Here is a 227,385-nt window from a genome sequence, read left to right as displayed (position 1 = left end):
ACCCGCAGCGGACCGCTTTGACGAGCATTTCCACACAATATGCCCATACCTGCCCGTGCACCTGTGAAATGTCGCGCTGCGTGGAACCTTCGCGAACTCGACTACGTGTGAAACCGCATCGCGGAATGGACGGCTGTACTGGCTACCAGGATCGAATCGCTGCGCTAGTCTCCGCCGGTGGCCATGACACCGGAGACCGTGCCCGTCGAATCTGCGGTCCCGCGCAGCCGGATCGTCGTCGCCTCCATGGTGGGTACAAGTATCGAGTTCTTCGACTTCTACATCTACGCCACCGCGGCGGTGCTGGTGTTCCCAACGCTGTTCTTTCCCAAGGGAGATGACACCGCCGCGCTGCTGTCGTCGTTCGCGACGTTCGGGTTGGCTTTCGTCGCCCGCCCCGTCGGCTCCATGGTGTTCGGGCACTTCGGCGATCGGATCGGCCGTAAGGCCACCCTCGTCGGATCGCTGATGACCATGGGGGTGGCGACCTTCGCGATCGGACTGCTGCCCACCTTCGACGCCGTCGGCTACTGGGCGCCCGCGCTGCTTTCACTGTTGCGCTTTTGTCAGGGTCTGGGATTGGGCGGGGAGTGGTCGGGTGCCGCGCTGCTGGCGACCGAAACCGCCGAGGAGGGGAAGCGGGGCTGGGCGGCGATGTGGCCACAGCTGGGCGCCCCGATCGGATTCTTCTTCGCCAACGGCACCTTCCTGCTGCTGATGCTCGTCATGGGCTTCGATGCCAAGACGGCCGCGGCCAACCATGCGTTCTTGTCCTGGGGTTGGCGAGTCCCGTTTTTGGCCAGCGCGGTCATTGTGGTTGTCGGCCTTTATGTCCGGCTCAAACTCACCGAGACGCCCGTCTTCACCCAGGCAGTCGCCGAGGGCAAAAAGGTACGCGCGCCGCTGGCCGAGGTGGCTAAGACTTCCTGGCGCCAGCTGGTGATCGGAACGTTCGTCATGCTGGCCACGTACACGATCTTTTACGTCGTCACGACCTGGGCGGCGTCGTATGGAACGGGAAAGGTGGTCGACAAGTCCGGGGTAAAACTCGCGATCAGTTACGTCGATTTCCTACAGATGCAGCTGATTTCGGTGCTGTTCCTGGCGGCGTGCGTGCCGATATCCGGTCGGCTGGCGGACAGATATGGACGCAGGCCGGTGCTGCTGACGTTCACTGCCGGGATCATCGTGTTCGGGCTGTCATTCGGCTGGTTCCTCGACCCCTCGACGGTGAACAAGCCGATGATGTTGGTGTTCTTGAGTGTTGGAATGGCATTGATGGGCCTGTCCTTTGGGCCGATGAGTGCCCTGCTGCCCGAGCTGTTCCCCACGAATGTGCGCTACACCGGGTCGGGGATCGCGTACAACTTCGCCTCCATCATCGGAGCCGCCGTCGCGCCGTTCATCGCCACCTGGCTGGTGCACGACTTCGGCGTCGCATGGGTAGGGGTCTACCTGTCGATCGCCGGTGTGTTGACATTCGTCGCATTGCTCGCCGCGCGCGAGACCCGTGGAGTGGATCTCGCCGAGGTCTGATTCAGGCGCCCACGTCGATCGAGGGGAAATAGATGACCTGCCCCACGGAGAGGTGATCGGGGTTTTCGATCAGGTTGGCCGCCGCCAACATCTGGACCGCGATCTGCGTCAGTGCGGTGTTGTAGTCGCCGTAGTTCTGCTCTGCCAGCTTCCAGAGCGTGTCGCCGTAGACAACGGTATGGCGCCGGTTGAGCCGAGGCTGGATCAGCACGGAGCCGGGCTCCGGGTCATCACCGCTGAGCTGATTCGCGATGGCAATCACGATCCAGAGCGTCCAATCGCCGTACCAGCGGTCCGCGAGCACCTGCAGCGTCTCGCCCGGCATCACGGTGTGATGTCCCACGTTGGCGAGGTCCGGCATCAGCAGCCATTCGCCGACAATCAGGTCGCGCTGCGATACACCGCTGGGGCTTTCGAACACCCCACTCATCGAGAAGCTGCCGTAGAAATGTTCGGCGATTGTGCCCTTGGTGTCGCCCGCTTTGACCTGGTACCGATAGGTGACGTACGGAATCTCGAGTTCCTGCCCCACCTCGATGAGATCAGGATCGGACAGATCGTTCACTACCGCGATCACCCGGTAGCGGCGTCCGTCGCCGTAGAACATCTCGGACAGTTTCCACAGGGTGTCACCACTGCGGACCGTGTATGGGCCGCTGACAGGTAGTACATGTGTTTCGGTCATGCGCATAGCGTCATCCGGGCGAGCGTCCTAGGTCGCGAGTAGTGCGCTACTCGATATGACGGGCCCACGACCGCGGTTGTCGGCGACTGTGATGTCCGCCGCTTAGGGCGGCACACTAGGCTATGGCGACGTGAGCGAACGTCCAGTCGTGCTGATTGCCGACAAACTTGCCCAGTCGACCGTCGAAGCACTTGGTGATGGTGTGGAGGTGCGCTGGGTCGACGGCCCGGACCGTCCCGCACTGCTGGCCGCGGTACCCGATGCTGACGCGCTGTTGGTGCGTTCGGCGACCACCGTGGACGCCGAGGTATTGGCAGCCGGCACCAAGCTCAAAATCGTCGCGCGCGCCGGCGTCGGACTCGACAACGTCGACGTCAAGGCCGCAACCGCCCGCGGAGTCCTGGTGGTCAACGCACCCACCTCGAACATCCACAGCGCTGCCGAGCATGCCGTCACCCTGCTGCTGTCCACCGCGCGGCAGATCCCGGCCGCCGACGCCTCGCTCAAGGCCCACACCTGGAAGCGCTCGTCGTTCAACGGCACAGAGATCTTCGGCAAGACCGTCGGCGTGGTGGGCCTGGGGCGCATCGGCCAGCTGTTCGCGCAGCGCCTTGCCGCGTTCGGGACGCACATCGTCGCCTACGACCCCTACGTCTCGGCCGCTCGCGCCGCCCAGCTCGGCATCGAGCTGCTGACCCTCGACGAACTTTTGGGTCGGGCAGATTTCATCTCGGTGCACCTGCCCAAGACCCCGGAGACCGCGGGTCTCATCGGCAAGGAGGCGCTGGCCAAGACCAAGCCGGGCGTCATCATCGTGAATGCCGCGCGCGGTGGGCTTATCGACGAGGCCGCCCTGGCTGACGCGATCCGCAGCGGTCACGTCCGCGGTGCCGGGCTTGACGTGTTCTCCACCGAGCCGTGCACCGATAGCCCGCTTTTCGAGCTCGACCAGGTTGTGGTGACCCCGCACCTGGGCGCCTCGACCAGCGAGGCCCAGGACCGCGCCGGCACCGATGTGGCGGCAAGCGTGAAGTTGGCCCTGGCAGGTGAATTCGTGCCCGACGCCGTCAACGTCGGCGGGGGAGTCGTCAGCGAAGAGGTCGCGCCGTGGCTTGAGGTTGTCCGCAAGCTCGGTGTGCTCATCGGGGCCGTCTCCGAACAGCTGCCCACCTCGCTGTCGGTCGACGTCCGTGGCGAACTTGCCTCCGAAGACGTTGCGGTGCTGAAGCTTTCCGCACTGCGCGGACTCTTCTCCTCGGTGATCGAGGATCAGGTGACCTTCGTGAACGCTCCGTCGATCGCCGAGGAGCGCGGGGTGAGTGCGGAGATCAGCACGGCCACCGAGAGCCCCAACCACCGCAGCGTTGTCGACGTGCGCGCCGTGTACGCCGATGGTTCGGTGATCAATGTGGCGGGCACCCTGTCCGGCCCGCAGCAGGTGCAGAAGATCGTCCAGATCAACGGGCGCAACTTCGACCTGCGTGCCGAGGGCGAAAACCTGGTCATCAACTACGCCGACGTGCCCGGTGCCCTCGGCAAGATCGGCACCGTGCTCGGTTCTGCCGACGTCAACATCCAGGCCGCGCAGCTGAGCCAGGACGCTTCGGGTGGGGCGGCCACCATCATCCTGCGTATCGACCGTAGCGCCCCGGATGCCGTACTCGACGAAATCCGCGCTGCCGTCGGTGCGACAACCCTTGAGCTGGTGGATCTTTCATGACAAAGCTCGCGATCATCGCCGGTGATGGCATTGGCCCCGAGGTCATCGGGGAGGCCGTGAAGGTGCTCGACGCGGTACTGCCCGGTGTCGAGAAGACCGAATACGACCTGGGTGCCCGCAGGTACCTGGCGACCGGTGAGCTCATGCCCGATTCGGTGCTCGACGAGCTCCGCGGGCACGACGCCATTCTGCTCGGCGCCATCGGTGATCCCGCGGTACAGAGCGGAGTGCTGGAGCGCGGTCTGCTGCTGCACACCCGATTCGCACTCGATCACCACATCAACCTGCGCCCCGCCAAGCTGTATCCAGGAGTGACGGGTCCACTGGCGGGTAACCCGGCCATCGACCTGGTCGTGGTGCGCGAGGGCACCGAGGGGCCGTACACCGGGAACGGCGGCGCCATCCGCGTGGAAACCCCGCACGAGGTGGCCACCGAGGTCAGTCTCAACACCCGCTTCGGAGTCGAGCGTGTGGTGCGCAACGCGTTCCAGCGTGCCGAGGCCCGCAGCAAGAACCTGACGCTGGTGCACAAGAACAACGTGCTCAAGTACGCCGGTTCACTGTGGACGCGGACCGTCGACGAAGTCGCCGCCGAGCACCCGGACGTTCAGGTGTCCTACCAGCACATCGATGCCGCCACCATCCACATGGTGACCGACCCGGGTCGGTTCGACGTCATCGTCACCGACAACCTGTTCGGCGACATCATCACCGACCTGACGGCCGCCGTCACCGGTGGAATCGGTTTGGCTGCAAGCGGAAACATCGACGGTTCGGGTAAGAACCCCTCGATGTTCGAGCCGGTGCACGGCAGCGCGCCCGATATCGCGGGGCAGGGGATCGCCGATCCCACCGCCGCTGTGGTGTCGGTGGCCCTGCTGCTGGATCACCTTGGCGAGAAGGAAGCCTCGGCGCGTGTGGAGAAGGCTGTCGAACAGCACCTGGCCACCCGCGGCGCGGAGAAGCTGTCCACCTCGGCCACCGGCGATCGGATCGCCAGCTTCCTGTAGTCCTGATCGAGTGCGAGCCTCACGCGGAAATCCAGCCGGAAATTCACGTCAGGCTCGCATTCGGCGTTATTGGGCGGGTTTCTCCAGCTTCACCGGCACCAAACCGACAGCGGCCAAGGGGAACAGGGCACATACGGCGAAGGCTGCGGAGAATCCCACCGCCGTGGCGATCGCCCCGAAAACCGGTGGCGCCACCGCGGCGGCCAGCAGCTGACCGGTGTTCTGCGCGCCCAGGGCGCGGCCGCTCCAGAACGGTCCCGCGATTTCCGCGATCGACGTGTAGGCCAGACCGTTGTCGGACACCGTGATCACCGACGCCACCAGCATGACGACAACGCTGATGGACCAGTCCAGTTGATTGGTGAGGGCCAATAGCGCCATGGCGGCTGATGCGGCCACCGCGATGGCCCGGATCGGACGCATACGTGAACCCCAACGGTCAGACCACATTCCGGCGGCGACCCGGCCGAGCGCGCCGGTCAGCTGCGCCACCGTCACCATGATGCTGGCCGCGCCGATGCTCCACCCTCTGTCGGTCACCAGCCACACCAGGGTGAATGTCCAGACGACAACCTGAGGAACCACCAGTAGCACCGACACCGCGTGGATCAGCCACAGCACCCGCGATCCGCGGTAGGGGTTGGACAGGTGTTCCTCGGGTGCTTCCGAGCGCGGTGGTCGCGGCGGGTCGATGATGCCCACCAGGCAGATCACCGAGGAGATCGCGCATACAGCCGCCGGGAAGATCAATGCCGTTGCCACACTGTGACTTTCGGCGATACGGGGGATCACCAGGGCGCCCAGGGCAACTCCGAGTGGCTGCGCCATCTGGCGGATGCCCATCACCGTGCCCCGCTGGTTCGGCGGGAACCATCCCACCACCACGCGCCCACTGGCCGAGTTGCATGCGGCCGCCGACGCGCCGCCCAATAGCAGGAAGACGCCCGTGAGCACCAATGACGGTGCCTCGGCCGCGGCGAACGCGGCCAGGGCGGTCAGCGCCAGACCGCTCACCAAAGCGATCCGCTCACCGAACCTGTCGATGAGCGCGCCCCATGCGATGAGCGTCAGCACCATCCCGAAGCTGGGCATCGCCGACAGCAGCCCCGCGTTGGCGAGATCCAGGCCGCGCTCGGTGTGCAATGCGGGGATGAGGAATGCCACACCGTTGATGAAGACATTGGCGGCGGCGGTGGACCCCAGGGAGATGGCCAGCATCGCCCAACGGCGTGCTGTACCAACCTCATCAACGCGAACCATGAGTGCCATGGTTCCACACCTATCTCAAATTGTTGAACTAGCGTCTCATTATATGGGATATGCTAGCTGGCCGTTGCGAGCTTGTCGTGCTGTCGGTAGGTGCGATCACCACCGGTTTGTGCCATGCCACGCGAGACGATCTGACGCCGCGCAAAGTGACCGAATTCCTCGCTGATGCGGGTCATGCCGGGCAGCACATTGCGGCGCTCGAAGAACCAGTTCACCACCGAGGTCCCGAGGACCGCGGCCTGCATCGACTTGCTGTCGATCAGCCCCAGGTGATCGGCATGTGTCTTGCCCAGGATGAGGCGGCTGTAAGACGAAAGGTATGCGCGGGAAAGCCGCATGAATGCCGGCTCGTCGTGTGCGGACCCGTGTAGCGCCTGTGTCAGCGAGTACGAGTCCTCGTCGGGCAGGAACTCGGTGTCGGCCTCCAGCCAGAACAACCGCCAGGTGTCCTCCTCGCTGGTGGGTACGAGTTCGGGGTGAATTCCCATGAGCTGCCCGACATATCGCCAGAAATGGAAGACTGCCTCGCGCTCGGTGTCCGAGAAACTCATACCCATGGCCTGGCATCCCGCCAGGTTGGCCAGCGAGAAGAGCATCAGCGTCCCCGCCATCTGGATCTGGTTGATCGGGGTGTCCCAGTTCTCGTAGTCCCAGTCATCGCGCCGGTTCATGGCACCGCGAACCAACGCATGCATGAGACGGACTCGAGATACTCCCTTGAAACCGGTGGCGAATCGCTCGAGTCCACCGGGAGAGGTGACGTCGATGAGCCATTGCGCGGTCTCGTGCAGTCGACGCGGAGCCGCGGCCTGCAGATTCAGGTTGCCGGTACCGACCAGGGGTTTGTCGGCGCGAGACGAGAGGTAGCCCCCGGTGAGGGCGAGGCCGGGCAGTGCCAGGCCCAGGCCCACGACTCCGGTGCGCATGCTGACCCGTGCGGCCAGCTCAAGCTTCGCGTCGTCGAGCCAATACGGCCGGGCATCGACCTGTGCGAAGAACGCGACGAGTTCTTCGGGTGGATTGTCGACCGATTCGATGCCGGACTCCAGTGCCGTCTCGAACATCCGTCGCCCCTGGCCCGCCGGGAAACGCGCGAACATCGCGACCACTGCGTCGGCGAGCGGGTCGCCGATGTGCGCGTACTGGCGGAAAGACTCCCGCTGCTCGACGGTGGCGCGGATATCGCGCCCGGGGAGGAAACGGGCGAACACATTGAACGGGAACTCGCGAAGCTGCGGGGGGTTGGGGAGCTTCTGCCAGCTCGAAGCCATGAATGAGGTCCTTTCCTCGTTGAACGGGCCATCTGGTGACATGTCTCACCATCTGGTGAGAATCATCACCAGAAAATGCCGTGAGGTCAAGAGTCAAGGTGCGACAATCGGCAGATGCCATCCCGGACCTATGGGGGCGCCACCTCCGGTGAACGACGCGCACGACGACGCGCGGCGCTCCTGGACGCCGCGCTGGACCTGGTCGCCGGTGGCGGCGTGAAGGGGCTGACGGTGCGCGGCGTATGTGCTGAGGCCCGGCTCAACGATCGGTACTTCTATGAGAGCTTCCGCAGCACCGACGAGTTGGTGCTCGCGATGCTCGATGAACAGATGCTCGCGGGATCGGCGGCCATCATCGAGGCCATCGCAAAGAGTTCGACGTCTATCGATCCGGTGGTACGCACCCGTGCGGCCATCGGTAGCGGCCTGCGATTTCTCACCGCCGACCCACGTCGAGGCAGGCTGCTGGTCGAATCCCAGGCCACCGAGGGGTTGGCGGCCCGCCGCCGCGATCTGGTCAAGACGCTGGCACAGGTGATGGCCGATCAGGGCCGCGTGCTGCTACCCGCCGACGATGCGCTGGACCCCGATCTGGACCTGGCCACGTTCACGTTGGTTTCCGGTGGACTGGACTTGGTCACCACCTGGTTTCGTGGGGAACTCGATATCACCCATGGCCGGTTGGAGGACTTTCTGGTGGCGTTGGTCACTCGCGCCAACATTCGGGAGGACCAACGTGAGGACGCCGAGGAAGGCGCAAAGCCCGGCAACTAGGCTCATGTAAATGCGCCTAGGACGTATTGCCAGCCCAGATGGTGTCGCCTTCGTCAGTATCGAGGGAGATGACGGCACCGAGACTGCCCGGGAGATCGCCGAGCATCCCTTCGGGACGCCCACTTTCACCGGGCGCCAATGGCCCCTCGCCGACGTCAGGCTGCTGGCGCCGATTCTGGCCAGCAAGGTGGTGGCCATGGGTAAGAACTACGCCGCCCATGCCGCCGAGATGGGTGGTGCCCCACCGGAGTCGCCGGTGATCTTCATCAAGCCCAACACGTCGATCATCGGTCCGGGTCTGCCGATTCAGCTGCCGCCCAGCGCATCCGAGGTCCACCACGAGGGTGAGCTGGCGATTGTGATCGGACGGCCGTGTAAGGACGTCCCCGCCTCCCGGGCGGCCGAGGTCATTCTGGGGTACGCGATCGGCAACGACGTCTCCGCGCGAGATCACCAGCGTGCCGACGGCCAGTGGACACGAGCCAAGGGGCACGACACGTTCTGCCCGCTGGGGCCGTGGATTGTCACGGACCTTGACCCCTCGGATCTGGCCATCCGTACCGAGGTCAATGGCGAAGTCCGGCAGAGCAGCCGAACCTCGTTGCTGTTACACGATGTCGGCACGATCGTGGAGTGGGTGTCGGCAGTGATGACCCTGCTGCCCGGCGACGTGATCCTTACCGGAACACCCGAGGGCGTCGGCCCCATCGTCGACGGCGATACCGTGAGCGTCACCATTGAAGGTATCGGTACGTTGTCCAATCCTGTTGTGCGGAAGGCGAAGTAACAATGAGTGACACCGCTGGATCTGGCAAGGTCCGGGTACGTTTCTGCCCATCGCCGACCGGTACCCCGCATGTCGGATTGATACGGACCGCGCTGTTCAACTGGGCCTACGCGCGACACTGCGGAGGCGACTTCGTATTCCGTATCGAGGACACCGATGCGGGCCGCGACAGCGAGGAGAGCTATCTGGCGATCCTGGACGCTCTGCGGTGGCTGGGCCTGGACTGGGACGAGGGCCCCGAGGTTGGTGGGCCGTACGCGCCGTACCGGCAGTCGCAGCGCAAGGAGTTGCACCTCGAAGTGGTACGCAAACTGCTCGCAGCGGGGGAGGCCTATGAGTCGTTCTCCACGCCGGAGGAGGTGGAGGCGCGCCATCTGGCCGCGGGACGCAATCCAAAGCTCGGGTACGACAATTACGACCGCGACCTCACCGATGAGCAGCGTGCGGCGTTCCAGGTGGAAGGGCGCAACCCTGTTGTCCGACTGCGTATGCCCGATCACGACATCACCTGGAACGACCTGGTGCGTGGGGAGACCACTTTCGCCGCGGGTGTGGTGCCCGATTTCGCGCTGACCCGCGGTAACGGAGATCCGTTGTACACGTTGGTGAACCCGGTCGACGACGCGTTGATGAAGATCACCCACGTGCTGCGGGGTGAGGATCTGCTGCCCTCGACGCCGCGCCAGATCGCCTTGTACGAGGCCATGATCCGGGTCGGAGTCGCCGACTCGATACCGGTGTTCGCGCACCTGCCGTCGGTGCTGGGCGAGGGCACCAAGAAGCTGTCCAAGCGCGATCCGCAGTCCAACCTGTTCCTGCATCGCGATCGCGGTTTCATCCCCGAGGGGCTGCTGAATTACCTTGCTCTGCTGGGATGGTCGATAGCCGACGATCACGACATCTTCAGCTTGTCGGAGATGGTGGCCGCCTTCGACGTCGCCAACGTCAACTCGAATCCGGCGCGGTTCGATCAGAAGAAGGCCGACGCCATCAACGCCGAGCACATCCGGCTGTTGGCCCCGGAGGAGTTCGTGGCGCGGCTGCAGACCTTCTTCACCGCCCACGGGTATGAGCTCGGACTCGAGGACAGCGCCTTCGCGGTGGCTGCAGATCTGGTGCAGACGCGAGTTGTGGTGCTGGGCGACGCCTGGGGGCTGCTGAAGTTCCTCAACGACGATGTCTACGCCATCGATCCGGGATCGGCCCGCAAGGAACTGGGGGAGGCCTCGTTGCCGGTGCTGGATGCGGCGATCGGTGCGCTGGAGTCCGTCGAGGCCTGGACCACGCCTGCGATCGAGGAGGCGCTCAAGGGCGCCCTCATCGAGGGGCTCGAACTCAAACCTCGGAAGGCGTTCGGGCCCCTGCGTGTCGCCGTCACCGGTGCGACGGTGAGCCCGCCGCTGTTCGAATCTATGGAACTGCTGGGTTCCGAACGCACCCTGCAGCGGCTGCGAAACGCCCGGACCTGGGAAAATGAGGTGGAGGGTCAAACCGATTCGGGTTAATCGCCCTTGGTTTGGTAGTCTGCTCGTCGGCTCCAAAGTCCGCTGTCAGCGCGCTGACCTGCGGTTCTGCGAGGCCAATGGGGTATGGTGTAATTGGCAACACAGCGGTTTCTGGTACCGCCATTCTAGGTTCGAGTCCTGGTACCCCAGCGCAAATCATTTGCACGACAAGTGATTTGGTGTGATGCACGCCGGTGAGCTAGACTGTCAAGTCTGCGCGCCACGCGCGTTGCACGGAAATGTTCTAGCCCCCGTCGTCTAGCGGCCTAGGACGCCGCCCTCTCACGGCGGTAGCGTGGGTTCGAATCCCATCGGGGGTACCAGCTCTTCTCTGAAGCTAGCGCCGGCTCTCGGCGTGGTAATCACCTAACATCCGCAATGCTTCCTCGGTCAGCTCGGGATGGCGGTTACGCAGGGTCCAGATCACAAATTTGCGTGCTTGATGCGCGCCGGCCTTTGCGACGTCCACCTCGATGTCGCGCGTTTCGGCGCACAGTTCACGTATCCGGTCGCCCTGCTCTTCGGCCACCTCGCCAGAACTGAGGTGGTGGACCAGCGCATCGCTCAATGGCCGCTTGATCTTCTTATGACGCAGACCCTCACGGAAGGAGTCGAACGCATCGCGCGCGAGCCGGCCCACCGCCGTGCCTACTGCTGCGGAGCCGTCGACCCACCCACGGGCATCGCGGGCATGCCGAGCTTGCGGTGATCCCAGGACCGAATGCGGGTAGGGCGCACCCGGACCGCGATGCGCTTGTTGAGCATCGTCTCTACAAATGGCTTCATTTCTTCGGTGTACGGGGCGGTGTATCGCTCGAAAACGCTGATGCCCACCTGGAAGAGCTTGTCCGGGTCCTCGACGATCTCGGCCTGACCCTCGATCGCCACGCCGCGCAGGGTGTCGTAGGTGAGTCCGTCCTCGATGAGACATGTGATGGTGGGGTTGCGCTTGAGGTTGACCACCTTCTGCGACTTGGCCTTGGTCTCGAACCACAGCTCGCCATCGATCACCGCGTACCACATGGCCACCAGGTGCGGCTGCCCATCGGCGCCGATGGTGGCCATGGTGGTGTTGCGTGAGTTGTTGATGAACGCGGTGATCTCTTCGTCAGACATGACGATCTGCGAGCGCTGATTGGTTCCCATCTTCGGAGCTTAAAGCCGGGCTGTTATCGCCTCTGATGCGGCCACGAGATCGGCGGCCCAGCGGGCCCCCGGCCGCCGCCCCATCCGATCGATGGGGCCGGAAACCGATATCGCTGCAACGACATTGCCGTGCCGGTCACGAACCGGGGCTGACACACTGGCGACTCCCGCCTCCCGTTCGGCGGCGCTCTGCGCCCAACCTCGCTTGCGCACATCGGCCAGGGCGCGCTCGGTGAACGTCGCCTCGGGAAGCACCGCCGCCTGGGTGGCGGTATCGCTGTGGGCAAGCAGAACTTTGGCACCTGATCCGGCGGACATGGGCAGACGTGATCCGACCGGCACGGTATCGCGAAGTCCCGCTGGTGGTTCGAGTGCCGCCACGCAGATGCGGACCGTGCCTTCGCGGCGGTAAAGCTGCACACTCTCGCCGGTGATCTCACGTAGTTTCGGTAGCACCTGGGTGCTGGCGCTCAGGAGCGGATCGTTCACATGTGCGGCGAGCTCGGTCAGCCCGGCGCCGAGCTGCCATTGCCCATCACCGTCACGGGACAGGAGTCGGTGGACTTCCAGCCCCGCTGCCAGCCGGTGAGCGGTGGCCCGGGGGAGCCCGGTGCGATCGCACAATTCCGCGAGCCCGCAGGGGGAGTTGCCTATGGCGGTCAGGACCTGCACCGCTTTGTCGAGGACGCCGATACCGCTATGCTTTCTCACGGAACGATACTATCGTTCCAAATAATGAGACGCAATGAGCACGGAGCCAATGATGACTAGTGTCCAACAGCCCCGGACCCTGGCAGAGAAGGTCTGGGACTCCCACGTAGTGGTACGCGGAACCGGTGAGGGTGAGGCTCGAGAGCCAGACCTCATCTATATCGATCTCCATTTGGTCCACGAGGTGACCAGTCCACAGGCCTTCGACGGCCTGCGGCTCGCCGGGCGCCAGGTGCGCCGACCGGATCTGACGATCGCGACCGAAGACCACAATGTGCCGACGATTGATATCGACAAGCCGATCGCCGATCCGGTGTCGCGCACTCAGGTGGAAACGCTGCGACGCAACTGCGAAGAATTCGGCATCCGCCTGCACCCGATGGGCGACGTCGAACAGGGCATCGTGCACGTGGTCGGTCCCCAGCTGGGTTTGACCCAACCGGGCACCACGGTCGTGTGCGGTGACAGCCATACCTCTACACATGGGGCATTTGGCGCACTGGCCATGGGCATCGGGACCTCCGAGGTCGAGCACGTGATGGCCACGCAGACCTTGCCACTGAGGCCCTTTCGGACCATGGCCATCAACATCGACGGCCCCCTGCCGACGGGCGTCACCAGCAAGGACGTCATTTTGGCGGTGATCGCCAAGATTGGCACCGGCGGCGGCCAGGGCTATGTCCTGGAGTACCGCGGGCAGGCCGTCGAGGAGATGTCGATGGAGGCCCGAATGACTATGTGCAATATGTCCATTGAGGCGGGTGCGCGGGCGGGGATGGTCGCCCCCGACGAGACGACATATGCGTACCTGAAGGGTCGTCAGCACGCGCCCGAGGGGGAGCTGTGGGATGCCGCTGTGGCCGAATGGGACTCGCTGCGCACCGACGACGGCGCTCAGTTCGACGCCGAAGTGCACATCGATGCCAGTACTTTGACGCCCTTTGTCACCTGGGGCACCAATCCGGGACAGGGAGTTCCCCTGGGTGCGGCCGTGCCTGATCCGGAGCTGATGGCTGATGAGGAGGAGCGGCTGGCGGCCGAGAAGGCGCTGACCTATATGGATCTCACACCGGGCACCCCGATGCGTGAGATCCCGGTGGACACAGTGTTCGTGGGGTCCTGCACCAATGGGCGGATCGAGGATCTGCGAGCTGTGGCCGACGTACTGCGGGACCAGAAGGTGGCCGCGGGGGTCACCATGCTCATCGTCCCCGGCTCGATGCGGGTGCGTGCGCAGGCCGAATCCGAGGGGCTGGGCGAGATTTTCACCGCCGCGGGCGCTCAATGGCGGCAGGCGGGATGTTCCATGTGTCTGGGGATGAATCCCGACCAGCTGTCTCCCGGGCAGCGGTGTGCGTCGACCTCGAACCGGAACTTCGAGGGGCGCCAGGGCAAGGGCGGCCGTACTCACTTGGTGTCACCGGCCGTCGCCGCGGCCACGGCGGTGCGGGGAAAGCTCTCATCGCCAGCTGATTTGGCAAAATCCGCGCTCTAGACCAGCAGGGAGAGGAAATAGTGGAGGCATTCGACACTCACACCGGAATTGGTGTGCCGCTGCGTCGTTCCAACGTCGATACCGATCAGATCATCCCGGCGGTGTACCTCAAGCGTGTCACCCGAACGGGTTTCGAGGACGGTCTCTTCGCCGGATGGCGTGCTGATCCCTCGTTCATTCTCAATCAGGAGCCGTTCGACCGAGGCAGCGTGCTTGTCGCCGGGCCCGATTTCGGCACCGGATCGTCCCGCGAGCACGCCGTGTGGGCCTTGATGGACTACGGATTTCGAGTAGTACTGTCGTCCCGTTTCGGAGACATCTTCCGGGGCAACGCCGGTAAGGCCGGTCTGGTCGCCGGACTGGTGGATCAGTCCAACATCGAGCTGCTGTGGAAACTGATCGAGCAGAATCCCGGTTTGGAACTCACTGTGAATCTTGACGATCGGACAGTGACCGCCGGAACGGCGGTGGTGCCGTTTGAGATTGACGACTACACCAGGTGGCGGCTGCTCGAAGGATTGGACGATATAGGCTTTACGCTGCGGAAAGTCGACGAAATCGAAGCTTTCGAGGCCTCCAGGCCGCAGTTCAAACCCCGTACTTTGGAGCCCTCCGAGTAGCTGATTGGGCGCCCTTGGGGGCCAAGGGCATTCCTTTTGGGTCGGCAAATGGCTTAGAGAATTTTGCCGAAATTACGCGTGGCACTTGGAAATCAGGTGCAGTTGGGTTTACCGTGTTCGAAGTCGGTTCAAAGTGGACCACTGGCTTCGGAGGGTTTTACATGAACAAAGCAGAGCTCATCGACGTTCTGACACAGAAATTGGGCTCGGATCGTCGGCAAGCCACCGCCGCGGTGGAGCACGTCGTCGACACCATCGTTCGCACCGTGCATAAGGGTGAGAGCGTGACCATCACCGGTTTTGGCGTTTTCGAGCAGCGTCGCCGCGCCGCACGTGTCGCCCGCAACCCGCGTACCGGTGAGACCGTCAAGGTGAAGCCGACGTCGGTTCCGACGTTCCGTCCCGGTGCACAGTTCAAGGCGGTTGTCTCTGGCTCGCAGAAGCTTCCGGCCGACGGTCCCGCTGTGAAGCGTGGTTCCACCGCCGCCCCGGCGAAGCGTGCCGCCGCCAAGAAGGCCGCCCCGGCCAAGAAGGCTCCCGCCAAGAAGGCCGCTCCGGTCAAGAAGGCAGTCGCCGTCAAGAAGGCTGCTCCCGCCAAGAAGGCGCCCGTGAAGAAGGCAGTGGTCAAGAAGGCTGCTCCCGCCAAGAAGGCGCCCGTGAAGAAGGCAGTCGCCGTCAAGAAGGCTGCTCCCGTCAAGAAGGCCGTGACCAAGGCTCCCGCCAAGAAGGCCGCGACCAAGGCTCCCGCCAAGAAGGCTCCGGCCAAGAAGGCTCCGGCCAAGAAGGGCCGCAAGTAGTTTCAAGACAACATCGGGTCCCACCTCAGGGTGGGGCCCGATGTTGCTTTTGAGGGCAGTGTTGGCGGCTAGCTGCCGGCGGGCAGCGGGCTGTCCAGATGGTCTGCGGCCAGCAGTTTCTGGCCGTGCATCGACAGCACCCACATGCTGCCCTTGCGGTTACGTGACTTATCGGGGCGGACACCGTCGCGATCTGCCCACCATTGGATGAGGTCTGGGATGACCCGTCCTTGAGTGCATACCACCCTGATACCGTCCGATCCGGCGATTTCGAGAATTCTGCGATGCGCACGCTTTCGGTCAGCCCAGTAGGCCTCTTCACTGAGTGCGGGCTCGCTATAGATCACCGTGTTCAGTTCTTCGGCAAGCGGTTCGACGGTCTGCCGGCAGCGCAATCGATCGGCAGCGTGAATGGCGCTGGCGCCGAATACGAGTAATTGGCTGGTAAGCGCTTCGGCCTGGGCGCGGCCTTTCTTGTCCAACGGACGCAGCGTGTCATCGCCGGAATAGCGTTCCTTTCGTCCCGCTTTTCCGTGGCGCACAATGATCAATGTCCGCGTGTCAATTTCGTGCTTTGCGAGATTTCGCAGCACTTTCCGATCAACTGCGTAGCTGACCGTTTTGATCGCCCGCGCCACCGGCAGCCACTGAATCTCATCGACTTCATTGTTGGCCTCAAACTTGCCGTCCAAAGCTTGTGCCGCCCAGTATCTGACGCGTTTGGTTCCCTGGGCCACCGGGTAACTCACCGATGGCAACCGTCTGCCGAGCCGGGCGGTGAATCCGGTCTCCTCGGCGATCTCGCGGACGGCCGCGATGGCCGCCGTCTCACCGGGGTCGAGCTTGCCCTTCGGTAATGACCAATCGTCGTACCGTGGCCGGTGCACCAACGCCACTTCGATGGCTCCGGCAGTGCCTTCCTTGTACCGCCAGAGCGCGGCTCCGGCGGCAAGGACCGCTGCACCGGTCCGCGTAGTCGGATCGGGCACGAAAGCTCCTTCGGGGGAGAGTTGTTCAGCCGGAAGAACCTGGGCTAGCTCACGTGTGCGAGCGGTGCCGTTTCATCATTTCGACCTGATGGTCGCGCACCTCCTCGCCGTCCGCAGGCGAGGCCAACCACTGACCATCGGACTGCAGCTCCCAGCAGCGGGTCCGGGAGTCCAACGCGGAGGTGAACATATCGTCGAGCTGTGCGGTGAGCTTCGGATCGGTGACGCGTGCAAGCACCTCGACCCGTCGATCCAGATTACGATGCATCATGTCGGCGCTGCCGATCCAGAATTCATCGATGGCGTTGAAGTGAATGATTCGCGAATGTTCAAGGAACCGGCCGAGAATGGATCGCACCGTCACGCTGCCGGAGAACTCCGGAACCCCGGGTCGTAATGCGCAGATCCCGCGCACCACCACCTCGACGGGAACACCGGCCTGTGATGCTCGGTACAGCGCATCGATGACCTGCTCATCAACCAACGCGTTCATTTTCAGCCGGATGCGGGCGTCTTGCCCCGCTCGATGAGCTGCGATCTCGCGGTCGATGCGGTCGACGATCCCGGCGCGTATTCCGTGCGGCGCCACTAACAGGTTGCGGTAGGACACCTTCCGTGAATACCCGGTGAGCGAGTTGAACAGGTCGGTGAGATCCGCGCCGATCTCGGGCGCACTGGTCAGCAGGCCGACGTCCTCGTAGAGCCGGGCGGTCTTCGGGTTGTAGTTCCCGGTACCGATATGGCAGTACCGCCGGATGGCAGACCCCTCGCGACGCACCACCAGAGCCGTCTTGCAGTGCGTCTTCAGACCGATCAAGCCGTAGACCACGTGCACGCCCGCATCTTCCAGGGCGCGGGCCCACTTGATGTTGGCCTGCTCGTCGAAGCGCGCCTTGATCTCGACGAGGGCGACCACCTGCTTACCGGCCTCGGCGGCGTCGATGAGCGAATTGACGATGGGCGAGTCGCCAGAGGTGCGGTACAGCGTCTGCTTGATGGCCAGCACCTGCGGGTCGGCCGCCGCCTGTTCGATAAACCGTTGCACGCTGGTGGAAAACGAGTCATAGGGATGATGAACCAGCACATCACCGTCGCGCAGGGTGGAGAAGATGCTCTTCGGGGTCTCGCCCTGGCCGAACGCGGGATGGGTTGCCGGCACGAACGTGGGGTCCTTGAGCGCGGGACGATCCACGCCATAGACCTGCCACAAGCAGGACAAGTCGAGCAGGCCCGGCACCTGCACCACATCACCCGGATGCACATCCAGCTCGCGCAATAGCAGCTCGAGCATGTGCTCGGTCATATCGTCGGCGACCTCGAGCCGAACCGGTGAGCCGAACCGCCGACGCGCCAATTCGCGTTCCAGCGCCTGCAGAAGATCTTCGTCCCGGTCTTCCTCGACCTCGAAATCGGCGTTCCGCGTGATGCGGAACGCATGATGTTCCACCACTTCCAGACCCGGGAACAGCGCCGACAGGTGCGCGGCGATGAGCTCCTCCATGGGCAGGAAGCGAGCGGTGTGGGCCGCCTGTGCGGCCTCGGCGCCCTCCGGACTGCGCAGCCTGACGAATCGATCGACGTTGTCAGGCACCTTGATTCGGGCGAAGTGCTGGCCGCCCGTCTCGGGAACCTGGACGGTGATCGCGAGATTCAGGCTCAAGCCCGAAATATAGGGAAACGGATGCGCCGGGTCGACGGCCAGTGGGGTCAGCACCGGAAAGACCTGGTCGGTGAAGTACGAGGAAAGATAACTGCGCTCGTTCTCCGAGAGGTCCGCCCAGGTGACGACGAAAATGCCGTTCTCGGCGAGCTCCGGCCGTACGGACTCGCTGAACACCCGGGCGTGCTGGACCGAGATCTCCTGCGTGCGCTCACCAATCAGTTTCAACTGCTCACGTGGCGACAGGCCATCGGCCGAACGCACCGACAGGCCTGTCTCGTCGCGGCGTTTCAAGCCGGCAACGCGGACCATGTAGAACTCGTCCAGATTGGAGGCGAAGATCGCCAGGAACTTCGCACGCTCCAGGATGGGCAGTGATTCGTCGGCGGCCAGGGCGAGCACGCGCGTGTTGAAATCCAGCCACGAGAGCTCCCGGTTGAGATACCGGTCTTCGGGCAGCTCCTCACCCGACGCGATCGTGGTTGCGGCCGGGGGAACGCTGGGTGTGGTCACCCTTGTGATCATAGAGTTACCGGTCCAACTCAGAGCGGCAGCGCTGCCCCCAGTTCGCGGGCCGCGCTCAGATCTTCCGGGGTGTCCACATCACAGCGCAAACCGGGCCAATCGCCGGTGAGCTCGACGGCCCCCGAATCCTTGTGCCGCCGTGCCGAATCGATTCCAAACAGCGGATTCAGCTCGCCATCGGTGCTGAACAGCGCCGCCGTGCCGGTGCCGTGCCGGTCGGCGACGAAGCTGCGTGAATGGCTGCGGGCCGCCTCCATCGCGGCCGCGAACTCCCGGGCCGTCACCGCGGGAAGGTCGGCCTGCAACACAACAAGATTCGGAGATACCGCCCGCAGCTGGGTGGCGGCGCTGCGCAACGCGTTGTTCAGCGGGTCGGGGTGGCCCTCTGGTGTGTCATCGAAGATGAACCGGGCCCCGGCCTCTCCGGCCGCCGCCTTGGCCGCCGGATCGGGACTGATCACCGCCACTGTTGGGGCGGCGGAGAAGGCCACCGAGATGGCGTGCGTCAGCATGCCCAGCACCAGCCGTTCCCGTTCAGGTGCGGGAAGCGATGGCGCCAGGCGGCTCTTCGCGGTCGCCAAGTTCTTGACCGCGATGATCACGCCGAAGTCTGTGCCAGCCTGTCTGCCCACGTACTCCATGGTGCCAGCCCCGGCTAGGGTGTCTGCCATGGCCACGGCTGCGGTGATGGGTGCTGGTTCCTGGGGGACCGCGTTGGGCAAGGTGCTTGCCGACGCCGGACACGATGTCCGGTTGTGGGCACGCCGATCCGAACTGGCCGATGAGATCAATGCGACGCACCGGAACTCGGTGTACCTCAGTGATGTCGACCTGCCCGCGTCGATAGTCGCCACGGGAGTGGCCGAAGAGGCCCTGCAGGGCGCCGACCTGGTGCTGTTGGCGGTGCCGTCGCAGTCTCTGCGTGCCAACCTGACCCCCTGGGCCGACCTCATCGAACCCGGATCCTCGGTGGTGAGCCTGGCCAAGGGCATCGAGGTCGGCACGCTCATGCGGATGAGTCAGGTCGTCACTCAGGTGCTGGGCACCGATCCCAGCCGGGTCGCCGTGCTGACCGGTCCGAATCTGGCCAGCGAGATCGCTGCGGGCCAGCCCGCCGCCACCGTCATCGGGTGCACCGACTCGACCAGGGCCGTCGCACTGCAGCGCGCCTTCTCCACGCATTACTTCCGCCCGTACACCAACACCGACGTCGTTGGCTGCGAGGTGGGGGGTGCGTGTAAGAACGTGATCGCCCTGAGCTGCGGCATGGCCGCCGGAGTCGGGTTGGGGGAGAACACGATAGCCACCATCATCACGCGCGGCCTGGCCGAGATCACCCGGCTGGGGCTGGCACTGGGCGCCAGCCACACCACGCTTGCGGGTCTGGCGGGGGTCGGCGACCTGGTGGCCACCTGCACCTCGACCCATTCGCGAAACCGGACCTTCGGCATGCGGCTGGGCAGCGGTGAGACGCTGCAGGAGGCCCGTAACGCCGCCGGCGGTAGGGTCGCGGAGGGAGTCACCTCCTGTGAGTCCATCCTGGCGTTGGCATCGAGCTATGACGTCGAGATGCCGCTCACCGAAGCTGTTCATGGCGTCTGTCATCGCGGACTGAGCGTCACCGATGCCGTCGCCCAGTTGTTAGGGCGCAGTACCAAACCGGAGTAAGCACATGCCAGAGCCAGGGATATCGACCCGGGCCGTTGTGGCCGCCACCGCCGAACCTGTTGCCGGGCAACCTTTTCTTGCGGGGCCGGTATTCGCCTCCGCCTATCACCTGCCGGTACCCGAGGACGACTCTCTGGACACTTACGGGCGTGCGTCCAATCCCATTTGGAGACAATGGGAATCGGGTCTGGCGGCGTTGGAGCGCGCCGATAACGCGCTGGTGTTCGGCTCGGGTATGGGGGCGATCGCCTCGACCTTACGTGCGCTGGTCCGCCCCGGGCAGACGCTGGTGGTCCCGGAGGACGGGTACTATCAGACGCGGCGTTATGCCACGGAAAACCTTGCAGCGCTGGGTATTAACGTGATTGCTGCCAAGTCGGACGAGATCGTGGCTGCCGCTGCGCAGGCCGATGTGTTGGTGGCGGAGACCCCCTCCAACCCGCGCCTGGATGTGGTGGACTTGGCCCTGCTGGCCCGTGAGACGCACGCACGCGGTGGGGTGTTGGTGGTGGACAACACCACGGCCACCCCGATGGGTCAGCTGCCGCTGGAGTTGGGCGCCGACCTTGTGGTCGCGAGCGCGACGAAGGCGCTTTCCGGTCACAGTGACCTGATCGCCGGATACGTCGCGGGGTCGCGCGAGGATCTGCTGTCTGCCGTCTTGCAGGAGCGATCGCGTGCCGGGGCGATTCTGGGTCCGTTCGAGGCCTGGCTGGGAGCGCGCAGCCTCGCCACCGCCGGGTTGCGGTTCGAACGCCAGTGTCAGAACGCTCTCGCACTGGCGACGATGCTGAGCGAGCACCCCGGTGTGGCGTCGGTGCGGTACCCCGGGCTTGCGGGCGATCCTTCCCATCCTGTGGCGTCGGCACAGATGAGCAGGTTCGGTTCCCTCGTGTCGATTGAACTGGCCAGTGCCGACGCCGTGCACGCGCTGGTGCGTGCCAGCGAGCTATTGGCCGCCTCGACGAGTTTCGGTGGCGTGCACACCTCGGTGGATCGCCGGGCGCGCTGGGGTGACGCGGTTCCGGAAGGATTCGCGCGGATCTCCCTGGGCATTGAGGACACCGACGATCTGCTGGCTGACATTGAGACCGCGCTCGCAGCCGGTACGGTCTGACACTGTGAACGACTCCCGGATCAAGGTCGCGCTCGTGTTCGGCGGACGTAGTAGTGAGCACGCGATTTCCTGCGTGTCCGCCGGCAGCGTTCTGCGCAATCTCGACCAGGACGCGTACGAGGTGGTGGCGGTCGGTGTCACCCCCGAGGGTGGCTGGGTGCTGACCGATGGCGACCCGGCGCAGCTGGCGATCAGCGACCGCACGCTGCCGCAGGTCACCGATGCTTCTGGTACCGAACTGTTGCTCGCCACCGATCCGCGTCGCGCGGGCCAGTTGGTCAACGTTGATTCGAGCGCCGCAGGACAGGTGCTGGCCTCCGTGGATGTGGTGTTCCCGGTGCTGCACGGGCCCTACGGCGAGGACGGCACCATTCAGGGTCTGCTGGAGCTGGCCGGAGTGCCCTATGTGGGCGCGGGCGTTCTGGCGAGCGCGGCCGGTATGGACAAGGAATTCACCAAGAAACTGCTGGCCGCTGAGGGACTACCCATCGGCGAGTACGTCGTGATCCGTCCGCGTGATGCCACGCTGACCGCGGAGCAGCGCGAGGATCTGGGACTGCCGGTGTTCGTCAAGCCTGCCCGGGCGGGCTCGTCCTTCGGTGTCTCCCGCGTCACCGCGTGGGAGGAACTGTCTGCCGCGATTGCCCATGCGCGCCAGTTCGACCCGAAGGTGATCGTCGAGGCCGCCATCGTCGGACGTGAACTCGAGTGCGGTGTGCTTGAGTTCCCCGACGGGGATATCCGCGCCAGCGTGCTCGGCGAGATTCGGGTCGAGGGTGTCCATGAGGCCGAGACGGATACGGCTGCCTTCTATGACTTCGAGACCAAATACCTGGATGACACCGCCGAATTGGACGTGCCCGCCAAGGTTGACGACGACGTGAGCGATCAGATCCGCGAGCTGGCGGTGGCGTCTTTCCGGGCGATCGATTGCCAGGGCCTGGCCCGGGTGGACTTCTTCCTCACCGAGGACGGCCCGCTGATCAACGAGATCAATACCATGCCCGGATTCACCACGATTTCGATGTACCCCCGGATGTGGGCGGCTACCGGTGTCGACTACCCGGCGCTGCTGGATGCGATGGTGCGCACCGCGCTGGCGCGCGGCACTGGCCTGCGCTGATTCAGCGTGGTAGTGGCAGCGGATCGGGTTTGACAGCCGGTAGCGCCTTGCCGATGGCGTCGGACATCTCGATCAACGGCTCCGTGCCTGAACCATCGGGCATGGTCACGGCGATGTAGACGCCGCGATCCACGGCAAACCACGTGGTGATTCCGACCGCGGCATCGGTGACCCGAAACCATTGCACCCCGTTGATCTGCTCGACCGAGGTGCCGACGGCGAACTCGGCCGGCCGGTCCACACCACAGCGCGCAACCACCGAATCCTGGCCGCGGCGCCACGCGGCCGCCGCGGGTGGTTTGGGTTCGACGATCTGCGCCCGCTTCCAGTCGCCCGCCATGCCGTCCGGATATGCCTTGGTCATATCCACACAGAGTGGTGAATTAGCCTGAGGTGCTGGGATATTGGTGATGGCCACGGGTTTCTTGTCGTCCTGGAACTGTGCGAATTTCAGGACACCGAACAGAACGGCCAGGGCTGCGACCGCGCCGAAAATGGCGATACCGATGAGGAGCTTGCGGGGCGGGCCGTCTTCGGATTGCACGGGCCTACACTAACCGAGTGCCAAATCTGGGCGATACCGGCGAGTTCGGCGTGATCAGCCGGCTCACAGCGGGTCGTGTGCCCGGTGCCGACGTCCAGCTCGGCCCCGGTGACGACGCCGCAGTGGTCCGCGCGCCGGACAGCCGAGTTCTGGTGTCCACGGATATGTTGGTGCAGGACAGACATTTTCGCCTCGACTGGTCATCGCCGTCGGATATCGGCCGAAAAGCGGTGGCGCAGAACGCTGCAGATATCGAGGCCATGGGGGGACGGGTCACCGCCTTTGTGGTCGCGGTGGGTGCGCCCGCCGAAACCGACATCGCGTTCCTCGACCAGCTCAACGACGGAATCTGGGCCGAAGCGGCGCGGGTGCAGGCATCGATCGCGGGCGGAGATCTGGTGGCCTCGCGCGAGCTGGTGATCTCGGTGACCGCGCTCGGCGACCTGCAGGGGCGCGCACCGGTGACCCGCAGCGGGGCCGCCGTGGGAGACACGGTTGCCCTCTGTGGTGCGCTGGGCACCTCGGCGGCAGGACTCCGCCTGTGGCAGGACGGTATTGACGAGTTCCCGCAGCTTCGCGCGGTCCACCTGGTGCCGTCACCACCGTATGGGCAGGGTGCGGTGGCGGCGCGGGTCGGAGCGACGGCCATGACGGATGTCTCCGACGGTCTGTTGGCCGATCTGGGACATATCGCGGAATCGAGCGCGGTCCGCGTCGACCTGAGCTCGTCGAACATGGAGCCGTATCTGGTGCCGCTCGCGGGCGCCTCGGGGCTACTCGGCGCCGACCCGTGGGAGTGGATCTTCACCGGCGGCGAGGAGCATGCCCTGGTCGCAACCTTTCCCGATGAGGTCCCCGCGGGCTGGATTCCTATCGGTCAGGTGACGGCGGGGCAAACGGGTGTGACGGTTGACGGCGAACCCTGGACTCGGGCGACCGGGTGGGATTCTTTTCGGCTAAGTTGACTCTCCGTGACCGCCCGACCTCTCACCGAGCTGGTTGACCCCGGCTGGGCCGATGCACTGGGACCCGTTGCCGATCAGGTGACCAAGATGGGGGAGTTCCTGCGCGACGAGAACTCCTCGGGCCGCGGATACCTGCCCACCGGGGCAAACGTGCTGCGCGCGTTCACGTATCCGTTGGCCGATGTCCGGGTACTCATCGTCGGACAGGACCCCTACCCGACGCCCGGGCACGCGATGGGCCTGAGTTTCTCGGTGGCGGCCGACGTACGACCGGTGCCGCGCAGCCTGGCCAACATCTTCGACGAGTATCAGAGCGATCTCGGGCTGCCCAAGCCCGCCAACGGCGACCTGACGCCATGGTCGCAGCAGGGGGTGATGCTGCTGAACAGGGTGCTGACGGTGCAGCCGAGTACCCCGGCCTCGCATCGCGGCAAGGGTTGGGAGATGGTGACCGAATGCGCGATCAGGGCGCTGGTCGCGCGGAACACACCGTTGGTCGCCATTCTGTGGGGGCGTGACGCGGCGACGCTCAAGCCGATGCTGGGCGCGAGTGTGCCCACCATCGAATCGGTGCATCCCTCACCGCTGTCCGCCTCACGTGGATTCTTCGGCTCCAAACCGTTCAGCCGGGCCAACGAACTGCTCGCCGGATTGGGTGCCCAACCGATTGATTGGCGGCTGCCGTAATGCGTTGGTCTACAGGTGCATTGACCGCCGTGGGTGGCTTGACAGCGGCCCTGGCGACCGGCGGAACCGCGCTGCGTACTCCGGCGGTGGTCGACCGGCTCAATGCCTGGGCGGTGCGCCACCTCACCGCCGAGCAACGTGCGGACCCGTACTCGGCGATTCTGCCGACACCGATCGACGGTGACGACTTCTACAGCGACCCGGGCGATCTGAGCCTGCTGGCACCCGGCGAGGTCATTCGCGCCGATCGGGTCTCGCCCCGGCTTCCGCTGCGCAAGGCCACCATGCAGCGGATCATGGTGCGCTCCACCGATACCGCGGGTAATGCCGTCCCCGTGACCGCGGCATTGATCGAGCCGGACCGCCCGTGGCATGGCCCCGGTTCACGTCCGGTGGTGGTACGCAATCAGGCGATCAACTCCCTGGGGCTCAAGTTCACGCCGTCGTATCGTTTGGCGCACCTTTGGTATCGGGACAATCCGCCGATGTTCCCTTTCCTGTCCGCGCAGAACTACGCCGTGCTGTTCCCGGATCATGAAGGCCCGCGGATGTCGTATGCGGCCGGGAAGATGGCCGGGCACGCGGTACTGGACTCGGTACGCGGAATGCTCTCGGAACGGCCCGATCTCGCCGATTCGCCGATAGTCATGCACGGATACAGCGGTGGGGCCATCGCCACGGTGTGGGCCGCACAGCTGCAGCCGTCGTATGCGCCCGAACTGCGTATCGCGGCCGCGGCGGCGGGAGGGACCCCCACCGATTACGCGCTGTTACACGGCAGCATGAATCGAGGTGTCGGCGCGGGGCTCTTCGCCGCCGCCACCATTGGCCAGGCTCGCGAATTCCCTGAATTGGCGACGATTTTCGGGGATTTTGCGCTCTACTGTGCGATCCGGGCCAAGAATTTGCCTCAGCCACCGCTGGCCGCAGCGGGTCTGCTGCGATTCGACCTGGACCTGCTCTCGGCGATCGAGGCACCGTTCGAATCGGAGCTGGGGCAACACGTTATCCGCGCCAACCGGCCCGGTGACCTGACCCCGACGATGCCGGTGCTGCTGTATCACGGCTCGCGCAGTAAGGCGGTCGGCGATCTGTTCATTCCCGAAGAGGGAGCTCTGGCGTTGCGCGATACCTGGCGCGCCAACGGTGCCGACGTGGACTACTGGGCTCTGCCCGGTGAGCACATCACCGCCGATATGCTCGCGATCCCGTGGGTTGTGAACTGGATTCGAAAGAAACTGCAGGGCTGAGAACGCGGCTCGTCGAGTGCATACCTGGTGCATGCGATCGGAGCGAAACCCCTGCGCCTGGTATGCGCTCGGGGTAAACGGCTCGTGAGGTCAGGGCCAGACGGGCTTGCGCTTGCCCACGAAGGCGTCGACACCCTCGATACCCGTCGGGCTGACGGAGGCTTCGGCGATGCTGGCCTGCTCCAGGTCCAGCTGTGCGTCCAGAGTGTTGTTCGCGCTCAGGCGCAGAAGACGACGGATGCGGTTCTGTGCCTCACGCGGACCGGCTGCCAGCTTCTCGGCGGCGGCCACGGCAGTGGCCTGCACCTCGTCGTCGGCGACCACGCGGCTCAGCAGCCCGATGGAGAGCGCCTCGGGCGCCTCGACAACGCGGTCGGTCAGCAGAATGTCGGCGGCGCGGGCCTTGCCGACAACGCGGGGCAGCGCCCAGGACATGCCACCGTCAGAGGAGTATCCGATGCCCGGGTAGGCGGCACGCAGCTTGGTCGACTCGCCACCGATGGCGATATCGGCCAGTAGTACCAGGCTGAGCCCGCCACCGGCGGCCCACCCGTGCGCGGAGGCCACCACCGGACGATCGGCGGCGTTCACCGCACGCACAAAGGCATGCAACCGACCTGCGAGATCGTCGAGCTTGGCCGCCCGGTCTTCGGCACCGGCGAAATCGCGCACGTTACCGCCGGCGCAGAAATTGGGTCCGCTACTGGTCAGCAGGATCGCGCCGACCTCGGCCGGCAGGTTCTGCAAGACCGGAACCGCAGCGTCTACTCCCGCGAAGTCCAGCGAGGTACCAGCCGCCGCAGTGGCGATGGTGATGTGCAGAACGCCGTGGTGAACGGCGACGTAGTCAGACACAGTGGGTCACGCCGCTTACGCGCCGCGGACGACCTTGCCGGCCTTGATGCAGGAGGTGCAGGCGTTAACGCGCTGCTTGTTGCCACCGGGAGAGGTGACGGCGTGAACCGTCTGGATGTTCGGGTTCCAGCGACGGTTGGTACGCCGGTGCGAGTGCGAAACCGACTTGCCGAAGCCGGGTCCCTTGCCGCACACGTCGCAGACGGCAGCCATAGTGAAACTCCTCAAACTCGCGATTCCGGCCAACGACCTGTTCAGTCAGGGTGGCCCACAACCCTGCAAGAATAGCTTGACCGGCCCGTGAACACCAAAATGGGCGTAGATGAGCCCATCGGGGGAGAGCGTCAGACACTGTCAGCATCGGTAGATAGGCTTTCTCACATGCAGCTCTCGGTATTGGACAGCGCTGCGCTGCTCAATTGGGCGCGCGCCTCCGTCGAGGGGTTGATCACCCGCAGCGACGAGATCAACCGGCTGAATGTGTTTCCGGTCGCCGATGCCGACACCGGCACAAACATGCTGTTCACCATGCGTTCGGCGGTGAACGCGGCCGAGGCGCTGGGGGATGGCGCCACGGTCGCACAGGTTGCCGCGGCGCTGGCCCGGGGCGCAGTCCATGGTGCCCGCGGCAACTCGGGGGTCATCCTGTCGCAGATTGTGCGGGGGATCGCCGACGCCGCCGCCGATCAGGACGCCATCGGCGCCGAAGTGGTGCGCCGGGCGCTGCGACAGGCATCGCAGTTCGTGATCGCCTCGATGAGCACTCCCGTCGAGGGCACCATCGTGTCGGTACTGGCCGCGGCCGCCGAGGCCGCGGACCGCGTCGCCGATGGCACGCCTACTGATGATCTCGTCGGCCTCGTCAGCACCGCCGCCGATGCCGCGGTGGCGGCCCTGGAGAAGACGCCCAAGCAGCTCGACATCCTTGCCGACAACGGTGTGGTCGATGCCGGTGCTCGCGGTCTTGTCGTCATCCTCGACGCCCTGGTGTCGGTGGTGGCCGGAGAGCTGCCCACTCGCCGTGAGTACAGCCCGTCACCACCGAAGAACGCAGCTTCACAGGTGTGGGTAGCCGGGCCCGGCCGCGGTTCGGGCGGACTGAACCTGGACCCTCCACGGGAACTGCCGCCCGAATTCGAGGTGATGTACCTGTTGTCCGGCTGTGATGAGCTGCAGATCGCAGACCTGCGAACGCAGCTCGACGGGATGGGTGATTCCATCGCCATCGCCGGAGACTGCGACATGGGGTATTCGGTGCACGCGCACGTGAATGACGCGGGGTCCGCCATCGAGGCCGGGATGAAGTTCGGGATCCCGCAGTCAATCCAGATCTCGTCGCTACGCGGTGATGTGGGCGGGGGACACCACGATGGGCGGCATCGGCATCGCCGCGTGCTGGCGCTGGCGGAGGGCGACGGCGCGGCCACGCTTTTCTCGAGCGAGGGTGCACAGGTCCTGCGCGTCGATGAACCTCCTGCGAGTGCCAAACGTCTCCTCGACGCGGTGGTCGACAGCGGCGCACATCAGATCATGGTGCTGCCCAACGGGTTGATGGCCGCCGAGGAATTGGTGGCGGTCTGTGCCGCGGCACGCGGATGGGGGATCACGGTCATCCCGTTGCCCTCGGCGTCCATGGCGCAGGGGCTGGCGGCGTTGGCGGTGCACGATCCTGAGCGGATGGCCGTCGATGACAGCTACACCATGGCGCGTGCGGCAGGAGCCACCCGATTCGGGCTGGTGCGAGTGGCCACCGAGCGTGCCCTCACCTGGTCGGGAACCTGTGAGCCGGGAGATGCGATGGGCATCATCGGCGATGAGGTACTGGTCCTGAACCACGAAGTTGCCAATGCCACAAAGGCTTTGGTAAGCATCATGTTGTCCTCTGGCGGAGAGTTGGTGACGATCCTGCTGTCGGACCAGGTGGATGAGTCTCTTGCCGAGGCGCTGATCGAGCACACCCGATCGCACCATGGCGGTGTCGAGGTGATGATCTACCGCACCGGGCAACACACCGACGTCGTTCACATCGGGGTGGAGTGACAGGGTATAGATGGCGCAACTTTCCGATCGTCTCGATCATGTATTGGGACACAAGGCATCCGATGTTCTCGAGGCCGAATTCGGTCTGCTGACTGTCGAGGATCTCCTCCATCACTACCCGCGCCGGTACAGCACCGACTTCAGCCTGCGTGACGAGCAGGACGGCGAGCGCGCCAAACCCGGTGAGCACACCACGCTGGTGGGGTTCATCACCTCGGCGGAACTGAAGAGCATGCGCAACCGCAAGGGGCAGTTTCTCTCGGTCATGCTCGGGAGCGCCCCCCATGCCGTGCAGGCCACCTTTTTTCATCCACACAAGGTGAAACGCGATCTTGAGGTGGGTAACCGGGTGATGCTCTCCGGAGCGGTCGGGGAGTTCCGGGGTAAACCCCAGCTGACCCATCCCGACTATCTGGTGCTGGAAACCGCGCTCGGCGAGAGCACCACCACAACTCGGGGGAGTACCGCGCTACGCGGTATCGCCGGAGGCGCGCGGGATGCATCCACGGCCATTTCGGCATTCCAGCGCAATGTGTTTCCCATCTATCCCGCAACCAAGAACCTGGAAAGCTGGGACATCTACCGCTGTGTCGACCAGGTGCTGGCGCAGCTCGACCCGGTGCCCGAGGCGCTGCCGGACGCGGTCTTGGCCGAGCACAACCTGATGTCCCTCGACGAAGCCCTGCGCAAGATACATATGTCGGAGGATGCCGCCGAACAGAAGCAGGCGCGCAGGCGCCTGGCATTCGATGAGGCGCTGGGTCTGCAGCTGGCGCTGGCCATCCGGCGTGGCAGCGATGTCGGGTCGGCGGGTCCGCCGATGCCGCGCGCCGACGGCAAGCTGCGCGATGACCTACTGAGCCAGTTGCCATTCGAGCTCACCGAGGGACAACAGCAGGTTGTCGCCGAGATCGCTGCCGATCTTGCCGGGGTCAAGCCGATGAACCGGCTGCTGCAGGGTGAAGTGGGCTCGGGTAAGACGGTCGTCGCGCTACTCGCGATGATGCAGGCGATCGACGCCGGGTACCAATGCGCCCTCTTGGCGCCCACCGAAGTGCTCGCCGTTCAGCATGCCCGATCGCTGCGTGCGATGCTCGGATCGTTGGCCACCGCGGGCGAGTTGGGGGCTCCCGACGACGCGACCAGCATCGCGCTGTTGACCGGCTCGATGTCACCGGCACTCAAGAAGCAGATCAAGGCCGATGTGGCGACCGGCCTTGCCGGCATCGTCATCGGAACCCACGCGTTGTTGCAGGACTCGGTTGACTTCCACAATCTGGGTCTGGTGGTCGTCGACGAACAGCACCGGTTCGGTGTTGAGCAGCGGGATCGATTGCGGGCCAAGGCTCCCGAGGGCATTGTGCCGCACCTGCTGGTGATGACGGCCACCCCGATCCCACGCACGGTCGCGCTTACCGTGTTCGGCGATCTGGAGACTTCGACACTGCGGGAGTTGCCGCGCGGGCGCCAGCCCATCACCACCACCGCGGTGTTCACCCGGGAGAAGCCGGGCTGGCTGGCGCGCGGCTGGGAACGGATCGCCGAGGAAGTGGCTGCCGGGCGGCAGGCCTATGTGGTGGCCTCGCGAATCGACGCGGACGACAAAGATTCCGGTCCCGACGAAGCCGAGGAGAAATGCCCTCCACCGGTCCCCGTCACCGAGCTGTACGAGACCATTCGCGGCTCGCTTCTTCCGGGGCTGCGCATCGGGCTGCTGCACGGCCGGCTGCCATCGGAGCAGAAGGACGCCGTCATGACGGCATTCAACGCGGGCGAGATCGATGTTCTGGTCTGTACCACCGTGATCGAGGTCGGTGTGGACGTCCCCAATGCCACCGTGATGCTGATCATGGATGCGGATCGGTTCGGTATCAGCCAGTTGCACCAGTTACGCGGTCGTGTGGGTCGCGGCGGCAACAAGGGTCTGTGTCTCTTGGTAAGCCCTTGCAGCCCAGCAGGTTCGGCAGGGAGGCGGCTACGTGCGGTGCAGGACACTCTCGATGGATTCACCCTGGCCGAGCTGGACCTGGAGGAGCGCCGCGAGGGCGATGTGCTGGGGCGTGACCAGTCCGGTCGCGCGGTGAATCTGCGGTTGCTTTCGCTGATGGATCATCGCGACATGATCGAGACCGCACGGGACATGGCGGTGCGGGCGTGCACCGAGGATCCCGAATTGACGAGCCAACCGGCACTGGCGGGTATGGCGCGGCGCTTCCTGATCGCCGACCAGATCGAGTACCTGGACAAGTCGTGAGGAATCGCACCATTCTCGTCGTCGCCATCGCCGCGGCGATCGCGGTGGTGGTGGCGTATCAGGTATCGGCCCGGTATCGGCTGCAGCGCGCCAATGCCGTTGCCGGGCAATCGAATATTCCGACTCTCGCTCCGGGCGTCGATCCACTGGCCGGGGTGATAGTGGTGCCCAAGAGGGTGCGCGGCAAGGACTATCAGCGCGTTGAGTTCGGCGATGCGTGGTCCGATGACACCGATGCTCCGGGCGGTCACAACGGCTGCGACACACGCAACGACATCCTGAATCGCGACCTGGCCGACAAAAGCTTCGTGTACACCAGCAGATGCCCCAATGCGGTGGGTGCTGGGATGCTGCACGATCCCTACACGGGAGCAGTGGTGGGCTTCGCCCGTGGCCCGAAGAGCGGTGAAGCCGTCCAGATCGATCACATTGTTCCCTTGGCGTACGCGTGGGACATGGGTGCGCGTGAGTGGCAACCTTCTATGCGTTGGCGTTTTGCCAATGACCCCGCCAATCTCATCGCTGTGCAGGGCCAGGCGAACAAGGACAAGGGCGATCAGCCGCCCGCGAGCTGGATGCCGCCGAATAAGGCATTCTGGTGTCAGTACTCCATGCAATTCGCGGAAGTAGTTCGCGGATACCATCTTTCGCTCGATGAGCGTTCGGCCAAGGCCATCCGTGAGGCGGCGCAGACCTGTCCACAACCGTTGAATCTGTGGTAGACAGGGACTGAAGCCCGAACAGGTGGTGGTCGTTGATGAAGAGAGTTCGGTGGGGCTGGTTACTTGCCATTGTGGTCATGTGCGCCCTGATCAGTTCGCCCGTCGGGATGCCGTCCGCGGCAGCCGCTGCGTGTCCCGACGTCGAGATCGTGTTCGCACGAGGCACTTTTGAGCCGCCGGGTGTCGGTGGAACCGGAGAGGCATTCGTGTCCGCACTGCGCGCGCGGACCAAGGGCAAGTCGGTGGAGGTCTATCCCGTCCAGTACCCCGCGTCCCTGGCCTTCGCGACCGCGGCCGAGGGTGTCATCGACGCGAGTAACCGCGTCAAAGACATTGCCGCGCGGTGCCCCAACACCAAGATCGTGATGGGCGGATTCTCGCAGGGTGCAGCGGTCGTCGCCTACACCACCGCCGACGCGGTGCCCCCGGGATTCGAGCTGCCGGAGGGTATCACCGGGCCGATGCCACCCGAGGTCGCCGACCATGTGGCGGCGGTAGCGCTGTTTGGTAAGCCGTCCACGGGATTCCTGCAGCGCATCGACAACACGGCCCCGCCGATCAACATCGGACACCTGTACGCGGACAAGACTGTCGACATGTGCGTCCCCGAGGACCCGATCTGCTCCGCGGACGGCAGCGACAACGCCGCCCACGATTCGTACGGAGACAACGGGATGACCAGTCAGGCTGCCGACTTCGCAGCCCGGCAGATCGCCTCGACGGCGGAGTCGGCTAGCGCTTCTCGATGAGTTCGATCGTCGCCTCGATGACGGCGATATCGGATACCGTCGGTACCAGATGAATTCATCGCGTCAGCGTTACTTCGGCTCTGTTGTAGTTTGGTCGTGGTCCAGCCCAGTGTCGGCGCACCAAGTCAACTCTGCCGAATATGAGACGATCATGTCGCATTTGCGATACCGCTAATCGCAGAGCAATCGGGAGGGTTAATGGCTGTGAGTCGTGACAGCTTGTTGCATGCGGCGGCTGTCTTCTTGGGGAGACAGCCTGCGGCAACCATGGATGAGATCGCGGCGGCAGTGGGAGTGAGTCGCGCGACGCTTCATCGACATTTTGTGGGCCGAGCCGCATTGATAGAAGCGCTGACCGTGCTGGCGACGACCAATATGGAGTCCGCGCTGGCCGGAGCGCGGTTGACCGAGGACTCGGCGGCCGACGCCTTGGAGCGGCTGGTCGGGGCGTGTGAGCCGATAGCAGACCAACTGGTTCTCATATACGCCCAGTATCAGAACCTAGACCTTCCGCAGACTCTTGAAGGCTTTTCAGGTATTGAAGGTCAAATCACCGCGTTATTTGCGCGAGGGCAAAAAAGCGGCCAGTTCCGTACCGATTTGACGGCGGTGTGGCTTACCGAAGTCTTCTTCAGCTTGATCGCCGGGGCGGCCTGGGCTATCGAGAGTGGAAGGGTCGCCCGCCGAGACTTCTCCCACATGATCTCCAGCTTGATATTGCATGGGGTGAATACGCCCTGATGCTTCAGCAACCTCGCTGAGCGCGCACGCATAGCCACAGATCTGCTTAGCGTTTTGGGAAGGTTTGTGGTGCCGGCGGACCGCTATGGGCTGCTAGGAACCGCTGTTGTTCACAGAAGGAATCGAAGAGGGTTGTATGTGGCCCTGTCCGGGCAAGACGAGCTCGTCGATTTCTGATCCTTGTCGGCGGAGACTATCGATAAGTTTTAGCGTGCCAGCAGTGGGGACGATAGTGTCGGCGTCCCCGGTAATGATTAACACGGGACCATTAGTGGGCCCGTTGTCCGGATTTCCATATATCCCCAGGCGTTGGCTTAACTCCGCAACTGTTCGAGAATCATGAAGAAAGATGTCCGCTCCGGGCAGATTTCTTGTGTTATTCAGTAAGTCCGCCAGACACGTACTGTTTCGCAGCTTATCCACGACCTTCTGTCCTTGTGGCGATAGGATCTCTTCCAGACGTATGTTTTGATCAGCCGCGGCAGCGCCGATCAAAACAAAGAGGTCCAAAGCTGGAGCGAAGGGGTCGGTGTCGGTCCCATCGATTACCGCCTGAAGCGCACTCTCCGCCGAGTTGCCCGGACCGATCGCAATCGCGGCCTTAAGGCCGGTGGGCAGCTGGCCCTTGACGCCCGCACGTGTGGCGGACAGTGCCGCTGCTCCACCTTGCGAGTGTCCGATAACGAACCAATTTTCGGATAGATAGGGGTTAATTTGACGGACCGCTGGGACAATATCGGCTACGGCATTCCCCTGGTCAATGGAGCCCATGTAGGTATGGTCGCCAGGGGTGCCTAGACCGATGTAGTCGGTGGCTGCAACCGCGTACCCCGTATCCAGTAGCGACTTCACGTACTCCCCGTTAAATTCGCCACCCATTGTGGGGGAATGGGAAGGGGCGCAGCGGTCTGCAATACCCACTGTTCCGTGCGCCCAGGAAATCAGTGGCCAGCCTCCGGCGGGTGCTTCTCCGTGCGGTATCAGCAAAACTCCACTTACAACAACATCCTGGCCTCGTGAGTTCACTGAGCGATAGAGAAGGGTTACCCGATTCGACGCCCCCAAGCCCAGATCAGCTCCCTGATCGGCTGAGGCAATCACATCGCCGCGATGGCCGTCGGGCAAATGGGACGGTACATCGTAAGTGCCCTGAGAATCCGTGCTCACCTGAAAGTTCATCTGCATCCGGTCCGATGGCGATTGCGGTGAGGAACAACCGACTAAAGCTCCGGCCAAGATCGCCACTCCGGCAACTGCGCGCCATCTCCGGTCAGTATTCCTGGGCACCACAATTGCTCCTTAAGAGGGCGCGTCCCGCCCATTCATGCGTCATATCCGACTCAAATGATACATGATCGTCTCACCTATGGTGGGTCTTCGTTGGGCCGCAACCGCTGACAAGAAGTCACTTGCTCGCGGACAAATTCCTCGGGCGGCATCTGAATCAGATACTCCCCGAATAACTTTCGCCTCCATTGCCCGGCAGATCGCCTCGACGGCAGAGTTGGCTAGCGCTTCTCGATGAGTTCGATCGTCGCCTCGATCACGGCGATATCGGATGCCGCCGGTACCAGGATGAATTCATCCAGCCCGGCCTCCTGCGCCCCGTCGAGGGTGCGGCTCAGCGCATCGGCGTCGAAATTGGTCAACGTCTTCGGAACATTCTCGGCGATCTGCGGTCCGAAGATGGCCAGGTAATCGCCGGTGAACTGCTTGAGTTCGGATTCGGCGTCGGGGATGCCCAGCGCATAGAAGCAGCCACTCGATAGCAGTGGCGGTTCGGCGTGTCCGGCTTCCTGCCATGCCGCACGCGCCGCTCCTGCCGAGTAGGCAAGCTCTGCGGGCGCGCCGGAGACACTGAACCCGGTGATGCCGTCGGCCCATTGTGCCGCGCGGGCCAGCGATTTCGGGCCGATCGCGGCGGCAACTATGGGCGGGCCACCGGCCTGAACGGGCGCGGGTCCCACCGGGTCGGCACCCTCGAACGGGGGCTCGCCCCGCCACAGCCGCCGCAGCTCGGCCACCTGGACATCGAGGCGCTGGTGGCGTCGGTCGAAGGATGCGTCCAGCGAGCGGTAATCGTGTTCGCGGCCTCCGACCCCTACCCCCAGGGTGAACCTGCCGGCGGACAACACATCCAGCGTCGCCGCCTGTTTGGCGACCAGCGGCACCGGATGTGCCGGCAGCACAGACACATTCGCGAGTATCCGGATTCGTTCGGTGACCGCCGCTGCGGCCGCGAGTGTCACCCACATGTCTTGGTTGTGATACGAGATTCGTTCACCCGAGGAAATCGTGGAGAACGGCCCCTCGTCGGCGAGGCGCGCCCAGGTGATCGTCGACTCGCGGGTGTACTCCCGGCACATGAAGGGCAGGGCAATGCCGATATCCATACCGGCAGCCTAGGAGCACTCGCTACGGTTACGTCGTGAGCCTGTTACGTGACCTCGCCCTGCGTGTCAGCACCGCCGCGACACCGCATATCCCGATCCCTGTTCGAAGGGCGGCGGCAGGCCGCCAGGTGATCATCGACGGCAACATTCTCGACCCGTCGACCCAGCTGCTGCTGCGCGGTATGGCGCTGCTGGGCGAGGGGGAGATCACCAAGGGTGAGGACGTCGCGGACAGTCGCGCCAACATTCGTAAGCAGTCGGCGTTGCTGTCCTTCAGCACTCCCGTCGGGCAGGTGCGCGACTTCTCCATTCCGGGCCCTGCCGGGCCTATCCCGGTGCGGCATTACCGGCCGGTTGTCGAGGACACGGGTGCGGTGCTGGTGTTCTTCCACGGCGGCGGCTGGGTGATCGGCGACCTGGAGACACACGACCAGGCGTGCCGCCAGACCTGTCGCGATGCCGGTGTCTCGGTGCTCTCGGTGGACTATCGGCTGGCGCCCGAACATCCAGCACCCGCGGCGGCCCAGGACTGCCTGGCGGCCTATCTGTGGGCTGTCGAGCATGCCGGTGAACTGGGCGCCACCTCGGACAGGGTCGCGGTGGGCGGTGACAGCGCCGGCGGCAACCTGGCCGCCGTCGTTTCGCAACAGGCGCGCGACACCGGGGCGCAACTGCCGCTGCTGCAATTCCTGATCTATCCAGCTGTCGACTTCACCGTGCGCAGGCCATCACGCGATCTCTTCGCCGAGGGCTTCTTCCTCACCAAGGCGGCCATGGACATGTTCGAAGGTCACTATCTCGGCGGGTCCGATGTCGAGAAGACCGACCCCCAAGTGTCACCGATTCTGGCCGCGGACCTGTCGGGGCTGCCCCCGGCGCTCATCACGACGGCGGGCTTCGATCCACTGCGCGATGAGGGCAACGAGTACGCGGCGAAGCTTCGGGCCGCCGGAGTGCCGGTGGACCTGCGGGTACAGGGTTCGCTGATACATGGTTTCTACAACATGGCCCGGCTGCGCGGTGCGCCTGCGGCCGCGGTGGACGAGCTGACGTCGGCCTTGCGCGCACACCTGTCTCGCTAATTCTGCCCGGTAGGCTGTTCGCGTGGCCAAACCGAAGCAACCTCCTAGCTACGACCTCAAGAAGGCGGAGCAGCGCCGAAGCCAGCTGATTCAAATCGCACTCACGGCCATCGTCGTGCTGTTCGCCGCGGGGCTGGTCGGTTTCATCGTCGTCAAGAACAAGAAGGACCCGGGTCCGCCCGCTCCGCCCGCGGGTGAGGTGAAGGCAGTCGAGGTGGTCACCCCGGCCCCGCCAAGCTCGTCACCAAGGAGGGAACCACCGAGCCCAAGGTGGTCCTGACCCTGATCGAGGATCCGATCTGCCCCGCCTGTGCCATGTTCGAGCAGGAGTTCGGGCCTACAGTCAAGAAGCTCATCGACACCGGCGCGGTGCGCGCGGACTATGACATGGTCGGGATCCTGGACGTGCCCCGGCTCAAGCGCGACTACTCGTCGCGGGCGTCGGCGGCGGCCTACTGTGTGGCCGACCAGTCCTCGGAGCTGTTCCTCAAGTACCACTCAGCGCTGTACGACCCGAACAATCAGCCCGACGAGGTCAACTCCAAGACCTGGCACGACGACAAATGGCTGACCGAGCTCGCCAAGAGCGTGGGTGCGTCGGACTCGGTCTCCAAGTGCATCAAGGACAAGAAGTACATCAACATGGTCAAGGAGCTGGGCCCGAAGCTCAACATCCAGGCCACACCCACCATTCGGATCAACGGCAAGGACTGGGAAATCGGGAAGGGCACCACCCCCGCTGACCTGATCAAGGCCGTCACGGACATCACCGGACCCGTTCCGGGCCTGCCGTGACCCTTCGTCCCGCGACCGCCTGGTACGTCCTCGTCGCCGGGGTGGCCGGACTGGCCGCCGCGCTGGCGCTGACCGTCGAGAAGATCGAGATCCTCATCGATCCGACGTACGTACCGTCCTGCAGCCTGAATCCGATCATTTCCTGTGGCTCGGTGATGACGACCGAACAGGCTTCGGCCTTCGGCTTCCCCAACTCGCTCATCGGCATCGTGGCGTTCACGGTGGTGCTGGTGACGGGAGTCCTGTCGGTCGCCAAGGTGGAGCTGCCGCGCTGGTACTGGGGCGGTCTGGCCATCGGCACGTTACTCGGGGCGATCTTCGTCCACTGGTTGATATTCCAGAGCCTGTACCGGATCGGCGCATTGTGCCCGTACTGCATGGTGGTCTGGGCGGTCACGATTCCCCTGCTGGTGGTGACGGCATCGATTGCCTTGCGGCCATTGGGATCTCATCGCTGGCTCAGGGTGCTCTATCAATGGCGTTGGTCGCTGGTGGCGTTCTGGTACGCCGCGGTGATCCTCGCGATTGTCGAGCGATTCTGGGATTACTGGATCACACTCGTCTGAGCCGAATTGTGAAATTCAGCGGACGCGCGTTCGCTTAATCCTCACGGTACGGTCTGTGACTATGTTCTCGAAGGTTCTTGTCGCCAACCGCGGTGAGATCGCGATCCGGGCATTTCGTGCCGCCTACGAACTAGGTGCCGAAACCGTCGCTGTCTACCCGTATGAAGATCGCAACTCGGGTCATCGGCTGAAGGCCGATGAGGCGTACCAGATTGGCGAGAAGGGGCATCCGGTCCGCGCCTACCTCTCGGTCTCCGAGGTGGTCAAGGCGGCCAAGAATGCGGGCGCCGACGCCATCTACCCCGGTTACGGATTCCTATCCGAGAATCCCGATCTGGCCGCGGCGTGCGCCAAGGCGGGCATCACCTTCGTGGGACCGCCCGCGGACGTGCTGGAGCTGACGGGTAACAAGGCCCGGGCGATCGCGGCCGCGAGTGAGGCGGGTCTGCCGGTGCTGTCTTCCTCGGAGCCCTCGGCCTCGGTCGAGGAGCTGCTGACTGCCTCCGAATCGATGGAATTCCCGGTGTTCGTCAAGGCGGTCGCCGGCGGCGGCGGCCGAGGCATGCGCCGGGTCGCCGAACGAGAGCAGCTGCGCGAGGCGATCGAGGCGGCCAGCCGGGAGGCGGAGTCGGCCTTCGGGGACCCGACGGTGTTCCTGGAGCAGGCCGTCATCAACCCCCGACACATCGAGGTGCAGATCCTCGCGGACGCCGCGGGCAATGTCATCCACCTCTACGAGCGCGACTGTAGTGTGCAGCGGCGTCACCAGAAGGTCATCGAGCTGGCCCCCGCGCCCAACCTGCCCGCAGAGCTGCGCGAGAAGATCTGTTCGGACGCTGTCGCTTTCGCGCGACACATCGGGTACAGCTGCGCCGGCACCGTCGAGTTCCTGCTCGATGAGCGTGGTCGCCATGTCTTCATCGAGATGAATCCCCGGATTCAGGTGGAGCACACGGTGACCGAGGAGATCACCGATGTGGACCTGGTGGCGAGCCAGCTGCGCATCGCATCCGGCGAGACTCTCGACGATCTTGGCCTGCACCAGGAGACATTGGCGGCGCCACGAGGATTCGCCTTGCAATGCCGCATCACCACCGAAGATCCGGCCAACGGCTTCCGTCCCGACACCGGTCGCATCACGGCCTACCGCAGCCCGGGCGGTGCGGGTATCCGTCTCGACGGTGGCACAACCCTGGGCGCCGAGGTGGGCGCGCACTTCGATTCGATGCTGGTGAAGCTGACCTGCCGTGGGCGGGACTTCCAGACCGCGGTGGCACGTGCCCGCCGCGCCGTCGCCGAGTTTCGCATCCGCGGTGTCGCCACGAATATCCCTTTCCTGCAGGCAGTTCTCGACGATCCGGATTTCCGGGCGGGACACGTCACCACCTCATTCATCGAGGAGCGTCCGCAGCTGCTGACGGCACGGTCCTCGGCCGACCGCGGCACGAAGATCCTGAACTACCTGGCGGACATCACCGTCAACAAGCCCCATGGGGCCAAGCCCTCGAAGGTGTACCCGCATGACAAATTGCCGGCGATCGATCTGTCGGCGCCGCCACCCGACGGGTCGCGCCAGCGGCTGTTGGCCCTGGGGCCCGAGGGGTTCGCGAAGGCGCTGCGGGAGCAGAAGGCGGTTGGTCTGACCGACACCACCTTCCGTGACGCGCATCAGTCGCTGTTGGCAACCCGGGTGCGCACCACCGGTCTGCTGGCGGTCGCGCCGTACGTGGCGCGGCTTACCCCCGAGTTACTGTCGATCGAGGCCTGGGGTGGCGCCACTTACGATGTGGCGCTTCGCTTCCTGAAGGAGGATCCGTGGGAGCGGCTTGCCGAGCTGCGTGAGGCAGTGCCCAACATCTGCCTACAGATGTTGTTGCGCGGCCGGAACACCGTGGGGTATACGCCGTATCCGGAGACGGTGACCAAGGCCTTCATTCGTGAGGCGACCGCGACCGGCGTCGACATCTACCGAATCTTCGATGCGCTCAACAACATCGAGGCCATGCGCCCGGCGATCGATGCCGTGCGCGAGGTCGGCGGCTCGGTTGCCGAGGTGGCGATGTGTTACACCGGCGACCTGTCCAACCCCGGTGAAAACCTCTACACGCTGGACTACTACCTCAAGCTCGCCGAGCAGATCGTGGATGCCGGTGCGCATGTGCTCGCGATCAAGGACATGGCGGGCCTGTTACGTCCGCCCGCAGCCGCCACCCTGGTGACGGCGCTGCGGTCCCGGTTCGACCTGCCGGTGCATGTGCACACGCATGACACCGCGGGTGGGCAGCTGGCCACTTATCTGGCCGCCTGGCAGGCGGGCGCAGACGCGGTGGACGGTGCTGCGGCACCCATGGCCGGAACCACCAGCCAGCCGTCGTTGTCGGCGATCGTGGCAGCGGCCGCGCATAGCGAGTACGACACCGGTGTGTCCCTGACCGCGGTGTGTGATCTGGAACCGTATTGGGAGGCGTTGCGAAAGGTATACGCCCCCTTCGAATCAGGGCTCCCGTCACCGACGGGCCGGGTGTACACGCACGAGATTCCCGGTGGACAGCTCTCGAATCTGCGCCAGCAGGCCATCGCCCTGGGGCTGGGCGACCAGTTCGAGGAGATCGAGGCACGATACGCAGCCGCCGACCGGATGCTCGGACGTCTGGTCAAGGTGACCCCGTCCTCGAAGGTCGTGGGCGACTTGGCGCTGGCGTTGGTGGGTACCGGTGTGAGCGCTGATGAATTCGCTTCGGATCCTGGGCGTTTCGATATCCCAGAGTCGGTTATCGGGTTCCTGCGCGGCGAACTCGGCGATCCGCCGGGTGGCTGGCCGGAGCCGTTCCGGACTCGCGCGCTCGAAGGCCGCGGTGCGGCTCGTGCGGAGGTTGAGCTCACGGCCGATGACGAGGCTGCGCTCGATGGTGACAGCGCGACCCGGCGGGCGGCGTTGAATCGCCTGCTGTTCCCCGGCCCGACCAAGGAGTTCCTGGCCCACCGCGAGCAGTACGGCGACACGTCGCGGCTTTCGGCGAATCAGTTCTTCTATGGCCTGCGGTACGGAGAGGAGCACCGCGTCAAGCTGGAGAAGGGCGTCGAGCTGCTCATAGGAATAGAGGCGATTTCGGATGCCGACGAGCGCGGTATGCGGACCGTCATGTGCATCCTCAACGGTCAGCTACGCCCAGTGCAGGTGCGCGATCGGAGTATCGACAGCGCGGTCGCCAGTGCTGAGAAGGCCGATCGGTCCAACGCCGATCATGTGCCCGCACCGTTCGCGGGTGTGGTGACGCTCAATGTGGTGTCGGGCCAGGAGGTTGCGGCGGGCGAGACCATCGGCACCATCGAGGCCATGAAGATGGAGGCCTCCATCACCGCACCCAAGGCGGGAACCGTCGCGCGGGTGGCGTTGACCGAGACCTCTCAGGTCGAGGGTGGGGACCTGCTGGTGGTGATCAGCTGACCCGGATCATCGCCGGTGCCGCGGGTGGACGCCGGATCGCGGTGCCGCCGAAGGGAACCCGACCAACGACGGATCGGGTACGGGAGGCGTTGTTCAGCATGTTGGAGGCGCGCCTGGACTTCGACGGAATCGCGGTCCTTGATCTGTTCGCGGGCTCCGGTGCGTTGGGTCTGGAGGCGCTGTCGCGTGGTGCCGAACATGTGACGTTTGTGGAGTCGAACGCTGCCGCGTCGAAGGTGATCTCGGCCAATATCGCGGCGGTGAACCTGCCGGGTACCGAGCTGCGGCAGGCTGCGGTATCGACGTTCCTGTCGACATCGCCCGACCGCGCCTACGATCTGGTTCTTGCCGATCCGCCGTATTCGGTGTCCGTCGAGGAGGTTTCGGCTCTGTTGTCGCGCCTAACGGATCACTGGGTGAGCGATGATGCCCTCGTGGTGCTCGAGCGCGATGCCTCAGGGCCCGAAGCGGTGTGGCCGGACGGCTGGGAGGTGTCCTCGCGCAAGTACGGGGGAACACGGCTCGAGTTGGGATCTCTGTAACCGTCCAGGTAATCCACAGCGCACGTTTACCTATCGAGCGCACACTTCTGGCCATGACCCCGCTGCAGCGATACATCGCCGAAGAGATCGCCACGGACCACGTCGAGGGGCTGCTGACGCGACGGGAGGCCATCCGTCGGCTGGCGCTCCTGGGTGTCGGTGCCACTGCTGCCAGTGCGCTGATCGCGGCCTGCGGTAGCGAGAACAAAGCGGACAACACTTCCGCCGCCACTACGACACCGGTCGCCACGTCGCCGCCGCCCGGTGCGGACAAGGTTGTCGCGACCGAGCCGATCACCTGGACTGGACCCAACGGCACGCTGCAGGGGGCGTGGGCGCCCGCGGGGCAGCCGCGTGGCTCGGTACTGGTGATCCACGAGAACAAGGGCCTCAACGACTGGGTTGGTTCGATCGCGGGACGTCTTGCGGGCGTGGGCTATTCGTCCCTGGCGATCGACTTGCTGTCGGAGGAGGGCGGTACGTCGACGTTCAAGGACCCGGCGGAGGCAACGGGGGCGCTGGGCAAGGTTCCCTCGGAGCGCTTCGTCGCGGACCTGAAGTCCGGCGTGGACGAGATTCTGCGCCGGGTTCCCGACAAACCCGCCGGCGTGGTGGGATTCTGTTTCGGCGGCGGCCTGGTGTGGCAGCTGCTGGCGGCGGGGGAGCCGAGACTGGCCGCGGCCGCCCCGTTCTATGGGCCGCTTCCGGACAACCCGGACTTTTCGCGGTCCAAGGCGGCGGTCCTCGCCTTTTACGGTGAGCTCGACAAGCGGGTCACCTCGTCGAAGGACCAGGCCGCGGCGGCGTTGCAGCGGGCAGGGCTGGTTCACGAAATCGTCGTCGAACCCGGTGCGGACCATGCCTTCTTCAACGACAGCGGTCCCCGCTACAACCCCGGCTCGGCGGCAGATGCCTGGCAGCGTCTTACCACCTGGTTCGGTCAGCACATCGGCTGACGGGCGCCTAGTCTTGCTCACCATGTGGTGGAGAGCGGTAGTGGTGGCGGTGGCATCCGGCGCGGTATCGGTGGCCACTGCCGGTTTCGCACTGGCCGACGACGGAGACTCGCCGGGACCGCCTGCGCCAGAGCCTTCCGCGTCCTCGCCAGTCGCGAACCTGCTGCCCGGCGGCGCAAAGGCTCCCGTCGGCCCGTCAGTGGCTAACGATGCTTTATCCGCCGGCCTGCCGGCCCCGATTGCGGGCCTGGGAGCGCCGGGCGGTCCGTTGTCGGCGGAAGGTCCGCTGTTATCTCCCAGCGGTCCGCTGTCGGCCAACGGCCCGCTGACGGCTTCGGGCGGTCCGCTGGCGACCGATGGTCCGGTGCTGTCACCGACCAGCCCGGTGTCACCGCTGAACGAGATTTGTGGGTCCGGCAGCCTGCTGAAGTCGGTGACCGACAGATTCAACGGAGTGATTCCGGAGAGCACATTGGCGTCCATGCAGAACCAGCACCCCGTCGGCACCGGTAAGTGCCCGGCGACTCCGCCCGCGGACGATCAGGCCCCGGGCGTTGATCAACCCGGGAATTAGCCGTTCAGGTATTGCCAATCAAGCTGCTTAACAATTACCCGTACGTTCCTTGATTCGGTCTGCTCCGAAACCATCCGTACCTCCCTTGATTTTGAGTGGCGCCGGGAGCATCATCACTTCTTAATGTGAGGTGAGTCACAGTAGCGATGGGGTTGGTCAAGTAGCGGGTGTCGGCAACGCGAGGAGTTCGACGTGGTGGTCCGGGGTATCAAGGCATTCAAGAAGATCATGCAAACGACATTCGATCCGGAGCTGGTAATCCCAGAAGACGTCAGGGTGACAGAATTTACCGGGGACAACAGTCTGCGACGGAAAGACCTTTGTCAGCATCCGATTCCCGCCGATTCCCTGATATGGAAATATTGGGGGCGTCTTGACGTGATGTATTTCGGTAGCGGGGTATTGGGTCCTATTGCGGGCGCATGGCCACAGATGGCGAGGGGGACCGCAGGTTCCGTTCTTTTCACTGGTGACAGTTCTTTCCGTGTGCGCGCCGCGATATATAAGAAACGGCGTCAGCAATCCCGCGAGTACATTTACGGCTCGGTGTACGACGCTCCGGAAGACGCGAAGAAATACGGGCTAAAGACCCGTAACATGCACAAGTCCGTCAAAGGCGCGCTGCAGGGTGGCACGTTTCATGCTTTGAATGCAGAAACCTTCTATTTCGCGCATGTCACCTTCTTTTATCACCACATGCTACTGGTAATCGAGCGGCTGCATTTCGGCGGAAAAATGCCACGCGCGATAAAGGAGCAGATATTTGAGGAATCCAAGGAGTGGTACAGCATATGGGGGGTCGACGATAGTTCTCAGCCCGATACGTACGAAGATTTCGAACGGTATTTGGGAAACATCGAGCGCAACTATTTGGTGAATTCGCAGGTGACTCAGGCCATGCTGGAACAATTCATGGAGCGCCGCGTGGCGCCGCGGTGGTGGCCTCCGGTCATGAAGAAATTTGTGTGGCCCTGGCTGGTGGGCCGGCGGCAAGTCGTTCTCGGTAGTTATCCGCCCCATGTGCGGGAGCTGTTCAACGTGGAATGGACCCCCGAGGACGAGGAGATGCTGCGCCGCTTTACGGCTATGTTTCGGCGGTTCTACGCGGTTCTACGCGGTTCTCGAGCGCGTCCTTCCGCTGAAGTTCTTCTATTTGCCGATTGCGGTTCGAGGCTTCGAGAGGGAAGAGATCGATCCACGCAACACCACCCTGGAGTCCGCACGGCAAGCACTCCGGGCGAATCGTGCCCGCCGCACTGCGCGAGAGAACGCACCGGCAGATGAGTCGAATGGGATGGTGGCCTCCAGCTGAAGCCCGGCCACTCAGCTAATCTGCGAGGGTGGGGCCAAAAGGGTGGACATCGCTGAGCGCAATCGTCGCGGTGCTTGTGCTCGGGCTGTCGTATCTGTTCGGTCAGGCCTACTGGAGTACGCGCGCGATTGTGGGAAATCCCGAACCCGCGCATGATCTGCCCGCCTACGCCGAACTTCTGGTGCCGGTGCACGCCGAACGCGCGGGTCAGCTGCCTCGTCCCGAGAATGCTGCCACGTGGAGTGTGGGCGGTGTCAAGCTGCCCGAAGGGCATGTGATCATCAGCCCGGCGGGCCGTTCGCTGGCGTGGGTGAGCAATGCCGCGGTGGTTGACGTCCAATCGCTCTGGTTGCGGTTGGCGGGCCGCTTCGATCGAACGGGACTGTGGCCCTTGGCCTCCCGTGGGCTGAGTGGGGATCTGCGTCGGCCGTGGTCAGATCCCGAAGACCTTCGACACCTTGTCGAGCCCGCCGATGTTGACGCCGTTGACGCGAAATCTTTTCTTGTGAAAGAGGTTTCGTCGGCCAATGCTGCGGCCATCGACGTACCGGTCACGCCTATCACGCTTGAGCAGCGCACTCAGCCGCCCCAGCGTGCGCTCCCGTTGACCGCCGATCACCTGGAGCAGGGTTCGCTGCTGATTCTGGTGCCGACGACACGTCCGGCCGATGCGCTCAATGCCCTGGGATGGGCTCACGGTGCGAACTACGACCTTTCCGAGGAGGCGCTGTCGGCGGTTCTTCGGTCCTGGGAAGACCGATTCGGTGCGGTGCTCACGACCGTCGACTTCGATGCCATCGACATAGAAGTGACGCGTCCGCCGGGCGCCGATCTCTCGGTGTCGGTCGGCTATGAGCACTACGGGTTCTGCCCCGACAACATCGATCAAGGCGCGGGCACCTTGAGCTCCTATGCCCGGCAGATCAGTGGTGCGCGATCCTGGAAGTTTTGGTGGGACTAGAGCAGTGGCCGAACTAGTCTGGACCGGATCATCGGCCGGGGTGGAAGCGAGGGCGCACATGCGTTATGGCGGCGTAGTGATGGTGGCCGGCGCCCTGTCGGCCGTCGTGTGTCTTGTCGGCTGCTCGTCGGGCGGAGGCCTGCGACACGACTCGCCGATGAACAATCCGGTGTCGAGCACGGCAAGTGGTGCTCAGGCGGCCGGTCCACGTGTTGTTGTCGACGGTGTCGTGAGATCGGTTGAGAATCGGGTCGAGTGCGTTACCGCAGCCGATATGACCTTCGTGAATGTCGGTAGCGAGAGTGATGCGATTGCCGCCACGCTGGCAGCGGGCGATAACCCAACGTTGAAGAGTCTGACCCTGGGAATCATCGATGGACACCCGGTGATGTACAACTCGGGGCATGGTGCGACCGAGCCGACGGTGACCAAGTCCGGGCAGTTCTACAAGATTTCCGGCAACGCGACGGCTGGATTGAGCACACCCGCGACCTTCGAACTTGAGTTCACCTGCCCAGCCAGGAGATAACAGAATCATGGTGAGTCTGTAACGCACCGCACGAATCGCCCCGCCACCGTTGCCGAGGAAATACCCTTAGTTCCATGACTACAAGTGTCGGGCAGGACCTCGTCAAGCATCTCTGGAAGACAGCGGTGGTATCAGGAGTTTTGGCGGTAATCGTTGGTGCCGTGGTGCTGATATGGCCTCAAATCACCGTGCTGGTCGCCGCGTACGCTTTCGGCGCATACCTACTGATATCCGGTATTGCTCAGGTTGTTTTCGCCTTCACGCTGCCGGTGTCGTCGGCCGGCATGAGGGTTCTGTTGTTCCTCACCGGCGTGATTTCGTTCGTCCTCGGTGTGTTGTGCTTCAAGGACGAGCTGAATTCGATTCTGCTGCTGGCCATCTGGATTGGTGTCGGCTGGATCGCCCAGGGCATTGCGGGCACCATCACCGCCGTCGGCGACAAGGAACTTCCGGGGCGCGGTTGGCAGATCTTCAGCGGAATCATCTCGACAATCGCGGGCATCGTGCTCATCGTCTACCCGATCAGCTCGATCTTGACCCTCACGCTGGTCGTCGGTATCTGGCTCATCGTGATCGGTGTACTGCAAATCGGTAGCGGTATCGGCATTCGCTCGGCCACTAAATCGTCCGCATGACGGGAGCTGTTTGCCCCGGCTCGTTCGATCCGGTAACCCTCGGGCATCTGGATGTTTTCGAACGAGCCGCGGCGCAGTTCGACGAGGTCATCGTCGCGGTGTTGATCAACCCCAACAAAGCGGGCATGTTCACCATCGACGAGCGCATCGAGATGATCCGCGAGGCCACCACCGATCTACCCAATCTGCGCGTCGAATCGGGACAGGGTCTGCTGGTGGACTTCGTGAGAGCGCGTGGTCTGGGTGCGATCGTCAAGGGCCTCCGCACTGGCACCGACTTCGAATACGAACTCCAGATGGCTCAGATGAACAAACACATCGCCGGTGTAGACACCTTTTTCGTGGCTACCACCCCGGCGTATTCGTTCGTGTCGTCCTCGCTTGCCAAGGAGGTGGCGACGTACGGGGGAGATGTCTCGGCGTTGCTGCCTCCTTCCGTTCATCAACGACTTCTCGGGAAACTGCGTGGCCAGGCACAATAGAAAACAGGCCGCGCAGAAATAGCCGACACACCGGTCAGCTAGCACGGTCACAGCAGTCACACCAGGCACACTGGTAACAGTGGAAACTCGCGTGAAGGGTGTAGCCGTGTACCGAGTATTTGAAGCGCTCGACGAGCTGGGCGCCATTGTTGAAGAAGCGCGCGGCGTTCCGATGACCGCCGGATGCGTCGTGCCCCGCGGCGACGTCCTGGAGCTGATCGACGACATCAAGGACGCCATCCCCGGCGAACTCGATGACGCCCAGGATGTTCTGGATGCCCGCGATTCGTTGCTGCGTGAGGCCAAGGAGCATCACGAGACGGTGATCGGCCAGTCGAACGCCGATGCTGAGCAGACACTCAGCCATGCCCGCAACGAAGCCGACCGACTACTGGCCGATGCCAAGTCGCAGGCCGACCGCATGGTTGCCGAGGCGCGCAACCACGCTGAGCAGACCGTTGGTGAGGCGCGTGAAGAGGCGGCGCGCACGTTGGCCAACGCCAAGCGTGAGCAGGAGAGCACCGTCGCGCGGGCCAAGGCGGAGGCGGATCGCCTGGTCGACTCGGGTAACGCGTCCTACGACAAGGCCGTGCAGGAAGGCATCAAGGAGCAGCAGCGCCTGGTAGCCCAGACGGAGGTCGTGCAGGCGGCCAACGCCGAGTCCACCCGCCTGATCGATGCGGCCCACGCCGAAGCCGACCGGCTGCGTGGTGAATGCGACATCTACGTCGACAACAAACTGGCCGAGTTCGAGGACTACCTCAACGGCACGCTGCGTTCGGTGGGCCGTGGCCGTCACCAGCTGCGCACCGGCGCTGGTACCCACGACTACGTGCAGCGTTAAGATTGGGTTCATGCCGGGACCTTTTGTTCTTGATGTCCTGGCCCTCGGGCTCGGACGGCGTCCCGGGTCGATGCAGGAGATTGAGCGCACCATCGCTAGCCCGGTGCGCATCGGCAACGACCTGATCGCGATCCCCGAGGGCGCGGACGTGGATATGGATCTTCGGGTCGAAGCGGTTTCGGAAGGCGTTCTCGTCACCGGAACCATCGCCGGAGACCTCGCGGGAGAATGCTCACGCTGCCTGGAGCCGATCACGGGCCATGCGGATGCGTACCTCACCGAACTCTTCGCGTACCCGGACAGCGAGACCGAGGCGACCACCGAGGAAGACGAGATACATCGGGTGGTTGACGGCCTGGTCGACCTTGAACAGACCATCGTCGATGCCATCGTGCCCGACCTGGAACTGGCACCGGTGTGCCGGCCCGATTGCCCGGGCCTCTGCCCCGAGTGCGGCATCGTTATGGCCACGGCCGAACCCGGCCACCACCATGACAAGATCGATCCGCGTTGGGCCAAGCTTGCCAACTTCGGTGACGACCAGTGAGCCCTGCCCCAGAGAATCGGTACGACGATCTGCGCGAGGCGATTGGGGTAAGGGTCGGCGACGATCTCCTCACTCTGGCGCTCACACACCGCAGTTATGCCTACGAGAACGGTGGCCTGCCTACCAACGAGAGGCTCGAATTCCTCGGGGATGCCGTGCTTGGCCTGACGATTACCGAGACGCTGTATCACAGTCACCCCGACCGCTCGGAGGGCGATTTGGCGAAACTGCGTGCCAGCATCGTCAACACCCAGGCCCTCGCCGGAGTGGCACGCGGACTGACCGGCGACGGTTTGGGCGCACACCTGTTTCTCGGCAAGGGCGAGGAGAACACCGGTGGTCGCAACAAGTCCAGCATTCTTGCCGACGGCATGGAGTCGATTCTCGGTGCGGTCTATGTGGAGCACGGGCTCGAGGTCGCGCGCGCGGTCGTGCTGCGATTGTTTGGTCAGCTCCTGGAGACCGCGCCCAAACTCGGTGCCGGCCTGGACTGGAAGACCAGTCTGCAGGAACTGACCGCGGAAAAGGGTTGGGGCGCACCGTCGTATGCAGTCACCTCGACCGGACCCGATCATGACAAGGAATTCACCGCCACCGTGATGGTCAACGACGCCGCGCATGGCGTGGGCGTTGGCCGATCCAAGAAGGAAGCCGAACAACGGGCGGCCTCGGAGGCGTGGAACGGCATCAACGGGTCAGGTGCCTGAGCTTCCCGAGGTGGAGGTGGTCCGCCGCGGGCTGCACCATCACCTCGTCGGAAAGACCATCGCATCGGCGTCTGTGCACCATGACCGGGCCGTGCGCAGGCAGCCCGGTGGTGCCGTCGAGCTGGCGGGACTGCTTACCGGACAACAGATCAGCGGCACCGGTCGTCGGGGCAAGTATCTGTGGTTGACGCTGGGCGAGGGACAGGCACTGGTGGTCCATCTCGGGATGAGCGGCCAAATGCTCATCGGACCCATTTCCCGGCCGCAGCATTTGCGTATTGCCGCGACACTCGATGACGGGTCGGTGTTGAGCTTCGTCGATCAGCGCACCTTTGGCGGCTGGATGGTGACCGATGTCGTCACCGTCGATGGAAGCGAGCTCCCGGAGCCGGTCGCCCATATCGCGCGGGATCCGCTCGATGAACGATTCGATGCGTCGGCTGTGGTTACCCGGCTGCGCGGTAAGCACACCGAGATCAAACGCGCGCTGCTCGACCAGACCGTGGTGTCCGGCGTCGGCAACATCTACGCCGACGAAGCCCTCTGGCAGGCGCGCGTGCATGGCCGGCGCCTCACCGATGGCATGACGCGCGCCAAGCTCACCGAGGTACTCGATAGTGCGGCCGGTGTCATGCGTCTGGCGCTGGCACAGGGCGGTACCTCATTCGACGATCTATATGTGAATGTGAACGGCGAATCCGGCTACTTCGAGCGCTCTTTGGAGGCGTACGGACGTGAGGGTGAACCATGCCGCCGCTGCGGGCGCGCCATGCGCCGGGAGGCTTTCATGAACCGGTCGTCGTACTTCTGCCCGGGCTGTCAACGGCTGGTTGAACCCCGTTAATAGCGCGTCAAGAGGCCCGATGCGCCCGTCAGGGACGCGTAAAGAACGCAGGTAGTGCCCTTGGCCGGGATCATGATTCCTGCGTGGTTGATTTCTGGTACCTGGTCCTGATCGTCGTGGGCTTCGCCTTGTGCGTGGCCGTCGTACGCGGATTGCAGGCGCGATGACTCTCGATCTGGGCACTGATGCTGTCACCAACATTGTGCTGATTGTCCTGTCGGCCGCGCTCGTCGTGTATCTGGTGGTCGCACTGCTCGACCCGGAAAGGTTCTAACGGTGAATTCCGCTCTGGCGGCCGGTCTTCAGATCGGCTTCGTCATTCTGGTGCTCGCTATCGCGTACGTCCCCGTGGGGGATTACATGGCGCGCGTCTTCACGGGCCCACATTCTCTGCGCGCAAGCGGCCCATCGACCGTCAAACACTCGCTCGTCGAGCGGGTGATCTACCGCACGGGGCGGGTGGATCCGGAGACCGAGCAGACATGGGTGGGATACACCCTGTCACTGCTGGGGTTTTCATTCGCCAGCGTGCTCTTCCTCTATCTGCTGCAACGCGCCCAGGGTGTGTTACCGCTCTCGGGCGACCTGGGCGCGGTGAGCCCCGCGGTGGCCTTCAACACCGCGATTTCCTTTGTGACGAACACCAACTGGCAGTCGTACACACCCGAGACCACCATGACCAATCTGACCCAGATGGTCGGGTTGGCCGTGCAGAACTTTGTCTCCGCAGCTGTCGGGCTGGCGGTGGCAGTGGCGCTGATTCGCGGCATCGTGCGAACCACAACCGGGGGAGAACTCGGCAATTTCTGGGTTGACCTGGTGCGGGGAAGTTTAAGAATTCTCCTACCCATATCTTTTGTGGTCGCACTGATCTTGTTGTCCCAGGGCGCCATTCAGTCGCTGTACACGCATTTCGATGCGACAGCGCTCGACGGAACGGCGCAACACATCGCGCTGGCCCCGGTCGCCTCGCAGGAGGCCATCAAGGAAGTCGGAACCAATGGCGGTGGCATTCTTGCCGCTAACTCGGCGCACCCCTTCGAGAACCCGACGCCGCTGACCAATATCGTCGAGATCCTTGCCATTCTCATCGTCCCGGTGTGCCTGACCTGCACCTACTCGACGCTGGTGGGAGACAAGCGTCAGGGCCTGACCGTCTTGTCCGTGATGGCCACCCTTTTCGGCGGCATGCTGGCCTTTGTCACCTGGGCGGAGTCGACCCCGCGCGGCATCGCCTCGCAGGCGGCCGGTGCCATGATGGAAGGCAAGGAGGTCAGGTTCGGCATTCCCGCGACCAGCTTGTTCGCGGTGGCGACCACCGGAACCTCCACGGGCGCCGTCGATGCCGCCCATGACAGCTTTACCGCCGCCGGCGGCGGAGCACTGATCTTGAACATGCTGTTCGGCGAGATCGCGCCGGGCGGTGTCGGGACTGGCCTCTACGGGATTCTGGTGCTGGCCATCATCGCGGTGTTCGTCGGTGGGCTGCTGGTGGGCCGCACTCCGGAATTCCTGGGCAAGAAGATCGGACGACGCGAGATCACCATGGCCGCGCTGTCCGTGCTCGTCATGCCCGCCCTGGTACTCATCGGCACAGGCATCTCGGTGGCTCTGTCGACGACTCCCGGATATCAAGGCAACAGCGGGGATCCGGGCAGCGCGCAGTCCATCCACGGGTTCTCCGAGGTGTTGTACGCCTACGCCTCGGCCGCCAACAACAACGGCAGCGCCTTCGGTGGGCTCACGGTGACCAGCCACTGGTTCCAGGCGTCCCTTGGCGTGGCGATGTTGTTGGGCCGCTTCCTGCCCATCATCTTCACGCTGGCGCTGGCCGGATCGCTTGCCACTCAGCAGAAGACACCGGTGTCAGCCGGAACTCTGCACACCCACGGCCCCATGTTCGCCGGATTGCATACCGGCACCGTTCTCTTGGTGGCCGCACTCACCTTCTTCCCGGCCCTGGCGCTGGGACCGATCGCCGAGGCTGTCCTATAGTGTCCAAGACCAGTAAGAGCACAGTCAGTACCGGAGTCTTCGATCCCACCCAATTGGTCAAGGCGCTTCCGCTAGCGGTGCGCAAGCTGGATCCGCGTCATATGGCCCGCAACCCGGTGATGTTCGTGGTGACCGTCGGGTCGGTGGCCACCACCGTGCTCGCCGCATTGCATCCGTCGATCTTCGCGTGGGCCATCACCGCCTGGTTGTGGTTCACGGTGGTGTTCGCGAACCTGGCCGAGGCCGTCGCCGAGGGGCGCGGAAAGGCGCAGGCGGCGAGCCTGCGAGAGGTAAAGCGTGACACCGTGGCCCGCAAGTTGGTGCGGCCCGACAACGGCGTCGACGGCACAGAGACCGAGGAAGAGGTGGCCGGCAGTTCGTTGCGGCCGGGCGACCGCGTGGTCGTCGAAGCCGGACAGGTGATCCCGGGCGACAGTGACGTGGTGGAGGGCATCGCGACGGTCGACGAGTCGGCCATCACCGGTGAATCAGCGCCCGTGGTCAGGGAATCCGGTGGTGACCGGTGCGCCGTCACCGGCGGTACCACCGTGCTGTCGGACCGGATCGTCGTGCAGATCACGGCGGCACCCGGTGAGTCCTTTGTCGATCGGATGATCGCGCTCGTGGAGGGCGCCGCGCGTCAGAAGACGCCTAACGAGATCGCACTCAACATCCTGTTGGCCTCGCTCACCATCATCTTCCTGTTGGCGGTCGTCGCGCTCGGTCCGATGGGCAATTATGGCGGTGAGCAACAGGATCCGATCAAGCTCATCGCATTGCTCGTCTGTTTGATCCCCACCACCATCGGCGCTCTGATGTCGGCGATCGGTATCGCGGGCATGGATCGGCTGGTGCAGCACAACGTGTTGGCCAAGTCGGGGCGCGCGGTGGAGGCGGCCGGGGACATCGACGTCCTGCTGATGGACAAGACCGGCACCATAACCTTCGGTAACCGGCAGGCCACCGAATTTATTGTGGCGCCCGGTATCACGCACGAAACTCTTGCCCAGGCCGCGCGGGCCTCGAGCCTTGCCGACGAGACCCCAGAGGGTCGCAGCATTGTGGAACTGGCCGTCGGCGCGAGCGACGCGACGGGGGAAAGAAGCGATGATGGCTCGCGTGAAGGAGAGTTTTTGGCCTTCACCGCGGCCACCCGGATGAGCGGTCTGGATACCGCCGACGGCAAGCAGATCCGCAAGGGCGCCGCCGATGCGGTGTTCACCTGGGTGGCAAGCCTTTCCGGTGTTCAGGAGGACGACCCTGCGGTGGTCGCGGTCCGCAAGGTCGCAGATCAGGTGGCCGGCGAGGGCGGCACCCCGCTGGTGGTGGCCGACCACGACGGCGCCGAGACGCGGCTGCTGGGCGTGATTCGGCTCTCCGACGTCGTCAAACCCGGTATGGCTGAACGCTTCGCCCAGATGCGAGCCATGGGAATCCGCACGGTCATGGTGACCGGCGATAACCCGTTGACCGCCAAGCAGATCGCCTCCGAGGCCGGAGTGGACGACTACGTCGCGGAGGCCACCCCGGAAGACAAGCTGGAGCTGCTGCGCAGGGAACAGAAGGCCGGTCGGCTCGTTGCGATGACCGGTGACGGCACCAACGACGCACCGGCCCTGGCACAGGCGGACGTGGGTGTGGCCATGAACACCGGGACATCGGCCGCCAAGGAAGCCGGGAACATGGTGGACCTGGACTCCGACCCCACCAAGCTCATCGACGTGGTGGCCATCGGCAAGCAGCTGCTGATCACTCGGGGCGCGTTGACCACGTTCTCGCTGGCCAATGACCTCGCGAAGTACTTCGCGATCCTGCCCGCGTTGTTCAGCGGCATCTATCCGCAGCTGGGTGAGCTCAACATCATGCGACTGGCCACTCCGCAGTCGGCGATCCTCTCGGCCGTGATCTTCAACGCCCTGGTGATCATCGCGCTGGTGCCGTTGGCGCTCAAGGGCGTTCGTTACCGGCCGGTGGGTGCGGGGGAGTTGCTACGGCGAAATCTGTTGATCTACGGGCTCGGCGGCGTGATCGTTCCGTTCGTGGGGATCTGGCTGATCGATCTGGTTGTGCGTTTCATACCGGGAATTGGGTGAGTTGGTAATGACGAAGATCTCAATCGCGTGGCTGCGTCAGTGTGTGGCGGGCCTGGTGGTGCTGCTGTCGCTCACGGCGGTGCTCGGTATCGCATACCCGGCCGCGGTGTGGCTGTTCGGTCGCATCGATTCCAGATCCGCGGAGGGCTCACCTCTTACGGACCGTAACGGCTGCGTCGTCGGGTCCGCACTCATCGGGGTGGACCCACAAGCCTCCGGTTCTGACCCCTACTTCCACACCCGGGCCAGTGGTGATCCCGCCGCCGGGGTGCCCTCCAACCAGGGACCGAACAGCGAGAAGCTGAAAACGGATATCGATACTCGTCGCGCCACCATCGCCCGGCGCGAGAGCGTCGATCCCACACGGATTCCCGCCGACGCGGTGACCGGTTCCGGTTCGAGCCTGGACCCCGATATCAGCCCGGAGTACGCGGCGCTGCAGATACCGCGGGTGGTGGCGGCCACCGGCGTGGGTGCGGCGCGGCTCGCGGAGTTGGTACAAGCACACACGTCTTCCCGGCAATGGGGCATTCTGGGAGAGCCGCGCGTCAACGTCCCCACACTGAACGTGGCACTGGGCCTGACCGGCCCACCCTGCCGATGAAGGAGAGACGGTGCCTGACGGTCTTCGCGCACGCGGGACTTTGCGGATCTATCTGGGGGCCGCACCCGGTGTAGGGAAGACCTACGCCATGCTCAACGAGGCACACCGTCGGGCCGGACGCGGCACCGATGTGGTGGCGGCGACGGTAGAAACCCATGGCCGCTCCAAGACCGCGGAGATGCTCGATGGTTTAGAGCTCATCCCGCCCAAGGAGACGACCTACCGCGGCACGCTCATGCACGAGTTGGATGTCGATGCGGTATTGGCCCGCAAGCCGGCGCTGGTACTCATCGACGAGATGGCACACACCAACGCACCGGGTAGCCGGAATCCCAAGCGCTGGCAGGATATCGACGAGATCCTGGACGCCGGGATCGATGTGCTGACCACCATCAATGTGCAGCATCTGGAAAGTCTGAACGACGTTGTCGAACAGATCACCGGAATCGTGCAGCGCGAGACCGTCCCCGATGCAGTGGTGCGACGCGCCGAGCAGGTTGAGCTCGTGGACATCACGCCGGAGGCGCTGCGGCGCAGGATGGTTCACGGCAATGTTTATGCGCCCGAGAAGGTGGGCTCGGCGCTGAGTAACTACTTCCGGACAGGCAATCTGACGGCGCTGCGTGAGCTGGCGCTGCTGTGGCTCGCCGATCAGGTGGACGCCGCACTTGCCAAATACCGTTCGGACAACAGGATCACCAAGACCTGGGAGGCACGTGAGCGCGTGGTCGTCGCGGTCACAGGGGGTCCCGAATCGGAGACCCTGGTACGCCGGGCGAGCCGCATCGCCGCCAAGTCGAGCGCCGAACTCCTGGTGGTCCACGTGGTGCGGGGAGACGGTCTGGTCGGTGCATCCACAGCGGTCATGGCGCGGGTACGCCGACTGGCCAACGATATTGGGGCCTCGGTGCAGACCGTCACCGGAGACGATGTACCGCAGACACTGCTCGACTTCGCCCGTGGCGTCAACGCCACCCAATTGGTGTTGGGTACCTCGCGGCGTTCGCGATGGGCCAGGATTTTCGACGAGGGAGTGGCCGCGGCTGTCATCCGCGACTCGGGCGCCATCGACGTGCACATGGTGACGCACGGGCACGCGGGGCCGGTGAGGCTGCGCAGTGGATCCATGCCACAAGAGGGACGTAAGCGCCTGATCATCAACTGGCTGGCCGCGATCCTGGTGCCGCCGGCCACCGCGTTGTTCATTCATTTCTTCGACTCCGCACTCGGGGTCGGCAGCAAAAGCGCACTGTTTCTTATTGCGGTGCTGGCCGTTTCGTTGCTCGGCGGTGTATCGACCGCGCTGGTGTCGGCGGTCATCTCGGGGCTGCTGCTCAACTATCTGTTCGTCTCTCCGCGATACAGCTTCACCATCGGGGAGACCGACAACGCACTGACCATCTTGATGATCATGGTGACCGCCGTCGCCGTCGCGGCCCTCGTCGATGCGGCGGCCACGCGCGCTCGGCAGGCTCGACGGGCGGCGCGTGAAGCCGAGCTGCTGGCACTCTTCGCCGGTGGTGTCCTCGTGAATTCGGATCTTTCGGCCCTTCTGGAGCGGGTACGCGCCACCTACAACCAGACGGCGGTGAGTCTGCTGTGCGCGGAGGGACCGGCTGTGGCCAGTGTCGGGGAGCACCCGCCCACACGGGAGTCCGAAGCCGACTCGGTGTTCCGGGTCGACGATGGCGCCTACGCGTTGGCGCTCAATGGGCCACCGGTGCCATCCACCGATGCACGGGTGCTGCAGGTGGTCGCCGGAACGGCGGTCGGTTTGGTCCGTTCGGCACGGTTGGCCGAGGAAGCGTCGCAGGCCTCTGCACTTGCCGAGGCCGATCGGTTGCGGCGGGCACTGCTATCCGCGGTGAGCCATGACTTGCGTACCCCGCTCGCCGCGGTCAAGGCCGCCGTATCGAGCCTGCGCAGTCCGGACATCGAGTTCTCGCCGGAGGACACCGCCGAACTACTTGCCACCGTGGAGGAGTCGACCGATCAACTCACGGCACTGGTGGGCAATCTGCTGGACTCGTCGCGGCTGGCGGCGGGGGTCGTCAAACCCCGTGCTGTGCCGGTGTATGTCGAGGAAATCGCGCATAGAGCCCTTCTGGGTGCCACCGAGAACGATCGCAAACGGGTGCATCTGGACCTGAATGGTGCGGTGGTTCGGGCAGACCCTGGCCTGCTGGAACGCGTATTGGCCAACCTTGTCGACAATGCACTGCGATACTCACAGGCAGAGGTGCTGGTCAACTACGAGGAGGTAGAGGACCGCACACTGGTGATCGTCGCCGACCACGGGAAGGGGCTGGACGCGTCCAAACGTGGTGCCGCCTTCGATGCTTTCCAGCGGCTCGGCGATCGCGACAACACAGTTGGTGTGGGGCTGGGTCTTTCGGTGGTGAGGGGTTTCGTGGAAGCAATGGAGGGCACGGTGAACGCGACTGACACGGCAGGCGGCGGTCTGACCATGATCGTTGATCTGCCGAGTGTCGGGGTGCTGCGATGACGCGGGTGTTGGTGGTTGACGACGAGCCGCAGATCCTGCGCGCCTTGCGGATCAACCTGTCGGCGCGTGGTTATGAGGTGGTAACGGCCTCCTCGGGGGCGGGCGCGCTGCGTGCGGCTGCCGAGACCCAGCCCGAGGTGGTCATTCTGGATCTCGGGTTGCCGGATATGGATGGCACCGAGGTGCTCGCCGGGCTGCGCGGTTGGACCGAGGTTCCGGTGATCGTGCTTTCGGCGCGCACCGACTCGGCGGACAAGGTGGAGGCACTCGATGCGGGTGCCGACGACTATGTGACCAAACCTTTTGGCATGGACGAATTCCTGGCCCGGCTACGGGCAGCTGTACGGCGTGGCACACCGGACAGCGCCGAACCTGTGGTCCGCACCGAAACATTCGACGTGGATCTCTCGTCGCACAAGGTGATTCGCGATGGCAGGGAAGTGCATCTGACGCCTACCGAATGGTCGATGCTGGCGGTGCTGGTGCGTAACCGCGGAAAACTTGTCGGGCAGAAGGAACTGCTCCACGAGGTCTGGGGCCCCGCGTACAGCTCCGAAACTCATTATCTACGTGTGTATCTGGCGCAGCTACGACGAAAACTGGAGATCGATCCGGCTCATCCGAAACACCTGCTCACCGAGGCGGGTATGGGATACCGCTTCCAGGAGTGACAGGTCAGAAGGGCGGGCGGCCCAGATCGATCTGTTGGACGTCGGGATCGCAACCCGGACGATACTTGGGCACCAACTGACCGTAGGTGGCCCGGAAATTGTCGGCGCCGACCTTCTCCACGGTTTCCGGTGCCGCCAACAGAAGGTAGATGCCCATCGGAGTGATCCGTTTGGTGAAGCAGGTATCGACCACCGTGAAGGTCTGTCGCATGGCAGACGTCGGCACGATCTTGGGATCGCCCGGCGGGATATACACCAGCTCCTCGATGCGAGGAGCCCACGAACCAGACAACAACTGCGCCCGTACCTCGCTGTACGGACGCAGCAAGAGTGACTCTAGCGCCACTATGGGTTCCGCCGCGGCAGTTGGCGCCCAGAAAAATGAGGCGCAGAAAGTCATCGCGGCCGTGATGGCGGCGATTACATAGCATTGCGGGCGTGACGTCATTATGGGTAGAGCGTACGGGCAATCGGCGCTACACGGGACATAGCTCCCGAGGTGCAGAAGTGCTGATCGGATCGGAGACTGTCGACGGGGTCTTCACCCCCGGTGAGCTGCTCAAGATCGCGCTCGCGGCCTGTAGCGGGATGTCCAGCGACCAGCCTCTGGCGCGTCGCCTGGGCGACGACTACCAGGTGCGCATCGACGTCAGTGGCCCTGCCGATCGGGAGCAGGAGCGCTACCCGGTGCTCGACGAGAAGATGGTCATCGATCTGAGCGCGCTCACACCTGAGGAACGCGCGCGGGTACTGACCGTCGTGGAACGCGCCGTCGATCAGGTCTGCACGGTGGGGCGCACCCTGAAAGCCGGAGCCGAGGTGAACTTCACCATTGAGTCCTGAGGTCCGCCTCGACGCGTGGGTACACGGGCATGTCCAGGGGGTCGGGTTCCGTTGGTGGGTGCGATCCCGCGCCCTTGAACTCGGCCTGACCGGATATGCCGCCAACGCGCGCGACGGCCGCGTGCACGTCGTCGCACAGGGGGACAAGGCCGTGTGTGAACAGCTGCTTGCCAAGTTGAACAGCGGTGAAACGCCAGGTCGCGTAGATCTTGTGGTGGATAGCTGGCAACAGCCCGGCGAGCCTGTTTCCGGGTTTAGCGAGCGTTAGCGCCAAGACCGGTATTCTGGCCCGCTGTGCACCTCAAGAGTCTGACGCTGAAGGGCTTCAAGTCCTTTGCTTCGCCGACGACTCTGCGTCTGGAGCCGGGTATCACCTGCGTCGTCGGCCCCAATGGCTCGGGTAAGTCCAATGTTGTGGATGCCCTGTCCTGGGTGATGGGCGAACAGGGCGCCAAGGCCCTGCGCGGCGGCAAGATGGAAGACGTCATCTTCGCGGGGACATCGACCCGCGCACCGTTGGGCCGGGCCGAAGTGACCCTGACGATCGACAATTCCGACCACGCGCTGCCGATCGAGTACTCCGAGGTGTCGATCACCCGCCGGATGTTCCGAGACGGCGCAGGCGAGTACGAGATCAATGGCCAGAGCTGCCGGCTGATGGACGTCCAGGAGCTGCTGTCCGACTCGGGCATCGGCCGGGAAATGCACGTCATCGTCGGGCAGGGGCGCCTGTCGCAGATCCTGGAATCGCGACCGGAGGATCGTCGCGCCTTCATCGAGGAAGCGGCCGGTGTGCTCAAGCACCGTAAGCGCAAGGAAAAGGCGGTTCGCAAGCTCGAGTCGATGGCCGCCAACCTCGCCCGGCTCACCGACCTCACCACCGAGTTACGTCGTCAACTCAAACCCCTTGGCCGCCAAGCGGAAGTTGCGCGCCGCGCCGCTACCGTGCAGGCCGATCTGCGCGATGCACGACTGCGTCTTGCCGCCGATGACCTGGTGACTCGCCGGGCGGACTTCGACGGAACCAACGATGCCGAGACGGCGCTGCGCAAGCAACACGCGGAGATCAGCGAGAAGCTCGACGTTGCCACCGCCCTGCTGACCGAGCATGAGACGGCACTGAGCGAGCTCATGCCGCAGGCCGAGCTGGCGCAACAGACCTGGTTCCGGCTCTCGGCGCTCGCCGAACGGGTAAGTGCCACGGTCCGGATCGCCGGCGAGCGGGCCAGCCACCTCGATGAAGTGGTGGCCGCCCCGACCGGACCGGATCCCGAAGAGCTGGAGGCGCAGGCGGAGCGCGTGGCCGAGCAGGAACGACTGCTGATCGCGCAGCTGGAAACGGTCACCGAACAGCTGACCACGGCGAAGGCCGAGTTGTCGGCCAAGGAGGCTGCCGTCGCTCAGGCACAGCGCCAACACCTGGCCGCTGTCGCTGCCGAGGCGGACCGCCGTGAGGGCCTGGCCCGGCTTACCGGCCAGGTCGACACGATGCGCACGCGACTGGAATCCATCGACGGTCAGGCGCAGCGACTCACCGAGGCGATCGGTGAGGCGACGGTGCGCGGCGAGGTCGCGCAGACCGAGTTCGACACGGTCAAGGCGCGGGTGGCCGAGCTGGATCAGGGCGAGGTCGGGCTGGACGAGCACCACGAGCGCTCGGTCTCTGCGTTGTCGATCGCCAATGAACGCGTGGCCGAACTGCAGTCGGCCGAACGGCAGGCCGAACGGCAGATCGCCTCACTCAAGGCACGTATCGACGCACTGGCCATCGGCCTGGAACGTAAGGACGGCTCGGCCTGGCTCACCGAGAACCGTAGTGGTGCTGGGATTTTCGGATCTATCGCGCAGCTGGTCAAAGTGCGGCCCGGTTATCAGGGCGCCATCGCGACCGCAATGGGGCCTGCCGCGGACGCGGTAGCCGCCGAGAATCCCGCCGCGGCGCAGGCGGCGGTGGCCGCATTGAAGGCTTCCGACGGCGGACGGGCAGCGATTGTGTTCGGCGAGTGGCCCGCACACTCGCACACACGTCCTGCGATCGCTCTGCCGCCCGGGGCGCACTGGGCCGCCGATCTGGTCGAGGCGCCCGAGCGGCTGGCCACGGCGGTATCGGCAATGCTGGCTTCGGTGGTGGTCGTCGATGAGCTGGGCGCCGCCATCGAGGTGGTGCTGGCCAACCCGTTGCTGCGGGCCGTGACCATCGAGGGCGACCGGGTGGGCGCCGGATGGGTTGCCGGCGGCTCCGACAAGAAGCAGAGCACCCTTGAGGTCCAGGCCGCCATCGAGGCTGCGGGAGAAGAGCTGCGGGCCACCGAGACTCAGGTGGGCGAGATCTCCGCCGCATTGGCTGGCGCGCTGGCGGAGCAGACGGCCCGTCAGGACACTGCCGAGCAGGCCCTGGCCGCCCTCAACGAATCCGATGCGGCCATCTCCGCGGTGTACGAGCAGTTGGGCCGCGTCGGCCAAGACGTCCGTGTTGCCTCCGACGAGGTGAAAAAGCTCACCCTGCAACGCGATCAGCTCGAACTGGGCCGCGCCAAGACCATGGAGGAACTGGCTGAGGTCGAGTCCCGGCTGCGCAATGCCGAAGAGGCGCCCAACCTGTTCGATGACGAGCCGATTGACCGCGACGATATGGCCATTGAGCTCGAAGACGCCCGTTCGGTGGAGATCGAGGCGCGCCTGGCGGTACGTACCTCCGAGGAGCGGGTGAATTCGGTTCGCGGTAAAGCTGATTCGTTGCGCCGTGCCGCGACGGCCGAGCGTGAGGCGCGTGCGCGGGCGGAGCGGGCGGCGGCCTCCCGGATGCGGGCGGCCGCGGTGGCGGCCGCAGTGGCCGAGTCGGGACGGTTGGTTGCGGCTCGCCTTGAACACGTGGTCGCCGCGGCGTCCGCGCGCCGAGACTTGCTCAGCGCCACCCGCGCGCAGCACGCCGCGGCGATAGGTGCGGTGCGCGAGGAGGTCCGCGAACACACGCAGGGCCTGGCCCGTCTGACCGATGCGCTGCATCGCGATGAAGTTGCCAAAGCCCAAGCGGCCCTGCGTATCGAGCAGCTCTCCGAGCAGGTGCTCGAACAGTTCGGGATGGCCGCCGACGACCTCATCGCCGAGTACGGTCCGCATGTCGAATTGCCGCCCTCGCAGCAGGAACTGGACGAATACGAGCAGGCCCGCGAGCGCGGTGAGCAGGTGAGCGCGCCGCAGCCCATGCCGTTCGACCGGGACACTCAGGAGCGCCGCGCCAAGCGCGCCGAGAAGGACCTACGCGAGCTCGGCAAGGTGAATCCTCTTGCCCTGGAAGAGTTCGCGGCACTGGAAGAGCGCTACAACTTCCTGTCCACGCAGCTCGAGGATGTGAAGGCGGCTCGCAAGGACCTGCTCGATGTCGTCGCCGACGTCGACACACGCATTCTGCAGGTCTTCACCGAGGCGTATGCCGATGTGGAGCACGAGTTCAAGGGCGTGTTCGCGTCGTTGTTCCCCGGTGGTGAAGGCCGGTTGGTGCTCACCGATCCCAACGACATGCTCACCACCGGTATCGAAGTGGAGGCGCGTCCGCCGGGCAAGAAGGTCAAACGCCTCTCACTGCTCTCCGGCGGTGAGAAGTCGCTGACCGCGGTCGCCATGCTGGTGGCGATCTTCCGCGCGCGGCCCTCGCCCTTCTATGTGATGGACGAGGTCGAGGCCGCACTCGACGATGTCAACCTGCAGCGCCTGATCGGCCTGTTCGAGCAGCTGCGCGAGAAGTCGCAGCTCATCGTGATCACCCATCAGAAACCGACGATGGAGGTCGCGGACGCGCTCTACGGCGTCAGCATGCGCGATGACGGCATCACTCAGGTGGTCTCGCAGCGTATGCGCGGCCTAGAGACCCAGCCCGCGGGCCAAAACACTTAGCGTCTCAGCACGTTTGGCGGGATCGCCCAGTACCTGGATGGCCACTTGGGTGGCCCCGGCATCCCGATGCTCCTGCAGCCGGGCCGCGATCTGTTCGGGCGTGCCGTAAGCGACGAGGGAATCCACCAGCTTGTCGCTACCGGGTTTGACCAGATCTTCCTTGCTGCCCGCGAAGCGCTCCAACATGGTGAGGTAGTTGGTGAGGCCGAGGTACAGATCCAGGGCCTGACGGCCAATCGCGCGAGCTTCATCGGGATCGGTGGTCAGCACCACCTTCTGCTCTGGGACGATGATCGCGCCGGGTCCCAGAAGCTCACGGGCCCAACGGGTATGTGATGGCGGTGTGAGATACGGATGGGCCAGCGCCGAACGGTCCGCGGCGAGTTTGAGCGATTTCTCTGCGAGCGCGGCAAGACCCCGGCCTTCCCGGGGAACCCCGGCGTCGTCGAGCACATCGAGATAGTCGACGAGTCCGGAGTACGGCTTGTAGACGACTCCGCTATCGACCTCGGGATGACCGGCACCGATACCGAGAATGAAACGTCCCGGGTGAGCGGCCTGAATGCGCTGCCATGATTGGCCGGCTTCCCGGGCGGGCGCCGACCAGATGTTCACGATCGCGGTCACGATCCTGATCCGCTCGGTGGCGGAGAGCAGTGGATCTACCCATGGCAGATCGGCAGGGGGCGAACCGCCCAGCCACGCGGTATCAAAGCCAAGATTCTCGACGGCCCGCAGCAGGTCGGCGTCGACCGTCGCGTAGTGAGTGAAGAATCCGTACGGGGCGAACTCCGGTGTGGTCACCTCACGGCGAACGCACGCGTGCGCCGTGGGTATTCCCTGAGGCTACTTGTCAGAGCCGCAGGAGCAGTTGGCCCCGCACTGACAGTTGGTACAGGTGCAGTTCGGGTTGTCGCAGCTCGCAGAGGTCTCGGGTGCGACGGTCTCATTGCTAGTCATGCATATGATGCTACGCCCGGTGAGCTATTCCTTCGCAGTATTGCGCCACCAAATAGCCGCGCCGACCGCCACCAACCCGAGGATGAACAACCACGGCCAGGCGCCGTGCAGATACACCCAGCCTGAGATCGTGCGCTGAATCTTCCCGGCCGCGTTGATGATCGGGTCATCGGGGTTGCCGTTGGCGTGGAACAGCCTGACCTCATAGCTGCCGTAATAGCCCACGTAGGCGCCGACCACGAGAAGGATGGCGCCACTGATCCGATTCAGATAGGGCAGTGCGCGCCGCATGGCGTTCAGTAGCACCGTGCTTGCCAACGCGGTGGACACGGCCAGCGTGCCCACCACGAGGGTGATGCCGGAGGCGTACGCCAGATAGACCATGACACCGTCGAATAGGGAGCCGCTTTCAAAGGTGGTGCTGGTGACTGCCAGGAAGGGGCCGATGGTGCAGGACAACGAGGCCACCGCGTATCCCACGCCGTAGCCGAACATGGAGCCCAGCCGGGTGGTGGGGGCGTTCGCATCCAGCACCTTGGGCATAAGCGCGATGATGTCGCGGCCGGACAAGAGCCACAGACCGAGGATCACCAAACCGATTCCGAAGACCACTGTCACAAACGGCAGATACCGCTGCACCACGGATGCCACCGACACCGTCAACAACCCGAAAACGGTGAAGACCGCGACGAACCCGGCCGCCATCACCACGGTGGCGATGACCGCGCGAGCCACTGCTCGCGACTTCCCGATTTCGGCGCCCGGTCCGCGTACCACGAGGGCGAGATAGACCGGGAGTAACGCGAATCCGCACGGGTTGAGCGCGGCGATCAGCCCGGCTGCAAAGGCAAGTGAGGTCAGGTCAGTGCCTTCACCCGGTCGCTGAGCTCCTGTTCGGACATCGACGATGTCGGGTTGTTCGCAAAGTCCGAGGTGCCGTTGGAGTTGATGAACAGGTAGGCCGGCTGCCAGGGCACACCGAACTGCCGCCACAACGAACCGTCGGCGTCATTGAGGTTGGTGAAGTGAAGGTTGTAGCGCGAAATGAATCCCTCCATTTCTCCCACCGAACCGCGGCCGGAGATGCCGACGAAGGTGACACGGGGGTTAGCCGCCGATACCGCACTCACATGCGGTCCCTCGCCGTTGCAGAACGGGCAGTACGCGGCCCAGAACCACAGCACGACCGGCTTGCCCTTGAGGCTGGCACCGTTGAAGGGCGCGCCCGAGACGGTGGTGCCGGTGAAATCGAGCAGGGAGTCGGCTCGCGCCACGGGCGCCCGGACGATGCCGGCCGATATCAACAACACAGCGACGGTGACCGCAAGGGTCCGCGCCACGGCCCGAAACTTGTTACGTCCCCCGAATTGGATATTCATGCCAAGAACCTCCTGGGACGAGATGTGACTCCCGCAGTGTATGACGGGTCTGGCCTGTTTAGCGGGGGCTTGAACGGGGACGCAGTGAAACTCGCTGCAGCTGGGCGATCGTGTTGACATCGGCACAGTGCATGGCGATGCGCAGCTCGTCGAGGAATTGTTCGAGCCAGGCGATCACTGCCTGCGGCGATTGCACCGCGGGTGCCAGGAGGGGGAGTGCTACCGACACGGCGCTCGCGCCCAGCGCGATCGCCTTGGCAGCGTCCATCCCGGTACGTATGCCGCCCGAACCGACGAGGGGCAGATGCGGCAGCTCGGCATGAACCTCGATGAGCGCATCGGCTGTCGGGATACCCCATTCGGCGAGGTCGGGTGAGGTGATGGCGCCGAACCTGACGAACTGCTCCACCCGGGCCCAGGACGTGCCGCCCGCGCCGGCGACGTCGATGGCCGCAAGACGGCATCCGCCGAGGCGGCGCGCTGCCGCCCCACTGATGCCATGGCCGACCTCCTTGAGGAGCACCGGAAATTCGACCTCGTGGGTCAGCTCGGCGAGCCGGTACACCTGACCGGTGAAATCGGTATCGCCGTCGGGCTGCACGGCCTCCTGCAGCGGATTGGTGTGCACCGCCAGCGCGTCCGCCCCAACCCGCTGCACCAGGTCGTTGAGCTGCGCGGCGGCCGCGGTGTTGCCGAGCTGTGCCAGCCCGATGTTGCCGATCAGCAGGATGTCGGGTGCTACCTCTCGCACCGCGAACGTCGCGGCGCTGTCGGGGTCGACCAGCATGACCCGTTGCGAACCGAGCATCATGCCGATGCCCAGCTCTTGGGCGGCGGCCGCGAGGTTGCGATTGATGGTGCCCGAAAGTTTCGCGCCGCCGGTCATCGCTCCGATGAGAACAGGAGCGGCCAACCGCTTGCCCAGAAACTCGGTGGACAGGTCAACCCCGGCGAGGCTGGTATTGGGCAACGCCATATAAGGCAGGTCGAGTCTTTCCAGTCCCGTGGTTCGGGTGACGTACTGCACTGGATCGCTCAGGCAGGCGTCAATGTGGCGCTTCTTGCGTTCCTGTAACAATGCCCTGGTGCCTTTTGAAGTGTGGATTGCCATTGCGATCGTCGCCGTCGTGGTTTTTGCCGCATTGGTCTTCGGACTGGTGCGTTACCGCTCCCGTCGTATCAGCCTGACACGTTCCGACACAAACACGGGGATCACCGAGGGCGCCACACCGGCCGACCGTTCCGGCGGATACAGCGCCGGCTCCACCATCACCTTCAGTGAGGGCGGAGCGCAGGCAACTCCCGTGCCCAGTGTGGGTGATGACGCCGAAGTGCCGCGGGACGCGCCGCGGCGCACCATCTCCAATGTTCAGCTGCCCGAACTCGCACCTGAACCGGTACCGCAGCCCGAGCCCGTCGCGGCACCCGAACCGGAGCCCGAGGCTGTCGCCGAACCAGAACCAGAACCAGAACCAGAACCAGAACCAGAACCAGAACCCGAACCCGGGGCGGTGCTCGATGAGATCGCGCCGGTGGCGGGACGTCTCGATCGATTGCGGGGACGGCTGGCCAGTTCGCAGAACGCTGTGGGTCGGGGCCTACTGGGCCTGCTGGGGGCGGGAGACCTCGACGAGGAATCGTGGGAGGAGGTCGAGGACACCCTGCTGATCGCCGATCTGGGCACCGCGGTCACCACGTCGATCGTGGACAGGCTGCGCAGCGAGATGGCCGCGCGCAGCGTGCGCACCGAGGCACAGGCGCGGGCCCTGCTGCGCGAGGTGCTCATCGACGAGCTGCGGCCCGACCTCGACCGGTCCATCAAGGCGCTGCCGCACAACGAGAAACCTTCGGTGCTTCTCATCGTCGGGGTGAACGGGACGGGTAAGACCACCACCGTCGGCAAGCTGGCCCGGGTGCTGGTCGCTGACGGTCGCCGGGTGGTGCTCGGGGCCGCGGACACCTTCCGTGCCGCAGCAGCCGACCAGTTGCAGGCCTGGGGGCAGCGCGTGGGTGCTCAGGTAGTGCGGGGTGCCGAGGGAGCCGATCCCGCCTCGGTCGCTTTCGACGCCGTCGACGCGGGGATCCGCGAGGGTGCCGATGTGGTGGTGATCGATACCGCCGGACGCCTTCACACAAAGACCGGCCTCATGGATGAGCTGGGCAAGATCAAACGTGTCGTGGAACGGCGCGCCGAGGTCGACGAGGTGCTGCTGGTTCTCGATTCCACGATTGGGCAGAACGGCTTGGCGCAGGCCCGGGTGTTCGCTGACGTGGTAGACATCACCGGGGTGGCACTCACCAAACTCGACGGAACGGCCAAGGGCGGCATTGTTTTTCACGTGCAGCGTGAACTTGGCGTGCCGGTGAAGCTAGTTGGCCTGGGGGAGGGGCCCGACGATCTGGCTCCATTCGAGCCCCCGGCCTTCGTCGACGCCCTGCTGGGGTAAGGGCGCCGTTGATCCCTGGTCGCTTCGCTCGCTTCCGCTGAAACCGGTAACAGACGCGAAACACATGCGCGCCCTCTCGGAAACATCCGCTGCGCACTCTGCATGGGCAGAGTTCAAGCTTCAAGATCCTCGAGAGGAATGCCGCTAGTGGATGGTTTCCCGACATTTGGTGTCCCGAACACCGGAGACACTGCGTGGATGCTGGCCAGTGCCGCGTTGGTGTTGTTGATGACACCGGGCCTGGCCTTCTTCTACGGCGGCATGGTCCGCGCGAAGAACGTGCTCAACATGATCATGATGAGCATCAGTGCGATGGGCCTGGTGACAGTGCTCTGGGTGCTGTATGGGTACTCGTTGGCGTTCGGTAACGATGTGTCGGGGTTGTTCGGTAACCCGGCGCAGTTCTTCGGTCTGAAGGGTCTTATCGGCGGTAATGCTGCTGAGGCCGTGATCGCCGATCCGGCTAATGGGATCGAGGCGGCCGAGGTTGTCAATATCCCGTTGGTGGGCACGATTCCCGCGACGGTGTTCGTGGCTTTTCAGTTGATGTTCGCCATCATCACCGTGGCGCTGATTTCCGGTGCGGTGGCCGATCGGTTGAAGTTCGGGTCGTGGCTGTTGTTCGCGGGTTTGTGGGTCACGATCGTGTATTTCCCGGTTGCGCATTGGGTTTTCGCGTTCGATGGTGCCGCTGCTGAGAAGGGTGGGTGGATTGCCAATCAGCTCAAGGCAATTGACTTTGCCGGTGGTACCGCGGTGCATATCAATGCCGGTACCGCGGGTCTGGTGTTGGCGCTGATCTTGGGTAAGCGCAAGGGGTGGCCCGGCACGCCGATGCGCCCGCATAACCTGCCGTTTGTGATGCTCGGTGCTGGTCTGTTGTGGTTCGGCTGGTATGGGTTCAACGCCGGGTCGGCAACGAGCTCTAATGGTTTGGCGGGATCGACGTTTGTGACCACCACGGTGGCCACCGCCGCGGCGATGCTGGGCTGGCTGCTCACCGAGCGTATTCGGGACGGGCATGCGACCTCGTTGGGTGCGGCCTCGGGAATTGTGGCGGGTTTGGTGGCCATCACACCGTCGTGCTCGTCGGTGAATGTGGCTGGCGCCCTTGCCATTGGCGTCATCGCCGGGATCTTGTGCGCGCTGGCGGTGGGGCTGAAGTACAAGTTAGGATTTGATGACTCGTTGGATGTTGTCGGTGTGCACCTGGTCGGTGGAATCGTCGGCACGTTGCTCATCGGGTTGTTCGCCGCGCCCGAGACCGGTGCGGCCGTGGCCGGTCTGTTCTACGGCGGCGGACTAGAACAGTTGTGGCGCCAAGCCCTTGGCGCCGGGGCGGTTCTGCTCTATTCGGCAATAGGCACCGCTATCGTTGCACTCATCGTGAAGTACACCATTGGCCTGCGCATCAGCGACGAGGGAGAAGCGGCCGGAGCCGACGAATCCCAACACGCTGAAGGCGCATACGACTTTGTCGCACTGGGAAGTGGTTCGATCATCGGCCGCCACAGCAGCGGCAGGGAGGAATGAGGGACATGAAGCTGGTCACCGCGATCGTCAAACCGTTCACGCTGGAAGATGTCAAGACTGGCCTGGAGCAGGCGGGCATCCTCGGCATGACGGTCAGCGAGGTGCAGGGCTACGGCCGGCAGAAGGGCCACACCGAGGTGTACCGCGGCGCTGAGTACTCGGTGGACTTCGTGCCGAAGGTTCGTGTCGAGGTAGTGGTAGACGACAGCGCTGTCGACAAGGTGGTGGAGGTCATCGTGACCGCCGCACGCACCGGCAAGATCGGCGACGGCAAAGTCTGGGTGAGCCCCGTTGACTCGGTGGTGCGGGTGCGCACCGGCGAGCGGGGCGCGGATGCCCTCTAACACTTAGGACGGTAATCACATGGGCGCCGCAACGGACCTCGTGGCCGCCAGGGCGCAGCTGCTCGGTGATAGCGGCCGGTTGAATGCCGGCGCGATCCGTGAGGCGATGACCGACCTCAACGAGCTTTGGCTGACAACCAAGGCCGCTGAGGTCGGCATCACCGACTCCAGTGGATTCGCCATCGTGGCACTCGGTGGGCTTGGTCGTCGCGAGATGCTGCCGCACTCGGACTTGGATTTGGTGCTGCTGCACGACGAGAACATCTCGACGGAGACCCTCAGTGACGTCGCGGACGGCCTGTGGTACCCGTTGTGGGACGCCAATATTCGGCTCGACCACAGTGTCCGCACGGTGGCCGACACCCTGCATGTCGCCGGACAGGAGATGTCGGCGGCATTGTCGCTGCTCGATGCCAGGCATATAGCCGGGGACGCGCAGTTGTCCAGCCTGATGATCGGGGGCGTACGCCAGCAATGGCGTTCGCAGATCCGGACACGACTCGATGAGCTGATCGAGTACACGCAGGCACGATGGCGGCGCAGCGGCGAGATCGCACATCGGGCCGAACCCGATCTGAAGTCCGGACGCGGCGGTCTGCGCGATGTTCAGCTACTTCGGGCGCTCGCCATCGCCCAGCTCACCGATAGTGGGCTGGCGAAGTCGTTCGACGGCGCCCATTCGGTCATCTTGGATGTGCGCACCGAATTGCATCGGGTCGCCGGACGGGAGCGCGATCAGCTGCTGGCCCAGTTCGCTGACGAGATCGGGGCGGCGCTGCGTATCGGCGATCGGTTCGACCTGGCCCGGATGCTGTCGGACGCGGCCCGCACCATCAGCTACTCGGTCGATGTAGGGCTGCGGACCGCCGTTAATTCGATTCCCCGACGCGGTATTTCGGTACTGCGGCGCACGGTCCGACGTCCGCTCGACGAGGGCGTGGTGGAGCACGCCGGCGAGGTGGTGCTAGCTCGCGATGCTCGTCCAGAACGCGACCCGTCGCTGATCCTGCGGGTGGCGGCGGCCTCGGCGACCACTGGACTGCCGATCTCCTCGTCCACGCTGAGTCGTCTTGCCGAATCGGCACCCGAGCTTCGTGCACCGTGGCCTCGGGAGGCGCTCAAGGATTTGTTGGTACTTCTGGAGGCGGGTCCGCATGCGGTCGCCACCATTGAGGCGCTGGATCGAACCGGGTTGTGGGGCAGGCTCTTCCCCGAATGGGGGCCGGTCCGCGACCTGCCGCCGCGCGACATCGTGCACATCTGGACGGTCGACAGGCATCTTGTCGAAACAGTTGCGCAGGCGAGCGCCTTCACCACCAGGGTGTCTCGCCCCGATCTGCTGGTTCTCGGTGCGCTGGTGCACGACATCGGCAAGGGGCGCGGCGGTGACCACAGCGTTGTCGGTGCGGATTTGGCCGTGCAGATCGGTACCCGGCTGGGACTGTGGCCGTCCGATGTGGACTTGCTGTCCAGGATCGTGCGTTATCACCTGCTGCTGCCCAACACCGCCACCCGGCGCGATCTCGGCGACCCGGAAACCATTGACACCGTGGTCAATACGCTCGGGGGCGATCTGCTGCTCCTGGAGCTGTTGCAGCAACTCGCGGAGGCAGACTCGCTGGCCACCGGTCCTGGGGTGTGGGGCGACTGGAAGGCGTCGCTGATCGGGGAGCTGGTGCGCAAATGCCGGATGGTGATGCGTGGTGAACCGCTGCCCGAACCTGATCCCATTGATCCGGAACTGCTTTCGCTGGCGGCAGATGGTGGGGTTCAGGTGCGTCTGGTGCCCGCGGGATCACCCCACATGTACACCGTGAGCATGATTGCGCCCGATCAACGTGGGCTGCTCTCCAAGGCCGCCGGGGTGCTGTCGCTGAATTCGTTGCGGGTGTTCTCGGCCTCGGTGGCCAGCCACGCCGGTTCAGCCATCAACACCTTCGAGGTGTCGCCGCGGTTCGGTTCACCTCCGGCCGCGGGGCTGCTGCGCCAGCAGCTGATCTCCGCTATCGACGGCGATACCGACATCATCGCGACGCTCGATGAGCGCGAACGCGAGTCAGCGCAGTTCTCCACCGGCCTTGTCGGGGATGCGACACCTGCGGTTCCCACCAATTACGCACCTGCGCCGCCGCGCATCCGCTGGTTCGAGCCCGCGGGGAATTTCGACCAGCAGATCGTGGAGATCCGCACCTCCGATGCGCCCGGGCTGCTGGCGCGCATCACCGCGACCCTGGAGCGACACGGCGTGGACATCGCATGGGCCAGGGTCAACACCCTCGGTTCCTCGGTGGTCGACACCTTCTGTCTCAGCACCGGTCCCGAGCAGGCAGTGTTGGAGGCGGCCATCGCCTCGGTGTTGCCTGTGGCCGCACCCGAGCCGAAGAAGGCCGCCAGCTAGCTCAGACAAGCGATCTGGCAGTGGTTGGCAGCGCTGCGGGTAGAGGTGGCAGCAGGTCACGGGCGATTGTCTGGGCATGGCATTTCTAGAGGATCGAATGAGCGGCGGGCACCCGTCGAACGCGCACCCACACGTGGAGCTGGTGAAGGACGCCTTCGCCACGATGGCGACTCTGGATCTCGACGGCTATCTGAAGTTCTTCTCAGATGACGTCGAGCACGTGCTCGCACCCGTTCCGAAGATCAAGGGCAAGGAGAGTCTCAGGTCTGCCTTGGCGCGGGGCTTTCGGGCATGCGTTTCCGGACTCACCGTGTCACCACTGAGTGTCGTGCAGCAGGGCGACGCCGTGATCAGTGACCGCATCGACATCGCCAAGCTAGGCCCCTTGTGGGTGCGGTTCCGGATCAAAGCCACCATGAAGTTTGTCGACGACAAGGTCGTCTTCTGGCGCGACAGCATCGACTATCTCAGCCTCATAGGGTGGAGTTTGCGTGGCGTTGTCGGCATCATCATTCCGCCACTGCGCCCGCAACCACCGGCCGCCGGGTAGGTATGGGGGTAGGCGGGCGAGGTCGGCGTATTCGGATTGTCCGCCACGACGGAGGCCCAAAAGGGGCCGCCAGCTAGGCTGGTCGACGTGTTTGAATCGCTGTCTGACCGGTTGACCGATGCCCTTGCTGGCCTACGGGGCAAGGGACGTCTGTCCGACGCCGATATCGACGCGACCTGCCGGACCATCCGGCTGGCGCTGCTGGAAGCCGATGTCGCGCTGCCCGTGGTGCGTACCTTCATCGGGCGCATCAAGGAACGCGCCAAGGGCGCCGAGGTGTCCGGCGCGCTGAACCCGGCGCAGCAGGTCGTCAAGATCGTCAACGAGGAGCTCATCGGCATCCTCGGCGGGGAAACCCGTCAGCTGGCGTTCGCCAAGACTCCGCCGACCGTGGTCATGCTCGCCGGTCTGCAAGGTGCCGGTAAGACGACCCTTGCCGGCAAGCTCGCGAAATGGCTTAAGGGGCAAGGGCATACCCCGCTTCTGGTGGCCTGCGACCTGCAGCGCCCGGGCGCGGTGAACCAGTTGCAGGTGGTCGCTGAGCGCGCCGGGGTTTCCGTTTACGCGCCGCATCCGGGTGCTGCGCCCGGCGGGCTGGAGGTCGGCTCGCTGGTCGGCGATCCGGTCGCTGTGGCCCGCGACGGCCTGGCCCACGCCAAGGCTCAGCACTTCGACGTGGTGCTCGTCGACACCGCCGGCCGTCTCGGTATCGACGCCGAATTGATGGACCAGGCCGCGCGGATCCGCGACGCCGTCGATCCCGACGAGGTGCTTTTCGTCCTCGACGCCATGATCGGTCAGGACGCGGTGAGCACCGCCGAGGCCTTCCGTGCGGGTGTCGGATTCACCGGTGTCGTCTTGACCAAGCTCGACGGCGACGCCCGTGGTGGTGCCGCGCTTTCGGTACGCGAGATCACCGGCACCCCGATCCTGTTCGCGTCGACCGGCGAAAAGCTTGAGGACTTCGACGTCTTCCACCCCGACCGGATGGCGAGCCGCATCCTGGGCATGGGCGACCTGCTGTCCCTCATCGAGCAGGCCGAGCAGCATTTCGATGCCGAGCAGTCCCTGGCCGCCGCCGAAAAGATCACCTCCGGAGAACTCACGCTCGAGGATTTCCTGGAGCAGATGCTCGCGATCCGCAAGATGGGCCCCATCGGCAACCTGTTGGGCATGCTGCCCGGCGCCGGGCAGATGAAGGATGCGTTGGCCGCCGTCGATGACAAGCAGCTCGACAGGGTGCAGGCCATCATTCGCGGAATGACGCCCGCCGAACGAACCGACCCGAAGATCATCAACGCCTCGCGGCGACTGCGGATCGCCAACGGTTCCGGGGTCGCGGTCTCGGAGGTCAATCAGCTGGTGGACCGCTTCTTCGAGGCGCGCAAGATGATGTCGTCGATGGCGGGCCGTATGGGTATGGGCGCCATCAACCGCAAGAGCAACCGCAAGGGCGGTAAGAACACCAAGAAGGGCAAGAAGGGTTCACGGGGGCCCACACAGCCGAAGATCCGGGGCGGATTCCCCGGTATGCCCCCGGGCATGCCGGCAGGGTTCCCAGACCTCTCCGGGATGCCCGAGGGCCTCGGCGAGCTGCCTCCCGGTCTGGCCGATATCGACATCTCGAAGCTGAAGTTCCCCAAGAACTGAGCCGATGCTCGCGCACCTGCGGGGACGAACTCTTCCCTCGGAAGAGCCCATCGATCTGTGGGTGCACGACGGTGTCATAAGCCTGGAACCGATCGCGGGTGTCGACACCGTCTTCGACGGCGGGTGGCTGTTACCCGGGCTTGTCGATGCGCATTGCCATGTCGGCGTCGGCCCGCACGGTCCGACCTCGCTGGAGGAGGCGGTCGCACAGGCCGAGGCCGAGCGTGACGTGGGCGCACTGCTCTTGCGCGACGCCGGATCCCCGGTGGATACCCGCGGCTTCGATGAGCGAGAAGACCTGCCACGGATCATCCGAGCGGGTAGGCATCTGGCCAAACCCAAGCGCTACATCCCCGGGTTGCCCATCGATATCGAGGATGAGTCGCAACTTCCGGAAGCCATTGCTCTCCAAGCACGTTGGGGCGACGGCTGGGTGAAACTGGTGGGGGACTGGATCGATCGCTCCGTCGGTGATCTGGCGCCACTGTGGTCCGATGAGATTCTCGAACAGGCCATTGAGGCCGCGCATGCCCATGGCGCGCGTGTCACCGCGCACGTGTTCGGTGAGGACGCGCTGCCCGGCTTGATCCGCGCCGGGATCGACTGCATCGAACACGGCACCGGCCTCACCGATGACACCATCGCCCTGATGGTCGAGCACGGTACCGCGCTGGTTCCGACCGTCATCAATATCGAGAACTTCCCGGGAATCGCCGACTCCGCGGCCAAGTACCCCGTCTACGCCCAACACATGCGTGACCTGTACGCGGGTCTGCACACGACCTTCGGGAACGCGTATGACGCCGGAATCCCGATGTACGCGGGCACCGATGCCGGCGGCGGGATCGCACACGGGCGCATCTCCGATGAGGTCGCCGCGCTTACGCGCATAGGCATGAACCCCACCGATGCGCTGGGCGCGGCGTCGTGGCGGGCTCGCGAATGGCTGGGGCGGCCGGGGTTGGAGCATGGCGCACCCGCCGACCTCGTCGGATATCGCGAAGACCCGCGCACCGGCCCTCAGGTGCTCTCGCGGCCGGACCTCATCGTGCTGCGTGGGCAGATTCGCTAGAGTTCGGCCATGCGAGCCGTGGGGGTTTTGGTGACCGTGTTGGTGCTATCGGTTGCGATTCCGCCGACTGCTCATGCCGACACCCTCTGCGGAGACTTCAACACGATGGACGACGCCGGAAAGTTGGCGGCGGTTCAGGAGGCGGCCGCGGGTGGCAATGCGGTGGCCCAGATTTCGCCGAAGGATGCCGTCGCACTGGCCGTTGCCATGTGCCGGGTGCGCGTGGGCGAAACAGTGATTCAGGTGCTCAATTCCAAGGCTTAAAGCGAACCGACGGTGACTTGACCGTCGTTGGCAAAACCCCAGTCGAACAGGCTCGCGGCCTGGTCCCAATAGGTCGGGCCACCCTCGTGCACCAGGCCGTACATCATCACCACGACCAGGCGCTTGCCCTCGCGCTCGGCCGCCACGACGTAGGTCTTGCGTGCGATATCCGTGAAGCCCGTCTTTCCGCCGATCACTCCCGGATAGCGGTACATCAGCTCGTTCTGGTTATGCAGCACGCGGCCGGGGAAGCCGGCGGCCGGCTGGCGGGTGATTTCCGCGAACACCGGATTGGCCAGTGCCGCACGGAAAATCACAGCCAGATCATGTGGAGTGGTGCGCATGTCCATGCCCGGCGCGTCCAGTCCGGAGGGTGAGGCGGTGTGCGTGCCGGTCGCCCCGAGCGCCGCAGCCTTCGCATTCATCTTCTCGACCGCCGCCTCGCGGCCGCCCAGCATGTGGGCGAGGGTGTTGGCGGCGTCGTTACCGGATTCCAGCAGCGCGCCTTCGAGTAGGTCATGGGTTGTGTAGACCTGTCCCGCCTTGATGCCCACACAGTTGCATTCGGCGTGGGAGTCGGCGGCATCGGCCACCACGGTGGCATCTAGGGGCAACTCGTCGAGTGCCACCAGGGCCAGGAGGACCTTGATGGTGCTCGCGGGTGCATGTGTCGCGTACGGATCTCGGGCGGCGAGGATCTGGCCGGAGTCCAGATCTGCGACCAACCACGCCTGGGCCGGTCCCTCGGGCGGCGGCGCAGCCGTATCCGCATGGGCCAGGCCGGGAGCTGCGAGGGCGAGAAACAGGGCGCTGAGCACCGCTAATACGCGGTAGCCAAGGGATGGCGGCAAGGAAGACATCGGCTCCGACATTAGCGCGGTGGGTATCGGGAACATAACCGGACTGCGGTCCGTTTATGCTGTCGTGACGAACGAAGTGCAGTTGGGTTTGGACACCTTCGCCGACGTCCCCGCAGGGATGACTAATCCGGAAGCGATCCGCGCCGTGGTGGAGGAAGGGGTGCGCGCCGACGAGGTTGGCGTCGACATCTTTGCCATCGGGGAACATCACCGCATTGAGTTCGTGGGGGAGTCCCCGGAGACGATGCTGGCCGCGATCGCCGCCCGTACCGAGCGGATCACCCTCGCGACCGCCGTCACGGTACTCAGCACCGATGATCCGGTGCGGGTGTATCAGCGGTTCGCGACCCTCGACGGCATCTCGAACGGCCGTGCCGAGGTCGTGCTCGGTCGTGGATCGTTCACGGATTCCTTTCCGCTGTTCGGATACGACCTGGCGGAGTACGACGAACTCTTCGAGGAGAAGTTCGATCTCTTGGCCAAGCTGTTGCCGGGAGACCCGGTGACCTGGTCGGGGAAGCTGCGAGCCGGGTTGGAGAACGTCGATGTCTATCCCAAGACGGAGAACGGTTTGCGGGCGTGGGTGGGTGTGGGCGGATCGCCGGAATCGGTGGTCCGCAGCGTGCGGTACCGCATACCGATGATTCTGGCGATCATCGGTGGTGACCCCATGCGATTCGAGCCGTATGTCGATCTCTACCGGCGAGCTCAAGATCAGCTCGGTGTCACCGAGCCGATGCCTCAGGGCGTTCACAGTCCAGGGCACATCGCCGAATCTGACGAAGAAGCAATCGCACAGTATTGGCCGGGATTCCGGGAATTGCGCACCACGATCGGTCGTGAGCGTGGCTGGCCGGCGCCGCGGTACGAGGAGTATCTGGCCGAAGTGAAGTCGGGGTCGTTGTATGTCGGTTCGCCCGACACGGTGGCGGCCAAGATGGCCAAAACCATTCGCGGTCTCGGTGCCGACCGGTTCAGCCTGGTGTACCAGGCCGCACAGCCGGGTCTGGGTATGCAAAACGTCGAGCTGTACGGCCGCGAGGTCATTCCCCGGGTGCGGGAGCTGCTGGCGGGCGACGAAGCCGGCGCGGCCTAAGCGAAGTTATAGGTGGCCAACGCCTTGGCCACCACCTGACCGGTGCCGTCGGACACCGTGACCTCGATGTTCGACAGTCGCTTACCGCGGCGGACCACCTGGCCCACCGCGGTAAGGTCGGCGGCCTCTGCCGCGGAGACGTAATCGACCGTCAATGAAGCCGTTGAGCCGCCGAACTTTTCGGGCACCACGTCGTCGGCCCACGCCGCCGCCATGGCCGCGGTATCGGCGAGGGTCGCGATCGCGCCGCCGTGCACGGTGTGGCCCATGGTGGCCAGCTCGGGCCGGAAAGGCATGCTCAGCACGGCGCGATCGTTGCCAATCTCGGCCAAGGTGATTCCCAGGTGTTGACACAGCGGGGAGTTCGGGACGAATTGCGTGATGATTTCGGTCCGAGTCGGCATGCTCACAAGTTATGACATCCGCCTGGACCCTCGACGAAGTTTCCGACCGCCTGCAGATCCAGCAGCTCCTGGTCGATTACGCGACCGCCATCGACACCCGCCAGTTCGACGACCTGGACGAGGTGTTCACGAATGACGCGTACATCGACTACCGCGCGATGGGTGGCGTGGACGGCGAGTATCCGGACGTCAAGGCGTGGCTGGCGCAGGTGCTGCCGGCATTCCCGATGTATGCGCACATGCTGGGAAACGTCTCGATCAGTTTCGACGACGAAGAGCGCAGCTCGGCCACCGTGCGCAGCCTGTGTTTCAACCCGATGGTCCCCGGCGGCGACACCGAACAGGTACTTTTTCTGGGACTTTGGTACGACGACGCGGTAGTGCGGACACGGCACGGCTGGCGGCTGACACGGCGCGTCGAGACGAAGTGCTTCAACCGGCTGGTCTAGTCCGGTCGGGAGGATTTGGGCTGGTAGGCCCCGCTCTGGCACAATGACAAAGCGTCCGTTGTGCTGGCCATGGCCAGCTGCGGTCAGACCCACGCGAGGCAAAACCGGATCGTGCATGTCCGCACGTATCGCCGAATTGCCGCGTGATACCTCAAGGAGAAGTTGCAGTCATGGCTGTCAAGATCAAGCTCACGCGCCTCGGGAAGATCCGCAACCCGCAGTACCGCATCCAGATCGCCGATGCGCGCACGCGCCGCGAAGGCCGCGCCATCGAGGTGATCGGCCGGTACCACCCGAAGGAAGAGCCCAGCCTCATCGAGATCGACTCCGAGCGTGCGCAGTACTGGCTGTCCGTCGGCGCGCAGCCGACCGATCCGGTGCTGGCCCTGCTGAAGATCACCGGTGACTGGCAGAAGTTCAAGGGCCTGCCCGGCGCCGAGGGCACCCTGAAGGTCAAGGAGCCCAAGCCCAGCAAGCTGGAGCTGTTCAACGCCGCGCTGGCCGAGGCCGATGGCGCCCCCACGGGTGAGGCCATCCAGCAGAAAAAGAAGAAGGCCCCGAAGAAGGCCGAGCAGGATGAGGCCGCCGAGGCTCCGGCTGCGGAAGCCGCCGAGGCTCCTGCCGAATCTGCTGACGCCGCAAGCGAATAGGACCTCAGATGAGTTCTGTGGTGGTCGACGCCGTCGAGCATCTGGTGCGAGGAATCGTCGATAACCCCGACGATGTCCGCGTTGACCTGGTGACGAATCGTCGCGGCCGCACCGTAGAGGTTCACGTCCACCCCGACGATCTCGGAAAGGTGATCGGTCGGGGCGGGCGTACCGCCACCGCGCTGCGCACCCTGGTCGCGGGTGTGGGTGGCCGCGGCATCCGGGTCGACGTGGTGGACACCGACCGGTAGCTCCGATGGAGCTTGTGGTCGGGCGTATCGCCAAGGCGCACGGCGTCACTGGCGAGTTGTCGGTCGAAATTCGCACCGACGATCCAGATGAGCGTTTTTCCGTCGGTTCGGTGCTCACCGGGCGGCTACCCAGGGGAGGCGGCAACCGTGAGTTCACCGTCGAATCGGTACGCGAGCACACCGGAAGGCTGTTGATCAGGCTTGCCGGAGTGGCTGACCGTGACGCGGCAGAGGCGTTGCGCGGCACCCTTTTCACGGTTGAGGCCGGCGAGCTTCCTCCCCTTCAAGACCCCGACGAGTTCTACGACCATCAGCTCGAAGGGCTGACGGTGCGGACGCGGGAGGGTGTGATCGTCGGAGTCGTTTCCGAGGTGCTGCACACCCCAGGTGGTGAGCTGCTCTCGGTGAAACCGCAAAGTGGGGACCAGCGCGGCGAGATTCTGGTGCCGTTCGTCTCCGCGATCGTCACGTCGATCTCCTTGACAGGCAAGGTGATCGAGATAGATCCCCCCGAAGGTCTGTTGGATCTGTCGTGAGCATTCCGGCATGAAAATAGACGTCGTCACGATCTTCCCGGACTATCTGCAGCCGGTGCGGCAGTCTCTGCCGGGTAAGGCAATCGAGGCCGGGCTGGTCGATGTCGCGGTGCATGATCTACGGCGCTGGACGCACGACGTGCACAAGTCTGTCGATGATTCGCCCTACGGTGGTGGTCCCGGCATGGTGATGAAGCCGACGGTCTGGGGTGACGCCCTGGATGAGATCTGCACGCCGGAAACGCTTCTGGTGGTGCCAACGCCCGCCGGATACCCCTTCACGCAGGAGAGCGCCCGCCAATGGTCCACCGAAGACCATCTGGTGATCGCGTGCGGACGCTATGAGGGAATCGATCAGCGAGTCGCCGATGACGCTGCGACCCGGATGCGGGTGCGCGAGGTGTCGATCGGCGACTACGTGCTCAATGGCGGCGAGGTCGCCGCGCTGGTGATCATCGAGGCGGTATTGCGGCTGATTCCCGGGGTGCTGGGCAATGCGCTTTCCGCGCAAGAGGACTCACACTCTGATGGACTCTTGGAGGGGCCGTCCTACACCAGACCGCCGAGTTGGCGGGGGATCGATGTACCGCCGGTATTGCTTTCGGGTGATCACGCCAAGATTGCGGCGTGGCGGGCCGAACAGTCGCGTCAGCGGACGGCGCAGCGTCGCCCGGACCTACTCGGCTTCGATTCGTCCACCGGGGAACATGGTGGCGACGGCCTGAGTTAGCGTGTTGCGCGCCGTCACGTCGTTGGCGGTCTGCAGGGACGACACCACCACGATGAATCGACGGTCGGGACCGACCACACCGGTCGACAGATGCATCCACGCGGACCCGACACAGCACATCCAGCCCTGCTTCACCGCGACGGGCTCACCGGGGATACCGTCCGGGATTCCGAAACGCTGGGGATAGCCGTCGATGCCGTTGGGTGTCGAACGGGCCAAGTCGTCGACGATGATGTTCGCGCGCTCGGGTGGCAGGCCACCGGTGCCGGAGAGCAGCATGTCGTAGTACTGCACCAGGTCGTTGGCAGTGCTGATGGTGTTCCACCACATCCCGTCGGAAGGCACGGTGGTGGAGGGCAGCCCGTATCGCGCGGCGACGCGGGTGATGATCGAGTTGCCGCCCCCGCGCTGCCAGAAGATCTCGGCTGCGCTGTCATCGGAGGACTGCAGCATCCGGTCGAAGGACACGCGATCCGCGGGAGTCAGGGTGACGTCGCCGGTCGATTCGCGCATCAGCAGGTCGTCGGCGATGAACAGCTTGGCCACCGAGGCGATGGCAATGGTGCTGTTGTTGCCGTTGGAGACCACGGCGCCGGAGGCGCGGTCCTTGATGACCGCGGTGAGTACGGCGCCGGCACTCTTGGCCTGGGAGGTTGCTGTGATGGTGCGCTCGGGCAGGGTCTCGAAGGACGGGGGGCTTTCCACTTCGAAGACCGGCGCGGGCTCGGCGGGGGCACTGACAACTGCCAGCACCGGGGTAGCCGGATCGCTGCGCACCGATGCCACACATCCAGAGGTCAGCGCGGTCACTGCAGTGAGCGTCAAGCCCGCAAACAGGTGGTGGCCACGCATAACCTAGACCCCCTCTGCGGTCAGACTCTGAATTGTTACCTATGTGACAGGTGTTCCGGTCACGGTAGCTTACCGGTACTGTCTGGATACCCGCTGCCCAAGGGGTGCTCGGGTGGGCGATTTCACTGAAAGGGCCCCTGTCTGGCACAATCGGGTAGCTGTCTGCTGCCGCTTGGCCGCAAGTCAGACAGAACTACGCAACTACTGATCGGCGCAGGTGCATACCCCGTATGCGATCCGGCCGCGCGATTGAGTCGAGAGACCAAGAGGGAAGTACGCCGATGAACACGCTGGACTTTGTCGACCAGGCGTCGCTGCGCCAGGATGTGCCCGACTTCCGCCCCGGTGACACCGTCAACGTGCACGTCAAGGTGATCGAGGGCTCCAAGGAGCGTATCCAGGTCTTCAAGGGTGCCGTGCTGCGTCGCTCCGGTGGTGGCGTGAGCGCCACCTTCACGGTCCGCAAGGAAAGCTACGGCGTCGGCGTCGAGCGCACCTTCCCGGTGCACTCCCCGAACATCGACCACATCGAGATCGTCACCCGTGGTGCGGTCCGTCGCGCGAAGCTGTACTACCTGCGTGAGCTGCGCGGCAAGAAGGCCAAGATCAAGGAGAAGCGCTGACCGAGTCGGCGCTTTCGTGACAGCACCGGTGCCCGGGGAATCAGGGCCGCCTGAATCGTCCGCGCAGACTACTGCCGACGCTCCCGAAACCGAACCAGCCGCTGAAGCATCCGCAACATCGTCGAACGACGAAGACAGCGGCTCCGGCATGCTCAAAGAGGTCGGCGTTCTCCTGCTGATCGCTCTGGTCCTGTACTGCATCACGCAGAATTTCATCGCCCGGCCGTATCTCATTCCGTCGGAGTCGATGGAGCCGACCTTGCACGGCTGCCGTGGTTGCACCGGTGACCGGATCATGGTCGACAAGGTGGTGTTCCGGTTCACCGATCCGGAGCCCGGTGATGTTGTGGTGTTCAAAGGGCCGCCCGAGTGGAACGGCAATTACCGATCAATCCGGTCGGACAACACCGCCGTCCGATACCTGCAGAACGCTCTGTCCTTCATCGGCGTGGTACCGCCAGACGAGAACGACCTGGTGAAACGTGTCATCGCCACCGGCGGGCAGACCGTGCAATGCCGCTGGGACACCGGCCTGACAGTCGACGGCAAGAAGCTCAACGAGCCCTATCTGGATCCGGAAACCATCGGTCCCGGTAGCGACATCGACCCCACCAACGCCTGCTGGAGTTTTCAGTTCGGACCCGTCAAGGTGCCGGAAGGCAAGCTGTGGATGATGGGGGATAACCGGACGCACAGTGGCGACTCGCGCGCGCACTGCCAGAGCCTCGAACGTGACGCCGGGCCGGCGATGGACGAGCGTCAGCGCGTCTATTGCACCGGCGACCCGAACATCGGCACCGTGCCGGTGGGCAATGTCATCGGCAAAGCGCGTTTCATCGCATGGCCGCCCGGACGGTGGGGCGGCGTCGCATCGGTGAATCCTCAGACCTAGTTCACGCGGTATGAGTACCAGCTGGCCGCCACGGACGGTGATTCGCAGGGCATCCGGATTACGAACCCTCGAATTGACCCTGGACAGAGTGGGTTTGGGGCCGGTTGCCGGTGTGGACGAGGCCGGACGTGGAGCATGTGCGGGCCCGTTGGTGATCGCCGCGTGTGTGCTTGGCTCAAGCCAGCGGAAAAGCCTTGCCGCGCTCAATGACTCCAAGAAGCTCAGCGAGAAGATGCGCGAGACGCTGTTTCCCCTTATCTGTCGGTATGCCGAGGCGTATCACGTGGTGTCGGTGCCGGCCGAAGAAGTGGACCGCATCGGCGTGCACGTGGCCAACATCGAGGGAATGCGGCGCGCGGTGGCAGGTCTGGGAGTCAAGCCGGGATATGTGTTGACGGACGGATTCCGGGTGCCGGGGCTGCCGGTGCCCTCCCTGCCGGTCATCGGTGGCGACGCGTCGGCGGCATGTATCGCCGCGGCCAGTGTGCTGGCGAAGGTCAGCCGGGATCGAGTGATGGTGGCCATGGAGTCAGATCACCCGGGATACGGATTCGCGGTGCACAAGGGTTACAGCACAGCCGTCCATACCGAGGCGTTGCAGCGTCTGGGACCGTCAGTTCAGCATCGACAGTCGTTCGTGAACGTGCGCAATGCGACGCAGGGAAGTTCACAGGGGGGATAATGGAAAGTCTATGAGCGCTGAAGACCTCGAAAAGTATGAAACCGAGATGGAACTCTCGCTGTATCGCGAGTACAAGGACATCGTCGGGCAGTTCAGCTACGTGGTGGAGACCGAGCGACGGTTTTACCTGGCCAATAGCGTCGAGGTGATTCCACGGAACACCGACTCCGAGGTGTACTTCGAGCTGCGCCTTTCTGACGCGTGGGTGTGGGACCTGTTCCGGCCTGCGCGCTTCGTGAAACACGTGCGCGTGATCACCTTCAAGGACGTCAACATCGAAGAGGTCGACAAGCCAGAACTGCGCCTACCGGAGTAGATCTCCGATAGGCGCAGCTCTGTTCGGCCGTACGTGCTTTACGGGATGCTGACGCAACCCACGTTGTCGACGCATCCGCCGCCGCCACCCGGGCCGCCGTGGCCACCGCCGACGCCGGGGATATGGCCCCCGCCACCCTCGGGTCCGCCGCCTCCGGTCGGACCGCCCGGGATACTGCCGCTCCCGCCGCCGGGTCCGCCGCCTCCGGTGGGGCCGCCGGGGATGGCGCCGGATCCGCCTTCAGGACCACCGCCACCGGTCGCGCCGGGTGCCGGGGTGCCTTCCGGTGCACCGCTGGGCGCAGGAACGGTCGTCGTGGTGGTTGTGGTCGTCGTGCTGGTGCTCGTCGGGCCACTGTCGGTGCTCGTGCCGCACCCGGTCAGAGCCGCGCCGATAACGATGGCGAACCCGGCAAAAACCTTGGTGGGCTTGACTGTTGGCATTCTCATGTGATGCTCCCGGTTAGAGGTGTGGGGCTTCTTTGATCTTGCTGTTCTCGTTGCCCAACGTCTTGCAATAGGCCAAGGCGGAGTTTCGCGCTGCCGTGGACTGCAGACCACTGGGGTCTTGTTGGTTCTCGTCCTTGAGCATCTTGATGACGGCCTCATTCTGCGTGGCCTCGTCCTGGGTGAGGTATTCCTTGCAGGTGGTGTCGCCACCTTGATTGATCACGCTGGAACAGCCCGCCAGCGAGATGGCCGCGGCCATACCGGCGGCCACCGCGAGTTTCTTCGAAATGGACGGAATCACTAGGGCCCCTTCTATTGTGGACTGCTGGGATCTGTTGCTACTCATCGCCTACCGCTGACGAGGCGCACGAGGAACAAGAGAATGCAGGCGCCCGCCAGTGCAGTGACGAATGTCAGAATCCAGCCGAAGCCGTAGGTGCCGACATCGAGCAGGCTCAGCAAGAATCCGCCCAGCAGCCCGCCCACGATCCCCACCACGATGTTGAGCAGGAGCCCTTGCTGGGCGTCGGTGCCCATGATCTTGCTGGCCACCCATCCGGCGAGGCCGCCGATCACGATCCATGCGATCCAGCCGATGCCAAAGCCGAGGTGAGCTGCCGCAACATCGGCGGCCAGAGGTGAAATCATTTGTGGTTTCCTGGTTCTCGTTGGAGTGGAGCGGACTGCTGTGCGGTGTGTTGCTACTTCTCGGCGTCTTCGCGTGCCTGATGCACGGCAGCCTCGGCGCGGGCCTTCTCGGCCTCGGCTTCCTTGGTGGCTACCTCACGCTGGGCCTCGGCCTTGTCCTGCTGTGCCTGACCTTCGCGCTCCAGCGACTCGTCGTCGGTGAGCTTGCCGAAGGCTTCCTTGGCCTTGCCCTTGACGTCTTCGACGACGCCCTTGATCCCGGCCTCGATACCGCTGTCCTTGTTGTCATCGCTCATCTGTCGCTCCTTTTCAGTGCGTGCGCGGTGCAACCGCTCGATGTCGCCTCGTCGTGAGGCGACCAAATCCACCGTAGCAAGGGTTGTGTACTACGTAAACTACTTTGTAAACAAATAGGCGCTGGCCAGGTGTTTAGCTAGCAGAGGTACCGTCGTGGGGACGGCAAAGCCGCCACGGAAACGCCGTCATGGCCCGAACCCTGAAATGCACGGTGGGAGTGACCGACGCAGTGGACGAGACGGACAACCGAACAGGTGCCGGCACCCCGGAGGGGCGTCGGCCACGATCGCTGACTCGTGCGGAGATCCTGGACACCGCGATCGCGCTGGTGGACCGTGACGGGTTGGATCAACTGACGATGCGGAGACTCGGTTCGGCCTGCGGTGTCGAGGCGATGGCCCTGTACCGCCACGTCCATGGCCGCCAGGACCTACTTGGCGGCGTTGTGGACCACTTGGTCGAAAAGCTGTACGACGATCAACTCGCTGCCCGACGTCAGGAAGACGGTTGGCAGGACTATCTCGTGCGGCTCGCGCATGGCGTGCGGGCAATTGCCATCGATCATCCGCACCTGTTTCCGACGTTGGCGACTCGGCCACCGGAAGCCCCATGGGTTCGGCCGCCACTGCGGAGCATGAAGTGGATGGAGACCTTCCTGGACACACTGATCTCCTACGGCTTCGACGACCGGGGAGCAGTGACCGCCTATCGCGCGTACACCACATTCCTGCTGGGGCAGCTGCTCCTGGAGGTTTCGGCACGCGGTGTCTCGCTGAGCCCGGTGGAGGACGAGCTGCCCGAGAAGACGTTGCGCAGCCTCTCGAACTATCCGAACCTGCAGCGGATGCAGCAACAACTCAGCGAAGACCACAGCGCGACGGAGTTCGAAGAGGCCCTCGAATCGCTGCTTGATCGGCTCGAGGGCAACGCGCCGCGCTAGGCCGCGGTCACCATGTGCTTGCCGCTTCCTGTCTAGACCTGACAGATTCTGCCCACCTGTGATGGGAATTACTCTCCAGCAGGCCATCGTTCGAGTTGCGGATCTCCCGGGTCTGTCCCATTCTCGGCCGATGGGTATTTTGCTGATGAGGGCGATGGCGATGATCGCTCCGGCGATTGTGGTCGCCCTCCCGTTGGGCTCCCCAGCTGCCGCGGTGGCTGCGCCTGGTGTGCACTGTGCGCCATCGAAGGCCACCAAGGATGTCTGCACCGCGACCGACGATGTCGAGATCAAGTCGGCGCCCAACTCCAAGGACTTGCCGGGGCCCGCAACGGGTGCGATAGGCAAGGTTGCGCCGGTAGTGCATCCGGTCAAGATGTGGAACTAACGGGCTGATCGCTCTAACGCAGTAGGCGCTCGACCACGCGTCGGATGTATTGAAGTCCTGGTTATCTGCTTCTGAGCACCGTCGTGAACCGCGGTAGAAAGCCGCCCGCGGCCGCGTTGCTGTGGAGGAATGCCGGAATGTGGATAACCCTCATTCGCGCGGCATCTCAGCCGACCCTGTGTCGGTGCGCGCGCAGATGGTGTGGGCATGACAACCAGCACACGTGCACAGATCGGCAGCCGTGGAGAGGATCTCGCCACTGACTACCTGAACGACGACGGTTTCACGGTCCTCGATCGCAATTGGCGGTGCCGGTACGGAGAGCTCGACATCATCGCGGCGGACGGCGAGGTGTTGGTCTTTGTTGAGGTGAAGACACGTACCGGTCGTGCGTTCGGAACACCCGCGGAGGCGGTGACGCACACCAAGTTACGTAGGCTGCGACGGCTTGCGGGCATCTGGCTGGCGGCGCAGGACGGTTCGTGGGCGGCCGTGCGTATCGATGTCATCGAAGTACGGTTGAGTGGCTCGGAAGCGGCGATCACCCACATCCGCGGGGTGAGCTGAGATGGCTCTTGGGAGAGCGTATTCCGTTGCGGTCAAGGCGGTAACCGGTCAGACGGTCGAGATCGAGGCCGATATCAGTGCTGGGCTCCCCGGTGTGCACCTGGTCGGACTGCCCGACGCCGCGCTGCAGGAATCTCGTGACCGTGTACGCGCGGCGATCACTAACTGCGGATTCACCTGGCCGTCGTCGCGTCTGACCTTGGCCTTGTCACCTGCGACATTGCCGAAGATGGGATCGGTGTATGACCTGGCACTCGCAACCGCCGTGTTGTCGGCCGGTAACGCGATCCCGCCGACGAGGCTGGAAAAGAGCCTGCTACTAGGGGAGTTGGCACTCGACGGACGGGTGCGCCCGATCCGCGGAGTGCTCCCCGCAGTGCTGGCGGCCAAACGCGACGGGTGGCCAACGGTGGTGGTACCCGAGGCGAATCTGGGGGAGGCGGGTCTGGTCGACGGTATCGAGGTGCTGGGTGCCCAGACCTTGCGGCAACTGACGAGCTGGCTGTGTGCTGATGGCGAGCTGGAGCCGGTGCGGCCGGTGGACGTGCAATGCGAGAGCGATATGCCGGACATGGCAGACGTTGTCGGACATACCGACGCGCGATTCGCGGTCGAGGTGGCGGCGGCAGGCGCTCACCACCTTATGCTGACCGGACCACCGGGAATCGGCAAAACGATGCTGGCGCAACGATTACCGGGGCTGCTGCCACCGTTGACCGATGGCGAGGCACTTGAGGTCACGGCGATCCACTCGGTGGCGGGCCTGCTGACGACGCAGCAGCCGTTGATCACCCAACCGCCGTTCGTGGCGCCGCACCACACCTCAAGTGTCGCCGCGCTCGTCGGTGGTGGCTCCGGTATCGCCAAACCCGGCGCGGTAAGTCGAGCTCATCGTGGCGTGCTGTTCCTCGATGAATGCGCCGAACTCTCGACGCCCGCGCTGGAGGCGCTCCGTACGCCTTTGGAGGACGGGGAGATTCGATTGGCGCGCCGCGACGGCGTCGTCGTATACCCGGCCAGATTCCAGTTGGTACTGGCGGCCAATCCGTGCCCGTGCGCACCAGCGAACCCGAGGGATTGCACGTGTCCGGCTCCGGTACGTCGTCGCTACCTGGGCAAGTTGTCCGGTCCACTTCTCGATCGGGTGGACCTTAGGGTAAAGATGCACCCGGTCAGCCAAAGCGCGCTCAGCGAGGCTGCCGAGGGCACGGCGCTTGTGCGCGAGCGTGTCCTCTTGGCGCGTGAGCGGGCGGCGCAGCGATGGTCGGGTTACGGATTCCGTGTCAATGCTGATGCCCCCGGTCCGTTGTTGCGTAAGGAGTTTCGACCGTCGCGGACGGTTATGGAGCCGCTGCGTAACGCCATGGAACGCGGGCTCATCAGTGTCCGTGCTTTGGACCGATGCCTACGTGTCGCGTGGACTCTCGCCGACCTCGGCGGGCGTCATTTCCCGGGCACCGAGGATGTCAAGCTCGCATTGACGTTTCGCGATAAACGATGAGCGACGTGTCGCCCCATTGGGCCTACCTATCCCGGGTGGCCGAGGCGCCCTGTGCGGAACTCGCGGTCATGGTGTCGGTGTTCGGCGTGCAGGAGACGGCAGAGCGCGTCCGGCGCTTGGCGGTACCGGATCGGGTGCGCACCATCGTGCAGGCCCGTCACGATATCGACAGCAGTCGCCGGGATCTGGAGATTCTGGCTCGCCTTGGTGGGCGTCTGGTGACACCCGATGATCCGGAATGGCCGGGGTGGCAGTTCCAGGATTTCGCAACGCTCGACACGAGACGCATGCCCAGTGGACGAGCACCACTGGCACTGTGGGTAATTGGTGAGCACTCCCTATCAGAGGTGGCGTCGCGGGCTGCCGCACTCGTCGGTACCCGTGCCTGCACCGGATATGGCGAGCACGTGGCGGCCGAACTCGCATCGGGTTTGGCCGCCCATGACATGGCGGTGGTGTCGGGCGGTGCGTTCGGCATTGACGGTGCTGCACATCGGGCGGCACTGGCCTGCGAGGGCATCACAATCGCGGTGCTGGCAGGCGGTGTGGACGTGCCGTACCCGTCCGCTCACTCGGGGCTGCTCTATCGAATCGCTCGACATGGATTGGTGGTCAGCGAGTACCCGCCGGGAGTGCGGCCCGCGCGATACCGATTTCTCACCCGAAATCGATTGGTGGCAGCACTTTCCGGCGCCACAGTGGTGGTCGAGGCCGGGGTGCGCAGCGGCGCCGCCAACACCGCGGCCTGGGCGCGTGGGCTTGGGAGGCCCGTCGGCGCGGTGCCCGGGCCGATCACATCGGTGGCGTCGGCGGGTACCCATATCGAGATCGCCGAGCGCGGTGCGCGGCTCGTTGTCTGCGCACAAGATGTGATCGAGTTGGCAGGCAGATTGGGCGAATTCGCGGCTGATCCAGAACGCCCCGTAGGCATTGTCGACGGGCTCGGGGAGGTCGAGAAGCGGGTCTACGAAGCATTGCCCGGGCGGGGGAATGCTTCGGTCGCACAGTTGGTCGCCGACTCGGGACTGACCAGCGGCCAGGTGCAGGGCGCACTGGCGATCCTCGAACTTGAGAAGTTGGTAGCGGACACCGACCGCGGCTGGAAGATTAGGCGCCGCGGCCGAGCCCGATGACCTGACACTAGGCGGACATATCGGCGATGGTCTGGCGGAAGGAACGCGGCGGACGTCCGGCCTGTTCGACGACGCCGGGGGACAAGTACTCGTCACAATGCTCGGCGATCGCTTGAATGAGATTGGCGAGAACATCGACAAACGGGTCGGGAATTCCCGTGTGTCGCGCCACGACGAGTGGTCCACCCACGTGGCCGTCAAACCTTCATGCTGGGCTGACCGGGTGGCGGGCGAAGAGGTTGCGCGCATTGGCGGTGGTGTTGCGTGCAATGTCCATGGAGGAGATGACATCGGCGTTCGCGCCGGCGTAAGACTCGGACTGGAGGGGAAAATCGCTGCCGAACAACAGGCGGTCGGTGGAAATCAGCGAGCGTACGGCTTCCAAGTTTCGTGGCGCCGCCGACATCGCCACGTCGAAGTACATGCGACCAAAGCTGGTCATCAGGTCGACCGGCGGTTTGTCGGCCAGCAGCGGATCCACACTGGATCTCAGACTCAACCGATGTAGGAGTGCCGGGAGCGCGCCCCCTGAATGCGTGAAGATCAGTTTGAGACCGCTGAACCGGTCGAGCGTTCCACTGAACAGAAAGCTTGCGATGGCTCTGGCCGTTTCGATGGGGAATTCGAGGATCGAAGCTGGAAGACCGAAACTGGGTACCTGCACAGAACCCACCACCGGGTGGATGAAGACCGGAACCTGTTGTGCCTCAAGGTACTCCCAGAGCGGGTCGAGGCCCGATGAACCAAGGTACTGTCCGGCGGTGCTGGTGTACAGGCCCACACCGTCGAGCTGCATATCCTCGATCGCAGCCTCGGCTGTCACGCGGGCGGTATCGGCGGAGTCGAGGGGGACCATCGCGAACGCCCCGAACTTGCCGATCGATTCGGCGGCCAGGGTAGCCAGCCACGAATTGACGTCATAGGCCAGCCCGATCGCCTCCGGACCGGTCAGGCCGCCGAATCCCGGAGCGGTGACCGATAAATACGCCTTCTGAATATTGTGAGCATCCATGAACTGCAGGCTCAGTTCCGGAGACCAGGCCGGGAAATCTTGCCCGGGGATTGCCTCGGAGACACCGTGCTGCGCAAGTGCAGCGATGTAGACCGGGGGCAGGGCATGATGATGGACATCGATCAGGCCGGGACTGCTCATCGGACGGCCACCGCCTCGATCTCGCAGAGCATGTCGACCGAGGCCAACCTTCCGACTTCTGTCATGACCGAGGTCGGTGCCGCACCCCACTGTTGAAGGCACTCGGTGACTTCGTCATACGCCTCCAGCCCACGCTCCATATCGGTGACGTAGATGTGAATCTTGATCACGTGACTCGTGGGATAGCCGGCGGTTTCCAGCAGTCCGGTGATGTTCGCGAAGGTGTTGCGGAACTGGGTGCGCATGTCACCCTTGGGCAGTTCTCCCGAGGATGAGTACCCGGCCTGGCCGGACACATGGAGAGTTGCGTCCACAGCGCTTGTCTCCACGTACTCGGCGTATCCCGTCCGTCCTTCGTATTTCCAGAGCGGCCCATGGTGAATGTTGACCATCTGATCCTCCGTGTCGTCAATGGGTGTCAGGGCCTAGCACTTTGGCGTACGGGGCGTCGTGCCGCGTGCCTTCGATCGCCCTGATGTGGGCAATGCCCAGAGCTGTTTCCCCGACACCCGCGGATATGTCTCATGTGTCGTCTTGTGTGCGTGACATTTTCACTCATCTCTTGTCTTCGTCGAGCTGGATGTCCGGTGGCCCCCTCCATGGTGCAGCGAAGTTGTTCGCCAATGCCATCATCGGCTTTTTCTGACAGCTAGAACGATTTGTTATGAAGTGCCGCAGTCTGAGTTTTTCCTGTGAATATTTGGGCCTGCTCCTCCGAGCGTGGCTTCGTATTGTCTAGTCGCTGAAATAGTCTGCGCAGCTGCGTCTTTCGATTCAGGGGGGTACCCAAAGTTCAACGAAGTAGAAGGTGTTCGAGTGTGTTGTGGCAGTGGGTGATTGCCAACCGATTGAGGATCGGCGTTGCGGCCTCCGGCGAATCCAGGCATATTGGATTTGGGTGCTTTCAATGACTGCGACGCCCACCGGAGAGGTCTGCCAGGGCTGTCACTGTCGGCTATCGAATCTACGATCCGACGAATTCGCTTTCAGCAGTCCATATTTCGATGATTCACGGGGTATCTTTTGATGCCCTGATGATCAACGACTGGTTGATGAAAGTCAACTATGTGTTGAAGATCACAGACATGCGATACCCCTGTAGGGTATGAGGGAAATATGAGATCTGATCCGAAGTCCGCGTGGACGGCGCTCAAAGAGGGCAACGAGCGTTTTGTTGGTGGTTTGCCGCAGCATCCGAGTCAGAGCATCGCGCGTCGTACTGAGCTGGCTAATGGTCAGAGCCCTGATGTGTTGTTGTTCGGGTGTTCGGATAGTCGGGTGGCCGCGGAGATCATTTTCGATCAGGGCCTGGGCGATATGTTCATCGTGCGCACCGCCGGTCAGGTGATCGACTCGGCGGTGTTGGGTTCGATTGAGTATGCGGTGGCGGTGCTGGGTGTGCCGTTGATCGCGATCCTGGGTCATGACTCCTGTGGCGCGGTGGGGGCCACGGTGTCCGCCCTGGATAGCGGCGAGGTGCCCGGCGGGTATATCCGGGACCTGGTGGTGCGGGTGATGCCCTCGATTCTCAGTGGCCGCAAGGACGGGCTGTCGCGCATCGATGAATTCGAGGCCCGCCACGTCGAAGAGACCGGCACCAAACTCCTGCAGCGCTCACAGGTCGTCGCCGATGCCGTCGAGGCCAACAAGCTCGCCATCGTGTACCTGACCTACAAACTGGCCGACGGACGCATCGTCCTGCACGGCCACGTCGGCGACATCGACAAGTCCTGAGTTGACCACCATGAACCGGAAGAGCAGCGGGTCCATGACTTTAGATAACAGATCTCAGGATGACGTGGAAATGGGCAATCGCGAGGGCGATCCCGTGGTGTCTAAGACCGCCGATGCCGTCATAACTCGTGAGGCCGCGATCGGCAGCGAGGCTAGGCTTTCGTGGCTGCTTTCGGGACTCGCGGGCATGGTCGGTGCGGTCGCCTTCCTGCACAGCGCAGGCTATTTCGTGACATTCATGACCGGAAACACCGAACGCGCGGTGCTGACGTGGTTCAAGGTCACCGACAAACAGCAGGTGGCGGGTGCGGGTCCGATTGCCGCCATCTCGATGATCGGCGCCTTCCTGTTCGGGGTGATTGTGGCCTCCTTCTGCCGGAGAAAATTTTGGAAGAATCACCCGCACGGTGCGACGGTGCTGACCACGGTGGGTCTCCTCGCGGCTGCCGCGGTCGACTTCTATCAAGACCGGAGTTTCACGGCGAACATCGACGTGCATTTCACGCCGATTTTGTTGTTGGCCTTCTCGATTGGAGCGCTCAACACGTCGTTTGTGAAGAAGGGTGAAACCGCCATTCCCTTGAGCTACGTCACGGGGACCGTGGTCAAGTTGGGGCAAGGAATCGAGCGCCATCTCTTTGGCAAGGGTTCGGTCTTTGAATGGCTTGGGTACGCGATGCTCTATGTCTCGTTCATTTTGGGGGCTGCGACTGGCGGCGTGATCGCATCGGTCTACAGCGGATCCAAGGTGATACTCACCGTCGGAATAATATGTGGTGCAACAACACTCGTCACATTCTTCCACTCGGATCGCAAGACCATTCTCGGTTGAGTGATGCGGCGATCCTTGCCGGTTGCATCACCAGATCGAATTTTCCAGAACAGTTGTTCAATCAAAGTAGCGAAAGGAAGCACGGCATGGAGCCCGGATTTCAGATTTACGAGTCCCACAAGGCTGAGTCGAACAGCCCCATCGAGCACATGAACGACCTCGCCACCGCCATGATCATTGCGGTTCTTTTCATCGCGCTGGGAGTGGCCAAGTTCGGACCACTTTGGCTCATCAACTACTGACCTTGCCTTGTCAACCACGGTAACTCCTGCCAGGCCTGTGGGTGATTCGCTATGGAACTGAGGCAGCTTGAGTACTTTCTCGCGGTGGCCGATCACTCGAATTTCACGCGCGCCGCGGAGGCTTTGCACGTCGCTCAGCCCTGGGTGAGTGCTCAGGTCCGGAGATTGGAGCGGGAGCTCGGCCACGAGCTGTTCGACCGTTCGAGCCGAGCGCTCAAGCTGACCGAATTCGGCAAGATGTTGTTCCCGCTCGCCGAAACGGCACTTCAGACCGTGGGCAAGATACGGTCGACCGCCAGCGCCATGGCGGGCGTCCTGTGCGGGCATCTGGCTATCGGAACGGTCGATCACCCGCTGCCGGTACTCGCCGACGCCTTGGCCGCGTTCCACCAGGCGCATCCCGCGGTGTCGATCACTCTGACCGAAGCGCGATCAGATCAACTCACGGCGGCGGTGCTGGAACGCAAAATCGACATCGCCGTGGTCGGGCGGGCCTCGTCATCGCCTCCGCTGCTACGCGAGCAGCTTCTCGCTCAACAGAACATCGTGGCCATAGTCCATCGCGACGACCCCTTGGCATCGCGCACGTCGATCAGTCTTGAGGATCTGCGCAATCGCGCGCTCATCAGTCATCCGCAGGGGTCCGGGATTCGGACAATTCTCGATCAGGCTTGCATGGCAAAAGGATTCGTGCCCGACATCGCGTTCGAAACGAGCTCAGTCGACATGATGAGTCACCTCGTTACCCGGGATCTGGGCGTGGCCGTGGCGCCGGAGCTTCCTGCTGATCGCCTGGACCGACTTCGGCAGATCGAACTGTCCGATGAGGTGATGCGTGGGCGCCTCACGCTGGTGTGGAAAGAGAAGGGGGCCACGCCGGAAGCTGAGGCCTTCGCCGCATATGTGAGCGAATTGTGCAGCGCACAGACCAATCTCGTGGGTGTGCCGTAGTCACTGTCCGGAGGTCGACAACGCGTACCACTCGAACGCGACGAATACCGCAAGCACGATGAGGATCACGTTGACCATGGTCAGTTTCCACTCATTGCGGCGGACATGAACACCAAAGGCCCCCGCCTGTAATACCGCGAGTCCGGCAGCGGCAAGCGGACTCAGCACCGGGGCGATCCCGGTGGCGTGCGGGAGCACCACGCCGACTCCACCGAGCACCTCCAGCCCGCCGATCGCCTTGACGACGCTAGGTGTGAAATCGGTGGCCCAGGCGAGGTTGGGGTTGGCGGCGATCTTTTCGTACGGGGTGATCAGTTTGAACACGCCCGCGCCGAGATGCACCACGGCGAGCACACCGGCGCAGATCCACAACCAGGTATCCATCGCGCCAGTATGCCCGGCCGTAACGGTGGTATTCGGCAATCCCGATAAAGACGATGACCGTTGTGTGGAAGGCCTGAACGCGATTGCCGGCCAGTGGGGGGATGATGGTTGGGAAGGAAGGATGTGGCGGATTTCGTGACTGAAACGGGTGAGTTGACGCGGCGCCCTCGTGGCCGACCGCGCAAAGGCGGTGAGGGAGTGTCGGCCGACGCGATCTTCACCGCGGCGCTGCAAGCATTCGCCACGCACGGCTATCAGGGCATGTCGATGCGAACCCTCAATCGCGAGCTGGGCGTAAGCCATAACCTGCTACATCAACGTTTTTCGTCCAAGGAACAGCTGTGGTACGCGGCCGTCGACTGGGGATTTCAGGCGATCGTCGACAAGGTGCTGGCAGATGACGACGAGAGCCTGAGTTCTGCGGAGCGGATCAAACGATTCATCAAGATGTTTGTGATCTTCGCGGCCGAACACCCCGAATTGATCCGGATCATGGACATCGAGGCGGGCCAGGACAGCGAGCGGCTGCAGCACATCTGTCAGGCCTACGTCATCCCCATGCAAGAACGGCTCGGGCCGGTCTACGAGGAGGCGGTCAAGGCGGGAGAACTGCGCGATGTGCCGCTGCAGACCAGCTTCTTTCTCATCACATCCGGCACCGCCGCCCTGTTCAGCAGCGAAGCGCTGGCTCGTACCGTCTTCGGCGATGCCGTGTTCGATCCGGATCAGGTGCATGCGCACGCCGAGGCCGCCGCGGAGCTGATCGTCAGGGGCATGCTGCTGTGACGGAGGCGCCCATTCACGGGAATTCCTCCGTATAGTCAAGGCAATTGACATAGAGGATTCAACGCAGGAGGCGATATGGCACGCCCGCTCCACGAGTTGCAGGTCGTCCGCACCGAGCAGGTGACTCCGCACATCACCCGGGTGGTGCTTGGCGGTAACGGATTCGACGGTTTCGAGGCCAACTCAGATACCGACAGCTACGCCAAGCTGATATTCCTTCCCGAGGGCCACGAAGGGCCGGGCCCGCGCGATGTCGACCAGGCGCGCGACATGCAGGCCACGGTGCGCACGTACACCATCCGTTCCGTAGACGCCGACCGTCGCGAGATCGCGATCGACTTTGTGGTGCACGGCGAAAGCGGCGTGGCCGGTCCCTGGGCTGCGCGGGCCACGCCGGGAGACCGGTTGTACGTCACCGACTCGCACGGCGCCTACTCGCCCGATCCCGCCGCTGACTGGCATCTGCTCGCGGGCGATGAGTCGGCCGTCCCGGCGATCACCGTGGCGCTGCAAGCACTTCCAGAGGGCGCCCGTGCCAAGGTGTTCATCGAGGTGGCCGGCCCGCAGGACGAGATCGATTTCGACACCCGTGGCGATGTCGAGATTGTCTGGGTTCACCGGGGCGCAGGTGCCGACGAGGTCGACGAGAGCCTGGCGGGGGACAACGCCCCGTTGGTGGCGGCGGTGCGCTCGGCGGAGTGGCTGCCCGGACAGGTGCAGGTATTCATCCACGGCGAGGCCCAGACCGTCATGCACAACCTGCGGCCGTACATACGCAAGGAACGTGGGGTCGCACCGAAGTGGGCCGCCTCGATTTCGGGCTATTGGCGGCGTGGGCGAACCGAGGAAACTTTCCGCGTGTGGAAGCAGGAGCTGGCGGCCGCCGAAGCTACCGTGAGGGAGTGACTCCGCAGCTGACAGCGATTCTCGACGAGTTCGCCGAGCATCTGGCGCTGGAGCGCGGACGGTCAGTGCACACGCAACGGGCCTATCGTGGAGATCTCACCTCGTTGTTCGATCATCTGTCGGTGACCAATCCACAGGCCTCCCTGGCCGATCTGTCATTGCCGGTGTTGCGGTCATGGCTCGGTGCTCAGGCCCGGCAGGGTGCGGCACGGTCTACCGTCGCGCGGCGTACTTCGGCGGTGAAGATTTTTACCGCGTGGGCGACCCGTCGCGGACTGATGAAGACGGACCCCGCGATTCGCCTGCAACAGCCCAAATCTCACCGCACTCTCCCCGCGGTGCTGCGACAGGACCAGGCCGTGGCGGCGATGGAGGCCGCGCATTCGGGCGCCGAGCAAGATGATCCGATGGCACTGAGGGATCGCCTGATCGTCGAGATGCTCTACGCCACCGGGATTCGGGTCAGTGAGCTTTGCGGCCTGGATGTGGACGATATCGACAGATCGCGAAAGGTGTTGCGGGTCTTGGGTAAGGGCGACAAGGAGCGCACCGTGCCGTTCGGAGGTCCCGCCGCCGATGCGTTGACGGCGTGGCTGGAACGCGGTCGAGCGAGTCTGGCCAACTCGGGCTCGGGAGCCGCGCTGCTCCTGGGTGCGCGTGGGCGGCGCATCGATCCGCGTCAGGTTCGCACCGTGGTACATCAGACCATGTCCGCCGTGCCCGGCGCCCCCGATATCGGCCCGCACGGTTTGCGGCACAGCGCCGCAACGCATCTGCTGGAAGGTGGTGCGGACTTGCGTGTCGTTCAGGAGCTGCTCGGGCACTCCACACTGGCCACCACGCAGCTGTACACCCACGTCACCGTGGAGCGTCTACGCGCCGTCCACGATCAGGCGCACCCGCGGGCGTGATGCCGTGAGGCACTCAGGTGTCGTGCTCGCGTTTCCGTCGGCATGCTCGGGCAGGATTGACGCGACTCGCCCAGCGTTGTCCTCGGGTATGGCGGGTTCTAGCCTCCAAACTCGCCTTTTCTTGCCGTGATTGCTTGCGCATCATGCGGTCCACTTCGCGCTGGTAGTAGCTCATCGATCCGCCGTTACCGCCGGCCGCCCATAGCGCTACCACCACCAAGAACAGAAGCACTGCGGCGAACCCGGCTCCCGTAAGCACGGCACTTACCCACGGTTCCAAGCGCACGATGTGGTGACGCGAATCTGCAGGGGACCGCGGTTCAGCTCAGACCTGCCGCACCGCGTCATCGTTGCGCCCCTACAAGCTGCCCATGATCAGACGCACTCTCGGGGGCGGGGGTGGAATCACGGCTGGCGGCCCTGTCGTGTACCACCACTGGCCACCAAAACCAGCGGCCCAGCAGCGTTGCGATAGAAGGGATTACGAACGATCGCACGATCAGCGTGTCCAGCAGGAGCCCTAGGCCCACGGTGGTACCCAGCTGGGCGATGTTGTGCGCATACCCAGCGATCATCGCGAACATGGTGAACCCGAATACCAGTCCCGCGGTGGTGACCACGCCGCCGGTGTTGGCCATCGAGCGGATGATGCCTGTTTTGATACCGGCGTGCAGCTCTTCGCGGAATCTGGCCACCAGCAGCATGTTGTAGTCGGCGCCCACCGCGACCAGGAAGACAAACGACAGCGGGGCTACCGACCAATGCAACGGATTTCCGATGATGTCCTGCCAGACGAATATGGCTAGGCCCAGAGCGGACAGGTAGGACAGCGCCACGGTGCCGATGACCGCCATTGCGGCAACGAGGCTGCGTAGCAGGATCAGCACGACGCAGAATACGAACGCGAATGCGGCCACCACGCTGGTGATGAAGTCCTCTCGCGTGAACGCCTCGATGTTCAACAGGGTGCCGCCAGGGCCACCGATACTCACCGTGCTACCGGCCAGTGATGTGTTCTTGATCGACTGCAATGCGGTCGGAATGATCTTGGCGCTCAGGTCCATCGCTTCGCGGCTGAATCCCTCCATATCGGGAGTGACGATCATGCGCGTCACCTTGCCGTCGGTGGAGAAGAAGAAGGGCATCGCGTTCTTGAAGAGCGGGTTGTCGAATGCCTGGCTGGGCAGGAAGAACGATGCACCCGGATCGCCCGCAGTGAAGCTCTTGCTGAGCTCATCGGTGAATTGCGTGATTTGGGTGATCTGAGGGAGCAGGATTTCCAGTGTGCTTCGCAGCGGGACTGTGACTTCGTTGACCTGCGCGACGAAGGCCTTCAATCCCGATAGCTGCGCCCCTAGTTGCGGGAACGTCTGGGCCAGGGCGCCGGTTCCGTTCACCAGATTGCCCACCAGCCCGTCGAAACGGTGTAGATCGTCGAAGAGCGAGAAGCCGGTGAGCGCGGCCTGACAGTACTCGTTAGCCTGGCAGTTCGGGATCGAGCCCACGAAGTCCTCTGCGGGCTTGGCGGTTTCGCGTAGCGTGTCGACCTTCTGTACGACGGCGGCCAGGCCGGTGCGCAGTTCGGCTGCGCCCGTCTGGATCTGGATCGCACCCTGGGTCCCACTCTGCAGCGCTTGCTCCAGGCCCTTGACCGTGAGCGAGAGCTGCCCGACGCGGCCGCTCAGGGCAGTGAGGTCGGTGATGCGCTGGTTGAGCAGACTGGTCATCTGGGTCAGCCGCCCACCGATGTATCCGGCCTGCGACGTAAGCGACCCTTGCTCCAGCGGAGCGCCGAGTGGGCGGGTGATGCCCTGCACATTGTTGATACCAGGGATGTTCAGCACCGCATTGGAGAGCTTCGCCAGGGCGATCATGTCCCCGGAATTGCGCATGTCATGGTCCGACTCGATCAGGAAGAGGCTGGGGGCCATGATATTTGGCGGCAGATGGCGATCTGACGCGGCGAAACCCAGGTTTGCGGGAGAGTCGCTGGGTTGCGCGGTCTGCTCGTTAAAACTGGGCCGGAATCCCGGGAGAACCAACAGCGCAAGCGCGAGTACGGCCATGCTGCCCGCGAGTACCGGCCCCGGCCAGCGCACCACATAGGTGGCGATCCGACGCCACCTGCGCTGCGACTTCTCTTGGCGTGGCTCGAAGAACCCGAGCCGGCTGCCCAGCGCCAGGAGCGCGGGCCCGAGGGTCAGGGCGGCGGCAAGGGTGACGATGACCGCGATGGTGCAGGGCAGACCGGATGTGCTGAAGATGGCCAGGCGGGTGAAGACCATGCACGCGGTGGCTCCGGCGACAGTGAGTCCCGACGCGATGATAATGTGCTGGACCCCGGCCAATGCCGTGTAGTACGCGGATTCCGGGTCTTCTCCGGCGCGGCGTGCTTCCTGATATCTGCCGAGAAGGAATATGCCGTAATCGATTCCGGCTCCGAGGACGATCACCGCCAGCAATGCGGAGGCGAAGATCGATACTCCGATGACTTGATGTTCGCCGAGGAACGCGACGATGGGCCGTCCGACGCCGAGCCCCGCTCCCGCGACGAGCAGCGGCATGGCGATGGTTATCGGGTTGCGGTACACCAGAAACAAGATGGCGCCAACCAACAGGCCACAGGAGATCAGCAGTAACAGGATCGAATCGTTGATCGAGACCAGTTCGTCGTTGACCACCGCGGATGGCCCGGTCAGGTGTGCCGTAATTCCTTTCGGTGGAGGATATTCGGCGATGATGTCACGAATGGCCTGGGTGGATTCCATGGCCAGGGCGGTTCCCATGTTGCCGGACAGGTTGATCAGGACATAGGCGGCCTTGCCGTCGGCGCTCTCGTTGGCGCGGGAGAACTGCGGGTTGGACCACAGATCCATCGACGAGTTGACGTGCTTCTTGTCCTGGTTGATCCGGGCGAGGACGTCTGAGTAGTACTGGTGCGCTGCGGCACCCAGTGGCTCCTCGCCCTCGAGGAGGAGATAGACGAAGTTGTTGGTGCCGGCACCGCCGAAGTAGTTGCCCATCTTGACGATCGCCTGGACGGAGGCGGCGTCATCGGGCAAGAATGAGCGAGCGTGTCCCTTGATCACCGTCTCTAGTTGGGGGACAGCGAGATTGAGTGCTCCGGCAGCGGCAAGCCACAGCACGATGACGGGAAGGGAGAACCGATACATCAGCCGGGCGATCAGTGGCCGGTGTTTCCCGGCGACATTGTTCTGGTTGTTCACGCTACCGCCACCTGGCAGGAGACGGCTGGTGAGTCAGAAGCCTTTTCGTCGCGGACCTCGCCGTTGATCGTGATACTGCAGGACATCTGCCCTCTGTTCGACTGGGCCACCACGCCCGTGGGGATGGTGAGCTGCCCTGTACGCAAGGTGGTTTGCCACGGGAGGGTTCCGGATACCTCGCGCACGGTGCCGTCGACATCGAGGTAGGACGCCTCGACGGTGGCACCGTTGGGTCCGTTGAGCCGGTACTCGACAGTCTTTTCGCGTGGCTTGCCTATCGACGGCGGCTTGTAGGAATGGCCGATGGCGGGGTCAGGAATGTCGCTGAGCCGCAGATGGGCTATGTAGGCCCCGGCGATACAGAGGACCGCCGTCGATACCAGGTACACCCACGCGCCACGCATTCCAGCTCCTCATTGATCCGGTTGGTGAGCGTTGACGTTAACTGGCCGATCGTTAATTTAACAGTTGGTCATATGAACATCACACCGATCGGTCTACTGTGATGCCGCGCACATGAATACTCGGCACGGGAAGGCTCGAGACTGGTACAAGGGACTGGTGACACGGGCAGGTACCAAGGGCATGCCCCGCGCCGAGCGGGAGCAACAGATCCTCGATGCCGCATGCCAGGAGTTCGGCCGTAGCGGATACGCGGGCATGTCCCTGGCCGCGGTGGCGTCGGCAGTCGGCGTGTCCAAGCCCATGGTGCTGGCGTATTTCGGGTCCAAGGAGCAGCTGTACATCGCGTGTGTGCAGCGCGCTGGATCGATTGTCGGTGACCACATCGCCACGGCGATGGAAGCGGCCCCGCCCACGCTCGCGTTGCCACGGGCAGTGCTGCAGGCGATCTTTCAGGCGTTGGCACCCCGCCCGTCCGATTGGCTGGTGATCTGGGATCGGACACTGCCCGAGGACAGTGATGCACTTGCGGTTGCCCGGATCGCAAGAATGCGTCTCGCTGCCCTCGCCGGCCAGGGCGTGGCCGCCGTGGGAAGCGCGGCCACCGAGCTGCGCGACCCGCAGGACATCGGTGTACTCACGCAGGGCTGGATGGGGATGGTCGGCGCCATGATCACCTGGTGGATCCGGCACCCCGAGCAGAGCGCAGAGCAGATGGCCGAGCGCGCCAGCCGACTGATCACGATCATCGCCAGTGCCGGGATATCCGAGGCCGAGTCGCCCGACGGGCACGCCACGCCCCGCCCGGGCAAGCCCGTGCGGGGGTCCGGTTCCGGACAGCCGCTCAATGCGGCATTCGACCTTTTCGGTCGCCGTTGGGCCATTCTTGCGCTGTGGGAGTTGCGCTCCGGATCAAAGACTTTTTCCGAGCTCAGGCAGCATATGGGCGACGTCGGAGAGGTATCGAGTGGCGTGCTCACCACACGCCTTAGCGAGCTGACCGCCGCCCACATCGTGCGCAGCCAGGATGGGCAGTACTCGCTGACGGCGGTGGGTAAGGCGTTGCTTGTCGCGCTGGCCCCGCTGGAATTGTGGGCAAGGGCCTGGTCGAAATCGGTCCGATGATTAGAGTTTCAAGCATGAGCGCCGGAATTCTGGTGGCGGCCGCCACCGCCGCTGTAGGCCTCGGGCTCGTGGCACCGGGAACGGCGATCGCCGATGTGTACCCGCCGTGGTGGGTGTGCATGGCCAACGGCGGTGAGATGCGCGCGTTCTACCAAGTGGTCACCGAGCAGGACGCACTCGACAGATTCCACGACGCGGTCACCCGGCTGTCGCAGGCCACCGGGAAGCCCGCGCACGTCGACATCTGTCAGCCCGCCTGAAGCGGTTTGAGCCGTAGCGGGGTAGCGGCCAACAGTCCCAGCGGATCCAGGTAGTTCGCCGTCGAAGCGGGCCCGTGTAGTGCGCCCCAGTGCAAGCAGGCTGCTCCATCGCAGCCGGGATGTCCGGGCCGTAATGTCCCGATGACCGATCCTTCGCCTACGCGCTGACCCGGCTTGACCAGCGGGGTAATCGGCTCATAGGTGGTCCGCAGACCGCCGTCGTGTTCTATCGAGACCAGCGTCCTACCGGCGATGGATCCGGCGTACACCACGATGCCCGGCCCGGCTGCGGTCACCCGCTGATCAGGGAGACCGGCCAAATCGACCCCGCGATGCCCCCGGTTCCAACGCTCCTGCGGCTTGTCGAAGTGCCGGGTTACCGCAGGTCGAGGACGTAGTGGCCAGTCGAAACGATCACCCGTGTCACCCGGTGCGGTGGCGGCCACGGGGGAGGCGGTCAGCGCCACGGCCAGGATCAGTCCGGGACAGCCGACCCTTCTGAACCTCACGACATCATCGTGACCGGACGGCTGTGGTTGGGAAAGAGCCATTTCGGTGCTGTGGACAACTTCCCTGGCCTGCATGCGGTGCTTCGACGGGTGGCGAAAAGCACTCGTCGCAGCATGTAAACTCATGACCGCAACTCGCCTAGCGGGTTGACTTCGCGCGTCTGCACACGAACTTGTGATCAGCATGCCGGGCGGTCCCATCCAGGGTTTCCTTCGGGAATCCGAGGAATGGGTTCCGGCATCAGCAGACGCTAGGGCCCAGGATCACCCGATCCCGGGCGACAACCGACAAAAGGAACCATGGACTCATGGCTGTAGTAACTATGAAGCAGCTGCTTGACAGCGGCGCGCACTTCGGGCACCAGACCCGTCGTTGGAATCCCAAGATGAAGCGGTTCATCTTCACCGACCGCAACGGCATCTACATCATCGACTTGCAGCAGACGCTGACCTACATCGACAAGGCGTACGAGTTCGTCAAGGAGACCGTCGCCCACGGTGGGTCGATCATGTTCGTCGGCACCAAGAAGCAGGCTCAGGAGCCCATCGCCGAAGAGGCGACTCGCGTTGGCATGCCTTACGTCAACCAGCGCTGGCTGGGCGGCATGCTCACCAACTTCTCCACCGTTCACAAGCGTCTGCAGCGCCTCAAGGAGCTGGAGTCGATGGAGCAGACCGGTGGCTTCGAGGGACGCACCAAGAAGGAAATCCTCATGCTCACGCGTGAGAAGAACAAGCTTGAGCGCAGCCTCGGCGGTATCCGGGACATGCAGAAGGTGCCTTCGGCGATCTTCGTGGTGGACACCAACAAGGAGCACCTCGCCGTTGCCGAGGCCCGCAAGCTGAACATCCCGATCATCGCGATCTTGGACACCAACTGCGATCCCGATGTCGTCGACTACCCGATCCCGGGCAACGATGACGCGATCCGCAGCGCCGCGCTGCTCACCAAGGTCGTCGCTTCCGCGATCGCCGAGGGTCTGCAGGCCCGCTCCGGCCTGGCCGGTGGCGACGAGAAGCCGGAAGCCGCCGAGCCGCTTGCCGAGTGGGAGCAGGAGCTGCTTGCCTCCGCTGTCGCAACCACCGACGAAGGTGCTGCGCCGGCGGCTGAGACCACCGAAACCACAACCGAGGAAGGCTAAATGGCGAATTTCACAGCCGCCGATGTGAAGCGGCTCCGGGAACTGACCGGTGCCGGAATGCTCGACTGCAAGAACGCCCTGGCCGAGTCCGACGGTGATTTCGACAAGGCCGTCGAGGTGCTGCGCATCAAGGGTGCCAAGGACGTCGGCAAGCGTGCCGAGCGCGCCACCGCCGAGGGTCTCGTCGTCGCGCGTGACGGCGCACTTGTCGAGCTGAATTCGGAGACCGACTTCGTCGCCAAGAACGCCGAGTTCCAGGGTCTGGCCGACGCCATCGTCGGTGCGGCCGCGGCGGGCAAGATCGGCGAGGTCGACGCCCTCCTGGCCGCCAAGGTCGAGGACGGTCGGACCGTCGAGCAGGCGATCGCAGACCTGGCCGCCAAGATCGGCGAGAAGTTGGAGCTGCGCCGGGTGGCGTACTTCGATGGAACCGTCGAGGCATACCTGCACAAGCGCGCCGCGGACCTGCCGCCGGCCGTGGGCGTGCTGGTCGAATACACCGGTTCGGACGAGGGTGCCGCGCACTCCGTGGCGCTGCAGATCGCCGCGCTCAAGGCCAAGTACCTGACGCGCGAAGATGTTCCGGCCGATGTGGTCGAGAACGAGCGACGCATCGCCGAGGAGACCGCCAAGGCTGAGGGCAAGCCCGAGGCCGCGCTGCCCAAGATCGTCGAGGGTCGCGTGACTGGCTACTACAAGGATGTCGTGCTGCTGGATCAGCCGTCGGTGTCCGACAACAAGAAGTCCGTCAAGGCTCTGCTTGACGAGGCCGGTGTCACCGTGACCCGCTTTGCGCGGTTCGAGGTCGGCCAAGCCTAGGTTTCTCAAAACAATTCGGCCCCGCCAGGATTCGTTCCTGTGCGGGGCCGAATTGTCATCGGGGCTCGATGCCGTTCGAGTTCACACGCTGATCGCATTGGTCGCAGGCGAGTTCGGGTGTAAAGCGGCTCCCGCAATCGCGATGGGTAAAGATCATGGCGGGCCCCTCTTGTGTCGGGAAGTGCCGCTGACCCCAGTCCACCGCCGTCATCACGATCGGGAAGAACGCCAGCCCTTTAGGGGTCAGGTGATACTCGGACCAATCCGAACGCTTGGGGTGAGCGGCGCGCTGCAGCACACCTATGGTGCAAAAGCCGCGCAATCGGTCGGCGATCAAGGCGGGTGGGGCACTGAGCCTGGTGTGGAAATCGCCGAACTGCCGTGCTCCGAGGAACGCGGCCGCCACCATCGCCGATGCCCAGCGGTTGCCGAGAATCGACATGGTTTCGGGGAACAGCCCTGCCTGCCGGTGTCTGTCGGTGCCGCTGCGACGTCGCGTTGCGCCCTGCGGTACAGACCGTTGCCACCCGCCGCTCGGGCCCCATTCGGTGTCGATGTGTTCTTGGCTCACCGGCTGGTGGCAACCCGCACAGCGCAGCACGGGTGAAAAGTCCTGTCCGCATGTCCGGTGGTGCATCAAGGGCATCTTCTCCGGATGCTCCGGGACCCACGTTCGCTCCCAATGCCAGATGGATACCAGTACCGGCCACAGTTCCTGGCACTGTCGGGTGGGCTGGTAGCCCGCGCGCAGTGGCCGTTCCTGGTACACCTCACGGCTGAGCAGCCCGTCGTCGACAAGCTTCAAAAGCCGCTGGGTGAGTACAGCGTTGGATATCGGCAATCGCTCCGAAAAATCGCTGAATCGTCTTGCACCCAAGAGTGATTCGCGTACGAGTAACAGGGTCCATTCATCGCCCAGCAGCCCGACCATACGCCCGATCGCGTTGGTGCTGACAGGTTTGAGCGTTGAGGTCAACGCAGGCCCCGGGCCTGACGCAGCTCGGCTCCCGGCACCCATGTGGAATGAGTACCGCTGCAGATTCTTTCGGGAAGCTGCAGTTTGCATACCGGGCCTTCGGTCATACGGGAGGCCTCGAACACCAGGCAGTAAGAGGAATCGGTGTTCATATCGGTGGTAAGCGTAACCAGGTAGCCGTCGTCCTCGGATGTGCTACCGGGACGTGGAGCCATCGCCGTTTCGCTGCCGAAGACTCCATCGCCGAACGAGATTCGCTCCTCCGATCCAGTGTGGAGGTCGTGGCGTACCAGTCCGTCGAACAGAAACCAGCCCGGCTTGCCGGTTGCCGCGTAGGTGTAGCGATAGGGCCGTGTCTCAAAATTGCGATTCATCATGCCGAATTCGGTGTAGTTGTCGCTGAGCCGCTCCTCGGTGGTGGCGCCCGTGACCAGATTGAACCGCCAGCGGTGCAGCGTGGATTTGAAGCCATCCAGCGCCAGATAGCGAAACGCCGCCTCCTGTAACGAGTTCGTACCCTCTGTTGACGGGGTGGGGTCGTTCTGGAAGAACCCGTCGAGCACGATTTCGTCTCCGTCCTCGTAGGCGTTGACGAAGTGCAGTGCGTAGGTTGGTGCGGCCTCGAACCAGCGGACTTGCGACGAGTCGCCACGGCGGGGGACTACAGCGAATCGTGAGGGAAGATCGGGATGGAACACCGGCGCGTGCACCCCGTGCTTCATGAGTGACGGTTCCCAGAACAAAGGAAAATCGTTGAGTATCACGTAGTTTTCCGTGTAGGCCATATCGTGCGGGAGACGCGGGCCGGGGAGCGGAACATCGATCTGGTGCACCAAATTGGCGTCCTTGTCCACCACGCCGTAACGCAGGTGCGGCTCCTCCTTGCTGTAGCTGAAGAACAACATCTCGCCGGTGATCGGATCGGTTTTCGGGTGTGCTGAAACTCCCCATTCGGTGGGAAACTTGTCATGCCAGGTTTCCTTGCCGACGGTCTCGGCAGTGTAGGGGTCGACCTGGTACAGGTCGCCGCACATGTAGAAGCTGGTCAAGGCGAGGCCACGGTGCACGACCACATCGGTGCTGGAGGCGTCCTTCATCCGCCGGCGCGCGCCCCATCCGTCGTCTCGTTTTGCGACGGTGGGCATTTCGATGAACCCAGCCCACAGTGGGCCACCGGCGGCGTTCTCGGCGGCGAATCCATCGGTGCGCACAAACCGGTTGCGGTAGGAGGCCTTGCCGTTCTCGAACTCGACGATGTGCAGCATGCCGTCCCCGTCGAACGGGTGGTAGTTGGTTGCCGCCGGGTGCAGGGGGTTCTCGGTGTTGCGCAGGTACATGCCGTCGAGGTCGGCGGGGACCTCACCCTCGACGACCGTGAGGTGGGATGCGTCCCACTCGCGCAGCTGTGGCTGCCATGGGCCGGTCCGGTAAGGATGGTCGTCGTCGGCCGGAAGCGTCGAGTTCCAGGTGTTGAACAGCTTGGTGGCCATGGTGTCTCCCGTGATTCGCCGTATGCGGCCAAGCTATGCTTGACAGAGTGACTCTGTCAATTGAATCATGAGTGAATGTCTCACGGCATGTGGATCCTGGGTGCGTACCAGAGCGACTTCGGACGCAATCTCCTGCGCGAGGGGCGCGATTTCGCTGACCTGACCCGCGAGGTGGTCGATGGCACACTGACCTCGGCAGGTCTGGCCGGGAGTGATATCGGCGTGGTGCACGTCGGCAACGCGTTCGGTGAAATGTTCTCGGCTCAAGGGCATCTGGGTGCGATGCCGGCGACGGTGCATGAGGAGTTGTGGGGTGTTCCGGCCGCCAGACATGAAGCGGCCTGCGCCTCCGGCAGTGTCGCGGCTCTTGCCGCGATCGCGGACCTGCGCGCCGGATTTTATGACTCGGCACTGGTGTTGGGACTTGAGCTGGAGAAGACGGTGACCGGTGAGGTCGGTGCCGCCTACCTTGCTGCCGCTGCCTGGACCGGGCACGAGGACGACGCGATCACCTACATGTGGCCCCATGTGTTTTCACGAGTCGCCGAGGAGTACGACCGACGGTATGGAATCGACGCGGCCCACCTGCGGGCCATCGCGGCCACCAACTTCGGGAACGCCCGGCGAAATCCGAACGCGCAGACCCGTACCTGGTCGGTGCCCGATGTGGAAGGTGTTGACGATGTTGCCAATCCAGTGATCGAGGGTCGCATCCGACGGTTCGACTGTAGTCAGTTGACCGACGGCGGAGCCGGTCTGGTGCTCGTGACCGACGATTACATGCGCAGGCATCCCGGAGCCCGGCCACTCGGGCGTATCGAGGGCTGGGGTCACCGCACGGTGGGGTTGGGACTACAGCAGAAGCTCGATCGCGATGCGCAGTCTCCGTACGTGTTTCCTCATGTGCGGGACGCCGTCGCGGACGCGTTCCACCGCGCGGCGGTGACACTCGACGCTGTGAGCGGATTCGAAGTACATGACTGTTTCACGCCGAGTGAGTACCTGGCCATCGACCACATCGGCCTGACGGGGCCGGGGGAGTCGTGGAAAGCCATCGAGAACGGGGACATCGAGATGGGTGGCAGGCTTCCGATCAACCCGAGCGGTGGATTGATCGGATCCGGGCATCCGGTGGGTGCGAGCGGGGTCAGGATGTTGGTGGACGCCGCCAAGCAGGTCAGTGGAACCGCCGGTGATTACCAGGTTGAGGGCGCGGACTGTTTCGGCACCCTGAACATCGGTGGCAGCACCGCTACCGCGGTGAGTTTCGTGGTCCGGTCGAACTCTCGGTAGGCCGTTGTCCATGCGCGCGTGTCAGTGCGACCACTCTGCGTGCGGTGATGCCGGGGAGAGGTTGCGCTAGCCTCGGGCAATGCCAGCTGTTGGGCCTGATGCAAAGCGGTATCCCAAAGGGGAGGCCAAGCGCCGGGAGATCCTCAGCGCCGCGTTGACGGTGTTGGAGCGCGACGGAGAAGCGGGAGCTTCGATGCGCGGCATTGCCAAGGAGGCCAACATCAGTTTGGCCGGACTCATGCACTACTTCCCGACCAGGGACGTGATTCTCACCGAGATTCAGCGCGGCGCCGACGCCACCTTCGAAGAGCGATATCAGAACTCGATGTCAGAGGTCGATCCCGGTGAGGTGCTGGCGCAGGCGATGCTGGACAAGGCGAGTAAACCCGGCTCGGGGACGGTGTATTTGTCGTTGGCCGCCGCAGCAGCTGTTGACCCGGGGCACCCTGCAGGGGCGTACCTTCGCGACCGATATGAGCGGATGCGGGCACACATCGCCGAGTACGTGCGCGGCCGCCAGGCCGGTGGCACGGTGCCTGCGCACGTAGATGCCGATTTCGTCGCCACCGCATTGATCGCCGCCGCCGACGGTATTCAGATCCAATGGATGTCTGACCCCTCGATTGATATGGGTCGGCACATGCGCAGGGTATGGGAGCAGCTGCTCAGCTAAAACCATACGGTGTATGGTTTTGATATGAAGTGGACGAGTGCCGTCATGGCATCGGCAGTCGTGTTCGCACTGGGGTTGACCGCCTGCGCCTCTCCGCAGCCGGTTACGCAGGATGACTCCACGTGGGACCGCGGCTTCTACTGGGGCACCGCCACCGCGGGCTACCAGGTGGAGGGCAGTGCCCCGGATAGCAATTGGCGCCGCTACGTCGACCGCACCGCGGGTCGGCCAGTGCCGTCCGACGGTTCCAACCTGCTGGCGGACGGCCCGGTTGACCCGTACCGACAGGCCGACGACTTCCGGCACCGGTATGCAGAGGACATCGCCAACGCACATGCAATGGGCGTCAATACATTTCGATTTGGGCTGGAGTGGTCGCGGGTAATGCCCGAGCCGGGCAAGTGGGACGAGAAGGAACTTGCGTACTACGACTCGATCGTTTCCACGTTGCGTGAGAACGGCATGACTCCGATGATCACACTCATGCACTGGGTGTACCCGGGCTGGGTCGCCGACAGCGGCGGCTTCATGAACAACATCGCGGCATTCGAAGACTTCGCCAAGGCAATCACCAAACGCTATGCCGGGCAAGGGGTGTTGTGGGTCAGTATCAACGAGCCGCTGGCCTTCGGGGCGATGGAGGTGCGCACCGGCGCGATCAAACCCGATCAGTTCGAAGGATTCCTGGACCGTGTCGCGCAGGCTCACCGCGCGGTGTATCGCGCCGCGCACGACGCCGACCCCAAAGCCAAAGTGACGACCAACGAGGCCTACATCCCCCCGGATGTGTTGGCGCAGTTCGCAGGTTTCGGAGTGAAGGGTCTCGAGGGCTCGTTCTTCGACCGGGTCACCGGCAGCCTGGATTACCTGGGCTTCGACTATTACACCGGCACCGCGTTGGACAATCCTGCCTCGGCGCAGAGCATGGCCGCACGCTGGAACATCACATTGCAGCCGGAGGACATCTACTACGTGTCGCGGCATTACGCGCAGCGATACCCCGGGCTGCCGATCTATATCGTCGAGAACGGCATGGTCACCGACAACGGAAAGCCGCGCTCTGACGGCGTGACCCGATCGCAGTACCTCAACGACACCGTTTTCTGGCTGCAGCGGGCCAAGGCCGACGGCATCCCGATCATTGGGTACAACTACTGGTCGTTGGTCGACAACTACGAATGGGGAAGCTACCGGCCACGTTTCGGCCTGTATACCGTCGACGCGCTGGGTGATCCGGCACTGAAACGGGTGCCCACCGATGCCGTCCAGACCTATACCCAGATCACCCGGGAGTCGGGCACCGCGGCCGGTTACCGCCCGGCGATCCCGGCGGCGAAATGCTCCACGACGGTGGGGCAGGACAGCTGTGCCGCACTTGACCCGAACGGGCCGACGGTCCCGCTGCGCTAACGGCCGAGAAGGAATTCGCGCTCCGGGTCGTCCGGGGACGCCGCGGGGTCGCCGTCGACGGTGAGATCGGCGCGTACCGCGGTGGGATCCCGGCGGAAGTGCTCTTCCTCTTCGTCAATCCATAGTCGCCAGAACTCGCGGAGCTCCTCGCCATCGCGAACCTCCGCGCGGCGCCGACGGGTCAGTTGGTCGGTCTGCACCCAGATCAGCGAACTCAACCAGCGGGCGGCGGCCGAGCGGCCCGAGCCGACGCCCTCGAGAATCAGCACCGACGGCGGCGCGCACTGCTCCGTTGGGCCGAACTCCCGGGTCGTCCAGTCGTAGCGTCGGTAGCGCGCCGGATTGCCGTGCGCCCAGGGCACGAGAATCTGCTCCTCGAACCGCGGCCACCACCCGAAGAACGTCTCCCAGGACGCGAAGTCGTCGGTGTGCAGTAGCACCGCAGACCGGGTTGTCGCCGATAGTGCGGTGTGCAGTCGTGCAGCAAAGGTGCTCTTACCGGCGGCGCCCCTGCCGTCGATGGCCACCACACGCACGTCGCCGCAGTGCGGCTCGCTCTCGTTGATGATCGTGGCCAGCCACGCGAAGCTTCGCAGTGGTGCCGGTGTCGCCATGGCGCGAGCTTACCGGCGCTCGGCTAGCCTGTTGCGGTGGACTGGACAGAGCTAATCGGCAGCCTGGCCGGCGTGCTGTTCGTGATCCTCGCTGTCCGCCAGAATATTTGGACCTTCCCGGTCGCGATCGTCAGCTCGCTGTTCTACATCGTGGTCTTCAGCCGGCAGACGCTGTACGCCGATGCGGCCCTGCAGGTCATGTTCATTGCGCTGGCCGTGCAGGGCTGGTACCTGTGGCAGCGGGGAAGCCCCGATCGGCATGGTGTCGCGGTGCGGCGGACCCCACGGTGGGCGTGGCTGCCGTTGGTATTGTCCCTTGCCGTCCTGGTGGCGGGACTGTATGCATTCCTCATCACGTTCACCGATTCCAATGCCCCTCAGCTTGATTCGGTGATCACCGGGCTCAGTGTCGTCTCCCAATTCATGATGAACCGAAAATGGATCGAGAATTGGGCACTCTGGATCATCACCGACACGTTCTCCGTAGGTGTTTATCTGTTCAAGGGGTTGAACCTGACGGCAGGTCTTTACGCGTTTCTCAGCGTGATGGCCGCCGTCGGGCTATGGAGCTGGCGAAAAGAGCTGCGGACGGAGACGACTGTCGACTCGGTATGAACAACCTGCCCCTTCCAACATATATCGGACAGGGGGCCTTGCGGCAAGGCCCCGGTCATACCGCACAATCGCTGGCCGAACGTCAGATGCCATGAATGAGAACGGAAACGGGGAAGTCCAGTTGACGACATACGAGGAAGAACTGGAATCCGAGCGGGAGTACATCGCTGGGCTCTATGTGCGGCTCGACGCTGAACGCGCGCGCGTTAAGGGGCGATACCGCAGCACCCTGCGGGCGCCGGTCGATCAGCAGAACGGTGCGGCCATGGTCGAGCGCGACGACGAGGTGCGGGCACTGGCCAGTCAGGCGCAACGCTTGGACGTCGCCGATGACGGACTGTGCTTCGGCAGGCTGGATGCCGTCTCGGGAGAGCGCTCCTACGTCGGGCGCATAGGTCTTCTGGATGAGACGAATGACTACGAGCCACTGCTGATCGATTGGCGGGCCCCGGCAGCGCAGGCCTTCTACATCGCCACCGGTGCCAACCCGGAAAACACTCGGCGTCGGCGCCAATTTCGAACTCGGGGACGTCACGTCGATGCGTTCTCCGATGAAATCCTCGGCCGTCCCGACGGTGAAGAACGCGACGGCGAGCGCGGGAGCATGAGTGATGCGGCGCTGCTCGCGGCCGTCAACGCACCGCGCGGCAATGGCATGCGCGACATCGTGGCGACCATCCAGGCTGAGCAGGACCGGATCATCCGGCTCGATCATCCCGGTGTGCTGGTCATCGAGGGCGGTCCCGGCACGGGCAAGACCGTCGTGGCGCTGCACCGCGTCGCCTACCTGCTATACACCCAGCGCAAGCGGATGGAACGCCACGGTGTGTTGGTCGTCGGCCCGAATGCGGCCTTCCTCAGCCATATTTCGCGGGTCCTGCCGTCGTTGGGTGAGACCAACGTGGTGTTCACGACGGCCGGAGATCTGCTGCCCGGTCTGAAGGTCACCGCGGAGGACGGAGCGGAAGCCGCGCGGCTCAAGGGCTCGCTGCAGATTCTTGACGTGCTCGCGGCCGCGGTCGCGGATCGGCAGCGGACCCCCGTGGAGCCACTGCGCATCCAGCTCACCGATGTCTCGGCACGCATCGATGCCGATATCGCGCAGTGGGCCATCGAGGAGGCGCGTGCGAGCGGGCTCCCGCACAACGAGGCGCGGACCGTCTTCACCGATGTCCTGACGTGGGCGATCACCGAGCGGGCGATCCCACGCATCGGCAAGGGGTGGCTCACGCGTGAGGACCGCAAGGCCTGGGAGCACCTGCGTGCGGAGCTGCTGGATGAACTCGGGGATCACGAGGGATTCGCCGCGGCGCTCGACGAGCTGTGGCCGATGCTGACACCGGAGATGCTCTTGTCGGAGCTGTACACCTCACCGGAGCGGCTCCGCGCTGCCGGTGCGGATCCGGCACTGGCACGCGCTGTCGGTGACGCGTGGACGGTCTCAGACGTGCCGCTGCTCGATGAGCTTGTCGATCTGGTAGGCCGTGACAAGGCCGCGGAGGAGGCGGCTGAGCAGGAGCGCAGGGCCGAGGCCGAGTACGCGGCCGGGGTGCTGGACCTGATGACCGGCCGCGAAGACATGATGGACGACGAAGACCACCTCTTTGCCACCGATCTGCTGGGTGCCGAGGATCTCGCGGAACGATTCACCGAACGTGACACCCGCGACCTGGTCGAACGCGCGTCGGCAGACCGGGACTGGACGTACGGGCACATCGTGATCGACGAGGCGCAGGAGCTGTCCGAAATGGACTGGCGAGTCTTGATGCGCCGGTGTCCAAGCCGTTCGTTCACGGTGGTCGGGGATCTGGCTCAGCGTCGATCGGTGGCCGGTGCCACCTCGTGGGACGCGATCCTGGCCCCGTATGTGCCGGGACGCTGGCTGTACCGGTCGTTGTCGGTGAACTACCGCACCCCGGCCGAGATCATGGCGGTCGCCTCGGCGCTGCTGGCCGAGTTCGCGCCGGGCGTCCAGCCACCCGAATCCGTCCGCTCCTGCGGCGTACGCCCCTGGTCAAGACATCTCGCTGAGGGCGAATTATCAGAAGCCATAGAGGAATTCACGCGCGACGAAGCCTCTCGGGAGGGCACGAGTGTGGTGATCGGCCCGCCGGGCGTACCCGGCACGGTGCCCGCCTCCGAGACCAAGGGCTTGGAGTTCGACGCGGTGCTGGTGGTGGAGCCGGAACGGATCCTGGCAGATGGGCCGCGAGGTGCGGCCGAGCTCTATGTGGCGCTCACCCGTGCCACTCAGCGCCTGGGGGTGCTGCATGTGGCGCCGCTGCCGCAAGCTCTCGTCGGCCTCACCGAAACCACAGCGAGCCCCGGCTCGGTTCGCCGGGTCGTGCCAACGAGCGTCGCCCAATAGGGCAGGATAGACACCGCCGTCGCGGCCTTCCGATGAGCCGCTTGCGCGAAGAGCGGAAGCAGCGGGCCCGATGGCTGAGTTTTGTGCACCGGCTTTGTCGAGCCCGTACCGAGGAGGCGTGATGACTCGCGATGTGAGCCGCACCGGATATAAGCGGGTGCTGCTCAAGCTCGGCGGCGAGATGTTCGGGGGAGGAGCTGTCGGTCTTGACCCGGATGTGGTCCACAGGGTGGCCAGTCAAATTGCCGAGGTGGTCCGCAGCGGTGCCGAGGTTGCGGTCGTCATCGGTGGTGGTAACTTCTTCCGCGGCGCGCAGCTGCAGCAGCGCGGGATGGAACGGACGCGCTCGGACTACATGGGCATGCTCGGCACCGTCATGAATAGCCTTGCGTTGCAAGACTTCCTGGAAAAGGAAGGCATTGTCACGCGCGTGCAGACGGCCATCACCATGGGGCAGGTCGCCGAGCCTTACATTCCGCTGCGGGCCAGAAGGCATCTGGAGAAGGGGCGTGTGGTCATCTTCGGCGCCGGTATGGGGTTGCCCTACTTCTCCACCGACACCACCGCGGCACAGCGCGCGTTGGAGATCGGCGCCGAGGTGGTGCTCATGGCCAAGGCGGTCGACGGCATCTTCACCGATGACCCGCGCGCCAATCCTGACGCCGAGTTCCTGCCGGAGATCACGCACCGTGAGGTCATTGATCGCGGACTGCAGGTCGCCGATGCCACCGCGTTCAGCCTGTGTATGGACAACCGGATGCCGATCCTGGTGTTCAACCTGCTTACCGAAGGCAATATCGCCAGGGCGGTCGCAGGTGAGAAGATCGGAACGCTGGTAACACCATGATGAGCCGCTTGCGCGAAGATCATCAGACCCGATGGGAGATCAATCGTGATTGACGAGGTTCTTCTCGATGCCGAGGAGAAGATGGAAAAGGCCGTGTCGGTCGCCCGCGATGACTTCGCGACGGTTCGCACGGGCCGTGCCAACCCCGGAATGTTTCAGCGGGTTGTCATCGACTACTACGGCACAATCACCCCCATCACGCAGATCGCCGGCATCAACGTGCCCGAGGCTCGTCTGGTGGTCATCAAGCCGTATGAGGCCAATCAGCTCAAGGCCATCGAGGACGCGATCCGCAACTCGGACCTGGGTCTGAACCCGAGCAACGACGGCAGCATCATTCGCGTTGCCATTCCCCAGCTCACCGAGGAACGCCGTCGGGAGCTCGTCAAGCAGGCCAAGGGCAAGGGCGAGGACGCCAAGGTGACCCTGCGCAACATCCGGCGTAAGGCCAATGACGAACTGAACCGGATCAAGAAGGACGGTGAGGCCGGCGAGGACGAAGTGGGCCGCGCGGAAAAGGATCTGGACAAGACCACCGCCCAGTACGTGACTCAGATCGACGAGTTGGTGAAGCACAAAGAAGGCGAGTTACTGGAGGTCTAGGCCCCCGGTAATGACGACCATGGGAGATACCGACGCGGCTTCGGCCCCCGGCAACAGCCCTGCGCCCCCTTCGGGGGCGAAGTCCCGGGCCGGACGTAACTTGCCGGCCGCCATCGGCGTCGGCGCCGTTCTCGCCGCCATGATCATTTTCTCGTTGCTGTACCAGAAGGAGATCTGGGTCGGCATCATCTCGGTCTTCCTCGGGATCGCGATGTGGGAGGTGACCAAGCGACTGCGCCAGGCCGACATCTCTGTGCCGTTCATCCCGCTCTTCGTCGGTGGACAGGCCATGATCTGGCTGACCTGGCCGTGGGGGACCGCCGGAGCGTTGGGTGCGTTTGGCGCCACCGTGGTGGTCTGCATGATCTGGCGCCTGGTTGGGCACGGATTGAACCAGCAGCCGGTGAACTATCTGCGCGATGTCGCCATCACGGTGTTCGTCGCCGCGTGGATCCCGCTGTTCGCGTCCTTCGGCGCGCTCCTGGTCTATCCGGAAAACGGTGCTGAGCAGGTCTTCTGCCTCATGCTCGGGGTCACCTTCTCCGACATCGGCGGGTACGCGGCCGGTGTGCTGTTCGGCAAGCATCCGATGGCCCCTGCCATCAGTCCCAAGAAGTCCTGGGAGGGCTTGGCGGGCTCGCTCCTGGTAGGCACGACCGCATCAACCCTGGCGGTGACCTTCCTGCTGGGGCACCATCCCTTTGTCGGTGTCGCGCTGGGCATCATGCTCGTCATCACGGGAACGCTCGGCGACTTGGTCGAGTCCCAGGTCAAACGCGACTTGGGCATCAAGGACATGGGCACGCTGCTGCCCGGACACGGCGGCATCATGGACCGTCTGGACTCATTGCTGCCCTCCGCGGTGGCCACCTGGATTGTGTTGACGCTCTTTATCTAGGTTGCGCTCGACGTGGCTGCGCTCCGGTACAGCCACCTGAATAGCAGGCGGGCACGGCCGTGACGGTGTGTCTACCGGGTCTTGAGCGCCTGGCGCAGGTCCACTCCGGCGAACGGTCCCGGCACATGGCCATCAACCGTGAACCGGTACAGGGCGGTCTGAAAAATCCCGGTGAGCGCGGCTCCGATGATGGAGCCCGCCAGAATCCACAGCGCGCCGAGTGCGGCGAGCACGCCCGTCACTGCGGTGACATTCGCGGCGACTCCCAGATAGATCAACCCGGCTCCCGGCAGCGTCAACATCGCCGTGAAAAAGTTCAGGCCCACGACGCCGACAACATTCTGGCCCCAGGCGTTCTTGAGCGTTTCCTTGGTCTTCTTGACGGCGTCGATCGCGCCGAGATTCTGCAGCACGATCGTGGGCAGCACCTGGAAGGAAACCACGCGCCAGGCGACGTCCAGCAATCGCCCGACGAACGGCACCCGCTCCTCGATGACGCTGATGATCCAGGAGACGACACCTGTGATGAGAACCCAGGGGAGCAGACGTCCGCCGCGCTGGGCTGCTGCCGAGATGCCCCCGGCGACGCTCGGATCTCCGCCCTCTAATGCGATGTTCGCCTGCGAGATGAGCGCCGCCTGCCAGAAGGTCGCGACGTACATCAACACGAAGTACCCGACGGCGAAGACCGGGTAGAAGAGCGGCGGCACCGAATCTCCGGTCGTCGCGGGCAATAGCAAGACTCCGAGGGTCACCATTCCGATAAGCACAAGCAACGCGGTGAGCCCGGACAAAATCGGGAAGACGACGAGCTCCTTACGCGAGCTCAGCACCTTCGCGGATGTCTTGAAGATTTGCCACGATGTCGACAGCGTGCTGGTGAAGGCCATCAGAATTCCCCCTGGTCATTGACGGATCAATGAGGCACAAGATACCAGTGCAGTAGCTACCCGCATGGGTGGCTGGTTTGATGGACGTATGCCTCGTCGCGACGTTCAGATCCCGACACCCGACGGGCAATGCCCGGGCACTCTGCACCTGCCGGATCAGTCCGGCCCCGCTGTCATCCTCTACCCCGATGCCGGCGGTGCTCGCGAGGTCATGCGCGAGATGGGGGACCGCCTGGCGGCGCTGGGGTACGTCGCACTGGTACCCGACGTCTACTACCGCGAAGGTGATTGGAAACCATTCGATCTGGCGACCGCGTTCGGTGACCCGCAGGAGCGTGGCCGCCTCTTCGCGACGATGGCCACCCTCACCCCCGAGCGCATCGACGCCGACGCGGGGGCCCTACTGGATTTCCTCGACCAGCAGCCCGAGGTCACGGGCGACACGGTAGGTCTGACCGGATACTGCATGGGAGGACGGATCTCGTTGCGAGTAGCGGCGACTCACGCTCCTCGGGTTGCCGCCGCCGCGTCGTTCCACGGTGGCAACCTGGCCAAGGCCGACGACCCGAACAGTCCGCACCACCTCGCCGACCAGATCACCGGTGTGGTGCTGGTCGCCGCCGCAGAGCAGGACGCATCCTTTCCGCCCGAGCAGGAGCAGCTCCTGGCGCAGGCACTGACCGATGCCGGGGTGCGACACGCCATCGAGACATATCCCGCCCGGCACGGGTTCGCCGTCACGGACAACGCCACCTACGACGAGGTAACGGCCGAGCGGCATTGGCGAGCCCTGGAAGAGCTCTACGGCTCCACCCTGGGGATCTAATGCTGTTCGAGCCCAGGCTGCGGGCCGGAATCCACGATGGCACCATCTCGGTGGCCTACCGGCGCTGGAAGCGCCCACAGGTCAAGGTCGGTGGTCGCTACCGCGTCGGCTCGGACCGCATTCGTTCCATGACCACGTTCGATTTCATCGAGGTCGATGCCGTCGATGAGATCACCGCGCGCGACATCGACGATGCCGATGCGCTACTAGCGGGTTATCCCTCGGCCGCGGCAGCGCGAAGCGATGTCGGTGCGAGTGCAAATGATCCTTTGTACCGCTTGGCGTTTCGGAAGATAGCGATGGCCGATCCGCGTGCTGAGCTGGCCTCCGCGGTGGCGCTTTCGGACGCCGATATCGCCGATATCGACGCGCGATTGGATCGGATGGACCGCAGCGCCACGCCGGGGCCGTGGACCCGCGAGGTACTGCTAGAGATCGCCCAGCGCCCGCAGGTGCGTGCTAAAGACCTCGAATCTTGCTCCCGCTGGCCCGATTTAGCGACGTTCAAGGTGCACGTGCGCAAGCTCAAGAACCTGGGTCTGACCCTGAGTCTGCCGGTGGGCTATCGGCTTTCACCGCGTGGTGAGGAGTATCTGGCCCGGGCAGTCAGTTAGCAGCTGAATTCCCGGCCGCTGCCGTCGGATGGGGTGGTCTCCTTCAGGCAACCGAAGGGCTCGATTCCGGCATCGCTGACCCGAATCGCGGACTTGGTTTTGGTGTTCGCGCAGAACAATCCGGAAGTCTCACTGCGGCAAGCGAAGTCCCCGAACGTCAGGCGGCCGCCGTAGTCGAGTGGGTTTCCGTCGCCGCTTTGGAAGGGTCCTGGGTCGCCATGGAGCCCGCCCACCGTGACCTGCTGACCATTGAAGTCTGTCCATCCGCCGACCCAGTTTCCCTCGGTGCCGGCGGGCCGCTTTGGCGGATTCGTGAGGTTGACCAGGCAGGACAGTGTGTCGGGCTCGATGTTGCTCGTCATGCAACGCGTCTTGCCCGACGGAGTCTTGAACGCGACGTTGTCCCCGAGATCGGTCTTCTGGCCGTCCTGGCTGGTCGCCGAGTGGAAGTTGGCGACATTCATTGGGGCTCCCTTGGAAATCCACTGCGCCACAGCGTCATAAGGCGCACCGGCAACGGGCTCTGGCAATTCGATGGGAGTCGTTGTGGTGGTCGTGGTGGGCGCCTTGCTTGTGGTGCTGCTCGACGTTGGTGTGCTTGATGAGGGAGTGGTCGGAGAGACCGAGGCTCCCTTCGAGCATCCTGCGACCAGGAGCGCCGCTCCCAGCATGATCAGACCACCGTGTAACAGGGCACGCATGCAGCCAGGCTAGCTGGCTGCCACCGGCTGACGGGTAGGCGCGGCGGCTGCCACCTCGATTGCGGGATTCTTCTCAGCGGCGGCGGGCCTGCTGGCACGGGCGTTCAGCCAGCAGGCCAGTGCGCCGAGTACCAGCCCGATGCCGATGCCGACATCCACACGCTGGCCGAGAATCGCCCACGACAACAGCCCTGCGACGGCTGGGATGACGCAGAACAGCATGGCCACCGCGGAAGCGCCGAACCGGCTCACAGCGTGGACGTACGTGGAGATACCGAGGACCGCGCTGAACACCACCATGGCGCACACCGCCCAGGTGGCCTTCCATGGGTCATGTACGGCAGTGGGTGTCAGCAGGGCCAAGATGCCCGCGGGCACCAGCCCGGCGATGTTCTGAATGGTGCAGTTGACCCGGAAATCGACACCGGCGCAGAAACGCTGCTGGTACACGCCGCCCGCGGCCAGACCGAGCAGGGCGATCAAGAGCAGCACCAGCACCGTGTCGACGCCGCCCGTCGCGAGCAGCCGGCTGGCGCATGCGGCCAGCACGGCGACGATGCCGAGCACGAGGGCAAGGATTCGCCACCTGTTGAGCCGCTCACCCAGAAACAGGGCCGCCAGTACCGCGGTGACAACAGGATTCATCGAGATGACGACCGCGCCCAGCACTGCGGGCGCGCCATGCTCGAGGGCCTCGTACAACGCGCAGAACTGCACCGCCTGCATCAGCAGGCCGGTAATGACGACGTGTCCGAGTTTGCGGCCCGTTGGCCAGGTCGCCTTGGCCAGTAAGGCCCAGGCGGCGACGATCAGACCGGCGAAGGTGAAACGGGCGACCAGCACCAGCATGGGTGTCATGGCGGACACCGCAAGTGCGCCAACCGGGTAGCCCAGTGCGTAGAGGAATGTCAGCATCGACGCGAACCACATCGGCATCTTCTGCATGCCTGCCATCGTTGCCGGTGTCGCCGACCGATATCCAACGATAATTACTGATCAGAATCAATCAGGAATTGTTATCAATCGATACGCAGTACCCAGTGCGAGGCCCATGATCGGCCGAGGTGCAGAAATATTGATCAAGAATCGTGATCGGACTACGGTGGCGATATGGCGAGTTCGACACTCGATATCGCACCGCTTCGGTCCTTGGTCGCGGTTGCGGATTGCGGGGGATTCCATCGGGCTGCGGCCGTGCTGCATCTGACCCAATCCGCGGTCAGTCAACATGTGCGCAAGCTGGAAGTCGCCGTCGGGGAGCCGGTGGTCCGACGTTCGGGGCGCGGTGTGGTGTTCACCGATAAGGGTGCGCAGCTGCTGGTGCATGCCCGTCGCATCCTTGCCGCGCACGATAGCGCGGTCGACGCTCTGATAGCCGGTCAAGAACGCACGCTGATTCTCGGGGTCACCGAGCACGGCGCGGATTTGATACTGCCCAGCATCACCACGGCGCTGCGTAGTCATCTCCCGGACTGGTCGGTGCGGGTGCGGTTTGATCGCAACCTCTATCTCGCCGATTCCGTGGACCGGGGAAGCATGGATCTGGCGGTCATCCTCGACGGCTCGGGCCTGGATCGGGCCAGCGCGGTGGGCACCGTTCGGCTGCATTGGGTAGCGGCACGTGGCTACAAGGCGAGTTCCGTCGAGCCCCTGCAGGTCGTGACTTTCACCGAACCGTGCACCCTGCGCGCGCCCATGTTCAGCGCGCTGCACACGCTGGGGCGCCAGTATCAGATTGTGGCGGAATCGCCGGACTTATCGGGGTTGTACGCGGGTCTGCGATCCGGGCTGGGAATGGCGCTGTTGCCCATCATCGGGTGGCTGCCCGACGGCATCGCCCCGGTCGAGGCCATGCCCGCGGCGAACCTGGCGACTCTTTCAGTCGTCGGCCGCCGCGGGCTTGAACCCGGCGTGTATGCCGCTGTGGAAGGGGCTGCACGCGAGGCACTTTCGGGCACAACCGCGGCGATCGCCTAGATCACTTGTGCAGTGGCCCTGCGTTCGGCCCGCAGCACTGTATCGGCGATATCGAACTCCTCATCGTCTCGCGTAAATGTGCGATTGCGTGACTCGGCGACGAGGACGTTCCATCGGCCTGGATCGAGGGTGTCGGCGATGTCCTCGGCGGTGAAGTACCAATCGGGCAGGTCCGGCCGTCCGATTGCCGCGTGCATGTCCGACGGATGGTGCCCGACGATCAGCAACGTGCCCCCCGGTGCCACTGCTGCGGCCAGCCCGGCGAACACGGGCTCGCGAAGCTTCGTCGGCAGGTGCATGAAATGCGATGTCACCAAATCGAATCGACGACTCGGCTGCCATGTTGTCAGGTCGGCCTGCATCCAGGTGATCCTGTTGGCGAGCTCAGGGTCGGCTCTGGTGGCGTTGTCGGCGGCACGGAGCAACGCGGTCTCCGCGAAATCCATGCCGGTGACCTGCCAGCCCTTCTGGGCCAGCCAGATCGCGTCACCGCCCTCGCCGCAGCCGGCGTCGAGCGCGGTTCGGGGCGGCAGTGCCGAAATCTCATTGACCAGTTGTGGATTGGCGTTCCCGCTCCATAAGGCGTCGTGCGACCGGTAAAACTCGTCCCAGGATTTCTCGTCGGACGGCGGGTTATGGTGATCAGGCATGTTGTAACTCCTGGGCGTCGGCGACCGCGAGGTCGGCGTTGATGATTGCGGCGACCTCGGTTCCGGCCGCCGCCGATGTGATGACCTGTGCCTTGATGTCGGTGACGTTTCCGGCGGCGTAGATCCCCGGCACCGCGGTGGCGCCCCCGGTGACCGGCAGGTATGTCCCCAGCAGATGGTCCCCGAGCCTCATTTCCTGCGCCGTCAGGTGTACCGGCGCCAGCATATCGATGCGCGCCGACACGACCGTCGCCACGACCAGCGCATCACACGGAACAACGGCGCCGGTTCCCAGCTCTACCGCGGTGAGCGCGTCATCGTTGATCCGCAGGCGTGCAACCGGGCCGTCCACGACGCCGATATCTCGGCGTGCCAGCTGCGCAGCATCCTCGGGCGATAGCGGAAAATCGTTGTGCCGCAGCAGGGTGACGTTATCGCTGAGCTGGCGGAAGAGCAGCGCGTGGTGCACCGCCAGTGGGCCGGTGCCCAGCACGGCGATGGCGCGATCACGCACCTCCCAGCCGTGGCAGTAGGCGCAGTGCAAGATGTCACGGCCCCAACGCTCGGCCAGGCCCTCGATATCGGGTAGTTCATCCACCACTCCGGTGGCCACCAGGACGCGGCGGGCTTGGACCATCGAGGTCGTGCCGTCTGACGAATCCACCGCCGCGTCGAAGTGGTTGTCCGCGTGGGACACCGAGGAGGCGCGCGCGTCGTGGAAGGCCGCGCCGTACTGTGCCGCCTCGTCACGCCCGATACCGAACAGCTCGGACGGCGGGGTCGACTCGCGTCCGAGGTAGTTGTGAACCCGATCCGCCGGCGCGTTGCGCGGGTGGTGATCATCGATCACGACCACCGACCGCCGCGACCGGGCGAGGGTGATGGCCGCCGACAGGCCCGCGGCACCGCCACCGATGATGGCTACGTCCCAGATTTTGCTCATGACACCACTATTGGGGCCAGTCTGCGAAACACGCAAGCTTTCTTGCCAAAGCAGCAATATGGCCGCCATCATGGTTGGTATGGACGATCAGAACCAGCGGTTAGAGGCCGTGCTTGATGCCTTGGGGCCCCGGCTGCGGGCCCTGCGCCTGCATCGTCAGGTCACTCTGGCGCAGTTGTCCGACACGACGGGCATTTCCGAGAGCACCTTGTCGCGCCTGGAATCCGGTCGGCGGCGCCCCACTCTGGAACTTCTTCTGCTGCTGGCCGAGGCACACCAGGTGCCGCTCGACGAGCTGGTGAACGCACCCGCCACGGGTGACCCGCGCATCCACCCCAAGCCGTTCAAACGACACGGGTCGGTCTATCTGCCGCTGTCACGCCGGCCCGGTGGGGTGCAGTGCTACAAGCAGATCATCCCGCCGCACTCGCCGAAGGGTGAACCGAATCTGAAGGTCCATGAGGGCTATGAGTGGATGTACGTGCTCTCCGGAAAGGTCCGTCTGCTGCTCGGCGAGCTGGACCTGATTCTGCCCGCCGGTGAAGCCGCCGAGTTCGATACGCATATCCCGCATTGGTTCGGCAATCCGACCGATAAACCCGTCGAGGTGTTGCATATTTTCGGCCCGCAGGGGGAGCGGATGCATGTGCGGGCACGTTCCGGTTCGGGGAACTAGCGCAAGCCTGGGATACTAAGTGGGTTATGTCTGCCGATAAGGGGTCCCTGCCGCTGGTTTTCGACGCGCCGCGTCGGGCCATGCCGCCGCGTCACCTGGCGGATATGACGGCCGAGCAGACCCGTGAGGCTGTGACCGCATTGGGGCTTCCGGCGTTTCGTGCCAGGCAGATCGCCAACCAGTACTACGGACGGCTGGTGGGCGATCCCGCGGCAATGACGGACCTTCCAGCGGGCGCGCGCGATGGTGTGGGCGAGGCGCTATTTCCCCGGCTGCTTCATCCGCTGCGACAGGTGGCCTGTGATTCTGGGGATACTCGAAAGACCTTGTGGCGCTTACACGATGGCAGCACCGTCGAGTCGGTACTCATGCGCTATACCGACCGCAACACGCTGTGCATCTCGTCGCAGGCCGGGTGCGGCATGGCCTGCCCGTTCTGCGCCACCGGTCAGGGTGGACTGACGCGTAATCTCTCGGCCGCCGAGATTCTGGAGCAGGTCCGTGATGCCGCGGCCTCATTGCGTGACGGCGAGCTGCCGGGCGGGCCCGGCCGGTTGTCGAACATCGTCTTCATGGGCATGGGTGAGCCCCTGGCCAATTACAACCGGGTGCTCACCGTGCTGCGCAAGATCACCGCGCCGCCCCCCGATGGGTTCGGTATTTCGCAGCGCGGTGTCACAGTCTCGACGGTGGGGCTGGCGCCGGCCATTCGCAAACTTGCCGACGAGGGACTGGGAGTCACTCTGGCGGTGTCGTTGCACTGCCCGGACGACGAGCTGCGCGACACCCTGGTGCCGGTCAACACCCGGTGGGCCATCAGCGAGGTGCTCGATGCCGCGCGGTACTACGCCGATGTCACGGGACGGCGGGTGTCCATCGAATACGCGCTCATCCGCGATGTGAACGATCAGCCCTGGCGGGCGGACTTGCTTGGCAAGAAGCTGCGAAAAGCCTTGGGTCAGTTCGTTCATGTGAATCTGATTCCGCTGAATCCGACGCCGGGCAGTCAATGGGACGCCAGTCCGAAGCCGGTGGAGCGGGAGTTCGTACGGCGCGTACGCGAGCAGGGAGTCTCCTGCACGGTGCGTGATACCCGAGGTCGCGAGATTGCCGCCGCATGCGGCCAACTGGCAGCGTCCGAGCGCTAGCTAGCGGATACGGCCCGAGCGGCGACCGAAGTAGTCGTTCGCGGTGAAGGCCAGCACGATGAGAGCGAAGCCGACACAGAAGATGTCTTCGACCTTGCCGACGTGATTGCCCTTGAGGAGCAGCAGCAAGAAGGCCGCGATGGCGATGCCCAGGATGTGGAAGATGCGGGGGTTCTGGCCCGAGAGCCCACGCCCGAACGCTGCGGACGGCACGTCCTCGACATCGACTCCGTCGTGCTTGACAACCTCAGTCGTGGCCACCGCCAGCCCTCCAAATCTCAGACGTCTACTACAGCCCATAGTGTGCCACGCCCACCCGCCTCCGGTATGCACACCCCGCGCGAGGGGGAAATGTCGGTGGGAGTCGCGGGCCAGTCCAGGCCGCACAATATGTGGGTGACACGTAGTTCAGAGGTCTGTCGGGTGTTACTGCTCGGCAGCACCGGGTCCATCGGCACCCAGGCGCTCGAGGTCATCGCCGCCAACCCGGAGCGCTTCGAGGTGGTCGGCCTGGCGGCGGGCGGCGGCAACATCGATCTGCTGCGGCAGCAGATCGCGGATACCGGCGTCACCAACGTCGCGGTAGCCGACAAGCGTGCCGCCGAACGGCTCGACGTACCCGTGCTGAGTGGACCTGACGCCGTCACCGAGCTGGTGGAGAACACCGGGGCCGATGTGGTGCTCAATGCGCTGGTCGGAGCTTTGGGTCTGCGGCCGACTCTGGCCGCGCTGAAGTCAGGGGCACGGCTCGCGCTGGCCAACAAGGAGTCTCTGGTGGCCGGCGGGCCGCTGGTCACCAAGGCCGCCGCTCCCGGCCAGATCGTTCCCGTCGACTCCGAGCATTCCGCGCTGGCGCAATGCCTGCGCGGCGGTACCCGTGGCGAGGTGGCGCAGCTGATCTTGACCGCATCCGGCGGGCCCTTCCGGGGGTGGAGCGCGCAGCAGCTCGAAGACGTCACGCCGGAGCAGGCCGGAGCGCACCCCACCTGGTCGATGGGGCCGATGAACACCCTCAACTCGGCCTCACTGGTCAACAAGGGCCTGGAACTCATCGAGACCCATCTGCTGTTCGACGTGCCGTACCAGCAGATCGGTGTCGTGGTTCATCCGCAGTCGATCGTGCACTCGATGGTGACGTTCACCGACGGCTCGACACTGGCGCAGGCCAGTCCGCCCGATATGAAGCTGCCCATCGCGCTGGCACTGGGGTGGCCGGACCGGGTACCCGCCGCGGCCACGGCCTGCGATTTCAGCACCGCGTCCACCTGGGAGTTCGAGCCACTGGATGCGCAGGTCTTTCCCGCCGTCGACCTGGCCCGGAGCGCCGGAGAGGCGGGGGGATGCATGACCGCCGTCTACAACGCCGCCAATGAAACCGCGGCCGCTGCCTTCCTGGCCGGACGTATCGGATTCAAGTCGATCGTGCGAACAATCGCCGATGTGCTCGATGCAGCAAGCCAATGGGAGGGAACCTCCGGAGAACCCGCTACCGTTGACGATGTACTCGACGCGCAGCACTGGGCTGACCAGCGGGCTGCGCAATTGATCCTGGCGGAGGAAAATCGAATCTGATGGCTGCGTACGCGATCGGAATTGCGTTGTTCGCGCTGGCGATCTTGGTATCGGTGGCGCTGCACGAGTGTGGGCACATGTGGGTGGCGCAGGCCACCGGCATGAAGGTGCGTCGCTACTTCGTCGGGTTCGGACCGACATTGTGGTCCACCAAGCGCAAGAGCAACCGCGGTGCCAACGACATCATCGAGTACGGCTTCAAGGCCGTCCCGCTCGGTGGTTTCTGCGATATCGCCGGCATGACCTCGGTGGAACAGCTCACCCCCGAGGAATCCGACCGCGCCATGTACAAGCAGAAGGTCTGGAAGCGGGTGGCGGTGCTGTTCGCCGGACCGGCCATGAATTTCCTCATCGGCATCGTGGTCTTCTACGGCGTCGTCCTGTTTTGGGGTCTGCCCGACAACAACGCGCCCACGCATCCCGAGATCAAGCAGACGACGTGCGTGTCAGCGCAAAAGAGTGCCGACCCCAAGGACATGGCGACGTGCACCGGTGAAGGACCGGCGGCGCTCGGCGGCCTGCGCGAGGGTGACCAAGTGCTGGCCGTAGCGGGCAAGCAGCTCAGCACGTCCAGCGACATGGTCACCGCGATTCGGGAGCTGCGCGGTCCACAGGTCTTCGAGATCATTCGCGATGGCAAGCAGCAATCGCTCCTCGTCAACGTCGCCGAGACACAGCGCTGGGATGAGAAGGCGGGCAAGCTCATCTCGGTGGGTGCCGTCGGCGCCTCACTGGGCACCTATGTGCCGCAGAAGCACTACAACCCGCTGACGGCGGTTCCCGCCACCGGGAACCTCATCGGGACCGTCGCCGTCGAAACCGTGAAGGCCATCGGGAAGATCCCCACCAAGGTCGGCGCCCTCTGGGACTCCATCACCGGCAGCGAGCGGGCCATGGACACTCCGATGAGCATCGTCGGCGCGAGCCGCATGGGCGGCGAGACGGTCGAGCACGACATGTGGATCATGTTCTGGATACTGTTGGCGCAGCTCAACTTTGCGCTCGGCGCCATCAACCTGCTGCCGTTGCTGCCGTTCGACGGAGGACACATCGCGGTGGCCACCTACGAGAAGATCCGCAACATGATCCGATCTGCGCGCGGGCTCGCGGTGGGCGCCCCCGTCAACTACATGAAGCTGATGCCGGCGACATACCTGGTTCTGGTGGTGGTGGTCGGTTACATGCTGTTGACGATCACCGCCGACATCGTCAACCCGATTAGACTTTTTCAATAGCGATCCAAACGGAGGATCACATGACCAGCCTGGGCATTCCGAGCGCACCGCCGCCGACACTGTCGCCGCGGCGTAAGACACGTCAGCTCATGGTCGGAAACGTCGGGGTGGGCAGCGACTCACTGGTATCGGTGCAGTCGATGTGCACCACCAAAACCCACGACGTGAACTCGACTCTGCAGCAGATCGCGGAACTGACCGCCTCCGGCTGCGACATCGTGCGTGTCGCCTGCCCGCGACAGGAGGACGCCGACGCGCTCGCCGAGATCGCCCGCAAGAGCAAGATCCCGGTCATCGCCGACATCCACTTCCAGCCCAAATACATCTTCGCGGCGATTGACGCCGGCTGCGCCGCGGTGCGCGTGAATCCGGGGAACATCAAGGAGTTCGACGGCCGGGTCAAGGAGGTCGCCAAGGCCGCCGGTGACGCCGGAATCCCGATCCGCATCGGCGTGAATGCCGGCTCGCTGGATCCGCGCATTCTGGGCAAGTACGGCAAGGCCACTCCGGAGGCGCTCGTCGAGTCGGCGCTGTGGGAGGCCGGCCTGTTCGAAGAACATGGCTTCGGAGACATCAAGATCAGCGTCAAACACAACGACCCGGTGATCATGGTCGCCGCCTACGAACTGCTCGCCTCGCAATGCGATTACCCGCTACACCTCGGTGTCACCGAGGCCGGCCCGGCATTCCAGGGCACCATCAAGTCGGCCGTCGCCTTCGGTGCGCTGTTGTCCAAGGGCATCGGTGACACCATCCGCGTGTCCCTGTCGGCGCCGCCCGCCGAGGAGGTCAAGGTCGGCAATCAGATTCTCGAATCGCTCAACCTGCGGCCCCGGTCGCTGGAGATCGTGTCCTGCCCGTCGTGCGGGCGCGCGCAGGTGGACGTCTACACCCTGGCCAACGCGGTGAGCGCTGGGTTGGAGGGGCTGGATGTACCGCTTCGCGTCGCGGTCATGGGCTGCGTCGTCAACGGACCGGGTGAGGCACGCGAGGCCGACCTGGGCGTGGCATCCGGAAACGGCAAGGGCCAGATCTTCGTGAAGGGCGAGGTCATCAAGACCGTGCCGGAGGCGCTGATCGTCGAGACACTCATCGATGAGGCCATGCGCTTGGCCGAGGAGATGGGCACCGAGATCGGAACCGACGGAACGCCTACTGGCCAGCCGGTCGTGACCGTAAGCTGAACAAAGCTCGGCGTAACGGGACACACGGGAGCGATTGCCGATGACGACAACACTGCCGGCGCACGGAGCGCCCGGAGCGTCGTCCTCCGATGCCGTTCGCGTCCTCGGACTATCGGATACCGAGGCGGTGCGTGCGGTGTTGGACGCCGACCCGGTGGCCTCCTGCATGCTCGCCGCACGCGTCGAAGCTCGAGGCGCCGATCCCACGGCCATCGGCGGCGAGATCTGGACCACGGGAGCGTTGACGGACTCTCTGTGCTTCGTCGGGACCACGATCATTCCCCTGGCCGGCGGCCCCGAGGCCACCCGGTTGTTTGCCGAACGCGCCATTGAGCAGCACCGGATCTGCCCCTCCCTGGTCGGCCCGGCCGATGTGGTGCTCGACATGTGGTGCCATCTCGATCCGGTCTGGGGCCCCGCACGCGAGGTCCGCGCCTGCCAGCCCCTGCTGGCGATGCTCGATGCGCCGACATGTGCCGTCGACTCCGCGGTACGGCAGGTACGCGCCGAGGAGCTCGACCAGTATTTGAACGCTTCGATCCAGATGTTCATCGGCGAGATGGGTGTGGATCCGCGTAACGGTGACGGCGGCCGTGGGTACCGACGGCGGGTGGCCGGCCTCATCGAGGCGGGCAGGGCCTGGGCACGTTTTGAGGATGGGCGGGTCATCTTCAAGGCGGAGATCGGATCGCAATCGCGGTGCGTGAGCCAGATCCAGGGCGTATGGGTCGACCCGGAGTTCCGTGGCCGCGGGCTCGGTACGGCGGGGGTGGCCGCCGTGGCGGCAGCGATCCATCGCAGCAGCCGCATCCCCAGCCTGTACGTGAACAGCTTCAATGAAGTGGCCCGCGCGTCCTATGCCAGGGCGGGATTCACGCGCATCGGCACATTCGCGACCGTTCTCGTTAGCTGATTCTGACGAGCTAGTGCTCGCTACGTCCGTGCGCCTGCGGTGTTTTGGAGGCTCACGGCCATAACATCGACCCGATGTTCAGACGTGTTTGGTCTCTGCCGCTACTCGGCACCGCCCTGTTGGTGGCCGGAGCGGTCGCGTGCACCCCGCGCCCCGATGGGCCCGGGCCGGTCGCAGAGAAGTTCTTTGAGGCGCTGGCCAACGGCGACACCGCCTCGGCGGCGAAGCTGACCGACGACCCGGACGGCGCGAAAGTGGGTCTGGATCAAGCCTTCTCGGGTCTGCAGGCAACCTCGTTCAAGGCTGCCGTGAACGGATCGCAATACACTCTGGACACCGGCAGTGCCGACGCGACGTATGTCTGGCAGTTGCCCAGAAGGCGCACCTGGACCTATAGCGGGCGCCTGGAAATGCTGCGTACCGCGGGCAGTTGGCAGGTGCGCTGGGCGCCGAGCGACCTGCACCCCAAACTCGGTGAACGCCAATCGCTTTCGTTGCGGACCGATCCGGCCAAGCGGGCAACGGTCAACGAGTCGGGCGGCACGACCGTGCTGGCGCCGGCCAACCTGTACAAGATCTCCTTCGACGCGTCGCAGGCCGGTAAATCGCTGATGAGCACCGCCACCGCGCTGGCCGATGCCATCCGGCCCTACGACGACCAGATCAACGCCGCATCTCTGGCTGAGCAGGCGAGCGCCCAAACCTCGCCGATGAATCTCATCACGCTGCGCAAGGACGACTGGGACAAGGTTTCCATCGCGCTGGAGACGCGACCGGGGGCATTGCGACCCGGCGTGGTGATGACGCAGATCGCCGATCTGCTGCCCACCGATGACCACTTCGCGCCCGATATCGTCGCGCAGGTCAAAAAGGCAGTGCTCGATGAGCTGGATGGCGAGGCCGGCTGGCGGGTGGTCAGTGTCAACCAGAACGGTGTGGACACCGCGGTGCTCAACGAGGTGAAACCCAATCCGGCGCCGTCGAAGACGATCAGCCTGGACCGTGCCGTGCAGAACGCCGCACAGAACGCCGTCAACACCCGCGGTCAGAAGGCCATGATGGTGGTGATCAAGCCGTCGACGGGGGAGATCCTGGCGGTCGCGCAGAACGCCGCTGCCAATGCCGATGGGCCACTGGCCACCACGGGTCTGTTTCCGCCCGGATCGACATTCAAGATCATCACCGCGGGCGCTGCGCTCGAGCGCGGGATGGCCACTCCGGACACCATGGTGGGCTGCCCGAAGCGAGTCACCATCGGAGACCGCAGCATCCCCAACTACAACGAGTTCGATCTCGGCACGGTGCCCATGTGGCGGGCCTTCGCGAATTCGTGCAACACGACCTTCGCCAAACTGGCCAGTGAGATGCCGTTGGACGGTTTGACCGTCGCCGCTTCGCAATTCGGCATCGGTCCAGACTATGACGTCGCGGGGATCCCCACCGTCTCCGGAAGCGTGCCGCCCACCGTCAACCTGACTGAACGTACCGAGGACGGTTTCGGGCAGGGCAAGGTGCTGGTCACGCCGTTCGGCATGGCGCTGGCCGCGGCAACCGTCGCGAATGGAAAAACGCCTGTACCGCAGCTGATCTCCGGTCAGACCACCGGAATCACCGGCGAGCGTCCACCGGTGACGCCCACAATGATCGACGGCCTGCGCGGGATGATGCGCGAGACAGTGCTCAGCGGTACCGCGATGGACCTCAAGGGCGAGGGTTCGGTCTACGGGAAGACCGGTGAGGCCGAGTTCCCGGGCGGATCACACGCCTGGTTCGCGGGGTATCGCGGTGACATGGCCTTCGCGACGCTGGTCGTCGGGGGCGGCGGCTCGGAAGCCGCTGTGCGGGCCACCCGGGTCATGTTCCAGTCTCTACCGCCGGACTACCTGGCCTAGTCGGAGCTCGGCGCCAGCACGCAGAACTCGTTGCCCTCGGGATCGGCGAGCACAATCCAGCTCGATTCGCCCTGGCCGATGTCAATTCTGGTGGCACCAGATGCCAGAAATCGATCCACCACGGCGTGCTGGTCGGCACCGCGAAAGTCCAGGTGCAGCCGGTTCTTGGCCATCTTCTGGTCGGGTGTCTCCAGGAAGAACAACAACGGTGGATGCCGGTCGGGCTGGAACACCTCGACGGCGCCGTCGTCGTCGATCGCGTACGGCCACTCCAGCGCGTCGGCCCACCAACGGCCGAGTGTGGCCGCATCATGGCAGTCGATCACAATCGCTTCTAATGTGAGTCCGGCGGACAGCCCCATGAAGCCGATTGTGCTCGCTGTCGCTAACGTTCCGCCAGGCGATTACGAACTACCATGTAGTAAAACAGCATCCAGGGAGGATCGAGAGCTTGCGCAAAGCATTTCGGAGTGTGCTTGTGGTGACCGGGCTCGCCGGCCTCCTGATGAACGTGGCCATCACCACACCAGCGACCCTCGGCCAGGCAACGGCCGCATCCCCCCGCGGGGTGGCATCCGTCTCACCCACGCCGGGTCAGACGGTCGGGGTGGCGATGCCCGTGACGGTTCATTTTGCGGCTCCTGTCGCCGACCGGCCCGCCGCGGAACGTTCCATCAATTTCTCCGCGTCGAAGGTTCCGGCCGGGACATTCAGCTGGGTCGACGATGCGACGGTTCGTTTCACTCCCCGTGAGTATTGGCCCGCGCATTCGTCGATCACGGTGTCCGTGAACGGTGTGAGCGGTATGAAGTACAAGTTCCAGACCGGTTCGGAGGTGCTGGGCATCGCCAGCATCAGCGCGCACACCTTCACGGTCAAGATCGATGGCACCGTCATGCGTGAGATGCCCGCATCGATGGGAAAGCCCAAGCACCCCACGCCGGTCGGCTCGTTCACAGCCCTGGAAAAGCAGAGTCCGGTGGTCATGGATTCGCGGACCATCGGTATTCCGCTGAACGATCCGGAGGGCTACAAGCTGACCGTGTACTACGCGGTGCGGGTCACCTGGGGTGGCGTGTATGTGCACAGTGCCCCGTGGTCGACGGGAGCGCAGGGTAATTCGAACGTCAGCCATGGCTGCATCAACCTGAGTCCCGACAACGCGGCCTGGTACTACAACACCGTCGGTATCGGCGACCCCATCGTCATCAACGCGTAGCGATCTCGACAGGCCCCGCTACGCTGCCTTCATGACTGTTCGTGCCGCACTGCGCCCGGGAACGCTGTCTCCCGAACGCCAGGTTCCCCTGTCGATCGACCGCCCCGAGTACGTGGGCAAGTCCAAGGTCGCGGAAGCCATCGGGGAACCGTACGTCCAGTCACCCGAGGTCGTCGACAAGATGCGCGTCGCCGGCAGGATCGCTGCGCAGGCGCTGGCGCTCGCCGGTGAGGCAGTGGCCCCCGGGGTCACCACCGACGAACTGGACCGAATCGCCCACGACTACATGGTTTCCCAGGGTGCCTACCCGTCAACGCTGGGGTACAAGGGATTTCCCAAGTCGTGCTGCACATCGCTCAACGAGATCATCTGCCACGGGATACCGGACTCGACCGTGATCGAGGACGGTGACATCGTCAACATCGACGTCACCGCCTACATCGACGGTGTGCACGGAGACACCAATGCCACCTTCCTGGCCGGAAACGTCTCCGAGGAACACCGCCTACTGGTAGACCGCACCCGCGAGGCCACTATGCGCGCCATCAATGCCGTCAAGCCGGGCCGGGCTCTCAGCGTCGTCGGACGGGTGATCGAGGCCTACGCAAAGCGGTTCGGTTACAACGTGGTTCGCTCCTTCACCGGGCATGGTGTGGGCCCCACATTCCACAACGGGCTTATCGTGCCGCATTACGACGACCCCGATCTGGACATCGTCATCGAGCCGGGCATGACGTTCACCATCGAACCGATGATCAACCTCGGATCGCTGGACTACGAGATCTGGGACGACACCTGGACGGTGGCGACCACCGATAAGCAATGGACCGCGCAGTTCGAGCACACCATGGTGGTCACCGACGACGGAGTAGAGATTCTGACACTGCCATGACAGGCGCCGTATCCGGCGCGCTGCTGGTGGGGGGTGTCAGCTCCGACGCCGGTAAGAGTCTGGTGGTCACCGGTCTGTGTCGGCTACTGGCCCGCAAGGGGATTCGTGTCGCGCCGTTCAAGGCGCAGAACATGTCCAACAACTCCGTGGTGACAATGGACGGTGGAGAGATCGGCCGTGCGCAGGCACTGCAGGCACGTGCCTGTGGGCTGGAACCGTCGGTCCGGTTCAATCCGGTACTCCTCAAGCCCGGTAGCGACCGGACCTCGCAGCTGGTGGTACGCGGACAGGCGACAGGAAACGTCAGCGCACGTTCCTACATCGAGCATCGCGAAGAACTGCGGCAGGTGGTTGCCGCGGAATTACGCTCGCTGCGTGCGGAATTCGATGTGGTGATTTGTGAGGGTGCTGGCTCGGTCGCCGAAATCAACCTGCGAGCGACTGATATCGCCAACATGGGGTTGGCGCAGGCAGCGGGCCTGCCGGTGGTGCTGGTCGGCGATATCGACCGGGGTGGCGTGCTGGCCCACCTGTTCGGATCGGTGGCCGTGCTCGAGCCCGCGGATCAACGACTAGTCGCCGGATTCATCGTCAACAAGTTCCGCGGTGACCGCACGCTGCTGGATCCGGGGCTGGAGCAGCTCGCCGCACTGACCGGCCGAACCACCTATGGTGTGCTGCCCTATGACGACCAACTATGGCTTGATGCAGAGGATTCGGTTTCTGTGGTGGCGTCGGCTCAGGTGGGCCGCCCTGCCACACCTATCGGGCGCGAATGGCTTCGGGTGGCCGCGGTGCGCCTGCCCCGAATCTCCAATTCGACCGACATCGAGGCCATCGCCTGCGAGCCCGGGGTGATCGTGCGGTGGGCGGCGCATCCCGCCGATATCGCCGATGCCGATGTGGTGGTCCTTCCGGGCACCAAGGCCACCGTCGCCGATCTGGCCTGGATGCGGGGCAACGGGATCGCCGACGCGGTTGTCGCACATGCCCGTTCGGGTGGCCCGGTGCTGGGTATTTGTGGAGGGTTCCAGATGCTTGCCGCCACGATCGACGATCGCGTCGAGTCGGGTGCCGGCACGGTCAGCGGCCTGGGCCTGCTCGATATCGACATCGCCTTCCAGCCGGCTAAGACACTGCGGCACTGGCAGTCTCCGGGGTTGACCGGCTATGAGATTCACCACGGAACGGTCACCCGCTCGGCGGTGGCGCCGTGGCTGACCGAGCATCACGAGGGCGCCGCCCACGGTGCGGTCCGGGGCACCCATTGGCACGGACTGCTGGACAACGACGATTTCCGACGCGCGTGGCTCACCGAGGCGGCATCCGCGGCCGGACGCTCCGGATTCACTGTCGCGGCGGATACCAACGTCGCAGACCACCGTTCGGCTCAGTTGGACAGATTGGCCGATCTCATCGACACCCACCTCGACGTCGATGCGCTGGCAGCCGTGTGGCAAGAATCAGGTTGTCCGGGATCGGACCCGTCATATCCGGTAATCGAACACAGTCGGTAATTGGGGCGTGGGTCGAATAGCCTGTGCGGGTGCACCGGGGCTTCAGGAACATCACAGCTATCGCAGCATCCGCACTGGCACTTGTGAGCTGCACCCAGACGGTGCCGGGTACCGCCACATGGCCGGGTGCGCGGATCGCGCAATCGCTACTGACGGCCGATGAGCTGCCGCAGGGGGCCAAGTACGACAGGGTTGTCGCCGATCTGGGGCCCGTGACGGTCAACAACCAGCAGGTAATCGGTGCGATGCCCTCGAATCCGCAAGGATGCGCGGACGGTTTGTCGCCCCGTTTGGCCAATGCGGGTAGAGCGGGCCCCGAGAACACCGCGCGATACATCGCGCGATTCAACGGCGCGAACATCATCGTCAGCCTGTTGCGCGACACCATCGACCTGGCCAACGTGAAAGCGGTGGCGACCCGGTGTGCCAAGTACGAGGTGTTCTTCGACAAGAACTCGCCGGGGACGCCGATGATCACCGATCCGGTGCAGGGCGGACCTGTTGGCGTCCTCATCTACAAGCAAACAATGATCATGCCCAAGGGCACGACTTCCCGGTACATGGCTTTCGCGAATGTCCGGGGGGTGGCGATGGTGGCGACATCCTTCGACCTGCGCGATCCGTCGGTCAAGGCCGTCGCGACGATGCCCCATACCTTCCTGGACATCGTGGCGAAACAGGTCGAGAAGATCGAACGAACCTGACGGCTCTGGGTGAAAGTTTCCTGAAAGGGCTGGTTAAAAGCCCAACCGGAACGGTCGTACTCAGGTAGCGTGCGCCCATGCCCAAGGTCTTCGCGCAAGCGGCTCATCTATGAGTCCGCCGCCCGAGCTTCGCCCCCCGCGCCCAGGGCCTCCACCTGCGCGTGACGGTGAATTGCATCAGGTCGTCACGATTGACGGCCGTACGGTGCAGGTCAACGTTTCGGGGCCGGACAAGGGAACCACCGTCGTCATGCTGGCCGCGGCCGGGCATTTCGCACTCAGTTATCGCTCGGTATGCGAGCGGCTGCACACCGCGGGGCTGCGCACCGCGGTGATCGGACACGACCCACATCTTCATGCCAAGGCCATCACCGGAGTGCTCGACGACATCGGCGTCAAGGTTGCGCTCCTGGTGGGAGACCGTGCGGGCGGCGAGCTGGCCTGGGATCTGGCCGCCAGCAAACTTGACAGGTTTATCGGTCTCGTGGCGATCGACCGTGGACATCCGCGTGTGGCCGACCGTGCCGGGCTGATTCGGGACAAGCACTGCCCGCCGGTGGAGATCAACACCACGGTGTTGGTCACCTCGGACGCGACCCGTGCCATCGCCCGCGCCAGCCAGCGTTTTGTGTACGGCGACTATCGGATTGTCGAATTGATGGGCCGTCGGTCGGCGACGCGCGACCTCACCCCGGAATTGGCGGCCGAGGTGGTGCTGCGCAGCAGCTCCTGGTGAGCTAGCTGCCCGCCTCGTACCAGTTCAGCCAGGAGTTCAATTCCCGGTAGGCCTGTATCCGTGCTTCCGCGACCGATAAGAACACATCGTGTTTGGCATCGGGGATCGGGATCACCCGTTGGTGGTTGCCGATGCATCCCGCCCAGCGCGCGATTTGCTGAACGTCCAGGACCGCATCGCCGTGCAGTGCCGCCGCCGGGTTGACGTCCCCCGGGAGGCTGCGATCCGAGCGCAGGATCACGTTGGGCACGCCGACGTCCAGGCCACGATGTAGTTCTGCATGCCCACGCCGGATGGCACTGATCCACCCGAACCGCACCGGGAACCCGCCGACCGGCTTCCATTCCAGGTTGTAGTCGAACTCTCCGTGGAAATCCTTGTGCAGGCTCGCTCCGTATGCGCCCTCGTGCGGTAGCGGGATCGCTTGTTTGGCGCGGAACCTCGAAATCGCGTTGACGGCCGCGGTGGTGCCCCCGCTGCGGAGGAGGGGACGTCCCTGAAGATCCAGCCAGGGGCTGTTGAGAATGAGACCTGAGACATCGCCCAAGCCGGCGGCCACCCGTAGACGATTGAGCCACAGCGAGACGATCAGACCGCCGGCGGAGTGCCCGTACACGAGCAGCGGTGCACCCGCGCTGTGTCCGGTGATGATGTTCACCGCGGCGTTGAGTTCGGCGTCGTAGAGCGATAGATCGCTGATGTAGTGCGGGGTTTGGTGAGCGCGCCGGGAACGCCCGCATTTACGCAAGTCGAGCGCGAAGAAGCGATAGCCGCGGGCCGAGAAATGTTCGGCAAGCTCGGTGTGGAAGAAGTAGTCGGTATATCCGTGCACCATCAGCACCGCGCGCCCGGTATCCGGTTGAATTTCCGGTCGCACCAGTGTGGCGGTAATTACACCTTCGCCATCAGGGTCAATGCCCAGTTCAATGGTCTTTCGAAGGTAGCCATCGAGGACATCGGATTCCCATGTCACGGCCATAGCCTAGTTGAAGGAATGACTGAATTACCCGCGCGATAACCTGTGTGTACTCCCGGGTAGTGGCGAAGCGTTGCCACTCCATCAGATTCGAAAAGGACAGTGAACCGGTGTCAAAAGCGCAGGTGGAGCAGACAGACGTTGCCCTGATTGGGTCAGGGATCATGAGCGCGACGCTCAGCGCCTTGCTGCGATTGGTCGAACCGGACCTGTCGATCACCTTGATCGAACGCCTTGATGCGGCTGCCAGCGAAAGCAGCGACCCGTGGAACAACGCGGGTACCGGGCACTCGGCGCTCTGCGAGCTCAACTACACGCCGCAGAAGGCAGATGGCTCGATCGACATCACCAAGGCCATCACCGTCAATGAGCAGTTCCAGGTGTCGCGCCAGTTCTGGGCCTACGCCGTCGAGAACGGTGTGCTGCCCGACGTCCGCGGATTCCTCAATCCCATCCCGCATGTGAGCTACGTGCACGGAGCCGACAAGGTCGAGTTTCTCCGTAAGCGCCACGACGCCCTGGTGGGCAACCCGCTGTTCGCAAAGATGGAGTTCATCAACGACGACGACGAGTTTGCGCGCCGTCTGCCGCTGATGGCCGCCGGACGCGATTTTTCCGATCCGGTGGGTTTGAACTGGAGCCAGGACGGCACCGATGTGGACTTCGGTGAGCTGTCAAAGCAGTTGGTGGGCTTCGGAGTTCGCACCGGCACCAACGCGATATTCGGTGTCGAGGTCCGCAACATCAGCCGTGAGAGCGATGGTGGATGGATTCTCAAGCTGGTCAACGGTCGTACGGGCGAGAAGCGCAAGCTCAAGGCGAAGTTTGTTTTCGTCGGCGCCGGTGGTGGGGCTCTCGGTCTGCTGCAGAAGGCCGGAATCCCTGAAGCCAAGGGCTTCGGCGGATTCCCGGTGAGCGGCGCCTTCTTGCGCACCAAGAACACCGATCTCACCGAGGGGCACAAGGCCAAGGTGTACGGCTTCCCGCCACTCGGTGCGCCGCCGATGTCGGCGCCGCACCTGGACACCCGCGTGATCAACGGCAAGGAATGGCTGCTTTTCGGACCGTTCGCCGGATGGTCGCCCAAGTTCCTCAAGATGGGCAAGATCACCGATCTGCCCTCGACGGTGAAGCCCAACAACCTCGCATCAATGATCGGCGTCGGTCTCACGGAGTTCGGACTGGTGAACTTCCTGCTGAGCCAGCTGCGTCTGACACCGGACGATCGAATCGACATGCTGCGTGAATTCGCGCCCAAGGCACAGCGTTCCGATTGGGAGCTGATTACCGCTGGGCAGCGCGTCCAGGTCATTCGGCCGGCCAAGGGCAAGGGTGGTGCGCTCGAATTCGGCACCATGGTGCTCAATTCGGCCGACGGCAGCATCGCAGGCTTGCTCGGGGCGTCGCCGGGTGCATCCACCGCAGTACCCGCCATGCTCGACGTCATGCAGCGTTGCTTCCCTGACCGGTTCGCGAACTGGATGCCCAAGCTCAAGGAAATGATTCCGTCGCTCGGTATCAGCCTGTCGGACGAGCCCTCATTGTTCGGTGAGGTATGGGACTGGGGGACACAGGTTCTCGGCCTGGAGCAGTGAGCACGGGGTGGTCCTGGTCCGCTGACCTGGACGCCGCGACGCTCTACGGACTGCTGCGGTTGCGTGCCGAAGCATTCATCGTCGGCCAGAACTGCGCCTATCAGGATCTCGATGGTCGTGATCTCGAACCAGAGACCCGACACTTCTGGATCAAGAACGAGAGCGGCGATGTCGTCAGTGGTCTGCGCGTGCTCGCGGATCTTGCCGGGTCGGGTTTCTGGATCGGACGGGTGTGCACGGCGGCGGAGGCGCGTGGTCGCGGGCATGCGGCGCACCTGGTTCGTACGGTACTGACAGAGATCGACGGCGCACCCTGTCGTCTGAATGCGCAGGCACACCTGAAGGACATGTATGGCAAGCTGGGATTCGTGGTCTCCGGTGATGAATTCCTCGAGGACGAGATTCCGCATGTGCCCATGACCTGGATGGCCGGAAATGGCTAGCACCACAGACATTCCGGGGTATCCACTCAGTGCGATAGTCGGGCACGACCAGTTGCGGCTGGCACTCGTGCTCTCTGCGGTACGCCCCGATATCGGTGGAGTGCTCATTCGTGGAGAGAAGGGCACCGCCAAGTCGACGGCGGTCCGTGCGTTGACCTCAGTGCTGCGAACGGTCGATGGTGCGCGTCTGGTCGAGTTGCCGATCGGCGCGACAGAGGATCGGGTGGTCGGATCCCTCGACCTGCAAAAGGTCTTGCGCGATGGCGAACACGCTTTCTCCCCAGGGCTTCTGGCGCGTGCCGACGGCGGCGTGCTGTACGTGGACGAGGTCAACCTGCTGCACGACCACCTGGTCGACGTGATCCTCGATGCGGCGGCGATGGGCCGGGTGCACGTCGAGCGTGACGGCGTATCCCATTCCTACGATGCGCGATTCGTATTGATCGGCACCATGAATCCTGAAGAAGGGGAGTTGCGTCCGCAACTGCTCGACCGTTTCGGATTCGCGGTTGATGTACATGCCTCTCGCGATGTGGCGGTGCGCGCCGAGGTCATCCGCAGGCGCCTCGCGTACGAGGCTGACCCGGCGGGGTTCGTGACGCGCTACGCATCCGAGGAGGCCGAGCTGGCGGCGCGGATTGCCGACGCCCGGCGCCTGCTGCCGCGAGTCGTCCTGCCTGACGCTGAACTACAGCGTGTCGCGGCGTTGTGCGCGGCCTTCGATGTGGACGGGATGCGTGCCGATCTGGTGGTGGCGCGTGCCGCCGTCGCGCATGCGGCATGGCGTGGTGCCGAGGTGGTCGGCGAGCCTGATATCCGGGTGGCCGCCGAGTTGGCGCTGCCTCACAGGCGGCGCCGGGACCCGTTCGACGAACCCGGCCTGGATCCCGAACAGCTCGACCAGGCGATGCGCGATAGCGCGCCGCAGCAGGATCAGGGCCCCGGCAACGACGATCCGGATCCCGATCCGGACGGCCCCGGTGGCGGCACGCCGGAACCTTCCGCGAACCCGCCAAAAACCAATGATTCACAGCAGGATTCGTCATCGGCGCCGGCGCCGCCGCGGCAGAGCCCGGCGCCTTCTGCAACCTTTCGCGCCAAGACGTTTCGGGTGCCCGGCGTCGGTATGGGGGCCCCGGGACGACGCTCGGCCGCACGCAACCGCACCGGCAAGGTCATCGCCCCGAGCTCCGATGAGGGATTCGGGGTACACGTAATCGGCACGCTGATGTCCGCGGCAGGCCGGGTGACCGAACCTGGCAGGCTGCCCAAGCCGGTGCTGTCCGATCTACAGTGGGCCATCAGGGAAGGCCGCGAAGGCAATCTGGTGATTTTCGTAGTCGATGCCTCCGGGTCGATGGCGGCACGTCAGAAGATGTCGGCGGTCAGTGGTGCCACCTTGTCGCTGCTGCGTGATGCGTATCAGCGACGCGACAAGGTTGCGGTCATCACCTTCCGCGGTCAGCAGGCGGCCACACTGCTGGCGCCGACGAGCTCAACGCATATCGCGGGGCGCAAGCTGCAGCAGTTCGATACTGGCGGCAAAACACCGCTGGCACAAGGACTTTTGGCGGCTCGGGATTTGGTGGCCCGTGAGCGAGGCCGCGATCCACATCGCCGCGCGCTCGTGGTGGTGCTCACCGATGGCCGCGCTACCGGCGGGCCGGATCCGTTGGGCCGGACGCGTCGAGCCGCGGGGATGTTGCGCGCCGAGCAGGTTGCGTGTGTGGTGATCGATTGCGAGACCTCTTTCGTAAGAATGGATCTGGCAGTCACACTGGCTCAGCAGCTTGATGCGCCGGTGATGCAGTTGGATCATCTGAACGCCGACCGGCTTGCCGGCGTGGTGCGCGGCGCCACTGCCGCCGCATGAGATAGCGGAGGGGTTCAATGCCACAGGGACAACCGTTGGTGGTGCCAGAGGACGGGCTCACCACCAAGGCGCGGAGGAACGCACCGATACTGGCTGTGCACACGGGTTCCGGAAAAGGTAAGTCCACAGCCGCTTTTGGTATGGCGTTACGGGCCTGGCATCACGGTGCGGACGTCGCTGTGTTCCAGTTCGTCAAGAGTGCGAAGTGGCGCGTCGGTGAGGAGTCGGTCTTCGGTGAGCTCGGCAAGCTGCACGATGAGCACGGGATCGGCGGCTCGGTGCAGTGGCACAAGATGGGTTCAGGGTGGTCCTGGTCGCGTAAGTCGGGTACCGAGACCGACCACGCCGCCGATGCGGCCGCCGGATGGGCCGAGATCGCGCGGCGGCTGGCCGCGGAGGAACACGGCTTTTACGTGCTCGACGAGTTCACCTACCCGCTCAAGTGGGGGTGGGTGGATCTGGATGAAGTTGTCGAAGTACTTCGTTCCCGCCCCGGCACACAGCATGTGGTCATCACCGGACGCGACGCGCCACAACAGCTTCTGGATGCGGCCGACCTGGTGACCGAGATGACGAAGATCAAGCATCCGATGGACCAGGGCCGCAAGGGCCAACGCGGTATCGAATGGTAGAGCGTGGGGTCCGCTAGCGTTCCCGCGATCGTGATTGCCGCTCCCGCCTCGGGAAGCGGGAAGACCACGGTGGCCACGGGTTTGATGGGAGCGCTGCGACGGGCCGGGCACGCGGTGGCGCCGTTCAAGGTGGGGCCGGATTACATCGATCCCGGATATCACAGCCTGGCGACCGGTAAGCCCGGCCGCAACCTCGACAGCGTGCTGGTGGGTTCTGAATTGATCGGCCCGTTGTTCCGCCACGGTGCGCACGGTGCCGATATCGCTGTGGTGGAAGGGGTCATGGGTCTCTTCGATGGGCGGATCGCCGACGAAAAGGGCTCAACCGCCGAGATTGCCGGCCTGCTCAACGCGCCGGTGGTGTTGGTAGTGGATGTCAAGGGGCACAGCCAGAGCCTGGCGGCGCTGCTGCACGGATTCGTGGTGTACGCCGCGGAGGCGGGCATCAGGATCGCCGGCGTGATTCTCAACCGGGTTGGGTCGGCTCGGCATCGGGAGATCCTCACGGCGGCAGCCGATCGTGCCGGACTATCAGTACTGGGTGCGTTGCCGCGTACCGAGAAGTTGTCGGTTCCTTCGCGCCACCTGGGACTGGTGACGGCTATCGAACATGGCCAGGCGGCCCTCGATGCGGTGGACGCGATGACCCACTTGGTCGCCGAGCACGTGGACCTGCCCGCGATCGTCGCTGCCGCGCGTAGCGAAGTCGCGACGAACGCGTGGGATCCGGTGGACGTTGTCGGTGACCCGGTAGTCGGCCGGCCGGTGGTCGCGTTGGCGGCGGGTCATGCGTTCACGTTCGGATATGCCGAGCATCGTGAGCTGTTGGCCGCGGCGGGCGCGGTGGTGGCCGAGTTCGACCCGCGCCGTGACGTCCTGCCCGACGAGACCTCCGCCCTGGTGCTTCCGGGTGGATTCCCGGAACAGTTCGCCACCGACCTGTCGTCCAATGAGCCACTGCGTCAACAGGTCCGTGATATGTCCGGGCCGATACACGCCGAATGCGCCGGTCTCACGTACCTGTGCAACGACCTCGATGGTGCTCCGATGTGCGGCGTGATCGACGCGCATGCCCGCTTCACCGACTCGCTAACCCTCGGATACCGCGAGGCGGTGTCGATCACCGACTCCACTCTCTTTGACGAGGGAGAACGGTTGAGTGGGCATGAGTTTCATCGCACCACGGTCGACTACCGCGACGACGCCAGAGAGCCCGCCTGGGCCTGGAGCACTGTTGGCGGCATCCGCCGCGAGGGCGTGGTGGCAGGAGAGGGGCGCATTCACGCCTCGTATCTACACACGCATCCGGCGGCGAACCCCAGGGCGACGGCCCGGTTCGTTGCGCAGGCGGCGAGATAGCCGTTCGTCCTCCCACTCGACGTCGGCGTGCCAGTCGGCCGGGTGTCTGCCATACTTGGCGATAATGAAAACCGTTATCATCATGACTCAACGGGTCACCTCAAGGACTGATCGAGAGTAGGTTTCGTTAAGAAGCCACGGTGCGTGATGAAGCGTGACTCAAATACTTTGAGCGGAAGGGTGATTGGCTGATGGTATGGCACGCAGTACTAGCGAAGGCCGCATCGACGGTAGTGACCGGTGCGGTGGGAGTCGCAGCTTACGAGGTTGCGCGCAAGGCCGCCGCCAAAGTTCCCGTCCGTGACGCCAGCGTCACCGTCGCCTCCTGGGGGCTGCGCGGTGTGCGTAAGGCCGAGGAAGGTGCCGAACGTGCACGACTGGCGATCGGTGATGTCGTCGCGGAGGCTCGCGAGCGTATCGGGGAAGAGGCCCCGCCGCCCGTGGTAGGAGAATCCGGTCACGATCACGAGCACTGAGCCACACATGGTCACTGTCGTATCTGACGCGGCCGGACGCCTGCGTGCCATTGCGACCGAGTTCATCGGTGATGTGCGGCGTGCCGTGCTGATCGAGGACACGCTGCTGCATGTGCACGGAGTTCGTGCCGTACACGCGTATCCGCGCACGGCCGCAGTGGTGGTGTGGTACTCAAAGGCAAGTGGTTCGGCCGAGGACATCCTGGAAGCGCTGTCCCGCGCCCTCGAGGCTCAAGTGCCGGAAACGCTGACGCGGGAACCGCATTCGTCTGATGTACGCAATGCCGACGTGGTGCGCATGGGCGTGGGCGGTGCGGCTCTGGTAGTGCTCGGACTTCGTCGATACCCCCTGCGGCGGCCGCCGCTACTGGGGCCGACCAGCCGCCTGCTGGCAACGGCTGTCACGATTTTCAGCGGATACCCGTTCCTGCGGGGGGCGCTTGCGGCATTGCGCAGCGGCAGATCTGCGGGCACGGATCTGTTGGTGTCCGCGGCCACCGTGGCCAGCCTGGTACTGCGCGAGAATGTGGTCGCACTGACGGTGTTGTGGCTGCTCAACATCGGCGAGTATCTGCAGGATCTCACGCTCCGGCGCACCCGTCGCGCCATCGCAGACCTGTTGTCGGGCAGCCAGGACACGTCATGGGTCCGTCTCAGGGATGGCACCGAGGTACAGGTCTCTACCGATTCATTGGCGGTCGGCGACGAGGTGGTGGTGCACGAGCAGGTGGCCATTCCGGTGGACGGCGATGTCGTGGAGGGTGACGCAATCGTCGACCAGTCGGCCATCACCGGTGAAACCCTGCCGGTCAGTATCGCCGCCGGGGGACGGGTGCATGCCGGTTCCGTCGTCATGCGCGGTCGCATCGTCGTGCGTGCCGCGGCGGTGGGAGGACAGACGATCATCGGCCGGATCATCACCCGGGTGGAGCAGGCGCAACGTGACCGCGCCCCGATTCAGACTGTCGGCGAGAATTTCTCGCGGCGATTCGTGCCCGCCTCGTTCCTGCTGTCGCTGGGCACCCTCGTGGTGACCAGGGATGTGCGGCGTGCCATGACGATGCTCTTGGTGGCCTGCCCGTGTGCGGTGGGCCTGTCTACTCCGACCGCCATCAGTGCCGCGATCGGCAACGGGGCGCGCAGGGGAATTCTGGTCAAGGGCGGGTCGCATCTGGAATTGGCCGGCAGGGTCGACGCGTTCGTGTTCGACAAGACCGGAACGCTGACCATCGGACGGCCGGTGGTGACGAATATCGTCGCCTTCGAAGAGGGCTGGGAACCCGAGCAGGTGCTGGCGTACGCGGCAAGCTCGGAGATCCACGCGCGGCATCCTTTGGGGGAGGCGGTTATTCGCTCGACCGAGGAACGCCACATCGCAATCCCGCCGCACGAAGAGTGCGAGGTGCTCGTTGGCCTGGGGATGCGCACCCGGGCCGATGGGCGAACCCTGCTGCTGGGTAGCCCCGCACTGCTGAGCAAGGAGAGCGTCCGGGTTACCCCGGAAGCCGACGAGTGGGTGGCCAAACTCCGCCGCCGCGCCGAGACTCCGCTTCTGCTGGCGGTCGACGGTGTACTCGTCGGACTCATCAGCTTGCGCGACGAGATCCGCCCCGAGGCCGCCGAGGTGTTGCAGGCGTTGCGGTCCTCGGGGGTAAAACGGGTGGTCATGTTGACCGGTGATCATGCGGAGACGGCACGCGCGGTAGCCGAGGAGCTGGGTATCGCGGAATGGCAGGCCGAGGTGCTGCCCGAGGACAAACTCCAGGCCGTGAGTCGGTTGCGTAGCGATGGGCATTTTGTGGCGATGGTCGGTGATGGAGTCAACGACGCGCCGGCGCTCGCGGCGGCTGATATTGGAATCGCCATGGGACTCAATGGAACCGATGTGGCTGTGGAAACCGCTGACGTTGCCCTGTCCAGTGACGATCTGCGCAAGCTGCTCGATGTACGGGGCCTGGGCGGCCGGGCCGTGACCGTGATCCGGCAGAACTACGCCATGTCTATCGCAGTCAACGCGATCGGGCTGGTGATCGGTGCTGGAGGTGCGCTCTCTCCGGTTCTCGCCGCGATTCTGCACAACGCGTCCTCGGTCGCGGTGGTCACCAATAGCTCGCGGCTTATCGGCTATGAACTCGACAATCGCCGCTCGTTCTCCTCGGTGCAACATCTGTCTCCAGCGGAGACGTGATCTTTAGGAGAAATGGCTATACCAGAACGGGTTCCGAAAATCAGGCCCGATCCACGGGAGCCCGCACCAAGGGAAGAATCACGTCGTCGACCATGCGGCGCATATACATCTCGTCGATGACGGTTCGCTTGAGAGCCGCGGTGAGGCTGAGGCCCAGCGGTATGTCGTAGACGAGTGATAGATCACGATCCCGTGCTATCTCGCCGCGCTCGACGGCGCGGGCGAATACGATCTCCATTCGCTTCTGAGTCTGCGACGCCAACAGATCATCCAATGCCTCCGCCAACGTGGAGTCGTTGACGGCCTCGGCGATGATCCCCGCCAACAGGTTGCCGGTGAGGATACTGTTTTCCTCCAAATCGCTGTAATCCCGTGCCTCGTATAGAGCATGCAAGTCCCCGCGCAAGCTCCCGGTGTCCGGCACGTCATCGAGTTTCCCCAGCGAGGGCCGCCCGTGCAGGATGGCATCGGCGGTGAGTGCCGCCTTGGAGGACCATCGCCGGTAGATAGCGGCCTTGCCGACCCCGGCGCGCGCGGCGATCTCGTCCATGCTCATCGCGTCGTAACCCTGTTCGGCGAGCACGATGAATGCCGCCTCCAAGATCGCGAGGTCCAAGGACCTATTCAGGCGTCCGGATGTTCTTTGCCGTTGAATGGCAGTGTTTTTCGTCATCGGTTCCGCGCAGGGGTGTATTCGCGGAGGTTGAGTGGCCACCAGAACCAACGGCCCAGGAGTGCGGCGATGGCCGGTGTCATGAAGGACCGCACGATCAGGGTGTCGAAGAGCAGCCCGAGGCCGATTGTCGTTCCGAGCTGCCCGACGATGCGCAGGTCGCTAACGACCATGGCGCACATGGTGAATGCGAACACCAGGCCAGCATTCGTCACCACCTTGCCACTGCCGCCCATGGCCCGGATGAAACCTGTCTTGAGCCCGCCATGGAGCTCTTCCTTGAATCGTGCGATAAGTAGCAAGTTGTAGTCCGAGCCCACGGCCAACAGGATGATGACCGACAACGGGACCACGAACCAGTGCAGATCCATACCCAGCAAGTCCTGCCAAATCAGGACCGAGACCCCGATTGATGCGCCGAGTGATATCGCTACTGTGCCGACGATAACCAGGGCCGCGACCACACTGCCGGTCACCAGCAGCATGATGATGAAGATCAAGCACAGTGATGCGATGCCCGCCAGGATGAGGTCGTACTTGGCCCCTTCCTGCAAATCCTTGTTCGCCGCAGCGGTCCCTCCCAGGAAGACCTTGGCGTTCTCGAGCGGGGTGCCCTTGATCGAATCAGCCACCGCCTCTTTGATATTGCCAACAGTCGAGATCCCTTCCACCGACGCGGGATTGCCCTGATGGGAGACGGTCATCCGGACGGCCTTCCCGTCGGGGGAGAGGAACATCTTCAGGCCGCGCTTGAAATCTGGATTGTCGAACACCTCGGGCGGCAGGTAGAACGAGTCGTCGTTCTTGGCTTCATCGAAGTACTTGCCCATCAGGGTGGAGTTTTTGGTGCTCTCATCCATCTGGTTCATGATCCCGGACATGGTGCTGTGCATTGTCAGCAGCGTGCCGTGCATGGACTTCATGATGGCGATCATGGGTGGAAACTCGGCGAGCATGCGTGGCATCAGGACATCGACTTTGTCCATGTTCACCAGCATGCCGTCCATGTCCTCGACCATCGCATCGACGCCGTCGAGTGCATCGAACACCGTCCGGCTGGCCCAGCAGATCGGGATATCGGCGCAGTGCTTCTCCCAGTAGAAGTAGTTGCGAATCGGCCTGAAAAAATCGTCGAAAGTTGCCATCAGGTCACGCATGTCGTGCATCCGGCCCTGCATGACCTTCATCTGGCCGGTCATGTCGTGCATGATGCCGGTGAGCTCGCGCATCATGTCGTAGACACGTTCCATGGTGCCGATCAAGGTTCCCATTTGATCGGCCATGGTCAGCATGTCCGCCATCCGGTCCTTCATGTACTTCATGTTCTGGATCTGGCCGGCACCCTGCAGGCCGATCTGGAACGGTATCGAACTGTGCTCGATGGGTGTGCCCAGCGGCCGGGTGATCGCCTGCACTCGACCGACGCCACGGGCATGGAACGCCGTCTTGGCAATTCTGTCGATGACCAGCATGTCCGAGGGATTACGCATGTCATGGTCGGCCTCGATCATGAGCATTTCGGGATTCATCCTGGCCGGCGAGAAATGCCGTTCCGCTGCCGCGTAACCAACTTTCGAGGGCACGTTGTCGGGCATGTACTGACGGTCGTCATAACCCGGGGTGTATCCGGGCAGGGTGAGCAACCCGATGAGTGCAATCCCCAGTGTCACAATGAGAATCGGTCCTGGCCAGCGCACCACCGCTGCCCCGATGCGCCGCCAGCCACGTTCGTCATGTTTGCGTTTGGGCTCGAACAGCCCGAAGCGGCTGCCGATCGCCAGTACCGCGGGAGCCAGGGTGAGAGCTGCGGCGACGATGACGAGAATGACCAGTGCGCAGGGCACACCCATGGACCGGAACAGTGGCAGACGCGTCAAGCTGAGGCACAGGGTAGCGCCGACGATTGTCAGTCCAGATCCCAAGATGACATGTGACACGCCGGAATACGCGGTGTAGAAGGCGGCATCTCGATCTTCTCCGGATTGCCGCGCCTCGTGATAACGACCCAACAGGAAGATCACATAATCGGTCCCCGCGGCGATGCCCAGCATCGTGACCATGCTCACGGCATAGGTCGAGAGGCCAATGACATTGAGATTGCCCAATGTTGCGACGACACCCTGACCCGCCATCAGCTCGACTCCGACGATCACCAGCGCCACGAACATGGTGATCACGGAGCGGTACACGAAGAGCAGCATCACGACGACGACGCCCACCGCTATCAGAGTCGTCTTCTGCATGCTCTTGTTGCCTGCCGTTCCGGTGTCCGCGCTTGCGGCGGTTCCTCCGGTGACGTAGGCCTGCACGCCGTCGGGGCCGGGTGTCTCGGCGATGATCTTACGAACGGCATCCACGGATTCATTCGCCAAGGTGGTTCCCTGGTCCCCGGCCAGGTTCACCTGGACATAGGCGGCTTTCCCGTCGGCGCTCTGAGCCCCTGACGCGGTAAGCGGATCTCCCCAGTAGTCGGAGATGTGTTGGACGTGGGTCGGATCGGCCTTGAGTTTCTTGATGATCTCGTCGTAGAAACGGTGTGCCTCATCGGCCAGTTCTTGCTTCCCCTCCAACACGATCATGACGGAGCTGTCGGAGTCGAACTCCCCGAAGACCTTTCCGGTGTGCATCATCGCGATCATCGACGGAGCGTCCTTGGGGGACATCGAGACCGAATGTGCCTTACCCACCTCATCGAGCGACGGTGTGACGACATTGAGGATGATGGCGATACCTAACCAGAAGAGGATGATCGGGATCGACAAGGCCCGGATGATCCGTGCGATCCGCGGAGGCCGGGCGGCGTGCTCGCCGCTGCCGTGCCTCATGCGGACTTCACCAGGCAGTAGATGTAGGCGTTGTGCTCGTTGGAAACTCGCTCCACCTTGACCTCGCCATTGACGATGATCCGGCAACCGATTGTGTTGCCGTTGCCTTGGGCGACGATGTTCCCACTCAACGACGGCAAGATCGAGACGATCTTGAACGACCATGGCAGCTGCACGGCGTCGACGCGCGTCGGCTGCGCGTCCTCGTTGAAGTAGTTCACATCTGCCATGGCACCCGGTTCTCCAAATACTTCATATACGAGTGTCTTTGGGTTGTAGGGGACGGCATCTTTCGCGTTGTTGTCGGCAGAAGAGGCGAAGGAGTCCGCACCGAAAATCCCGCGTACCCGTAACACCGCGAATCCGCCGACCGCGAGTACCACGGCGATCAGCAGCGGCATCCAGACCCGTCTTATGACGCGAAGCATCCCAAACCCCTTTGGCTTCAATGGAATTAGCAGATGGCTGGCGGGCTTACGTTATGCAACTGCCGTAGTTGGTCGAAACGGGCATCTTTGCCCCATGCGGAACTGGAGTTCCGCGTGATGGTCGGGACGGTACCGCAGTTCCGGTCGGTGCGCGACACGAGTGAGCTAACTATGAGGATCCTTGGGGCGCCATGATTTGCCATTGCTCGCGTGGACCCCTCGTCGCAGCCGCGTCGCCCCTCGTCACGAGCGTCTCTGCTCGACACCCGTGGCTTCCCGGCCACCTCACCAGTCGCAAAACTAATGGCAGGTATGCACTGATTTCGATCCAAGGCCTGGCGTGGATCTTGATCGGTAGGGAAATCAGTCAATTTGCGCTCACGGTGAGTAAATTGCATAAATATTTCATAGAGGCGGTCGGGTTAAATGTTCTCGAAATGCCGGCTTATGGCAAAATTAGAGACGTCCCTTGGCAAGGTGCCTGAGTGCCTCGTCGTCTCGCAGAAGATATCAATAAGCTGGATATTGATGCGAAATCACGGCTTGTGGCACCGACTTGACAGGTCGTCGTGTGGCGTCAATGGCAAACAGTTATGTGCGTGAAAACATTTGTGAATTTCTTGTTTCCCGGCTATCGATGAGCTGTTAATGGGGAACGGGGTAGGGGTCTAAAAATGGTCAATGATCGATGCCTTCTCACAGTTTGAGTCGGGGCACTGTGATCCTGATCTCCCGAGTCGCGAATTCCTTTCGCGCGTCCTATCTTTAGCTCTGTCGGGTTCTACTGCTAGTTGTCTCCTGTTCTACTACCAGGCAGATTGTCGTGCGCGAGGAGGACGTAGCAAGATGAAAAAAGCGTCTGTAACCCCAGTTGCAGTTATCGGGTTGGGGTGCCGGCTTCCGGGTGGGATCGAATCGCCCGAACAGTTCTGGGAGGCGCTGCTGCGCGGTGAGGACTTCGTTACTGAGGTGCCCCCCGCGCGCTGGGACTTGAGCGAGTACTACGACCCCGAGTCCGGTGTGCCCGGCAAGTCGCCTTCCAAGTGGGGGGCCTTCCTGGAAGACGTTGGTGGCTTCGATGCGGACTTCTTCAGCATCAACGAGCGTGAGGCCGTCTCGATCGATCCTCAGCACCGCGTTTTGCTCGAAACATCTTGGCAGGCAGTGGAACACGCGGGCCTCAATCCGCGGACCCTTGCTGGCTCGCAGACCGGGGTATTTGTGGGAGTGACCCACAACGACTATCAGTTGGTGGCCGCGGACGCGGCGGATCTGGGCGGTCCCTACGGATTCGCGGGGACAAACTTTTGCATGGCATCGGGGCGTATCTCCTATGCCCTGGGTGTGCATGGACCGTCATTGACGGTCGATGCCGGGTGCGCCGCGGGGCTGGCGACTGTACATATGGGGTGCCAGAGCCTGGCGGCGGGCGAAAGTGATCTCGTGCTCGCCGGCGGCGTCAACCTTGTCTTGGAACCGCGCAGGTATGTCGGTGCCTCGCAGCAGCGCATGCTCTCTCCGACCGGACGCTGCCACACATTCACAGGTGAGGCCGACGGTTTCGTGATGTCTGAGGGCTGCGTCATGATTCTGCTGAAGCGGTTGGACGATGCGGTGCGAGACGGAGACCGGATTTTGGCGGTCGTGCGGGGCACGGCGTCGAATCAGGATGGGCGCACGGTGAATCAGTCGACTCCGTCTTCGGACGCGCAGGCGGCCGCATGCCGTACTGCGCTGGCAGCTGCCGGTGTGGACGCCAACACAGTCGGACTGATCGAGGCGCACGGTACGGGCACGCCCGTGGGTGATCCCATCGAGTACACCGGTCTGGCGCAGGTTTATGGAGTCGACGGGCCGTGCGCGGTGGGGTCGGTGAAGACCAACTTTGGGCACACCATGTCGGCGGCGGGTGCGCTGGGACTGATGAAGATCATTCTCGCGGTGGAGCACGGCGTGATTCCGCCGAACCTGCATTTCACCGGGATTCCGGACAAGCTTACCGGTGTCGCAACGAACCTTTTTGTGCCGCAATCGGTTATCCCATGGCCTGGGAACATCGACGGCCCGCGCCGCGCCGGGGTATCGGCATACGGAATGTCGGGTTCCAACGTCCATGCGGTGGTGGAACAAGCTCCGGCAGCCGTGTCTTCGGAAACTAGCGTGGAGTCGCCCCTGGGATCCCAGCTCATCTTCCCGGTGTCTTCGACGTCTGCCGATGAGTTGCGTCGCACTGCGGGCAGGCTGGCCGACTGGCTGTCCGAGGGCGCCGATGTCTCGGTCGGGGATGTGGGATACACCCTGGCGCGTCGAAGGGCGCACCGACCGGTGCGCACCACCGTGGTGGCCGATGGCGTCGACGAACTGGTGGCCGGGCTGCGTGAGGTTGCCGACGATGAGGCCCCCTTTCAGGCGGCAGTTGCCGAGGATGACCGCGGCCCAGTCTGGCTTTTCTCCGGTCAGGGATCGCAATGGGCGGCCATGGGTGCGGAATTACTTGGTAAGGAACCGGTATTCGCCGCGACTATCGCCCGCCTCGAGCCACTGATCCAGGCGGAGTCCGGGTTCTCGCTCAGCGAGGCGATCTCGGCGCCGGAGACGGTCACGGGTATCGATCGGGTTCAGCCGACGTTGTTCGCCATGCAGGTGTCATTGGCTGCCACCATGGCTTCGTACGGAGTGAAGCCCGGAGCGGTCATCGGGCACTCGATGGGCGAGGTGGCGGCCGCGGTTGTCTCCGAGGCGCTGTCGTTGGAAGACGGCGTGAAGGTGATCTGTCGTCGTTCACAGTTGATGCTGCGTATCTCGGGCGCCGGCGCCATGGCTTCCGTCGATCTGCCGGCTCAGCAGGTGGTCGCGGAACTGGCCGATCGGGAGATAGACGATGTGGTCCTGGCGGTGGTCGCGTCGCCGCAGTCGACGGTTGTCGGCGGTGCTACCGAGACAGTGCGCCAGCTCATCGCCGAGTGGTCTGATCGCGGATTGATGGCCCGTGAGGTGGCCGTCGACGTTGCGTCGCACTCACCGCAGGTGGATCCGATTCTGGACGATCTTGCCGATGCCCTCGAAGATCTTTCGCCTCGGACACCCGTTGTCCCGCTCTACTCTTCGGTCTCGTTCGATCCGCGCGAAAAGCCCGTCATGGATGCCGATTACTGGGTGGACAACCTGCGCCACACAGTACGGTTCGCGGCGGCAGTGCAAGCGGCGCTGGATGACGGGTACCGCGTTTTCGGTGAGCTGGCACCACACCCGTTGCTGGTGTATCCCGCCGAACAGACCGCGCGCAGCCTCGACATCCCGATGGTGGCCCTTGCCGGTATGCGCCGCGAGCAGGAACTGCCGCATGGGCTTCGTGACTTTGTGGGAGACGTCTATACGGCCGGCGGCGCAGTGGACTTCTCGGTGCTCTACCCAGCGGGCGCCCTTGTGGATGTGCCGCTGCCCAGCTGGACCCGCCAGTCGTACCTGTTGGATCTTTCCGCGCAGGCACAGGGCCAGAGCGGTCACACCGTTGCCGTCCACCCGTTGCTCGGCGCATATGTGCGACTCACCGAGGAGCCTGTGCGCCACATCTGGCAGGCCGACGTCGGCACCGAGGCGCAGCCCTGGATCGCGGACCATCAGGTTCGTCATGTGGCGGTGTACCCGGGCGCCGCATACTGCGAGATGGCGCTGTCGGCCTCGGCTGCTGTGTTCGGTGAAGGCTCAGCAGTAGAGGATATTTCGTTCGAACAGCTGCTGACCTTGGGGGAGACGACACCGATATCGGCTACGGCCACGGTGAAATCTGCGGATGCACTCGAGTTCGTGGTGGAAACCCACGACGAAGGAGAGACAGTCAAGCGCGCCACAGCGGTTTTGGGCGGTGGCGGAGAGGTCGACGTTCCCGTGGCCTACGACCTGGCCGTGCTACAGGCGGAGCACCCGTACAGTGCGGCGGGCGACGAACTGCGACAGTCGTTCGACGAGAGGGGAGTTCAGTACGGCCCGGCCTTCCAGGGCTTGGCGTCTGCGCGCCACGGCGACGAGTCCGTCAGGTCCGTGCTGGCGGAAGTGGCACTGCCTCGGGATGTTCGGGCACAGCAGGGCAGTTACATCGTTCACCCCGCGCTCCTGGACGCCTGCTTCCAGTCCGTCATCGCGCTGCCTGATGTTCAGGCGGCCAGCAAGAACGCGCTGCCGCTTCCCAAGGGTGTGCGCAGTCTGCACGCCTACGAATCCGCACGCTCCACGCAGTACTGCTACACCCGGGTGACCAAGGTGATTGGCAACGAGGTGGAAGCCGATATCGATCTGCTGGACGAGAACGGCGCCGTGCTGGTCGCCGTGCGGGGCTTCCGATTCGGTACCGGCGCCTCCGACGACGAGCAGCGTGATCAGCTGCTCAACAACCGCCTGCTCGCCATCGAATGGCAGCAGCAGCGGTTGCCCGAGGAGGTATCGGGCGGCCCGCGCAGGTGGCTGCTGGTCAGCACGGGCGAGACCGTGGACCCGTGGGCATCGGAGCTGATCGATTCGCTGAAGCTGCGCAACAGCGAGGTGGCACTGATTCAGTGGCGGCCAGACACCGATCGTGTTGCGGCACTGAAGCTTCTGTACGACCAGCTGGAGACCGGCGGCTTCGACGGTGTGCTCGTCGTCACCGCCCCCGGAGCGGCCGCAGGTGCGGACAGGGTGGCCCTGCAAGGTGCCGATCAGGTTCGGCATTTGGTGCGGATCACCCGAGAGCTGGTGGACCTGCCGGGTGAGCCGCCGCGGCTGTACGTGGTGACACGCAACGCCCAGACGGTTGTGGACGGCGACGTCACCAACCTGGAACAGGCCGGACTGCGGGGGCTGGTGCGTGTCATCGGCGCCGAATATCCCCACCTGCGTGTCACACACATCGACGTCGACGGACACACCGCCGCCCAGAACGTGGCGGACGAGTTGGCTTCCGGGTCGGAAGAAGACGAGACCGCATGGCGCGACGACCACTGGTACCGGGCTCGCCTGAACCTGGGTCCGCTGGGCCCCGACGACTGGCGCAGTACCGTCGCGACACCTGACAATGAGGGTGTGCGGTTCGAGGTCCGCACGCCGGGAGATCTGCAGTCGCTCGGGTTCGTCGCATTCGATCGGGTGGCCCCCGGGCCGGGACAGATCGAAGTCTCGGTCACAGCCACCAGCATCAACTTCGCGGACGTGCTGAACGTGTACGGCCGATACTCGAGTTTCGAAGGCCGACAGGAGCTCGGCGTCGACTTCGCGGGCGTGGTGACGGCCATCGGCGAGGGCGTCACCCAGCACCAGGTGGGTGACCGCGTGGGCGGTATGACACCGACCGGCGCCTGGAGAAGCTTCGTCGTGGTCGATGCGAACCTTGCCGCGACACTCCCGGCCGAGGTGCCCGATAGGGAGGCAGCAGCCGTCCCGGGTGCTCATGTCACCGCCTGGTACGGGCTACATGAACTAGCCAGGATCTCCGCGGACGACAAGGTGTTGATCCACTCCGGTACCGGTGGCGTGGGGCAGGCGGCGATTGCCATCGCCCGTGCCGCGGGGGCCGAGATCTATGCCACCGCGGGCAGCGAAGAACGGCGAGAACTGTTGCGCAGCTGGGGTATCAAGCACGTATATGACTCGCGTAGTACAGAATTCGCAGACCTGATCCGTCGCGACACCGACGGCTACGGTGTCGACATCGTGCTCAATTCGCTCACCGGTGCCGCGCAACGGGCCGGAGTGGAGTTGTTGACGTTCGGTGGCCGCTTCATCGAGATCGGCAAGCGCGACATCTACGGCGACACCCGGCTGGGGCTGTTCCCCTTCCGGCGGAACCTGTCGTTCCACGCCGTCGATCTTGTCCTGGTATCGAAGACACGGCCACAGGCGATCTACCGCACCCTGACAGCGCTGTATGGGCAGATGGCGGAGGGGGTGCTGCCACTGCCGGAGATCTCGTCCTCTCCATTGCAGGACGCCGCCGAATCGATCCGTGTGATGGGTGCTGCGGGACATACCGGAAAGCTCGTTCTGGACCTGCCTAAGGCGGGCGAGGTAGATGCGGTGATCCCGGCGTCGCATGCACCTGCGTTCCGCCGAGAGGGTGCGTATGTGATCACTGGTGGCCTCGGCGGCCTGGGCTTGTTCCTGGCGCGCAAGCTGGCAGTGGCCGGCGTCGGCCGGATCATCCTCAACGGTCGCAGCGCTCCGAAGCCCGAGGCGGTGGAGACCATTGAGCAGATCCGGCACAGTGGCATCGAAATCGATGTGGTGCTCGGCGATATCGCCGAACCGGAGACGGCACAACGTCTGGTGGCGACAGCAACGGAGACTGGGAAGCCCGTGCGTGGCGTACTGCATGCCGCGGCGCTGGTGCACGATGCCACGCTCGCGAATATCACCGACGAACTGATCGATCGTGGGGACTGGCGCCCCAAGGTGCATGGAGCCTGGAATCTGCACGAGGCCACCGCGGAGCAACCGCTGGACTGGTTCTGCTCCTTCTCGTCGATTGCGGCGCTGGTGGGCTCTCCGGGGCAGGGTGCCTACGCAGCGGCTAACAGCTGGCTGGACGGATTCACGCACTGGCGACGCGCTCAGGGCTTACCGGCAACCGTCATCGCTTGGGGCGCCTGGTCGGAGATCGGGCAGGGCACGCACCTGGCGAACGCGGATGCCGCCATCCTCCCAGACGAGGGTGCCTATGCCTTCGACACAGTGCTTCGGCACGACCGGGCGTACACCGCCTACGCGCCGATGGCCGGCATATCGTGGCTGGCCGACTTCGTCGAGCGCAGTCCGTTTGCTCAGGCGTTCCGTGATGCGGGTCAATCTCAAACGGAGACAAACAAATTCCTCGACGAGCTCAACGCGTTACCGCGTGAGGAGTGGCCGACTCGACTCCGGAAACTGGTCGCCGAGCAGGTGGGTCTGGTGCTCCGGCGATCGATCGATCCCGACCGATCCCTCCCGGACTATGGCCTGGACTCGTTGGGCAACCTCGAAATTCGTACCCGTATCCAAGCGGACACCGGCGTCCGTATCGGTCCGGCTGATGTATCGACAGTGCGGTCTTTGGCGTCGCATCTGTACGACAAGCTGGCCGATCAGGAATCCGAAGTCGCTTCGTCTTAAGGGGATTGAAATGCGTGGTGGACCAGTAACGGTGTCGTTGACCGACAAGTGGGAGCCGTCTGCGGGATCGGTGATCACCTGGCAGCCCTCGCCGGCGTCGTATGCGAAGGCCCTTGAAGCACCGGTGAGCGACATTCCCCCGAGCTTCATGCAGGTGCAGCATCTGCGCACATATCTGCGGCAGGCCGCCAAGGGTCTGGACTTCTCGCGAGTGCTCGTCTTCACCTTGGATATGCCGGGGCGGTGCGACAAGCGGGCCATGGGTCACGTGATCAACGCCCACCTGAGGAGACACGACACGTATCGCAGCTGGTTCTCGCTCGATGATGAGCAGAACATCGTCCGGCGCACCATCGCCGACCCGGCCGACGTGGAATTCGTCCAGGTCAAGTTGGGCGAGATGACCTCGGACGAGGTGCGGGAGATGGTGGTCTCGGAGACCCCGGACCCGTTCCGATGGGATTGCTTCCGTTTCGGAATCGTCCAGAGCTCAGGGCATTTCACCTTCTATTTCAGTGTCGACCATCTGCACCTGGATGCCACGTTCGCGCGCTTGCTGATCATGGAAATCCTGATGGGATACAAGGCGCTGGTTCAGGGCGGTGCCCCGATCGAGCTTCCGCCGGCGGGAAGTTACGGCGACTACTGCATCAGACAGCATGAGTTCCTTTCTGGGCTGACCCCCGATTCCGAACCGGTGCGCGAGTGGACTCGGTTCGCCGAGAACAACCGCGGCAGCCTCCCAGATTTCCCGCTGCCGCTGGGCGATCACGGTGTGCCATGCGGTACCGCGATCGTCACCGAGCAACTGCTCGATGAGCAGCAGGCACTGAAGTTCGAGTCGCGCTGCATCGATGCGGGGGCGCGATTCATCGGTGGTGTGATGGCAGCTCTCGGATTCGTCGAACGCGAATTGACCGGTACCGATACCTATTACGGCATCACCCCGAGCGACGCCCGCGATGAGGCGGACATGTTCACGACGGGATGGTTCACCGGGCTGGTGCCGATATCGGCCCCCGTTGACGGGACCTTTGGCGCGGCAGCCGTCGCGGCGCAGGAATCGTTTGACCGTGGCCGGCAGCTGGTGAATGTCCCCTTCTACCGGGTCCTGGAATTGGTGCCGGAGCTGAACTGGCCACGGCCGTACCACCCGATGATCAACTTCTTCGACGGCGGCGCTCCGCCGCTTTCGCAGTTGTTCACCAACCCGCTGCTGGTGGGCAATCCCATCGGTTTGTATGCGGAGAGCAAGTCGGTGTACCAGCTGACGATCTTCATCTCGCGATTCCCGACGGAGACGACGCTGATGATCGCGTACCCGGACAACCCCATCGCGCGAGAGTCGATCACCCGCTACGTAGACCTCGTGAAGTCCACGTTCGCAGGGGTTTGCGAGCAGAATGACGCTGTGCCCGCGCGGTAGTCATGTGGACCATCGTCTTGTTGATGGCACTTGGTGTGAGCGTTGAGCCCACTCGACTGGGACTGACAGTCCTGATGTTGAACAGGCCGCGACCGCTGCTGCAGCTATTCGTGTTCCTGTGCGGTGCATTCGTCATGGGGTTGAGTCTCGGACTAACACTGTTGTTTGTCCTTCGGGTGTCTCCGATGGGGAAGTCAGACGTTTCGGGGCCCTATATCCAAGTCGCGCTTGGCGTTCTAGCCTTGTTGGTGGCGGCTGTGCTGGCCATCACGGCCTCGATCCGTCGACCTGCCGCCGCTCCGCGTGCGCCGCGGGCGGGCTTGGCGGACAAGGTTGCGAGGCGAGTGCGAGGGTTCATGCAGAACAACTCGTTGTGGGTGGCAGGAGTCAGTGGACTGGGAATTGCCTTGCCGTCGGCGGACTTCCTTGCGGTCATCGCTCTCATCCACGCCTCGGGTGCCACGCAACCCATTCAGTCCATGGCGCTGCTCTTCTTCAACGCGGTGGCCTTCTCGATGGTGGCGCTGCCATTGTTGAGTTACGCGGCGATGCCGGCGCGGACGTACGAGATGGTGTCGGCCTTGCACACCTGGGTTCGGTCACGCCGACTGATCGATGTCGCTCTGATCGTCGCAATCCTCGGCCTGATCATTCTGAGTCTGGGAGCGATCGGCATTCTGCGGGCGTGATGCCGCTGAGGTGGTCCGTGACCTCATTGGTGAGCTTGCGCCACGTCGGAGCGGGCATCGGGGCACAATCGCTGGGTGACTCACAAGCCGGCCGTATCTCCAGGTGACCGTAAGGCTTTGGCGGTGGCCAACTTCTTCGTGGCAGACGTCCAGGCAGGTGTTGGCCCGTTCCTGGGGGTGTTACTGGCCAGCCGTGGCTGGGGAACAGGTGCCATCGGGGTGGTCACCGCGCTGGGCAATGCCGTCGGACTGGCATCGACCACACCGGCGGGCGCTCTCATTGATGCCACCCGCCGAAAACGGTTCTGGGTTGCCGCCGCGGCGATATGCACGGTTGCAGCCTCCGCCTTGGTCTTGGTTTCCCGAGATTTCTGGGTGGTTGCCGCTGCGCAAGCGGCTGCCGCAGTCGCTGCCGCTGTCCTTGGTCCCGCAATCATCGGGATCACCCTCGGCGTGGTACGCCAGTCAGGCTTCGTAGCCCAGAACGGCCGCAACCAAGCCTATAACCACGCCGGCAACATGGTGGGTGCTGCTCTGTCAGGCTGTCTTGGTTGGTATTTCGGATTCGCTGCAGTCTTTGGGCTGGCTGCGGCGTTCGCGATCGTTGCGGTGGTGGCCACGCTGTCGATACCCTGCTCGCCATATCGACGACCAAGCAGCACGCGGAGCCACCGATGGGCATGACGGTGTTGCCGCAAGTGGACTGCAGATCCTGGCGCGCTCTCCTGCGCTTCGGGCTCTGGCCGCGGCGATCCTGCTCTTCCACCTCGGAAACGCGGCAATGCTGCCGCTCTACGGACTGGCCGTTGTCGCCCACAAGGCTGATCCATTCATCACCGTTGCTGCCACCGTCGTCGTCGCCCAGGCGGTGATGGTGATCGCCTCACTGGCCGCCACCCGTATTGCCCGCAAACGCGGCTACTGGACGGTCTTCACCATCGCGTTCATCGCGCTGCCGGTGCGTGGGTTCGTCGCCGCGAGCATCATCACCACATGGGGCATAGTGCCCGTACAGATCCTCGACGGCATAGGCGCAGGCATGCTCTCTGTGGCCGTTCCCGGGCTGGTGGCACAGCTTCTGGAGGGCACCGGGCACATCAATATCGGGCAGGGAGCGTTAATGACCGCCCAAAGCTTGGGGGCCTGTCTAAGTCCTCTGCTCGGCGGATACATCGCCCAGGAGTTCGGGTTCCGGGTTGCCTTCGCATTCCTCGGTGCGCTTTCCGTTGGATCGCTTCTCATCTGGCACAAATACGCATCAGCAATACGCGCCGCAGAAGCCCCTTCAGCACAGGAACGCTAGAAAGCACTCAGCGGGTGCTCTCCGAGCTTGGCCTCATTCTCCCTTCGAGCAGCGCAGTAACGACAGCGGCACAGTAGGTTATCGCCGTGACAGAAGCCACTGCGACAATAGGGTTTTCGAGCCCGTCTCACCCGAACAGCAGTGCGAGCGCAACGACCCCGACCAGCACGGCCGCGGCAACGGCATCACGCCATCCTGGATAGATCGGGTGCGCTGAGATCCGGCCCGCACCGCCTCGTGCGGTGATGGCGTCGCCCATCTCCGTGGCGCGGCGCAGCGATACCACCATCGCGGCGGTGCACAGATCGACGACTTCCGCACGCCGCGAAGGTTTTTCCGGTTGCGGGGGTTGAAGCCTGCGTGCGGCCGCCAGTAATCGGAATTCCTCGGACAGCATGGGAAACATCCGGAACGCCAGGGAAATGGTGATTGCCCAATCATCGACGGGAACCCGCAGGATGCGCAGGGGGCGACACAAAAGTGCCACTGCGGGAGCGATGTCGGCGACCTGTGTCGTCCACGAGATCACCGCGCCGAGCCCGATCAGGACCAGCCCCAGCGACGTGACGCGCAGGAAATCCAGGAAGCCTCCCACGCCGATGGTGACCGGTCCGAATGCCAGCTCAGGCGCGCCACCGTTCACGATGGTGAACAAGCTGCCCGCCACGACAAGCAGACCCACCCACCGCGGGACGGACGGGATGCATCTGGGGGAGATGCCGGCAAGCCCCGCGGTCACGAGGATCAGCAGCGCGACGAGCCCGATCGCGGTCCACGACGGCGTGACGGTCAGCAACACCGATATCGCCAGCACGGCCAGGAGTTTGGTGCCGGCCCACAGCGCGTGGATGGGCGACGGCCCGGGAACGGGCCGCATCAGCATCAACGGACGTCGTTGGCTCATCCGGCGTTCACCAACTCACCCTGTTCAAGACGGATCGTGCGGGGGCACAACGGCGAGAGGCTGTCGGTGTCGTGGGAGGTCACGACGACGGCCTGACCACCGTTGCGAATACGCACCAGCAGATCGATGAGGTCGGCTTGCGCATCGACATCCAGGCCCGCCAGCGGTTCATCGAGAATCAGCAGGCGTGGCGAGCGGGCCAGCAGTCCGGCCAGGGCGACCCGCCGCAGCTGCCCGCCACTGAGCCGATCGATAAGCACCCCACCGATATTCGGGTCCAGGCTGACCGAGGCCAGCGCGCGATCGATGCTGTCGGTATCGGCGACTGAATACCCCGCCAGTGCGGCGACCGCGGCACCGGCGTGCCCCCGCAGCAGTTGCAGTCGGGCGGCCTGGAAGCACAGCGCGACCGCTCCAACCTGCTCTGCGGTGGGGCGGCCATCGAGAAGACATTGGCCCGCCGAGGGTTCCAGGAGGCCCGCCATGATCCAGGCCAGGGTGGACTTGCCGGATCCGTTTCCACCGCAGAGCAGTATCCCGTCGCCGGAACGAATCCGAAGTGAAACGTCGCGCAGCACCGGTTGCGACCAGGGCGTCCCGACCGCATAGTCGAACGAAACTCCCTGTACGTCGAGAATCGTTTCCCCGCCAATGGATTCGGTAGGGGATGGGCGTTCTGCACCCTCCCGGCCTTCACGCACCTCGATACCGCCCAGTGCCACCACGCGATCGGCGGCGTCCGCCTCCTGCGGGTAGTGGGTGATGTGCACCAGCCCCAGACGGTGATGGGAGGTGAGTCCGTCGAGCACATTGATGAGCGTCTGCCGACCGTCGTGGTCGACCATGGTGGTCACCTCATCGGCGATGAGCAGCGCGGGTTCGCGCGCGAGCGCCGATGCGACCGCGAGCCGCTGCAGTTCTCCGCCGGAGAGACCCGCGGTGTCCCGGTCGCTCATTCCGCTCAGACCCACCTCGCTGAGCAGACTCTCGATCTCGATATCGCGATCGTGCGGCAGCCCCCACACGATGTCGTCGGCCACACGCAACCCCAGCACCTGGCTCTCCGGATGCTGCAGGACCAGCGCGGTCCCACCCACCTGGCCCAGGCCCACGCCGCCGGGCCGCTCGATCGTCCCGGTCGTCGGAGGGACACCCGCCAGGATGCGCATGAGGGTGGACTTGCCGGAACCGTTGGCTCCGGTTACCGCGATGTGCTCGCCGACGTCGACACGCATGGACACCGCGGACAGGGCATCCCGGTCGGCTCCGGCGTACCGATAACCCGCGTCGGTGAGCACGGTCGGCAACGGGCGGGGCGGGGTGTTGTCGTGCCCCGCGGGCAGCATCCCCACCGAGGACAGATCGGTTACTTCCTCGAGTCTGCGCAGTACCGGGGTGAGTACCCGCCATCCGAAGGAGGTCCCGAAAATGACGATGAGCCACACCGAGACCCCGAAGAACCAGGGCCAGTGCACGATCCAGCCCTGCACGGCGTGATCCAATCCCGTTGCGGCGCGGCCGAGAACCGGTACTCCACTCAACAGCGTCGCGAACCCGCCGACGTTGGCCGACACCGCACCCAGAACAACCTCGCGCAGGTTCCTCAAGGCCGCGAACACCCCGACACAGAAGGAGGAGACCAGCACACCCCACAGCGCGGCGACGGCCAACATTGTTGCCGCGCCGCGATTCCGGCGCCGCACCTGACCGGCGATCGCACCCATGTACGCACATGTCAGCGCCGAGACCAGCCCGCCGAATCCGGCGATCAGAAAGCTGATGAGGCCGGCGGCGACACATGCGGCCAACGCCACCCGGATGCGATGCCGGTAGCACAGCACTCCCATCGGGACCGCTCCCAACCAGGCGAACACCACTGCGCCGGGCAGCACGATAGAGACGACAGCGATCGCCCCCATGAGGGCGGCAGTCATCGCGGCCTGGGCCAACTCCGCTGGTTGCATACGATTCGGTTGCACTGGGACCGATTAGAGCACGGCTAACCCAGCCGCGTGATTCACGTCCACGTAAACTCGCGCGGTGACTCATGACGCCTACCTCGTCGGCCTCCGCCTCACCGGACGCAAGGTCGTGGTCGTCGGCGCCGGATCCGTGGCGCAACGGCGTCTCGGGCTGCTGATCGCCAGCGGTGCCGATGTCCACGTGATCGCGCCCGCCGCCACCCCCGCGGTTGAAGGCATGGCCTCGATCACCCTCAGCCTCAGGCCGTACCAGGACGGCGACCTCGAAGACGCGTGGTACGCCATCGCCTGCACCGATGACCCTGCCGTCAACGCCGCGGTGGTATCGGAAGCCGAACGACGTCACGTCTTCTGCGTCCGTGCCGATTCCGCCCGGGAGGGCACCGCGGTCACCCCCGCATCCTTCAATCACGACGGTATCGCTGTCGGTGTCTTGACCGGTGGACAGCACAAGCGATCAGCAGCGCTGCGATCGGCCATCCACGAGGCGCTACAGCGTGGGCTCATCACCGAGACCGCGGACGTGAAGCCCGAAGGCGTCGCGCTCGTCGGTGGGGGACCGGGTGATCCTGATCTCATTACCGTCCGCGGACGCAGGCTTCTCGCGCAGGCCGATGTAGTCGTCGCCGACCGGCTCGCTCCCGCCGAGCTTCTCGCCGACCTGGGCCCCCACGTCGAGGTCATCGATGCCGCCAAGATCCCCTATGGCCGTGCGATGGCCCAGCAGGAGATCAACCGGGTGCTGATCGAACGGGCGCAGGAAGGCAAGTTCGTCGTCCGCCTCAAGGGCGGTGACCCGTTTGTCTTCGCCCGCGGCTACGAGGAAGTCCTGGCCTGCGCCGAAGCGGGTGTGCAGGTGACCGTCGTACCCGGTGTGACCAGCGCGATCTCCGTTCCCGCAGCGGCCGGAGTGCCGGTCACGCATCGCGCGGTCAATCATGAGTTCGTGGTCGTCAGCGGGCATGTCGCGCCCGGACATCCCGAATCGTTAGTGAATTGGGACGCGCTTGCTGCCTTGAAGGGGACCATCGTGTTGCTGATGGCCGTCGAGCGCATCGAGCAGTTTGCGAAGGTCCTCATCGATGGGGGCCGACCTGCGGATACCCCGGTGCTGGTGGTGCAACACGGCACCACCGATGAGCAACGCGTGCTGCGCGCAGACCTTGCTACTGCGCCCGAGCGCATTCGCTCGCAGGGCATCAGGCCGCCCGCGATCATCGTGATCGGCCCCGTTGCTGCGTATGGCGCCTCTTCGTGACCTAAGGGCACGTTAAGAGGACGGTAAGGTGTCCTCCATGCCTGCCCTCAGCGTCGAGCAGCTCACTCAAAAGGCGCGAGAACTCCTGCCGTCCCGGCACTACCTATATGCCGTCATCGCGATCGCCGGTATGCAGTTTCTAGCCACGATGGACGGCACCATTGCGGTGGTCACGCTGCCCAAGATCCAGGCTGAGCTGCACCTCAACGATGCCACCCGAAGCTGGGTCATCACCGCGTACATGCTGTCCTTCGGTGGACTGATGCTGCTCGGTGGACGACTCGGCGATACCTTCGGCCGTAAGCGCGTCTTCATCGGCGGCATCGCGTTGTTCACCCTCGCCTCCATCGGGGTGGGCCTCGCGCAAGAGGACATCGGACTGGCTGTTTTCCGTCTCATTCAAGGAGTGGGCGCCGCGGTCGCCTCGCCGACGGCGTTGGCATTGGTGGCGACCACCTTCCCCAAGGGACCGCTGCGTACCGCAGCGGTCGCGGTGTTCGGTGCCATGACGGGGGTGGGATCCATCGCCGGACTGATCGTGGGCGGTGCGCTGGCCGAGGTGTCCTGGCGTCTGGCCTTCCTTATCAACGTGCCCGCCGGTGCGCTGATGATCTACCTGGCCGTGCGGTCACTGACCGAGACCGAACGCGAACCGATGAAGCTGGACGTCACGGGATCGGTGTTGGCGACCCTCGGCTGTACTGCCGCGGTGTTCGGCTTCACCCAGGGGCCCGACCGCGGATGGGATTCGCCCTACACGATCGTGTCGCTGATTGTGGCCGCTGTGCTTCTGATCGCGTTCCTGCTGGTCGAGCGCACCGCGGAGAACCCGGTACTGCCGCTTAGCCTGTTCAAGGACCGCAACCGGGTTGCTACGCTCGCGTCGATCTTCATGGCCGGCGGCGTGCTGTTCACCCTGACCATCACCATCGGCCTGTACATGCAGGATCTGATGAAATACAGCCCGTTGCGAACCGGAGTTTCTGCCATCCCGTTCGTCGTCGGCATGGGAATCGGCTTGGCTCTGTCCTCGCAACTCGTCACGCGAATGGCGCCCCGAGTGCTGATCCTGTGCGGCGGTGTCGTGGTGTTCGGTGCGATGCTCTACGGCTCGACGGTGGACCGGACCATCGACTACTTCCCGGATTTCGCGACGCTCATCTTCGTCGGTGGGCTCGGTATCGGCACCATCGTGGTGCCGGTGATCCTCTCGGCCATCACCGGGGTGGATGCCGACCGCATCGGGCCGCTATCCGCGATCTCCCTCATGCTGCAAAACCTCGGCGGCCCAATCGTTCTGGTGATCATCCAGGCGATCATCACCTCGCGCACGCTGTACCTGGGCGGTGCCAAGGGCCCGGTGCAGAACATGAACCAGGCGCAGCTGCACGCCCTCGATCACGGTTACACCTATGGCCTGCTGTGGATCGCCGGAACCGCGGTGCTGGTCGGGGTGGCGGCGCTGTTCATAAGCTACACCGCGGCCGACGTCGCGCACGCACAGAAGGCGCAGACCGCGCACGACCAGGGTCTGGACGAAGAACAGCCGGCCTAGCAGTCCTGCGGGGTGTAGTCCCCGGCGCGGAACAGCAATCCGTTGGTGATGGGAATGCCGTCGTTGACGGTGATGTGACACGACATGCGGAAGACGCTCGGAGGTCCGTCCGCGGTCACCCGAAGAACCGGCGCCGCTCCGTTGAGTTTCACCGTGCGTTCCCAGTAGTACCCGGCGAACGTGTGCCCCGACTCTTCGCGCAGCTGATTGCCGTCTTGATAGGAGACGGTGAAGTCGGCATTGCCGATTCCGATCGCCGACAACGAGTACTTGACCGTGGCAGGGGCGGCGTCGGCCGGCGCCGCGACCCCCACACCGAACACCGCCATCGCCGGAATGATCGCCCACGCACGCATGCGCTCGATGCTAGCCGGAGGCCGCGATGGCGCGCCGATATGCTGTGCAACCGTAACTGACGGTCTTCGCCCGAGAGGCTCAACGAAAACATGGTCTTCGCCCGAGAGGCTCATCAATGATCACCCGGCTCTCCGAGCTTTTCGTACGGACGCTGCGCGACGACCCGGCCGATGCCGAAGTCCCCAGCCACAAGTTGCTCATCCGCGCGGGATACGTGCGTCCCATCGCGCCGGGTGTGTACAGCTGGCTGCCGCTCGGCCTGCGGGTGCTCCGCAAGATCGAGGACATCGTCCGCGAAGAGATGAATGCCATTGGCGGTCAGGAGATCCTGCTGCCCGCTCTGCTTCCGCGCGCACCCTACGAGACCACCAACCGGTGGACCGAGTACGGCGACTCACTGTTCCGGCTCAAGGACCGCCGCGATAACGACATGATGCTCGGCCCCACCCACGAGGAGTTGTTCGCGCTCACCGTGAAGGGGGAGTACAGCTCCTACAAGGATTTTCCGGTCATCCTCTACCAGGTTCAGACCAAGTACCGGGACGAGGCGCGTCCTCGCGCGGGCATTCTGCGCGGTCGCGAATTCGTCATGAAGGACTCGTACTCCTTTGATACCTCCGATGACGGCCTCAAGACCGCCTACCGCGCACACCGCGAGGCGTACCAACGCATCTTCGGCAGGCTGGGCCTGGACTACGTGATTGTCGCGGCCACCTCGGGAGCCATGGGTGGTAGCGCGTCCGAGGAGTTCCTCGCTGAAAGCCCTACCGGGGAAGACACTTTCGTGCGGTGCGTGGAATCCGGTTATGCGGCCAACGTCGAGGCCGTCATCACGCCGGCACCACCCGCGCGGTCTGTGGAGGGCCTGCCTGAGGCCGTCGTGCACGAGACGGGCGATACCCCGACCATCGCGACGCTGGTTGACTGGGCGAATTCGGCTGATCTCGGCGGGACCGTCACAGCCGCCGACACCCTCAAGAACATCCTGCTGAAGGTGCGTCAGCCCGGTGGTGAGTGGGAGCTGCTGGCCGTCGGAGTCCCCGGGGACCGCGAGGTCGACGACAAGCGACTCGGAGCCGCGCTCGAGCCTGCCGAATACGAGCTGCTCGGTGATGCGGACTTCGCCAAGCATCCGTTCCTGGTGCGCGGATACATCGGACCGAAAGGATTGATCGCCAACGGTGTTCGCTACCTCGTAGATCCGCGGGTCGTGGAGGGCACCAGCTGGATCACCGGCGCCGACGAACCCGGAAAGCATGTGGTGAACCTCGTCGCGGGGCGCGACTTCACCCCGGACGGCACCATCGAGGCCGCCGAGGTTCGCGACGGCGATCCGTCACCCGATGGCGCAGGTCAGCTGGTGTCAGCACGCGGAATCGAGATCGGCCACATTTTCCAGTTGGGCCGCAAATACACCGATGCGTTCACCGTGGATGTGCTCGGGGAGAACGGCAAGCCCGTGCGGCTCACCCAGGGTTCTTACGGCGTCGGCGTCTCGCGGCTGGTGGCCGTCGTCGCCGAGCAGCAGCATGACGAGCTTGGGCTGCGGTGGCCTACCGCGGTATCGCCGTTCGACGTGCACGTGGTTATCGCGAACAAGGATGAGGCCGCGCGGGCCGGCGCCGAAGCGCTGGCCGCCGATCTAGATCGGCTGGGTCACGAGGTGCTGCTCGACGACCGGACGGCTTCGCCGGGTGTGAAATTCAAGGATGCCGAACTGCTCGGCGTGCCCTGGATTGTGGTGATCGGCCGCGGTTGGGCCGACGGCACCATCGAGCTGCGCAACCGATTCACCGGAGAGGCGCAATCCATTGCGGTGGCCGATGCAGTGACGTCCGTCACGGCCGCGATTCGGTAGGCGATATTGTAATAGTCATGCCGTCCTTCAAGCTCGCCCCGCTGGTCGAAAGCGATTTCAACACAAGCGATTTCGTGTACACGTTCTCCACGCCCCTGCCCAAGGATGCGGCAACGGTGTGGGCCGAACTCAATGGCGAAAGCCCGCTGCATTGGTGCAAGGCCATCAACAAGATCAGCTGGACTTCGCCGGAGCCGCGCGGCGTGGGTTCCACCCGCACCGCCAAGCTCGCGCTCCCCGGTGCGGCCGTGCACGAACGGTTCATTGTGTGGGAGGAGAGCCCCGAGCGGTATCGCAATGCGTTCACCGTCGAGACGGCGACCTTTCCGGGCACCAGGCGTTTCGGCGAGCTCTATGAAGTGGTGGGTACCGCGACGGGGTCGTTGTTCACCTGGAGCTTCTTCATCGAGCCCTCGCTCGGGTTCACCCGCCACCTCAAGCCGGTGATCCGTCGTGGGTTGTCCGGACTGATCAGCGACACCCAGAAGCACTTCGCTTAGTTTTCGTTCCCTCCCGGGAACGCGACACTGGCAGGCGTGATGTCGGAGGCAACTCGCCACCGCGCCGCGCGAATCGCGCTCTCGGTGAGCATTCGCACCGCGAATCCACGATCGTCACTGTTGTCGGCCTGCTCGGCGACGGCCCGCCAGCGCGCCGCGGTGTCCGCCTCGAGCTGCAGCGCCAGTTTCGTGGCATCGGCGGGGTTCGTCACCGGGAACGGGACCTTGTAACCGGCGGCGGCCACCGGTGCGGCCGCCGAACGGGCACGCAGCTTGGCGATGCACTCCTCGCGGCACTGTCGGTGCTCGATCAGGCACTCGGTGACCAGCCAGTTGTTGTCGGGCACCGAGTGCGCGGACACCAGCCCATACGCGTAGATGGCCGCATGCTCGTTGGCCAGGGCATCGGCCAGCGCGGTGTCGTCGGTCGAGGAGGCCGGCTGTGGGGTGGGCTCGGTCGTGGTCATGGCAGATCAACCTCGGCGGCCGAGGCGCATGCCGCGCTGATCGAGGCCAACAGGCCGGCGCGGTATCCGCTGTATTTGGTGGCCAGATCCATCGCCGATCGCGATGAGTCCTTGAGTTGAGTCTTGACCTGATCGACCTGTGGAGCTGACGCCGGTGCGGTGGTGGTGCTGGAAGCCGGGGCAGTCGTGGTCGCCCCCGGGACGCGCGCGAGCTCCTTGCTCAGCGCGACGCCGTGCGCCCGGCGGATTGTCGCCACGGCCATCAGCGCGGCTGCCACATCTGGATTGGCGGTGGCCGCCGCGGAGGCCGATGCCGCATCGCGCTGCGCAAGGTCGATCTGGGTGAGCAGGTCGTCCACCTCGGGTTTGGTGTCGGGTGCCTGCTGGCACGCGGCGGCCACGACGGCGACGCCGAGTGCGGCCCCGCCGATCAACAGGTCGCGGCGCGACAGGCTTCTGGGCATTCGCCCATCCTGCCAGTGCGCGCGGTTCGCGCATGACAGCCCTCGCCGGGCGTAAGGTGGAGTGCTGGTCAGGACGAGAGTCCGACTAGTGTGTGCAAGCTGAACCGCCCGACAACTCAAGATGAGGAGCCACAATCGCCATGGGGCTGCCATCCGATGACCAGGTGATCGAGCTGCTGGGTCCCGAGTTCTCCCGGTCAGGCGTCGAGATCGAGAGCGTCGTCGTCAACGAAGCCACGGTTCCCGCCCGCATCGCCGTGGTGGTCGACTCGGATTCTCCCGTGGACTTGGACGCGGTCGCCGCACTGAGCCGGACCGCATCGGGATTGTTGGACGAGGCGGACACCGGCTGGGAGGCGTACGACCTGGAGATCACCACGCCCGGCGTCGACCGGCCGTTGACCACTCCCACGCATTTTCGACGTGCACATGGTCGGCTGGCGCAGATTCGCCTGACCGATGGCGAAGACTTACTCGGCCGCATCGGCATCGCGAACGATGACGGGATACAGGTGGTGTTGCGTAAGCCTGTCAAGGGCACCGGCTGGACCGTGCGTGACCTTGCGTTCTCCGATATCGAGAGCGCGGTTGTGCAGGTGGAGTTCACAACACCCAACCCGCAAGAACTCAATCTGGCTGGGGCAGCCGAAACTGGAGGTGGCGCATGAATATCGATCCCGCGGCGGTAAACCTGATGGCTGCCGATAAGGGCATCACGGTTGACGAGGCGATTGACATCATCAAGTCGGCGCTCCTGACGGCCTACCGGCATACCGACGGCAACGAACCCAATGCGCGTATCGAACTCGATCGCAAGACGGGTGTGGTCCGCGTGCTGGCCCGCGAGACCGACGAGGACGGCAATCTCATCACCGAATGGGATGCCACGCCAGAAGGATTCGGCCGCATCGCGGCCACCACCGCGCGGCAGGTGTTCCAGCAGGGTGTGCGCGATGCGGAGAACGAGCACAAGTTCGGCGAGTTCTCTACGCGTGAGGGCGAGATTGTCGGCGGTGTGATCCAGCGCGACGCCCGGGCCAACGCGCGTGGTCTTGTCGTGGTTCGCATGGGCAGTGAGACGAAGGGCTCCGAAGGTGTGATCCCTGCGGCCGAACAAGTGCCGGGCGAGGAGTACCGCCACGGAGATCGGTTGCGCTGCTATGTCGTCGGAGTATCCCGAGGCGCACGTGAGCCGTTGATCACCTTGTCCAGGACACACCCGAATCTGGTGCGCAAGCTGTTCTCGCTTGAGGTCCCGGAGATCAGCGACGGTTCCGTGGAGATCGTCGCGGTTGCCCGCGAGGCGGGGCATCGGTCCAAGATCGCGGTGGCTTCGAAGGTATCCGGGCTCAACGCCAAGGGTGCCTGCATCGGCCCCATGGGCCAGCGCGTGCGCAATGTGATGAGCGAACTCGCCGGCGAGAAGATCGACATCATCGATTACGACCCGGATCCCGCGCGGTTCGTCGCGAACGCGCTCTCGCCCGCCAAGGTGGTGTCGGTCTCGGTGATCGATGAGGCGGGTAAGGCTGCGCGCGTCATCGTCCCCGACTTCCAGCTTTCCCTGGCCATCGGTAAAGAAGGGCAGAACGCAAGGCTCGCCGCGCGTCTGACGGGATGGCGTATCGACATCAGAAGTGACGCAGATCCCGAAAACTAACGCCGAGTAGTACTCGGTAGCCCGTAGGTACTGACCAAAGTCCCTATCGGCACATAACTTGCATCTCATATACAAGTTATGTGCAACTAACGCGATTCACCGACCTGGGTCTGCGCATCGTCATGCGGCTGGCCAACGCAGGGCCGGGCGTTCAGCTGCACACCGATGATCTTGCCGCCCAACTCTGTGTGTCCTATACGCACGCCACGAAAGTTGTTGCCCGACTTTCGGAAATGGGCGCGATCGAGTCCACGCGCGGACGCCACGGGGGAGTGTGCATCACGCAGGGCGGGCTCGACCGTCGGGTCGGATCATTGGCCCGAAAGTTGGAGCGCGACGGCGAGGTCATCGACTGCGAGGGAGGGGTGCCCTGCCCCCTTCGGCACAACTGTCGCCTGCGCGACGCGCTTCGCTCGGCGCAAGAGGCATTCTTCGCCGAGCTCGATCAGTGGACTGTGGCCGAAATCGCCCGTCCAACAATGGAAAGGAAGTAGTCACGTGCTATCAGCAGAGTCGCTGGCAGTCATCCGTCAAACTCTCCCCGCGGTTGCCGGGGCGATCGACGAGATTACACCGTTGTTCTACTCCAAGATGTTCGCGGCGCACCCCGAACTGCTTCGTGATCTGTTCAACCGCGGCAACCAGGCGGCGGGGGAGCAGCCGAAGGCGCTCGCCGCGTCGATCGCGTCTTTCGCCGGGATGGTGTTGGAAGGCAATGGCGCCCAATATGATTCGGTGCTCGACAGGATCGCGCACAAGCATGCCTCGCTGGGAATTGTCGCCGAACAGTATCCGATCGTCTACGAGCACCTGTTTGCGGCGATCGCTGAAGTGCTGGGGGACGCGGTGACCGCAGAGGTCGCGGCGGCGTGGAGCGAGTTCTACTGGCTCATGGCCAATGAGTTGATCGCACGCGAGAAGGCGTTGTACGGCGCTGCGGGTGTTGCGCCCGGCGATGTGTGGCGGCAGGTCGTGGTGGTACGCCGCCAGCTGGAATCGGCGGATGTGGCCGGGTTCGAGTTGCGCGCTGTATTCGGTGAACTACCGAGTTTCCTTCCGGGGCAGTACATATCGGTGCAAGTTACGTTGCCGGACGGGGCCAGGCAGATTCGTCAATACAGTTTGTCCCGGGGCGCACATGAGGGCGGCTGGCGTATCGCCGTCAAACGAATCAGCGCCAGTGGCACCCCTGCGGGCGAAGTGTCGAACTTCATCTACGACAACGTCTTCGAGGGGCAACAGCTGCGCGTCTCGGTGCCCATGGGCGAGTTCACCCTCGACGATTCGACGGATCCGCTGGTCCTGGTATCCGCGGGTATCGGCTGCACGCCCATCATGGGGATGCTGCAAGAGCTCGTGGCCACACAGTCGCCGCGAGAGGTCGTGGTCCTGCACGCCGACCAGTCGGCGGCCGCACACGCCTACCGGCACGAGTTGGCGGATCTGGTGGGACGACTGCCCGCCGGCCGGCTGCACACATGGTACGAACGGGCGCATGTGGAGCATCCCGTGCACGGTGTCGGCCGCATGAGCCTGCACCGACTACCACTCAACCGACTGTCCACGGTGTTCGTCTGCGGCCCGCGGCCGTTCATGTCGGCCATCAATGACGACCTGGTGTCTCTGGGGATTCCGCAGGAGCAGATCAATCACGAGCTGTTTGGGCCGTTGGCATCGGCTATGTGATGACACGCATCGACGTCGTGGTGGCAGCACTGGCCGCATTCTGGTTGGGCCTGGTGGTGGCGATCTCATTCATCGAGGCGCCACTGAAATTCCGGGCCCCGGGTGTCACCCTTCAGATAGGGCTCGGGATAGGCCGTCTGGTGTTCGGTGCGCTGAACGCGGTGGAGTGTGCGGTGGCCTCGGCCCTGGTGTTACTGGTGGTGGCCGGCCACCTCTCCACGGCCGCAGTCGCCGCTGTTCTCGCAACATGTGCCTGCCTCGCGGTTCAGCTGGTGATTGTGCGCCCGGCCATGATGAGACGAACCAATGCGATTCGCCACGGAGCCGCGTATGCCGGGCGCAGCCGCCTGCACCTGGCATATGTCGCGATCGAGTGCATCAAGACACTGGCATTGATCGGTGTCGTGGTGCTCGTCGTGGCAGGGGTTCGGTGACCGGAATACAGCCGTGTCATTCGAGGCTGTGGCCCGATTCATAAATAAGGTGTCGCGGACGGTAGACTAAGCCGTGATCCAGCGCGAGACTTCGGCGTTCGCACATGCCCCGACCGGTAAACCGGTACGGACATGCGTCGGTTGCCGGGGACGAGAGTTGGCTGCAGATCTGCTTCGTGTGGTTGCTGCGGATGATCGGCATGTAGTTGTCGATGCCCGCCGCAGACTGCCCGGCCGAGGTGCGTGGTTGCACAGGTCGGCGCAGTGTTATCACCTGGCGGTGAAACGGCGGGCTTTCGCTCGAGCGCTGCGGATCGGCGGAACCCCGGATACCTCCGTGGTCTTCGAACATGTTGAGCAATACCAAGAGATTGGCAACGACAAACAATGAGCACACCGTGAAGCGTCGATGATGATCGTCCATCACAGCTAACACGAGGCACGGCGCCTGAAGCCGCTGCCTCGCAGACAGGAGAGCAGTGGCAGGCAAGGCCCGGGTACACGAGTTAGCTAAAGAACTCGGTGTGACCAGTAAAGAAGTTCTCGCCCGACTGAGCGATCAGGGCGAGTTTGTGAAATCCGCGTCCTCGACGGTGGAAGCCCCCGTCGCGCGGCGTCTTCGTGAGGCATTCGGCGGCGGCGATAAGCCCGCCGCGTCCAATGGTGCGCCCGCTGAGGCGGCGGCTCCCCCGAAGAAGGCCGGTCCCAAGCCCGGAGCCCCCAAGCCGGCCCCGAAGAAGATTGCTGAGCCGGTTGTCGAGGCGCCCCCTGTGCCTGAGCCTCCGGCGGCTCCGGCTCCGGCTCCGGCTCCGGCTCCGGCACCCGCACCCGCACCTGCTGCGCCTGCGGTTCCCACGCCGAACGCTGCGCCGGCACCCGCGGCGGAAGCAGCCGCTCCCGCACCTGCCGCGCCGGCACCCCGTCCGGGTGCCACGCCCGGCCCCAAGCCCGGTGCTCCCCGAGTGCCGCGCGTCGGCAACAACCCATTCTCGTCGGCACAGCCGGTGGAACGTCCTGTTGCGCCGCGTCCTCAGGCGCCGCGTCCCGGAGCTCCTCGACCCGGTGGAGCCTCCCCGAGCAACATGCCCCCGCGCCCGTCGCCCGGATCCATGGGTCCGCGCCCGCCGCGTCCCGGTGGTGGTCGCCCGGGTGGTCCCGGTGGTGGCCGGCCCGGTGGTCCCGGTGGTGGTCGTCCGGGTGGTCCCGGTGGTGGCGGCGGCGGTAACTACCGCGGTGGCGGTGCCGGTGGCGGCGCTCCCGCTGGTGGTCCTCCCGGCGCCGCTGGCGCCGGTGGCTTCCGCGGTCGCCCCGGCGGTGGCGGTGGCGGCGGCCGTCCCGGTCAGCGCGGTGGTGCGGCCGGTGCGTTCGGTCGTCCCGGTGGTGCGCCGAAGCGTGGTCGCAAGTCGAAGCGGGCAAAGCGCGCCGAGTACGAGAACATGCAGGCCCCTGTCGTCGGTGGTGTGCGGTTGCCGCACGGCAACGGTGAAGTCATCCGGCTCGCGCGCGGCGCTTCGCTGAGCGATTTCGCGGAGAAGATCGATGCCAACCCGGCTTCGCTGGTGCAGGCGTTGTTCAACCTCGGCGAGATGGTGACCGCCACCCAGTCGGTGGGCGACGAGACGCTGGAGCTGCTGGGCGGTGAGATGAACTACGTCGTCCAGGTCGTGAGCCCCGAGGACGAGGATCGCGAGCTGCTGCAGTCCTTCGACCTCACCTATGGCGAGGACGAGGGCGGTGAAGATGATCTGGAGATCCGTCCGCCGGTCGTCACCGTCATGGGTCACGTCGATCACGGCAAGACCCGACTGCTCGACACCATCCGGCAGGCCAACGTCCGCGAGGGCGAAGCCGGCGGTATCACGCAGCACATCGGTGCTTACCAGGTCTTGACCCAACTGGACGGCAACGAGCGGCTCGTCACCTTCATCGACACCCCGGGTCACGAGGCGTTCACCGCCATGCGTGCGCGTGGTGCCAAGGCCACCGATATCGCGATCCTGGTGGTCGCCGCCGATGACGGTGTCATGCCGCAGACGGTGGAAGCCATCAACCACGCCCAGGCGGCCGATGTGCCGATCGTGGTCGCGGTCAACAAGATCGACAAGGAAGGTGCCGACCCGGGCAAGATCCGGGCGCAGCTCACCGAGTACAACCTGGTCGCAGAGGACTTCGGTGGCGACACCATGTTCGTCGACATCTCGGCCAAGCAGGGCACCAACATCGATGCGCTGCTGGAGGCTGTGCTGCTGACCGCTGACGCAGCGCTGGACCTGCGGGCCAACCCCGATATGGAGGCCCAGGGTGTGGCTATCGAGGCGCACCTGGACCGCGGTCGCGGTCCGGTGGCCACGGTGCTCATCCAGCGCGGCACACTGCGGGTCGGCGACTCGATTGTCGCCGGGGACGCATACGGCCGTGTCCGCCGCATGGTGGACGAGCACGGCGAGGATGTCGAGGAGGCGCTGCCTTCGCGTCCGGTACAGGTCATCGGTTTCACCTCGGTGCCCGGTGCGGGTGACAACCTGCTTGTTGTTGACGAAGACCGCATCGCTCGGCAGATCGCCGACCGGCGCAGTGCGCGCAAGCGCAATGCGCTGGCCGCTCGTAGCCGCAAGCGGATTAGCCTGGATGACCTGGATGCCGCGCTGAAGGAAACCAGCCAGCTGAACCTGATCCTGAAGGGCGACAACGCAGGTACGGTCGAAGCCCTGGAAGAGGCGCTGCTCGGTATCGCGATCGACGACGAGGTGCAGCTGCGGGTCATCGACCGCGGTGTCGGTGGTGTCACCGAAACCAACGTCAACCTGGCCTCGGCCTCGGATGCCATCATCATCGGCTTCAATGTGCGGGCCGAGGGCAAGGCGACAGAGCTGGCCAACCGCGAGGGTGTCGACATTCGGTACTACTCGGTGATCTACCAGGCCATCGACGAGATCGAGAGCGCGCTCAAGGGCATGCTCAAGCCGGTCTACGAAGAGGTCGAGCTGGGTCGCGCCGAGATTCGTGCGATGTTCCGGTCCTCCAAGGTCGGCAATATCGCAGGTTGCCTGGTCACCTCGGGCATCATCCGTCGCAATGCCAAGGCCCGACTGTTGCGCGACAACATCGTGGTCGCCGAGACGGTCACCATCTCATCGCTGCGGCGCGAGAAGGATGACGTGGTCGAGGTCCGCGACGGTTACGAGTGCGGTCTGACGCTGACCTATAACGACATCAAGGAAGGCGACGTCATCGAGGCGTACGAACTCCGCGAAAAGGAACGGGTCTAACGTGGCCGATCCGGCTCGCGCGCGGCGACTGGCCAAGAGGATCGGAGCCATCGTCGCCTCGGCGATCGAGTACGAAATCAAGGACCCGAGGCTGACGATGGTCACGGTCACCGATACCCGGGTGACCAACGATCTTCACGATGCGACCGTGTACTACACCGTGATGGGGCAGACTCTGTCCGACGAGCCGGATCTCGCCGGCGCGGCGGCTGCGCTAGAAAAGGCAAAGGGTGTGCTTCGAACCAAGGTGGGTGCCGGGACCGGAGTGAGGTTCACGCCCACCCTGACCTTCGTGCTCGACACGATGGCCGATTCCGCCCGGCAGATGGAGGAACTGCTGGATCGGACGCGCGCAGCCGATGCCGCGCTCGCCGAGGTCCGGCAGGGAGCCGTTCATGCCGGTGACGCCGATCCCTACAAGGCGTCTCCAGCCGAGGAATCCGCACCCGGCGAGGACGATGAGCGCCGTCCCGATTGAGACGGGTGCCGTGGGGGCACGCGTAGACGTAGAGGGTGCGGTGGAGCTCCTGGCCAAGGCCAGGAGAGTGGTGATCATCTGTCACGTGCATCCCGACGCCGACACCGTGGGCAGCGGGTTGGCTCTTGGCCAGGTGTTGGTGGCCAAGGGCGTTGACGTTCAGGTGAGTTTCGGGGCGCCGGCAACACCTCCGGAGTCAGTGGGAACGCTGCCGGGCGCGGAGCTGCTGGTCCCACCGCACGAGCTGCGTCGCGACCCCGATCTTGTGGTCACGGTCGACAGTCCGAGCGTGCGGCGGCTCGGTCAACTCAGTGAGCTGGTCGAGGGCCCTGCGCCAGTGTTGGTGATCGATCACCACGTGTCCAATGAGCTTTTCGGTACCGCGAATTACGTTGATATCGAGGCTGATTCGACCACGATGATGGTGGCGCGGCTGCTCGATGCGTGGAGTGTGGACATCACCCCCGAGATGGCCCATTGTCTGTACGCCGGTCTGGTCACCGACAGTGGATCTTTTCGCTGGGCTACTGCGCAGGGGCACCGGTTGGCCGCGCGGCTGTTGGACCTGGGTGCTGACGGCGTGAACATCACCCGTACGTTCATGGATTCACATCCTTTTGTGTGGTTGCCGATCTTGTCGCGTGTGTTGGGCACCGCGGAGCTGATTCCCGACGCGGTCGGGGGTGCCGGATTGGTGTATGCCGTTGTTACCCACGATGTCTGGTCGTGCGCGCGCACCGAGGAAGTCGAGTCGATCGTCGATATCGTCCGCACCACGACCGAGGCCGAGGTTGCGGTGGTATTCAAGGAGATCGAACCCGACCATTGGTCGATATCGATGCGAGCCCGTTCCGCGGTGGACCTGTCTGCGGTAGCGGGCACCTTCGGCGGCGGTGGACATCGGCTGGCTGCCGGTTTCTCGGCTACCGGTCCGGTCGACGAGGTGGTGGCGGCTCTGGTTCGCGCCCTTGACTGACGCCACCGGCACGGCCGGCATGTCTGGGCTGGCCCGCCGGATCATCGCTTTGGCGGTACCCGCGCTGGGTGTGCTGGCGGCCGAGCCGCTGTATCTGCTGTTCGATATCGCCATGGTGGGTCGGCTGGGCGCGGTGCCGTTGGCGGGTTTGGCAGTCGGCGGACTGGTGCTCTCGCTTGTCGGAACGCAACTGACTTTCCTGTCGTACGGCACCACCGCCCGCGCCGCGCGGCTGTTCGGTTCCGGTGACCGTCCTGGTGCGGTTCATGAGGGAGTGCAGGCGACCTGGTTGGCGCTCATCATCGGGGCCGCCGTGGTGCTGGTGGTGAATGTGGTGGCCGCGCCGGTGGTCCGGGTTATCGCCGCGGCACCCGATGTAGCCGCGCAGGGCCTGACGTGGGTGCGTATCGCGATCTTCGCGGCGCCCGCGATCCTGATCTCACTAGCCGGCAACGGGTGGATGCGGGGAGTGCAGAACACAGTCAGGCCGTTGCGGTATGTGATTGTCGGCTTTGCGGTTTCGGCAGTGCTATGCCCGGTGTTGATCTACGGGTTGCTGAATGCGCCCCGAATGGGCTTGGCGGGGTCTGCCGTCGCCAATCTGGTGGGACAGTGGCTGGCCGCGATCCTCTTCTTACGTGCCCTGCACGCCGAGCAGGTTCGGCTTCGGATGGATCCGCCGGTGTTGCGTGCGCAGCTGGTACTCGCGCGTGATCTGCTGGTGCGCAGTCTGGCGTTTCAGGCCTGCTTCATCAGTGCCGCCGCGGTGGCCGCGCGGTTCGGGGCGGCAGCACTGGCGGCGCACCAGGTGGTCCTGCAGATGTGGAGTTTTCTTGCGCTGGTTCTTGATTCGCTTGCCATTGCGGCACAAACTCTCGTCGGTGCCGCGCTAGGAGGCGGACGGGTGCCGCAGGCCAAGTCCGTGGCGCGGAGGGTGACGGTGTTCTCGCTGGGCTTCGCGGTGGTGTTGGCTGTCCTTCTGGCCCTCGGTGCGCCGGTGTTGCCGGGGCTGTTCACCTCCGACGCCGCGGTGCTGCATCAGATGCGGGTGCCGTGGTGGTTCCTGGTGTGCCAGTTGCCGATTTCGGGCGTGGTGTTCGCACTGGACGGAGTGCTGCTGGGTGCCGCCGACGCCCGGTTCATGCGCAACGCCACCATGATCAGCGCATTGTGTGGATTCCTGCCGCTGGTGTGGTTATCGCTGGCGTACGGATGGGGACTGGCCGGAATCTGTTCCGGGCTCACCCTTTTCCTGGTGTTGCGGCTGATGTTGGTTGGCTGGCGCGCATTGTCCGGACGCTGGGCGGTGCCGGGGTCTGGCTCGTGATCAATGCGTCGGTGGGTACTGCGGATACTGCGGCTGCGGATATCCGGCCGGTGGGTAGCCCTGGTACACCGGCGGCTGCGCTGCCAATCGTCGGATCTGTCTGATCTGCCCCATGTTTCCGAAGATCGCGACCCAGTTCATGACGAGGACGGACAGAAAGCTCCACCACCCGGCGGCCAGATTATGGGTCTGGGCATCGCGGTAGGCCGCCTCGCACTGCTCAAGTGTGCCGGTGATCGTGTAGGACCGGGTGCTGAACATGATCAGCATCCCGGTGTGTTTGGTGAGCCGTATCTGGAAGTACCTGGGTGCAGCGGCTGGATACTGCTGTGGATACGACATGAACTCTCCCCCTGATCGCGTAGCTCACTCGATGATATCCGGGGTTTGCCAGACGTCGCCTATGTGATCCAGGTCACTTGCGGAGTATTCTGGGAAACGCTGGATGAGGAGGTGTTTCGAAATGAACCTTGATCGATTTGCCGTGTGGACCGGCTACTTCCTTGGGCTGGTGTCGGTCACGATCACCGCACTGGGGTTGGCGGCGTTGGCCTCCGGACATCACGGCTGGGGAATGGTCGCGGCTATCGCATTACTGGTCACCGCAGGACTCGGATTCGCGGTGGTCGGCGGCACGGTGCACCACGATCACAAAGTCCACAAGCAGACGCCGCACCTGATGTAGGGGTTGAAAGATCGCCTAGGCGGACCCAGCGGTCGACAATTCGTCGGATCGCTGAGTCCGCTTCGACCGCTAGGCGTTCTGGCTACGGCCGCGCGCCATGATGGCTGCGCGACGTTCTTCGACACCCTCGGCTATGGAGTTCTGCTCGATCCACCGATGCGCGTCGTCCAGGGCCACTTGCAGGCCGTTGCCGACAAGCTCGGACTCGATGCGCCGGTAAGAGGCCAGCAGTTCACGCACCGCGGGTTGGTTGTTCCCGGCGATGGTCGTGGCGAGCCGCTTGGCCGCCGGGAGCAGCTCCTCATGGGCAACCACCTCGGTGACCAGGCCGGCTCGTAACGCGTCCTCGGCCGAGAGGTAGTCGCCGGTGAGGCTCATGCGCCGCGCCAGCCCGCGTCCGACCGAGAGTGGGAGCAGCGTGGTCAGCCCCCAAGTAGGCAGGATGCCAACGCGCGCATGGGTATCGGCGAAACGAGCCTTTTCGGAGGCGATCAGGATGTCGCAGGCCAATGCCAGCTCCAGGCCACCGGTGACGGCGGCTCCGTTGATGGCACCGATGACAGGCTTGGACAGCTCCGGCCACCACGGGTCCAGGGTGTCGGCACGATCACCGCTGCCCAATTCCTTGAGGTCGACGCCCGCGCAGAACACCGGGTCGGCGGCGGTCAGGATCATCACGTCGACGTTGTCATCGGCGTCGGCAGCGGTGACGGCCTTGACGATCTCTTCGCCGAGCGCCTTGCTCAGCGCATTGCGGGCCTGCGGACGGTTGAGTGTGATGGTGCAGATCCGGTCTTCGGTCTGCGTCAAGAGAATTTGTTCGGTCATGCGTCGATAACCTCCTTGGCGATACGTTCGGCGTGGACGGCGCGGCCTCCGAAGAGTGCCGAATTGCTGACGGCCCGTTTGTAATACAGGTGAGCCGGGTGTTCCCAGGTAAATCCGATGCCGCCATGGCTCTGAATGGCCTTGGCGGTTACCTCTACCGCTCCCGCGGACGCTACCTGTTGGGCGATGCTCGTGGCCAACGCAGGGTCGTCAAGGCTCGGGTCGTCATGTGACCATGCCGCGTGGTAGGCGGCGCCACGCACATTCCCGGCCGCTGCAGCCATGTCGGCAAGGCGGTGCTTGACGGCCTGGAACGACCCGATGATCCGTCCGAACTGAATTCGGGACTTGGCGTATTCGGTTGTCACATCCAGCATGTGGGCAGCGATGCCGGCCTGTTCGGCTGCCAGTGCGGTGGCTGCGACGTCCAGTGCGCGCGATACGGCCGAGGCGCCGTTCCCGACTTCGCCGATCACCCGCGCGGGAGTCGAGTCGAAGTGGATGTTGGCCTGGCGTCGGGTCAGATCCAGGGTGGCCAGGGCATGCCGATCGACACTCGGCGCGTTCCCGTCGACCGCGAAAAGGGTTGGGCCCGAATCGGTATCGGCCAGTACCAGAATCACGTCGGCGGTGGCACCATCTGGAACGTGCTCGGTGTCGCCGGTGAGCTTCCATCCGTCGTCATCGGACTCGGCGGACACCGTGATGGCGTCGGCCAGTCGGGTGCGCCCCCCGGCCAGCGTGATCGTCTTGTCGCCGGAGCTCAACGCGGGTACCCATTCGGCAAGGGCGTCGTTGTCCCCGCTGGCCACGAGTGCGGTGGCACCCAGTGCTGCGCTGGATATCCACGGCAGGCAAGCCAGTGTGCGTCCCAATTCCTCTGCCACGATGGATAATTCGATGACGCCCAGGCCTGCGCCGCCATATTCTTCGGGCAGGCTGAGTCCCACGACACCCAGCTCGGATCCGAGGGTGCGCCAGGCGTCCAGGTCGATGGTGCCGGCCTCGGCGATCTGGCGTACATGCTCGGGTGTCCAGACCCGCTCGCACCAACTACGCACCAGTGAACGCAGGTCGCCATGCTCTTCGGTGAACTCGAATTCAGCCACGGGGCACCTCTTTCCATGCTTTGTCGGTGTCGACCCGGATATCGCCCGGTAGCCCGAGAACGCGTTCCCCGATGATGTTGCGCATCACGTCGGAGGTGCCGCCCTCGATGGTGTTGGCCTTGGACCGCAGGAAGGCCCACATGGTGTCGGCGCGGCGGTCCTCTTCGACGACGCGCCGCATGTCATAGGAGGCGTACAGGGTCGCCTCGATGCCCAGCAGTTCGACACAGAAGTCGTAGATCTGCTGGTTGAGCTCCGCGCCCATCAGCTTGCCGATCGACCCCTCCGGACCCATGGGTGCATCGCCCTGGGCGGCGATTCTCATCTGGGTGCCGTAGCGGTTTCCCTCTGAGCGCACGAACAGGCTCGTCAGCTTGGCCCGCAGTTCGGGGGTGTGTAGGTCGGGACGCTGCTTCCAGAGATTCAGGGCATTGCCAATCGATCCGCCGCCCCGGCCGTGGTCGAACGCCCCGCCCAGCGCGCTGCGCTCGTTCATCAGCGTTGTCATCGAGACTTGCCAGCCGTCGCCTTCGTTGCCCAGCCGATGTGCATCCGGGATGCGGACATCGGTGAGGTACACCTCGTTGAACTCCGCGTCGCCGGTCATTTGGCGCAGCGGACGGACCTCGACGCCCGGATCGGTCATATCGACCACGAAATAGGTCAGGCCGCGGTGCTTGGGAACCTCGGGATTGCTGCGAGCCACCAACAGCGCCCAACGTGCCTGATGGGCGCCCGAGGTCCACACCTTCTGGCCGTTGATGACCCATTCGTCGCCGTCGCGCACCGCGCGGGTGGCCAGGCCCGCTAGGTCGGAACCGGCGCCGGGCTCACTGAACAGCTGGCACCAGAGCTCCTCGCCGGTGAACAGCGGACGCAGAATCCGTTGGGTCAGCTCGGGTTGTCCGTGTGCGAGCACTGTGGGGGCCGCCATGCCGTAGCCGATCACGTTGATAAACAACGGGTCTGGCATGCCCGCCGCGCGCAGGATGGTGTCGGAGACGGACTGGAGCGCAGGAGGCGCGTCGAGACCACCCAGGCCGACCGGGAACTGAACCCAGGCCAGGCCGGCGTCGTAGACGGCGCCCAGCAGCTCGGTAACAGGGGTGGAGGCGGGGGGATGGGTGGCGAGAACCTCGTGCGCGGCGGCGGCGATACGTTCGCGTAGCGCGCTAGACGGCTCCGATGACGTCACTGGCATGACTTACGTATACACGCGTATGTGAACTAACCGGTGGGTGGGGCATGGCGTCATCGGAATTGTCTTTCTACTGTCGTAGGTATGTGCAGGAACATCACCGAACTACGCGGACTGGAGCCTGCCGCGACCGACCAGGAGATCGAGGCGGCGGCGCGGCAGTACATCCGCAAGATCAGCGGGATTCAGAAGACCTCCGATGCCAACCGGGAAGCGTTCGAGCATGCGGTGGCGGAGGTGACGGCCACGACGATGCGGCTGCTCGCGGTGCTGCCCGCGCGGCGTCAACCGCCCAAGACGGTGCCCCCGTTGCGGCGCCCCGAGGTGCAGGCACGCATCGCGGCGCGCGGCTGACCGATCTGATCTCAGAACTTGTAGGCGGGCGCGAGAATGTTTGCGACCCGGCGATTTTCCACGAGGCAGCCGGGGCCGTCGGGGGAGTACTTCTGCGATGCGTAGTACAGCGACTGTTGGACCACGCCATAGCTGGTCTTGAAGGTGATCATGCAGGACACCCACCACTGGTTGTTCCAGTCTGTGGGTTTCATGATGTTGTACTCGGCCGCGCGGTGACCCTGGATGGTTGTCTCCACGCCGTCGGCCGGTAGTGAGTCTTCATACGTGCGCCACACGACCGCCTCGACGGCCAACTGGTAGTTGTTGCGCGAGTCGTAGCGGCAGCGCAGCCCCTCTTCGGGCGCGGGCGGCGTCTGGTCAAGACCCGCCGCAGCAATGACGGAGCTGGGGATCTCGTAGCAGGGATCAAAGGGGCGCGGATCGGTGACCGGGACAACCGGCCATTTGATCGTGGTGGTGACAGCCCCCGTGCTCGCGGGGCCGGTCATCGGTGCCGTGGAGAACCGCAGCTGAACCGGTGCGCTGGTGGCGTGCTCTGACGGTGCGGTACGCCAGACCACGAGGCCGCCCAGTGTCAACGCCATCAGGGCAACGCAGAATCCAGCTCGGACTACGCCTGCCCGTTGGGCCATGCGAATTCACCTCAATCTGATCGGCCGCGGTGCGCCGAAGTCTAGCCGCGTGTCTGGCTATCTCATACGGAACACCGAAAACACTAGAACACGTTCTAGTCCGGGAGTATCGTGACGCCATGGCACGAATTGGGAATTACGCGGACGATGATGTGGCCGGCTGGTTGATGGGCTCGCCCGAGATGGCGCCCGGCTTCGCCGGATTTTCGGACGCGGTCTACAACCGCAGCCGCCTTCCGATCGGGGTGCGAGAGCTCGCGCGTATGGCTGTGGCCTTCGCGAATGAATGCTCCGTGTGCCAGAACACTCGCTTCGTTCAGAGCGGAGAGTTGGACGCCGACTTCTATGCGGACGCCGACCAGTGGCGCACCTCGCCCCGATACAGCGACGCCGAGCGGATCGCCGCCGAGTTCGCGCATCGCTTCGCGACCGATCACGTCGGACTACGTGAGGACGACGAGTTCTGGGCGCGGGCGCACGAGCACCTCGATGACGGGCTCTTGACGGACCTGGCACTGTCCTGCGCGTTCTGGGTGGGAAGCGGACGTGCGCTGCGAGTTCTCGACGTGGGACAGAGTTGCAAGATAAACCTGTAGGTACATTGGCCGGATGACGCAGGAACGGGAGCCCAGGCTCTGGGCGATCAGTGACCTGCATGTCGGGCAGTCGGCCAACAAGTCTGTTCTCGAGGAACTGCATCCGGCCTCACCCGAGGACTGGCTGATCGTCGCCGGTGATGTGGCCGAACGTAGCGATGACATCCGGGGTGCGCTGGATCTGTTGCGGCGCAGGTTCGCCAAGGTGATCTGGGTGCCGGGCAACCATGAACTATGGACGACGGCGCGTGATCCCATGCAGATCTTCGGGCAGTCTCGCTATGACTATCTGGTCAATATGTGCGATGAGATGGGCGTCGTCACTCCCGAGCATCCGTATCCGGTGTGGGTGGAACAAGGTGGTCCCGCGACCATCGTGCCGATGTTCGTGTTGTACGACTACACATTTCTGCCGGAGGGGGCCAACTCCAAGGCCGAGGGGCTCAAGATCGCCCGCGATCGTAATGTCGTGGCGACCGACGAGTTCCTGCTCTCCAGTGAGCCTTTCGCGACGCGTGATGCGTGGTGCCGGGATCGGTTGCGGTACACCAGGAAGCGGCTGGAAGATCTGGACTGGATGACGCCGACGGTCCTGGTGAACCATTTTCCGCTGGTGCGTGAACCCTGTGATGCGTTGTTCTATCCGGAGTTTTCGTTGTGGTGCGGAACTACCGAGACCGCGGACTGGCATACCCGCTACAACGCGGTGTGCTCGGTGTACGGACATCTGCACATCCCACGGACCACCTGGTATGACGATGTCCGGTTCGAAGAGGTATCGGTTGGCTACCCGCGAGAATGGGCGCAGCGTAAGCCGTATTCGTGGCTCAGGCAGATTCTTCCCGCCCCGCACTATCCGCCCGGATACCTCAACGAGTTCGGTGGTCATTTTGAGATCACCGAACAGATGAGGGTGTCGGCTAAGCGATTCCGTGAACGGCTTGCCAAGGAGCGCGCCAGTGACTGATGAGTTGATCGCCTCGGTGGTTCCCGATGTGCTGTCGTCGGCCGAACTGTATGAGGATCCACCCGGGTTGGCGCCGCTGCCGGAGGAGGAACCGCTGATCGCCAAGTCGGTGGCCAAGCGGCGCAATGAATTCATCACCGTGCGGTACTGCGCGCGGCAGGCCCTGTCCGTCCTTGGCGTACCCGAGGTCCCGATTCTCAAGGGAGACAAGGGGCAGCCATTGTGGCCCAACGGCGTGGTGGGCAGCATGACGCATACGGAGGGATTTCGCGGTGCGGTGGTGGGCCGCGTAGGCGAAGTGCGTTCGGTGGGGATCGACGCCGAGCCGCACGACGTCTTGCCCAACGGCGTGCTCAAGTCGATCACCATTCCGGTCGAGCGCGATGAACTCGCCGCCTTACCCGAGGGCATACATTGGGATCGATTGCTGTTCTGCGCCAAGGAGACGACGTATAAAGCATGGTTCCCGCTGACAACGCGGTGGCTCGGCTTCGAGGACGCCCACATCACGCTCGACCCGGACGGGACCTTCACCTCTCGAATCCTGGTGGACGGTGAGGCCAACGACGGCAGTGTGCTCTCGACGTTCGACGGCCGATGGATCATCGACAAGGGTCTGATCTTGACCGCCATCGTGGTGCCGTGACCGATCCGCTGAGCCGTGCGGGCCTGGTGATTGTCGACAAGCCCGCCGGAATGACAAGCCACGACGTGGTATCGCGTTGCCGCAGAATATTTTCCACGCGCAAGGTGGGGCATGCCGGCACTCTCGATCCGATGGCCACGGGGGTGCTGGTGATCGGCATCGAACGCGCCACCAAGATCATGGGACTGCTGACGTTGACTACCAAGTCGTACGCGGCCACCGTTCGATTTGGGCAGAACACCAGTACCGATGACGCCGAAGGTGAGGTGTTACAAACTGTCTCGGCTTCTCATCTGACCGACACGGATATCGAGGCGGCCGTAGCCCGGCTGCGCGGGGATATCGAACAGGTGCCGTCCTCGGTGAGCGCTATCAAAGTGGACGGGCAGCGCGCATACAAACTCGCGCGCGAGGGGCAGTCTGTCGAGCTGGCGGCCAGGCCCGTGCGCGTCTCGCGGTTCGACGTGTTGGCGGTGCGGCGGCCGGGCGATGGCTATGTCGATGTGGACGTGGAGGTCGACTGCTCCTCGGGGACCTACATTCGGGCGCTGGCCCGTGATGCGGGGGCCGCGCTGGGCGTGGGTGGGCATCTGACGGCATTGCGGCGCACCAGGGTTGGTGACTTCTCGCTGGACCGGGCGCGCACACTCGAGGAGCTCGCCGATGATGCGACATTGACGCTGGATCTGGACACTGCCTGCCGGGATGGATTCCCCCGACGTGACTTGGATGTGGCGGAGGTCGACTCGGTGCGCAATGGGCGTCCGTTGTCGGCCGCGGGCATCGAGGGGACCTACGCGGCGGTGGATGCCGATAATCGCGTCATTGCGTTGTTGGCCGATAAGGGTTCTCGCACCACGTCGGTGGTGGTGTTGCGCCCGGCGAATCTGTAGCGGTCAGTCGGAGTCGCGAATCCAACGGCTCGGCGGGTGCAACTCCCTGGGCATCCACATCAGCGGCTGCCGGTCGGCGAAATGTGGATCGAGCTCTGGGTTCCCGGGGAATCGGCCCTCGCCATCGGGCCAGAGGATCTGCAGGTACCGCACGTGGTTGGTCCGGTTGAACCACAGTCCGAATCCGAACTCGTTGTCATACCAACTCGGATCAATGGGCGAGAGCTTGACCTGGTAGTCGTCCACGGCGGGCAGAGCCAGCACTTCGTCGAACGTCTCGCCGACCTGCAAGACCCGCCCATCTTGTGCCTGCTTGGCGACCGCGTTGAGGGCACGCTGCATCATGGTGATGTCGTTGACCCCGTAGATCGCCAACTCGGGCAGACGCATGGTGTGCCACAGTCCCACGGTGTAGGCAAACGGTGGACTTTCCTCCGCCGAAGTGGGGCCGATTCCCAGTGCACTCCAACCGTATTCGGTGACACTGCCGATGATGTCGCGATCGCTGTCGTTGTAGTCATGGCGGTCGCCGTAGTCGACGCACAGGAGGCACTCACACGCCGCGTGGTCGGTCATTTCAGTCGAGTACGACCCAAATCGATTGAGCTGCAGGGTTTCCCAGCTCCAGCTTCTTCTCGTCGCTGTCTGGCCCTGCGCTGTCGATGGACACCGAGATGGTTCCGGCGAAGTCCCGTCGTTCGTCGACCGTCACCCGGGCATCCAGTGCCACACCGACCGTGTCGAAGTACCGCAGCATTTCAGGATCTGAGTCGGAGATCCGGGCCACCACGCCGGTGTCGCCGTTGGCGCAGTCCGACAGCTGGCGAGCCGGGGGAGTGGGCACCTGCCCGTCAGGGCCGGGAATCGGATCGCCGTGCGGATCGCGCTGGGGGTGACCGAGCTTCGCGTCGATCTTGGCCAGCAGCAGATCCGAGACGGCGTGTTCGAGCACCTCGGCCTCGTCGTGTACCTCGTCCCACCCGTAGCCGAGTTCGTTGACCAGATACGTCTCCAGCAGCCGGTGCCGACGGACCATGAGCACCGCGGCCTTGCGGCCCTGGCTTGTCAACGTCACGGCGCCGTACTTCTCGTGATCCACCAGACCTTGGTCGGCCAGCTTGCGGATCGACTCGGAGGCGGTGCTCGCCGATACGCCCATGCGTTCGGCCAGCATCTTGGTGCTCACCTTCTCGCGCGACCACTCCTGCGCGGTCCAGATCACCTTGAGGTAGTCCTGGGCAACCGTCGTCAGGTCGGTGTCGGCGGATCCGGCGGGTCGGTCGGATCGAGTGGGGCTCACGATGCTTAGCCTAACCAGGCGCCGAGGGATGCTCAGCCCAACCAGGCGCCGCGTCCCGAAAGCCAAGTCGGCCTTCTCGCATCTTCCGAAGTAGGCTTTATGCCGTGCAACGCTGGCGCGGGCAAGACGAAATCCCGTCCGATTGGGGTCGGTGCGTTCTGACGATCGGCGTATTCGACGGAGTACACCGAGGTCACGCCGAACTGATCGGGCGTGCGGTGAAGGCGGCGCGCGAGCTCAATCTCAAGAGCGTCCTGATGACCTTCGACCCTCACCCGATGGAAGTGGTGTTCCCGGGAACCCATCCGGCCCAGCTCACAACCCTGACCCGGCGCGCCGAACTGGCCGAGGAACTGGGCGTGGATGTCTTCCTGGTGGTGCCGTTCACCCCTGAATTCATGAAACTTTCGCCCGAGCGATACGTGCACGAACTGCTGGTCGAGCGTCTGCATGTGGCCGAGGTAGTGGTCGGGGAGAACTTCACCTTCGGCAAGAAGGCCGCCGGGAATGTCCACATGCTCAAGAAGGCGGGCGAGCGATTCGGCTTCAAGGTCGACGCGGTCTCTCTTGTCGCCGAGCATGCGGTCACGTTCTCCTCGACGTACATCAGATCCTGCGTCGACGCCGGTGACATGGTGGCGGCCACCGAAGCACTGGGCCGTCCCCACCGCGTCGAAGGCGTCGTGGTCCGTGGTGATGGGCGCGGGCGGGAACTGGGCTTCCCGACGGCCAACGTGGCGCCGCCGATGTTCGCCGCCATTCCCGCCGACGGGGTGTATGCGGCCTGGTTCACGCTGCTCGGGCACGGACCCACCATGGGAACCGTCGTGCCGGGTGAGCGCTATCAGGCGGCCGTCTCGGTGGGCAGCAACCCCACGTTCTCCGGCAAGGCCCGCACCGTCGAGGCGTTCATCATGGACACCGCAGCGGACCTCTACGGCCAGCATGTCGCCGTCGATTTCGTGGCGCGGGTCCGCAGCATGGAGAAGTTCGATTCGGTCGACGCACTCGTGGACGAGATGGGGCGCGATGCCCAGAAAGCTCGCACGATTTTGGCGCGAGGCTAGCCCGCCGGTACACTTCAACACCGGTGTGAGCTGCAGTTCGCGGTGGCCCACCAGAAACATTCGACGCGAACCCCAGTGATGGAGAAGCTTGCCGTGGCATTGACTACCGAGCAGAAGAAAGAAATCCTCACCCAGTACGGGCTGCACGAGACCGACACCGGTTCTCCCGAGGCCCAGGTCGCGATGCTGACCAAGCGCATCGTCGATCTGACCGAGCACCTCAAGACTCACAAGCACGATCACCACAGCCGTCGTGGTCTACTGCTGCTGGTCGGCCGTCGTCGCCGCCTGCTCAAGTACATCGCCAAGGTCGACGTCGCGCGCTACCGCTCGCTGATCGAACGCCTGGGTCTGCGCCGCTGACTTTGTCTTCTCCTCGGCTGGGTCGTTCTGGAATCCGAGGCGCGGTATCTGTCGCTCTTGTCGTTGTCGGTGCGGTCCTGTTGTCGGCGTGTTCGATGGCAGGCGCCACCGACGGCTTCGCCGTTGGTGACTGCGTCAATCTCAGTGGCACCGATCAGCACGCCAAGCTGGTCAAGGAACCGTGTGGCAGTCCTCAGTCCAATTTCAAGGTCTTCGCCAAGGCGGCGACCGATGCGGACTGTCCGCGTGACGCCGACTCCTCGTACTACGCCAAGCGCGGTTTCGGTCGTAAGAGTCAGGCTCTGTGCCTGGACATCGACTGGGTGGTCGGCAGCTGCATGAGCGTCCCCGATAAGTGGGATGGCGACCCGGTGCGGGTTGACTGCAACGACGTCAACGCTCAGAACAAGAAACGCGTCACCCAAGTCCTGCAGGAAGTCTCGACTGCCGACGAATGCATCACCGGGCTTGGCTATCCGTATGTCGATCGCAACTTCACCGTATGCGTGGAGGAACTGCCCTGATCAAGGTGCATGGCCGCAAACGCCGCAGGTGATAGGGTGTCTGGGTTGTCATGCTGGTCCCGCCGGGTAACGGGCGGTCTTCGGTAGTGGCTGCCGGGTTCGAAGCTTGTGCTCATCGATTCCCCGGCGGCTTCGATCGAACGGCCGTGGCCGATCACCTTCCGGGTCCACTTCGCGCTGGTACGTCCGCGCGCTGACCGCGTGATGGCACGTATGCCCAACGCAGCCTCGTGCTGCTCACTGAGAATGTATGAGAGGTATTCCAGAACCTATGTCTGTTACAGAAATTGAAGAAGGCGTTTTCGAGTCCACCGCGACCATCGACAACGGGACCTTCGGCACCCGCACCATCCGGTTCGAGGCCGGACGGCTGGCCCAGCAGGCCGCCGGCTCCGTCGTCGCCTACCTGGATGACGAGACCATGCTGCTGTCGGCCACGACCGCCAGCAAGAGCCCCAAGGATCATTTCGACTTCTTCCCGCTGACCATTGACGTCGAGGAGCGGATGTATGCCGCGGGCCGGATCCCCGGCTCCTTCTTCCGCCGTGAGGGACGTCCCTCCACCGACGCCATCCTGACCTGTCGTCTCATCGACCGGCCGCTGCGCCCGACCTTCGTCAGCGGGCTGCGCAACGAAATCCAGGTCGTGGTGACGGTGCTGAGCCTGAACCCCGCCGACCTGTACGACGTGCTGGCCATCAACGCCGCGTCGGCGTCCACGCAGATCGCCGGGCTGCCCTTCACCGGCCCCGTCGGCGGTGTCCGGGTAGCCCTGATCGAGGGCCAGTGGGTGGCGTTCCCGACGATCGAGCAGCTGGAGACGGCGGTGTTCGACATGGTCGTCGCCGGCCGTAAGACCGCCGACGATGTCGCCATCATGATGGTCGAGGCCGAGGCCACCGACAACGTCATCGCGCTTGTAGAAGGCGGAGCGGGCGCTCCCACGGAAGCCGTCGTCGCCGAGGGCCTTGAGGCCGCCAAGCCGTTCATCGCCGCGCTGTGCACCGCGCAGCAGGAGCTGGCCGAGAAGGCCGCCAAGCCCGTCGGCGAGTACCCCTTGTTCCCCGAGTACCAGGACGACGCATTCGCCGCCGTCGCTGCCGTGGCCACAGAGCCGCTGTCGCAGGCGCTGTCCATCGCGGGCAAGGCCGAGCGCGACGAGAAGACCGATGAAATCAAGGTCGAGGTTCTGGGTCGTCTGCAGGAGGGCTTCGATGGCCGCGAGAAGGAGATCGGCGCGGCATTCCGTTCGCTCACCAAGAAGCTGGTGCGCCAGCGCATCCTGAAGGACCAGTTCCGTATCGACGGCCGCGGTGTCACCGACATCCGTGCGCTGTCGGCCGAGGTCGCTGTGATCCCGCGGGCGCACGGCAGCGCGCTCTTCGAGCGTGGCGAGACCCAGATCATGGGCGTCACCACCCTCGACATGGTCAAGATGGCCCAGCAGATCGACTCGCTGGGGCCGGAGACCTCGAAGCGCTACATGCACCACTACAACTTCCCGCCGTTCTCGACCGGTGAGACCGGTCGCGTCGGCTCGCCCAAGCGTCGCGAGATCGGCCACGGCGCTCTCGCCGAGCGCGCGCTCATGCCGGTGCTGCCGAGCGTCGAGGAGTTCCCGTACGCCATCCGTCAGGTCTCGGAAGCGTTGGGCTCCAACGGATCCACCTCGATGGGTTCGGTCTGCGCCTCGACACTGTCGCTGCTGAATGCCGGTGTGCCGCTGAAGGCCCCCGTCGCCGGTATCGCCATGGGCCTGGTGTCCGATGACATCGAACTGGCCGACGGAACCACCGAGCGTCGCTTCGTTGCGCTCACCGACATCCTGGGCGCCGAAGATGCCTTCGGCGACATGGACTTCAAGGTCGCCGGCACCAAGGACTTCGTCACGGCTCTGCAGCTCGACACCAAGCTCGACGGCATCCCGTCGCAGGTGCTGGCCGCCGCCCTGTCGCAGGCCAAGGACGCCCGCGCCACCATCCTCGAGGTGATGGCAGAGGCCATCGACGCACCCGACGAGATGAGCCCGTACGCGCCGCGCATCACGACCATCAAGGTGCCGGTCGACAAGATCGGTGAGGTGATCGGGCCCAAGGGCAAGATGATCAACTCGATCACCGAGGAGACCGGCGCCAGCATCTCCATCGAGGATGACGGCACCGTCTTCGTGGGCGCCTCCAACGGCGAGGCGGCGCAGGCCGCGATCGACAAGATCAACGCCATTGCCAACCCGCAGCTGCCCAAGATCGGTGAGCGTTTCCTCGGAACCGTGGTTAAGACAACCGATTTCGGTGCGTTCGTGTCGCTGCTTCCGGGCCGCGACGGACTGGTGCACATCAGCAAGCTCGGCAAGGGCAAGCGGATCGCGAAGGTCGAGGACGTGGTCAAGGTCGGCGACAAGATTCAGGTCGAGATCGCCGACATCGACAACCGCGGCAAGATCTCGCTGGTCCCCGTGGGCGACGACGAGGCCGCGGACGCTTCCGCCGACAGTAACGGTGCGGCCGAGGCCAAGCCGGCAGATGCCGTCGCGGAGTAGCGTTCCGAGCGCCGTACGTCGCACGGTCCTTCCTGGCGGTCTCCGAGTAGTCACCGAGGCGATGCCCTCGGTGCGCTCGGCGTCCGTCGGCGTGTGGGTCGACGTCGGCTCGCGCGATGAGGGGCGCAGTGTCGCCGGTGCGGCACACTTCCTCGAACACCTGCTGTTCAAGTCGACGCCCACGCGGTCGGCGGCCGATATCGCACAGTCGATTGACGCCGTCGGCGGTGAGCTGAACGCATTCACCGCGCGTGAGCAGACCTGCTACTACGCACACGTGCTGGACTCCGATCTGGAGCTGGCGATCGACCTGGTGGCCGATGTGGTGCTGCGTGGACGATGCGCCAGCGAGGACGTCGAGGTCGAGCGCGATGTCGTGCTCGAAGAAATCGCGATGCGCGACGACGACCCCGAGGATCTGTTGGGGGAGGCGTTCCTCGGGGCTCTGTTCGGCGATCATCCGATAGGCCGCAGTGTGCTCGGCAGCTCGGAATCCATATCGACGATGACGCGATCTCAGCTGCATTCGTTTCACGTCCGCCGGTATCGGCCCGAGCGCATGGTGTTGGCCGTGGCCGGGAACATCGAGCACGATCGTGTAGTGCGCTTGGCGCGCAAGTACTTCAAGTCGCATCTGGATTCTTCGGTGAAGACGGTGGCGCCGCGTAAGGGGAGCGGTCGAGTCACGGCAACACCGGGGCTGGAGTTGGTATCGCGGGACGGTGAGCAGGTACACCTGTCGCTGGGAGTGCGTACCCCCGGACGTGGCTGGCAGTACCGCTGGGCGTTGTCGGTGCTCAACAGCGCGTTGGGCGGTGGGCTCAGTTCCCGCCTGTTCCAAGAGATTCGCGAGCAGCGTGGATTGGTGTACGCGGTCTACTCGACGGTGGACACCTTCTCCGATACCGGAGCGTTGTCGGTGTACGCGGGCTGCTCGCCGGAGCGCTTCGACGAGGTGGCCAAGGTGACCTCGCAGGTATTGGGGTCGGTCGTCGAGGGTGGATTCACCGCGGCGGAGATCGAGCGGGCCAAGGGTGCGCTGTCCGGCGGACTTGTTCTGGGGCTTGAGGATTCGGCGTCGCGCATGAACAGAATGGGCCGCAGCGAACTGAACAACGGTAAGCACCGCACGATTTCGGCGACCCTGGACAAGATCGAGGCGGTGACGGTCGACGAAGTCAATGGCATCGCGCGCCAGCTGCTCAGCGGTCGAGCCGGTGCGGCCGTCGTCGGTCCGTACCGATCCAAGCGGACGCTGCCGCGTGCACTGCGAACGATGATCGAATCCGCAAGCTAGGTGCGCGTCGGCAAGATATTCTCTTACTGATGGTCGCCAACGCGATCCAGCGCGTCAGAGAACTGGCGGCTGGCAGATACACAGGGATCGCGACCGCGATAATTCTCTTGTCGTGGTTGGGTTTCGCGTTCCTCCCGCAGCACGCCACCGCCCACACGCAAGCGCCCATGGCCGAGCATATGCCGGGCATGGATCACGCGAACATGGCACCGATGGCCACGCCGGTGGTGCATCAGCCCGCATTGTGGATCGCCATCGTCTCCTGGATTGTCATGACCATCGCGATGATGGGACCGACCACACTTCCTGCGGTCCGGTACGTCGAGCAGAACGTGCCACGGGGCCGCGGGCGTGCGCTGGTTCTCTATGCGGCGGTCTGGCTCGCAATGTGGACGGTGGTTGGCCTGATCATCACCCTGGCGCTCCCCGCCACCGCCAACATCAACCGCTGGTGGTTGTTCGCGGGCGTGCTCCTGCTGACGGCGATGTGGCAGCTCACTCCGATGAAGTGTCGGGCGCTCGGCGAATGTCACGGCTCAACACCGCTGCCTCCGGACGGATGGCCGGCGGCCAAGGGCCTCATGCGATTCGGAGCAATCAGCGGGTGGGCGTGCATCCGCTCCTGCTGGGCCATGATGCTGACGATGGCGGTCGCCCCCTCGGCACACCTGGCGTGGATGGTGGGATTGACCGTCGCGGTCACCTGGGAGCGATTCACCCGGTATCCGCGCCGAACTGCATGGCTTCTTGCGGGCCTGTTCGTCGTCGCGGCTGCTGCGATCGGGGTTTTCGCCATCCAATAGGGTTCGGGCATGGACATCAACGGCAGCGTCGCCATCGTCACCGGAGCCGGTTCTGGAATCGGACAGGCCCTCGCCTGGGGGCTGGCGGATGACGGAGCCAGGGTCGTGGCCGCGGACATCGATGCCGATGCTGTGGCGGCTACTGCCGCGGCGCGGGCGGGCCGCATCATCGGACAGCGTGCCGATGCCGGCTCGAGCGCCGATATCGAGGCCCTCATCGCCTTGGCGGAGAAGGAATTTGGCCCCGTCGATCTCTACGCGGCCAACGCGGGCATTGGCTGTGGTCTAGGACTGGATATCGGCGAGGCCGCTTGGGACCTTGCCTTCGATGTGAATCTGCGCGCACATATCCGGGCGGCAACCTTGCTGACGCCGAAATGGGTGGAGCGCGGACGCGGATACTTTGTGTCGGTCGCTTCTGCTGCCGGGCTGCTCACCCAGCTCGGTTCACCTGCCTATTCGGTGACCAAACACGCGGCCGTCGGTTTCGCCGAATGGCTGTCGATCACTTACGGCGACAAAGGGATCGGGGTGAGCTGCTTATGCCCGATGGGGGTGAAGACCCCGCTGCTTGACGGTCTCACGCAATCCGATGATCCCGCCACCAAGGTGGCCGGTAGCTCGATCACGACCGCCGGGGAGGTACTGGAACCCGAGGCCGTTGCGAGGATCACGCTGGATGCGGTACGTGCGGAGACCTTCCTGGTGCTGCCGCATCCGCAGGTGCTCGATATGTACCGGCAGAAGGGCGCCGATTACGACCGGTGGATCGCCGGCATGCGCCGCTACCAGGGCGTACTCGAAGAGCAGGTCAAGTCCTCGTAGCCGGTGCGCGACACATTGCAGTGACACAGATCACATATTTGTAGCTGATGTGACTAACTCAGCTCTTGTCGTATCAGGCCTCCGGCCTGCTAGCGTTGACGTAAGTTAGCAATTCGTCAACGAAGATGAGGGCGGTAACCGCGCACATGGCAGTCGATAACCCTGTTGACGTAGTGGTCATCGGAGCCGGCATGGCCGGACTGGGAATGGCCGCTCGATTGCGCCAGGCCCGGGTGGAAAGCTTGCTGGTTCTCGAGCAAGCGCCCGAGGTTGGCGGCTACTGGCAGCGCAGCACGTTCGCTGCCGTCGTCGGCGACGAGTTGGCGGTGCAGCAGTCGTATGCGTTTTCGCCCAACACATCGTCCAGCTCTGTGTGGGCCACACGTGACAGTGTCCTGTCCTATCACCGCGACCTCATCGCACGGCATGACCTCGGACCGGTGCTGCGACTGCGGCATCGGGTCACGGCGCTTGCGTACGAACCGGCGAAGGCCACTTGGCGGATCACGGTGGCGGGTAAGAAATCGATCTTCGCGCGGCGCGTCATCGTGGCGGTCGGCGCCGGAACATCGCCGGTGCCGCCGCAACTCGACGGTATCGAGCAGTTCGACGGCCCCGTGCTGAGCACGGCGGACTGGGATCCGGACTTCGATTTCACCGGCCGTAACGTGGCGGTGATCGCGGCGGGGGCCAGCACCGTGCACGTGGTGCCCGAATTGGTCAAGAAGGCGGCACGGGTGCGCGTATTTCAGCGCACCCCGGACTGGGTGCTGCCACGCTGGGGCGGAGAGTCGTCGAGCACGGTCGGGAGGCTGCTTTCGCGTGCATCGGGATCCATTGCGGGACGGGTGGCCAGCCGTTCGCATGAGGCGCTGCGCCGGGGTTTGGTGTGGCGTGGAGTGGGCACCCGGTTCGTCGAGGCGGTGGCCGAGAATCATCTCAACCGCAATGTGAAGGATCCTTGGTTACGTCGCAACCTGCTTCCGGCCTATCGTGCGGGTAGCCGCCGGATTCTGTTCTCCGATGATTTCTATTCGGCGCTGCAGCAAGACAATTGCAAGCTGGTTCCGTGGCCCGTTACCGGAGTGAGCGCCATCGGGGTGCGGTCGGCCGATGCGATGACTCACAAGGCCGACTGTCTGGTCTTCGCCCTCGATGCCCCCGAGGTGCTGATCGAAGCGCCGTTCGCCATCAAGGGGGTTGACGGTTCCACGCTCGACGAGCAGTGGGGTTCGCAGCCGAAGGCTTTCCGTGGTGTGAACGTGCCCGGATTCCCCAATCTTTTCCTGCTCACCGGCCCCGGTTCCGGTTCCAACGCGTTGGCGGGTCTATCACATATCGAGGCGCAAATCGATTATGTGACAGCGTCATTGGCCCTAGTTGATTCGTTGGCTTTTGTCTCCATCGAGGTGCGGAGGGAGCCCCTGGAACGTGAACGGGCGCACGCGATACGGCGATTCGATCGAACCACCTGGCGCGATGGCGTGTTCCGCTGGTACAAGCCCACGGAAACCGTCGGCAGTGAGCTTTTCCCCGGTACGACAAGCGAATTCAGGCGTGCGCTAGCCGACCTGGATGCCGCCGACTACAAGATTCTTACCCAGCAAGAACTCGTGTCCGCCAATTCGACGAAGTTAGGGGTAGCCCAATGACCGCAGTGCTCCCGGACGAGCTGACCAGAGAGAACACCAAGGACATCTCGAAAAACGACGAGTTCTTCGAGAATGTCCTCGGCAAGATCAAGGCCAGGCAGTGGACTCTGGCCGACTTCGACTGGGACAAGCCCGGGGCCGAGACCATCAACCCGGAGCAGTTCGACGACCTCAAGCAATTCATGTCGGACCTGGTGTGGATCGAGCACATCGGTGGCCGAATGATGGGCACGCTGGGTATCACCGCGCCCAGTGACACGCTGCGGGAGATCTACAGCTACTTCCATGCCGAGGAGCAGCGGCACGCCAATGCCGAGATCGCACTGATGCGCCGGTGGGGCATGCTCGAGGAGGGCGAAGTCCCGCCGCAGTCCGGGGATATCAAGGCCCTGTTGCAGGCGCTGCGCGGGTTCGACAACCTCGGTGACCGTCGACTGCCATTCGTCTACATGGCCACTGTCATCCCGTTCTTCGAGGTTGGGCTCGACGGCGCCGTCCTGAAATTCTTGTCCGGCGAGGTCGAGGATCCGCTGTTCCATGAGGTGTTCGCCAAGATCAACTCCGACGAATCACGCCATTTGGCAATTGGATTCGCGGTCATGGACATGCTGGGTACCCGCAAGTTCTCCCGGATGCTGGTGGAGGATGTGGCCCCGCTGCTCAAGCCGGTGACAATCGTGCGGGCAGTTGGCTTGGCCAACCCCCACGTGATCCGCTTCGCGGGCTTTCTGACACGGGTGGGTGACGCGATGCGGAACATGGGTATCGACACGATTCTGATTCAGCGTGCATTCGATCGCTATGCGGAATCAGGCGGCCGCAAGAGCAGTAATGCCAGCCGGTTGCCTGTCTTCCGGGTCCTGCGTTACCCCATTGTGAACAGCACCTATTTCACCGACTTCGATCATCCGCTGCATAAGGTGGGTCGTGCGGTGAACAAGTTCAACGACAAAGTGCCGTATCGCAAGAAGATCAAGACACCGACGTGGACCAACGACCTCACCGCGGAGACCGCGGTCTAGGTAGTGCCCGCCTGCGAGTGACAGTTCCCGGTACAGATCGGGTGTGTCGCTCAGAGGCGGGCACCTCGGAACATGTTCTCTAGGCGAGAACTTCCGCGGGATCGGTGAAGGACAGCCCGAGATCCTCGGCGACGTGCGCATTAAGAAGCGCACCCTCGTGCGTCGAGAGTCCCTTGGCCAGTGCGGCATCCTGTCGGCAAGCCTGCTGCCAACCCTTGTTCGCCAGAGCCAAGACGTACGGCATGGTGGCGTTGGTCAAGGCGAAGGTGGATGTGCGGGGCACGGCGCCGGGCATGTTCGCCACGCAGTAGAACACGCTGTCATGTACCGAGTAGGTCGGCTCGTCGTGGGTGGTGGGCCGCGAGTCGGCGAAGCAACCGCCCTGGTCGATGGCGATGTCCACGAGCACTGAGCCCGGCTTCATCTGGGCTACAAGTGAATTCGATACGAGCTTGGGTGCCTTGGCGCCAGGAATGAGTACTGCGCCGATCACCAGGTCGGCCCGCTTGACGGCCCCCTCCAGGTCCATGGTGGACGAGTAGCGGGTCCGGATCGTGCCACCGAATTCGGCATCCAGCTCGCGCAGCTTGTTGAGGTTGACATCGAAAACCGTCACATGAGCGCCCATTCCGGCGGCGATCCGCGCGGCGTTGTATCCAGCGACACCTCCACCGATGACGACCACGTCGGCGGGGCCGACGCCCGGAACGCCTCCCATCACCACGCCGCGGCCGCCCACCGGAGTCATCAGATGGTAGGCACCGACCTGTGCGGAGAGTCGCCCCGCCACCTCGCTCATCGGAGCCAGCAGGGGGAGTGCGCCATCGGCGGTCTGCACGGTCTCGTAGGCGATCGATGTGGTTTCCGACTTCAGCAGCGCCTCGGTGCAGGGCAGGGATGCCGCCAGGTGCAGGTAGGTGAAGAGAGTCTGGCCGCGACGCATCAGGGCGTACTCGGGCTCGATCGGCTCCTTGACCTTGAGCAGCAGATCGGCTTCGGCCCAGACCTGTTCAGCGCCGTTGATGACCTGCGCGCCAGCGGCTTTGAAGTCAACGTCGGATATCGAAGAGCCCTCACCCGCGCCGGCCTGGACGATCACCTCGTGGCCACGGCGGGTCAGCTCGGCCACCCCGGCCGGGGTGGTAGCTACGCGGTACTCGTTGTTCTTGATCTCGGTAGGGATGCCTACACGCATGATGCTTCTCCTGTTTCGGAACTAAGTCTCGTGTTCAAGTGTGAAGAAGCGTCGGTAAAGGCGCAATAATTATGTGGAAGATTCGCTACATTCCATAGATGACCGCGAAATCACCGGAATCTCGGTACGACATGCCAAGCGCGCCGAATGATGTTCGGCGCGTGGATCTTGATGACGTCGACCGCCGCATTCTGATGGAACTGCATGACGATGCACGAATACCCAACAGTGCGCTCGCCGAGGCTGTGGGGATCGCGGCGTCGACGTGTCATGGACGTGTCCGACGCCTGCAGGAAACCGGGGTGATCCGTGGATTCTTCACCGACGTCGACCCGGCCGCCATCGGCCGGCCCCTGCAAGCGATGATTTCAGTCAGTCTGCAGGCCAACGCGCGCGGAAAGATTCGTACGTTTATCCGGGACATACGTCAACTGCCACAGGTCATCGACGTGTACTTCCTGGCGGGTGCCGACGACTACATCCTGCACGTGGCGGCCCGCGACACCGAGGACCTGAGGTCCTTCGTGGTTGAGAAACTCAACGCACAGCCCGATGTCGCGGGCACGCAGACGTCGTTGATCTTCGAGCACCTACGTGGGGGAGCCCCCTTGTAGAGGTCGCCGCTCAGCTGGTTGCCGGCGCCGGGTCCTCGACGATGTCGTTCGTGTTGCCGTCCTGGCCCACGATCCCGTTCTCATCCACCTCATAGACGTGCGCTTCGGCGATGTTGAAGAACGTGCCGACCACGCGAACTCGCCCGGACACCACGGCCCCGGCCAGAATCGGGTGGTGGATAAGGCGTTCCACCTGGATCGCCACATTCACGACACCGAGCTGGTCGACTTCGTTGAACCCGTGTGCCTCTGCGCTGGTGCGTGCAGGGTGGTGTTCCTGGAAGGCGATGAGGCTGTCGCGGGCATAGTCGAGCCAGCGTCCCACCGGAGTGGTCGGCGCTTCGGTCGACTCGGACAGCAGTGCCTTCATCGCGCCGCATGAGGAATGCCCGCACACCACAACCGAACTCACGTTCAGCTGGTTGATGGCGAAGTCCAGGGATGCGTCTACCGAGCCATCGGCTGGATCGGTGGGCACCACATTTCCGACATTGCGGATCGTGAACAGGTCGCCCGGTCCACTGGCCGTGATGACATTGGGCAGGATGCGCGAATCGCCACAGGTGAGGAAGAGAGCATCGGGATCCTGGTAGTCGGCCAGTTCGGACACATGCGGTCGCAGCGCACCCGAGCCTCGGCTGTTGTACTCGTTGATGCCATCGATGATCGATGCGCCCACGCCGTTGTCGTCGCTGCGTCGCCACGACCGCCACGGCACCAGACCGACAGCGCGCGATACGAAATGCCGCTGTGGCCGGGTGGTGTGGGCGTGGTGCAGCTTGGCGTGTGAGGACTCGACGATCATCACGGTGCCGCCGGCAGCCTCATGAGCACGCTTCCAGTCGGAGATGGCCTCGGAGATGGCGTGGTCGACGTAGTCGGCGTTGATGGCCAGCGTGACATGCGCGCCGGGCGGAACCGTGCTGAGGGTCTTGGTCAGCCGGGGCAGCGACAGGAAGCTCAGGGTGCCGTCGAGCTCGACATGCCACTGCCGTGATCCCTCGGTGCCGAACGGGCGGGCATCCATGTGTGCCCGCATGACCCGGCCCACCAAGATGCCGATAGCCACCACGAGTCCGATGCCCACGCCTTCGAGCAGATTGAGGAACACGACGGACACGATGGTCACCGCGTAGACCGCCAGATCGCCTGTGCGCCAGGCCAACTTCATGTGGGCCAACTTGACCAACTGGACGCCGATGATGATCAACAGACCGGCCAGGGCGGCCTTGGGGATGAGCTGCACCACGCTGCTGAACAGCGAGGCGAACAGCAACACCCACACACCGTGCAGGATCGACGAGGCACGGGTCTTGGCGCCCGCGGCCACGTTGGTCGAGCTACGCACGATCACGCCGGTGATAGGCAAGCCGCCGAGGAAGCCGGAGGCCACGTTGGCGCTGCCCTGACCGATCATCTCGCGATCGAAGTTGGTGCGCGGACCGGTGTGCAGTTTGTCGACGGCGACCGCGGACAACAGCGACTCGACGCTCGCGATCAAAGCGATGGTCAGCACGCCCAAGAGCACTCCGGCCCAGTCTCCGTCGGCCGGGCCGATCAGCGTCGGGAAACTGATCGCGTCAAAGAAGTCACCCGACAGGGAGATTCGCTCGGCTGGGGAGTTGGTGAGGACCGCGAAGGCGGTCGCGGCCACGATCGCCACCAGGGCGCCGGGGATCATGCGAATCTTGGGAGGCAGTTTGGGCCAGAGCAACAGGATCGCAATGACCATGACGCCGATGATCACATCGGGGAGATGGTGGTTGAGGACCCCCTGCGGCAGCGCCTTCAGGTTCTGCCACGCGGAGCTCCGCGATGAGCCACCCATGAGGACATGGACCTGTTGAAGAGCGATGGTCACGCCGATGCCGGCGAGCATGGCGTGCACCACGACCGGTGCGATGGCCAGTGCGGCTCGGGCGATTCGGCTCAGGCCGAACAGGATCTGCAGCAAGCCCGCACCAATGGTGATCAGGCAGGTCATCTGCCAGCCGAACTTGTTGATGATCTCGGCCACCACCACGGTAAGGCCGGCGGCGGGGCCGCTGACCTGCAGTGGTGATCCGCCGATGGCGCCGGCGACGATGCCGCCGACCACGGCGGCGATGAGACCCGCCATCAGCGGGGCACCGGAGGCGATCGCGATACCGAGAGAAAGTGGCAGCGCGACGAGGAAAACGACGAGGGAGGCGGGGAGGTCGTGCCGCAGATTCTGCAGTAACGACGGCTTCGAAGCCTGCTCGGTGACGGAAGTCGTCATGACAGTAAGCCCTATCGGGAAGAAGGGTCGCTGCAGCTGCGACTAGATGCGCATGCGCGACAAAGTGGATAGATGGGTGGGTGAGACGCGTACGACGGCTTCTTTGCCGTCACGGCGACTGCTCAGCGTCTATCTATTCCGATGGTGATAAGGCGTTGTCGTCCCAAATTGTCGGGCGCTCGTGAGAACACGAAGCCCCGCGACACCATGAGCGCCAAGAGGGTCGCGCCCAAGAGCACTGTCATCACGAATGCGGCCGGAACCGGTATCGAGCCAGGTTGCTGGCGGATCCGTGTAGCGGTCGCGCTGACAGGACTCTTGACGTGTTCGTGGACTTCCTCGGGCAGCAGGTTGGATGCTGGCGAAGTTCCAATGATGGCTGCTCGCCATCCGAACATCTGCCCGTGTGTGGCAGGTCCAAGGAAACACAGGGCCGCAAGGAGAGCGATCGCGACGCCCCCCGCGCGCATGTATCGCTTGCGGCCCGACATGGGCTCCAGAGTACCAGTGTGGGCCTCAAACTGGAGGTATCGCAGCTAGAGATATGTTTCTGAGAGGAACCTGAGAGCGCTGCGTGACCCCGGCAAATGGTTGCCAGGGCCGTGACTACCGTCACAGTTGGTTGCTCCGTCGACGAGAATTACACCCGATTGTCTGATCAAAAAAAGGCTCAACCAGGAGTTGACATCGTCGCCTGGCAAATCGATCGGGTGATAGACGTAGCGTAGCTCGGGTAGACGCCCGGTGTCGTCCTGGTGAACTTTCCTTGGTGCGGCAACCTCGCGCCGGCCGAGGCGGGTGAATGTGTCGCTCATAGTCGGGCGTCATCTGTGCCCTCTCGGCACCGGGGATTAGGGTGACCGGCGTGACTAATATCGCGACCGGAGTGCTCGGAGCGCAGGGCAAGGTTGGCCAGGCCATGTGTCAGGCCGTTGAGGCGGCCGGTGATCTTGACCTGGTGGCCGCAGTCGACAAGGACGACTCGCTGGAGGCGCTCACCGCGGCCCGCGTCGTCATCGACTTCACCCATCCCGATGTCGTCATGGACAATCTGAAGTTCTTGATAAGCAACGGAATTCATGCCGTTGTCGGTACCACGGGATTCACCGATGAGCGCTTGGACCAGGTGCGGGCGTGGCTGGCCGATAGCCCCGGCGCGGCGGTGCTTATCGCCCCGAACTTCGCGATCGGCGCCGTTCTGTCGATGAAGTTCGCCCAGCAGGCCGCCCGATTCTTCGAGTCGGTCGAGGTCATCGAGCTGCACCACCCCAACAAGGCGGATGCCCCGTCAGGAACGGCCACGCGCACCGCACGACTGATCGCCGAGGCCCGCAAGGGATTGCCACCGAGCCCCGATGCCACCAGCACCGGGATCGACGGGGCACGCGGCGCCGATGTCGACGGAGTGCGGGTGCACGCGGTGCGAGTCGCCGGACTCGTCGCCCATCAGGAGGTGTTGTTCGGGACCACCGGCGAGACATTGACCATCCGCCACGACAGCATCGACCGGTCGTCCTTCGCGCCGGGTGTGCTGCTGGCCGTGCGCAACGTCGCCGCCCGGCCTGGCCTCACGATCGGCATCGAGCCCCTGCTGGAGCTGTAGTGTCCGCCGCAGCCCGGGTCAAGATCCTCATCGCGTTCATGTGCGCGGCGATGATCGGGTATTTCCTGATCCTGGGCCGGATGGGCATCACGTTGATCGGCACCGGGAAACCGGCGGCGGTCGGCCTGGGTCTTGCCGTGCTGATCCTTCCGTTCATCGGCCTGTGGGCGATGGTCGCGACCCTGCGCGCGGGCTTCGCGCATCAACGGCTCGCGAATCTGGCCTCAGGGTTGGGGCGCGATCTCGACGTGAGTGCGCTACGGAAGACGCCGTCGGGACGCGTCAATCGCGAGGATGCGGACGCGCTCTTCGCGACCGTCAAGGCAGAGGTGGAGGCCGAACCCGACGACTGGGTGGGGTGGTATCGGCTGGCTCGCGCATATGACTATGCGGGGGATCGGGGCCGCGCCCGCGAGACGATGCGCACCGCCGTGCAGATGCAGCAGGACGCGGCCGGATGAGTCGCCTGCTGATCGTCCACCACACGCCGTCGCCGGCCACCCGAGAACTGCTGGAAGCGGTGTTGGCGGGCGTGAAGGACCCCGACATCTCCGGAGTCGAGGTCGTGATCAGGCCCGCTCTTGCCGCCACGATTACCGACATGCTGGATGCCGACGGCTACCTGTTTGGCACCAGCGCGAATTTCGGATACATGTCCGGCGCCCTCAAGCATTTCTTCGACACGGTCTACTACCCGAGCCTCGATCATGTCGCCACACGTCCCTACGGACTATGGGTGCACGGCAACAACGACACAGTCGGTGCGGTGTCCGCGGTGGACAAGATCGCGACCGGGCTGGCACTGGAGAAAGCTGCCGACGCGCTCGAGGTGGTCGGGCCGATCGACGCATCCGTGCGCGAGCAGGCCTATAACCTTGGCGGCACGCTCGCCGCGATCTTGATGCATTGAGGAGACTGGCATGCCCGGACTTGCCGAACTTGCCCTGGGAGCCGCGCCTATCGCCGGGGGCGCCCTACTGGGCGCCGTCGCAGGCAATCTGAAGCCGCCGGATTTCCGGTCGTTGATCGCTAAAGACTTCGATCTGCTCGACCGCATCCCGCAAGAGCAGACGGAGCGTCGCGCCGCGTTCCAGCGCACGATCGATCAGCGGATCGACGATCTGATCGCCAGCACCGATCGCGGCCGGTCACTGCGTGAGGCCGCGCTCTCTTACGGCGGTGGTTGGCGCGACGTTTTGGTGTTTGTCGGTGCTGTTCTGTTCACGGTGATCTGGTGGAACGTCGAGCACACCCGGAGCAACTGGCTGGTCATGTTCCTGGTCATGCTGGCGCTGACGCTGGTGGCCGGTTTCTACGCACTGCGCTCGCTATTGCGTTCGCTGCACGGATTGAGCGGCAGGTTGAGCCACCGGTCCCGGGGTTCGTCATAACGAGCTCTGGCAATTCCGTGGCAAATTCGAATCTGTCATATTCGAGATAGTCTGTTATATCGGATTTCAGAGATTACGCGATGTTAATCGAATGGAATCTCTGGTGGCGCCGGGCATCCACGCAATGGACATAGATTGTGGCTTATCTATTCAGCCCACATGAAATCGGAAACAGCCTTGAACGCCACGATACGCGCGACCGACACTGTCGATATTCACCGGATGCTCTCGGTGGCAGAATCGGAATTGAACCATCTGCGCAAGTACACAACCATTTGGTATGTGGCCTGGTTACGGGGCGATCTGGACATATCCGCACTGAGTGCGGCGGCGACGGCTTTACAGCACAGACATCCATTCCTCGCGGCCCGAGTCGATCCGGTCGGCCGCCGTTTTCGGGTCGCCACCGAGCCCGTGAGGGACGTGGTGACTCTGCGGACTGAGCCGCTGGCCGATGTCGCGACACTTCCGGTGTTATCGCTCGACGACGGAACGTTCGCGGTCCTGGTGCATCCCAGCGAAGTAGGTCACGCCGTCGCAGTGGGAGTGGATCATTCGATCGCCGATGCACGCCTGAGTTACGTCTACTTCTACGAACTATGGGAGCTCTACACCCAGATTGTGATGACGGGCGAAATTCCACATCCACCGCGCCAGCCCATTCCCGTGGCACCGGAGGCCGCGATGGAGAGCCGGGGGGTTGTGCGCACCACTCTCCCGGACAAGCACTGGTTCGGTGCTACGTCCTGGGGTGGCCGACAGCAGGAATCCGCCGCCGTCTCAGCCCCTGTGCTGGGGTGGAAGCAGCGCTTCGATCCGGAGGTCTCCGCCGCATTGCGGACTGCGGCGCGGCAACGCCAAACCACCGTGAACACGCTGATTACGGGTGTGATCGCACTGGCGGAACGCGCGTTGATCCCCGTGGACGCCGACGAGCCGGTGAATCTGGGCTTCGAATCGCTCGTGGACTATCGCCGCCATCTGACGCCGCCCGCCGAACTCGGCGAGATCGCCAACGGAATCATGATCGCGCGAAGTCAAGTAACGGTCCGCATGAATGACGACCCCGTGCATGTCGGCTCTGAGGTGGCGCGTCAAATTCGTGAGGACATCGACACAGGTTTTCTCGTGCAAAGCGTGCATCACATCGCCGATGGTGTTTTGACGGGCAGTTTTGGACCATTCATCCGGATTACCAACCCCGGTGTTCTGCCCATCCCGTCCTTGCCGCAGGGCCTGATCCTGGAAGACTTCGACGCCCAGCTGACCACGCCACCGGCCCCCATCGCGGGAGGAGTGCGCGTGCCGCAGGCGTCCCGTTACGAGGTCTACTCGATCGGCGACGAGTTCACCATCGTGTGCAAGTTCCCCGCCGCGTCGCTCACCGACGATCAGGCGGCCGCGCTGCGCACAGATATCGTCGCGCGGGTCCACGGGCTCGCGAGCCGATAGTGGATGCTGCGCATGCGTCGCTCTTCGTGCGTCGGAGGCCGGGGATCGTCACAGCCGCGAAGTAAGCTAGCTGCGTGCCCGTTCCCACTCCTTACGAGGATCTGTTGCGTCTCGTGCTCGACCAGGGCACACCGAAGTCGGATCGCACCGGCACCGGCACCCGCAGCGTCTTCGGCCACCAGCTGCGCTACCGCCTGGACGAGGGCTTCCCGCTGATCACCACCAAGCGAGTCCATCTGAAGTCGGTGATCTACGAGCTGCTGTGGTTCCTGCGCGGCGAATCCAACGTCCGTTGGCTCCAAGAGCGCGGGGTCACCATCTGGGATGAGTGGGCATCGGAGACGGGAGAGCTGGGTCCGGTGTACGGGGTGCAGTGGCGATCGTGGCCCACCCCCTCGGGTGAGCACATCGACCAGATCAGTGCCGCGCTCGACCTGCTGCGCACCGATCCCGATTCGCGCCGCAACATCGTCTCGGCCTGGAACGTGGGCGAGATCCCGCAGATGGCGTTGCCGCCGTGTCACGCGTTCTTTCAGTTCTATGTCGCGGACGGCAAGCTGAGCTGTCAGCTGTATCAGCGCAGTGCCGATTTGTTTCTCGGCGTTCCGTTCAACATCGCCAGCTATGCACTGCTCACGCACATGATGGCGGCGCAGGCGGGGCTGGGCGTGGGCGATTTTGTGTGGACCGGTGGCGACTGCCATATCTACGACAATCACATCGAGCAGGTCACCGAGCAGCTCAGTCGCGATCCGTATCCGTATCCCCGGCTTGTTCTGGCGCAGCGTGATTCGGTATTCGACTACGAGTACGAAGATGTCACGGTCGAGAACTATCGGCACCATCCGGCCATCAAGGCGCCTGTCGCAGTATGACGGGGACCATCGGGCTGATCTGGGCACAATCCCGCGACGGCGTCATCGGCGCGGATGGCGCCATCCCGTGGCGGCTGCCGGAGGATCAAGCACGCTTCAAGCGAATCACTATGGGGCACACGGTGATCATGGGCCGCAAGACCTGGGAGTCGCTGCCCTCCAGTGTCCGGCCGTTGCCGGGGCGGCCCAACATCGTGCTGACCCGGGATGCGTTGTTCGAACCGGACGGAGCGTTGGCCGTCGGGTGTGCCGACGCCGCGCTGGCCGCCTCCGATGAGGCGCCGTGGGTCATCGGAGGCGGCGAGATCTACCGGCTGTTCCTGCCCTTGGCGCAGCGATGCGAGGTGACGGTGGTGGACGCCGATGTGCCGGGCGATGCCCTTGCTCCGGAGCTCGACGAGAGCTGGTTGGCAGAGGGAAATGATTGGCAGACAAGTGAATCCGGGTTGCGATACCAGTTCCTGAGTTACCGGAAGGTCGACGTGTGAGGCCTGCGCTCCTCCGAGTGGTCGTCGTGATGGCCGCCGCGGTGCTGGCACTTACCGGCTGTACCCGCGTCGTTGACGGAACCGCGTCGGCCCCCGCTGCAGCCGCAGGCTGGGGCAGTAGCCAAGGTGCCGGTGTGACGGTGGGCGGCGCGGGCGACGTCGCAGCCGGGATCACGGTGTTCGTCGACTTCCAATGCCCGTTCTGTCAGCGATTCGAAGCCGAGTACGGCGAGGAGATCACGAAGTACGTCACCGAGGGGCGCTTGCAGGTGACCTATAGGCCGGTGAGCTTTCTGGACCCGATCTCGGCCAGCGGTGACTACTCATCGCGGGCGTCGGCCGCGCTGTTCCTGATCGACAAGGCGGGTGCGGCCGATGCCGTGATCCTGGGCTTCATCGGGGAGATGTTCCGGAGGCAACCGGTCGAAGGCGTGGGGAACCTCACCAATCTGCAGATCAGCGAGATTGCCGCCGGTGCCGGAGTGACGGGCGATGTCCTGCACGAGATTTCGTCTCTTCAGGTCACCGATGCCGATCGGCAGCGGACGGCGGGCAATGAGCAGCAGCTGACGGACCACGGCCTGGGCGGTGTCCCCGGCGTCATTGACAGTTCGGGGGAGATGGTCGACCCGTCCGACGCCGATTGGTTGGCCCGCCTCGTGGGAGCACGGTGAGCCGGGCGGGGTTGAGCATCGTGCAGGCGCGTCGCATCGCGATTGCGGCGCAGGGCTTCACCGACGTGCCCGCGACTTCGGTCACCCGTGCTCACTTGCGTAAACTCATCTCCAGAATTCAGGTACTACAACTGGATTCGGTATCCGTGGCGGTGCGTGCGCACTACGCCCCGGTGTTCAGCAGGCTCGGGCCCTACGACCGCTCACTTCTTGATGACGCCGCCTGGAGCCACAGCACGCGTACGCCTCGGCTGCTCATTGAGTATTGGGCGCACGAAGCGGCGCTGATGTCCATCCAGGACTGGCCGCTGATGCGCTGGCGCATGCGCGAGTACCGGCATGGGCGGTGGGCGCGAAAGTTCGTCGAGGAGAACCCGGGCCTTGTTGATGAGGTGCTGGCCGCCGTCGCCGAACTCGGGCCCAGTACCGCCGGGCAGATCGAGGCGCACCTGGAAAAGGAAGCGCCGGGCCGCAAGGGCCCATGGTGGGATCGCAGTGAGACCAAGTGGATCGCGGAAGCCTTGTTCTCTTCGGGCGAGCTGACCACCGACAAGCGCGTCGGATTCTCGCGGCATTATCAGCTGGCGCACAAGGTGATTCCTGCCGACATCTACCAACGCGAAATCTCCGATGAGGAGGCCGTACTGGAACTGGCACGCCGCGCGGTGCGTGCGCTGGGCATGGGAACCGAGGCCGATATCCGTGACTACTTCCGGCTCTCGGCGGGGCAGATCAAACCGGCACTGGCCGCGCTCGCGGATGCGGGGGAAGTCGAGAGGGTAACCGTCGAGGGCTGGAGCGCACCAGCGTATCTGGCTGCCGGGCAGACGATTCCACGTACCGACCGGGGCACGGCGCTGTTGTGCCCGTTCGATCCGCTGATCTTCTTCCGTCCCAGGGTCGAGCGGCTCTTCGACTTTCACTATCGCATCGAGATCTACACGCCGGCACCCAAGCGGCAGTACGGCTACTACGTCTGGCCGTTTCTGCTCGACGGGCATCTGGTCGGCAGGGTCGATCTGAAGGCCGACCGTGCGGCCGGGACACTCAATGTCATCGGTGCGTTCGCCGAGCAGGGACAGGACCCGGCGCGCATCGCGGGGCCGCTTGCCGCACAGCTGACCGATATGGCGTCGTGGCTGGGTTTGGATTCCGTCGCGGTCGGCAGGCGCGGCGACTTGGTCAGAGCGCTGGGCGGCGCGCTTCGAACGACACGGTGACGGGGTCGGCGACCTTCAGAGATCCCATCGCCATCGAGAACGGCTTCACCTGGTACGCCCGCTGCGATATCTCAGTGGTGAGGTGCAGCAGCTGGTCGTCGCCGTCCTCGGTCACCGCGAGGTCCAGCTCGACACTCTGTGTCACGCCATGGATCGTCAGCGGACCATGCATGCGGTAGTTCGCGGCCTTTTTGGTGATCGTCTCCGCGTGGAATTCGATGAGGGGAAAACGTTTGGAGTTCAGAGTTTTCAGCGCATTGGATCGCACGATGATCTTCTCGGGTGCCGAAAGTGGTGTCAGTCCACCTTCGCCGCTCTCGACCTGCAGTGAGTCCACCTCGACGACGACACTGGCCGACGACGGCTGGTCATCGGGTCCGTCGACCGTGACAGTCCACGTCCCCATGGCGAGCGTCAATCGGTGCCCCATCCGTGCGGCTGGTCCGGTGACGCCGGTGTGCAGGGTCAGGGTGCCGTTCTCGGGTCCAAGCGTCCAGGAGCTCACGGGGCCGATCGTAAAGGTGTCATCTAGCGCGCCGGCTGGGAGCCGATCGGCAACGGTTTACGCCACTGATCGGCGTGCACCTCGATCCTGGCCTTTCCCGAGCCAGCCCACGATGTGTTCAGGCCGAAATGCTGCGCCAGCTGCACAATTCGCCGGCCGACGAAAGTGTCGGTGCGTGCGTGCACCTCGGCCTCCGCGTCCGGGTCGTTTCGGTGGTACGCCTCCAGTAGCGCGGCCGGTAATTCGGGGTGAGCACGAAACGCGCTGAACCCCAGGTAAAGAGTCGGATTGTCCGAGGCAAGGCGCAGCGCATCTTGTTCGTGGAAGTAGGTGTACGCCCACTGGTGGTAGCGGTACCAATCGGGTGAGTTCGGATTGACGGTGCGCTCGAAGTCGATCTCGGAGGTGGCGCAGGTTGTGCAGCACGCGAAGCACATACGCGCCAGGATGCCCTCGGATTCCAGCTGAGTGAAGGTGTACTGAAGTCGGCCATAGTCGCCGGTATCGGTCCATATCGCCTGCTCGGCCAGCCGTTCGTTCCACATCTCGTGGACCAGTGCGGCGGCCTCATCGGGATCGATCTGACCGGAATCGTCCACCCATTCGGCGACGGACTCTTCGACCTCGTCCCGCGACCAGAACCCGGCTACGAGGTACTGGCGGATGAACGCCCGCAGCTCAGCCCGATCTCCGGTTTGCCATTCAAGGATGCGCACATGTCAAAGGTAGCGGTGGGAGTTGCGGAACGCATGCCGAGATGATGGCGGGAGTGCACTGGTGACTGACCGGCCGCGACCGCCGATAGGGTGTTGCGCGTGGCTGAGATCGTGCCGCTGCGCGTGCAGCTCATAGCTAAGACCGACTTCATCGAACCGGAAGGGATCGACTGGAGCACCGATGCCGATGGTGGCCCGGCACTCGTCGAATTCGCCGGCCGGGCCTGCTATCAGAGCTGGTCCAAGCCCAATCCGCGCACGGCCACCAATGAGAGCTACCTGCGTCACGTCATCGAAGTGGGGCATCTGTCGCTGTTGGAGCATGCGACGGTCACCTTCTACATCACCGGTATCTCCCGGTCCTGCACGCATGAGCTGATCCGCCACCGGCACTTCTCGTACTCACAGCTTTCCCAGCGTTTTGTGCCCGAAGCGGACTCCAACGTGGTGCTGCCGCCCGCCGTCGCCGACGACCCGGAGCTGGTCGAGCTGGTTCGCAAGGCCACCGATGCGAGCCGTGCCGCCTATGTCGAACTGCTGGACAAGCTGGAATCCAAGCTCGCCGACGTCCCCAACGCCGTGTTGCGGCGTAAACAGGCACGACAGGCGGCCCGGTCTGTGCTGCCCAACGCCACCGAAACCCGCATCGTCGTCACCGGCAACTACCGGGCGTGGCGCCACTTCATCGCCATGCGCGCCAGCGAGCACGCCGACGTGGAGATTCGTCGGCTCGCGATCGCTTGTCTGCGCCAGCTCACCGACCTGGCGCCTTCGATCTTTGGTGACTTCGACATCGCGACCCTGGCCGACGGCACGGAGGTCGCGATCTCTCCGCTGGTCTACGAGGGATAGAACCGAGGGATACAACACAGCCGCCGGGGGATAACCGCTTGGTCGAGGCGGGTATTCTCATGCCGTGACAGCAGGTGAAACAGTGGCGCGGCTCGGCACCGTGCTCACCGCGATGGTGACTCCTTTCGATGCCGATGGCGCCCTTGACGTCGACACCGCGGTCCGGTTGGCCGCGCACCTGGTCGACGCCGGGTGCGATGGCCTCGTGCTCTCCGGTACCACCGGAGAGTCTCCCGTGACGTCCGACGCCGAGAAGCTGACGCTGCTGCGTGAGGTGGTGGCCGCGGTGGGCGACCGCGCGCGCATCATCGCCGGGTCCGGCACCTACGACACCGCCCACAGCATCAAGCTCTCCCGTGAGTGCGAAGCTGCCGGAGCTGATGGGCTGCTCGTCGTCACCCCCTATTACTCGCGGCCCTCGCAGGCAGGGCTGCTCGCCCACTTCACCGCGGTCGCGGACGCGGTGAACGTCCCGGTCATCTTGTACGACATCCCACCGCGCTCGGTCATCCCCATCGACTTCCACGTCATCCGTGAGCTGGCGGCACACCCGAACATCGTGGCTGTCAAGGATGCCAAGGGTGATCTGCATGGCGGCGCCCAGGTCATCGCGGGTACCGATCTCGTCTACTACTCGGGCGACGATCCGCTGAACCTGCCCTGGTTGTCGGTGGGAGCGGTCGGATTCGTCAGCGTCATATCGCATTTCGTCGCCGGACCGTTGCGTGAGCTGTTGGCTGCCTACAACGCCGGCGACGTGGAAACGGCTCGCAAGCTCAATGCGCAGATCGCGCCTGTGACCGAGGCGTGCCGCCGGCTGGGAGCCGTGGGAGCAGTGAAGGCCGGGCTTCGGTTGCAGGGCATCGACGTTGGCGATCCGCGCCTGCCCAATGTTCCGCCGAGCCCGGAACAGATCGAAGGATTGGCCGCGGATATGCGCGCCGCCGGGGTGCTGTAGGTGCCGATAACGCCACCCGAACATCTGCGCGCGCCCGGTCCGCTCGCCGATGGCGCATTGCGCGTCACCGCGCTCGGCGGGATCAGTGAGATCGGCCGCAACATGACGGTTTTCGAGCTGCGTGGGCGCCTCCTCATCATCGACTGCGGAGTGCTTTTCCCGGGTCATGACGAGCCCGGCGTGGACCTGATTCTGCCGGACATCCGCCACATCGAGGATCGTCTCGACGATGTCGAGGCGCTGGTCTTGACGCATGCGCACGAGGATCACATCGGAGCCATCCCCTTCCTGCTCAAGATGCGCCCCGATATCCCAGTGGTGGGTTCGGCTTTCACCCTCGCGTTGGTCGAGGCCAAATGTCGCGAGCACCGCATCACCCCCCGGTTCATCAAGGTGACGGAGGGCGAGCGGTCCACGCACGGCGCCTTTGAATGCGAGTACTTCGCGGTCAACCACTCCATTCCCGATGCACTCGCCATCGCCGTACATACCGAGGCCGGGACCATCCTGCATACCGGCGATATCAAGCTTGATCCGCTGCCTCCGGACCGGCGTCCCACCGACTTGCCCGGGCTATCCGGCCTGGGTGATCGGGGTGTCGATCTGTTCCTCGTCGACTCCACGAACTCGGAGGTGCCGGGCGTGGGTCCATCGGAGAGTGAGATCGCTCCCACCCTGAACCGGCTCATCGAGACCGCGCGCGGCCGGGTGATCATTGCGTGTTTCGCCAGCAATGTGGCACGGGTGCAACAGATCATCGATGCCTCGGTCGCGCACGGCCGCCGTGTCGCGCTCGTGGGCCGGTCGATGGTGCGCAACATGGGTATCGCACGCGATCTGGGCTTTCTCGACGTCGAGGACCGCGACCTCATCAACGTGGAGGCCGCGAACGAGCTGGCGCCGCAACGCGTTGTGATGGTTACCACCGGCACACAGGGCGAGCCAATGGCTGCGCTCTCACGCATGGCTCGTGGCGATCATCGCCAAATCACCCTGACTCCTGACGATTTGGTCATCTTGTCGTCATCGCTGGTGCCGGGTAATGAGGAAGCCGTCTACGGCATCATCGACTCGCTTGCGAAGGTGGGCACCCGGGTTGTGACAAACACCCATGCACGGGTGCATGTTTCAGGACATGCCTATGCCGGGGAGCTGCTTTACCTCTACAACGCGGTACGCCCGCGCAATGTCATGCCGGTGCACGGCACCTGGCGGCATCTGCGTGCCAACGCCGAACTTGCGGTCAAGACCGGTGTCGACGAAGACAGGATCGTATTGGCGGAGAACGGCGTGAGCGTCGACCTGCACAACGAGCGGGCGCGCATTGCGGGACGAGTTCCGGTGGGCAAGATGTTTGTCCACGGCCTGGTCGACGGCGACGTATCCGATGCCACCGTCGGCGAGCGTCTGGTCTTGAGCAATGGCGGATTCATCGCAGTCACCGTCGTGGTGCGTAGCAACGGGCGCCTGGTCGGCAGGCCGGAGCTGTTCTCACGCGGTTTCTCCGATGACGCCAAGGCCCTGGACCCGGTGACCGAGATGGTGATCGCCGAGTTGAATTCACTTGCCGAACAGTCGGTCACCGATACCGGCCGCATCGCACAGTCGGTGCGGCGCGTGGTGGGCAAATGGGTTGGCGAGACCTATCGCCGCCAGCCGATGATCGTGCCGACCGTACTGACGGTCGACTAAGACTTTTCCGCGAGCACGGTCCGTTCGAGCTCGGTGGTCGAGAGCCCGCGTCCAGCGGGTGCCAGATAACGCTTCTGGAACTCGGGCCCGCTGACATCCTCGAGCACCCGCCAGCCGTACTCGGCCAGTAGTGGTGTCACTGCGCCGGGGGAGAGGCCGAACATCCACACCTGGCTGCGTATCCGAAAACGTTTGTACAGCATGGTGTTCCCGTACAAGTTCGAACCGTCTATGAAATCGCGTTGCACGTAGGTGAAGGCGAGGCGACTGCCCGGTGTAGCGGTGCTCAGGTAGTCGAGGGTCGCTCGAACCGCGGGCTCGGAGAGGTACTGCGTGACGCCCTCCCAGATGAAGAAGGTGCGTGAGGTGCGATCATGCCCGGCCCGCAGTAGTGCGTCGGACAGATTGTCATGTTGGAAGTGGACAGCCACCAGGTGGACCGACGGCGGTAGTACGCCCACCGCCTGCTGGATTGCGCGTCGCTTGGCCACGATGTTCACCGGCTGATCGACCTCGAAGACCGGTATCGACGAGGTTCGGGACAGTCGGCATCCCCGGCTGTCCATTCCCGCGCCCAAATCGACGACCGATTCCGCAATGTCTGCCCACGAGGCCAATTGGTCATCGATATAACGCTTACGGCACACGAAGATGGACCAGGCGCCTTGGCCGCTTCTCTCCGCCAGCCTGATCAACAGGTTCCGCAGCGTCGTCCATGTGGTGGCACGGACCAACCACCGCAATCCGATGGGCAGGATTCGGACCGCCAGGTCGTCGTCGACGATCCGGGACCCTGGCGGCTCGTGCTGCTCGATGGCTGCAATGGTCATGGGGCCGTATGCAGTCTGTGCCGCGGGGTTTTTCCGTGCCATCTCTACCGCCTGTTGGTGAACCCGGCATCGACGGGGAGTGCGACGCCGGTGACGTATCGCGCATCCTCGGAGACCAGCCAGGCCACCGCGTTGGCCATGTCCTCGGCGGGCATCAGAACCACCGGCAAGGCATGGCCGGTATCGGACATGCCCTCGGGTGCGCCGTTGGCGAACAGTTCTTCCGTCACCGGGTTCACCAGCATGGGCGTCGCGACACCGCCCGGGTGAATCGTGTTCACCCGGATGTTGTGTGGCGCAAGCATGTTCGCGTAGGACCGCATGAGTCCGACCAGCCCATGTTTGGCGGCCGTATAGGCCAGCCCACCAGGGGTGTCCATCACCATGCCGGTTAGGCCGGCCACCGAGCTGGTCAGCACGATCGATCCGCCCGTGCCGCGATCGACCATCGACGGCCGGGCCACCTCGACCGTGTGATACACCCCGGTGAGGTTGACGTCGAGCACATCGGTCCAGCCGTCCTCGCCGCTTTCGGGAGTGAGGGTGGCGATACCGGCGTTCGCAATCACGATGTCGACCGGCCCGAGTGCCTCGACACCGGCGTCGAACGCGCTTTGCAGTGCCTGCCGGTCACGCACATCGGCTTCGTGTGCCGAGATGGCGCGCCCCAGGGCATCGACCTCCTTGACCGTGAGGTCGAGGTCCTCCGTGGTGGCCATCGGGTACTCCACGGAGGGTATCTGGGCGCAGATGTCCACCGCGATGACGTTGGCTCCCTCGGATGCCAGCTTGATCGCGTGGGCGCGGCCCTGGCCGCGGGCCGCGCCGGTGATGAACGCGACCTTGCCGTCCAGCTTGCCCATGTCAGTGGGTCAGATCGCCCTTGGCCGGATCGCCTGCGGGAAGCGCTTCGGCAACAACGATTTCCGGCGCCTGACTAAGTAGTGGGCCCACCTTGCCGAACATCGCGGTGACGGCGGGAGCCTTCCCATGCTCTGCGAGTGCTTCGTTGCTCGCCCACGACTCGACGAAGACGAAGCGATCGTGCGCCTCGTGCAGGGAGTAGAGATTGCAGCCCGCCTCGTCGTGTACCTGGGGGATGGTCTCCAGGAGCGCGGCACGAACCTCGTCGCGCTTGTCGGGCTGGGGATACAGGAACGCCACCACAGTGGGCATGGAACACCTCTCGTCGTTGGGAGTGGATCGAATTCCACCGTACCGAAGCCGGCCGGCGCGCCCAGCGGTCGATACGCTGTGGGGGATATCAAGGGAGGGATATGACCGATCACGACCTGGCAAGCGGGTCGCCTATCCGAACCGAGGTTGTTCTCACCGAGGAGGGGCGGGGCAAACTTGCCAAGGGCGCGCTGCACACGGTTGCACGTTCCCGGGGTGTCTGGATTCTGCTCGTCGGGGCCGTGTTGTATGTCGCGTTCTTCTTCATCTTTGTTGCGGTTCCCGCCGGTGTCGTAATCCTGATCGTCGTGCTTGCGGCGGCAGCGCTGATCGCATCGAGAATCCGGTCGCGTACCCGGCTGTCCATGCAGTCGATACCTGTCGGGACGGTGCAGCGCGCCGAGTTCGGAGCGTCAGACTTCACGTTCTGGGTACTGCGTCCAACGACGAATGCTCTACTCGGGCAATCATTTATGACCACTCGACTGATGATCTTGCGGGACTACGCCGAGATCAAGAACGTCGTGGTGAACGACAACGCCGTCGGAATCTTGTTTTCCGCTCGGCCGGGAATGCGTGAAGCCTTCCCCCGCGAACTCATTCCCGACCAAGCCCTGGCGCTGATGTCCCGCTACACAAAGGTCAGCGGGGCGTGGTCGCCTCCGCAGGCACCGACGAATTGATCCAGACGGAGTACTCGTCGAGTGCGGCATTGAGACGCTTGTGATCAACGCGCGTTCCGATCTGCTGGGCGCCGACCAGAATGCTGAATCCGATTCGGGCCAGGGTGTCCGCCCGGTCCGGACCGAAGCCGGCTTCGATGTAGTGCTTCGTGAGATGTTGGTGCCGTACCTGGTCCACGCGGTGCTGTGCTGCCGTCACGTAGCGATCTGCCATCGCCCAGGCGCGAATGGCCTTCTCCACCTCATGGTCTGCCTCACGCGCTGCTTGCTCCAGTACGACCAACCGTTCCCGCGGGTCGGATATCTCGTCGACGCGGCGGCGCTGCGCGGTAGTGATGTCGTTCTCCCAGTAATCGATGACCGCTCGGTAGAACCCGGCCCCACTGCCGAAGTGGTGGTAGAGCGAGCCCGTGGTCACACCGATTCGGCGGCACACCGCTGTCGTGGTGAGCGCGGGCTTGCCGCCGGCCGCCAGTAGTTCGAACGCGGCAGTGAAGTAGTCGTGGCGAGAGACCTTCTCGGTCATGCAACTCACCATAGATGAATCTATGTACTAGCGGAAGAGGAAACCAGAAGGGGTCGCAGGGCGAGACCTGGCTGGGAGCCCAGAACTAGGTACCGACGCGCGGGGCGTGCGGTACCGGGCATCCGGCCGGTGTTGCCGCCGTCGCGTCGTGATGGGTGTAGGAGGTATCCCGCATTCCGCCGAGCTTGGCCAGTGCCTGATTGATCACCGTTGCAGACCACCACAGCAGTTCGCCATTGCGTTGTTGTGCACGGCGTTTGGCGCCCGGCAGCATGTCCGTGAGACGTCGCATCTGGACGTTGGCGTGCACTGCGACGCCGGTCAGTGCGGTCCACGGTTGGAGGCGGGCGTCGCGCAGGGGAGTGGCGCGCACAAGTGCTCGCACAAGATCCTCGCCGCCGTAGTAGGCGGCGACACCGAGAATCGGGGTGAATACCAGTCGGCCGATCCGCCCTGCAATTCCCTTGTCCACGAAGCCGAATGCCGCGGTCATCATGACATCGGTCCATTCCGAGGGGCCGCCGGCGTATGCGACCATGTAATCCATCGTCTCCATGCCCTCGGCCACGGACTTCGGGATCAGCTCCTCGGCGACGCCGAACACATAGGCGATGTATGCCCAATACATCACGGCGGCTTCGAGGTCGGCCGTGCTGCGGGTGCGCCCGTGCTGATGGTCGATCAGCGGCGGGATAAGCCCGAAGGTCATCGCGGCACCCATCATCATCGAATTGGAGATCGGGTTTCCGTGGTGAGCGAATTGTTCATCGCCCCAGGAGCGGCGGAGCCCGGCGCGTACTTGGGCGTGCATCAGCCGAACCAGGACGGTGTCTTTGAAAGGTTGTGAAAAGCGTTCCAGTGCTCCGCGATACGTCATCTTGCGGAACCACGCGGTGGTCTCCAGATTTCTCCGCAGGGTGTCGTTGACGAATCTGCCGGTCGCTCCGGTTGCGTAAGCGACCTCGTCGCCCACAAAGGTGCCGAAGGTGTCTCCGAAACCCATACCGAACTTGGCCGCCAACGAGGAGTTGTTCCATAGCTGGCGGCCCCGCTCCCAGAGTGCGGGGTCATACCACGGGGGCGGATTATCGAGCTGCTCGAACAGCGCGACAAACTCTGTCGGCGGGTTTTCTATCGATTCGATGCCGTGGTCGAGGGCTCGAGTGAGCATCGCCCGCCCCTGGCGCGCGGGCATCTTTCGGATGCGATCCACGACCGCATCCATCAGCTCGTCGCCCTGCCAGAGGTGATCGGCGAGCAGGCGAGTACGCGCCGTCTCCCTGGGAATCTCGTGGAAGTCCATCCACGGCGCAAGGATGTCCCTGCGGGATTGGGTCCACATCGCATCGAAGCGCAGTCGGGCAGGTGCGGGGCGCAGGTTCATACCTGCACGCCAGTAGTAGTCGTTGGGATGCGTGCTGACCGTCGATAGGGCGCCGTTGCCACTCATGGGGAAAGGCTAGCGAGCAGCCGGGCATGTTGGCAACACTCATTGTCAAGTGTCTGGCCGGTTTTCCCGCGCCGGATCGACGGCGTCAATACAATCGGCCTCGCTATTTTGCTGACTCAGTAACCACGAATATCGGGAGGGCTTGGAATGCGGCTGCTGACTCGGATGGTGGCACTCATCGCGCTGGCACTGGGGCTTACGGCCGGGTCGCTGGCCTCCGCGATGGCGGACCCAGACATCCCCGGGGACCCGAATCCCTACCCCGACGTCAACAATGCCTCCAAGTTCAAACAGGCCGACTTCGAGCAGTTCTTGCGTGATGACACCGACGGTGCGTGGTTTTCGACGCCACGTGGGTTGACCTGTGCGATCTGGATCGATGGAAGCTTCGGCTGCAACGGCTCGTTCCCCGGAGCGCCTGCCGGTACGAACCAGGTCGCCTGGTTCCCGGGCGATTGGCGTGCTCATTTCGACACCACCAATGACGCGCTGTTCACTCCGGCGACGCGTCCGCCGGTGCTCACATCCGGTAACTACTTCAACTACCGGGCCGTCAAATGCGCAGTCACCAAGGATCAGGGCGTCTACTGCTTCCGGGGTCATTCGGCGAGCAGTTTCAATGGCGATCAGTTCTACATCGCGGCGAATCAGTCGTGGCTCGGCGAGACCAAGCCGCGCCCCGAGCGCTGAGCCGGGTTTCGCAGGTCACGAGACTGTCTCGGGGCGGCCTCGCGTAGGTGACAAAACATTTGCTTACTAGCGGTTTTAGCCGTGTTGCAGATGGTGCAGATGTGGCTGTTGCGACTAGGCTGTCGCCATGGCGAGTAAGACTGTCAGCCGTTCGCGTGGCCGGAACACCAAATCGGGACCCCGGTCGCGCAACACCGCGCCGACCCGTCGTCCGGCACCACGCCGGCGTAATCAGCGTCGTAACCAGCATTGGACGACGCCGTTGGTGGCATTGGGCCGAGGGGCGCGTAGCGGGTGGCATGCCTGCGCCCATGGCGTGGGGTCGTTGTTCCGGTCCGTGGGCAGGGCTCACGACATCGAGCACGGTCACCGGCGCGATGGTGTCGCGCTGGCGTTGCTGGGCCTGGCCTTCGTGGTGGGCGCGAGCTCATGGTTCCACGCCGCCAAGCCGGTAGGCGGCTGGATCGACGATGTCTTCCGCGCGGTCGTGGGATCCGGTGTCGCACTGGTGCCGATCATCGCTGTCGTCATCGCCGTGTTCTTGATGCGTACCGAGCCGAACCCGGAGGCGCGTCCGCGCCTGCTGCTGGGCTTCGCCATGGTCGCGCTGCCGATCCTGGGTCTGTGGCATCTGTTCGCAGGTTCCCCCGATTCTCCCGAGGGGCGAGCGGACGCGGGAGGGTTCGTCGGCTTCGTGATCGGTGGGCCGCTCGCACAAGGCCTCACCGCGTGGATCGCCGCGCCGCTGCTCGTGATGGCGATCGTCTTCGGGGTGCTGCTGCTAACCGGCACCACGATCCGCGATATCCCGGACACCCTTCGGAACATGTTCTCGCCCAGGGACTACGACGAATGGGATGAGGACTGGGACGACGAAGACTACGACGAGTATGAGGGCGGGGAACCCGAAGACGACTACGAGGCGACGCGTGAATTCACGCGCGGCGCCACCCCGATGGACAACTACCCGCTTGAGGAAGACGTGGCCGCGGCCCCCGAGCCGCCCGCTGCACCGGCTCCCAAGCCCGCGCCCGTAGTCAAGTCGACCAAGAAGTCCAAGCCGAAACCACAGATGCCCGTTGTCGATCGGGTGGTCGAAGGCCCCTACGTGCTGCCCTCGCTGGATCTGCTCATCGCGGGAGATCCTCCGAAGGAAAGCAGCGCGGCGAACGACGACATGATCGCCGCGATCACCGGGGTGCTGGAACAGTTCAAGGTCGACGCGGCAGTCACCGGTTTCAACCGTGGTCCCACCGTCACGCGCTACGAGGTTGAGCTCGGCCCCGGCGTCAAGGTGGAGAAAATCACCGCCCTGCAACGCAATATCGCGTACGCGGTGGCCACCGACAGCGTGCGCCTGCTCGCGCCGATCCCCGGCAAGTCGGCGGTCGGCATCGAGGTGCCGAATACCGATCGGGAGATGGTGCGACTGGCCGATGTGCTGACCGCACCCGAAACCCGCACGGATCACCATCCGCTGTTGATCGGCCTGGGCAAGGACATCGAGGGCGACTTCATTTCCGCCAACCTGGCCAAGATGCCGCACCTGCTGGTTGCCGGTTCCACCGGTTCGGGTAAGTCGAGCTTCGTCAACTCGATGCTCGTCTCACTGCTGGCCCGCGCCACTCCGGAGGAGGTCAGGATGATCCTGATCGACCCGAAGATGGTGGAACTGACACCCTACGAAGGTATTCCGCACCTGATCACCCCGATCATCACCTCGCCGAAGAAGGCCGCGGCCGCCCTGGCCTGGCTGGTGGAGGAGATGGAGCAGCGATACCAGGACATGCAGGCCAGTCGGGTCCGGCACATCAACGACTTCAACGCGAAGGTGCGCTCCGGCGAGATCACCACCCCGCTGGGCAGCCAGCGTGAGTACCGTCCGTACCCCTTCATTCTCGCCGTCGTCGATGAGTTGGCCGACCTCATGATGACCGCGCCTCGTGACGTCGAGGACGCCATCGTGCGCATCACCCAGAAGGCGCGCGCGGCAGGCATCCACCTGGTGCTGGCCACCCAGCGTCCGTCGGTGGACGTGGTCACCGGTCTGATCAAGACGAATGTGCCTTCGCGCCTTGCCTTTGCGACGTCATCGCTGACCGACAGCCGCGTCATCCTGGACCAACCAGGTGCCGAGAAGCTCATCGGTATGGGTGACGGACTGTTCCTGCCGATGGGCGCCGGGCGACCGATTCGCATGCAGGGTGCCTTCATCACCGACGAAGAGATCAGCGCCGTGGTGTCGGCGGCCAAGGAACAGGCCGAGCCCGACTACACCGAGGGCGTCACCGCCGCCAAGGTCGGCGGCGGTCCAGGTAAAGATGACGTCGATCCCGACATCGGCGACGACATGGACGCCTTCTTGCAGGCCGTCGAACTCGTGGTGTCGAGTCAGTTCGGCTCGACCTCGATGCTGCAGCGCAAGCTGCGGGTCGGTTTCGCCAAGGCGGGTCGCCTCATGGACTTGATGGAGACGCGCGGAATCGTCGGCCCCAGTGAGGGATCCAAGGCGCGCGAGGTGATGGTGAAACCCGAAGACCTCGGCAGTGTGATGGCATCGATCCGCGGCGGTGGGGGAGCCGATGAGGAAGACGAAGACGACGGCGCGGTGCCCGAAGACTTCTAGGCGTTCTCGTCGCGCCGCAGTGCGATGGCGTCGCCCACATCGAAGGATGTGAATCCCTCGGGGGCGGCGATCTCCACAATCGGCTCGTCGCGGTTGTCCCACTCCAGACGCAAGGCCGTACTCATCACCGCATGCATTTCATACATGGCGGTGATGTAGGTGAGTTCCAGGATCTCTTCATCGGAGAGGTGGGTCTTCAGCGCGGCGAACACGCCATCGGGTACTCGGCCGCCGTCGAGCACCAAGCAGTCCGTGTATGCCAGCACCGCGCGTTGCACGGGGGTGAAGCAGTCGGCCGTGCTCCACGACGGGATCGCGGCGATCATCTCCTCTGAGATACCGACAATGCGGCACGATTTGCAGTGCTGGGAGAAGACGAACTGGCTGCGGCGCGCCCAACCGGCGCGGGTCTGGCCGAGCTCCCGCAGGACGGGGTCCAGCTTGCGATCTGGGCTGCGATAGAACGCGAAACCCTGGACCGAGTGCTTCAGCGCCTCGGGTACGAGCGCGAAGACCGTCCACCAGTCACCCGGTGTGCCGGTGCTGGTCCCGGGATCGGAGACCGGATCGCGATCACCGAAGATCTGGTCGTACATCTTCTGGACAAGTCGGTCGTCGGTTTCGGCGCGGGACACCTGGCGCAGTCGTGGCATGCCTCGATCATGGCCGACGATCGCGCCGAGAATGCCCGATGCGCGGAAATCAGAGGTGGACGAGCATGCGGGTGTTACCCAGCGTGTTCGGCTTCACATAGCTCAGGTCGAGGAACTCGGCTACACCGGTGTCGTAGGACCGGCACATCTCCTCATACACCTCGGCGGTCACCGGGGTGCCGTCGATCTCGCGGAATCCGTGTTTGGTGAAGAAGTCGACTTCGAAGGTCAGTACGAAAACTCTTTTGAGCTCAAGTTCCCTGGCGACATCGAGCAAGCGGCTGACGATCGCGTGCCCCACTCCGGCGCCTTTGAGCCGGGGGTGCACCGCGATGGTGCGCACCTCACCGAGGTCGGACCACAGCACGTGCAAGGCGCCGCAGCCCACGATGTCCCCATCGATGTCGGCCACCCAGAACTCCTGAACCGCCTCGTACAGCGTCACGAGGTTCTTTTCCAGCAGGATGCGCCCGGCATAGACGTCGACGAGTGCCTTGATAGCGGGCACATCGGAGGTACGGGCACGACGTACGGTCACCGCTGGGGCCGTGTTAGTCGAGATGCCGGATGTACCTTCAGCGCTCATGCGTGAACAGTAGCTAGCCCTAGAACAGATAGGGTGTTTGACGTGCCGATGCCACCGGAAACCCAGCCTGATTCCGAGGCTTCGGCTGCGCCGGTGCCGCTGGTGAACATTGCCAACATCCTGACAGTGCTGCGCATCGTGCTCGTACCGGTGTTCATCGCCGTGTTGTTCACCGCGGGAGGGCACGAATCCTCCTGGCGCATCGCCGCTTTCGGGGTGTTTGCGCTGGCCATCGCCACCGACCGATACGACGGTGTGCTGGCCCGCAGGTATGGCCTGGTCACCCCATTCGGCCAGCTTGCCGACCCGATCGCCGATAAGGCGCTCATCGGGGCGGCACTGGTGGGGCTGAGTGTGCTCGGAGATCTCGCATGGTGGGTCACCGCGGTCATCCTCGTACGTGAGATCGGGATCACGGTGCTGCGTTTGTCGGTGCTCCGACATGGGGTGATCCCGGCCAATCGGGGCGGCAAGCTGAAGACCATGGTGCAGTCCTTGGCGATCGCCGGGTATCTGCTGCCGTTGACGGGTTATTGGCACACTGCCGCCGTGGTCCTGATGGGGCTGGCGGTGGCCCTCACCGTCATAACCGGTGTCGACTACCTGGTGCAGGCGCTGCGACCTCGACCCAAACCCGCATCGGCGTAGCCGGTGTGTGAAGTTAATAGTAGAAATTTTCTACTATTAACTAGCCTGACAACATGTGCAGATCTTGATTGCAGGGCGTGTGGAGGATTGTGTGCCACGATAGATCCCGAGGACAGTTCAGCTCTCTGCTGGTCGTATCTCCATGTTGCAGGACAGGCAACCCATCTGGAGGCACCCGGTCAGGCAGGGGACACACCGATGAGTTTGACTGGTAAATGATGGAATCGGACACTGAGCGCGATATAGAGGAAGAGATCCCGGCCCGGGCCGCCTATGCCGGTGAACATGTCCGTCGGAACGTCATCTTTGACGCCTTGATCGAGGCGCCGGCACCCATGAGCGTCCAGATGCTCGCTGAGCAGGTAGGCCTGCATGTTACGACCGTGCGCTTTCACCTCACGAAGCTGGTTTCCTCGGGTGCTGTCAATGTCGTACCTGGCGGTCGCTCGGGGCGGGGTCGGCCCCCGGCACACTATGAAGCGGCCCCACGCTCACGGCTCTTCACCTTCTTACCTCTACTTCTTGATCAGTTCGGTAGTACAGAGGCTGCGCGTGAGCAACTCGCAGCAAATGCCGGGAGAATCTGGGCGCGGAATCACTCTTCCCACATTCTTCAGATCGACGTACCGGATCCGGCGAGCGTGGCCCTCGAGATCCTCAGCCAGCTCGGATTCCGCGTATCCACGGTTACCAGCATCTTCGGCGAACACGAGCTAAAGATCTGCGCTTGCCCACTGCGCGAGATTGCCCTCACGCATCCAGAAATTGCCAGCGGAATACAGCGCGGCGCTATCGAGGAGGCGCTGGCTCTGACCTCACCGGCGCTCGCGTCGCAGTACTCGGTGTCAATTCTTCCCGATGCGCTCAACGGTGACTGCGAAGTGATCGTGCGTCTGGTGCCGGCATCTCGGGATGGCGGCACCAGTGCGGGCCCCCACCGCAAGAGTGTCAGGTAAGGCTTCCCTTAATTAATTAATAGCATTATATTGCTCCAATGGGCCTCGCCTCGGTGGAGCAATTGGTTAGGAGCGGGACCGCGAAGGTCGGCTCTGTGCCGATGCGTAGCGCCACCACGACGGGTCGCAGCGTGATCCTGGCGGCTCAGGTGCTGCGATACACCGCGATCGACACGTTGTCATGGCGGTTGCCGTTCGGCGAGCTCATCGTTCAGGCGTGGCTTC

At 64.2% G+C, this 227,385-nt stretch carries 230 protein-coding genes, 2 tRNA genes and 3 pseudogenes (1 of these 235 cut by a window edge); 164 read left to right on the top strand and 71 right to left on the bottom strand.

Going from position 1 to position 227,385, the window contains the following annotated elements; translation table 11 throughout:
- Nucleotides 1-183 precede the first annotated feature (183 nt).
- On the top strand, nt 184-1,536 hold the full coding sequence (locus tag MSTE_RS16210) for an MFS transporter (RefSeq protein WP_070917312.1): 1,353 nt from the start codon (nt 184-186) through the stop codon (nt 1,534-1,536).
- A gap of 1 nt (nt 1,537) precedes the next feature.
- Here MSTE_RS16210 and MSTE_RS16205 read toward each other — a convergent pair whose 3' ends face one another.
- On the bottom strand, nt 1,538-2,221 hold the full coding sequence (locus tag MSTE_RS16205; protein WP_231896904.1) for a LysM peptidoglycan-binding domain-containing protein: 684 nt from the start codon (nt 2,219-2,221) through the stop codon (nt 1,538-1,540).
- A 148-nt stretch (nt 2,222-2,369) separates the two neighbouring features.
- Here MSTE_RS16205 and serA point away from each other — a divergent pair, with 148 nt between their 5' ends.
- Entirely contained in the window at nt 2,370-3,941 is a 1,572-nt protein-coding gene (gene serA, locus MSTE_RS16200; RefSeq protein ID WP_096502711.1) for a phosphoglycerate dehydrogenase, read from the top strand.
- Nucleotides 3,938-4,951, top strand: coding sequence for a 3-isopropylmalate dehydrogenase (locus MSTE_RS16195; RefSeq protein ID WP_096502709.1), 1,014 nt, complete (start codon nt 3,938-3,940; stop codon nt 4,949-4,951). The genes serA and MSTE_RS16195 overlap by 4 nt, the downstream gene beginning before the upstream one ends.
- 66 nt (nt 4,952-5,017) lie before the next feature.
- Here the strand turns inward: MSTE_RS16195 and MSTE_RS16190 are convergent, their stop codons facing one another.
- Both MSTE_RS16190 and MSTE_RS16185 read right to left on the bottom strand, forming a co-directional pair.
- Nucleotides 5,018-6,220, bottom strand: coding sequence for an MFS transporter (locus tag MSTE_RS16190; protein WP_096502707.1), 1,203 nt, complete (start codon nt 6,218-6,220; stop codon nt 5,018-5,020).
- A 53-nt stretch (nt 6,221-6,273) separates the two neighbouring features.
- Nucleotides 6,274-7,491 (bottom strand): oxygenase MpaB family protein, encoded by a 1,218-nt coding sequence (locus tag MSTE_RS16185; protein ID WP_096505998.1) that lies wholly within the window; start codon nt 7,489-7,491, stop codon nt 6,274-6,276.
- A 114-nt stretch (nt 7,492-7,605) separates the two neighbouring features.
- Between MSTE_RS16185 and MSTE_RS16180 the strand changes: the two genes are divergently transcribed.
- The 5 genes from MSTE_RS16180 (at nt 7,606) to MSTE_RS16160 (ending at nt 10,880) form a co-directional block, all read left to right on the top strand.
- Nucleotides 7,606-8,265 (top strand): TetR/AcrR family transcriptional regulator, encoded by a 660-nt coding sequence (locus MSTE_RS16180; RefSeq protein WP_096502705.1) that lies wholly within the window; start codon nt 7,606-7,608, stop codon nt 8,263-8,265.
- A gap of 10 nt (nt 8,266-8,275) precedes the next feature.
- Nucleotides 8,276-9,052, top strand: a complete 777-nt coding sequence (locus MSTE_RS16175; protein ID WP_096502703.1) for a fumarylacetoacetate hydrolase family protein — start codon at nt 8,276-8,278, stop codon at nt 9,050-9,052.
- 2 nt (nt 9,053-9,054) lie between these two features.
- Nucleotides 9,055-10,557, top strand: coding sequence for a glutamate--tRNA ligase (gene gltX, locus MSTE_RS16170; protein ID WP_096502701.1), 1,503 nt, complete (start codon nt 9,055-9,057; stop codon nt 10,555-10,557).
- A 78-nt stretch (nt 10,558-10,635) separates the two neighbouring features.
- Nucleotides 10,636-10,707 (top strand) — tRNA-Gln (locus MSTE_RS16165).
- Nucleotides 10,708-10,804: 97 nt separating this feature from the next.
- Nucleotides 10,805-10,880 (top strand) — tRNA-Glu (locus MSTE_RS16160).
- 14 nt (nt 10,881-10,894) lie between these two features.
- Here the strand turns inward: MSTE_RS16160 and MSTE_RS16155 are convergent.
- From MSTE_RS16155 to MSTE_RS16145, 3 genes are read right to left on the bottom strand one after another with little or no spacing between them, the layout of a single operon-like run.
- Nucleotides 10,895-11,197, bottom strand: a complete 303-nt coding sequence (locus MSTE_RS16155; RefSeq protein WP_096502699.1) for a hypothetical protein — start codon at nt 11,195-11,197, stop codon at nt 10,895-10,897.
- Nucleotides 11,198-11,205: 8 nt separating this feature from the next.
- The gene (locus MSTE_RS16150; RefSeq protein WP_096502697.1) at nt 11,206-11,703 is read right to left on the bottom strand and encodes a pyridoxamine 5'-phosphate oxidase family protein; all 498 of its coding nucleotides are present in this window, start codon (nt 11,701-11,703) and stop codon (nt 11,206-11,208) included.
- A gap of 9 nt (nt 11,704-11,712) precedes the next feature.
- Nucleotides 11,713-12,414, bottom strand: coding sequence for an IclR family transcriptional regulator (locus MSTE_RS16145; protein WP_096502695.1), 702 nt, complete (start codon nt 12,412-12,414; stop codon nt 11,713-11,715).
- Nucleotides 12,415-12,463: 49 nt separating this feature from the next.
- Here MSTE_RS16145 and leuC point away from each other — a divergent pair, with 49 nt between their 5' ends.
- From leuC to MSTE_RS16130, 3 genes are all read left to right on the top strand, one after another.
- A complete protein-coding gene (gene leuC, locus MSTE_RS16140) occupies nt 12,464-13,909 on the top strand; it encodes a 3-isopropylmalate dehydratase large subunit (RefSeq protein WP_193442103.1) in 1,446 nt (481 codons plus the stop codon).
- Between the two features lie 20 nt (nt 13,910-13,929).
- On the top strand, nt 13,930-14,529 hold the full coding sequence (leuD, locus tag MSTE_RS16135; RefSeq protein ID WP_096502693.1) for a 3-isopropylmalate dehydratase small subunit: 600 nt from the start codon (nt 13,930-13,932) through the stop codon (nt 14,527-14,529).
- Nucleotides 14,530-14,690: 161 nt separating this feature from the next.
- A complete protein-coding gene (locus MSTE_RS16130) occupies nt 14,691-15,326 on the top strand; it encodes an HU family DNA-binding protein (protein WP_057967672.1) in 636 nt (211 codons plus the stop codon).
- Between the two features lie 68 nt (nt 15,327-15,394).
- On the opposite strand, the gene mutT1 is transcribed toward MSTE_RS16130, so the two are convergent.
- Genes mutT1 through cofC form a run of 3 tightly spaced genes read right to left on the bottom strand, consistent with a single transcriptional unit; the run spans nt 15,395 to nt 19,141 of the window.
- Nucleotides 15,395-16,315 carry an 8-oxo-(d)GTP phosphatase MutT1 gene (mutT1, locus tag MSTE_RS16125; protein WP_096502691.1) on the bottom strand — a complete coding sequence of 307 codons (921 nt, stop codon included), beginning with the start codon at nt 16,313-16,315 and terminating at the stop codon, nt 15,395-15,397.
- A 49-nt stretch (nt 16,316-16,364) separates the two neighbouring features.
- Nucleotides 16,365-18,500: an RNA degradosome polyphosphate kinase gene (locus tag MSTE_RS16120; protein ID WP_096502689.1), complete on the bottom strand. Its 2,136-nt coding sequence runs from the start codon at nt 18,498-18,500 to the stop codon at nt 16,365-16,367.
- A gap of 17 nt (nt 18,501-18,517) precedes the next feature.
- Entirely contained in the window at nt 18,518-19,141 is a 624-nt protein-coding gene (cofC, locus tag MSTE_RS16115) for a 2-phospho-L-lactate guanylyltransferase (RefSeq protein WP_162291668.1), read from the bottom strand.
- A gap of 46 nt (nt 19,142-19,187) precedes the next feature.
- Between cofC and MSTE_RS16110 the strand changes: the two genes are divergently transcribed.
- From MSTE_RS16110 to MSTE_RS16100, 3 genes are read left to right on the top strand one after another with little or no spacing between them, the layout of a single operon-like run.
- On the top strand, nt 19,188-20,168 hold the full coding sequence (locus MSTE_RS16110) for an NAD(P)H-dependent glycerol-3-phosphate dehydrogenase (RefSeq protein WP_231897111.1): 981 nt from the start codon (nt 19,188-19,190) through the stop codon (nt 20,166-20,168).
- A gap of 4 nt (nt 20,169-20,172) precedes the next feature.
- On the top strand, nt 20,173-21,285 hold the full coding sequence (locus MSTE_RS16105) for a cystathionine gamma-lyase (protein WP_096502685.1): 1,113 nt from the start codon (nt 20,173-20,175) through the stop codon (nt 21,283-21,285).
- Nucleotides 21,286-21,289: 4 nt separating this feature from the next.
- Nucleotides 21,290-22,408 (top strand): D-alanine--D-alanine ligase family protein, encoded by a 1,119-nt coding sequence (locus MSTE_RS16100; protein WP_096502683.1) that lies wholly within the window; start codon nt 21,290-21,292, stop codon nt 22,406-22,408.
- Between the two features lies 1 nt (nt 22,409).
- Here MSTE_RS16100 and MSTE_RS16095 read toward each other — a convergent pair whose 3' ends face one another.
- Nucleotides 22,410-22,952, bottom strand: coding sequence for a DUF3515 domain-containing protein (locus MSTE_RS16095; RefSeq protein WP_096502681.1), 543 nt, complete (start codon nt 22,950-22,952; stop codon nt 22,410-22,412).
- 17 nt (nt 22,953-22,969) lie between these two features.
- Between MSTE_RS16095 and MSTE_RS16090 the strand changes: the two genes are divergently transcribed.
- From MSTE_RS16090 to MSTE_RS16080, 3 genes are read left to right on the top strand one after another with little or no spacing between them, the layout of a single operon-like run.
- Nucleotides 22,970-23,917 carry a thiamine-phosphate kinase gene (locus MSTE_RS16090; RefSeq protein ID WP_096502679.1) on the top strand — a complete coding sequence of 316 codons (948 nt, stop codon included), beginning with the start codon at nt 22,970-22,972 and terminating at the stop codon, nt 23,915-23,917.
- A 6-nt stretch (nt 23,918-23,923) separates the two neighbouring features.
- Nucleotides 23,924-24,604 carry a uracil-DNA glycosylase gene (locus MSTE_RS16085; RefSeq protein ID WP_096502677.1) on the top strand — a complete coding sequence of 227 codons (681 nt, stop codon included), beginning with the start codon at nt 23,924-23,926 and terminating at the stop codon, nt 24,602-24,604.
- A complete protein-coding gene (locus tag MSTE_RS16080; protein ID WP_096502675.1) occupies nt 24,604-25,854 on the top strand; it encodes a lipase family protein in 1,251 nt (416 codons plus the stop codon). Before MSTE_RS16085 ends, MSTE_RS16080 begins: the two co-directional genes overlap by 1 nt.
- Nucleotides 25,855-25,944: 90 nt before the next feature.
- Here the strand turns inward: MSTE_RS16080 and MSTE_RS16075 are convergent, their stop codons facing one another.
- Together MSTE_RS16075 and rpmB are read right to left on the bottom strand one after the other, a co-directional pair.
- Complete coding sequence (locus MSTE_RS16075) at nt 25,945-26,709, bottom strand: enoyl-CoA hydratase/isomerase family protein (protein WP_096502673.1); 765 nt, start codon at nt 26,707-26,709, stop codon at nt 25,945-25,947.
- Between the two features lie 15 nt (nt 26,710-26,724).
- Nucleotides 26,725-26,922, bottom strand: coding sequence for a 50S ribosomal protein L28 (rpmB, locus tag MSTE_RS16070; RefSeq protein ID WP_005056915.1), 198 nt, complete (start codon nt 26,920-26,922; stop codon nt 26,725-26,727).
- A 168-nt stretch (nt 26,923-27,090) separates the two neighbouring features.
- Here rpmB and MSTE_RS16065 point away from each other — a divergent pair, with 168 nt between their 5' ends.
- From MSTE_RS16065 to MSTE_RS16045, 5 genes are all read left to right on the top strand, one after another.
- On the top strand, nt 27,091-28,749 hold the full coding sequence (locus MSTE_RS16065) for a DAK2 domain-containing protein (RefSeq protein ID WP_096502671.1): 1,659 nt from the start codon (nt 27,091-27,093) through the stop codon (nt 28,747-28,749).
- Between the two features lie 10 nt (nt 28,750-28,759).
- Nucleotides 28,760-31,003, top strand: coding sequence for an ATP-dependent DNA helicase RecG (gene recG, locus MSTE_RS16060; RefSeq protein ID WP_096502669.1), 2,244 nt, complete (start codon nt 28,760-28,762; stop codon nt 31,001-31,003).
- A complete protein-coding gene (locus tag MSTE_RS16055; RefSeq protein ID WP_096502667.1) occupies nt 31,000-31,725 on the top strand; it encodes an HNH endonuclease family protein in 726 nt (241 codons plus the stop codon). The genes recG and MSTE_RS16055 overlap by 4 nt, the downstream gene beginning before the upstream one ends.
- A 35-nt stretch (nt 31,726-31,760) precedes the next feature.
- Nucleotides 31,761-32,474 (top strand): cutinase family protein, encoded by a 714-nt coding sequence (locus tag MSTE_RS16050; RefSeq protein WP_162291443.1) that lies wholly within the window; start codon nt 31,761-31,763, stop codon nt 32,472-32,474.
- Nucleotides 32,475-32,672: 198 nt separating this feature from the next.
- A complete protein-coding gene (locus MSTE_RS16045) occupies nt 32,673-33,215 on the top strand; it encodes a TetR/AcrR family transcriptional regulator (protein ID WP_096502665.1) in 543 nt (180 codons plus the stop codon).
- A gap of 93 nt (nt 33,216-33,308) precedes the next feature.
- On the opposite strand, the gene MSTE_RS16040 is transcribed toward MSTE_RS16045, so the two are convergent.
- Both MSTE_RS16040 and MSTE_RS16035 read right to left on the bottom strand, forming a co-directional pair.
- Nucleotides 33,309-34,067: an alpha/beta hydrolase family protein gene (locus tag MSTE_RS16040; protein ID WP_157997692.1), complete on the bottom strand. Its 759-nt coding sequence runs from the start codon at nt 34,065-34,067 to the stop codon at nt 33,309-33,311.
- A gap of 656 nt (nt 34,068-34,723) precedes the next feature.
- Entirely contained in the window at nt 34,724-35,608 is an 885-nt protein-coding gene (locus MSTE_RS16035) for an LLM class flavin-dependent oxidoreductase (protein ID WP_096502661.1), read from the bottom strand.
- A gap of 35 nt (nt 35,609-35,643) precedes the next feature.
- Here MSTE_RS16035 and MSTE_RS16030 point away from each other — a divergent pair, with 35 nt between their 5' ends.
- From MSTE_RS16030 to MSTE_RS15925, 22 genes and pseudogenes are all read left to right on the top strand, one after another.
- The gene (locus MSTE_RS16030) at nt 35,644-36,690 is read left to right on the top strand and encodes an alpha/beta hydrolase (protein ID WP_096502659.1); all 1,047 of its coding nucleotides are present in this window, start codon (nt 35,644-35,646) and stop codon (nt 36,688-36,690) included.
- Nucleotides 36,691-36,712: 22 nt separating this feature from the next.
- Nucleotides 36,713-37,485: pseudogene (locus tag MSTE_RS16025) on the top strand (DsbA family protein).
- Entirely contained in the window at nt 37,482-38,051 is a 570-nt protein-coding gene (locus MSTE_RS16020; RefSeq protein WP_096502657.1) for a vitamin K epoxide reductase family protein, read from the top strand. The pseudogene MSTE_RS16025 and the gene MSTE_RS16020 overlap by 4 nt, the downstream one beginning before the upstream one ends.
- 61 nt (nt 38,052-38,112) lie before the next feature.
- The gene (locus tag MSTE_RS16015) at nt 38,113-41,499 is read left to right on the top strand and encodes a pyruvate carboxylase (RefSeq protein ID WP_096502655.1); all 3,387 of its coding nucleotides are present in this window, start codon (nt 38,113-38,115) and stop codon (nt 41,497-41,499) included.
- Nucleotides 41,496-42,041 (top strand): 16S rRNA (guanine(966)-N(2))-methyltransferase RsmD, encoded by a 546-nt coding sequence (rsmD, locus tag MSTE_RS16010; protein ID WP_096502653.1) that lies wholly within the window; start codon nt 41,496-41,498, stop codon nt 42,039-42,041. Before MSTE_RS16015 ends, rsmD begins: the two co-directional genes overlap by 4 nt.
- A 53-nt stretch (nt 42,042-42,094) precedes the next feature.
- On the top strand, nt 42,095-42,997 hold the full coding sequence (locus tag MSTE_RS16005; protein ID WP_096502651.1) for a dienelactone hydrolase family protein: 903 nt from the start codon (nt 42,095-42,097) through the stop codon (nt 42,995-42,997).
- Nucleotides 42,998-43,037: 40 nt separating this feature from the next.
- On the top strand, nt 43,038-43,571 hold the full coding sequence (locus MSTE_RS16000; RefSeq protein WP_096505990.1) for a hypothetical protein: 534 nt from the start codon (nt 43,038-43,040) through the stop codon (nt 43,569-43,571).
- Between the two features lie 228 nt (nt 43,572-43,799).
- Nucleotides 43,800-44,883, top strand: a pseudogene (locus tag MSTE_RS15995) (oxygenase MpaB family protein).
- A gap of 61 nt (nt 44,884-44,944) precedes the next feature.
- The gene (locus tag MSTE_RS15990) at nt 44,945-45,844 is read left to right on the top strand and encodes a DUF4253 domain-containing protein (RefSeq protein ID WP_096505988.1); all 900 of its coding nucleotides are present in this window, start codon (nt 44,945-44,947) and stop codon (nt 45,842-45,844) included.
- A gap of 58 nt (nt 45,845-45,902) precedes the next feature.
- Nucleotides 45,903-46,373 carry a lipoprotein LpqH gene (locus tag MSTE_RS15985; RefSeq protein WP_096505986.1) on the top strand — a complete coding sequence of 157 codons (471 nt, stop codon included), beginning with the start codon at nt 45,903-45,905 and terminating at the stop codon, nt 46,371-46,373.
- 74 nt (nt 46,374-46,447) lie between these two features.
- Nucleotides 46,448-47,008 (top strand): HdeD family acid-resistance protein, encoded by a 561-nt coding sequence (locus MSTE_RS15980; protein WP_030094068.1) that lies wholly within the window; start codon nt 46,448-46,450, stop codon nt 47,006-47,008.
- A complete protein-coding gene (gene coaD / locus MSTE_RS15975) occupies nt 47,005-47,490 on the top strand; it encodes a pantetheine-phosphate adenylyltransferase (protein WP_096502649.1) in 486 nt (161 codons plus the stop codon). The genes MSTE_RS15980 and coaD overlap by 4 nt, the downstream gene beginning before the upstream one ends.
- 106 nt (nt 47,491-47,596) lie before the next feature.
- Nucleotides 47,597-48,334 carry a cell division protein SepIVA gene (gene sepIVA / locus MSTE_RS15970; RefSeq protein WP_096505984.1) on the top strand — a complete coding sequence of 246 codons (738 nt, stop codon included), beginning with the start codon at nt 47,597-47,599 and terminating at the stop codon, nt 48,332-48,334.
- Between the two features lie 10 nt (nt 48,335-48,344).
- A complete protein-coding gene (locus MSTE_RS15965; protein WP_096502646.1) occupies nt 48,345-48,881 on the top strand; it encodes a YceD family protein in 537 nt (178 codons plus the stop codon).
- Nucleotides 48,878-49,588 carry a ribonuclease III gene (gene rnc, locus MSTE_RS15960; RefSeq protein WP_096502644.1) on the top strand — a complete coding sequence of 237 codons (711 nt, stop codon included), beginning with the start codon at nt 48,878-48,880 and terminating at the stop codon, nt 49,586-49,588. Before MSTE_RS15965 ends, rnc begins: the two co-directional genes overlap by 4 nt.
- Nucleotides 49,581-50,432 carry a bifunctional DNA-formamidopyrimidine glycosylase/DNA-(apurinic or apyrimidinic site) lyase gene (mutM, locus tag MSTE_RS15955; protein WP_096502642.1) on the top strand — a complete coding sequence of 284 codons (852 nt, stop codon included), beginning with the start codon at nt 49,581-49,583 and terminating at the stop codon, nt 50,430-50,432. The genes rnc and mutM overlap by 8 nt, the downstream gene beginning before the upstream one ends.
- Nucleotides 50,433-50,595: 163 nt before the next feature.
- Entirely contained in the window at nt 50,596-50,706 is a 111-nt protein-coding gene (gene kdpF, locus MSTE_RS15950) for a K(+)-transporting ATPase subunit F (protein ID WP_078295873.1), read from the top strand.
- Between the two features lie 2 nt (nt 50,707-50,708).
- Nucleotides 50,709-52,427 (top strand): potassium-transporting ATPase subunit KdpA, encoded by a 1,719-nt coding sequence (kdpA, locus tag MSTE_RS15945; protein WP_096502640.1) that lies wholly within the window; start codon nt 50,709-50,711, stop codon nt 52,425-52,427.
- On the top strand, nt 52,427-54,520 hold the full coding sequence (gene kdpB / locus MSTE_RS15940; RefSeq protein ID WP_096502638.1) for a potassium-transporting ATPase subunit KdpB: 2,094 nt from the start codon (nt 52,427-52,429) through the stop codon (nt 54,518-54,520). The genes kdpA and kdpB overlap by 1 nt, the downstream gene beginning before the upstream one ends.
- A 7-nt stretch (nt 54,521-54,527) precedes the next feature.
- Nucleotides 54,528-55,124: a potassium-transporting ATPase subunit C gene (locus MSTE_RS15935; RefSeq protein ID WP_096502636.1), complete on the top strand. Its 597-nt coding sequence runs from the start codon at nt 54,528-54,530 to the stop codon at nt 55,122-55,124.
- A gap of 10 nt (nt 55,125-55,134) precedes the next feature.
- Nucleotides 55,135-57,630, top strand: coding sequence for a sensor histidine kinase (locus MSTE_RS15930; protein WP_096502634.1), 2,496 nt, complete (start codon nt 55,135-55,137; stop codon nt 57,628-57,630).
- Nucleotides 57,627-58,301: a response regulator gene (locus MSTE_RS15925; protein WP_030094058.1), complete on the top strand. Its 675-nt coding sequence runs from the start codon at nt 57,627-57,629 to the stop codon at nt 58,299-58,301. Before MSTE_RS15930 ends, MSTE_RS15925 begins: the two co-directional genes overlap by 4 nt.
- Nucleotides 58,302-58,305: 4 nt before the next feature.
- Here the strand turns inward: MSTE_RS15925 and MSTE_RS15920 are convergent, their stop codons facing one another.
- A complete protein-coding gene (locus MSTE_RS15920; protein ID WP_096502632.1) occupies nt 58,306-58,749 on the bottom strand; it encodes a hypothetical protein in 444 nt (147 codons plus the stop codon).
- On the opposite strand from MSTE_RS15920, the gene MSTE_RS15915 reads away from it, so the two are divergent.
- From MSTE_RS15915 to smc, 3 genes are read left to right on the top strand one after another with little or no spacing between them, the layout of a single operon-like run.
- The gene (locus tag MSTE_RS15915; protein ID WP_193442030.1) at nt 58,740-59,144 is read left to right on the top strand and encodes an OsmC family protein; all 405 of its coding nucleotides are present in this window, start codon (nt 58,740-58,742) and stop codon (nt 59,142-59,144) included. The two genes, MSTE_RS15920 and MSTE_RS15915, sit on opposite strands and share 10 nt — an antisense overlap.
- On the top strand, nt 59,134-59,412 hold the full coding sequence (locus tag MSTE_RS15910) for an acylphosphatase (RefSeq protein WP_096502628.1): 279 nt from the start codon (nt 59,134-59,136) through the stop codon (nt 59,410-59,412). Before MSTE_RS15915 ends, MSTE_RS15910 begins: the two co-directional genes overlap by 11 nt.
- Before the next feature lie 26 nt (nt 59,413-59,438).
- Nucleotides 59,439-63,038, top strand: coding sequence for a chromosome segregation protein SMC (smc, locus tag MSTE_RS15905; RefSeq protein WP_096502626.1), 3,600 nt, complete (start codon nt 59,439-59,441; stop codon nt 63,036-63,038).
- Here smc and MSTE_RS15900 read toward each other — a convergent pair.
- The 4 genes from MSTE_RS15900 to fni all read right to left on the bottom strand — a co-directional run bounded on the left by MSTE_RS15900 (nt 63,006) and on the right by fni (nt 66,404).
- Nucleotides 63,006-63,842 (bottom strand): TIGR03620 family F420-dependent LLM class oxidoreductase, encoded by an 837-nt coding sequence (locus tag MSTE_RS15900; protein ID WP_096502624.1) that lies wholly within the window; start codon nt 63,840-63,842, stop codon nt 63,006-63,008. The genes smc and MSTE_RS15900 overlap by 33 nt on opposite strands.
- 180 nt (nt 63,843-64,022) lie before the next feature.
- Entirely contained in the window at nt 64,023-64,733 is a 711-nt protein-coding gene (locus tag MSTE_RS15895; RefSeq protein WP_456300685.1) for a cytochrome c biogenesis CcdA family protein, read from the bottom strand.
- Nucleotides 64,734-64,855: 122 nt separating this feature from the next.
- Complete coding sequence (locus MSTE_RS15890; protein WP_096502622.1) at nt 64,856-65,377, bottom strand: protein disulfide oxidoreductase; 522 nt, start codon at nt 65,375-65,377, stop codon at nt 64,856-64,858.
- Nucleotides 65,378-65,435: 58 nt separating this feature from the next.
- Nucleotides 65,436-66,404, bottom strand: a complete 969-nt coding sequence (gene fni, locus MSTE_RS15885) for a type 2 isopentenyl-diphosphate Delta-isomerase (protein WP_231897107.1) — start codon at nt 66,402-66,404, stop codon at nt 65,436-65,438.
- 70 nt (nt 66,405-66,474) lie between these two features.
- On the opposite strand from fni, the gene ftsY reads away from it, so the two are divergent.
- From ftsY to MSTE_RS15845, 8 genes are all read left to right on the top strand, one after another.
- Nucleotides 66,475-67,824 (top strand): signal recognition particle-docking protein FtsY, encoded by a 1,350-nt coding sequence (gene ftsY, locus MSTE_RS15880; RefSeq protein ID WP_162291666.1) that lies wholly within the window; start codon nt 66,475-66,477, stop codon nt 67,822-67,824.
- A gap of 138 nt (nt 67,825-67,962) precedes the next feature.
- Nucleotides 67,963-69,357 carry an ammonium transporter gene (locus MSTE_RS15875; protein WP_096502616.1) on the top strand — a complete coding sequence of 465 codons (1,395 nt, stop codon included), beginning with the start codon at nt 67,963-67,965 and terminating at the stop codon, nt 69,355-69,357.
- A 5-nt stretch (nt 69,358-69,362) separates the two neighbouring features.
- Complete coding sequence (locus MSTE_RS15870; RefSeq protein WP_005056967.1) at nt 69,363-69,701, top strand: P-II family nitrogen regulator; 339 nt, start codon at nt 69,363-69,365, stop codon at nt 69,699-69,701.
- Between the two features lie 19 nt (nt 69,702-69,720).
- Entirely contained in the window at nt 69,721-72,099 is a 2,379-nt protein-coding gene (locus MSTE_RS15865) for a [protein-PII] uridylyltransferase (RefSeq protein ID WP_096502614.1), read from the top strand.
- A 76-nt stretch (nt 72,100-72,175) separates the two neighbouring features.
- Nucleotides 72,176-72,649 carry a limonene-1,2-epoxide hydrolase family protein gene (locus MSTE_RS15860; RefSeq protein ID WP_096502612.1) on the top strand — a complete coding sequence of 158 codons (474 nt, stop codon included), beginning with the start codon at nt 72,176-72,178 and terminating at the stop codon, nt 72,647-72,649.
- 87 nt (nt 72,650-72,736) lie between these two features.
- Nucleotides 72,737-74,299 (top strand): signal recognition particle protein, encoded by a 1,563-nt coding sequence (ffh, locus tag MSTE_RS15855; RefSeq protein ID WP_096502610.1) that lies wholly within the window; start codon nt 72,737-72,739, stop codon nt 74,297-74,299.
- 4 nt (nt 74,300-74,303) lie between these two features.
- Nucleotides 74,304-75,371 (top strand): amidohydrolase family protein, encoded by a 1,068-nt coding sequence (locus MSTE_RS15850; protein ID WP_096502608.1) that lies wholly within the window; start codon nt 74,304-74,306, stop codon nt 75,369-75,371.
- Between the two features lie 9 nt (nt 75,372-75,380).
- Nucleotides 75,381-75,635, top strand: coding sequence for a hypothetical protein (locus MSTE_RS15845; RefSeq protein ID WP_096502606.1), 255 nt, complete (start codon nt 75,381-75,383; stop codon nt 75,633-75,635).
- Here the strand turns inward: MSTE_RS15845 and MSTE_RS15840 are convergent.
- On the bottom strand, nt 75,632-76,507 hold the full coding sequence (locus tag MSTE_RS15840) for a D-alanyl-D-alanine carboxypeptidase family protein (RefSeq protein WP_096502604.1): 876 nt from the start codon (nt 76,505-76,507) through the stop codon (nt 75,632-75,634). The genes MSTE_RS15845 and MSTE_RS15840 overlap by 4 nt on opposite strands.
- A 64-nt stretch (nt 76,508-76,571) precedes the next feature.
- Between MSTE_RS15840 and MSTE_RS15835 the strand changes: the two genes are divergently transcribed.
- Nucleotides 76,572-77,591 carry an LLM class flavin-dependent oxidoreductase gene (locus tag MSTE_RS15835; RefSeq protein ID WP_096505980.1) on the top strand — a complete coding sequence of 340 codons (1,020 nt, stop codon included), beginning with the start codon at nt 76,572-76,574 and terminating at the stop codon, nt 77,589-77,591.
- Here MSTE_RS15835 and MSTE_RS15830 read toward each other — a convergent pair.
- Nucleotides 77,588-77,995 (bottom strand): PaaI family thioesterase, encoded by a 408-nt coding sequence (locus MSTE_RS15830; RefSeq protein ID WP_096502602.1) that lies wholly within the window; start codon nt 77,993-77,995, stop codon nt 77,588-77,590. The genes MSTE_RS15835 and MSTE_RS15830 overlap by 4 nt on opposite strands.
- Nucleotides 77,996-78,006: 11 nt before the next feature.
- Here MSTE_RS15830 and MSTE_RS15825 point away from each other — a divergent pair, with 11 nt between their 5' ends.
- The 5 genes from MSTE_RS15825 (at nt 78,007) to trmD (ending at nt 80,611) form a co-directional block, all read left to right on the top strand.
- Entirely contained in the window at nt 78,007-78,444 is a 438-nt protein-coding gene (locus MSTE_RS15825) for a nuclear transport factor 2 family protein (protein WP_096502600.1), read from the top strand.
- A gap of 170 nt (nt 78,445-78,614) precedes the next feature.
- The gene (gene rpsP, locus MSTE_RS15820) at nt 78,615-79,094 is read left to right on the top strand and encodes a 30S ribosomal protein S16 (protein WP_030094038.1); all 480 of its coding nucleotides are present in this window, start codon (nt 78,615-78,617) and stop codon (nt 79,092-79,094) included.
- 8 nt (nt 79,095-79,102) lie between these two features.
- Nucleotides 79,103-79,345, top strand: a complete 243-nt coding sequence (locus tag MSTE_RS15815) for an RNA-binding protein (protein WP_005081564.1) — start codon at nt 79,103-79,105, stop codon at nt 79,343-79,345.
- Nucleotides 79,346-79,350: 5 nt separating this feature from the next.
- Entirely contained in the window at nt 79,351-79,881 is a 531-nt protein-coding gene (gene rimM / locus MSTE_RS15810) for a ribosome maturation factor RimM (RefSeq protein WP_096502598.1), read from the top strand.
- Nucleotides 79,882-79,891: 10 nt separating this feature from the next.
- Nucleotides 79,892-80,611 carry a tRNA (guanosine(37)-N1)-methyltransferase TrmD gene (gene trmD / locus MSTE_RS15805; protein WP_096502596.1) on the top strand — a complete coding sequence of 240 codons (720 nt, stop codon included), beginning with the start codon at nt 79,892-79,894 and terminating at the stop codon, nt 80,609-80,611.
- Here the strand turns inward: trmD and MSTE_RS15800 are convergent.
- Entirely contained in the window at nt 80,558-81,463 is a 906-nt protein-coding gene (locus MSTE_RS15800) for a serine hydrolase (protein WP_096502594.1), read from the bottom strand. The genes trmD and MSTE_RS15800 overlap by 54 nt on opposite strands.
- A 281-nt stretch (nt 81,464-81,744) precedes the next feature.
- Here MSTE_RS15800 and rplS point away from each other — a divergent pair, with 281 nt between their 5' ends.
- The 4 genes from rplS to MSTE_RS15780 are packed head-to-tail and all read left to right on the top strand — an operon-like array spanning nt 81,745 to nt 83,976.
- Nucleotides 81,745-82,086 (top strand): 50S ribosomal protein L19, encoded by a 342-nt coding sequence (gene rplS / locus MSTE_RS15795; protein WP_030094034.1) that lies wholly within the window; start codon nt 81,745-81,747, stop codon nt 82,084-82,086.
- Between the two features lie 16 nt (nt 82,087-82,102).
- Nucleotides 82,103-82,978: a signal peptidase I gene (lepB, locus tag MSTE_RS15790; protein ID WP_231896901.1), complete on the top strand. Its 876-nt coding sequence runs from the start codon at nt 82,103-82,105 to the stop codon at nt 82,976-82,978.
- A gap of 10 nt (nt 82,979-82,988) precedes the next feature.
- A complete protein-coding gene (locus tag MSTE_RS15785) occupies nt 82,989-83,660 on the top strand; it encodes a ribonuclease HII (RefSeq protein ID WP_096502590.1) in 672 nt (223 codons plus the stop codon).
- A 10-nt stretch (nt 83,661-83,670) separates the two neighbouring features.
- On the top strand, nt 83,671-83,976 hold the full coding sequence (locus MSTE_RS15780; RefSeq protein WP_005056986.1) for a DUF2469 domain-containing protein: 306 nt from the start codon (nt 83,671-83,673) through the stop codon (nt 83,974-83,976).
- Nucleotides 83,977-84,014: 38 nt separating this feature from the next.
- On the opposite strand, the gene MSTE_RS15775 is transcribed toward MSTE_RS15780, so the two are convergent.
- The 4 genes from MSTE_RS15775 to mbp1 are packed head-to-tail and all read right to left on the bottom strand — an operon-like array spanning nt 84,015 to nt 85,369.
- Nucleotides 84,015-84,425, bottom strand: a complete 411-nt coding sequence (locus tag MSTE_RS15775) for a hypothetical protein (RefSeq protein WP_096502588.1) — start codon at nt 84,423-84,425, stop codon at nt 84,015-84,017.
- A gap of 13 nt (nt 84,426-84,438) precedes the next feature.
- A complete protein-coding gene (locus MSTE_RS15770) occupies nt 84,439-84,726 on the bottom strand; it encodes a hypothetical protein (protein WP_030094030.1) in 288 nt (95 codons plus the stop codon).
- 41 nt (nt 84,727-84,767) lie between these two features.
- Complete coding sequence (locus tag MSTE_RS15765) at nt 84,768-85,073, bottom strand: GlsB/YeaQ/YmgE family stress response membrane protein (protein WP_096502586.1); 306 nt, start codon at nt 85,071-85,073, stop codon at nt 84,768-84,770.
- Between the two features lie 53 nt (nt 85,074-85,126).
- Entirely contained in the window at nt 85,127-85,369 is a 243-nt protein-coding gene (gene mbp1 / locus MSTE_RS15760) for a microaggregate-binding protein 1 (protein WP_070942948.1), read from the bottom strand.
- 188 nt (nt 85,370-85,557) lie between these two features.
- Here mbp1 and MSTE_RS15755 point away from each other — a divergent pair, with 188 nt between their 5' ends.
- From MSTE_RS15755 to dprA, 5 genes are all read left to right on the top strand, one after another.
- Nucleotides 85,558-86,310 (top strand): TetR/AcrR family transcriptional regulator, encoded by a 753-nt coding sequence (locus MSTE_RS15755; RefSeq protein ID WP_096502584.1) that lies wholly within the window; start codon nt 85,558-85,560, stop codon nt 86,308-86,310.
- A gap of 130 nt (nt 86,311-86,440) precedes the next feature.
- On the top strand, nt 86,441-86,698 hold the full coding sequence (locus MSTE_RS15750) for a hypothetical protein (protein ID WP_231896900.1): 258 nt from the start codon (nt 86,441-86,443) through the stop codon (nt 86,696-86,698).
- Between the two features lie 207 nt (nt 86,699-86,905).
- Nucleotides 86,906-87,265 (top strand): YraN family protein, encoded by a 360-nt coding sequence (locus tag MSTE_RS15745; RefSeq protein WP_096502582.1) that lies wholly within the window; start codon nt 86,906-86,908, stop codon nt 87,263-87,265.
- A 1-nt stretch (nt 87,266) separates the two neighbouring features.
- Nucleotides 87,267-88,766, top strand: coding sequence for a YifB family Mg chelatase-like AAA ATPase (locus MSTE_RS15740; RefSeq protein WP_096502580.1), 1,500 nt, complete (start codon nt 87,267-87,269; stop codon nt 88,764-88,766).
- Complete coding sequence (gene dprA, locus MSTE_RS15735; RefSeq protein WP_096502578.1) at nt 88,763-89,899, top strand: DNA-processing protein DprA; 1,137 nt, start codon at nt 88,763-88,765, stop codon at nt 89,897-89,899. The genes MSTE_RS15740 and dprA overlap by 4 nt, the downstream gene beginning before the upstream one ends.
- A 7-nt stretch (nt 89,900-89,906) precedes the next feature.
- Here dprA and MSTE_RS15730 read toward each other — a convergent pair whose 3' ends face one another.
- The 3 genes from MSTE_RS15730 to MSTE_RS15720 are packed head-to-tail and all read right to left on the bottom strand — an operon-like array spanning nt 89,907 to nt 91,444.
- Nucleotides 89,907-90,089 carry a hypothetical protein gene (locus tag MSTE_RS15730; RefSeq protein WP_096502576.1) on the bottom strand — a complete coding sequence of 61 codons (183 nt, stop codon included), beginning with the start codon at nt 90,087-90,089 and terminating at the stop codon, nt 89,907-89,909.
- Between the two features lie 15 nt (nt 90,090-90,104).
- Nucleotides 90,105-91,052 (bottom strand): amidohydrolase family protein, encoded by a 948-nt coding sequence (locus MSTE_RS15725; protein WP_096502574.1) that lies wholly within the window; start codon nt 91,050-91,052, stop codon nt 90,105-90,107.
- Nucleotides 91,049-91,444 carry a RidA family protein gene (locus MSTE_RS15720; protein ID WP_096502572.1) on the bottom strand — a complete coding sequence of 132 codons (396 nt, stop codon included), beginning with the start codon at nt 91,442-91,444 and terminating at the stop codon, nt 91,049-91,051. The genes MSTE_RS15725 and MSTE_RS15720 overlap by 4 nt, the downstream gene beginning before the upstream one ends.
- Before the next feature lie 724 nt (nt 91,445-92,168).
- Between MSTE_RS15720 and MSTE_RS15715 the strand changes: the two genes are divergently transcribed.
- The 4 genes from MSTE_RS15715 to MSTE_RS15700 are packed head-to-tail and all read left to right on the top strand — an operon-like array spanning nt 92,169 to nt 94,811.
- Entirely contained in the window at nt 92,169-92,786 is a 618-nt protein-coding gene (locus MSTE_RS15715; protein WP_096502570.1) for a carbonic anhydrase, read from the top strand.
- A gap of 10 nt (nt 92,787-92,796) precedes the next feature.
- Nucleotides 92,797-93,618, top strand: coding sequence for a YoaK family protein (locus MSTE_RS15710; RefSeq protein ID WP_096505976.1), 822 nt, complete (start codon nt 92,797-92,799; stop codon nt 93,616-93,618).
- Entirely contained in the window at nt 93,615-93,860 is a 246-nt protein-coding gene (locus MSTE_RS25125) for a hypothetical protein (RefSeq protein WP_162291329.1), read from the top strand. The genes MSTE_RS15710 and MSTE_RS25125 overlap by 4 nt, the downstream gene beginning before the upstream one ends.
- A 51-nt stretch (nt 93,861-93,911) precedes the next feature.
- Nucleotides 93,912-94,811: a LysR family transcriptional regulator gene (locus MSTE_RS15700; RefSeq protein ID WP_096502568.1), complete on the top strand. Its 900-nt coding sequence runs from the start codon at nt 93,912-93,914 to the stop codon at nt 94,809-94,811.
- Here the strand turns inward: MSTE_RS15700 and MSTE_RS15695 are convergent, their stop codons facing one another.
- Nucleotides 94,812-95,195 carry a DoxX family protein gene (locus MSTE_RS15695; RefSeq protein ID WP_096502566.1) on the bottom strand — a complete coding sequence of 128 codons (384 nt, stop codon included), beginning with the start codon at nt 95,193-95,195 and terminating at the stop codon, nt 94,812-94,814. It abuts the gene before it with no gap.
- Nucleotides 95,196-95,393: 198 nt separating this feature from the next.
- On the opposite strand from MSTE_RS15695, the gene MSTE_RS15690 reads away from it, so the two are divergent.
- The 3 genes from MSTE_RS15690 (at nt 95,394) to MSTE_RS15680 (ending at nt 97,798) form a co-directional block, all read left to right on the top strand.
- Entirely contained in the window at nt 95,394-95,981 is a 588-nt protein-coding gene (locus MSTE_RS15690; protein ID WP_096505972.1) for a TetR/AcrR family transcriptional regulator, read from the top strand.
- A gap of 75 nt (nt 95,982-96,056) precedes the next feature.
- On the top strand, nt 96,057-96,887 hold the full coding sequence (locus MSTE_RS15685; protein ID WP_096502564.1) for a siderophore-interacting protein: 831 nt from the start codon (nt 96,057-96,059) through the stop codon (nt 96,885-96,887).
- A complete protein-coding gene (locus tag MSTE_RS15680; RefSeq protein ID WP_096502562.1) occupies nt 96,884-97,798 on the top strand; it encodes a tyrosine recombinase XerC in 915 nt (304 codons plus the stop codon). Before MSTE_RS15685 ends, MSTE_RS15680 begins: the two co-directional genes overlap by 4 nt.
- A 344-nt stretch (nt 97,799-98,142) precedes the next feature.
- On the opposite strand, the gene MSTE_RS15670 is transcribed toward MSTE_RS15680, so the two are convergent.
- Together MSTE_RS15670 and MSTE_RS15665 are read right to left on the bottom strand one after the other, a co-directional pair.
- On the bottom strand, nt 98,143-100,971 hold the full coding sequence (locus MSTE_RS15670) for an MMPL/RND family transporter (protein ID WP_231897106.1): 2,829 nt from the start codon (nt 100,969-100,971) through the stop codon (nt 98,143-98,145).
- A 50-nt stretch (nt 100,972-101,021) separates the two neighbouring features.
- Nucleotides 101,022-101,429, bottom strand: a complete 408-nt coding sequence (locus tag MSTE_RS15665; protein ID WP_096502556.1) for an MmpS family transport accessory protein — start codon at nt 101,427-101,429, stop codon at nt 101,022-101,024.
- Nucleotides 101,430-101,586: 157 nt separating this feature from the next.
- Here MSTE_RS15665 and MSTE_RS15660 point away from each other — a divergent pair, with 157 nt between their 5' ends.
- Complete coding sequence (locus MSTE_RS15660) at nt 101,587-102,552, top strand: TetR family transcriptional regulator (protein ID WP_096502554.1); 966 nt, start codon at nt 101,587-101,589, stop codon at nt 102,550-102,552.
- 14 nt (nt 102,553-102,566) lie between these two features.
- Nucleotides 102,567-102,812, top strand: a complete 246-nt coding sequence (locus MSTE_RS15655) for a hypothetical protein (RefSeq protein ID WP_408645801.1) — start codon at nt 102,567-102,569, stop codon at nt 102,810-102,812.
- On the opposite strand, the gene MSTE_RS15650 is transcribed toward MSTE_RS15655, so the two are convergent.
- Complete coding sequence (locus MSTE_RS15650; RefSeq protein WP_193442100.1) at nt 102,800-103,258, bottom strand: murein hydrolase activator EnvC family protein; 459 nt, start codon at nt 103,256-103,258, stop codon at nt 102,800-102,802. The two genes, MSTE_RS15655 and MSTE_RS15650, sit on opposite strands and share 13 nt — an antisense overlap.
- A gap of 371 nt (nt 103,259-103,629) precedes the next feature.
- Here MSTE_RS15650 and rpsB point away from each other — a divergent pair, with 371 nt between their 5' ends.
- Together rpsB and tsf are read left to right on the top strand one after the other, a co-directional pair.
- Nucleotides 103,630-104,463: a 30S ribosomal protein S2 gene (gene rpsB, locus MSTE_RS15645; RefSeq protein WP_096502552.1), complete on the top strand. Its 834-nt coding sequence runs from the start codon at nt 103,630-103,632 to the stop codon at nt 104,461-104,463.
- Complete coding sequence (gene tsf / locus MSTE_RS15640; RefSeq protein ID WP_046254186.1) at nt 104,464-105,282, top strand: translation elongation factor Ts; 819 nt, start codon at nt 104,464-104,466, stop codon at nt 105,280-105,282.
- Nucleotides 105,283-105,337: 55 nt separating this feature from the next.
- On the opposite strand, the gene MSTE_RS15635 is transcribed toward tsf, so the two are convergent.
- Nucleotides 105,338-106,300: a winged helix-turn-helix transcriptional regulator gene (locus tag MSTE_RS15635; RefSeq protein ID WP_096502550.1), complete on the bottom strand. Its 963-nt coding sequence runs from the start codon at nt 106,298-106,300 to the stop codon at nt 105,338-105,340.
- The gene (locus tag MSTE_RS15630; protein ID WP_096502548.1) at nt 106,255-107,748 is read right to left on the bottom strand and encodes a carotenoid oxygenase family protein; all 1,494 of its coding nucleotides are present in this window, start codon (nt 107,746-107,748) and stop codon (nt 106,255-106,257) included. The genes MSTE_RS15635 and MSTE_RS15630 overlap by 46 nt, the downstream gene beginning before the upstream one ends.
- Before the next feature lie 75 nt (nt 107,749-107,823).
- Here MSTE_RS15630 and MSTE_RS15625 point away from each other — a divergent pair, with 75 nt between their 5' ends.
- From MSTE_RS15625 to MSTE_RS15615, 3 genes are all read left to right on the top strand, one after another.
- Nucleotides 107,824-109,041, top strand: coding sequence for an acetyl-CoA acetyltransferase (locus MSTE_RS15625; RefSeq protein WP_162291442.1), 1,218 nt, complete (start codon nt 107,824-107,826; stop codon nt 109,039-109,041).
- A 79-nt stretch (nt 109,042-109,120) separates the two neighbouring features.
- Nucleotides 109,121-109,714, top strand: a complete 594-nt coding sequence (locus MSTE_RS15620) for a TetR/AcrR family transcriptional regulator (protein ID WP_096502546.1) — start codon at nt 109,121-109,123, stop codon at nt 109,712-109,714.
- A gap of 24 nt (nt 109,715-109,738) precedes the next feature.
- The gene (locus MSTE_RS15615; RefSeq protein ID WP_096502544.1) at nt 109,739-111,124 is read left to right on the top strand and encodes a family 1 glycosylhydrolase; all 1,386 of its coding nucleotides are present in this window, start codon (nt 109,739-109,741) and stop codon (nt 111,122-111,124) included.
- Here MSTE_RS15615 and MSTE_RS15610 read toward each other — a convergent pair.
- Nucleotides 111,121-111,738 (bottom strand): uridine kinase family protein, encoded by a 618-nt coding sequence (locus MSTE_RS15610; protein WP_096502542.1) that lies wholly within the window; start codon nt 111,736-111,738, stop codon nt 111,121-111,123. The genes MSTE_RS15615 and MSTE_RS15610 overlap by 4 nt on opposite strands.
- 36 nt (nt 111,739-111,774) lie before the next feature.
- On the opposite strand from MSTE_RS15610, the gene pnuC reads away from it, so the two are divergent.
- The 5 genes from pnuC to MSTE_RS15585 all read left to right on the top strand — a co-directional run bounded on the left by pnuC (nt 111,775) and on the right by MSTE_RS15585 (nt 117,069).
- Nucleotides 111,775-112,353 carry a nicotinamide riboside transporter PnuC gene (gene pnuC / locus MSTE_RS15605; protein WP_096502540.1) on the top strand — a complete coding sequence of 193 codons (579 nt, stop codon included), beginning with the start codon at nt 111,775-111,777 and terminating at the stop codon, nt 112,351-112,353.
- Nucleotides 112,354-112,444: 91 nt separating this feature from the next.
- Nucleotides 112,445-114,721: an RNA polymerase recycling motor ATPase HelR gene (helR, locus tag MSTE_RS15600; protein ID WP_096502538.1), complete on the top strand. Its 2,277-nt coding sequence runs from the start codon at nt 112,445-112,447 to the stop codon at nt 114,719-114,721.
- A gap of 121 nt (nt 114,722-114,842) precedes the next feature.
- Complete coding sequence (gene pyrH / locus MSTE_RS15595; protein WP_030094003.1) at nt 114,843-115,568, top strand: UMP kinase; 726 nt, start codon at nt 114,843-114,845, stop codon at nt 115,566-115,568.
- Nucleotides 115,569-115,613: 45 nt separating this feature from the next.
- The gene (gene frr, locus MSTE_RS15590) at nt 115,614-116,171 is read left to right on the top strand and encodes a ribosome recycling factor (protein ID WP_096502536.1); all 558 of its coding nucleotides are present in this window, start codon (nt 115,614-115,616) and stop codon (nt 116,169-116,171) included.
- A 19-nt stretch (nt 116,172-116,190) separates the two neighbouring features.
- Nucleotides 116,191-117,069, top strand: coding sequence for a phosphatidate cytidylyltransferase (locus tag MSTE_RS15585; RefSeq protein ID WP_096502534.1), 879 nt, complete (start codon nt 116,191-116,193; stop codon nt 117,067-117,069).
- Between the two features lie 71 nt (nt 117,070-117,140).
- On the opposite strand, the gene MSTE_RS15580 is transcribed toward MSTE_RS15585, so the two are convergent.
- Entirely contained in the window at nt 117,141-117,959 is an 819-nt protein-coding gene (locus tag MSTE_RS15580) for a DUF6159 family protein (RefSeq protein WP_096502532.1), read from the bottom strand.
- A gap of 88 nt (nt 117,960-118,047) precedes the next feature.
- On the opposite strand from MSTE_RS15580, the gene MSTE_RS15575 reads away from it, so the two are divergent.
- Nucleotides 118,048-118,785 carry a dienelactone hydrolase family protein gene (locus MSTE_RS15575; RefSeq protein ID WP_096502530.1) on the top strand — a complete coding sequence of 246 codons (738 nt, stop codon included), beginning with the start codon at nt 118,048-118,050 and terminating at the stop codon, nt 118,783-118,785.
- On the top strand, nt 118,785-119,399 hold the full coding sequence (locus tag MSTE_RS15570) for an ASCH domain-containing protein (protein ID WP_096502528.1): 615 nt from the start codon (nt 118,785-118,787) through the stop codon (nt 119,397-119,399). Before MSTE_RS15575 ends, MSTE_RS15570 begins: the two co-directional genes overlap by 1 nt.
- Here MSTE_RS15570 and MSTE_RS15565 read toward each other — a convergent pair.
- Complete coding sequence (locus MSTE_RS15565) at nt 119,396-120,100, bottom strand: hypothetical protein (RefSeq protein ID WP_096502526.1); 705 nt, start codon at nt 120,098-120,100, stop codon at nt 119,396-119,398. The genes MSTE_RS15570 and MSTE_RS15565 overlap by 4 nt on opposite strands.
- A 9-nt stretch (nt 120,101-120,109) precedes the next feature.
- The gene (locus MSTE_RS15560) at nt 120,110-121,045 is read right to left on the bottom strand and encodes a DMT family transporter (protein WP_408645799.1); all 936 of its coding nucleotides are present in this window, start codon (nt 121,043-121,045) and stop codon (nt 120,110-120,112) included.
- Nucleotides 121,046-121,210: 165 nt separating this feature from the next.
- On the opposite strand from MSTE_RS15560, the gene MSTE_RS15555 reads away from it, so the two are divergent.
- Nucleotides 121,211-122,077 carry a LysR family transcriptional regulator gene (locus MSTE_RS15555; RefSeq protein WP_096502523.1) on the top strand — a complete coding sequence of 289 codons (867 nt, stop codon included), beginning with the start codon at nt 121,211-121,213 and terminating at the stop codon, nt 122,075-122,077.
- Here the strand turns inward: MSTE_RS15555 and MSTE_RS15550 are convergent.
- Both MSTE_RS15550 and MSTE_RS15545 read right to left on the bottom strand, forming a co-directional pair.
- Entirely contained in the window at nt 122,074-122,727 is a 654-nt protein-coding gene (locus MSTE_RS15550) for a class I SAM-dependent methyltransferase (protein WP_096502522.1), read from the bottom strand. The two genes, MSTE_RS15555 and MSTE_RS15550, sit on opposite strands and share 4 nt — an antisense overlap.
- Nucleotides 122,720-123,670 carry an NAD(P)/FAD-dependent oxidoreductase gene (locus MSTE_RS15545; protein ID WP_096505964.1) on the bottom strand — a complete coding sequence of 317 codons (951 nt, stop codon included), beginning with the start codon at nt 123,668-123,670 and terminating at the stop codon, nt 122,720-122,722. Before MSTE_RS15545 ends, MSTE_RS15550 begins: the two co-directional genes overlap by 8 nt.
- Before the next feature lie 70 nt (nt 123,671-123,740).
- Between MSTE_RS15545 and MSTE_RS15540 the strand changes: the two genes are divergently transcribed.
- Nucleotides 123,741-124,346, top strand: a complete 606-nt coding sequence (locus tag MSTE_RS15540) for a helix-turn-helix domain-containing protein (protein ID WP_162291663.1) — start codon at nt 123,741-123,743, stop codon at nt 124,344-124,346.
- A 26-nt stretch (nt 124,347-124,372) separates the two neighbouring features.
- Entirely contained in the window at nt 124,373-125,494 is a 1,122-nt protein-coding gene (gene rlmN / locus MSTE_RS15535; protein WP_096502521.1) for a 23S rRNA (adenine(2503)-C(2))-methyltransferase RlmN, read from the top strand.
- Here the strand turns inward: rlmN and MSTE_RS15530 are convergent, their stop codons facing one another.
- Complete coding sequence (locus tag MSTE_RS15530) at nt 125,495-125,755, bottom strand: DUF2631 domain-containing protein (RefSeq protein WP_162291441.1); 261 nt, start codon at nt 125,753-125,755, stop codon at nt 125,495-125,497.
- A 129-nt stretch (nt 125,756-125,884) separates the two neighbouring features.
- Here MSTE_RS15530 and dxr point away from each other — a divergent pair, with 129 nt between their 5' ends.
- From dxr to MSTE_RS15505, 5 genes are all read left to right on the top strand, one after another.
- Complete coding sequence (gene dxr, locus MSTE_RS15525; protein ID WP_096502517.1) at nt 125,885-127,066, top strand: 1-deoxy-D-xylulose-5-phosphate reductoisomerase; 1,182 nt, start codon at nt 125,885-125,887, stop codon at nt 127,064-127,066.
- Nucleotides 127,066-128,301, top strand: coding sequence for a M50 family metallopeptidase (locus MSTE_RS15520; protein WP_096502515.1), 1,236 nt, complete (start codon nt 127,066-127,068; stop codon nt 128,299-128,301). The genes dxr and MSTE_RS15520 overlap by 1 nt, the downstream gene beginning before the upstream one ends.
- A 20-nt stretch (nt 128,302-128,321) precedes the next feature.
- A complete protein-coding gene (ispG, locus tag MSTE_RS15515) occupies nt 128,322-129,485 on the top strand; it encodes a flavodoxin-dependent (E)-4-hydroxy-3-methylbut-2-enyl-diphosphate synthase (protein ID WP_064409160.1) in 1,164 nt (387 codons plus the stop codon).
- A gap of 40 nt (nt 129,486-129,525) precedes the next feature.
- Nucleotides 129,526-130,398, top strand: coding sequence for a GNAT family N-acetyltransferase (locus MSTE_RS15510; protein ID WP_096502513.1), 873 nt, complete (start codon nt 129,526-129,528; stop codon nt 130,396-130,398).
- Between the two features lie 74 nt (nt 130,399-130,472).
- Nucleotides 130,473-132,290, top strand: coding sequence for a penicillin-binding transpeptidase domain-containing protein (locus MSTE_RS15505; protein ID WP_096502511.1), 1,818 nt, complete (start codon nt 130,473-130,475; stop codon nt 132,288-132,290).
- On the opposite strand, the gene MSTE_RS15500 is transcribed toward MSTE_RS15505, so the two are convergent.
- Nucleotides 132,287-132,652: a VOC family protein gene (locus MSTE_RS15500; RefSeq protein WP_096502509.1), complete on the bottom strand. Its 366-nt coding sequence runs from the start codon at nt 132,650-132,652 to the stop codon at nt 132,287-132,289. The two genes, MSTE_RS15505 and MSTE_RS15500, sit on opposite strands and share 4 nt — an antisense overlap.
- A gap of 116 nt (nt 132,653-132,768) precedes the next feature.
- Between MSTE_RS15500 and MSTE_RS15495 the strand changes: the two genes are divergently transcribed.
- The 5 genes from MSTE_RS15495 (at nt 132,769) to MSTE_RS15475 (ending at nt 137,358) form a co-directional block, all read left to right on the top strand.
- Nucleotides 132,769-133,509 carry a L,D-transpeptidase gene (locus MSTE_RS15495; RefSeq protein WP_162291662.1) on the top strand — a complete coding sequence of 247 codons (741 nt, stop codon included), beginning with the start codon at nt 132,769-132,771 and terminating at the stop codon, nt 133,507-133,509.
- A gap of 31 nt (nt 133,510-133,540) precedes the next feature.
- Nucleotides 133,541-134,401, top strand: a complete 861-nt coding sequence (gene map / locus MSTE_RS15490; protein ID WP_193442029.1) for a type I methionyl aminopeptidase — start codon at nt 133,541-133,543, stop codon at nt 134,399-134,401.
- Nucleotides 134,398-135,918, top strand: coding sequence for a cobyric acid synthase (locus MSTE_RS15485; protein WP_096502505.1), 1,521 nt, complete (start codon nt 134,398-134,400; stop codon nt 135,916-135,918). Before map ends, MSTE_RS15485 begins: the two co-directional genes overlap by 4 nt.
- Nucleotides 135,919-136,001: 83 nt before the next feature.
- A complete protein-coding gene (locus MSTE_RS15480; protein ID WP_096505958.1) occupies nt 136,002-136,622 on the top strand; it encodes a hypothetical protein in 621 nt (206 codons plus the stop codon).
- Between the two features lie 109 nt (nt 136,623-136,731).
- Nucleotides 136,732-137,358 carry an alpha/beta fold hydrolase gene (locus tag MSTE_RS15475; protein WP_078285373.1) on the top strand — a complete coding sequence of 209 codons (627 nt, stop codon included), beginning with the start codon at nt 136,732-136,734 and terminating at the stop codon, nt 137,356-137,358.
- 1 nt (nt 137,359) lies between these two features.
- Here MSTE_RS15475 and MSTE_RS15470 read toward each other — a convergent pair whose 3' ends face one another.
- A complete protein-coding gene (locus MSTE_RS15470; RefSeq protein WP_162291440.1) occupies nt 137,360-138,337 on the bottom strand; it encodes an alpha/beta hydrolase in 978 nt (325 codons plus the stop codon).
- A gap of 107 nt (nt 138,338-138,444) precedes the next feature.
- On the opposite strand from MSTE_RS15470, the gene mqo reads away from it, so the two are divergent.
- The 7 genes from mqo to MSTE_RS15435 all read left to right on the top strand — a co-directional run bounded on the left by mqo (nt 138,445) and on the right by MSTE_RS15435 (nt 146,900).
- The gene (mqo, locus tag MSTE_RS15465; RefSeq protein WP_162291439.1) at nt 138,445-139,929 is read left to right on the top strand and encodes a malate dehydrogenase (quinone); all 1,485 of its coding nucleotides are present in this window, start codon (nt 138,445-138,447) and stop codon (nt 139,927-139,929) included.
- Nucleotides 139,926-140,372: a GNAT family N-acetyltransferase gene (locus MSTE_RS15460; RefSeq protein ID WP_096502503.1), complete on the top strand. Its 447-nt coding sequence runs from the start codon at nt 139,926-139,928 to the stop codon at nt 140,370-140,372. The genes mqo and MSTE_RS15460 overlap by 4 nt, the downstream gene beginning before the upstream one ends.
- Nucleotides 140,365-142,245, top strand: a complete 1,881-nt coding sequence (locus MSTE_RS15455; protein ID WP_096502501.1) for a VWA domain-containing protein — start codon at nt 140,365-140,367, stop codon at nt 142,243-142,245. Before MSTE_RS15460 ends, MSTE_RS15455 begins: the two co-directional genes overlap by 8 nt.
- A gap of 17 nt (nt 142,246-142,262) precedes the next feature.
- Entirely contained in the window at nt 142,263-142,877 is a 615-nt protein-coding gene (gene cobO / locus MSTE_RS15450; RefSeq protein WP_096502499.1) for a cob(I)yrinic acid a,c-diamide adenosyltransferase, read from the top strand.
- Nucleotides 142,878-142,904: 27 nt separating this feature from the next.
- The gene (locus MSTE_RS15445) at nt 142,905-144,236 is read left to right on the top strand and encodes a cobyrinate a,c-diamide synthase (protein ID WP_096505952.1); all 1,332 of its coding nucleotides are present in this window, start codon (nt 142,905-142,907) and stop codon (nt 144,234-144,236) included.
- A 191-nt stretch (nt 144,237-144,427) separates the two neighbouring features.
- A complete protein-coding gene (locus MSTE_RS15440) occupies nt 144,428-144,712 on the top strand; it encodes a DUF1490 family protein (RefSeq protein ID WP_030093967.1) in 285 nt (94 codons plus the stop codon).
- A gap of 7 nt (nt 144,713-144,719) precedes the next feature.
- Nucleotides 144,720-146,900, top strand: coding sequence for a heavy metal translocating P-type ATPase (locus tag MSTE_RS15435; RefSeq protein WP_096502497.1), 2,181 nt, complete (start codon nt 144,720-144,722; stop codon nt 146,898-146,900).
- A gap of 40 nt (nt 146,901-146,940) precedes the next feature.
- Here the strand turns inward: MSTE_RS15435 and MSTE_RS15430 are convergent, their stop codons facing one another.
- Genes MSTE_RS15430 through MSTE_RS15420 form a run of 3 tightly spaced genes read right to left on the bottom strand, consistent with a single transcriptional unit; the run spans nt 146,941 to nt 150,826 of the window.
- Nucleotides 146,941-147,573, bottom strand: coding sequence for a TetR/AcrR family transcriptional regulator (locus tag MSTE_RS15430; protein WP_096502495.1), 633 nt, complete (start codon nt 147,571-147,573; stop codon nt 146,941-146,943).
- On the bottom strand, nt 147,570-150,398 hold the full coding sequence (locus MSTE_RS15425; RefSeq protein WP_096502493.1) for an MMPL/RND family transporter: 2,829 nt from the start codon (nt 150,396-150,398) through the stop codon (nt 147,570-147,572). The genes MSTE_RS15430 and MSTE_RS15425 overlap by 4 nt, the downstream gene beginning before the upstream one ends.
- Nucleotides 150,395-150,826, bottom strand: a complete 432-nt coding sequence (locus MSTE_RS15420; RefSeq protein ID WP_096502491.1) for an MmpS family transport accessory protein — start codon at nt 150,824-150,826, stop codon at nt 150,395-150,397. Before MSTE_RS15420 ends, MSTE_RS15425 begins: the two co-directional genes overlap by 4 nt.
- An 846-nt stretch (nt 150,827-151,672) precedes the next feature.
- Here MSTE_RS15420 and pks2 point away from each other — a divergent pair.
- The 5 genes from pks2 (at nt 151,673) to MSTE_RS25550 (ending at nt 161,363) form a co-directional block, all read left to right on the top strand.
- A complete protein-coding gene (gene pks2, locus MSTE_RS15415) occupies nt 151,673-157,945 on the top strand; it encodes a sulfolipid-1 biosynthesis phthioceranic/hydroxyphthioceranic acid synthase (protein ID WP_096502489.1) in 6,273 nt (2,090 codons plus the stop codon).
- Nucleotides 157,946-157,955: 10 nt separating this feature from the next.
- The gene (locus tag MSTE_RS15410) at nt 157,956-159,371 is read left to right on the top strand and encodes a condensation domain-containing protein (RefSeq protein ID WP_096502487.1); all 1,416 of its coding nucleotides are present in this window, start codon (nt 157,956-157,958) and stop codon (nt 159,369-159,371) included.
- 2 nt (nt 159,372-159,373) lie between these two features.
- Nucleotides 159,374-160,060: a GAP family protein gene (locus MSTE_RS15405; RefSeq protein ID WP_096502485.1), complete on the top strand. Its 687-nt coding sequence runs from the start codon at nt 159,374-159,376 to the stop codon at nt 160,058-160,060.
- 75 nt (nt 160,061-160,135) lie between these two features.
- Entirely contained in the window at nt 160,136-160,744 is a 609-nt protein-coding gene (locus tag MSTE_RS25555; RefSeq protein ID WP_231896897.1) for an MFS transporter, read from the top strand.
- A complete protein-coding gene (locus tag MSTE_RS25550) occupies nt 160,665-161,363 on the top strand; it encodes an MFS transporter (RefSeq protein ID WP_231896896.1) in 699 nt (232 codons plus the stop codon). Before MSTE_RS25555 ends, MSTE_RS25550 begins: the two co-directional genes overlap by 80 nt.
- 127 nt (nt 161,364-161,490) lie before the next feature.
- On the opposite strand, the gene MSTE_RS15395 is transcribed toward MSTE_RS25550, so the two are convergent.
- Both MSTE_RS15395 and MSTE_RS15390 read right to left on the bottom strand, forming a co-directional pair.
- Nucleotides 161,491-162,267: an energy-coupling factor transporter transmembrane component T family protein gene (locus MSTE_RS15395; RefSeq protein ID WP_096502483.1), complete on the bottom strand. Its 777-nt coding sequence runs from the start codon at nt 162,265-162,267 to the stop codon at nt 161,491-161,493.
- Nucleotides 162,264-164,231 carry an ABC transporter ATP-binding protein gene (locus MSTE_RS15390; RefSeq protein WP_096502481.1) on the bottom strand — a complete coding sequence of 656 codons (1,968 nt, stop codon included), beginning with the start codon at nt 164,229-164,231 and terminating at the stop codon, nt 162,264-162,266. The genes MSTE_RS15395 and MSTE_RS15390 overlap by 4 nt, the downstream gene beginning before the upstream one ends.
- A 76-nt stretch (nt 164,232-164,307) precedes the next feature.
- Between MSTE_RS15390 and cobA the strand changes: the two genes are divergently transcribed.
- Nucleotides 164,308-165,507 carry a uroporphyrinogen-III C-methyltransferase gene (cobA, locus tag MSTE_RS15385; protein WP_096502479.1) on the top strand — a complete coding sequence of 400 codons (1,200 nt, stop codon included), beginning with the start codon at nt 164,308-164,310 and terminating at the stop codon, nt 165,505-165,507.
- Between the two features lie 37 nt (nt 165,508-165,544).
- Entirely contained in the window at nt 165,545-167,062 is a 1,518-nt protein-coding gene (locus MSTE_RS15380) for an MFS transporter (RefSeq protein ID WP_096502477.1), read from the top strand.
- Here the strand turns inward: MSTE_RS15380 and MSTE_RS15375 are convergent.
- Nucleotides 167,059-167,418, bottom strand: coding sequence for a hypothetical protein (locus MSTE_RS15375; protein WP_096502475.1), 360 nt, complete (start codon nt 167,416-167,418; stop codon nt 167,059-167,061). The two genes, MSTE_RS15380 and MSTE_RS15375, sit on opposite strands and share 4 nt — an antisense overlap.
- Nucleotides 167,419-167,534: 116 nt before the next feature.
- Between MSTE_RS15375 and MSTE_RS15370 the strand changes: the two genes are divergently transcribed.
- A complete protein-coding gene (locus MSTE_RS15370; protein ID WP_096502473.1) occupies nt 167,535-169,277 on the top strand; it encodes a proline--tRNA ligase in 1,743 nt (580 codons plus the stop codon).
- An 11-nt stretch (nt 169,278-169,288) separates the two neighbouring features.
- Complete coding sequence (locus tag MSTE_RS15365) at nt 169,289-169,777, top strand: SRPBCC family protein (protein WP_096505950.1); 489 nt, start codon at nt 169,289-169,291, stop codon at nt 169,775-169,777.
- Here MSTE_RS15365 and MSTE_RS15360 read toward each other — a convergent pair.
- Both MSTE_RS15360 and MSTE_RS15355 read right to left on the bottom strand, forming a co-directional pair.
- Complete coding sequence (locus tag MSTE_RS15360; protein WP_096502471.1) at nt 169,774-170,244, bottom strand: ferritin-like domain-containing protein; 471 nt, start codon at nt 170,242-170,244, stop codon at nt 169,774-169,776. The two genes, MSTE_RS15365 and MSTE_RS15360, sit on opposite strands and share 4 nt — an antisense overlap.
- Nucleotides 170,241-170,708: a hypothetical protein gene (locus tag MSTE_RS15355; RefSeq protein WP_096502469.1), complete on the bottom strand. Its 468-nt coding sequence runs from the start codon at nt 170,706-170,708 to the stop codon at nt 170,241-170,243. Before MSTE_RS15355 ends, MSTE_RS15360 begins: the two co-directional genes overlap by 4 nt.
- 140 nt (nt 170,709-170,848) lie before the next feature.
- Here MSTE_RS15355 and rimP point away from each other — a divergent pair, with 140 nt between their 5' ends.
- The 10 genes from rimP to MSTE_RS15305 all read left to right on the top strand — a co-directional run bounded on the left by rimP (nt 170,849) and on the right by MSTE_RS15305 (nt 180,538).
- The gene (gene rimP, locus MSTE_RS15350; RefSeq protein WP_096502467.1) at nt 170,849-171,376 is read left to right on the top strand and encodes a ribosome maturation factor RimP; all 528 of its coding nucleotides are present in this window, start codon (nt 170,849-170,851) and stop codon (nt 171,374-171,376) included.
- Entirely contained in the window at nt 171,373-172,368 is a 996-nt protein-coding gene (nusA, locus tag MSTE_RS15345) for a transcription termination factor NusA (protein ID WP_096502465.1), read from the top strand. Before rimP ends, nusA begins: the two co-directional genes overlap by 4 nt.
- Before the next feature lie 80 nt (nt 172,369-172,448).
- Complete coding sequence (locus MSTE_RS15340) at nt 172,449-172,862, top strand: RrF2 family transcriptional regulator (RefSeq protein WP_046254141.1); 414 nt, start codon at nt 172,449-172,451, stop codon at nt 172,860-172,862.
- Between the two features lie 4 nt (nt 172,863-172,866).
- Entirely contained in the window at nt 172,867-174,054 is a 1,188-nt protein-coding gene (locus tag MSTE_RS15335; protein WP_096502463.1) for a globin domain-containing protein, read from the top strand.
- Nucleotides 174,054-174,488, top strand: a complete 435-nt coding sequence (locus tag MSTE_RS15330; RefSeq protein WP_096502461.1) for a hypothetical protein — start codon at nt 174,054-174,056, stop codon at nt 174,486-174,488. Before MSTE_RS15335 ends, MSTE_RS15330 begins: the two co-directional genes overlap by 1 nt.
- Nucleotides 174,489-174,561: 73 nt before the next feature.
- Complete coding sequence (locus MSTE_RS15325) at nt 174,562-174,879, top strand: YlxR family protein (protein WP_096502459.1); 318 nt, start codon at nt 174,562-174,564, stop codon at nt 174,877-174,879.
- Between the two features lie 88 nt (nt 174,880-174,967).
- Complete coding sequence (infB, locus tag MSTE_RS15320) at nt 174,968-177,757, top strand: translation initiation factor IF-2 (protein WP_096502457.1); 2,790 nt, start codon at nt 174,968-174,970, stop codon at nt 177,755-177,757.
- 1 nt (nt 177,758) lies between these two features.
- Nucleotides 177,759-178,235, top strand: a complete 477-nt coding sequence (gene rbfA / locus MSTE_RS15315; protein ID WP_096502455.1) for a 30S ribosome-binding factor RbfA — start codon at nt 177,759-177,761, stop codon at nt 178,233-178,235.
- Nucleotides 178,216-179,211, top strand: coding sequence for a DHH family phosphoesterase (locus tag MSTE_RS15310; RefSeq protein ID WP_096502453.1), 996 nt, complete (start codon nt 178,216-178,218; stop codon nt 179,209-179,211). The genes rbfA and MSTE_RS15310 overlap by 20 nt, the downstream gene beginning before the upstream one ends.
- 19 nt (nt 179,212-179,230) lie before the next feature.
- On the top strand, nt 179,231-180,538 hold the full coding sequence (locus tag MSTE_RS15305) for an MATE family efflux transporter (protein WP_162291660.1): 1,308 nt from the start codon (nt 179,231-179,233) through the stop codon (nt 180,536-180,538).
- On the opposite strand, the gene MSTE_RS15300 is transcribed toward MSTE_RS15305, so the two are convergent.
- The gene (locus MSTE_RS15300) at nt 180,539-180,880 is read right to left on the bottom strand and encodes a hypothetical protein (protein ID WP_096502449.1); all 342 of its coding nucleotides are present in this window, start codon (nt 180,878-180,880) and stop codon (nt 180,539-180,541) included.
- Between the two features lie 121 nt (nt 180,881-181,001).
- On the opposite strand from MSTE_RS15300, the gene MSTE_RS15295 reads away from it, so the two are divergent.
- Nucleotides 181,002-181,223: a hypothetical protein gene (locus tag MSTE_RS15295; protein ID WP_096502447.1), complete on the top strand. Its 222-nt coding sequence runs from the start codon at nt 181,002-181,004 to the stop codon at nt 181,221-181,223.
- 69 nt (nt 181,224-181,292) lie between these two features.
- Here MSTE_RS15295 and MSTE_RS15290 read toward each other — a convergent pair whose 3' ends face one another.
- From MSTE_RS15290 to MSTE_RS15280, 3 genes are read right to left on the bottom strand one after another with little or no spacing between them, the layout of a single operon-like run.
- Nucleotides 181,293-182,051: an enoyl-CoA hydratase gene (locus MSTE_RS15290; RefSeq protein ID WP_096502445.1), complete on the bottom strand. Its 759-nt coding sequence runs from the start codon at nt 182,049-182,051 to the stop codon at nt 181,293-181,295.
- Nucleotides 182,048-183,202, bottom strand: a complete 1,155-nt coding sequence (locus tag MSTE_RS15285; RefSeq protein WP_231897104.1) for an acyl-CoA dehydrogenase family protein — start codon at nt 183,200-183,202, stop codon at nt 182,048-182,050. Before MSTE_RS15285 ends, MSTE_RS15290 begins: the two co-directional genes overlap by 4 nt.
- A complete protein-coding gene (locus tag MSTE_RS15280) occupies nt 183,153-184,361 on the bottom strand; it encodes an acyl-CoA dehydrogenase family protein (protein ID WP_096502440.1) in 1,209 nt (402 codons plus the stop codon). Before MSTE_RS15280 ends, MSTE_RS15285 begins: the two co-directional genes overlap by 50 nt.
- 81 nt (nt 184,362-184,442) lie before the next feature.
- Here MSTE_RS15280 and MSTE_RS15275 point away from each other — a divergent pair, with 81 nt between their 5' ends.
- Nucleotides 184,443-184,712: a DUF2277 domain-containing protein gene (locus MSTE_RS15275; protein ID WP_057966148.1), complete on the top strand. Its 270-nt coding sequence runs from the start codon at nt 184,443-184,445 to the stop codon at nt 184,710-184,712.
- Between the two features lie 11 nt (nt 184,713-184,723).
- On the opposite strand, the gene MSTE_RS15270 is transcribed toward MSTE_RS15275, so the two are convergent.
- Complete coding sequence (locus MSTE_RS15270) at nt 184,724-185,347, bottom strand: DUF3558 domain-containing protein (protein WP_096502438.1); 624 nt, start codon at nt 185,345-185,347, stop codon at nt 184,724-184,726.
- 119 nt (nt 185,348-185,466) lie between these two features.
- Between MSTE_RS15270 and MSTE_RS15265 the strand changes: the two genes are divergently transcribed.
- Genes MSTE_RS15265 through truB form a run of 4 tightly spaced genes read left to right on the top strand, consistent with a single transcriptional unit; the run spans nt 185,467 to nt 188,449 of the window.
- On the top strand, nt 185,467-185,943 hold the full coding sequence (locus MSTE_RS15265; RefSeq protein WP_057966146.1) for a carboxymuconolactone decarboxylase family protein: 477 nt from the start codon (nt 185,467-185,469) through the stop codon (nt 185,941-185,943).
- A 13-nt stretch (nt 185,944-185,956) separates the two neighbouring features.
- The gene (locus MSTE_RS15260; RefSeq protein WP_030093932.1) at nt 185,957-186,910 is read left to right on the top strand and encodes a metallophosphoesterase family protein; all 954 of its coding nucleotides are present in this window, start codon (nt 185,957-185,959) and stop codon (nt 186,908-186,910) included.
- 4 nt (nt 186,911-186,914) lie between these two features.
- Nucleotides 186,915-187,556 carry a 4'-phosphopantetheinyl transferase PptT gene (pptT, locus tag MSTE_RS15255; RefSeq protein WP_096505948.1) on the top strand — a complete coding sequence of 214 codons (642 nt, stop codon included), beginning with the start codon at nt 186,915-186,917 and terminating at the stop codon, nt 187,554-187,556.
- Entirely contained in the window at nt 187,553-188,449 is an 897-nt protein-coding gene (gene truB, locus MSTE_RS15250) for a tRNA pseudouridine(55) synthase TruB (protein WP_096502436.1), read from the top strand. Before pptT ends, truB begins: the two co-directional genes overlap by 4 nt.
- Before the next feature lie 3 nt (nt 188,450-188,452).
- Here truB and MSTE_RS15245 read toward each other — a convergent pair whose 3' ends face one another.
- Complete coding sequence (locus MSTE_RS15245) at nt 188,453-189,025, bottom strand: DUF4262 domain-containing protein (protein WP_096502434.1); 573 nt, start codon at nt 189,023-189,025, stop codon at nt 188,453-188,455.
- 1 nt (nt 189,026) lies between these two features.
- Nucleotides 189,027-189,749 carry a manganese-binding transcriptional regulator MntR gene (gene mntR / locus MSTE_RS15240; protein ID WP_096502432.1) on the bottom strand — a complete coding sequence of 241 codons (723 nt, stop codon included), beginning with the start codon at nt 189,747-189,749 and terminating at the stop codon, nt 189,027-189,029.
- Nucleotides 189,750-189,853: 104 nt separating this feature from the next.
- Here mntR and MSTE_RS15235 point away from each other — a divergent pair, with 104 nt between their 5' ends.
- The 9 genes from MSTE_RS15235 (at nt 189,854) to MSTE_RS15195 (ending at nt 199,841) form a co-directional block, all read left to right on the top strand.
- Nucleotides 189,854-190,816 (top strand): bifunctional riboflavin kinase/FAD synthetase, encoded by a 963-nt coding sequence (locus MSTE_RS15235; protein WP_096502430.1) that lies wholly within the window; start codon nt 189,854-189,856, stop codon nt 190,814-190,816.
- A gap of 93 nt (nt 190,817-190,909) precedes the next feature.
- A complete protein-coding gene (gene rpsO / locus MSTE_RS15230; RefSeq protein ID WP_030093922.1) occupies nt 190,910-191,179 on the top strand; it encodes a 30S ribosomal protein S15 in 270 nt (89 codons plus the stop codon).
- A 17-nt stretch (nt 191,180-191,196) separates the two neighbouring features.
- On the top strand, nt 191,197-191,703 hold the full coding sequence (gene lppU / locus MSTE_RS15225; RefSeq protein WP_096505946.1) for an LppU family putative lipoprotein: 507 nt from the start codon (nt 191,197-191,199) through the stop codon (nt 191,701-191,703).
- A 271-nt stretch (nt 191,704-191,974) separates the two neighbouring features.
- Nucleotides 191,975-194,242: a polyribonucleotide nucleotidyltransferase gene (locus MSTE_RS15220; protein ID WP_096502428.1), complete on the top strand. Its 2,268-nt coding sequence runs from the start codon at nt 191,975-191,977 to the stop codon at nt 194,240-194,242.
- Complete coding sequence (locus MSTE_RS15215; RefSeq protein WP_078322164.1) at nt 194,226-195,539, top strand: M16 family metallopeptidase; 1,314 nt, start codon at nt 194,226-194,228, stop codon at nt 195,537-195,539. The genes MSTE_RS15220 and MSTE_RS15215 overlap by 17 nt, the downstream gene beginning before the upstream one ends.
- Before the next feature lie 29 nt (nt 195,540-195,568).
- Entirely contained in the window at nt 195,569-196,342 is a 774-nt protein-coding gene (locus MSTE_RS15210; RefSeq protein ID WP_096502426.1) for a DUF2182 domain-containing protein, read from the top strand.
- Between the two features lie 9 nt (nt 196,343-196,351).
- On the top strand, nt 196,352-197,167 hold the full coding sequence (locus tag MSTE_RS15205; protein WP_096502424.1) for an SDR family oxidoreductase: 816 nt from the start codon (nt 196,352-196,354) through the stop codon (nt 197,165-197,167).
- A gap of 146 nt (nt 197,168-197,313) precedes the next feature.
- Nucleotides 197,314-198,819, top strand: coding sequence for a flavin-containing monooxygenase (locus tag MSTE_RS15200; RefSeq protein ID WP_096502422.1), 1,506 nt, complete (start codon nt 197,314-197,316; stop codon nt 198,817-198,819).
- On the top strand, nt 198,816-199,841 hold the full coding sequence (locus tag MSTE_RS15195; RefSeq protein WP_096502420.1) for a hypothetical protein: 1,026 nt from the start codon (nt 198,816-198,818) through the stop codon (nt 199,839-199,841). Before MSTE_RS15200 ends, MSTE_RS15195 begins: the two co-directional genes overlap by 4 nt.
- A gap of 79 nt (nt 199,842-199,920) precedes the next feature.
- Here MSTE_RS15195 and ald read toward each other — a convergent pair whose 3' ends face one another.
- Nucleotides 199,921-201,036 carry an alanine dehydrogenase gene (ald, locus tag MSTE_RS15190; protein ID WP_096502418.1) on the bottom strand — a complete coding sequence of 372 codons (1,116 nt, stop codon included), beginning with the start codon at nt 201,034-201,036 and terminating at the stop codon, nt 199,921-199,923.
- Between the two features lie 98 nt (nt 201,037-201,134).
- Between ald and MSTE_RS15185 the strand changes: the two genes are divergently transcribed.
- Nucleotides 201,135-201,650, top strand: coding sequence for an HTH-type transcriptional regulator AldR (locus MSTE_RS15185; protein ID WP_096502416.1), 516 nt, complete (start codon nt 201,135-201,137; stop codon nt 201,648-201,650).
- Nucleotides 201,651-201,660: 10 nt separating this feature from the next.
- Here MSTE_RS15185 and MSTE_RS15180 read toward each other — a convergent pair whose 3' ends face one another.
- Together MSTE_RS15180 and MSTE_RS25545 are read right to left on the bottom strand one after the other, a co-directional pair.
- The gene (locus tag MSTE_RS15180; protein WP_096502414.1) at nt 201,661-203,910 is read right to left on the bottom strand and encodes a SulP family inorganic anion transporter; all 2,250 of its coding nucleotides are present in this window, start codon (nt 203,908-203,910) and stop codon (nt 201,661-201,663) included.
- Between the two features lie 122 nt (nt 203,911-204,032).
- Entirely contained in the window at nt 204,033-204,308 is a 276-nt protein-coding gene (locus MSTE_RS25545) for a hypothetical protein (RefSeq protein WP_162291659.1), read from the bottom strand.
- Between the two features lie 476 nt (nt 204,309-204,784).
- Between MSTE_RS25545 and dapB the strand changes: the two genes are divergently transcribed.
- From dapB to MSTE_RS15130, 9 genes are all read left to right on the top strand, one after another.
- Entirely contained in the window at nt 204,785-205,513 is a 729-nt protein-coding gene (gene dapB, locus MSTE_RS15170) for a 4-hydroxy-tetrahydrodipicolinate reductase (RefSeq protein ID WP_162291658.1), read from the top strand.
- Nucleotides 205,513-205,974, top strand: a complete 462-nt coding sequence (locus MSTE_RS15165; RefSeq protein WP_096502410.1) for a hypothetical protein — start codon at nt 205,513-205,515, stop codon at nt 205,972-205,974. The genes dapB and MSTE_RS15165 overlap by 1 nt, the downstream gene beginning before the upstream one ends.
- Complete coding sequence (locus MSTE_RS15160) at nt 205,971-206,423, top strand: flavodoxin family protein (RefSeq protein WP_096502408.1); 453 nt, start codon at nt 205,971-205,973, stop codon at nt 206,421-206,423. Before MSTE_RS15165 ends, MSTE_RS15160 begins: the two co-directional genes overlap by 4 nt.
- Nucleotides 206,424-206,433: 10 nt before the next feature.
- Nucleotides 206,434-206,904 (top strand): hypothetical protein, encoded by a 471-nt coding sequence (locus MSTE_RS15155; RefSeq protein ID WP_096502406.1) that lies wholly within the window; start codon nt 206,434-206,436, stop codon nt 206,902-206,904.
- Nucleotides 206,905-207,081: 177 nt separating this feature from the next.
- Complete coding sequence (locus MSTE_RS15150) at nt 207,082-208,356, top strand: phthiocerol/phthiodiolone dimycocerosyl transferase family protein (RefSeq protein ID WP_162291657.1); 1,275 nt, start codon at nt 207,082-207,084, stop codon at nt 208,354-208,356.
- 74 nt (nt 208,357-208,430) lie between these two features.
- Complete coding sequence (locus tag MSTE_RS15145; RefSeq protein ID WP_096502404.1) at nt 208,431-209,231, top strand: thymidylate synthase; 801 nt, start codon at nt 208,431-208,433, stop codon at nt 209,229-209,231.
- Nucleotides 209,228-209,719 (top strand): dihydrofolate reductase, encoded by a 492-nt coding sequence (locus MSTE_RS15140; protein ID WP_030093884.1) that lies wholly within the window; start codon nt 209,228-209,230, stop codon nt 209,717-209,719. The genes MSTE_RS15145 and MSTE_RS15140 overlap by 4 nt, the downstream gene beginning before the upstream one ends.
- A 29-nt stretch (nt 209,720-209,748) precedes the next feature.
- Nucleotides 209,749-210,393, top strand: coding sequence for a DsbA family protein (locus MSTE_RS15135; protein ID WP_064410363.1), 645 nt, complete (start codon nt 209,749-209,751; stop codon nt 210,391-210,393).
- 11 nt (nt 210,394-210,404) lie between these two features.
- Nucleotides 210,405-211,613 (top strand): winged helix-turn-helix domain-containing protein, encoded by a 1,209-nt coding sequence (locus MSTE_RS15130; protein WP_162291656.1) that lies wholly within the window; start codon nt 210,405-210,407, stop codon nt 211,611-211,613.
- On the opposite strand, the gene MSTE_RS15125 is transcribed toward MSTE_RS15130, so the two are convergent.
- Together MSTE_RS15125 and MSTE_RS15120 are read right to left on the bottom strand one after the other, a co-directional pair.
- Entirely contained in the window at nt 211,576-212,118 is a 543-nt protein-coding gene (locus tag MSTE_RS15125) for a YceI family protein (RefSeq protein WP_096502400.1), read from the bottom strand. The genes MSTE_RS15130 and MSTE_RS15125 overlap by 38 nt on opposite strands.
- A gap of 23 nt (nt 212,119-212,141) precedes the next feature.
- Nucleotides 212,142-212,834, bottom strand: a complete 693-nt coding sequence (locus MSTE_RS15120; protein WP_096502398.1) for a DUF6891 domain-containing protein — start codon at nt 212,832-212,834, stop codon at nt 212,142-212,144.
- A gap of 99 nt (nt 212,835-212,933) precedes the next feature.
- Here MSTE_RS15120 and thyX point away from each other — a divergent pair, with 99 nt between their 5' ends.
- The 3 genes from thyX to MSTE_RS15105 all read left to right on the top strand — a co-directional run bounded on the left by thyX (nt 212,934) and on the right by MSTE_RS15105 (nt 216,336).
- Nucleotides 212,934-213,686, top strand: coding sequence for an FAD-dependent thymidylate synthase (gene thyX / locus MSTE_RS15115; protein ID WP_096505940.1), 753 nt, complete (start codon nt 212,934-212,936; stop codon nt 213,684-213,686).
- 82 nt (nt 213,687-213,768) lie between these two features.
- Complete coding sequence (gene dapA, locus MSTE_RS15110; RefSeq protein ID WP_096502396.1) at nt 213,769-214,644, top strand: 4-hydroxy-tetrahydrodipicolinate synthase; 876 nt, start codon at nt 213,769-213,771, stop codon at nt 214,642-214,644.
- Nucleotides 214,645-216,336: a ribonuclease J gene (locus MSTE_RS15105; protein WP_096502394.1), complete on the top strand. Its 1,692-nt coding sequence runs from the start codon at nt 214,645-214,647 to the stop codon at nt 216,334-216,336. It abuts the gene before it with no gap.
- Here MSTE_RS15105 and MSTE_RS15100 read toward each other — a convergent pair.
- The 3 genes from MSTE_RS15100 to MSTE_RS15090 are packed head-to-tail and all read right to left on the bottom strand — an operon-like array spanning nt 216,333 to nt 218,342.
- Nucleotides 216,333-217,208: an SAM-dependent methyltransferase gene (locus tag MSTE_RS15100; protein ID WP_096502392.1), complete on the bottom strand. Its 876-nt coding sequence runs from the start codon at nt 217,206-217,208 to the stop codon at nt 216,333-216,335. The genes MSTE_RS15105 and MSTE_RS15100 overlap by 4 nt on opposite strands.
- Nucleotides 217,209-217,210: 2 nt before the next feature.
- Complete coding sequence (locus MSTE_RS15095; RefSeq protein ID WP_096502390.1) at nt 217,211-218,029, bottom strand: mycofactocin-coupled SDR family oxidoreductase; 819 nt, start codon at nt 218,027-218,029, stop codon at nt 217,211-217,213.
- A 1-nt stretch (nt 218,030) separates the two neighbouring features.
- A complete protein-coding gene (locus MSTE_RS15090) occupies nt 218,031-218,342 on the bottom strand; it encodes a putative quinol monooxygenase (protein WP_030093874.1) in 312 nt (103 codons plus the stop codon).
- A 101-nt stretch (nt 218,343-218,443) separates the two neighbouring features.
- On the opposite strand from MSTE_RS15090, the gene MSTE_RS15085 reads away from it, so the two are divergent.
- Nucleotides 218,444-219,025 carry a hypothetical protein gene (locus tag MSTE_RS15085; RefSeq protein ID WP_096502388.1) on the top strand — a complete coding sequence of 194 codons (582 nt, stop codon included), beginning with the start codon at nt 218,444-218,446 and terminating at the stop codon, nt 219,023-219,025.
- Here MSTE_RS15085 and MSTE_RS15080 read toward each other — a convergent pair.
- Both MSTE_RS15080 and MSTE_RS15075 read right to left on the bottom strand, forming a co-directional pair.
- Complete coding sequence (locus MSTE_RS15080; RefSeq protein ID WP_096502386.1) at nt 218,985-219,551, bottom strand: TetR/AcrR family transcriptional regulator; 567 nt, start codon at nt 219,549-219,551, stop codon at nt 218,985-218,987. The genes MSTE_RS15085 and MSTE_RS15080 overlap by 41 nt on opposite strands.
- Nucleotides 219,552-219,636: 85 nt before the next feature.
- A complete protein-coding gene (locus tag MSTE_RS15075) occupies nt 219,637-221,001 on the bottom strand; it encodes an oxygenase MpaB family protein (RefSeq protein ID WP_096502384.1) in 1,365 nt (454 codons plus the stop codon).
- 147 nt (nt 221,002-221,148) lie between these two features.
- Here MSTE_RS15075 and MSTE_RS15070 point away from each other — a divergent pair, with 147 nt between their 5' ends.
- A complete protein-coding gene (locus MSTE_RS15070; protein ID WP_096502382.1) occupies nt 221,149-221,691 on the top strand; it encodes a hypothetical protein in 543 nt (180 codons plus the stop codon).
- A gap of 127 nt (nt 221,692-221,818) precedes the next feature.
- The gene (locus tag MSTE_RS15065; RefSeq protein WP_096502380.1) at nt 221,819-224,317 is read left to right on the top strand and encodes an FtsK/SpoIIIE family DNA translocase; all 2,499 of its coding nucleotides are present in this window, start codon (nt 221,819-221,821) and stop codon (nt 224,315-224,317) included.
- Here the strand turns inward: MSTE_RS15065 and MSTE_RS15060 are convergent.
- Together MSTE_RS15060 and MSTE_RS15055 are read right to left on the bottom strand one after the other, a co-directional pair.
- Nucleotides 224,314-224,970, bottom strand: a complete 657-nt coding sequence (locus MSTE_RS15060; protein WP_096502378.1) for a carboxymuconolactone decarboxylase family protein — start codon at nt 224,968-224,970, stop codon at nt 224,314-224,316. The two genes, MSTE_RS15065 and MSTE_RS15060, sit on opposite strands and share 4 nt — an antisense overlap.
- Nucleotides 224,971-225,019: 49 nt before the next feature.
- The gene (locus MSTE_RS15055) at nt 225,020-225,556 is read right to left on the bottom strand and encodes an amino-acid N-acetyltransferase (protein ID WP_096502376.1); all 537 of its coding nucleotides are present in this window, start codon (nt 225,554-225,556) and stop codon (nt 225,020-225,022) included.
- 42 nt (nt 225,557-225,598) lie between these two features.
- Between MSTE_RS15055 and pgsA the strand changes: the two genes are divergently transcribed.
- The 3 genes and pseudogenes from pgsA to MSTE_RS15040 form a co-directional block, all read left to right on the top strand.
- Nucleotides 225,599-226,204, top strand: coding sequence for a CDP-diacylglycerol--glycerol-3-phosphate 3-phosphatidyltransferase (pgsA, locus tag MSTE_RS15050; protein ID WP_096505938.1), 606 nt, complete (start codon nt 225,599-225,601; stop codon nt 226,202-226,204).
- A 215-nt stretch (nt 226,205-226,419) separates the two neighbouring features.
- Nucleotides 226,420-227,160, top strand: coding sequence for a helix-turn-helix domain-containing protein (locus MSTE_RS15045; protein ID WP_096502374.1), 741 nt, complete (start codon nt 226,420-226,422; stop codon nt 227,158-227,160).
- An 83-nt stretch (nt 227,161-227,243) separates the two neighbouring features.
- Nucleotides 227,244-227,385: pseudogene (locus tag MSTE_RS15040) on the top strand (MlaE family ABC transporter permease) (its annotated part continues 647 nt past the right edge of the window); the annotation flags it as partial.

The organism is [Mycobacterium] stephanolepidis (assembly GCF_002356335.1).
Classification (GTDB): domain Bacteria; phylum Actinomycetota; class Actinomycetes; order Mycobacteriales; family Mycobacteriaceae; genus Mycobacterium; species Mycobacterium stephanolepidis.
This window is presented reverse-complemented; position numbering and strand designations above follow the sequence as displayed.

Excerpts from the sequence above, each read along its gene's own strand:
- MSTE_RS15485 (WP_096502505.1), top strand. The coding sequence starts at position 134,398 with ATGACAGGCGCCGTATCCGGCGCGCTGCTGGTGGGGGGTGTCAGCTCC.
- MSTE_RS15755 (WP_096502584.1), top strand. The coding sequence starts at position 85,558 with ATGGCCCGAACCCTGAAATGCACGGTGGGAGTGACCGACGCAGTGGAC.
- MSTE_RS15555 (WP_096502523.1), top strand. The coding sequence starts at position 121,211 with ATGGCGAGTTCGACACTCGATATCGCACCGCTTCGGTCCTTGGTCGCG.
- MSTE_RS15260 (WP_030093932.1), top strand. The coding sequence starts at position 185,957 with ATGACGCAGGAACGGGAGCCCAGGCTCTGGGCGATCAGTGACCTGCAT.
- MSTE_RS16005 (WP_096502651.1), top strand. The coding sequence starts at position 42,095 with ATGACCCCGCTGCAGCGATACATCGCCGAAGAGATCGCCACGGACCAC.
- MSTE_RS15455 (WP_096502501.1), top strand. The coding sequence starts at position 140,365 with ATGGCTAGCACCACAGACATTCCGGGGTATCCACTCAGTGCGATAGTC.
- MSTE_RS16180 (WP_096502705.1), top strand. The coding sequence starts at position 7,606 with ATGCCATCCCGGACCTATGGGGGCGCCACCTCCGGTGAACGACGCGCA.
- MSTE_RS15215 (WP_078322164.1), top strand. The coding sequence starts at position 194,226 with ATGCCGTCGCGGAGTAGCGTTCCGAGCGCCGTACGTCGCACGGTCCTT.
- MSTE_RS15220 (WP_096502428.1), top strand. The coding sequence starts at position 191,975 with ATGTCTGTTACAGAAATTGAAGAAGGCGTTTTCGAGTCCACCGCGACC.
- MSTE_RS15710 (WP_096505976.1), top strand. The coding sequence starts at position 92,797 with ATGAACCGGAAGAGCAGCGGGTCCATGACTTTAGATAACAGATCTCAG.
- MSTE_RS15330 (WP_096502461.1), top strand. The coding sequence starts at position 174,054 with ATGACACGCATCGACGTCGTGGTGGCAGCACTGGCCGCATTCTGGTTG.
- MSTE_RS15635 (WP_096502550.1), bottom strand. The coding sequence starts at position 106,300 with ATGGGTGCCGGGAGCCGAGCTGCGTCAGGCCCGGGGCCTGCGTTGACC.
- MSTE_RS16130 (WP_057967672.1), top strand. The coding sequence starts at position 14,691 with ATGAACAAAGCAGAGCTCATCGACGTTCTGACACAGAAATTGGGCTCG.
- pyrH (WP_030094003.1), top strand. The coding sequence starts at position 114,843 with ATGACTCGCGATGTGAGCCGCACCGGATATAAGCGGGTGCTGCTCAAG.
- MSTE_RS15865 (WP_096502614.1), top strand. The coding sequence starts at position 69,721 with ATGGGCGCCGCAACGGACCTCGTGGCCGCCAGGGCGCAGCTGCTCGGT.
- MSTE_RS15155 (WP_096502406.1), top strand. The coding sequence starts at position 206,434 with ATGCCCGGACTTGCCGAACTTGCCCTGGGAGCCGCGCCTATCGCCGGG.
- MSTE_RS15725 (WP_096502574.1), bottom strand. The coding sequence starts at position 91,052 with ATGAGCAGTCCCGGCCTGATCGATGTCCATCATCATGCCCTGCCCCCG.
- MSTE_RS16120 (WP_096502689.1), bottom strand. The coding sequence starts at position 18,500 with ATGATCACAAGGGTGACCACACCCAGCGTTCCCCCGGCCGCAACCACG.
- MSTE_RS16175 (WP_096502703.1), top strand. The coding sequence starts at position 8,276 with ATGCGCCTAGGACGTATTGCCAGCCCAGATGGTGTCGCCTTCGTCAGT.
- MSTE_RS15800 (WP_096502594.1), bottom strand. The coding sequence starts at position 81,463 with ATGCGTGGCCACCACCTGTTTGCGGGCTTGACGCTCACTGCAGTGACC.
- MSTE_RS15785 (WP_096502590.1), top strand. The coding sequence starts at position 82,989 with ATGAGTACCAGCTGGCCGCCACGGACGGTGATTCGCAGGGCATCCGGA.
- MSTE_RS15615 (WP_096502544.1), top strand. The coding sequence starts at position 109,739 with ATGAAGTGGACGAGTGCCGTCATGGCATCGGCAGTCGTGTTCGCACTG.
- MSTE_RS15160 (WP_096502408.1), top strand. The coding sequence starts at position 205,971 with ATGAGTCGCCTGCTGATCGTCCACCACACGCCGTCGCCGGCCACCCGA.
- MSTE_RS15070 (WP_096502382.1), top strand. The coding sequence starts at position 221,149 with ATGCGGCTGCTGACTCGGATGGTGGCACTCATCGCGCTGGCACTGGGG.
- rimP (WP_096502467.1), top strand. The coding sequence starts at position 170,849 with ATGGGGCTGCCATCCGATGACCAGGTGATCGAGCTGCTGGGTCCCGAG.
- MSTE_RS15745 (WP_096502582.1), top strand. The coding sequence starts at position 86,906 with ATGACAACCAGCACACGTGCACAGATCGGCAGCCGTGGAGAGGATCTC.
- MSTE_RS16210 (WP_070917312.1), top strand. The coding sequence starts at position 184 with ATGACACCGGAGACCGTGCCCGTCGAATCTGCGGTCCCGCGCAGCCGG.
- MSTE_RS15740 (WP_096502580.1), top strand. The coding sequence starts at position 87,267 with ATGGCTCTTGGGAGAGCGTATTCCGTTGCGGTCAAGGCGGTAACCGGT.
- MSTE_RS15575 (WP_096502530.1), top strand. The coding sequence starts at position 118,048 with ATGCCTCGTCGCGACGTTCAGATCCCGACACCCGACGGGCAATGCCCG.
- MSTE_RS16110 (WP_231897111.1), top strand. The coding sequence starts at position 19,188 with ATGGGTGCTGGTTCCTGGGGGACCGCGTTGGGCAAGGTGCTTGCCGAC.
- MSTE_RS15210 (WP_096502426.1), top strand. The coding sequence starts at position 195,569 with ATGGTCGCCAACGCGATCCAGCGCGTCAGAGAACTGGCGGCTGGCAGA.
- MSTE_RS15420 (WP_096502491.1), bottom strand. The coding sequence starts at position 150,826 with ATGCTTCGCGTCATAAGACGGGTCTGGATGCCGCTGCTGATCGCCGTG.
- MSTE_RS15045 (WP_096502374.1), top strand. The coding sequence starts at position 226,420 with ATGATGGAATCGGACACTGAGCGCGATATAGAGGAAGAGATCCCGGCC.
- MSTE_RS15280 (WP_096502440.1), bottom strand. The coding sequence starts at position 184,361 with ATGCCAGTGACGTCATCGGAGCCGTCTAGCGCGCTACGCGAACGTATC.
- rpsB (WP_096502552.1), top strand. The coding sequence starts at position 103,630 with ATGGCTGTAGTAACTATGAAGCAGCTGCTTGACAGCGGCGCGCACTTC.
- MSTE_RS15715 (WP_096502570.1), top strand. The coding sequence starts at position 92,169 with ATGAGATCTGATCCGAAGTCCGCGTGGACGGCGCTCAAAGAGGGCAAC.
- MSTE_RS15890 (WP_096502622.1), bottom strand. The coding sequence starts at position 65,377 with ATGAATATCCAATTCGGGGGACGTAACAAGTTTCGGGCCGTGGCGCGG.
- rplS (WP_030094034.1), top strand. The coding sequence starts at position 81,745 with ATGAACACGCTGGACTTTGTCGACCAGGCGTCGCTGCGCCAGGATGTG.
- MSTE_RS15505 (WP_096502511.1), top strand. The coding sequence starts at position 130,473 with ATGTTCAGACGTGTTTGGTCTCTGCCGCTACTCGGCACCGCCCTGTTG.
- MSTE_RS15095 (WP_096502390.1), bottom strand. The coding sequence starts at position 218,029 with ATGGGCAAGCTGGACGGCAAGGTCGCGTTCATCACCGGCGCGGCCCGC.
- MSTE_RS15435 (WP_096502497.1), top strand. The coding sequence starts at position 144,720 with ATGGTCACTGTCGTATCTGACGCGGCCGGACGCCTGCGTGCCATTGCG.
- MSTE_RS15470 (WP_162291440.1), bottom strand. The coding sequence starts at position 138,337 with ATGGCCGTGACATGGGAATCCGATGTCCTCGATGGCTACCTTCGAAAG.
- MSTE_RS15200 (WP_096502422.1), top strand. The coding sequence starts at position 197,314 with ATGGCAGTCGATAACCCTGTTGACGTAGTGGTCATCGGAGCCGGCATG.
- MSTE_RS15875 (WP_096502616.1), top strand. The coding sequence starts at position 67,963 with ATGCCGCTAGTGGATGGTTTCCCGACATTTGGTGTCCCGAACACCGGA.
- MSTE_RS15510 (WP_096502513.1), top strand. The coding sequence starts at position 129,526 with ATGACGACAACACTGCCGGCGCACGGAGCGCCCGGAGCGTCGTCCTCC.
- cofC (WP_162291668.1), bottom strand. The coding sequence starts at position 19,141 with ATGGAGTACGTGGGCAGACAGGCTGGCACAGACTTCGGCGTGATCATC.
- cobO (WP_096502499.1), top strand. The coding sequence starts at position 142,263 with ATGCCACAGGGACAACCGTTGGTGGTGCCAGAGGACGGGCTCACCACC.
- MSTE_RS15925 (WP_030094058.1), top strand. The coding sequence starts at position 57,627 with ATGACGCGGGTGTTGGTGGTTGACGACGAGCCGCAGATCCTGCGCGCC.
- MSTE_RS15550 (WP_096502522.1), bottom strand. The coding sequence starts at position 122,727 with ATGCCTGATCACCATAACCCGCCGTCCGACGAGAAATCCTGGGACGAG.
- MSTE_RS15580 (WP_096502532.1), bottom strand. The coding sequence starts at position 117,959 with ATGGCCTTCACCAGCACGCTGTCGACATCGTGGCAAATCTTCAAGACA.
- MSTE_RS15540 (WP_162291663.1), top strand. The coding sequence starts at position 123,741 with ATGGTTGGTATGGACGATCAGAACCAGCGGTTAGAGGCCGTGCTTGAT.
- MSTE_RS16015 (WP_096502655.1), top strand. The coding sequence starts at position 38,113 with ATGTTCTCGAAGGTTCTTGTCGCCAACCGCGGTGAGATCGCGATCCGG.
- MSTE_RS15440 (WP_030093967.1), top strand. The coding sequence starts at position 144,428 with ATGGTATGGCACGCAGTACTAGCGAAGGCCGCATCGACGGTAGTGACC.
- MSTE_RS16150 (WP_096502697.1), bottom strand. The coding sequence starts at position 11,703 with ATGGGAACCAATCAGCGCTCGCAGATCGTCATGTCTGACGAAGAGATC.
- MSTE_RS15585 (WP_096502534.1), top strand. The coding sequence starts at position 116,191 with ATGGGAGATACCGACGCGGCTTCGGCCCCCGGCAACAGCCCTGCGCCC.
- MSTE_RS15570 (WP_096502528.1), top strand. The coding sequence starts at position 118,785 with ATGCTGTTCGAGCCCAGGCTGCGGGCCGGAATCCACGATGGCACCATC.
- MSTE_RS15205 (WP_096502424.1), top strand. The coding sequence starts at position 196,352 with ATGGACATCAACGGCAGCGTCGCCATCGTCACCGGAGCCGGTTCTGGA.
- MSTE_RS15265 (WP_057966146.1), top strand. The coding sequence starts at position 185,467 with ATGGCACGAATTGGGAATTACGCGGACGATGATGTGGCCGGCTGGTTG.
- MSTE_RS16065 (WP_096502671.1), top strand. The coding sequence starts at position 27,091 with ATGCAGCTCTCGGTATTGGACAGCGCTGCGCTGCTCAATTGGGCGCGC.
- MSTE_RS15545 (WP_096505964.1), bottom strand. The coding sequence starts at position 123,670 with ATGAGCAAAATCTGGGACGTAGCCATCATCGGTGGCGGTGCCGCGGGC.
- MSTE_RS15185 (WP_096502416.1), top strand. The coding sequence starts at position 201,135 with ATGACCGCGAAATCACCGGAATCTCGGTACGACATGCCAAGCGCGCCG.
- MSTE_RS15825 (WP_096502600.1), top strand. The coding sequence starts at position 78,007 with ATGACATCCGCCTGGACCCTCGACGAAGTTTCCGACCGCCTGCAGATC.
- MSTE_RS15520 (WP_096502515.1), top strand. The coding sequence starts at position 127,066 with ATGGCTGCGTACGCGATCGGAATTGCGTTGTTCGCGCTGGCGATCTTG.
- MSTE_RS16035 (WP_096502661.1), bottom strand. The coding sequence starts at position 35,608 with ATGGATATCGGCATTGCCCTGCCCTTCATGTGCCGGGAGTACACCCGC.
- MSTE_RS15425 (WP_096502493.1), bottom strand. The coding sequence starts at position 150,398 with ATGAGGCACGGCAGCGGCGAGCACGCCGCCCGGCCTCCGCGGATCGCA.
- MSTE_RS15410 (WP_096502487.1), top strand. The coding sequence starts at position 157,956 with ATGCGTGGTGGACCAGTAACGGTGTCGTTGACCGACAAGTGGGAGCCG.
- leuC (WP_193442103.1), top strand. The coding sequence starts at position 12,464 with ATGATGACTAGTGTCCAACAGCCCCGGACCCTGGCAGAGAAGGTCTGG.
- MSTE_RS15935 (WP_096502636.1), top strand. The coding sequence starts at position 54,528 with ATGACGAAGATCTCAATCGCGTGGCTGCGTCAGTGTGTGGCGGGCCTG.
- MSTE_RS15985 (WP_096505986.1), top strand. The coding sequence starts at position 45,903 with ATGCGTTATGGCGGCGTAGTGATGGTGGCCGGCGCCCTGTCGGCCGTC.
- MSTE_RS15405 (WP_096502485.1), top strand. The coding sequence starts at position 159,374 with ATGTGGACCATCGTCTTGTTGATGGCACTTGGTGTGAGCGTTGAGCCC.
- MSTE_RS15270 (WP_096502438.1), bottom strand. The coding sequence starts at position 185,347 with ATGGCCCAACGGGCAGGCGTAGTCCGAGCTGGATTCTGCGTTGCCCTG.
- MSTE_RS15355 (WP_096502469.1), bottom strand. The coding sequence starts at position 170,708 with ATGCCCAGAAGCCTGTCGCGCCGCGACCTGTTGATCGGCGGGGCCGCA.
- MSTE_RS15670 (WP_231897106.1), bottom strand. The coding sequence starts at position 100,971 with ATGTATCGGTTCTCCCTTCCCGTCATCGTGCTGTGGCTTGCCGCTGCC.
- MSTE_RS15830 (WP_096502602.1), bottom strand. The coding sequence starts at position 77,995 with ATGCCGACTCGGACCGAAATCATCACGCAATTCGTCCCGAACTCCCCG.
- trmD (WP_096502596.1), top strand. The coding sequence starts at position 79,892 with ATGAAAATAGACGTCGTCACGATCTTCCCGGACTATCTGCAGCCGGTG.
- MSTE_RS15980 (WP_030094068.1), top strand. The coding sequence starts at position 46,448 with ATGACTACAAGTGTCGGGCAGGACCTCGTCAAGCATCTCTGGAAGACA.
- MSTE_RS15060 (WP_096502378.1), bottom strand. The coding sequence starts at position 224,970 with ATGCCACGACTGCGCCAGGTGTCCCGCGCCGAAACCGACGACCGACTT.
- tsf (WP_046254186.1), top strand. The coding sequence starts at position 104,464 with ATGGCGAATTTCACAGCCGCCGATGTGAAGCGGCTCCGGGAACTGACC.
- MSTE_RS15290 (WP_096502445.1), bottom strand. The coding sequence starts at position 182,051 with ATGACCGAACAAATTCTCTTGACGCAGACCGAAGACCGGATCTGCACC.
- MSTE_RS15965 (WP_096502646.1), top strand. The coding sequence starts at position 48,345 with ATGCCGGGACCTTTTGTTCTTGATGTCCTGGCCCTCGGGCTCGGACGG.
- MSTE_RS15720 (WP_096502572.1), bottom strand. The coding sequence starts at position 91,444 with ATGGTCAACATTCACCATGGGCCGCTCTGGAAATACGAAGGACGGACG.
- coaD (WP_096502649.1), top strand. The coding sequence starts at position 47,005 with ATGACGGGAGCTGTTTGCCCCGGCTCGTTCGATCCGGTAACCCTCGGG.
- MSTE_RS15685 (WP_096502564.1), top strand. The coding sequence starts at position 96,057 with ATGGCACGCCCGCTCCACGAGTTGCAGGTCGTCCGCACCGAGCAGGTG.
- rpsP (WP_030094038.1), top strand. The coding sequence starts at position 78,615 with ATGGCTGTCAAGATCAAGCTCACGCGCCTCGGGAAGATCCGCAACCCG.
- MSTE_RS15245 (WP_096502434.1), bottom strand. The coding sequence starts at position 189,025 with ATGACCGACCACGCGGCGTGTGAGTGCCTCCTGTGCGTCGACTACGGC.
- pks2 (WP_096502489.1), top strand. The coding sequence starts at position 151,673 with ATGAAAAAAGCGTCTGTAACCCCAGTTGCAGTTATCGGGTTGGGGTGC.
- MSTE_RS15475 (WP_078285373.1), top strand. The coding sequence starts at position 136,732 with ATGAGTCCGCCGCCCGAGCTTCGCCCCCCGCGCCCAGGGCCTCCACCT.
- MSTE_RS15920 (WP_096502632.1), bottom strand. The coding sequence starts at position 58,749 with ATGACGTCACGCCCGCAATGCTATGTAATCGCCGCCATCACGGCCGCG.
- MSTE_RS15625 (WP_162291442.1), top strand. The coding sequence starts at position 107,824 with ATGTCTCACGGCATGTGGATCCTGGGTGCGTACCAGAGCGACTTCGGA.
- rimM (WP_096502598.1), top strand. The coding sequence starts at position 79,351 with ATGGAGCTTGTGGTCGGGCGTATCGCCAAGGCGCACGGCGTCACTGGC.
- MSTE_RS16045 (WP_096502665.1), top strand. The coding sequence starts at position 32,673 with ATGGCTGTGAGTCGTGACAGCTTGTTGCATGCGGCGGCTGTCTTCTTG.
- MSTE_RS15360 (WP_096502471.1), bottom strand. The coding sequence starts at position 170,244 with ATGACCACGACCGAGCCCACCCCACAGCCGGCCTCCTCGACCGACGAC.
- mbp1 (WP_070942948.1), bottom strand. The coding sequence starts at position 85,369 with ATGAGCGATGACAACAAGGACAGCGGTATCGAGGCCGGGATCAAGGGC.
- MSTE_RS15815 (WP_005081564.1), top strand. The coding sequence starts at position 79,103 with ATGAGTTCTGTGGTGGTCGACGCCGTCGAGCATCTGGTGCGAGGAATC.
- kdpF (WP_078295873.1), top strand. The coding sequence starts at position 50,596 with ATGACTCTCGATCTGGGCACTGATGCTGTCACCAACATTGTGCTGATT.
- MSTE_RS15655 (WP_408645801.1), top strand. The coding sequence starts at position 102,567 with ATGAGCGCCGGAATTCTGGTGGCGGCCGCCACCGCCGCTGTAGGCCTC.
- MSTE_RS15310 (WP_096502453.1), top strand. The coding sequence starts at position 178,216 with ATGAGCGCCGTCCCGATTGAGACGGGTGCCGTGGGGGCACGCGTAGAC.
- recG (WP_096502669.1), top strand. The coding sequence starts at position 28,760 with ATGGCGCAACTTTCCGATCGTCTCGATCATGTATTGGGACACAAGGCA.
- MSTE_RS15100 (WP_096502392.1), bottom strand. The coding sequence starts at position 217,208 with ATGGCACGGAAAAACCCCGCGGCACAGACTGCATACGGCCCCATGACC.
- MSTE_RS16050 (WP_162291443.1), top strand. The coding sequence starts at position 31,761 with ATGAAGAGAGTTCGGTGGGGCTGGTTACTTGCCATTGTGGTCATGTGC.
- MSTE_RS15765 (WP_096502586.1), bottom strand. The coding sequence starts at position 85,073 with ATGATTTCACCTCTGGCCGCCGATGTTGCGGCAGCTCACCTCGGCTTT.
- MSTE_RS15140 (WP_030093884.1), top strand. The coding sequence starts at position 209,228 with ATGACGGGGACCATCGGGCTGATCTGGGCACAATCCCGCGACGGCGTC.
- MSTE_RS15845 (WP_096502606.1), top strand. The coding sequence starts at position 75,381 with ATGCGAGCCGTGGGGGTTTTGGTGACCGTGTTGGTGCTATCGGTTGCG.
- MSTE_RS15850 (WP_096502608.1), top strand. The coding sequence starts at position 74,304 with ATGCTCGCGCACCTGCGGGGACGAACTCTTCCCTCGGAAGAGCCCATC.
- dxr (WP_096502517.1), top strand. The coding sequence starts at position 125,885 with ATGTGGGTGACACGTAGTTCAGAGGTCTGTCGGGTGTTACTGCTCGGC.
- MSTE_RS15610 (WP_096502542.1), bottom strand. The coding sequence starts at position 111,738 with ATGGCGACACCGGCACCACTGCGAAGCTTCGCGTGGCTGGCCACGATC.
- rpmB (WP_005056915.1), bottom strand. The coding sequence starts at position 26,922 with ATGGCTGCCGTCTGCGACGTGTGCGGCAAGGGACCCGGCTTCGGCAAG.
- MSTE_RS15080 (WP_096502386.1), bottom strand. The coding sequence starts at position 219,551 with ATGACCGAGAAGGTCTCTCGCCACGACTACTTCACTGCCGCGTTCGAA.
- MSTE_RS15065 (WP_096502380.1), top strand. The coding sequence starts at position 221,819 with ATGGCGAGTAAGACTGTCAGCCGTTCGCGTGGCCGGAACACCAAATCG.
- MSTE_RS16205 (WP_231896904.1), bottom strand. The coding sequence starts at position 2,221 with ATGACCGAAACACATGTACTACCTGTCAGCGGCCCATACACGGTCCGC.
- MSTE_RS15840 (WP_096502604.1), bottom strand. The coding sequence starts at position 76,507 with ATGTCGGAGCCGATGTCTTCCTTGCCGCCATCCCTTGGCTACCGCGTA.
- map (WP_193442029.1), top strand. The coding sequence starts at position 133,541 with ATGACTGTTCGTGCCGCACTGCGCCCGGGAACGCTGTCTCCCGAACGC.
- helR (WP_096502538.1), top strand. The coding sequence starts at position 112,445 with ATGAATGAGAACGGAAACGGGGAAGTCCAGTTGACGACATACGAGGAA.
- MSTE_RS16185 (WP_096505998.1), bottom strand. The coding sequence starts at position 7,491 with ATGGCTTCGAGCTGGCAGAAGCTCCCCAACCCCCCGCAGCTTCGCGAG.
- MSTE_RS15085 (WP_096502388.1), top strand. The coding sequence starts at position 218,444 with ATGACCGATCACGACCTGGCAAGCGGGTCGCCTATCCGAACCGAGGTT.
- MSTE_RS15180 (WP_096502414.1), bottom strand. The coding sequence starts at position 203,910 with ATGACGACTTCCGTCACCGAGCAGGCTTCGAAGCCGTCGTTACTGCAG.
- MSTE_RS15390 (WP_096502481.1), bottom strand. The coding sequence starts at position 164,231 with ATGCAACCAGCGGAGTTGGCCCAGGCCGCGATGACTGCCGCCCTCATG.
- MSTE_RS15300 (WP_096502449.1), bottom strand. The coding sequence starts at position 180,880 with ATGTCGTATCCACAGCAGTATCCAGCCGCTGCACCCAGGTACTTCCAG.
- MSTE_RS15090 (WP_030093874.1), bottom strand. The coding sequence starts at position 218,342 with ATGCCCACTGTGGTGGCGTTCCTGTATCCCCAGCCCGACAAGCGCGAC.
- MSTE_RS16080 (WP_096502675.1), top strand. The coding sequence starts at position 24,604 with ATGCGTTGGTCTACAGGTGCATTGACCGCCGTGGGTGGCTTGACAGCG.
- MSTE_RS15775 (WP_096502588.1), bottom strand. The coding sequence starts at position 84,425 with ATGAGAATGCCAACAGTCAAGCCCACCAAGGTTTTTGCCGGGTTCGCC.
- MSTE_RS15375 (WP_096502475.1), bottom strand. The coding sequence starts at position 167,418 with ATGCGTGCGTGGGCGATCATTCCGGCGATGGCGGTGTTCGGTGTGGGG.
- dprA (WP_096502578.1), top strand. The coding sequence starts at position 88,763 with ATGAGCGACGTGTCGCCCCATTGGGCCTACCTATCCCGGGTGGCCGAG.
- MSTE_RS15075 (WP_096502384.1), bottom strand. The coding sequence starts at position 221,001 with ATGAGTGGCAACGGCGCCCTATCGACGGTCAGCACGCATCCCAACGAC.
- MSTE_RS15275 (WP_057966148.1), top strand. The coding sequence starts at position 184,443 with ATGTGCAGGAACATCACCGAACTACGCGGACTGGAGCCTGCCGCGACC.
- MSTE_RS15295 (WP_096502447.1), top strand. The coding sequence starts at position 181,002 with ATGAACCTTGATCGATTTGCCGTGTGGACCGGCTACTTCCTTGGGCTG.
- MSTE_RS15380 (WP_096502477.1), top strand. The coding sequence starts at position 165,545 with ATGCCTGCCCTCAGCGTCGAGCAGCTCACTCAAAAGGCGCGAGAACTC.
- MSTE_RS15860 (WP_096502612.1), top strand. The coding sequence starts at position 72,176 with ATGGCATTTCTAGAGGATCGAATGAGCGGCGGGCACCCGTCGAACGCG.
- MSTE_RS15430 (WP_096502495.1), bottom strand. The coding sequence starts at position 147,573 with ATGACGAAAAACACTGCCATTCAACGGCAAAGAACATCCGGACGCCTG.
- gltX (WP_096502701.1), top strand. The coding sequence starts at position 9,055 with ATGAGTGACACCGCTGGATCTGGCAAGGTCCGGGTACGTTTCTGCCCA.
- MSTE_RS15695 (WP_096502566.1), bottom strand. The coding sequence starts at position 95,195 with ATGGATACCTGGTTGTGGATCTGCGCCGGTGTGCTCGCCGTGGTGCAT.
- MSTE_RS15500 (WP_096502509.1), bottom strand. The coding sequence starts at position 132,652 with ATGGGGCTGTCCGCCGGACTCACATTAGAAGCGATTGTGATCGACTGC.
- MSTE_RS15395 (WP_096502483.1), bottom strand. The coding sequence starts at position 162,267 with ATGAGCCAACGACGTCCGTTGATGCTGATGCGGCCCGTTCCCGGGCCG.
- MSTE_RS15565 (WP_096502526.1), bottom strand. The coding sequence starts at position 120,100 with ATGCGTGCCCTGTTACACGGTGGTCTGATCATGCTGGGAGCGGCGCTC.
- MSTE_RS16195 (WP_096502709.1), top strand. The coding sequence starts at position 3,938 with ATGACAAAGCTCGCGATCATCGCCGGTGATGGCATTGGCCCCGAGGTC.
- MSTE_RS16105 (WP_096502685.1), top strand. The coding sequence starts at position 20,173 with ATGCCAGAGCCAGGGATATCGACCCGGGCCGTTGTGGCCGCCACCGCC.
- MSTE_RS15750 (WP_231896900.1), top strand. The coding sequence starts at position 86,441 with ATGGGTATTTTGCTGATGAGGGCGATGGCGATGATCGCTCCGGCGATT.
- MSTE_RS15195 (WP_096502420.1), top strand. The coding sequence starts at position 198,816 with ATGACCGCAGTGCTCCCGGACGAGCTGACCAGAGAGAACACCAAGGAC.
- MSTE_RS15135 (WP_064410363.1), top strand. The coding sequence starts at position 209,749 with ATGGCCGCCGCGGTGCTGGCACTTACCGGCTGTACCCGCGTCGTTGAC.
- ispG (WP_064409160.1), top strand. The coding sequence starts at position 128,322 with ATGACCAGCCTGGGCATTCCGAGCGCACCGCCGCCGACACTGTCGCCG.
- rlmN (WP_096502521.1), top strand. The coding sequence starts at position 124,373 with ATGTCTGCCGATAAGGGGTCCCTGCCGCTGGTTTTCGACGCGCCGCGT.
- MSTE_RS15370 (WP_096502473.1), top strand. The coding sequence starts at position 167,535 with ATGATCACCCGGCTCTCCGAGCTTTTCGTACGGACGCTGCGCGACGAC.
- MSTE_RS25545 (WP_162291659.1), bottom strand. The coding sequence starts at position 204,308 with ATGTTCGGATGGCGAGCAGCCATCATTGGAACTTCGCCAGCATCCAAC.
- MSTE_RS15665 (WP_096502556.1), bottom strand. The coding sequence starts at position 101,429 with ATGCGTGGCGCGTGGGTGTACCTGGTATCGACGGCGGTCCTCTGTATC.
- MSTE_RS15780 (WP_005056986.1), top strand. The coding sequence starts at position 83,671 with ATGAGCGCTGAAGACCTCGAAAAGTATGAAACCGAGATGGAACTCTCG.
- MSTE_RS15305 (WP_162291660.1), top strand. The coding sequence starts at position 179,231 with ATGTCTGGGCTGGCCCGCCGGATCATCGCTTTGGCGGTACCCGCGCTG.
- nusA (WP_096502465.1), top strand. The coding sequence starts at position 171,373 with ATGAATATCGATCCCGCGGCGGTAAACCTGATGGCTGCCGATAAGGGC.
- ald (WP_096502418.1), bottom strand. The coding sequence starts at position 201,036 with ATGCGTGTAGGCATCCCTACCGAGATCAAGAACAACGAGTACCGCGTA.
- MSTE_RS15870 (WP_005056967.1), top strand. The coding sequence starts at position 69,363 with ATGAAGCTGGTCACCGCGATCGTCAAACCGTTCACGCTGGAAGATGTC.
- MSTE_RS15560 (WP_408645799.1), bottom strand. The coding sequence starts at position 121,045 with ATGCAGAAGATGCCGATGTGGTTCGCGTCGATGCTGACATTCCTCTAC.
- MSTE_RS15700 (WP_096502568.1), top strand. The coding sequence starts at position 93,912 with ATGGAACTGAGGCAGCTTGAGTACTTTCTCGCGGTGGCCGATCACTCG.
- MSTE_RS15620 (WP_096502546.1), top strand. The coding sequence starts at position 109,121 with ATGCCAGCTGTTGGGCCTGATGCAAAGCGGTATCCCAAAGGGGAGGCC.
- MSTE_RS16190 (WP_096502707.1), bottom strand. The coding sequence starts at position 6,220 with ATGGCACTCATGGTTCGCGTTGATGAGGTTGGTACAGCACGCCGTTGG.
- MSTE_RS15055 (WP_096502376.1), bottom strand. The coding sequence starts at position 225,556 with ATGAGCGCTGAAGGTACATCCGGCATCTCGACTAACACGGCCCCAGCG.
- MSTE_RS15630 (WP_096502548.1), bottom strand. The coding sequence starts at position 107,748 with ATGGCCACCAAGCTGTTCAACACCTGGAACTCGACGCTTCCGGCCGAC.